This is a genomic window from Polynucleobacter bastaniensis, assembly GCF_018882205.1.
Classification (GTDB): Bacteria; Pseudomonadota; Gammaproteobacteria; order Burkholderiales; family Burkholderiaceae; genus Polynucleobacter; species Polynucleobacter bastaniensis.
In genome coordinates this window covers 1-230686 of record NZ_JACVOU010000004.1, presented here as the reverse complement: position 1 = coordinate 230686, position 230686 = coordinate 1, and the positions used below count along the sequence as shown (strand labels likewise).

The window sequence follows — 230686 nt, the reverse complement described above, 5'->3', positions numbered from 1 at the left end:
TCACGCGCTGTGGATTAACCACTAGCACTTGAGGAACGTTAGCAATCATCGCAACCGGGATAAAACTCTTCTCAATGTCGTAATCCAAATTTTTATACATGGATGGAGCGATTGTGTGATGAGTTGCGCCAATTAAAAAAGTGTAGCCATCTGGGGCTGCTTTTGCCGCCACTGATGCGCCCACGGTTCCGCCTGCACCACCCCGATTGTCAATCAGAAATTGTTTGCCCAGTTGCTCGGTGAGTTGAGCTGCCAGAGGCCTAGCAAAAGTATCAGTGCCTCCGCCTGCGGGAAAGGGAACAAGAAAAGTGACAGGCTTATTGGGCCACTCTTGAGCCATGACTGTCAGGGGTGCTGCGCAGAGCAGAAAAAGTGCTTTTTTCAAGATACTCTTTGAAAACACAAAGGTCTTCATTTTTTGAGTAAACATAGTCATCTCCTTTATTTGCCAAACAATGAATTGGCTTGATTTTTTAAATGCTCGCCTATTTTAAGGGCACTTAAGGCTTGCTGCAAAAGTCTATGCAAGGGAAAACACTAGGGAGCCATTAGGCGAGCTACGGCCCTGGAATACACGATTTCACCATTGGCAAAGCGCTCATGGTTATCCTCCACGCTTCCCAGATCATAGAGATAATTGACCATCAAGCCTGCGGATTGACGCAGCCCTTTGCGTGATAGATCTCCTGCCCAGTTCACCAGATGCAATTTAGCACCATTACCCAAATGAAACTTCGCCACTGGGTTACCATCGCGCCCGGTAGAGGCCAAGCCCAAATACATGCTCGCCAAACTCAATAGAGCTGTTTTTTCTTTCTCGGAGGCTAGGTCAGGATGCCATCCACTCGCCACTCGCTCAGCCCAAGATTGACTCTCTAGCCCCAGTACAGCTAGAGCAGCATCTCGCGCCACCCTGAGGTTTGGCTTCAATCTATCGGCTGGGACACCATCACCTAAATTCGCACCTGCGGTAACCCAATCCATAAATCCAGGAATAGGCGACAAAGTCACAAAGGTTTTTATTCCAGGGAACTCTGCATGCAAATGCTCCGCTACCCGCTTGATTAAAAAGTTACCCATCGATACACCGCGAAGTCCAGACTCGCAATTGCTAATCGAATAAAACACGGCAACTTTATATTGCGATGCCTGATCAACTGTTTCGGCTTTCTTATCAACCAATGGCGTGATCACCGTTGGAATCTCAGGCAGGAGTGCCACCTCCACAAAGATTAAAGGCGTACTCGGAAGCTGTGGATGAAAAAAGGCAAAGCAACGACGATCAGGCTGCAGGCGGCGACGCAGGTCATCCCAACCATCAATAGCATGTACTGCCTCATGTTGAATCAGTTTCTCAAGCACCTCCGCTGGGGACTTCCAGTCCACCTGATGCATCTTCAGAAATCCCGGATTAAACCAAGAAGACAGCAAGTGACGCATATCAAAATCCACAGCAGCTAATTCAGGCTTTTTATCTAATAGCTGCAATAAATCGCGGCGCATTTGTACTACAGCCGCAGTACCTTGGCTGGCACGATTTAAGCGACGGAAGAATTCTTGACGAGGAGATTCAGAAACTTTTTGCAAGTGAATGTAATTACGTGCATTAGAGTCGGCTACAAAATTTTGCGCCGCTTTCAGCACTGCATCAGCTTGAGGATTGAGCTTCTCAAACAAAAAAGTAAAAAATGAGACGTATTGATCTTTTGACAACTTACGGTAGTTGTTAACCACGTCATCGGCCATGCTGAGCGCATTCGATTCTCCTCGCTCTGATATCAGACGCTTGATGGCGTTATTTGCCTTAGACAAATTTCGAGCTTTAGTGAGCTTCTCGAGCATGGATTTCTTTCGATTGAGGTAAAGATAGTCTGAAAATAGGCAGAATCAGTGTGAGTTCACTGCTTTTCCGAGCGATCCAGTTAACTTGGAGCAATTAACTACTGATAAGTACCTGTTTTCGTATTGACTCTCACTATAAGGTAAATTCCGAAAACGATCATGGGCACAGAGAGCCACTGACCCATGGAAAGACCTAGACCTAGGAGTCCTAAGAAGGCATCCGGCTCTCGAGCAAATTCCGCCAAGAAACGGCAAACACCATAACCTAACAAAAATAAGCCTGAAATCTGCCCTACCCTGCGCGGCTTGCTGGAATAAATCCAAAGGATGATGCCAAGGCAAATGCCTTCGCCAAGAAACTGGTAGATCTGGGAAGGATGACGGGGAATAGAGTCCACCATTGGGAAAACCATAGCCCAAGGTAAGTCTGTCGGCCTTCCCCACAGCTCGCCATTAATGAAATTACCCAAGCGACCAAACGCTAAACCAAATGGAACTAGTGGTGCAACCAAATCGCTGACAACAAAGAATGAAACCTTGCGGCGATAAGCAAACCAGAGCAAAGCAAGCAAAACACCCAAGAGCCCACCATGAAAAGACATACCGCCTTCCCAAATCTTGAAGATGCTCAGAGGATTTGCGAAGTAGTAGCCTGGCATGTAAAACAGGGTGTAACCTAAACGTCCACCAATTACTACGCCTAAAACACCAACAAACAAAAGATCTTCAAGGTCTTTATATGACCACCCTATGGATTGATATCGCGGAGCACGTATACGCAAACGACCCAGCAACAAAAATTGAGCAAACGCTAAGAGATACATCAAGCCATACCAGTGAATGGCAAATGAGCCAATTCGGATTACGGCAGGATCAAATTCGGGATGAATCAACATGCTGAGAGGCGAATGATCATTACGCTTTAGATTGATCGAAGTTATGCAACTCGTGGCCTAAGTCACGATAGGCTTTATAGCGCTCACGACCAGCAAGGCGCTCTGCTTCATCAACAGTCACAACCTCAACGATGCGAGGGAAGCGAGCAAGTAAACCTGGAACGTCAGAAGGCATACGCATACCCAAATGAATCAGCACATCTGCATGCGGAAGGTGAGATAAAGCGGGTGACAGAAAATCATCTGTCAGCAAAATAGGTGTATCGATTGCTGTTTCATCTTCAATCAAGCAATGCGGCAAAAAATCTGTTGCACTAAATGCCCACAGCAGCTCATCTAAGCTTTTGAGATCTGCTTTCTCGCCTACCATCACGATATTGCGAACAGACTCCCCAACGGGCGTAGCGCTCCAGATTTTGCGCGTTAAGCGACAAGCATATTCCAGCTTATCGCTCACATTGCTATGAAAATCAATCCGAGCCATGAATTACTTCTGCTCTAGTAGGTAATTCACGAGCAAAGGCACTGGGCGCCCAGTTGAACCTTTGGCAGCGCCACTCTTCCAAGCAGTGCCGGCGATATCTAAGTGAGCCCATTTATATTTTTCAGTGAAGCGCGATAAGAAACAAGCCGCCGTCACGCTCCCTGCTGGACGCCCACCAATATTGGCTACATCTGCAAAGTTGGATTTCAGCTGCTCGTGATAAGCCGCATCCAATGGCAAACGCCATACAGTATCTAAAGAGGCATGACCTGCCTTTGTGAGTGCGTTGACTAAACCCTCATCATCAGAGAACACGCCGCTATGTACATGGCCTAATGCAATGATGCAGGCACCAGTCAGGGTAGCCACATCAATCACCGCTTTAGGCTTGAAGCGTTCAACATAAGTTAAAGCATCGCACAGAATCAAGCGACCCTCAGCATCGGTATTGAGAATCTCAATCGTTTGCCCCGACATGCTCTTCACAATATCGCCAGGGCGAGTGGCATTACCAGATGGCATATTTTCACAAGTGGGGATCACGCCAATGACATTCTTTTTCAACTTCATTAAAGCTGTAGCGTACATCGTGCCAATCACGGAGGCTGCACCGCACATGTCGTACTTCATCTCATCCATCGCCTCACCCGGCTTAAGAGAAATACCACCAGTGTCAAAGGTAATGCCCTTACCCACCAACACTATCGGTGCCTCACCTACTTTGCCGCCGAGGTGACGCATCACAATAAATTGTGGCGGCGTATCTGAACCTTGGGCTACAGATAAAAATGAGCCCATACCTAAGGCTTCAATTTGCTTTCGACCTAAAACCTCAACCTTTAATCCCGTCTTTTTACTTAAGCCCTGAGCTGCCTTACCTAAATAAGTTGGCGTACAGATATTCGGAGGCAGGTTACCTAAGTCTTTAGCTAAGTTCATACCCTCAACCATCGCAGCGCCCTCTGGAACTGCAGCCTTGAGCTCTTTAGCGCAAGCATTATTTCCCGCAAAAGTAAGATGGTTAAATGTATCGGCTTTATCCTTAGCCTTGAACTTCATCGCCGGTTGACGAACCCCAAAGCGATACGCCTGGTCACCAGCATATTGAATGGTCAAGCGCACTTCTTCGACAATGAACTCCGCGCGATGGCCCAGAGCGAAACTCGGAATAAACCACAAAGCACTTTGAATGGAGCCGCCGCTAAGCTGCTTCAATGCGGCGCGCGCAATTTTTGAATATGAGTTCAAGCTACATGCACTAGCTGGAGCAATGTCACCCAAAGACACTAAGAGAATGCGTTTTACTTTCACACCAGATGTGGCCCAAGACTTTTCAGCACGAATCACACAGGTAGAAGCCTGCTGAGCATCGAGATCACCAACGAGATTGGCATGAGCGACAGAACCGCCAAGCAGACGATCTAGCTCGACTAAAAGTCCAGATTTGGATTTGGCTGCAGTTAAAGCATCTAAGTCCGCCTTTGAATAGGCCAAAACTAAGCAGTCTGAGCTCTGCGCCAATAAAGTGGCTAAGTTGGCTTTGAGCTGCTTAGGGTTATTCAGATCGGCTTGCGCGAAAATCTTGGTGCTAAATTGGATAGTCATGATGTCTTGAGGTATTTTTAAGTCAATTCAAGGGAAAAAATGCGTATTTATCCATTATCCTCCGAGATGCAGGTTCACATCTTGAGTGAGCCAATAACAGTGAACTCACCATTTATTCATGATTTTTCACCAAGCCCTTCGCCGCGAACTCAGTTTTACGACTGGTGGCGTTTTTTTGATCCTGGTTACCATCATGATTACCACTCTAGTTATCCGAATTCTGGGCTTTGCAGCTAATGGTGCCGTCAATCCAGAGGATGCGCTCGTCCTCATTGCACTAGCCACTCTGGGCTATATGGCTGTTCTTCTGACAGTCTCCCTCTTTGTGGCTGTTCTCATGGTGCTTGTACGCTGGTACAAAGATTCAGAAATGATTGTTTGGTTTGCTAGCGGCCTCAGTATTGCCAGCCTCATTAGACCCATCCTGCGCTTTGCAGCACCGCTAATCGTCATCATTGCGCTCTTAGCCCTCTTTGTTTGGCCTTGGGCTAACCGTGAATCCACCCTCATTAGCCAGCGCTTTCAGCAACGAAGTGATGTCTCTATGGTTGCAGCAGGTCAGTTTAGAGAATCAGCTAAAGCAGAGCGCGTATTTTTCATTGAAGAGTTGGATGTTGATAAAAGCGAAGTAAAAAATATCTTTGCCGCAGAAACCAAAAATGGTCGCTTAAGTGTCGCCGTTGCCTCTACAGGATTTATTGAGAATGCTGAGGGTGGTGGTAAATCCATAGTGCTCAATAATGGCCGGCGCTATGAAGGAGTGCCAACGCAAGCTGATTTTAGGATTTTGGAGTTCGCACAATATAGTACCCACATCCAAAACAAGAGTGCACTCGATCCAGCGCCGCGTGACCGAGAAAAATCCGTATCTGAGTTATTAAATGATCCCAATGCGGCCGCCGTTAATCCCAATCGCGCTGAATTACTGTGGAGGATCGGTCTACCCCTCATGGCACTTGGGCTTGTATTAATAGCGATCCCGCTTGCCTATGTCAATCCAAGGTTAGGCAATTACACAGCTATGTTTTATGCGGTGTTGATATACCTCATTTACAGCAACCTCTTAAACCTCACACAAAACTTTGTGTCGCAAGGCAAGGTGAATGTTTGGGTAGCGGCTTGGCCCATACATGTCCTCGCTTTTGGCATCGCTTTTTTACTCATTCGTAATCGTATTAATCCATCGCTGAAATGGTGGCGCCGTCAGCTACCCGCGTTCTTGGCTAATAGATGAAATATCTTTTCCCTTATATTTTTGAACGCTATTTAGCTAGGCAAATTTATGCGGCTTTTGGCTTCATTCTGTTTGCTTTAGTTGCACTGTTTTTATTTTTTGACATCCTCAGTGAGCTTGGCTCAGTCAAAGGTCAATACACCTTACCATTGGCCCTGCTGCATGTTTTGTTGAAAGCACCAAGCCGCATTTCTGAAATTATTCCCATCGCTGGTTTGATTGGAAGTATCTACGTATTTGCAATGCTAGCAAGTCAATCCGAGTTCACCATCTTACGCATTGCTGGATTAGATATGCGCAGGGGCTTAACGACTCTCGCGAAGATTTCACTACCCTTGGTAATTGCTACGCTGGTGATGAGTGAGTGGCTTGGGCCTTACACCGAAAACCTGTCTGATCAAATTCGTATGAAGGCTTTGGGCTCATCCTATAGCTCGCAATTTAAAACTGGAGTGTGGGTAAAAGATCGTTTGCGTGATGAAGATGGTAGCGGGCCAATTAGGCCGGGAGTTCGTTATGTCAACGTTGGCAAAATTGAACAAGACAATGAAATCAAAAATATTCGCATGTATGAGTTTGATGATGCCTATCGCCTCCTCTCCATTCGAAGCGCAGTATCTGGACGCTTTGATCAAACTGGAACTTGGATATTAGATGACGTCACCGAAACTCGCTTTAAAGAAACCAAGCAGGCAGACCCACTCAACCCAGTCTATTCAGCGCAAACTATTGTGCATCCGATAATCAGTCTAAATTCTGAAGTCACACCACAAATTTTGAGCGTACTTTTGGTCAGCCCAGAAAAAATGTCGATCTTTAGTTTGGGTCGCTTCATTTCTCACTTAACAGATAACAAACAAGATGTGCAAAGGCACTCCATTGCCTTTTGGAAAAAAGTAATTTATCCATTTACAATCTTCGTCATGCTGGCGCTGGCGTTGCCATTTGCCTACCTTAAGGTTCGGGCGGGTAGTGTTGGTATTAAGGTATTCGGCGGGATCATGCTAGGCATGAGCTTCCAGCTCTTTAACTCCCTATTTTCAAATGTGGGTCTTTTAGGGTCATGGCCCGAATTGCTAACTGCCATCACGCCCCCATTGGTGTATTTCATTTTGGCGATGGTAGGTTTACGTTGGGTATCTAAAGCTTAATACCTAAAAATCATATAGAATTTGATTTCTATATCGCAGTTGATATAAAGAATGGAATCCTTATGAATTTGCACCAATTTCGATTTGTTCGTGAAGCCGTAAGACAGGACTTTAACCTCACCTCTGCTGCCAAGGCGCTTTTTACCTCTCAGCCCGGGGTATCCAAAGCCATTATTGAGCTTGAAGATGAGCTTGGCGTAGAAATATTCCGACGCCACGGCAAACGCATTCGCTCACTTACAGAGCCAGGCAAGCGCATCCTCGTTTCCATTGAGCGAATACTAGATGAAGTAGAGACCCTAAGGCGTGTGGGTAAGGACTTTGCCAGCCAAGATCAGGGTAACTTTGTGATTGCCACCACCCACACTCAGGCTCGTTATGCCTTACCTAAAGTACTGACTGAATTTACAAAACGCTTTCCAAAGGTACGAGTCAGTATTCAACAAGGGAGCCCAGGTCAAATTGCAGATCTGCTCATTCATGATCGTGCCGATATCGCAATTGCCACCGAAGGCATTGCCAACACCCCAGGTGTGCTGGCACTTCCAGGCTACCAGTGGCACCACGTCATCATGGTTCCACTAAGTCACCCACTCCTCAATCAATCCACAATCACCCTTGAAGAAATTGCGAAGTACCCGCTAATTACCTATGACAAAGCATTTGCAGGTCGTAGCAAGATTGATGCTGCCTTTGCACAACGTAACCTCAGCCCCGATATTATTTTGGAGGCAATTGATGCGGATGTGATCAAGACTTATGTAGAAACAGGAATGGGTGTGGGTATCGTGGCTGGCTTGGCATATGACGCAGATCGAGATCGTAATCTGCGAGTCATTTCGGTTAGCCATCTATTTGGCAGCAACGTAACGCATCTTGGCGTCAAGCAAGGGGCTTACTTACGCTCTTTTGTGTATACCTTCATCGAACTATTCTCACCCACGCTCACTAAGAAAATCGTTGAGCAAGCGATGAATAGTGAGTCAGAAACTTACGAGATTTAATATTTAGAGCATCTCTAGGCGTGGATAAGAGCCTACTTGAGATGGTGCCCCGGGGCGGACTTGAACCGCCACGCCTTGCGGCACCGGATTTTGAGTCCGGCACGTCTACCAATTCCATCACCGGGGCAGGTGTTTGCAGTGGAGATACTGCATTGAAGCTTACTAAGAGGTGAGAGTGTAACAAAAATGTTGTAGGACTCCCTTTCTTAGCCTCAGAAGACCTTAAAATAGGCTCTTCAAGCCACATTACTCAAAAGGACTTACCCGCATGGCCGGCCATTCGAAATGGGCCAACATTCAGCACCGCAAAGGACGTCAAGACGAAAAGCGCGGCAAGATTTGGACCAAACTTATTAAAGAAATCACAGTTGCAGCCAAATTGGGCGGTGGCGATATCGCTACGAACCCGCGTTTGCGCCTTGCGATCGATAAGGCCAAGGATGCCAATATGCCTAATGACAATGTGCAGCGCGCAATTCAGCGTGGTACTGGTTCTTTGGAAGGTGTTAACTACGAAGAAATTCGTTACGAAGGTTACGGCCACAACGGTGCGGCCATTATTGTTGATTGCTTAACGGATAACCGCACCCGCACTGTTGCTGAAGTACGCCATGCATTTGCAAAAAATGGTGGCAATATGGGCGCCGAAGGTTCGGTTGCCTTTATGTTCAAACACTGTGGTCAGATGTTGTTTGCCCCAGGCACCAATGAAGATCAGCTGATGGAGATCGCGCTAGATGCTGGCGCAGAGGATGTCATCACTCATGATGATGGCTCACTTGAGGTGCTCACCCCAGTGCCTGAGTTTCCTAAGGTACAGGACGCACTCAATCAGGCCGGTTTAAAAGCAGAGCTAGCAACAGTAACAATGCGCCCCGAAACGGAAACTGAGCTCGCAGGTGATCAAGCGGAGAGCATGCAAAAACTGTTAGACGCGCTAGAAAACTTGGATGACGTCCAAGAAGTATTTACAAACGCCTCTTTGTAATCGATTAGCTTTTTAACACTACTTATTAATACATCTTTTAGTACTTTATGAAAATTCTTTTAATTGGTTCTGGTGGTCGTGAACATGCATTGGCATGGAAGCTAGCGCAATCTCCACAAGTGCAAACTGTATATGTGGCACCAGGCAATGGCGGCACAGCCACTGCAAAACAAACCGTAGCCGGCATCCAAAACCTCCCGATCTCCGACCTTCAAGAATTAGCAGACTTTGCTGAGCGTGAAAAAATTCACCTCACCGTAGTGGGCCCTGAGGCACCACTGGCTGCCGGTATCGTAAATGTCTTTCGCAACCATGGCTTGCGCATCTTTGGACCTACTCAGCTAGCCGCTCAATTAGAGTCTTCTAAAGATTTCTCTAAGGCGTTCATGAAACGTCATGGCATTCCGACAGCGGAGTATCAGACTTTTTCAAATGCGTTAGAAGCACATGCTTACATTGATGCTAAAGGCGCACCGATCGTTATTAAGGCGGATGGTCTAGCCGCCGGCAAAGGCGTAGTTGTGGCAATGGATTTGGCAGAAGCTCATGGGGCTGTCGACATGATGCTGGCCGATAACAAGCTGGGTAATGCCGGAGCACGCGTTGTCATTGAAGAATTTCTGACTGGTGAAGAAGCCAGCTTTATCGTTCTTGTAGATGGCACACATGTTTTAGCTCTAGCCACGAGCCAAGATCACAAACGCTTACTAGATGCTGATCAAGGCCCCAATACCGGCGGCATGGGTGCTTACTCCCCTGCTCCAGTGGTTACCCCAGAAATTCATGCGCGTGCCTTACGCGAGGTCATCATGCCTACAGTTAAAGGTATGGAAGCAGATGGTATTCCATACACTGGCTTCCTCTATGCAGGGCTCATGATTTCCCCTGATGGAAAGATCAAGACTTTAGAATTTAATTGCCGCATGGGTGACCCAGAAACACAGCCCATCATGGCGCGCCTGCGCAGCGATCTTGTAAACGCACTAGATCATGCTGTTGATGGCACACTCAATGAGGTGGAGCTTGAGTGGGACCGCCGTACCGCTCTAGGCGTGGTACTGGCAGCTCACAACTATCCTGATACTCCACGCAATGGTGATGTGATTACAGGCATCCCTACTGATACCGAAGATCAATTGACTTTTCATGCTGGGACTAAGTTGCAAGATGGGAAACTGGTCACCTCTGGTGGTCGCGTCATGTGCGTCGTAGGCCTATCGGATACCGTTCGCGGTGCGCAACAAAAAGCATATGAAGCGATTGCTCAGATCAATTTCGATGGCAAGCAATATCGCAAAGATATTGGCTATCGGGCAGTGAAATAACTCTAACTACGAAGGACTTTTCATCCTTGTCATCTACTGAACAAACTCAAATTAATATCGCAGAATTAGAGACTTACTTTTTAGGTCTGCAAGATCGCATCACTACTGCAATGAGTGCACTCGATGGCAAAGTATTTGCAGTGGATGCCTGGGAGAAGCCGGAGGATAGCAAGCTGCGGGGTTATGGGCGTACTTGTACTTTAGATGGCGGCAATATATTAGAAAAAGGTGGCGTGGGCTTTTCTCATGTTCGCGGCGATCAAATGCCTCCTTCAGCATCACACCATCGCCCCGAAGTTGCTGGACGTAGCTTTGAGGCCATGGGTGTTTCTCTGGTGTTTCATCCAAATAATCCCAAGGTACCAACCACCCATATGAATGTGCGCTGCTTTATTGCACAAGCTCCCGATAAGGAGCCAGTTTGGTGGTTTGGAGGCGGCTTTGATCTTACCCCCTACTATGGCGTTGATGAGGACTGCAAACACTTCCATCAAACCGCTAAAGATGCATTAGACCCATTTGGCAAAGAGCTACACCCACGATTCAAAAAATGGTGCGATGAATATTTTTATCTCAAACATCGTGAAGAGCCCCGCGGTATTGGCGGCGTGTTCTTTGACGACTTCAATGAACTGGGTTTTGAGCAAAGTTTTGCCATGACCCGTGCTGTTGGCGATGCCTTTATAAATGCTTACTTACCGATTGTGTCGCGTCGTTATCAAGATAGCTTTACGCCCGAAGAAAAAGCGTTTCAAGAATACCGTCGTGGTCGTTACGTAGAGTACAACTTGTTATTCGATCGAGGAACCATATTTGGTCTGCACTCTGGCGGACGGACAGAATCTATTTTAATGTCTATGCCACCCGTAGTGCAGTGGTGGTACAACTGGCAACCAAAGCCAGGTACGCCAGAGGCAAAGTTGTACGACTACTACCTTAAGCCGCGCGACTGGCTTGCCTAAATGATCTCAGAACATTTGGTTACCCTAAAAAAAATTGGCATTCTAGGCGGTACGTTTGACCCACCTCATCTTGGCCATATCAAACTAGCAACCCATTTTGCAAAAATCTTGCATCTTGACCAATTGTTGCTCGTTCCCAGCGGGGAGCCCTGGCAAAAAGAATCTAGCATTACCCCTTCTGAGCTTCGCTTTCAGATGACCGAAGCGGCTGGCATCGATTTAGCTATTGAATTTCTAAAGCAGAATTTAGCAACGCAAATTAGTACTGATCGCATAGAAATGGATCGAGCAGGTCCAAGCTACACACTTGATACAGCCAAAGCTCTCAGGAAGCATTTTGGACCCCAGATTAGCCTGACTTGGCTAATGGGAGCCGATACTCTTCTGAACCTACCAACCTGGAATTCTTGGGATCAATTACTGAATTATCTGAATTTGGCAGTGGCCAGCAGGCCCCACCATTCACTTTCTGCAGAAATAAGCCCTGAAGTGCAGGACTTACTAGAAAAGCATCAATGTATTTATGCTGACGCCCTTGCAAAAATTCCTTTTGGACGCATCTACTTGGATAACAGCCTATCGGTTGACCTTTCATCTACCGAACTTCGAAATCAACTTAAAAGCGCATCTCGTGAGGAAATTGCATTTAAGCAGATTCCCGCTCACGCTTTAGAAATCATTACAAATTTAGGTCTGTACAAGTAATCAGGCTAAGATCACCCTTATATACAAAAAACTCAGAAAAATATTAAAGAAACTATGGACTTAACAAAATTACAACGTGTCGTGATTGATGCTCTCGAAGATGTCAAAGCACAAGATATTCGCGTTTATGACACCACTAAGCTCAGCGAGTTATTTGATCGCGTCATCATCGCCACCGGCACCTCTAATCGCCAGACTAGATCGTTGGCTATGTCAGTTAAAGAGGCTGTCAACGCTAAAGGTGGGGAAGTGATTTCTGTTGAAGGTCTGGAGACTGGCGAGTGGGTGCTGGTCGATTGCGGCGATATCGTAGTTCATATTTTGCAGCCTGCATTACGTGCTTACTACCAGCTTGAAGGCATGTGGGGAGCTAAACCTGTTCGAGTGAAGCTTGCAGCTGACAAGGGGCTGGTGAAGGCAAGCGAACCAGACGACGAAGAGTAAATTCTTAACAATGCGTTTAACGATTGTTTCTGTTGGTCACAAAATGCCAGAATGGGTTGCAACAGCAACCCATGATTACATTAAGCGCATGCCCGCAGATTGCAGCATTGAAATCAAAGAGATTAAACCTGATCTCAGCCCAGCCAAAGAGGCAATCAAGATTGCAGCAGCTATTCCGAAAGGCTCTCGGGTAATTGCACTTGATGAGCGCGGCAAAGATCAAACTACACAAAATCTAGCTACCCAGTTGGCTGGCTGGCGACAAGAAGGTTTTGATATTACTTTTTTGATTGGTGGTGCCGATGGACTCGATCCCAGTCTTAAGGAGAATACTCAAGCGATGTGGCGTCTCTCAAGCCTCACTCTGCCACACGCTATGGCAAGAGTCTTATTGGTTGAGCAGCTCTATCGAGCTTGGACTATTTTGCAAGGCCACCCTTATCACCGCGAGTAAGTCATTCATGTTTTCTTATATTTACCTTGCCTCACAAAGCCCGCGACGCCAAGAGTTACTCAAACAAATTGGCATCAAATTTGAGATGCTCATTGCAGAGCCGGGTGAAGATACCGAAACACTTGAAGTGCCGCTACCCAATGAAAAGGCACATGCTTACGTTGAGAGAGTTACCTTTGCCAAAAGTGCCATTGCCTTAGCCAGGTGGCAAAACAGCGGTAAACCTTGGGCACCCATCTTGTGTGCAGATACTACCGTCAGCCTACCTGGTAATCCAGATGGTGAAATTCTTGGGAAACCGAATGACGCTTCTGATGCTGTGCGTATTCTAAAAATGCTCAGTGGCAAAGTACATGAGGTTTTAACTGCAGTGGTACTCACAATTGATCCCAAAACAAATCCCCTGTGCTTTATACAAGCATCTGAGGTGGAGTTTGCCCACTTAACTGAAGCACAAATTGAGAGCTATATTCAGAGTGGTGAACCTTTTGGTAAGGCTGGAGCATATGGTATTCAAGGTCTTGGTGGGGCTTTTATTCCCTCAATTAAAGGTAGCTATAGCGGTATCATGGGATTACCCATCTTCGAAGTTAACCAATTATTAGATTTCGCTAAAGTTGCCCGCATATGAATGAAGAGATTCTGATCAATATCACCCCCCAAGAAACACGGGTGGCACTCATTCAGCAAGGTGCTGTTCAAGAGCTTCAGATCGAGCGTACCCGTCAACGTGGCATTGTTGGCAATATCTATTTAGCAAAAGTTGTACGGGTTCTGCCTGGCATGCAGTCCGCCTTCATTGAAATCGGCTTAGAGCGCACTGCATTTATGCATGTCGCCGACATCACTCAAAATAACCCTCAAGCTCAAATTGAAAAACTACTCTTTGAAGGCCAGAATGTTCTAGTTCAAGTTCTGAAAGATCCTTTAGGAACCAAAGGTGCACGTCTTACCACCCAACTGAGTATCGCTGGCCGGAACTTGGTTTATTTACCGCCAGCTGGAACAGATGCAGCTACCGAGAAATATATTGGCGTATCCCAAAGAATTGATCAACCAGAAGAGCGGGAAGCTATCAAGGCTCGTCTTACAGGACTCATGCCTGCCGACGAAAAAGGTGGGATCATTGTGCGTACTAGCGCGCAAGATGCCAGTGATACTGAGCTTAAGCACGACATGCATTACCTGCGCACAACCTGGGAAAAGATTCGTGAGGCAGTCAATCACAAATCCGCGCCTAGCTTGCTATATCAGGATCTCAGTCTGGCTGAACGCGTATTACGTGACCTTGCTAGCGAAGAAACTACAGAAATTCGGGTGGACTCAGCAGAGAACTTTGAAAAGCTTAAAGGGTTTGCTATGCTATATATGCCAAACCTATTGGACAAGCTCACACTACATCGCGGCGAGCGTGCCCTCTTTGATTTATTTGATGTCGATGCTGAAATCAATAAAGCACTGGGTAGAAGAGTTGATCTCAAATCGGGCGGCTACCTGATGATCGACCAAACAGAGTCCATGACTACGATTGATGTCAATACCGGAAGTTATGTAGGCGCACGTAACCTGGATGACACCGTATTTAAAACCAATCTTGAAGCTGCTCAGGCTATTGCCCGTCAGCTGCGCTTACGTAATCTTGGTGGCATCATCATCATCGACTTTATTGACATGCTGAGCAAAGACCACCAGGAATCGGTTTTACATGAACTCAATCGCAATTTAGAACGCGATCATGCTCGCACCTCGGTAAATGACTTCTCTTCACTAGGTCTAGTGGAGATGACTCGTAAACGTATCCGCGAATCCCTTGCCCATATCACCTGCGAGCCATGCGCTACGTGCCAAGGCAAAGGTGAAATCAAAACTGCGCAAACCGTTTGCTATGAGATTTTGCGGGAGATTGTGCGCGAACATCGCCAATTTAACCCCCGAGAATTTAGAATCGTTGCCGCACCTGATGTGATTGACCTCTTCCTTGAGGAAGAGAATCAGTTTTTGGCACAGCTAGGTGACTTTGTTGCTAAGCCAATCAAACTACAGGCGGAAGGCAGCTTCCGCCAAGAACAATACGATATCGTCCTCAGTTAATCATTGATTAAGCATTCGAAAACTGAATGCGATGCAAATTGGCATACAAGCCATCTTTTGCAATCAATTCTTCGTGTGAGCCATTTTCAATCACATGGCCATGCTCTAACACCACAATCCGATCGGCATGCTCAATAGTTGACAGGCGATGAGCGATAACTAAAGTGGTTCTGCCTGCCATCAAACGCTCTAAAGCATCCTGTACTTGACGTTCTGATTCAGAATCGAGTGCCGAGGTAGCTTCATCCAAAATCAAAATAGGCGCATCTTTATAAATAGCTCTTGCGATAGCTAAACGCTGACGCTGACCGCCCGACAAACGATTACCGTTATCACCAATTTGCGTGTCAATACCCTCAGGCATTTCTTTCATGAGCGCAGATAAGTTTGCCGCCTCAAGCGCTTCGATGACACGCCCACGATCAATGCCATCCTCAGAAGTGGCACCATAGGCTACGTTTGCCGCAATACTCTCATTGAATAAAATCACGTCCTGACTTACAAAAGCTATTTGCTTGCGCACATCTGCAAGAACAATATCCTCAAGCGGAATCTCGTCCAAGAAAATGTGTCCACTAGTCGGCTTAAAGAAACGTGGCAATAAATTGACCAGCGTAGATTTACCGCCGCCAGAGGGCCCTACAAAAGCAACCACTTCACCAGGCTTGATATTTAAATTCACACCAGTGAGGGCATCTTTACGTCCAGCTTCCTGTTGATAAGAAAATCCAACATCTTCAAACCGAATTGCGCCCTTGGCTTTGGCCAGAGGCTTCATATTCTGTTTGCGGGATTCATCTTCTTCGAAGGGTTGATCCATGAGGGAGAAGATCATTTCCGCAGCAGTTAAGCCGCGCTGTAAGGGCTGATTAATATCAGCTAGATGCTTAATCGGCGAAATCACCAACAACATAGCAGTAATAAAAGCAGCAAAGCCGCCAACCGTAGTTCCTTCGGTGGACGACTGCATCAAGGCGATGACCAAGACGATCGACAGCGCCATAGAAGCAATGAGCTGGGTGATTGGCTGATTTAAGCCACCAGCAACCGCTGATTTTAAGGCGAATCGGCGAAGACGATCTGCTTTTTCCATAAAGCGACCCATCTCGAACTCTTCGGCACCATGTACCTTCACGATCTTATATCCTGCGGCTGCCTCTTCAACAATGTAAGCAAGCTCACTGGTCATTGTTTGCTGCTCACGATTCAATGAGCGCAAACGTTTATTAATCTTTCCAATGATGAAAGCGATGATTGGAAAAATCATTAACACCACTAATGTCAGTTGCCAATTTAGGTAAATCAAGTAGCCAATTAATCCAATTACAGTAAGAGAATCGCGCACCAAACTAATTAACATGCCGCCCATAATGGAGAGGGCATTATTTACCTCAAAAACTACCGCGTTAATTAAGCTCGATGCAGAGTTCTTTTGGAAGAACGTAGTGCTTGAATGCAGTAATGCCTTAAACATCTGCATACGCATCTTCAGTAAAACGGCATTGATAACGCGATTGAGAAGATAGCTAGACAAAAATTGCGCCATCCCTCGCACAAAAGCCAAGCCGACCAAGAAAACTGGAACCAACCAGAGTTTTTGATCCATCTGGCCAGTGAAACCACGATCTAGCAGAGGCTTCATGAGGGCCGGCATAGAGGTTTCGGCGCCAGCAACCAGCGCCATAGCCAATATAGAGCCAATAATCAAGCCAATATGGGGCTTAAGGTACTGAATTAAGCGATTTAGGGCGATACGGTCTTGAGCATTCATATAATGAATTATGCCCACCTTATCCGTCATACTCATTACTCGCAATGAAGAGGCCAATTTGGCCGATTGTTTGGCCTCCCTAGAAGGGATTGCCCAGCAAATTGTGGTGGTAGATACAACTAGCACCGATAGAACCCTAGAGATTGCTAAAAACTATGGGGCCGTCATTAGCCAGCCGGCGGATTGGGCTGGATTTGGGCCTCAAAAGAATCGCGCTTTGGACCTGGCAACTAGCGAGTGGGTACTCTCTCTGGATGCTGATGAGCGCCTGACCCCAGACCTCAGAAGTGAGATTCTGACTGCTATTCATCACTCGGCTCATGTTGACTGTTTTGCAATTCCACGTCTATCTTGGTATTGCGGTCGCTTTATTCGGCATTCCGGCTGGAGTCCGGATTATGTAGATCGATTGTTTAAGCGCGGTACTGCCCGCTTCTCGGATGATCTAGTTCATGAGCGACTGATTCCAGTCGGACAAGTGGCCAAGCTAGAAAATCCAATGCTGCATTTCAGCTTCATGAACTACTCGCAAGTGCTCCAGAAGCTAGATCGATATTCAACAGCTTCAGCAAAGCAAGCATTTTCGAAAGGCAAAAAAAGTAGCCCATTAACTGCAGTACTTCATGGTGTCTGGGCTTTTATTCGCACCTACTTCATACGTCTTGGTTTCTTAGACGGTCCTCAGGGTTTTGCATTAGCAATCTCGAATGGCCAAGGAACCTACTATCGCTACATGAAGTTATGGCAATTACACCAAGAAGCAAACTCCAATAATTCTCTCAGCAAATGATCTCCATCCTTCTGGCGACCTATAACTGGCCGCAAGCTCTCAAACTCTGTCTTGAGTCACTTAGCACTCAAACAGATTTAGATTTTGAAATCATCATTGCCGATGATGGCTCCACTACTGACACCAGAGATCTCATAGAAATAACCCAGAAAAATTTCCCAGTAAACATTACTCATCTCTGGCAAGAAGATCATGGATTTCGTAAGACCCGTATTCTCAATCAAGGAATTCAAGCGGCGCACGGTGACTATCTCGTATTTCTCGATGGCGATTGCGTTGTTCAGCCAGACTTTATTGCACAACATCGTGTACTGTCTCAGGCGAACCATCTAGTAACGGGTAGCCGTGTCTTGCTGAACGACAAACTCAGCAAAGTACTACTTTCATGGCCACACTGGGATTTCAGGAAATTCACTGAAAACTTATTAAGCTATCGACTATCTGATGGCATCAACAAGTATTGGCCCCTCAAAATTAAGTTGGGTGATGGTGCCTGGCGCAACTATAAAAAATTTGTCTGGCGCCGTATTAAAGGTTGCAATATGGCCTGCTGGAAGAGTGATGCCTTAGCTATTGGTGGCTTTGATGAAACCATGACAGGCTGGGGTCACGAGGATGCTGATTTTGTTTTCAGACTTCAAAACACAGGTTTGATTCGTAAATCCGGATCCTGGGCAACTGAAGTCTTGCACCTCTACCACCGCATCAACGATCAATCTAATGCTGCAGAAAATGCGCGTCGCGTCCGTGAAAAAATTCTGGCAAAAGCTCGGTAGGATTGAGTTACATTAGCCCCATGACTGCATTCTCAGCACTAAAACCCAAAAAAGTTTTATTTATCGCGACTCGCCAAATTGGGGATGTCCTTGTCACCACACCGCTCATTTCACAAGCGCGGGAATTGTGGCCAGATGCGGAGTTTCACTTTCTAGGCTACCGCAGTAAGCTCGAGATGCTCAAAGGCAATCCCGATATTGCCCAGATCATTGAAACTTCAGATCGTCCCAAGTTTAGGGAATATCTCACTTTATTTTTCAGACTGTTTCAACGTTATGATTTGGCAGTGGTTACACAACCTAGTGATCGCGCCTACTTCTATGGCCTAGTAGCATCTCATCACCGTGTGGGTGTATTGGGCGGCCACCCCCAAGGTCACACGGAACAAGATAAAGCCAAGAAAAGTAAGAGTGATAAACAAAATGCCTGGAAAAAGGCGATTAGCCTACATACTGTTGACGTAGATTATTTTGCACAACACGTCATCACCGAAAAGCTTCGTCTGCTCGAGATCTTCTATCGAAAACCGCTAGACTTATTCAATAAACCTATTTCAGTAAGTGCACCGGCCGGTGACCCAGTCACACCCAGTATTGCCAGCCAACTGCACTCACCTTATGTAGTAGTTCACCCTGGGCCTTTAACCGCATATAAGCGTTGGCCACTTGCGTATTGGCAAACATTGCTCACATGGATCACAAAGCAAGGCTGGCAACTGGTGCTGAGCGCATCCCCGGCTAAGCAAGATCTACAACTCAATCAAGATATTCTTTCATTGCTCGATGAGGAAACCCGTAAACAGGTTGTAGATACTGCGGGCCAACTCACTATCCCACAGGCGGGAACGCTAATTCGTGGAGCGATAGCTTATGTTGGGGTAGATACCTCTATCACGCACTTAGCAGCTGCATGCAATACACCCACCATTGCTCTATTTGGTCCAACACCACCCACTAACTTTGGGCCTTGGCCTAACGGTTTTATTGGCGAACAACCCTATGAATTACGAGCTCGCTCGCAGACGGTTGGTAATGTCACAATCCTACAAGGGCCTGGTGAATGCGTTCCCTGCCGAAAAGCAGGCTGTGAGGATCGTGCAAGTAGCAATAGCGAGTGCTTGGACCAGCTAGACCCCAACCAAGTAATCGAAGCATTGCAAAGCGCGACAAAGAAATAAAAAATGCGTGCTTAGTGGTACTGAACCTGAACCACATTAGATTGCTTAGCTGCCAAAATTTGATTCAAACTATGTAAGCAAGCATCATCTGGATAAATCCGCAACTCTTCCGGGAACTGCATCAAGCAGGCTCCACCACTAGTGGTAACTGCAGCAGTCAGCATTAAACCTTTCATGCCTTCACTAGCGCTTGGCATAGAGACTGCTGCAGGCCCTAGCTTGGGATCTCGCACACGATTGCTCATCAAGAAAGGTCCAATTTGGCTGCGTAAGGATTTGAGATCTATGGCCGAATCGATGGACAGATGAAGGTTACGCGCAAAACGCATACGGGCTCCCGTAATATCCATCACTGCCTCAGAAACAATTCGTACCCCACCAGAAAACTTATCGGGAGTGATATTGACCTTGGCCACTAGCAACTCATCTTCTTTGAGCCAAGAACGGTTTGGTTCATAGACTTCGCTATAGAGCGTCACTTCAATCGCAGCAGTGCCGTCATCAATGGTTGCAATCATCATGCGGCCACGCTGACCAGTCAACATCCGAGCAGAGGTAATAATGCCGGCAATCAACTGATCTTTACCCTCAGTCACCTTGGCTAATGGCTGGCGAATGAAATGCGCCGTCTCGTCGCGATAGGCATCAAACATATGGCCGGTCAAACACAGTCCAAGGGCGCTTTTCTCATCTTGGAGACGTTTCTTTTCAGACCACGGTAATTCGCGGACTAGCTCTGGCAAATGACGATTATCTTCCCCTGCCACTTCAAACAAACTCACTTGATTAATTGAAGCTTCAGCTTGCTCGGCAGCCTCAATAGCGCGCGCAAGAGAAGCCAAGAGAGTGGATCGAATATCGTAAGGGTTGCCACCAGCAGGAATGGAGTCCTTATACAAGCTATCAAAAGCACCAGCACGCATCAAAGCCTCAATCGCTCGACGGTTCACCTGCCTCCGATCAACGCGTGCGCAGAAATCAAACAGGTCCTTAAATGGGCCGCCAGACTCACGCGCCTTCACTATCACGTCGATTGCCGCTTCACCAGTTCCCCTCACGGCACCCAAACCATAGCGAATATGGCTAATGGGGGAATCTGGTGCAGCATCTGGTGCACGTAATGGCGTGAATACATAAACGCCAGTATTGATATCAGGTGAGAACACGCGAATATTATTTGCCAAACAATCGTCATACAGAATCTTCACCTTATCGGTGTCATCCATTGCGAGCGATAAGTTGGCTGCCATAAATTCAGCTGGGTAATAGGCCTTTAGCCAAGCAGTTTGATATGCCAAGAGCGCATAAGCAGCAGCATGGGATTTATTAAATCCATAGCCTGCAAAACGCTCCATCAAGTCATAAATCTCGTTAGCCTTACCTTCAGTAATACCACCTGCTTTTGCACCGTCACTAAAAATCTTACGATGCTGTGCCATCTCTTCAGGCTTCTTCTTGCCCATTGCTCGACGCAACATGTCTGCACCACCCAGTGAGTAGCCGCCAATCATCTGCGCCATCTGCATCACCTGCTCTTGGTAGACCATGATGCCGTAGGTTTCTTGCAGAACTGGCTCAATCCGAGGATCTGGATACTCTACTTTTTGCCGCCCGTGCTTACGTTCAATAAAGTCTGGGATCAAGTCCATTGGGCCAGGACGGTAGAGGGCAACGAGTGCAATAATATCTTCGAAGCGGTCAGGCTTAGCTTCGCGAAGCATGCCTTGCATGCCGCGACTTTCTAGCTGGAAGACGGCGACTGTATTAGCATTCTTTAAAACTTCAAAAGCCTTTTGATCATCGAGCAAAATTTCACCGATATTCCAATCTTTACGGTCGGCGTGTAGCGTCTTAATCCATTTCTCAGCAGCCGCCAAAATCGTTAAGGTGGTTAAGCCCAGGAAGTCGAACTTCACTAAACCGATCGCCTCTACGTCATCTTTATCAAACTGACTAATGACGGAACCACTCTCTTGGTCTTTGGAGTCTTTCGCTTCTTGCGTATATAGCGGGCAAAAATCAGTTAAGCGGCCAGGCGCAATTAATACACCACCCGCATGCATACCCACGTTACGGGTCATGCCCTCTAACTGCTGTGCGAGAGACAACAGTTGACGCACTTCATCTTCATTCTTTTCACGCTCGCCTAATTGCTTCTCTTCCTTCTTAGCCATTTCAATAGTCATGTACTGACCCGGCTTATTCGGAATCAATTTTGCGATACCGTCAACGAAGTTATAGCCTTGCTCGAGCACGCGGCCCACGTCACGAATTGCTGCGCGTGCAGCCATCGTTCCAAAGGTCGCAATTTGACTAACCGCATCTTTTCCGTATTTATCTTTTACGTACTGAATAACGCGATCTCGCCCATGCTGGCAAAAGTCAATATCGAAGTCGGGCATCGATACCCGCTCAGGATTTAAGAAACGCTCAAAGAGGAGGTTGTAACGTAGTGGGTCAAGATCGGTAATACCCAGTGAATAAGCAACTAAAGAGCCAGCACCAGATCCACGGCCCGGACCTACAGGTACGCCATTATTTTTCGCCCAGTTAATAAAGTCTGCAACAATCAGGAAATAACCTGGGAAACCCATTTGAGCAATCGTCTTCACTTCAAAGACGAGGCGCTCATGGTAGCGAGCCTCTTCTTTGGCGCGCTCTTCTGGATCAGGAAAATTGCGCTCCATATGGCGCTTCAAACCAATCTCGGATTGCTGTAATAAATAATCGTCGAGCGTAATACCTGGTGGTGTTGGGAAATCCGGCAAGCGCGGCTGACCTAAAGTCAAAGAGAGATTACAGCGCTTGGCAATCTCCACTGAGTTTGCAAGTGCGACTGGTAAATCTGCAAAGCGCTTTTCCATCTCCTCTTGAGATAAAAAATATTGCTCTTCATTAAATTTCTTGGTGCGACGAGGATTACCTAAAAGTTCACCTTCAGCAATACAGACTCGAGCCTCATGGGCTGTGAAATCACTACGCTGCATAAACTGCACAGGATGTGTGGCAACAATCGGTAAATCCATTTCACTCGCAAGGTGGCAAGCCAACTGTAGTTGCTGCTCATCCTGAGGATGACCACCGCGCTGCACTTCAATATAAAAAGCATTTGGGAATAAGCTTGCCCAACGCTTGGCAGCATCTTTAGCTAAATCTTCTTGACCAGCTAGAAGCGCAGCACCAACATCACCCCAGCGCCCACCTGAAAGGGCAATTAATCCATAAGAGAGTGTTCTTTTTGCAGCTTTATCTTCAGCTTTTGAGGCTGGTTCGCTAAACCATTTGAGATCGACCTCAGCTCGACCTCGGGATTGATTCTCAAGGGACGCCTTACTTAAGAGCTGGCATAAATTGAGGTAGCCGGAGTGATTTTGAACGAGGAGCAATAAACGATGAGGTTGATCTGGGTCTTGAGGATTGCTAACCCAAACATCTGCGCCTGCAATTGGCTTGATACCGCTAGAGCGTGCAGCACTATAAAAACGGACCAGGCCAAATAAATTACTTAAGTCGGTGAGGGCTAAGGCGCCCATACCATCTTTTTCGGCAGCAGCTACCGCATCGTCAATGCGAACGACGCCATCCGTAATCGAAAACTCGGAATGGACGCGCAGATGAACAAAACGGGGTGAAGCCATGAGATCATTTTAGCTGTGCCGAACTTCAAAAACCCCTCACCCCCAGCCGACGGCTATCGCGGGCGATTTGCCCCCTCGCCCACTGGCCCGCTTCATGCGGGATCCCTAGTTGCCGCCCTGGGAAGCTGGTTAGATGCCCGTAGAAATCACGGGAAATGGCTACTCAGAATTGAGGATTTGGATACTCCCCGCTGTATTTCTGGGGCAGATCAAGAAATCCTGCGCCAATTGCTTGCTTGCGGCCTCAATTGGGACGAGGAGCCAACTTGGCAATCTAAACATCAAGAGCGCTATAAAAAGGCTCTAGAGCGCTTAAATCAGCTCCAAATCATCTATCCCTGCACCTGTTCTAGACAAGATATTGCAAATGTCCTAAAAGCTCGTGGTGTAATGACTCCCCGCAATCAAGAGATGATCTACCCGGGAACCTGTCGTCCACATCAAATTGACACCTACGATGAGATAGAAAGATCATCAGCACAAGTGGCTTGGCGACTTGCTCTGCCACCAGGGATCACCATGCATTTTGAAGATCTGGTCCTTGGTAAACAAACACAAAATCTCAATCGAGAAGTGGGGGATTTTGTACTGCATCGCCGGGATGGTGTGACTACCTATCAATTGGCCGTCGTGGTGGATGATGCTGAGCAAAAGATTACACACATTGTGCGTGGGGCGGATTTACTAAACAACACAGCACGACAAATGTATCTGCAAAGAGTCTTGGGATATCAAACTCCGAGCTACCTGCACCTACCCTTGGTGCTTGATGAACATGGCGAAAAACTCAGCAAGCAAACTTTGGCAAGCGCCATTCATACTGAGAATGCGCAGCAGGCTTTACAAGAGTTACGTAAAGCCGCAATGCATTTAGGACTGAGAGATCTACCAGACGGAAAAGAAACTACGATTGCACAGTGGCTTTTGGCAGCCACCCAAGCCTGGGATAGAAAAATTACTTCTTCTTAAAGCCGCCCAGCAAAGCGCCAAGCGCTGGTTTTGCGGGAGTAATCCCCACTTTTTTCTCTGTAGGATTTACAGTCTCTGATGCTGGCTTAACTGCAGCGCTGGGCTCATAAGGCTTGTAGAAAAATGGATCTGACATTTTTGCTGGCGCATCTGATCTCGACGAATTCCTGCTGGGTGCGGGGCGTGAACTGCCCTCAGGCAATGGCTGAATATCCAACTTGCGCTTCATCAACTTTTCAATATCGTCGAGTAAACGTTTTTCACTAGCATCGACCAATGCAATGGCATCGCCTTTACTACCAGCGCGTCCCGTACGGCCAATGCGGTGAATAAAATCTTCCGCATTAAACGGCAACTCATGATTAATCACGCAAGGCATCGATGGAATATCCAGACCACGAGCAGCCACATCGGTTGCAACCAAGGCTTCGATCGCTCCAGATTTAAATGCATCCAAAGTAAGAGTGCGCTCACCCTGACTCTTATCACCATGAATCGCGCCAGCTTTAATGCCATCACGCTCTAATGAGCGAGCTAGCCTTGCACAGCCTAAACGGCTGTTGGTAAAGATAATGCACTGGCGAGATAAGCCTTGACGAGTACGTGCTTCAAGCACTTTCACAATCGCCTGCTGCTTATCAGCACTCGCCACCATATGAACAACTTGCTTAACAGTATCTGCCGCAGCATTTTGGCGCGCCACCTCAACAGTCACTGGCGTACGCAAATAACTTTGGGCTAATTTCTTAATCTCAGGTGAAAACGTAGCGGAGAACAATAGTGTTTGGCGCTGAGCCGGAATCAAATCAATGATGCGCTGCAAGTCAGGTAAAAAGCCCATATCCAGCATGCGATCGGCTTCGTCTAAAACCAAAATTTCTACTTGAGACAGGTTCGCTACTTTAGAACCAATGTGATCAAGCAAGCGCCCTGGGGTAGCAATCAAAATCTCTACACCGCCACGCAGTGTAGCCACTTGCTCTTTCATATCCACGCCACCGTAAACCACGGCAGCACGCAGATCGGTATGCTTAGAGTAACTCGCTGCATTCTCAGCAACCTGAACAGCCAGCTCACGTGTCGGTGTCAACACCAAAGCACGGATCGGATGGCGAGCAGGCGAAGCACTGCTACTAGCATGACGCAGAATCTTTTGAATAATGGGCAGTACAAAAGCAGCCGTTTTACCGGTACCTGTTTGAGCCGCGCCCATTAAATCGCTTCCCGCCAAAACGTGCGGAATCGATTGCGCTTGAATCGGAGTGGGAGTGTTATAACCCTGCTCGGATACCGCTTTTTGAATCTTTGGATCTAAACCAAAGTCAGCAAAGGTAATTGTTGCTGGGGTGGCGCTACTCTCAGTAGCGCCGGTGGGGGAATTTATTTCAGGAACAGTATTTATCAAGGTAACTTACAGAATGGCTGCAATGCCGGCCTTCGCGGTTTCGGCATCCTCAGTCGATTTAACGCCGGAAACGCCGACTGCGCCGATGGTAAACCCGTTTACCTCGATATTGACGCCACCTTCCAACATGCCCGAAATATGTGGGGCAGATAAAAAGGAAGTGCGTCCGTTATTAATAATTTCTTCGTATACACGACTCTCGCGCTTACCCATTGCAGCAGTACGTGCTTTTTCTTGAGCGATGTAAGCAGAGACAGGAGCACATGTATCGCGACGGATCAAACCTAATAGGTGACCACCATCATCACAGACAGCAATCGTCACAGCCCAGTTATTGGCAGCAGCGTGCTTGTCAGCTGCATCCAAAATCTTTTGAACATCAGCCTGGGTTAAATACGGTTTAGTTGCCAACATGATTAATCTCTCTGTCTCGAATATGTTTTATTTGATGAAACTGCTATCTTTATAAGTACTTGAATTATAAGGGGTGCAAGCCAGTTAATACGCTAGCCTGCACCCCATTTACTCCCAACTGACTGATTATTTTAGAAATTCTTGGGCGGCAACCACACCGCTGGCCTTGGGTTTATAGCCGATAGCACTAAAACTCATCTCCACACCGCTCAAAGCAGCCATGAGGCTTAATTCATTGCAATCACCAAGGTGGCCGATACGGAAAATCTTGCCTTTGAGCTTACCAAGGCCAGTTCCGAGCGAAAGATTGAACTTTTCTAGGGCATGTTTACGCAAAACATCTGCATCCATTCCTTCCGGAACTACGATCGCTGTCAACACTGGTGAATAGGCATTGGGATCTAAACACTGGTTCTCCAGACCCCAAGCGGCAACCGCACGACGACAAGCTTCTGCCAAACGTTGATGACGAGCAAAAATCGCATCCAAGCCTTCTGTCTGCATCATGTCGATTGCCTCATGCAAACCGTACATCAGATTGGTGCTGGGTGTAGTTGGCCAGTAGCCAGTTTTATTGGATTCTAAAATTTCATCCCAAGCCAAATAGGCTTTTGGAATTTTACTGTGCTTACTTGCTTCAATTGCTTTTGGTGACAAGGCATTAAAGCCAATACCCGGAGGCAACATCAAACCTTTTTGCGAACCTGAAACAGTAACGTCAGCACCCCATTTATCATGTTCATAGTTGGCAGAACCGATGCCAGATACGCTATCAACGAGCAATAGTGCTGGATGCTTTGCATCATCAATTGCCTTACGAACGGCAGCAATATTAGATGTAATCCCAGAGGAAGTTTCGTTATGCACTACGCAAACTGCTTTAATTTCATGTTGAGTATCTTTGCGTAAGCGCTCTTCGATCACAGATGCATCAACACCCCAGCGCCAAGTATCAGCACCTGATTTACCCACCACCTCAACTTCAATGCCAATCTTTTTGGCCAAAGCACGCCACAAGTTTGCAAAATGGCCAGTCTCGTAAAAGACCACCTTATCACCAGGATTGAGAACGTTGACTAAAGCCCCTTCCCAAGAACCGGTTCCAGATGCGGAATAAATAATGACGGGTTGCTCAGTCTTAAAAATCTTCTTGATGCCATCTAAAACCTTCAGGCCAAATGCCCCGAATTCAGGGCCACGGTGGTCAATGGTTTGATAGCTAATCGCCCTCAGAATGCGGGAAGGCACTGGGCTTGGGCCAGGGATATGTAAAAAATGGCGTCCTGAGAGGTGGTTATCTAGTTTTAGCATGCTGAGTCTCGCTTGGTTTTTGTAGTTAATCTTGGGGATCAGTGTAAGTCACTTTTTGACAATTTACAATTTTGTATGCAAAATAATTTCTAAATAATCAAAAAAAATAACCTATTTACAGCGTTATTTATGCTTATAGATGCGTTATAGTAATTATGTATACAAATTTAAGGCATTTCAAATGATGCTCAAAACACCAGCTAATACACAAAACCTGCATGAAGCCATCTTTCTTAAGCTCAGAGCTTTATTAGTAGAAGGCTCCATTGCGCCGGGAAGCAAGCTCAATGAACGTGAGCTAGCAGAGCAGCTTAATGTCTCACGCACCCCTATCCGCGAGGCAATTCGCCGTCTAGCCGCCGATGGTCTGGTTGAACTAATTGCTAACCGTGGCGCCATTGCTGTTCAACTGAGCAGAGATGACATCATTCACACCTTTGATGTGATCGCCAATTTAGAAGGCTTCTCTGGGGAGCTAGCAGCACAAAACATTAGCGATCAAACACTGATTGAACTTGAAGCGCTCCAATACGAAATGATGGCCTCGTATGCTCGCAGGGATTTATCTAGCTACTATCGACTCAATCTTCAGATTCACCAAGCTATTAATCACGCAGCGAACAATCCCGTACTCAGTCAACTATTTAGCCAAGTCAACGCTCGCATTGAAGCGCTCCGCTTTCGCTCCAATCAGAATGGCGTGAAGTGGGAAAAAGCCGTCGAGGAGCATCAAGAGATGTTGGATGCATTAAAGGCTCGCGATAGCGTGCGGATGCGTAAGGTCATGATGCAGCATGTGATGAATAAGCGTGATGTTGTGATTCAATTAATTGACTCAGAGTCTAAAGAGAAGGTTGCAGCATGAACAAGCCGGTTGATTTGCCATTGCCAGAATTCGTTGCCAATAAGGCGGAGCTTGCTAAGCGCCTGAAACAAGAAACATCTGGCGAGGTCCTGACGGATATAGCTAGTCGCGGACGCTATGCAACCGACGCATCGATCTACCAAGCCATGCCAGTTGCGGTCTTTATCCCTAAAACAGCAGAGGATATTGCGACGGCGATTCAGATTGCAGCTGACTTAGATATTCCAGTTCTTCCGCGTGGCGGAGGCACCAGTCAGTGTGGGCAGACTACAGGCACATCACTTGTCATCGATAACACTAAATACTTTCGCAAACTCCTGCATGCAGATCCCGCTAAGGCCACAGCAATTGTTGAGCCGGGCATTGTGCTCGACCACCTCAACGCTGCGCTCAAACCACACGGCCTTTGGTATCCAGTAGACGTTTCTACTGCAGGGCAAGCAACCATTGGTGGCATGGCAGGTAATAACTCTTGCGGTAGTCGATCAATTGCTTATGGCAACATGGTGCACAACGTTTTAGGAATCGATGCCTGGTTAGCAAACGGACAAGTGGCAAGCTTTGGTAATTACGCCCAAAGTTCTGGTGCTGCAAAACAATTGGGTGACTTCGTTAAAAGCCTTGCCAATACACTACAGCCTGAGATTGAGGCGCACTTCCCCAAAGTCCTACGTCGTGTCGCTGGCTATAACCTAGATGTGTTCCATCCACAAAGTGAGCTCCCTTACACCCAAGATGGGAGTGTCAACTTGGCACACCTTTTGGTGGGTAGCGAAGGTACATTAGCTTATTTCAAATCACTTGAGCTGAAGTTGGCGCCATTACCGCAACACAAAGTACTTGGAGTAGTGAACTTTGCAAGCTTCTTTAAGGCAATGGATAGTGCTCAACACATCGTCAAGCTCGGACCCACTGCTGTTGAGTTAGTCGATCGCACCATGATTGACTTGGCGCGCCACAATCCTAGCTTTAAGAAAACGATTGAGACCGCACTGATTGACCCTCGCGCTCAAACGCCTGAAGCTATCTTATTAGTAGAGTTCTCAGGGGAGGCACATGCCCCTTTACTGGAGAAATTAAAGTCTTTGCAAGATCTGATGGGTGACTTGGGGCTTCCGGGCTCGGTAGTTGCAATGCCTGATGCCGGCTTGCAGAAGAATCTATGGGAAGTGCGTAAGGCTGGCCTGAATATCATGATGAGCCTCAAGGGCGATGGCAAACCAGTCAGCTTCATTGAAGATTGTGCAGTTCCACTAGAGAGTCTTGCTGAATACACCCAAGCACTCACAGAGGTGTTTTCTAAATATGGCTCACGCGGTACTTGGTATGCGCATGCTTCCGTAGGCACCCTCCACGTCCGCCCTATTCTAGATATGCGTCGTGATGGCGCGCAAAAGATGCGTGCAGTTGCGCAAGAAGCGTCCGCCCTGGTTCGTAAGTACAAAGGCGCTTATAGCGGTGAGCACGGTGATGGACTCTGCCGAGGAGAATGGATCTCCTGGCAATTTGGCCCAAAGATTACGCAAGCCCTCGCTGAAATCAAGCATGCATTTGATCCAAAGGGATTATTCAATCCCGGTAAGATCGTGAACCCACCAAAGATGGATGATGCGAGTAACTTCCGCTTTCCACCAAGTTACAAAGTGATTCCGCTGCAACCAGCCTTAGATTGGTCAGCCTGGAACGTACAGAACAATCCAGTCACTGAAGAGACTAGTGCACCAGGTAGCGGTGGCGACCCTGCAATGGGCTTCGCTAAAGCTGTGGAGATGTGCAACAACAATGGTCATTGCCGTAAGTTTGATGCGGAAGTAATGTGTCCAAGCTATCGCGTTACTCGCGATGAAAAACATCTCACCCGTGGTCGCGCCAATACATTGCGTCTAGCCCTTTCTAACCAACTGGATATTAAAGACGGAAGTTCACCCCTCGGTAGTAATGCCATTAAAGAAGTGATGGAGCTTTGCGTCAGCTGTAAAGCTTGTCGCCGTGAATGCCCTACTGGCGTTGATATGGCAAAGATGAAGATCGAGTTTTTATCTGCATACAAAAAACGGACTGGTCATACGATGCGTGATCTAGCTGTTGCCTATTTGCCAAAATATGCCTCTATCATCAGCAGTATTCCAGGGCTTCCCGCCTTACTCAATCTTCGCAACCACATTACACCGATTGCTAAGTTACAAGAATGGATTATGGGTATTTCTGCACAAAGAAGTCTGCCGACTTGGAAAGCAAAAACCTTCTGGAATAATCCACGTGCAATTGCGCATCATCAATTTACGCCTGCAGAACTGAGCAAATTAGATGCAAATGGTAATAAGGGAGTGGTGTTATTAGCTGATACCTTCAATGCCTATTTTGAGGACGAGAACTTACGTGCGGCTCTACAAGTTTTAGAAGCGGCTGGCTATCGTGTTCACATTCCCCAAAAGACCAAGACTTCAAGTAGCAGTACAAATACCTGCTCTAAAGAATTTTGCTGTGGTCGCACCTACCTAGCAGCCGGCATGGTCGATAAGGCTAAAGCAAGCCTAGATGAATTAGTGAATCATCTTGCCCCTTTTGCAGAGAGCAATATTCCGATCATTGGTCTTGAGCCTTCTTGCTTGTTCACTTTAAAGGATGAAGCATTGGTTATGGGCTTTGGTGAGCGGGCGGTGACTGTCAGTAAACATGCACAGCTCTTAGAAGAATTTCTAGCAAGTGAGGCCAAGGCGGGCAAACTCAAACTGTCACTAAAAACGGCAACGCGACCAGTGCTGTTTCATGGTCATTGCCATCAAAAATCATTTGCTGCCGTAACACCGGCAATGGAACTTCTAAAATTGATCCCAAATGCAGAGCCTAAGCTGATTGAATCTTCCTGTTGCGGAATGGCTGGTAGCTTTGGTTATGAGGCTGAGCACATTGAAGTGTCTAAGCAAATGGCAGAAGCTAGTCTATTGCCTGCGATTCGTAAAGCGCCAGATAGTTGGGTGGTTGCGGATGGCACCAGTTGTCGCCATCAGATTGCCGATGGCACCCAAAAAGACGCCGTGCATATCGCCAAGATCTTGGCAGCCCATCTCTAAAACAGGATGTCAAAACTAGCTAACGAATAACGCCGTAAGCTAGCATCAGCAAGGTTCCAGTCAATAGGGCTGGAACGAGACGGTGTGTTGGTTTTGAAACCATCACACCAATGCTCAAGATGCAAATCAGAAGTCGAATCCATAGAGGTACAGTCGACAAGAGGCCAATCGGCATTAGGACCATTCTGACAACGAGGGCCGCCACCATCGCATAAGTGACGGCAGAAAGATAGCGAAAGATTTCGCTCTCTTGATTAATTCTTTTGGCTAGCAAAACACCAATGGCACGACAAATATAGGTTCCGATTATGGCGCCTGCTAAGGCAATCCACAAACCCCAACCCTGGAGGCTAGCATTCATCAACTGATCACCCCCGCTCTTTTGCGTAGTACTTTGCGATCAAACACATAGGCGATCGTTCCCCCTACCAGACCGGTGGTCAGTAAGCTGGTATCGCGATCCAAGAGAAAGAAAAAGGGGCCCAATACAAAACCTAAGCCAATGGCGATCCGGTTAACCCAGGGCTTCACCTCGGTAAACGTCAGCAAAAAGAATAATGGGTTAATGAAAACGAGGCCAAGCGTGATGTATGGTTCCACTATACCAGCCAATAAATATCCCAGAATGGTGCCCGGAATAGAAATAACCCAACACAGTAAACCAAGACCAATGAAGTAACTCAAACGATGCTTCGCTTCTATTGTCTGAAACTCACGCATGGAAATAGCCCAAGCAGTCATTGCCAGTAGATGGACCGAAGCATAAAGCCCATGATTACGATCTTTTTCATGAAACTGCGGAAAGAGTGTCACCGTCATCGTGATGAAGCGCGAAGAAGTTAAAGTCACTGCGAGAGCAATCGCGACTACTGATGATCCGGTAATTGCCATCTCGAGCAAAACTACTTGGCCAGGTAATGCGAACATGAAAAAGCTAGTGGCAGTGGTAAACCAAGCATCCATACCATTGGTTTTACCCATCGCACCGAAGCCCACCATACCAGCAAAGAGCACCATTGCAGGTGCACCAGCTGCATCCCGAATACCCGCCCAAAAAGCCTCACTGCGATTTTTATAGCGTTGTGCTACCGAAGCCTCTAGCTTGATTTCACTAGGGTCTATAAAAGGTTGATCGGCTGATGACATGCTTTGATTGTAAGAGTTGCTAGGTACTTTGCCAAAAAATAATTAGGAACTCAGCGCCCATTCAATATGCTCGGCTACCAAGGCATCCGCCAAAGGTAAGGCGTCCTGCAAAGCTTGCCGCAGGAGGTCTTTATCCAATTCGGGGACCTGATCAGCAGCCAAAGCATTCCCCATGGCCACCGCTAAGTTTCTGCGCCACCTAGAGTAGCCAATCCGCCGAATAGCACTACCCTCATGGCGTTTCTCAAACTGATCTTCAGTCCAAGACCAAAGTTGTAAAAGGCTCGCCCTCCCCAGACCATGACGCTCAGCGTAATCTGGCATGGCTGTACGTTGTGCAAATTTGTTCCAAGGGCAAATCAATTGGCAGTCATCGCATCCGTAAACACGATTACCCATCGACCTTCGAAACTCCACTGGAATGGCATCTGGATTCTCAATCGTTAAATACGAAATACAGCGTCGCGCATCTAATTGGTAAGGCGCGGTAATCGCTTGCGTGGGACAAATATCTATACAAGACTGACAAGTTCCACAATGCGACTCCTGCTCTTGATCTACAGGCAATGGAACATCAATTAGGATTTCACCCAAAAAGAATATTGATCCAGATTCACGATTGAGCAACAAAGTATGTTTCCCCCGCCAACCCAAGCCTGCCTTACGAGCTAACTCCACTTCCATCAAAGGGGCAGAATCAGTAAATACGCGATAACCAAATGCTCCGATTTGCTTTTCAATGATTTGAGCAAACTCTTGTAAACGATTGCGCATCACCTTGTGATAATCGCGCCCACGGGCATACATCGATACCACTGCTTGAGCGGGATCACTTAATCTGTCCCATTCTTGATCGAAGTCTATTGCAGGAGATAGGTAATTCATGGTGACGCAAATGACCCTCACCGTACCCGGAACTAAGAGGGCTGGGTCAGAGCGTAATTGAGCATGTTTGGACATGTATTCCATCTGACCGTGCCGCCCTTGTGCAAGCCAGTCATTCAGACGCTCAGTTGCGACACCAAGATGGGTATCAGTAATACGCAAGTCATCAAAACCCAATTTTCGAGACTGCTCACCCAGCCATTCACGCAGATTAGTCTGATCAACAGAGTTGGGTATTTGAGAAGAAGTCATTAGGAATACAGAATGTAGCTGAATAATTGAATAAACTAGGCAAATGGCTCAGAATTCATTTACTCATCATTGTAGGCAAGAAGCGGATACAGCTACCTTAGCGCAAAAGCTTGCCTCGAGTCTTGACCATCTTTTTCAAGCCGATCCAAGCGTTCACCTCAATATCTCCCTAGAGGGTGATCTTGGAGCTGGCAAGACCACCTTTGCTCGCCATCTCATACAAGGCCTAGGGTATGAGGGCCGGGTGAAGAGCCCAACCTACACCTTATGTGAACCCTACCCGCTCATCATCCATGGCAAGACTCTAGCGATGAACCACTTTGATCTTTATCGCATGCGAGATCCTTTGGAGTGGCAAGAGGCCGGCTTTGCAGAACATTTTGACGAGCCTGGATTCTGTTTAGTAGAGTGGCCAGAAAAAGCTGAAGGGACGCTGCCTACGTTTGATGTTGAAATTCATCTGATAGCTGGTACAGATGAAAATGAAAGAAATATTACCTTCCAAGCAAACTCAAATCAGGGAATGATTATTTTCGAGAAGATGTGCATCTAATAGAAATGAGTAAGCTGCCCATTAATTTCTCCAGAAGAAAGCATCTCAAAAGCTCAGTAAAGATGCTGGGCTTTATTCTCTTTTTCAGTGAGGCAGAGATTGCTTGGGGAGCCAAGATCTTGGGGGTACGCATTTGGCCTGCAGAAGATTACACACGCATCACACTCGAGTCTGATAAAGCATTACCGATTACCCAACAACTACTAACCAACCCCGATCGCTTGGTGGTTGATGTTCAAGGTATGGAACTCAACTCCACCCTGAAAGATTTAGTAGCTAAAGTCAAACCCAATGACCCTTACGTTTCACAAATCCGAGTGGGGCAATTTCAACCAGGCATGGTTCGCTTGGTCTTTGACCTAAAAGAGCCTGTTAAACCTCAACTCTTTACGCTTGAGCCCATTGCAGAATACCAATATCGTATGGTGCTAGATCTCTACCCAGCCATTCCGCCCGATCCGCTAATGGAGTTAGTTAAAAGTAGCGCACGTAAAGAAAGTGCTCTAGAAAAAGCCAATGAAGAAATTGACTTGATTGCGCAGTTCGCAACTAAAAAAGAGAAAGAGGCTCCGAGGGCGCCAGTGGCCCAAGCGATCCCAGACGTAAAAGAGTCCGCAGTAAAAACTAAACATAAGCGCCTTATCACCATTGCAATTGATGCAGGCCATGGTGGAGAGGATCCAGGCGCTATTGGTACCATGGGTTCCAAGGAAAAACATGTAGTGCTCTCGATTGCTAAACGCTTACGCGACAAAATTGAGAGCGATCCTTATATGCGTCCATTTCTCACTCGAGATGGCGATTACTTTGTGCCGCTCCACACCAGAGTTCAAAAAGCACGTCGGGTAGAGGCCGATCTATTTGTCTCTATTCATGCAGATGCCTTTATCGAACCGAGAGCAAAAGGTGCCTCGGTCTTTGCCCTATCTCAAATGGGTGCCAGCAGCACAACAGCACGTTGGATGGCTAATAAAGAAAATGCATCCGATCTCATTGGTGGCATCAACATCAAAACACAAGATAAGCAGGTGGCTAACCTATTGCTGGATATGTCTACCACTGCCCAGATCAAAGACTCACTTCAAGTGGGCACTTCAATCCTCAAACAAATCAGCGGATTTGCCCCACTACATAAACCAAAAGTTGAACAAGCCAGCTTTGCTGTTCTAAGGGCCCCGGATATTCCATCTATCTTGGTAGAGACTGCCTTTATTAGTAATCCACAGGAAGAGGCGCGCCTCAATGATGATGCTTATCAAGACCGAATTGCTGAAGCGATTATGAGGGGAATTAAGGACTATTTCTCTAAAAATCCACCGGTCGCCAGACGCGCAAACGCATAGCACTCTTGTAAGTACAAGGGCTTGAAGGCAGAGGCCTACTGACCCGGGAGCACCCATAAACTTCTTGCTATAATCTTCTTTTTACTGGGTCGGTAGCTCAGTCGGTAGAGCAGCGGACTTTTAATCCGTTGGTCGCGAGTTCGAATCTCGCCCGACCCACCAGTTATACAAAGGGATCACAGCAATGTGGTCCCTTTTCTTTTGGACGAATGGAATGTTCTGATAACTGTTAACTACAAGATGGAATCCATAGCCCGTAATGAGTGGGAATAGACTGCGCTGGGTGAGACTGAGCATCTCTTAGAGGATTTCAACTAAAGCTTACTAGCAGAAGGATAGATCTTCCCATCGACCCATATTAAATGGGGATTGCCTTTAGATTTTTTAGCCTCTCTTAAAAATGAATCTCTTCTTCCTTTGGTGATCCCGCCGTTTTCAATGACGAGATATATACCCAATCCAGCATTCTCGGCTTTTTGATATGTAGGCAATTGCTTTTTAAAACCTTTAGTCAAATTTTTATTTGATGTTAATTTAACTTCAACCAATACCTTTTTTAAACCCAAGCTAACCTTGAAATCTACCGGCCCTCTGCCAGCATTTGATTCGGGACTCAAATCTAAGTTATTGGCGATGCAATAGCTGGATGCAATGCCAAAAAAGAGTTTTTGCGAGGCCGATTCATGCTTTGGCTGCATACCATCGTCAAACAATAATGTATTGAGGCCATTATTCTCAATAAGATTTTTAAAGTGATGGCATATCTTTTTAACCAACTCAAATATGTCACCAGGCGTAGGATTTTTAGAAAGGTAAAGTTGTAAGGGATGTGATTTAGCGTAACTACGTGAAACTTCGTGCCAAATAACCTCACCCAAAGGATCATCCTCAAAGTCATATGGCTTGGAAGACTTCTCGACATAACTACCCAAAATCTCTTCAAGCATTTTTGGATCTCTTAAAAGATGATCCCTAAACTTCGCTTTCTCATTTTTGTTTCCTAAATTTTTCCAGGAAGTTCCAATTACCTCATTAATTTGATCTCGCAATTCCTGATTCTGCGAAGCAATCAAACCAACGTCAGACCTATCAAGAGCAATCGGCAAGTCCCTTAATATATCTTTAGGAATCAAAATTATCCCCCTACCTGAAAAGGGATTCCTTGGCAAACTAAGATCTAAATTGTTTAATTTATTTTTAAATTTAGCTTCTAAAGGAACGTTGAATGTTTGACAGATCCTTTGAGTAAATTCAATCAATTTGCCAACAATGATTGTTGCAGTCATATCGCTAATCCTATCTGGACCAACGCCTTCTTGAAATAGGCCTATCAATTCAAAAATTCTTGGATTTGACACGCCTTTTTTAATAATTTTTCCAGCGGTATCTAGCAAATCTCTTCTGATTTCAGCGCCCATACCACTACCGCTATCGCCCTTGGAATAGCCAATACTTAGTTCATTTAGCTCTGGGAACATAAGCAGCCTATCTGCCTTTTTCCAAAAAATATCGCCTTCTGAATCTGACGATTGAAGAGCAAGTAACACATCGCCAAAATAATTCTTTAGGTCATCAAATGAATTTTTTAATTCAATGCACGTAGATGTTTTCAACAAATTGGGGTCTATAAACAAATTAGTGTCATAACCTAGAATTGGATCAAACGCCCCTAATCGAGAGAATTCATCTGGGTTAATCTGATAAAAATCAGTAAATGATTGGATCATTTCAAAGTCTTTCAAGAAGTCTAAACATGGTTCTTTTTATATTGCGCCAAATGAAAACAGCCAGATTGCTCTGGCTGCCAACCCATTACTTCTTAGGTTTAGCTTGCTTGACTACAGTTTGTTTAAAAGTAGTGGATGGATTGCTCTTAGCAGTTTTAGCGCTTACGAATCTCCCATCTACAGCGCTTTTGTTAACCGTAGTTACAGTCTTCTTAGTGGCCATAATGGACTCCAAAAAAGGGTTATTTAATACAAGACCCTTTTCGCCAAATCATTTTGGTATAGACTACGCATACCTTGTTAAGCATGCTTAATCACGGGAAGCGGTGTTAGTTAGAGCTAATACCGCTTTTTTCTTGCTCCTCCGAATCCAAAAACACTATATCTAGTGAATCATGGATGCGTTACCCCCGATTTTAGTGTTTTGCATGCTCTTTTGCAGGCATTTCTCCTGAAATTTTATAAGTATTTTTGCTCAAATAAATGGTCATTTTGGTGCAGAAAATTTAGAGCCTTATTGGCCATCACTCCCGCAGTAAGCAGCCATTCACATAGACAGGCAAGCAACTGTCACGAAACGTGACAGTTCAGCATACAGAATGTCGTGTAAACCGACATTCATGTGTCGAGTTTCCGGACGCTTTGACAGATATAGTTGCATAGCTAATCAATATCAGTTATACTACCCCCATGTTTGAACAATGCCTCTATTTCAATACCACCAGCCTAGCTCGTCAGCTAGAGCGGGAATGGACTGGTGCATTTAAGCCATTTGGCCTTACGCCCTCCCAAGCCTTCATGCTTAGAGTGGTTTTAGATAAAACCCCGCTATTGCAAAGTGAGTTGGCTAGGGAGATGAATATCAGCCGCCCTACCGCTACAAGAGCTTTAGATGGCTTAGAGAGATTGGGCTTAATTAAGCGAGTTGCCTCTGAGAAAGATGGTCGGGAGCAAGAGATTCATCCAACCAAGAAGGCTGTGGATATGAAGGATGCGATCATTGCTGCCAGCGGAGCCGTCACCAAGCGCCTAAAGAAAGTATTTGGCTCCAATCATTTTGAAGATGTTGTTGGACAACTTCGGGGTATTAGCTCTGCCCTGAAGTAACGGGACTTTTTTATTTCCCAAATAGTTGCATAGCTAATTAGTTTTAATATCTTGATTTATTACTTAAGGAGAATTACATGCCAATCTTGAACGTGAAAGTCAGCGGACAAAAGAATATTGCTACGACTAAAGCCATTAATGAACTACTGCTGGATCTTACCCACCGTATTTTGGGTAAGAAAAAGGAAGTTACTGCCATTGCCATCGAATACGTAGATTTAGACTGCTGGTTTGTCGGTGGCAAGCTATTAAGCGAACAAGGTAAGAGCAGCTTTTACTTTGATATCAAAATTACCGATGAGACCAATACCAAGGATGAGAAGGCTCAGTACATTAAGGAAGCATTTGATGGTTTTGAACGCATCCTAGGCAATGTGCATGAAGAGAGCTATATCTACGTACAAGATGTCAGGGCTGCTAGCTATGGGTATGGAGGCAAGACCCAGGAATATCGATATCATCAATAATCCCTTAAATAACGCCGTAACCCCCTGAAATATAGGGGATTTACAGCTAAATTGTTGGGCAAAATTTCCTGGGAAATCACTCCCAAATCGACTAAAATAGACTTATGCCAAGTAAGTTTGCCAACCAATCTCAAGCCCGCCAATACAACGTATCTAACGCTGTGGCCTCCGCTCGGATTGAAGGCATTGTTCCAACTAAGCAGTTAGAGCAAAACCTCACTGATTACGTTGCCGGCAAAAAGAGCATTGCGCAAATTTTGGAAGAAACTAAGCAACGCTATGTCACGCTACGACGCGGATGACACCTACTGCTACCCAGGTACAGATGTACTTCGAAATAAAGCAGAAATAACTAACGCACAAGATTTAGACGCCTACGAAGGTGAGCTATCCACTTTGCGGTCAATTGAGATTCTAGAGAGTCCCATAGCAGGTCAATTTGACCTTATTCATCTTCAGCGCATTCACTTAGCCCTCTTTCAGGATGTATACGACTGGGCCGGGAAGATTCGCACAGTAGATATTAGCCGTGGCAATAGTCGTTTTGCTAATGTGCGCTTTATTGAATCTGCGGCAAACGACATCTTTAACAAACTAGCCCGTGAAAACTGGCTTAAGGGATTAGATGCTGATGCCTTATCAAAAAGACTGGCTTACTACCTATCAGAGATAAACGCTCTACACCCTTTTCGAGAAGGAAATGGTCGTGTACAACGTATTTTCATCTCCCAACTCAGTCAATCAGCCGACTATCAACTGGACTACTCCGACCTAGAGCAGGAGCAAATTTATCGAGCAATGGAGCTAGCCTTTAACGGGGATGAATCTATTCTTGCAAACCTCATTCTGGAACGCCTAGAAAATAATGAATAGGTTTAAGTAATTTACCAGCCTGTCTGGGCCAATGAAACCTCTTTAAGCCCGTTGGTCGCGAGTTCGAATCTCGCCCGACCCACCAAGCATTACTAAGCCTCGCTTCTGCGGGGCTTTTTATTGCCTACGATTCCATCAATCACTGCTCTCATAAGCTGCTAGCTTTACCTTTAACTGACGCTCCTCCTGAAACCGCTCTGTCTCATCTCGAATGATTGCGGCTATTGCAATAGCTTGCTTTTGCTCATCAAACAGCATACTGACCGAGAATGCGATTGAAATAGAGTGTCCATCTTTATGGACTGCAGGAACCCTCAGTAAAGTATGTCCATACTTCGTTTGTCCGGTTTGAATGGTGTGAAAGTAGCCTTTCGAGTGACGTTCTCTAAAGCGCTCAGGCGTGATGATGCTGAGCGTTTTACCCAAAGCCTCCTCTGGAGTAAATCCGAAAATACGCTCTGCTGAGGCATTCCAAAACAAGATATTTTCATCTCGGTCAGAAATAATGACTGCCTCACCCAGTTGTGTGACGAGCGTTTTGAAATCTAAGTCGACTGGCATATAAATAGTCTTTGCTATTAAGTTGAATCAATATCAATGTAACAGTAAATGCCACCTAAAAGTGACATAAAGGAGGCTAGCCAGGCAGGCAAGATTAGCCAAAGGCTTTTATGATGGGGTCTTACGTTCATAACGAGGTTAATCTCACTTGTATTTTAGTAAATCTATTTTTCCTTTGTGGACGAAGCTTAGCTTATGTATAGGAGTAGCCATCAGCTGCTCCGCACTGGCGCAGCCTATGGAAAAAAATACCGTAGTTGGCTCGAAGCGCTTCACAGAAAGCTTCGTACTTGGGGAGCTAGTCAATCAAACATTACGTGATGCTGGCGTAGAAGCCATCCATCGGCAAGGCCTTGGCAATACTGCGATTGTCATTCAGGCGCTGACAACGGGTCAGATTGATGTTTACCCAGAGTACACCGGCACCATTCTGCGAGAAATACTAAAACGTTCAGAAACCCAAGCATCACTGAGTGAGCTCAATGCTTGGCTTAAGCCTAAGGGTTTAAAAGTAGCGATACCACTTGGGTTCAATAACACTTATGCACTTGCTATGAGGGCGCAGCAAGCAAAAGCTTTAAGCCTAAAGCGTATTAGTGATGTTGCAAACCTCAGCACTGAGCAGCAAGCCACTTTGCGAATCGCCTTATCTCCAGAATTTAAGACTCGGGCGGATGGCTGGTCTGCACTCGTTAAAAGTTATGGCCTAACAATGAAGCCAGGAAAGGTGCTGGAGCATGGCTTAGCCTACGATGCTCTGGCGCGAGTCGATGTCGACATCGTGGATGCTTACTCTACCGATGCTGCAATTGCGAAAAAGGATCTGGTTCTATTGGAAGATGACAGGAAGGCATTTCCACGCTATGATGCCGTCCTGTTAATGCGCTCTGATTTTGATGAAAAGCCCTTACAAAGCTTAGAGGGGAAATTAGATGAAATCACCATGGCCAAACTCAATGGATTAGCTGAGTCAGGCCTTAGTTTTGAAAAAGTTACACAGGTATTTTTAAATACCAACGCAAGTGAGCAACAAAAACCCACTCAGCTCTCCCGATTTTTTAAGTTACTCTTTGGTCCAGATTTTTTCACAGCACTGCGTGATCACATTCTGCTAGTTGCAATCTCATCAGCGATGGCTCTTCTCGTCGGAATTCCGCTGGGCATTCTGGCATATCGACGGCCCCGATATGCAGCTTGGATTTTAGGTGCTACTGGTATTTTGCAAACCATACCTTCACTTGCACTACTGACGATATTGATTGCTCTACTAGATCAGATAGGCGCCGTACCAGCAGTACTAGCTTTATTTCTGTATGGCCTGCTGCCCATTGTGCATGCAACCCACATTAGTTTGGTGGAAGTTCCATCAAATCTCAAAGAAGCAGCGCTGGCGCTGGGTTGCAATGAATGGCAATTACTCATTTCAATCGAGCTTCCATTTGCGCGGCCAGTCATCATGACGGGTTTGGCATCGGCAACGGTGATTGGGGTTGGTACTTGCACCCTAGCGGCGCTAGTAGGTGCTGGTGGATTTGGTGATCGCATAGTAGCTGAGCTTGCTGTAAACGACCACGCACTCATGCTTGCTGGAGCTATACCGGCCGCTATGCTGGCCTTGCTAGCTCAAATCATCCTGACGCCAAAACACAAATCAAACAATATCTAGTGTTTGACCAAGCAAGGTAACTATTTACACCTTCAGTTAACTTACTGCAAGCTTATTGGTGGTCTTTTATACTGCAACTACTCACCTTAACAGAAGATTTTCCCCAATACTGTATGTCTGAATCTTTCGGCGACGACTACCTTCTTTATGCCCCGCATCCACCTGCGTCGACTTTGACTCAGTGGCTTGACGAGAGTAATGGTATTACCCGTCAAATTCTGAGTAATGTTTCAATAGCAGATCAGATAGTTCCTCAGATCAATATTTTAAATCCCCCACTTTGGGAATTAGGGCACTTAACCTGGTTTCATGAATTCTGGGTTCATCGTAATGGCCAAGAGAGTAAGCCATCATTTATGAAGAACGCTGATTACTTATTTAATTCTTCAGAGATGGCGCATCAAGATCGTTGGTCTACGCCAATGCCATCCTTAGATAGCCTGCTGGAATACAACCACAGCGTGATTGAAAAAACTCAAGACTCACTACGCACGCCAATTGACAATCAAGCAGCTTACTTTATCCAGCTAGCGATCCTGCATCAGGATATGCACAATGAGGCATTTGCTTACATGTGGCAGACCATGGGACGCTCTATGCCGTTTGCTCCCTTCACTAGCATGAGTCAGCTTGAGGCAAAAGTGCGAACCTGGATTCATTTTCCAAAATCGACAATACAAGCTGGTTCCGAGCAGGGCTCTGGCTTTATGTTTGATAATGAGAAGTGGGCGCACTCTATTGATCTCCCGGCATTTGATATTGCAAGTACACCGGTCACCAATGGGGACTATCTAGAGTTTTTGCAATCGCCAGACAATCTTGCCCAGTCCACACCTGTAGCGCCACCCTCCCACTGGAAACAGGAGGGAGATGTCTGGTTAGAGCGAATTTTTAATCAATGGCAACCTTTAACTCACGCAGCAGCTGTTCGTCATATTAGTTACCTAGATGCTCAGCGTTTTTGTGAACACCATCAAGTGCGCTTACCCAACGAACATGAGCTGAGCCTATTAATGCTGCAAAAACAGGGGGCTTGGCAATCCTCTAATTTATGGGAGTGGACTAGCAGCACTTTTGCACCTTTTCCAGGATTTAGCGCTGATCCTTATGTCGACTATTCACAGCCCTGGTTTGATGGTAACCACCAGGTACTGAAGGGTGGCAGTTCATTTACCCCCGATCGCTTAAAAAGAGTGGCATTTCGTAATTTTTATCAAGCTCATAGGGGCGATCATTTTTGCGGCTTTCGTACGTGTTTACTCTAAATTGAGTAAGCTCATGATGTTCTGGTAATCCCCACCTTTAATTTATCTTCTGAATTTTTATGACTACACCTTACAACGGCCGCCTTACTTCTTTATCTCACGGTGGAGGCTGTGGCTGCAAGATTGCACCTGGCATCTTAAGTGACATCCTGAAGGCCTCACCAATGCGCAATCTACCCGCTGCCTTGTTAGCGGGTTCTGATAACAATGAAGATGCTGCCGTTTATCAGATTAATGAGAATCAGGCGATTGTTGCTACGACAGATTTCTTCATGCCAATCGTAGATGATCCATTTGAGTTTGGCCGCATTGCTGCTACCAATGCAATTTCTGACATTTACGCAATGGGTGCTCAGCCCCTATTTGCACTCGCCCTACTAGGCATGCCAATTCAAGTATTGCCTTTAGAAGTTATCCAGCAAGTGACTGCTGGTGGGGAATCCGTCTGTAATGATGCAGGCATCATGATTGCTGGTGGTCACTCGATTGATACGGTAGAGCCAATTTATGGCCTCGTCGCTATTGGGATAGTTGATCCAAAAAAATTGAAACGTAACAGTGGTGCTCAAGCAGGCGACAGCATCATCCTCAGTAAACCTTTGGGTGTAGGCATTCTGTCTGCGGCACTGAAAAAAGAAGTCCTCTCTGATGCAGGCTATAAAGAGATGATTGCCCTCACTACTAAGCTAAACAAGCCTGGTGTTGCACTCTCCCAGCTAGATGGCGTACACGCCTTAACCGATGTCACTGGCTTTGGCTTGGCTGGTCACTTGCTAGAGATGGCAAGAGGCTCTAATTTAATGGCACAGATCCATTGGGATGCTATTCCAGTTGTGCAGGAAGCAATTGAGCATGTCAAAGCAGATATCTTTACTGGCGCATCTACGCGCAATTGGGCTGGCTACGGCAAAGAAATTCAACTCGCTAGCAACCTAGAGCTTTGGCAACAAAATGTGCTTACCGATCCACAAACCAGCGGCGGCCTGCTGATTTCTTGCGCACCAGAGCAAGAGTCTGAAGTCCTCTCAATCCTTAATGTAGGCGGCTTTGCGAGCGCTCAAAAAATCGGTCGGTTTGTAGCGGGTGCAGGTCTATCTGTCGCCTAAAGAATTGATCTAATGAAAAATAGTTTGACTGAAGAGTTGCTGGTCAGCCTTAGCGCTGATAAGCCGTCAATATCGCCAAAGTTTTTTTATGATGATATCGGCTCACACCTTTTTGATGTCATTACGCTTCTCGATGAATACTATCCAACTCGCACAGAGAAATGGATTATGGACACCTATCGGGATGAGATTGCCGACGCGGTAGCGCATTGTGATGTTTTAGTGGATCTGGGCGCAGGTAATTGCGCTAAAGGTAGCCAACTTTTTAATAGCATTAAGCCAAAGCAATATCGAGCGCTCGATATTTCAAAAGAATATTTAGAGGCCGCTGTTACTGACCTTCAAAAGCAGTTCCCTCAAATTGAGATGTCAGCCCATACTATCGATCTGAGCTTACCGCTAGCCTTTCCTGAACTTAAAGCACTTCGGAAAGTATTTTTCTACCCAGGCTCCTCAATCGGTAACTTTGATCCCGAAAAAGCGGATCAGTTTTTTATGAATCTTGCCCATGAGTGCTATGGGAATGGCGGACTCCTAATAGGCGTCGATCTTGTCAAGGATATTGAAACCCTGCACCACGCTTACAACGATCCACTGGGAGTCACTGCTGCATTTAATTTGAATGCTCTACTAAACGTTAATCGACTCATTGGCAGCAACTTTGAGCTTGAGGATTGGGAGCACCACGCTTTTTATAACACCTCCCAGTCCCGTATTGAGATGCATCTGCGAGCACGCTCTGATGTGCAAGTAACTCTGCCGGACAATGGAAGTCAAGATCACCTTATCTCTTTTAAAGCGGGAGATTTAATTCATACGGAAAATAGCTATAAGTACACTCAGGACAATTTTGCAGAAAAACTTCGTCATGCCGGGTTCACTGAGATCCAATGCTGGACTGATCCTAATAAGCACTTCTTAGTTTGCTTTGCAAACATCTAATTGACATTTCTCTTAATCCTTAAGTAGCTGGCTCATCAACTCTTGAATGGATTGCCTCTCTCGCTCAGGACTGACTAGATCTTTACGAATATCAATCTGTTTTTTTAGTGCAGAGTAAAAATCGGGCATAGTTTCTGCGCGAGAAAGCAGAGTAGCGAGTTCAACCTCATCACCCACCGGATAGTAACCCAGATAGTCATCTCCCAGCAGACCACGATTACCTAGAATATCCGAAGCGATCACTGGAACCCCTAGTGCTATTGCCTCGGAAACCACATGAGCACCGCCCTCCATCCGACTGGAAATCACCATCAGACAACTCTGAGAGAGAGTCTTTAATGTATCAGCATGACTGATCTCGCCAATCCATTGGTAACGCCCTAGAGTATCGCTATACGCCTTAGCAGTACGCTCCATTTGCTCATTCATGGCCATACCTAAATGCAAAACCTTAATCTTACAATTGAATGGCATCAAGGGCAGGCTGCGGGCAATACAAAAAGGATCCTTCTCCTCCCTTAGATGGCCAATCACTACGACTTGAAAATTCTCACTCAGGACTCTCTCGGGGGTATCAACCTGAACCGATTGATAAATCACTCTAGCCTTAGGTCGTAGATGCACTGGAATGGAATCCAAGGCTGAGGACTGTAAAACAACCAATTGATCTGCCACCTCCATTGAGTCCAGTACCTCACCATGCACCGCTATGTCTCGATACAAATCAGTACCTGTCAAAACCAAGATAATTGGCCGATCAGGGAGCTGCTCATGAAACGCCATGATGGATGAATGGCTTCGATAAGCATGCAGCGCTATCAGCATAGCGGCGTAGTCACCTGACCAGGATTCACTAACTACAACCACATAGCCGAGTTTCTCCAAGAAATCCTGCCAGCGTAATGCGGTGATTCGATTTCCGTGCAGGCTACCTTGCGGTGCCGGCGTGACGATTTCAATATGGGATTTGATGTTGGGCCTATTGAGGTGCTTTTTTGTATATCTAATGGTAATGGAGATTGACTATGCCAGTGAAAACACCCCGCGGTAATCCCTAGTGATTCAACTACCTACAAATACACTATAGTTAAGCATGTTCCGCTACATCTCTAACTAGCACTAGGACGTAAATGACTCTTACTGAACTTCGCTATATCGTCGCAGTTGCTCGTGAACGCCACTTTGGAAGAGCTGCAGATGCCTGCTTTGTGTCTCAGCCCACCCTATCGGTAGCCATCAGAAAACTTGAGGAAGAACTCAATACGCAAATCTTTGAGCGCACTAATACTGAGGTTGCGATGACCGGCCTAGGGGCGCTGATTGTGGACCAGGCTCAAAGAGTACTTGAAGAGGCCAACTCCTTAAAACATTTAGCAAAGCATGGCCAAGATCCTCTGTCTGGACCACTCAGGCTTGGTGCGATCTACACCATTGCACCCTACTTATTACCCAGCTTAGTGCGAGTTGCACGAGAGCGCCTGCCTCATGCCCCTTTATTTTTAGAAGAAAACTTTACCGTTCGACTACTGGAAGTCTTGCGTCAAGGAGCCTTAGATTGCATTGTGATAGCGGAGCCCTTTGCCAGCTCGGGACTCAATCAAATTGATTTGTATGACGAGCCATTTTTAGTGGCAGTACCTAAAGGTCACCCTTGGGAAAATAGGCAATCCATCCCGCACCGAGAGCTGAAAGAGCAAAATACTTTGTTACTAGGTACTGGACACTGTTTTCGAGACCATGTGCTTGGCGTCTGCCCAGAATTAAATCGCCTAGGCTCTGGAACCACGATTGGGGAGCAGCGTAGCTTTGAGGGCTCATCCCTAGAAACTATTCGGCAGATGGTAGCTAGTGGCATTGGCATTTCAGTACTGCCGAGAACATCCGCTTCTGATAATGCATTTTCTGATCAGCTCATTCGCTATATTCCATTTGAGGACCCTATTCCCACCAGACGGGTTTGTCTCGTCTGGCGGAAAAATTTCCCACGCGTTGCTGCTATGAATGAATTAGCTGAAGTCATTCGTCAATGCGCCTTACCAGGCGTTCACTACCTTTAAGATCTATTGTTTGTTTAGCTCAGATCAGAAACGAGCGACGCTAATGTCTCTGAAGGGAGAGTTTGCACATGCATCGGATAGCCCTTGTGATCACAGCCAACCATCATCTGAGCGCCAGCCTTTAGCGCTATCTTCATATTGCTTGTGAGATCAAAGCGCATGAAATGCACTGCAGATGTTTTCTCAGCTGTAGAGCGCTCCAAGTCTTCATCAGCAATGGCATAGACACGTGGCTGACCTTCGATCTCAATAAAAATCTGGTGCTCTATACCCACTAACTTCGCAAGCGCAACTTTACGATCCGCTTCATTGGGGTACTCAATCATCATGGTGGCTTTGAAATCTGAACCGCTCGGCACCAAGGGGTTGTAAGCATTTAACTCATCTTCGATACCGTCCTCTTCAAATGTTTTTTCTACACGCAACATCTCTTGAATTTGATAGCGCATTAAAAACTCATTCTCAAAAATCAGGGTGACATGATCTCCAAGATGAACAGTTCGCAGACGACGCTCTTTAATCGCCTTTTCACGAAAAACGGGACGCTCTTTATGGTAAGTCTCAAGGCTTAAAAGACTATTGCGTGTAATGATTCCCATACCACTATCTTCCTCTATTTATATGAATTAAAGACCGTATGCTTTTGCAAGCAAGGTCAATGGGTGAGCCATTTCGGACTTAGGTAAACCCAACTCTTCCATGCCCTGCTCAATATGGTGACCCGCTAGCTGACAGTCAGAGCTAATATAGTTTGGCTCTTCCTCAGCCATTCTTCTGAACACAGGCTTACCAATTTTCATTGCCATTTCATGGAACTCTTTTTTAACACCCCAAGTACCAGAATGTCCTGAGCAACGCTCCACCACATTCACCTCAGTACCGGGCACTAGCTTCAGAGTTTCCGCAGTTTTTTGACCTACGTTTTGAACCCGAGAATGGCAAGCCATGTGATAACTCACATGCCCGAGCTCTTTACTAAAATCTTTTTTCAAGAGAGCGTCGGAATTTCGTGCCATAAAGTATTCGAAAGGATCCCACATTGCCTCTTTGACCAATTGGGTATCAGCACAATCTGGGAACATGAGTGGTAACTCTTGTTTGAACATCAAAGTGCATGATGGGATTGGAGTCAAGATGGCATAACCTTCGCGTGCCAGCTTAGCCAACTTCGGAATATTTTTTTCTTTATTCTGCGCAACAGACTCTAAATCACCCAGCTCCAGCTTAGGCATGCCGCAACAAGCTTCTTTAACCACAAGTTCATACGGAATAGCATTGTGTTTTAGAATCTTGATGAGATCTTGCCCGATTCCTGGCTCGTTGTAATTGATATAGCAGGTGGCATAGATAGCGACTTTTCCAGGCGTCTTGACGCCATCCACTACTGGCAGATTTTCAGATTTCTCAGCTAGCTGCGGGAATGTCTTAGGTGCGTATTCAGGAATCCAAGCATTCTTATCAACCCCTAAGGCGCCCTCCATCACTAAACGTGCAAGCCCAGTGCTATTTACTGCATTGACTGCCTGAGTAACAATCGGAATACCAGCAAAGTGGCCCAGCTTATCTGTAGAGGAAAGTAGTTTGTCGCGAAAGGTCGCTTTGTCATCCTTGAAATTCACAGCCTTTGCACGCAGCATCAGATGAGGAAAATCGATATTCCAAGGGTGCGGAGGAACATATGGGCACTTGGTCATATAGCAAACATCGCACAGGTAGCATTGGTCAACTACCTTTTGGTAATCGGCCTTATCAACCTGCTCCATCTCCAAATCTTCAGTAGCATCTACTAGATCAAAAAGGGCTGGGAATGATCCGCAAAGACTGACACATCGACGGCAGCCGTGACAAAGATCGAAGACACGCTCCATCTCGGACTCTAGATCAGCTTTATCGTAGAACTTGGGGTTTTGCCAATCCAAGGGGTGTCTGGTTGGGGCCTCTAAACTACCTTCGCGAGTTGTCATCTATGTCCTCTACTATTTGAACGTATGCAATGCATTAATTTTTGAAAGGCTAAGTTTAGAGCTCCACCAATCGATAGTGAAATTGTATTAATTTACGATCTTCATAGAAAATACCTAATTAGATTGATTAAATCCCCTTTAAACACCCTCTTAATTGATCAATAATCAATAGTAATTACTAACATATAGCCTAATAAATCCTCTATTTGACGTATTTAATGGCGAAAAACCTCAAAAAATGGCTCTATTTAGCGTTATATTTTATTAATTGATATTTACTTATCAGTTGTTTTTAGCTATCAAGTCAATACAAAAATATGATTATTCAAATCCGCAGATTTGTACATAATCACTGGCAGGTGAACTTTATAAAGCTAGTAATTTAGCGAATCACCCAATTTCAACTAACCGTTTTGAGGAGTCAATCATGGCTAAAACCGTAAAAGGTACAAAGACTGAGCAGTCTTTGAAAGAAGCATTTGCTGGAGAATCACAAGCGAACCGTCGTTATTTGTATTTCGCGAACCAAGCTGATATCGCTGGTGCAAACGATGTTGCAGCAGTTTTCCGCTCAACAGCTGAAGGCGAAACAGGTCATGCCCATGGTCACATGGAATACTTGATCGAAGGCGGTGCAGGCGAGCCAGGTACTGGTATGCCAGCTAAGACAGTTGCTGAAGCATTGCAAGCAGCTATCGCCGGCGAAACACATGAGTACACAGATATGTACCCAGGTATGGCTAAGACAGCACGCGACGAAGGCTTTGACGAAATCGCTGACTGGTTTGAAACATTAGCGAAGGCTGAGCGTAGCCATGCTAATAAGTTCACTAAGACTTTAGAAGCACATTTGGCAAACGTTTAATTAGCCAAGCTAATTAAACTTAAGGCCCTCGGATGAAAATTCGGGGGCTTTTTTTCGGGCCTAATCAATCCAGGCTGGATGCTTGTGCATCACTGAATTAAACAATTCAGACTCAATCAATTGACCAAGCCAACTCTGAAGGTGAGGAAACGGCAATGCCTCAAAGCTTTTTTGATCAGACATTGAAAATTGTCGAATAAAGGGAAAGGTAGCTACGTCTACCCAGGATAGCGTATTACCCATTAGATAAGCATTCAATTCCAGGGCAGACTCCATTGGCCTTAGCATCAACTCTATTGCTGCATTCAAAATCTCTTCTCGATTGAGATGAGGATATCTCTCGGGGTATTTATATTGATCCAAGAGCGTTTTAAATGGGCCATCATTTTTCTCAAGCCACTCTATCGCGATCAATTGATCAGGCTCCAGCCAACCATCTGGATCAGACCGATCTAAGGCCCAGCGCATGATATCGAAGCTCTGATCCAAAATTAGCTCTCCAACACACAAGACTGGTACTGTCCCTTTGGGGGAGACCCGCAACATGGATTGCGGCTTATTTCGCAAAACAATCTCTCGGTGCTCATATTCAATACCGGCGTATTTCAAGGCCATACGAGCCCGCATGGCATAAGGGCATCTACGGTAAGAATACAAAATTGGTCTCATCACAGCATTATCAAGCCAGCTATGAATTTATTGATCTAAAAAAACGATCATTTATATCATTATTATTTGTTATACAAATATATCATTCCGCTTCAGAATGACTCCTGTTGTGCATTAACCCATTTATTTTTAACAGGAAAACACCATGTCATTGATCAACACACCAGTAATTTCATTCAAAACCCAAGCCTTCCATAACGGCAAGTTTGTCACCGTTTCCGATGAGTCCCTCAAAGGCAAATGGTCAGTTTTGATTTTTATGCCAGCAGCATTCACATTCAACTGCCCAACAGAAATTGAAGATGCAGCTGATAACTATGCTGAGTTCCAGAAGATGGGTGCTGAGGTATACATCATTACTACTGATACCCATTTCTCACACAAAGTATGGCATGAGACTTCACCTGCCGTAGGTAAAGCGAAGTTCCCATTGGTTGGCGATCCAACTCATACATTGACACGTGGTTTTGGCGTACACATTGAAGAAGAAGGTCTCGCATTGCGCGGCTCATTCATCATCAATCCAGAAGGCGTTATCAAAACAGCTGAAATTCACTCAAATGAAATCGCTCGCGATATCTCAGAGACATTGCGCAAGTTCAAGGCTGCTCAGTACACAGCCGCTCACCCAGGTGAAGTATGCCCAGCCAAGTGGAAAGAAGGCGCAGCAACATTGACTCCATCTTTGGACCTCGTAGGCAAGATCTAAGGATCCATTTAGTAGTAATTAGTAATCAATAGACTCTCTTCGGAGAGTCTATTGGACAGGATAAGAAAGAGTAGTCCTGCCCAATAGACTCATCAAGATTTAATACTAAGGAATACCGCATGTTAGATACCAATATCAAAACCCAACTCAAAGCCTATTTTGAAAAAATAGAAAGCCCGATTGTTTTAGAGGCTACCTTAGATGACGGCACTCAATCAGCGCAGATGCTCGAGCTATTGAATGAAGTTGCCGAGCAATCTACCAAGATTACTGTCAAGACCTCAGGTAACAGTAAAAATATTCCTAGCTTTACCGTAGGCAAGGCAGATGAAGTTGCTCGTATCGCATTCTCTGGGTTACCAATGGGTCATGAGATGACTTCTTTCATTTTGGCTATTTTGCAAGCTAGCGGTTATCCACCAAAGGTGGAGCAAGACGTGATCGAGAGCATCAAAGGCTTAGAAGGTAAGAAGCGCTTTCAGACATTCATTTCTTTGTCATGCCATAACTGCCCAGATGTAGTGCAGGCCCTAAACTTGATGGCCGCCCTTAATCCCGATATCGAACATGAAATGATTGATGGTGCCCTCTTCCAAGGCTTGGTGGACCAATACCAAATCATGGCCGTGCCTACAGTGATTCTGAATGGTGAAGTCTTTGGTCAAGGCCGTATGAGCGTTGAAGAAATTGCCGCTAAATTGGATACCAATACTTCAGCACGTGATGCAGAGAAATTGAACGCTAAAGATGCCTATGATTCTTTAATTATTGGCGGTGGTCCAGCAGGCGCCTCAGCAGCGATCTACTCCGCTCGTAAGGGTATTAGAACTGGTGTGGTAGCTCAGAAATTTGGCGGTCAAGTTGCCGATACTGTAGGTATTGAAAACTTCATCTCCATTAAAGAAACTGAAGGTCCTAAATTAGTCATGGCTCTTGAGCAACACGTCAAAGAGTACGAAGTCGATGTCATGAATCTACAAACCGCTAAGAGCTTGAATAAGACTGGTGATGAAATTACAATCACCCTAGAAAATGGTGCTGTACTAAAGAGTAAGACAGTCATTTTGAGTACCGGTGCACGCTGGCGCGAAATGAATGTACCTGGTGAACAAGAGTACCGTGGCAAAGGCGTCGCTTATTGCCCGCATTGTGACGGCCCTTTATATAAAGGCAAGCGCGTAGCAGTGATTGGTGGCGGAAACTCGGGTGTTGAAGCCGCAATTGATTTGGCAGGCATTGTGAGTCATGTCACTTTAGTTGAGTTTGATACTAAATTGCGTGCCGATGCCGTACTACAGAAAAAAATGCACAGCATGCCCAATGTTACGGTAATTACTAATGCCTTAAGTAAGGAAGTGTTGGGTGCCGATGGCAAAGTAACTACTTTGAGATATGAAGATCGCGCCAACAATCAAATGCATGACATTGCACTTGAAGGAATCTTTGTGCAGATAGGCTTGTTACCGAATACGGATTGGCTCAAAGGAGTGATTGACCTATCCCCTCGGGGAGAAGTGATCATCGATCAAAAAGGTGAAACTTCCATGCCTGGTGTGTTTGCTGCAGGGGACTGTACTACCGTACCTTACAAGCAAATTATCATCGCCATGGGCGAAGGGGCGAAGGCATCCCTTTCTGCATTTGATTACTTAATTCGCTCATAAACATCAGGAAACATCGGGCTCGCTCAGGTCTAAATCAGGCCTGAGTGATTCTGAGCACCAGTTATCTAGCTCTCAGCAGCTACCTGTGCCTCAGCAAGCCTCATCTCTAACGCGAGGCGCTTAAAAGCCGATTGATCTGGATATTGTTTTGCCAAATAGTAAATAAGCTCCCGATCAGTTTTGCCAAACTGATGATCCTTCAGCATCGTTCTTAAAGCCCAAATTAATTGCAGAGAGGCGCGCTCATCTAACAAAATGCTCGCCTTATCTTCCGCACTCTCATCTAGCTCTTGAAGATTAATTTCTTTAGCAAAGGACAATAGCTTTTGCGGCATGTCCCACTTGACAACATTGTGAGCCCAATACAAAAAACGTTTAAAGTCGACGCGCATATTCTGAGCGGAAAAATTTTGCATCCAGGCATGCTCGATCAGCAGATCCAGCTTAAGCTTAAAATCAGAATAGAGGTCTTCAAAATTATCCCGGTCGAAATGCAGCTCTCCCGCAGAATCCCTTCTTGGAAATTTAATTTGACGAGGGTTTATTCCGAGCACTAAAGCAGCTGCTTGCCATGTATAAACATATTGCTTAGAAATCCAATGATCCCAATCCAATTCAGTCATAAATTTCGCTTCATTTCATATCAATAAGAGCATAGCTTACTACGCCTTAGATGCTAAATATTGAGAAGTGGTGAAGACTGAGTCAGATAGACCCCTGATAACCTAACTCACTTGTATCTGCGTAGGCTCTGTATTAGGTAAATAAAGCCTTGAGGCTTATCAAAACCTTAAGGTAGGGATTTGATATGGACTTAGTTCTTTGCAGCTCCAGATGTTTCAGAGGCTCTAGATGCTTCAGAAGCATATTTTTCAGCAATAAAAGAAAAATGTTTTTTGACTTCCGAGTCTATCGCAACATCTTCAGCTTTATGAGACCCTGATGTTGGTCTAGCCTCATATATATAAAAGTAGAGCCCCGCTATCGTCACTAATAGGGCAAAGCTAATCGGGCCAATGTATGTCCTCATGGGCTTTTCCCAGCTTAGGATATCTTGACAATATCAGCCTGGAGAGGATGAATCACATTTGGCAATATTTCTGTTGGATTGAATGATCTTGCAAGCCGCTCCTGCCAAAGCAGTCGATCCCTAACCAAATCATCAATTTCTAATTGAATAAATGTTGCTGAGACTGCTGATAAATCACTCTTCGCTTGGAACTGGTTCATGACCTCATCTCCTAATAAAAGCGTCAATGTATGAGTACCATCCTAGACGCTCTCGCAAGCAAGATAAAGCTATTTGCGCAAGTAAAAGCTGTTTTCTCGCCTAATGAAATCTCTTCATAAGTAATTGATTTATATCTATTTTATTAATGGCAATGAAGATAATTGCCATCCTTGGAATACTCTTTAGGTAGATAAATGAGTAACTTCATTAACCTATCGAAAGATTTTAAAAAATAGGTAAGGTCAACATTAGAACTTGTTGATAAATATAGAATTTTATCGTTCTGGATATTTCAATATAAATAAAAGTAGTGCGAGGAGGCTTACTTATACCCAAATTGTCTGTATGTAGACTGAAATCAACATTACGGGTCTATCTCTTAGACATTAATCATTTCCCAGCTACCTTTTAATTTCACATGAAAGGCATCGGTGTAGCGATAAAACTCAATTTCATTAAAGCGTCCATCAGCATCCAAAAGATGATTAAACAAAGCGGAGATATTCCAAGGCTCCCAATCAAAGGCTGGTTTTTCTGCCCATACCTTTGTACCCTTTTCCTGCTTAACAAACTGACTCATAAAACCAATCATCGTGGCAACATCTTCGCCATAGGTCACGACTGCACGTAAATATTTAGGCTCATCTAAAAACTTCATTTGTATAACTAAATAGGGTAAGGCAAAGGCCAAACATTTATGTCTGCGAGAGTTGCGGAAATAAACTTGTTTGGTAACCGACCATGGCTGATCTGAGTTACTTAAAGAAAAATCAAATACCCAAGAAGTATTATAAAAAAAGATACATTGGCGACCAGCTATTTCATTAATGACTTTTTGAAGAGGAGTAGTCTCGCGAAGTAATCGTAAGTGCTCTATAGGATGAAGCTTGCCTTCTTTTTTTGATGCTGGATTATCAATATCACTCACTCTTGCCTCTTAAATTGCTCAAAGATGAATGCTGACTTATCACCTACGTCTCTACTAATACGATAGACATAATTTTGATCGTAGATAAAGAAATATTTTCGCAGGAATGGATCGGCCAATACAATCTTTTTAAAATTACCTTGGCCAAGGTTATTCACCAATGCTTTATTCAGGAAGGTATCGATTGCAGGGGTTTCAAGTAATGCTTGCTGAGCCTGCATTCTTGCCAATAATTCAGCCTTGTTGGTCGACCCCTCGTAAAAGGCTGGGCAGCACTTTACAACGCCCTTGGGGCGAGCTCCAAGCCACACAAACTCATCGTTACCATACTTTATTGTGGTAGGAGTAATCAACAGCTTTTGACCGCTGCCTTCTGCCACCCATACCCCCAGCCAGCGCTCATTGATCGCTACAGTTTGAACATTAAGGTCAGCAGGAGCTGCATCACTAGCAGATGGTTCTGTACTAGCGTTTGGATTACTAGAATTAACCTCTGCAGGGCTCTGAATTTCTATGGCTTTAGGAGCCTCGACAATCTCAGGGCCAACTATATTTTGAGAAAGTGCGTAAAACATACCCCCCAGAACAATTAAATACAGCATGGAGCCGATGATCATACTGATAGGTAATGAATTTCTAGATTCTTGCCCAACTCTGCGTGAAGCATTCCCGGGTGATTGGGTGTGAGCGACTTTTGCTGATTCAGCAGCGACTTCAGAGAAACTATCCTTCAAGGAATCCAGGGAAGGAGCTTTATGACTAGGATGCTGTGATGGACACTCTAGCGAATGTGCATAAGATAAAGCCTCCTCCAAACTTGCAAAGACTGTATTGCGGCATACCAATTGATTTAAAACCGCATTTCTCTCTAGATTGTATTTAGTAACCAAATACAACTTATAGGTATCCAGTTGCAAGTCTTTGGGGCCAGAGTATCTCGCACCACTTTTTTGCGGCATCGGAAAAAAAATCCCCGCAACTAAAAAAGCTAGACCTACCAGTAATTTGAATTGCACTGGATTTTGTATTTGACTCAGAATAAATTGCTGCAATCCCTCACTATTCAGTCCAATAACTTGACTTTGGACTGCAGCAAACAACAAAGTAAGACCGCACAAAACTGCAATCACCTTCAATGCAATTTGCAAGTAGCGAGAATAAATCGGATTGTCGGGCACTTAAATTCCTTAATAAATGTAGAGAGAGTACATATTGAACTCAAGAACTCCAAATATGTTGCTACCAATTAATCTATTTGGCGCCTCGCCGCATGATCAAACCAGTGCCATTATTTCCATACCGAGAGATCTAACGGTGAGCTAGGATATACGTTTAGGAGGAGTGGTATCCGCTGCTTGCTGTTGGTCAGATTCTTCTTTTGGGCTGGCAGAAGGATCTGGCTCTTTATCTTTAGCGGCCTCTTTTGGAGCCTCTACAACCTCTTCCAGTCTTACAAAAGTATCGGTTGTGCCAAAGTTATCAACCCAGTGGAAGACTTCCATAAACTGCTCTTTGGGCATAAAACGCAAAGCGGAGTCATCATAATTCTTATACTCAACATAGCTTACGCCTAACTCATTTGGAGTATAGAGTCGCTTCACGGCAACTCGATGTCCATGCTCATCTTCAAATACGTCGTTTCTGTACGGATCTTTCATGCTTGTCATGAGTTAATTGTCACCCCTTCTCAAGAAAGAGGGTACCAAGCCTCCCTTTTTCAAGCGCTGTTCTGTTGAGCCTTCATTTTTTAGCTCCGGCACAGGTAAGGTGTTTGCAATGCCACCGTAAAAATTGAGGCCACGTGCTCTTTCACGATAATCATCTAGGACGCTCACTTTTTTCACGATCGCACGATTTAAAGAATTGCCACTAATCGAAATTGATTTTCTAACAATGTTCCGTTCAACGATTTTTTTAGAAATATATTTCCCAAAAATAGAAAAATTCTCTGCAATTTTTTGATCGGGACAGACACATAAAAAATCCTCATACACATAACTGTCAATTGCTGGTGTTCGATAGACAGGTGGAGTAATGTGGCAGTTCATAAGAAAGTCTAAGTTGGTAAATGTTGCGTGGGAAGAGTAGCCCTCTTCCACTTTACTAGGAACCACCAAAATAAACTGCTTGTTGACTGCCAGACGAGACATGCACTGTTGCGCATATTTCAGAATGAAAATTTCAGTACTTGCCATTTCAAATTTAGAGTTCGAACTGGGCACTAAAACCATATCAAAATCTAAGATAAATTGTTCGGACATAGCCGGCGTCCAAGTGAGATCACAAATACAAACCTCAACTCCAGATGAATACTTACGAACACCCGAGCGAGCACTGAGAAGAGCCGCCCCACTACTTTCATAATTAACGTCAAGGCAATGGACTTGGACACCGATATCCGGTGCTTTCTTAGCCCAGCGAGAAGAAGATGCCTGAGGATCCATGTCAATCAAGGATACTTTGATGTTTTCTTGTATCGCAAGATAAGCTGCTAGGTTTACGGCAATCGTGCTCTTACCAACACCACCCTTTTGGTTGGTCACTAGAATTTTGATTGTGCCGTTGGTATACATATTAATTACTCTTTTCTGCCAATAATGCCTGGTTTCTATTTGTCATCAAGATCATCATCGTTGATAATTTTGGAAAGTAGTCCACTCAAACGTGCACCCTGTTCGATGCCAATTTGTGCGTAAATAATATCTCCATGGACATCTGCGCCACTATGCAATTCCACTCTTTCAGTTGCCAGCACATTACCTTCTACTCGACCAGCAACCAACACTCGTACCCCAGAAATATTACCCTGCACTAAACCAGTTTTACCAAGCGCAATACAAACGTCTGCGCCTGCTTTGGTTTTAATATCACCAACCACCGTGCCATCGATTCTGAGGGACTTTGTTGCTAATAAGCTACCAGTGATTTCTAAATCGGATCCGATAATTGAGCCGAAGGTTTCTTTAGACGGATCAAGTAAGCGTATTACGGTATTTTGTTTCAAAGCAAGCTTAGTTGCAGGTTAGTTTTTATTAAATTTGCCGCTAATCTTGCCACCACGTTGAATATGAATATATTTGTAATTGATATTTCCACTCACATGGGCGAGAGGGCCAACATTTAAGTCATCGCAGTTGACGTCTCCCTTCAGGTTGCCCTTAATCACCAAGTTTTCGGTATTAAGCTCACCATCAACTTGGCCAGTGGAATCAATCAACACAGATTTAGCAGTAACTGTTCCGCGCACAGTCCCTGAAATGTTCAATACCCCATCAGAAACTATCGTACCTTCAAAGACAAAGCCCTCGCTCAGAATCGACGGTTTACTGTTGATGGAAGAGCGAACTGGTGCTTCACTTCGAAAATTTTGTTCGGCTGGTTCAAAGTCAACTTCTTCAGGCACATTTGACTGAGAAAAGTTATCAGGCTGCTCTTGCATATCTTGCTCTGGGTTGTTTTGTGAATTGGAATTTTTTGAAAAGATAGACATCGTCGTATGTTCTGCTTAAGAAAATTAGGAATGGGGATTGAGATTATGTAATTCACCATGCAAATGGCCACCTTTTTCAATCTCAATTTCAGAATAATTAATAGAACCACTAACCTTGCCAGTAGACCGAATAATCAAACTGCGGGTTGAAGAAATATACTCATTGACTTCACCACGAATATCTACAGACTCACCAGATAATTTGCCACGCACGACACCTGTTGCCTCTATGATGACTTGTTTTGCAGTAATCTCACCTTCAACGACTCCTGAAATGGAGGCAATATCAGGAACTTCAAAATTCCCTTTGAGAACCACACCTTCACCTACAAATAGGCAACCTTGTTGATTTGCTTCAGCCATGCTTAACACTCCTTGGGCGCAGTACTTCTATTATTGACATTAATTACAGTGATTTTATCAGTTGAAACACCCTTCTAGGGCTTAAACGCACTATATATGAACAATTTAAATATTTCACGCTCTAAAATTTACACTCTTTTTATGACAAAAAAATTGACGCTTATGGCCTTAACGGCTTTTTTACTAAACCCACTTAATGCCAGCCATGCTGGGTGGAGCTTTATCTCCTCTGATGCTCTGGGAAACAACTATTACTACGATGACAGTAAAACTGTCAGGGAAACCCAATCAGAGCAAGTGAGCACTTGGCTTTTAACTAGCTATTCTCAGGCTCTATCCGGCCCCAATGGAGAGCCCACCCTTTCTGTCATTCAGGATTTATCCTACTTTTGCCGAACTGGCTACGAGAGCTATAAGCAGTTTTATATCGGTTATTACGCGGGTCCGGAGGGCTCTGGCACCAGTTTGGGTGCTGAAAATACCCCGAACTCGCCCTGGGAACGCGTCATTCCAGAGACGATGAGTGATGTCTTATTTCAGTTTTTTTGTAAACCAGGTCAGTCCAGCAAGGACCCGAGCGGCAAGTAGGCGCTGGAACTAATGACTAATTACGGCTTCACTTCTGGAGCGGCGTCTGGCTTGTTTTCAGCCGCGCTAGCAGGTTTGGAGAAGTAACTCATTGGATAAGTAGTTTCCGCTCCAAATGGCCCCCGAATCCAGATTTGATCGTTATATCTCACATAGCAACTGCGGCTCACGCTACCTGTGGCACTGACGCTGTAGGAAAAGAACCAATTGGGTTCAATCCTGCCTGTTTCAGAGGTACAAGGCTCGGCGGTAATGTACAAAATGTCGCCGTGGGCTGGCATTTGGCCAATGATCGCCCCTTGAGCTATTGGATTGCCCTGCAGAATGAGGCCGACTAACAGTATTTTAAAAGTGGGACGTAATAAATTCATAGGGAGCGAATGACAGGGTCGCTGAAAAGTAAACTTGTTGGTATTATAGGGTACCTTGCAGCTTAGCTACCAAATTTTATTTAAAAAAATCAAGTACTTATAGAATATCAATGCAACTATTTTGGGTTTCGGGATCGACTGGCTCGATCAAACAAATCAATATCACCAAAAAGAGTGTTTTACGCTTAGTGGCTATTGTCAGCTGCGCGTTTTGCGCCTTTGGGATTTTGATTTTTTATACCGGCATCACGATTGCATTTGAAGTAAACCCCGAGCTGGCTAAAGAAGTAACTGGGGTAGTGACACCCGAAGAGCGCTCAAGACTAGATGGCATGTATCGTCGAGAGCTGGCCTCTTACCAAGAGCGTCTTAAGGAGGCTAGCGCTACCTTTAATGAACTCAAGGCCAGTAAAGACCGCTATCTTGCCATCTCTACCCCGAGCACTATTAAGGACAAACTCTTAGACCCTGCGCACCTTGGTGGCCCTCTAAAACCAGTTAATTTTCAGCTAGATCCCACCAAAGCATTGGTCGATAATCTTGAGGATCTGGCCAACAAGTCCAATGAAATTCTCGACATTGCCACTAAGCTAGAACCTGAATGGCAAAAGCAATATAACTGGCTCAGAGCCCTGCCGATTGGGCCACCAATTGATGCTAGGCTGGGTATGACCAGCAACTTTGGTGTCCGCATAGATCCCATTACTCAACAATTGGCACAGCATTCTGGTATTGACTTTATTACTCCAACGGGCACCCCTATCGTAGCGTCAGGTGATGGCACGGTGATTAAGTCAGCTTTCGATCCAGCGTACGGTAACTTTATTGAAATTGCCCATAACGAAGGCTTTATTTCTAAGTATGCTCACAACAGCAAACTCTTGGTCAAAGCGGGGCAAGTCGTCAAGCGTGGTCAAGTGATTGCACAATCGGGCTCTACCGGTAGATCAACTGGCCCGCATCTTCACTATGAGATTCACCAAAATAGCACTTACCTTAATCCAGCCAAGATTTTGGTCTACGCCCCACCCTCAAAATACTGGTAATTAATTGCAAATTTTTTTGCAATAAAACTGTACTGATAAATTTTCTAAGCAGACAGCTTATTCAGCTCAAAATAGTTTTTAGGCGTACAAGGTAGTAAATCGAGTTTTCACGAAATCGGTTGACACATCGGTTAACGCCGCTATTTGGTAAGCAGACAACATTTTTGCTCTTGTCGAACCTAGCCCATTCACTTGGCTGAGAGTCATTCCCGCCATTGCATTAGTTGTAATCGCAGCAAACTCTTCGTTGGTGAATGTATTAACGTCTGCACTTGAAAGACTGGTCAGCTGCGCTGCGCTGAGCATGGCAATCTGCTCTCTATTGAGCGCTCCTGCATTTGCAGTAGACAGGGCTCCTAGTTGCGTAGTCGTTAAACCCGAAATAGCCGTTGTCGCAATCGCAGCCATTGCTTCTGGAGTAAGGCCATTTAATGCTGTAGTGGATAAGCCGCCAACTTGAGTGGAACTAAACTTGGCAACCTGCTCAGCAGTCAGTGCGCCTGCATTGGTAGCAGAGAGGGCTCCTAGTTGCGTAGTCGTTAAACCCGAAATAGCTGTTGGTGTAATTGCTGCCATTGCTGCTGTAGTCAGCAGATTTAAGGCGGTTGTGGTTAACTGGGCAACTTGACTTGAGGACATTGCACCGGTACTAAGAGTATCTAAATACGGAGCCTGCGTATCCGTTACGCCCTGCATTGCTGCTGCTGTAATCGCTGTCCCCGATTCTTGGATTAATGTATTTAAAGCAGCGTTATTAAGCTGACCAATTTGAGTTGAGCTTAGCTGAGCAACTTGACCATCTGTGAGGTTCTCAGCGGAGTGAGTAGTGAGTCCACCTAGCTGCGTACTAGTTAAACCCGAAATAGCTGATGTTGAAATTCCTGCCATAGCATCAGGACTTAGTGAATTTAAATTCGTTAATTCGGCAATTTGACTTGCAGTCAGATAGCCAACCTGCCGATTAGTTAACTCGGAGGTAATGGTAGTAGAAAGCGCATTGAGTTGCGCAGTCGTTAAACCTGTAATACCTGAGGTTGAAATCGCTGGCAGCGCTGTTGGGCTCAAGGCATTTAAGGCAGTAGTCGATAGGCCACCAACTTGAGTAGAGTTCAGGGTAGCAGCTTGCTCAGGAGTCAATGCTGCTGCATTGGCAGAAGATAGAACTCCCAATTGCCCAGTCGTTAAACCCGAAATAGCTGAGGTTGAAATCGCTGCCATTGCATTGGGAGTCAGTCCATTTAATGCGGTGGTGGAGAAGGCGCCAATTTGGGTTGAGTTGAGTTGAGACACTTGAGTACCGACCAAGGCCCCTGCATTGCCAGCAGATAAGTTACCAGCTTGATCCGTAGTTAAGCCTGTGATTGCGCTGGGAGTAATTGCCGCCATTGCGCCTGTTGCTCCAGTAGTTAGGCTATTTAAAGTGGCATAAGGCAAAGCGCCAATTTGGCTGTAATTGAATTGACTCACCTGGTCTGCGGTTAAAGCCGCTGCATTAGTAGTAGATAAACCAGCTAATTGCGCACTACTCAACCCCCTAATTGCTCCTGCTGGAATGCTAGCAATCGCATTGGTGCTCATCACATTCAGATCAGCAAAAGGCAATTTACTAATTTGCACATAGCTCAATTTTGCTACTTGATCCGCAGTGAAAACTGTGGCTTTAGCAGTTGTTAAATTCGTAAGTTGGCTAGTATTTAAACCTTGGATTGCATTGGGATCTATTGAAGCAAAGGCAGTAGTTGTTAAGGCATTCACACCTGCGCTGCTCATCGCATTGATTTGCTGATAAGAAAGCGCAGCAACCTTAGCGTCAGATAATCCGGTTGCCTGTGCTGTAGTTAGGCGGGCTATAGCACTTGGGGTAATGGCTGCTATTGCGTTTGTACTGAAGGAATTTATTCCCGTAGGAGTGAAAGCAGCGATTTGAGTGGAGTTAATCTGCGCTACTTGAGCGCTGACCAAGGCGCCAGCATTGGTATCAGATAAAGCAGCCAACTGGGTAGTAGTAAATCCACGAATAGCCGTTGGCGTGATCGCTGCCATCGCCGCAGTACTCAACACGTTTAAAGCGTCATTGTTGAGCGCGCCAATTTGAGTCGAATTAAGCTGGGCTACTTGGTTCGCAGTCAGAACCCTAGCATTGGCGGTCGATAGAGCCGTCATTTGCGCAGTATTTAACCCTTGAATTGCGCTCGGCTCAATGGCCGCAAAAGCGGTGGTACTTAAGGCATTCAGATTGGTGGTAGTAAAGGCATTGATTTGTCGAGCAGACAATGAGGATGCATTCGCGGCAGACATACTCGTTGCTTGAGTAGAACTCATACCAGCTATAGCAGATAAAGAGATGGCCGCAATGGCATCATCCCCCATAGAATTTACATTGACCAAGGCTGCTACTTGGGCTGAACTGAGCTGAGCCACTTGAGGTCCTGTTAAGGCAGCGGCATTGGTAGTTGATAAGGCGGTTAGTTGGGTCGTACTTAAGCCGCGGATAGCGGTTGTGGAAATCGCTGACATTGCTGCTGGGGTAAGTCCATTTAAGGCTGCCGTCGATAAAGCTCCAATTTGTACAGCATTAAGCTGAGCCAACTGGTCACTCGTTAATGCTCCAGCATTAGTTGCTAATAAGCCCGTCAATTGCGCAGCAGTAAAGCCTTTGATTGCCCCTGTCGGAATACTCGCAATCGCGTTTGTACTCATTGCATTAATAGCATCGACAGACAATTTACTCACTTGCGTGGAGTTTAATTTAGCGGCTTGGGAGCTTGTTAGGGCAGTAGCATTCGTTGTCACTAAACTAGTGAGATGAGTGGCATTAAAACCTTGAACTGCGTTTGCATCGATACCAGCAAAGGCTAGTGCTGTGAAGCCATTAATACCACCACTGGTCATGGCATTAATTTGTCGATAAGACAGGGCTGCCGTATTAGCGGCAGAGATTCCAGCGGCTTGTGTACCAGTAATGCCTGCCATCGCTTTAGTTTGAATTGCCGCAAAATCAGTGGGACTAAATGCATTTAAAGCGGCAGGGGCTAAGGCGCCAATTTGATCAGCGTTCAACTGGGCCACTTGAGCACTAGTTAAGGCACCAGCATTGGTCGTCGATAAGGCAGCCATTTGCGTGGTCGTTAAACCGCGAATGGCAGTCGTAGAAATGGCAGCGATTGCCGTTGTCGTTAACCCATTTAAAGCGGCGGTGGATAAGGATCCAATTTGAGCTGCGTTCAGCTGAGCCACTTGCGAACTTGTCATTGCAGTAGCATTAGTAGCCAATAAACCAGCCAATTGCGTGGTGGTAAATCCTCTGGCGGCAGTTTTGGTAATGGCTGCCATTGCGGCCGGAGTTAATGCATTAATATCGTCTGCTGATAACTTACCAATTTGGGCGGAGTTTAATTTCGAAATTTGGGTGGCGGTAAAAGCCGCTGCATTTGCAGTTGATAGACCCGTCAGTTGACTAGTAGTCATACCAATAATTGAAAAAGGGTCGATTGCCGCAAAGGTCTCTGGCGTTAAGGCGTTCAAATCCTCGCTCTCAAAAGCGTGGATTTGAATCGCCTTAAAAGGGGCGATCTGAGACGGACTGATTAACGCAGCCTGGTCGGTTGTTAGCTGCCTAATCTCCAGCGTACTGCGCTTAGAGACGTGACTGCTATCCCACAAATTAACTCCGTTAGAAGTTATCGATAAAGTCACTTTATGCCCAGAAAATTATAGTTATATTGAACTTATTACGGCTAAAGTGACGCTTTCATTTACCCCTTAAATGACTAAAAACCGCAAAATTTGATATAAAAAACGTGATTTGACCATAATGAACGCCAACAGGGACTTCTGGGCAGCGTGATACGCAAAGACCCCCCCAAGCAAGATGAAGATACCTTTGATCTGGGGTAAAAGTGCAACTTTGTGTAAATTTCACTCCAAACCTACAATAGGCCAATCATGAAGCATGTATACAAGTACCTCCTCAGCGCTCTGGCAGTCTTTGGCTTGGCGCTCCTCATTGATCAAGGGATCTGCAATAAGTGGGTCTATCACGATTACGCAGCGGGCATGGATCGCAAGCTTTCTTGCTTTTGGAAGCCCTAGTTAGCTTCAGCCTGCCTTTAGCAAACGCCCATTAACCATGACTGTGAAAAATGCTGCCGCCATTTTGGCGCACCTGCATCAAACCCAGGTAGATTTGGGGGTAAAGCATGTAGAGAGTCATGATGCCCAAATTGCCAGGGAAATCCTAGATCGCCTCTACAGCTTTGAAGACTTGGTCTTTCTCAGTGACCTAGATATGCAAACCCTGCTGCTCAAGATTTCGGACAAAACCCTCGTGATGTGTTTAAAAAAAGTGAGTAAGCCTTTGGGTATCAAAATCTTGAGTGCCATGACCAAAGCTAGAGCCAGGACCCTTGGAGAAGACTTACAAAATAGCGAGAAGCTGAAAAGCTCAGAAATCGATGCAGTGCAGTTAGAGGTATTAAAAGTAGCGTACGAGTTGCACCAAACTCAAAAGATTACCCTACGCAAAACGGCTTTAGACGAAAAGTACATCTAAATTATAGGTATTGATACTACGGCTTAATGATGCACGCCGGCTTCTTCCATTGCTTTCTGATGGGCTTTGCGCTGAGCAATTTTTTCGGTGGCTTTTTCAATTTCATGATTGTGCAACAAGACTTCATGCAAACTGCGATAGAGAAACTCTAGAGCAACGGCAATGACCAGCAACACGGTAAAGGTAAGCCATTTATCATGAACCAGACAAATATCTGCCACCGTTAAGGCCACAAGGGCTTTAAAACGGATAAAAGTCGTTTCAGGAAAATGAGGCAAATGCATACTCATGATTTTTGGAAGCTTTGTAATTTCTAGAAGAGAAAAAATAACAGAAAAAAGTGATAAACAAAAGTTGCGCTGCACAAAAATAGGGCGACCCTAAACACACACTATCTCAATGCACCAATTAGGGTTTACGGCTTTAACTCCAATTGCTGTTAGTGATTGGCGAGCTCCAAATGGGATTAATAATCCTTATAAATAGTAGGGATTTATAAATAGCCATATGCTGGGTCCTAATGCATAGCGCCTACTAACTACAGTTCGCTATCGAGCAGTATTTTCCTACCCTGAAGATCGATTAATCTGACTAATCCAGGTTGTAATAATTCACTCAAATCAAATGGCAAAGTCTTTTGCAGACTGATCTGCTGCGCATACTCTGAAATACCGTTTAAGCTCACCTTTTTTAATATTGGTAGTGCAATCACAACCTTATTACCTGCTTTTGGGACCCTCAAGGTGAACACGTCATCAAAGACTTCCTGATAAGTGCGAAGCATGGGTCTATAGAGAGGATTGGCAGTGGCAGTACTCCACATATTGGTAATGATGGCGCCAGAGGCATTGAGAGCATTTTTCATGGCCAACAAAAACTCTTTGGTTGCCAAGTGCTTTGGTATTCCTGCTGCTGTAAAAGCATCTAAAAAAATCAGGTCATAAGGCTTTTGAACATTTTCAATAAAGGTTCGACCATCTTGTGCGTGAGAGATCAAAGAACGATTCTCCACAAAATTAAAATACTGCTTTGCTAAAGCAATAATTTGCGGATCAATATCAACCACATCGATGTGAGCGCTTGGATAGTGTTTGCGCAAAAACATGGGTATTGAGCCACCCCCTACCCCAATGACCAGTACGCGATCAATATGCTGAGCAAACGCTAAACCGATCATCGCCGATTTTATATAGGGCAATCCTAAGTAATTGAGGTCGCCTGGTTTAACGATGCTTTGACGTGGTCCATTTTTTCCAAAGCGTAGTGTCCGAATACCATCATGATCTTGCGTTACTCTTGCGAGCCCACAGAGTGTTTGGCCTTCATACAACAAACCTTCTTTTGCCGTCTTTGGTTTTAAACCAGCAGAAATTACTGAAGATAAAGCGGTCTTGATATTACTCAACATAGTCAATTAGCAATCACTCTAGCGTTTAAATGCATTTTGAATATCAAAACCAGGTGAAGCAATTAAATGTGAGCTATCTCAAGTCATATTTTGCATGAATTAGCGATCATCAAACTACAGTGAACGATTTCACTTTTGAGTTTTGTGTTGTGCCAGGACCGGTGGAGAAATAAGTTTTAATATTCAGCCAGGAATCAGACACATTGATTGCAGTAACTTTGGTTTTACCACTCAGAGTTGTTGCGTCACCGGCCGTACCAATTTGACTAATGAGAATTGAGTTTGCAGTAATTTGATTGAGTTTTGTATTGTTCATAATGGTATCGCTAATTGCATTGATATTCGTGAGAGTGTCAGCCACATCAATTGATGTGATCTTACTATTACTGAGGTAATTGTTGGTACCAGATAAGGAGGCTGTACCAACTGCAGTTAAAGAAAAACTCGTTACTCTTGAGTAAGAAACTAATGAAGCATTAGCGGCCAGTTTGAAATTTGCCTCTGTATCAGACACAGTAATACCAGTGACCTTAGGATTGGATTTTAGTGTTAGAACATTAGCAAGACTTGCTCCTGTTGCATAGATGTTCTTAATCAGATTATTGCTTCTCAAGCTGGTTAATGTGGAAGCGCTTCCCAATAAATTGGATGAAGTATCTGTCACTGTTACAGAATTTAATTTGTTTCTATAAGAGGGAGCTAATGCTGCATATTGCGCGCTAATCGTACTCACATCTGCAACAGCAGCATTTGTGATCTTCAGCCCCAGTAGACTGGTACTACTGAGCATTGTGGATAGATCAGCAGATGCTAAATTCGCATATGTATCCTGAATATTGTATTTAAGTACAGCTGTATCATTTTTGACTGTGTTGTAGTCAGCATATGGAACGGCACTCAAAATAAAAGTATTCTGACCAGTTAATTTAATTTTTAAAGCAGTGTATTGTGCGCTAGACATATTCAATACTGCTTTTTTCAGTACCGTGCCATCACTAACAGCAACAGATGATAGATTACTAATATTCGATCCAATCACTGAACTGGCTGATGCCAAATCCTTGTTCAGATTAGACGCTGTATCCGAAACTGAGACAGCAATGTTATTACCTGAAACTGCCGATAAAATTGTTGTGAGTGTCGTAGATGTCGGTATTGCAGATAATTTGAGGCCTGAAATTTTTCCAGATGTCCATGATGTGATTGCATCACCCAAAGCTGTATGATTTGTCGAAGTAGTTTGAGCTATGTTGGCACCAATATCTGTAATACCAATTGCTGTGAACTTATTCTTCAAAGAATTTAATGTTGTTAAATTTGCAATTGATGCATTTGTTCCTACGATAGATGTAACCTTGCTACCTAAAGCGGTGATGGTGTCAGAATTTCTGATAATGTCTGCAGCACTACCAGTAATGCTAAGACTGATATTTGATTTAATGGCATCTGGCAACGCGTTAATAATTGCCAGATTTCCTGAAGTCATTTCTGTAGCAGACAGAGCCAATGGAACTGAATTTACGCTACCGCTAATACTAAAGCTGACTTTTGATTTAATTGCATCTGGCAAAGCAAAAATCGTTTGAAGATTAGCAGTTGTCACATCTGCAGCAGCCAAAGATATTACGACTGAAGATACCTTACTTGCGATAGTGCTTCCAATCAGAGTCCTTGCTGCACTTGCAGAAATATTTGCCAATGTATCTGAAACAGTAATCGAGTTTGAGGCAACCCTACTATTAGTATTTATTCCTGTTGAGTTTGTATTCAGATTTGCAATACTATCGTTAATGCTAATGCTTGCTTTAGATTTAATCGCATCTGGTAATGCATTGATAGTTGCCAGATTTTCAGTGGTTAAATCCGTTGCACCCATGGATATTGCTACTGAAGATACCTTGGCTGCTAGCGTTGTTCCAACGAGGGTTTTTGCAGCATCAGCACTAATGTTTGTTAAGGTATCGAAGACGGTAATTGAACTTGAGGCAATCTTGCTACTGCCATTAATTGCAGTTGCGTTTGTAGTCAGGTTTGCAATGCTGTCTTTTAAGGAAATGGACTTTACATCACCATCGCTTATCAAAGCACTTAGGTCATTAGCACCTCCCGAGAAATTGGTTACTGCAACGCCCTTGGTGCCAGCACCTCGTATTAAGTCCTCGATAGCTTGTTCATTTGTATTTGAGCTATAAACGCTATATGCCACCGATACGGGGCCAGCATCACTTACAGTGATAGCATTAATCTTTGTATAGACAGCATCAAGACTTTTGAAATTATTACCACCCATTCCTGCAGCAGTGTCTGCAACATTCAATTTTGCAGAAGCTAACTTCAGAATGACATCCTTATAAGATGTCACCTTGGAGCCTGTCAACGATAAATTATCGTTACCCGAGAGCGTGATGCTAGAAATTCTTGCGCTATTTGCTTCAAGTTCAGACAATACGGTGTCAGACAGGTCGCCTGCAGCGCCTGTCACAGCTACGTTACCCTGATTGGCAAGGGCAGTTACTAGGGTGCTGTACCCGGTACCCCCTACTGTATACAACGCCGTCATTGAATTATCCTATTGGCACCTACATAGTGCCTACAGTCAATTTACGGCTAAAAATGGCTTATTCATTAGGAAATATGGACTTATTTACTAATGCATTTAAAGATCCATATCTTCTATTTGAGGCCTAGATGTCTTATTCCAGGACTTTTTATTGTTCGGGTGATATGAAGATGCAATTAAGTTAGTGATTACTAATTCAGTTCGTTGTAGAGTAGATGAAGATATGGATAAATTAGTATCTCGATTTTTAAGGAATCAACATGGCTGCCATCAATACTTCGATCTCCTACCAATCTCAATTTGCTACCTCTGGAACATCTTTAAGCGATATGCGCACTAAAGGTGGTGCCCAGTCGCAAATGGAGGAAATGAAGGGGGTAGAACTTAAACCTACTAACTTTAAATTCCAAGTGCAGAAAACGGAACCGCTTGGCGACCTTGGAAGGCATGTGAATTTAAGGGCTTAAGCTAAATTTCTTAAGTCTTATTGTGAACGACAATTCTGCTACCCATGATTTAATGTTCTAAATCAAAAGGTATTTTGCTAGTTTGGAGGAAATATAGACTGCTGATAATAGCAACTATTGAGATAAAGATAAAAGAAGGCTCAACAATAAATAAGGAAAAACTCATGATCTATGTGAAAGATCATGAGTTTGTTACCTAAACACAACTTACTTATGCAGCAATCTTCAACTTAGCTCTATCAACATTGCTACCGATCTGTTGCAATAGAGTTGTGAGAGCGCTCTTATCAGTCACTGTCCAAGAATTAGCAGATTGGCTCTCCGTATATGCAGTCTTAAGTTTAGACTGACTTAAGAAGTCACGTAACTCACCCAAGGTGTCAATGCTTCCCTTAGATACGTTGGTAACGTAGAAACTAGCCACGTTTTTATCATCCTGAAGAGTAACTCCACTGTTGGCTTGAGCAACACCGCCAGCCTTCTGAGAATCAGCATATGCTGCACCTGTGACAGTAAACGCATAATTAGTAGGAGCTGTGACATCACCGGCTGGATTTGTAACCCCAAGACTAAAGGCACCATTGAGTCCTGTATATTGGCTCATTGAAACAGTAATTGCTTTTTTACCATTATTAGTACCATCAGTAACAACAATCTCAGTTAAAGGAGTGTTAGTAGTAGTTGTGACGCTATCATAAAGAGCCTGGATATTCTTTTGAATATCAACTGCTTTAGCACTATAAGCGATTTTAGTTGCAGTTCCAAATCCTGAAGAGTTACCGCCATTTTGCACTTTAGAGGTAATAGCAGCAATTGTTGTTGACGTAATATCGCCATATCCTTCGATCGTTACTCTGCTAACAGTTCCAGAAGCATTGTTGTATCTAGCAACTTCACTCATAGTTTTATCTAAGGTGCTTGTTGTGAACTTGTGAGCTCCGGCGACGTAGCCAGTTGAGAGATCTTTCATTCCTACAGCTGTAGCAGTGTCGTTATTACCGGCCATTGCATGAGCTCTGGTATCAAATAATGCGAAAGTATTATCAGTGATTCTGCCAACATAATAAGTTGTGCCGGATGTCAGTCCAATAGTCGCGGCAGATGCAGTTTTCTCGTAATACACTGCATCACCAGTCTTATATCCGTGTGTATTTGAGGTGATAACATCAGTCGTATCATTTACAGCACCGGAATTTCCAACTGCAAGGGTGAGAGTTGCAGATCCTGCCGATAAATTAGTCGCAGTATCTTTTATCTGTACATTGCCAATGATGTCAGACAATGTTCTGTTTTTTACATTTGCTGTAGTCACACCATTTGAGGTTGTTAGAGTTGTCAATTGGCGAGCTTGCGCTAATGTTGCATTTGTTACATCAACCTTGTCTAAAGTAGTTACCCTTGTTGGTGCATCAGCATTAGAGGTTATGAATCGATCTGCTGTTCCGTTACCAGCATTAGACACGGCCTTACGCCCTTCCAATGAAGTTACATCAGCAGCGTGAGCCAAGGTGTCATAAAGGGCAAAGGTATTTGAAGACAATTTTCTGACGTAATACTGTGTTCCGTCAGTTAAGGTATCAATCGCAGTTGTGCCTGATTTCGCATAAGTAACTTTATCACCAGTACTCAGAGTATGCGAGTTTGATGTAAGTACACCTGCAGCCGATCCAGATGTTGCGTTAACAGTAGCAATATTAACTACGCCTGAATTGATATTAGTATTGTTGTACTTATTAATCAAAGCTATGGCACTGGTTTGCAATAAATTATTGGCAGTGTCTACTAATTTAATTGTAGATCCGCCAGCTTTGACTAACTTGTCACCCAGTGTTTTAAGCTGTGAGAGGCTAAATTCTGCAACTCCACCGCCTGTAATTGTAATAGTATCAATCTTTGATACGTTTTTGAGAAGAGACGCCATACTAGTCTTAATCTCTGAAGCTGTGCCTGTAACTTTAAAGATTTTTCCTGATAAAACTTCCATTCCGGATAAATTAACCGCACCTTGCAAATCTAATGCAGCAACAGTTGGGGCACTGTCAATATTCATTGCCTTGAATTTAGTGTACACAGCATCAAGAGCTGTAAAGTTTGAGGTTACAGCGCTGTTTGTCTCTGCGCCACCAACCACCGTATCAGACTGAAGTACTAAACTTCTCGTACCTAACTTGAGCAATGCTGCTTTATAGCTAGTAGTATTAGCGGCTGAAACAACGATGTCGCTAGTCGACTTGATTGAGCCAATACCAGCAGCGTATGTATTTAGGTCTGAAAGTGCGGCCTTAATATCAGTACCAGATCCAGTAATAGCAAGCTTTTGATTGCCCCTCATTGAATATGCCAAGGCAATATCATTATATTCCTGTGTTCCAGCGCCAATTCTGATTGCTAAGTCACCCATGTCGTACTCCTGTTAATTAATTTCTTACCTACTTAAACGGATAAACATCCTGAACTGATTAGTAAAAATATATAAAATATATAGGTATATATTTTATATATTTTTGCGGAACCCTTAATTACGCTTTTTTTGAGCCACCTAGCATCTACATCCCTTTAAGCGCTAGATTTCTTACGTAATCTTTGAGCTCTGAACTGATCTCCTACACATATATCGGCTTTTTTCTCTACTTTGTTTAGCTTTATTTGCCAATTGAGTAGTCCTGGTTTACTTATATTAATTTTTTATATATATAAATTAGATATATAATTGGGATTTTATGGCCCTTATTTCTCTAAACCTATGAAATATGTCTTCTCAAGCCCCTATTTAGTGCCTGCAGAGTCTCTTTGGCGGTTTTTTCCAGAAAAAGAACTCCAGGGTCAATATTCGAATATCCCCTTGGGGATTGTTTTGATTGTTTTGGACAAGCAAAGACAAGGCGAGGAGCTTTCTTTAAAGGGTCTATATAGCTATTTTTCCTGCAGTCACCTCACAGTGAAGAAATTTGTTGATGCGCTATGTGCCGCTGGATATCTTCAAACCCTTAAATCGAGCACGGATTCTAGGGTAAAGTACCTTTTAATGACAGATAAATGCAGTGTTTTATGCCAAGCTTTTATACCTAAACCCCTAATTAGCCAACCCTAAGCAATCTCCTGCCTCAAATAACTACTTAAGACTGTGAGCCAACTGTGACTAGGATTCAGACTCTTTCCGCTCTAGCGCTATGCGCCACCCTTTTTGCCTGCGGCAATAATGAGACCTCCCCTCAGGCAGAGGTATGGCTACCAGATACGGCGGTAGTCAAACTACCCATAGAGGAATATGCTGGTATTCCATTTAATACCAGCGGGCAAGAGGCGGTTGATAAATTTAAGTGCACCCAATACGACCTCACCTATAGTTGCAAGGTCAAAAATGGGGAAAAAAATGAGGATCTTTGGCTAATCTATAACGAGGCCGGCCGCATGGTGCTCATGAAGAAGGAGCTGGGCTACTATAAAAAAGAGGTGGCAGATGCCATTATTGAGCGCCTTTCCATTAAATATGGCCTAGATTACAGTCCTTCTGAGGGTCAAGAAAGCGCTTTTGCTTCTGGGGTTCGTAAGACCAAAAGCTATGTTTTTGGGGGCGGGCAAGTTGCCTTTCAGATTGGCAGAAGCCTGAATAACCGCAATGAACTGATGCTGGTGTACTTTTTCCCTGAGGATGTGGGGGCTACCTTTGCCAAAAGCGTCATGAACTAAGCGGGTCTATTTCTTATAACCCTACTTAGTTTGGCTTGGGTTAATTAAAGCAAGGGCTTGTTAGGTTTGAGCTGGGTGGGGATGAAATCCACTTGGGGAACATCTCCAGCAAGACCGGTTTCCTTGGTGTCATAAGCCCAGGCCAAGATTTGGGCAATTGCCTCAAATAAAGGCAATGGTATGGCCTCCCCAATCTCTAGCTGACTATATAAATAGCGTGCTAATGGAGGAATTTGGGCAATCGGCACATTAAAGTCTTTGGCTACCTCCTGAATCCGCAAAGCAATCTGGTCTGCCCCTTTAGCCACCACAATCGGCGCTGCCATCTTTTCCATGTCATAGCGTAGCGCCACAGAATAATGCTCTGGGTTAGCTAAAACGACGTCTGCCCGCTCAATCGCTGCCATCATCCGTGAAGCGGAGATCTGTCGTTGCATTTGCCGCAGGCGCTGCTTGATCTCTGGCGAGCCATCCGACTCTTTCATCTCCTGCTTCATTTCTTCGGGGCTCATCCGAATTTGCTTGCGAAAGTTAAACCATTGCAACCAGGAGTCCCCAACCGCAATCAACAACAGTGGCAACATCAGCAGCATAAAACCATCAAGAATAAAAGATGAAGTCTGTACGAGCGCTGCATCAAAATTCTGATTAACAATCATCCGAACATAGGCAAAGAGACCAAATAAATAGGCTATACCCACACCTAACATGAGGGTCGTTTTGACTAAGTTCTTTAATAACTCGCTTAAGGCATTAATCGAAAACATCCGCCCCAGCCCGGCAATGATGTCGAGCCTACCTAAATTAAACTGGGGGGCAAAATAAGCACGAAAGTTCACTAAAGATAAGGGCGCTAAGATACCAACGATCCACAGCGGTATGAAGATCAAAGCTAGGAGTATCAGCACGACTAAGAATGCCCCTCCTGCCCACTCCTGAATATGATCCATCAGTTTGGCAGGTTCTGGAAACTGGAAAATTGCCTGAGTCATCAAGACCATCTGCTTAAGTAGCAGGGGGCCGACCGCTGATAAAAAAATGACTACTACTACTAGCGTCGCAAAAGTCGCTAGATCGCGTGATTGGGGTAGTTGCCCTTGTTCACGGGCACGCAGAATGCGCCGCTCACTCGGTTCCAGTTCCTTTTCTTGGGAGTTATCTCCGCCTTCAGCCACCCTATTACCCCATCCACAATTTTAGCTATGGCTCAAGCTTACACCCAGCGAGTCCATTTAGGCCTCGAATTAGGATCAGGGTTTAACTAAGGTAAGGTCTTTTTGAGGGCGGTGAGTTTTTCTTGGGCGGCAATTAGCTCTTGGGGGCTTAAGGATTTCTTGAGCTTTACCACCTCCGCACCGGCCACTGGATTACCAGTGGCATCAGATAAGGACATCCAGATATACGCTTTTGGTAAATCTACCGCTATTTGGCCACCATCCATATAGATATGGGCTAAGTTATATTGACCCACTGCGCTACCAGCCATCGCTGCTTTTTCAAACCAATAGAGGGCTAATTGTGGAGCATTATCCAAGGCGTCGATCTTTTGATACAGGACCCCTAATTCAAGCATGGCCTCAATATTGCCCTTCTCGGCTGCACGATTTAACCAAACTAAGCCCTGCTCAATATTTTGCTTAGTACCAATGCCCTGGATATACATCAAAGACAAATCGTACTGAGCCTTGGTATCCCCAGATTCTGCAAGACCTTGAAATAATTGATGGGCCTTGGCGTAATCACCAGCAGCATAAGCAGACCTTGCCTGCTGATAATCTGAGCAGCCCAACAAGATGCTAGCAAAAGCCGCTAGTATTGGCATACGTAAGAGAGTGCACCAATTTAGCTGGGGCATAGCTAGCTCAGATAATTGCCTTAGTTACGCCTGATACTTACTTTTTATTTGGCGGCGCTGGCTTCTTCTCTTCGGGCTCTTCCGCATCCTCATCTGCTGGGGCATCGCTAGCCTTAGGCAAATTCACTGGTAAAGCAGGCTCAACATAGTAACTTGCACCGAGATCCCCACCAATCATTCTGGCAAAGCCGCCAAAATAACGGCGTCCCAGATCAGGGTAGTAAGGGGAGGAAGCTAAATAACCCTTCGAACGAATACATGCGCTATTGTTCACACTACCCTCACAACTGGCTATAGCTGATAGTCGACCAATCTCAAATTGCTCGCCCAAGAAAAAGCCAGCTATCAGAATGACCAAGGGCAGAATGAGCCAAAGCAGGAGTTTTTTGGCTAACTGTATTAAAGATTCAAGCTTTTCATTCATCACTGTTACTTTCCGATTAATAGCATATCAATGTTGCTCAACCTTCTTGGGGGCACTTTGCACCAAATCACTTGGTAACTTTCGCCAATTCGCAATAGGCTCCTTATTATGCAACTTTGCATAGACTTGAATGATTCTAGGATCTGCAGGATTCAGATTTTCCTTCATTGCGTTATACATCCTCGCACCAGCAATTTGGTTGCCCTGCTCAATATAGGCATTAGCAGCATTATAAAAATAACCGGCCGCCTTTTCTTGTTGCGGGTTACCAACAATGGACGTTAGATAAAGATTGCCTAAATATTCGCATGCGCTGGGATTTTGAATTTTAGCCGGCACGATAAAGTGCTTTTCCGCTAATAAATATTGTTTTTTAGCATAGCGACGAAAAACGGTATTGGTGAGGATGAAATCAGGATGAGTTACGATCTCGGCTTGACGATCATAGTACTGCATACGCTCAAAGGCAATTAAGCCCCGATAGTAGTTTGCCTGCACATCCCCCTCTGCTGCTAGGGTATCGAGTTTTTCTAAGATCCCCAAAGCCTCTTTGCTGTAACGCAACACCTCATCCTCAGGCTCAATACATTTGGGATTCTTAACACAAGCAATCGCAACGATAGTTTTATCAAAGCTGCGCTTGTAGCGTTTGTAGAGTTTTTTTGCTTCAGTAGCAGGACCTACAAAAGGCTCGGTAGAAGTTTTAGCCTCAGAGCTAGTCTTTTTTTGTACATTCTTGTCTTGAACTTTAGGGTCTGAAGCCGTACCCACTATGGGTACGAGCATCAAGAAGGCAAGAAGGATTCTAAAGAGCAGTGACAAGGCTTTACCTCGCAGGCTTGCCTGTAGCCGGTTTATCTACCTTAGAGGTATCCATTGCTGGCGCTATAGGAGCATCCTTAGATAAAAATTGAGCGGGTGCTCTTAAATTAGCTGGAATCTCTTGCGCCCCTTTTGGCAACTCCTCTTTCTGCCTCTCAATCGGTCTTTGTACCGGCTTTTCTTCTTTCTTAGGCTTTTTATTTAAGAGCGTAATTGAGATGCGTCGATTTAAGGGATCACTCAAATCAGCAGGATTTAAGGGGATCGTATCTGCGAAACCGATCACTTGGGCAACATTAGAAGGCGCTAGGCCGCCAGCAATCATTTCTCGGCGAGCCACATTTGCACGCTCACTAGAAAGCTCCCAGTTGGTATAACCCGCTTCGCCATTAGCAAATTTTGCAGCATCTGTATGACCCTCAATACGAATCTTGCCAGAATTGTCATTTAATGACTTTCCAATGACCCGCAGTAAACGTCTTGCTGAGACGGTAGGTACAACGCCACCACTATTAAATAGTGGTTTCCCTTTTTCATCAACCACCTGAATGCGCAGACCCTCTGAGGTGATGTCCATAAAAAGTTGCCCTTTGATGTTTTTTAACTCAGCATCAGCCTCAACACTTTTTTCAATATCGGATTTAACCGCTTCATTTTTTGTTCTGTCTTTACGGGCATTTTCAACGTCAGTAACTGATGAGTCACTGATACGGCGTTGCTCAGTATCGGCGTCAGCTTTAGCCTCTACTCCAGCTACCTTAGAAATATTATCGCCACCACCCTTGATAATGCGAGTAGTCTCACCCGACCCTTGGCCACCACTCATCGAAACGCGCATCGGATTTTGAAAGTAGGAGGAGATACCAGCCAAGTCACCTGCTGTAGTGGATCCTAAAACCCACATCAACAAGAAGAAAGCCATCATCGCCGTTACGAAGTCGGCGTAAGCAATTTTCCAGGCTCCGCCATGATGACCATGACCACCTTTTTTAACGCGCTTAACGACAATGATTGGCGCGTCGGACTTAGCCATGGTGCTTACTTCCCTTTAGCAGCTTTAGTGCCTTCATCCAGCTCAGTAAATGTTGGACGTTGATAAGTGAAGAGCACTTTACGTCCAAATTCTACAGCTGCTGCAGGGGGGAAATTATTTAAGCTAGCAAGTAAAATCGCTTTAATTGCCATGTAAGCTCTTGTTTCAGATTCAGCTTGCTGCTCGAGAACTTTAGCGACTGGTTGCACAAAAGCGTAGGCCAACAAAATACCCAAGAAGGTACCCACTAGCGCAGCACCGATGAGCTTACCTAACTCTGCTGGGGGTAAACCAATGGAGCCCATGGTATGAACCACACCCATCACCGCCGCCACAATACCAAATGCCGGCAGACCATCACCCACCATCGTCACCGATGCCACAGGGATATGACTCTCTTGATGATGGACATCTAACTCTTGCTCCATCAAGCTTTCAATTTGAACTAAATCTAATGAACCACCTAGCATCATCCGCAAATAGTCAGTAATGAAATCGACTAAATGGTGATCTTTCAAAATATCTGGATAGGCTTCAAAGAGTGGGCTTGATTCCGGCTCCTCAATATCACCCTCTAAAGACATCAAACCATCACGCTTTACTTTTTGCAGAATCTCAAACATGAGACACAGTAAATCTAAGTGCTTTTTCTTTTGGTCGCCAGCGCCTTTAAAAGCACCACCTAAGGCACCTAAGGTTTTCTTCAAATTGATGATGGTATTTGACGCAATCATCGTGCCGAGAGCGGCACCAACAATGGTCAAAACCTCGGTAGGCTGCCACAATACTGCAATGTGGCCACCATGCAAGGCGTAGCCCCCTAGGGCACAACCCATCGCAATAATCCAGCCTAATGGAATATTCATACTTCTATTTACTCAATTTAAAGTTTGGAAAATAAATTACTTTGCTGAAGTTTAGCAAACATCGCCTGTGCAGCGTTTAATAAGGTTTGGGCTTTAGTATAAGCCGCCGTAGCCGCAGCCATATCAGTATCCAAAATAGCTGAGGAGGCAGCTGCAAACTCAGTTCCCAGGGCGGTTATGACACTTTTTGAGACGTCTAACTGGCTAGAAATTGCGCCACTAGTTTGCTGGGCATTCATTAATTGATCATAAGAGGCATTTAAATTCGTTGAAATTGACGTTGCCTCTGTAAATATGGCATCTGCCCCCTGAGAGCGAGCATCTAGATAATTAACAAAACTATCGATACTGGTGTACAGCTCTGAAGATTGTGGGTCACTGGACGCACCACCAATACCAAAAGCCAAATTAAACTGGATCCCCGAGTCGACCATTACATTAGGTTCAATTTCGACCCGACTGACCGCGTTAGGAAAAATTGCACGGCCACTTGCATCTTTTGCAGCCATTTGACTCACGATAGTGTCACGAATTGACTGAGCTTGGATTTTTAAGGCCCCATAGTTGGTGGAGCTCAAAGCATTATTTTGAGACTGGACAAATAACTGCTTTAAGGTAATCATTTGATTCAAGATGCTGTCCATCTGGGTTTGAGCATTGTCATGCAAACTCGTCACCATATCTTGGTTGCTCTTGAACATCTTTAGGCGTGATATATCAAAATTAAGTTCTACACCTCTAGATACGGCATAAATATTATCTGAGGCCTTGCTATAGTTTTTACCTGTGTTAATTTTTTGCTGCCAAGCAGTAGCATCGATCAAACTATTATTCATAGAATCGACACCTGCGTCTAATACTTGATTGGTACTAATTCGGATACTCATAATCTACCCTCAATTCATGATTGATAGAAGTGCATTAAACATTTGATTACCAGTCTGTAACACCTTAGTAGAAGCGGTATATAACTGCTGATACTTCAATAAGTTAGCTGCTTCCTCATCAAGATTCACTCCTGAAATAGAGTCCTTTTGACTTTTTAAATTAGTCATCACGGCAATATCAGCCTTTTGGGTACCTCTCCAAGTGGCTACCTGAACGCCAACATCACTGACTAAACTTGCAGAACCACCAATGAATATTGAGCTTTGTTTTTGCAAAGTATTAGCTGCATCCGATGTGATCAATGGATCGCCCATGGAATCAAAATATTCTGCAGTATTTATTGGTGCCAGAGAAATAAAGTTTGCTGCCTTATATCCTGCTAAAGTCAGAGTATTACCTGGATTGGTGAGAAAATCGTATAGTGCGCTCATGTTTGCATCAGTATTGATGCCAAGATCTCCAAACTGCTCCGGAACATTTGCAGCAACATTAATATCGTAACCAATGTCACCAGAATAGGCATTGGGAATTTTTTCAGAATTGACTTGAAACCCAAAAATTGCCAGCGGATTATCTGAGCCAATATTTTCCGCTGTTCTACTAGCTGTATTAGCAGCAGAGACCAGGCCAAGAGCAATCGTATCTAAACGCTGATCAATTTTGGGTACAAAAGTATTTACCAATTCGAATAAAGCACCTGCTTGACCGCCATCTAAACGCTGAATACTCGTAATGGTATTGTTGCTAGTTCCACTCTTTAATGAATAGACTGCAGTATGCATATCCTGCCCGCCATTCATTACTAACTTATTGGCTACAGTTCGATCAACTAAGGGCATACCTGCAATTAAATGGGTGGCTGTACCATCGCCATTAATCAACGATTGTCCGCCTACCAACTTTTGTAGTTGAGATAGCAGACGATCACGCTCATCCAATAGATCTGCCGAAGGGTAGGAATTACCGGAAGTAGTGCCTTTGATAATTTGCGCGTTAATTTGTGCCAATTCAGGTAATAAAGTGTTGACCTGGGCAGCAGTATCAGCCAAACCTTTTTTAGCATCACTTGAAATTTGTGCGGTTAACCCACTCATACCAACAATACGTCTTGCTACCTCATTTGCTGAAGCTGTAATGGCGGCTGCTTGGGGCTTACTAGTGGGATCTGCTGCATAGGTACCGAGCGCATTAAAGAAATTACTAATCGCGGTATTTAATCCAGTGGACTGATCCGCTACCAAGGTATCAATACCTTGGGTGTACTGCACCAAGGTCTCCGAGTAGCTCGATTTTGCTTGTTGGTTCAAAACCTGAGCATTAAGCAAAGAGGAGTATTGACGTGTGAAACCTTCAACGGCAAAACTCGTACCATTGAGCATTAAAGAATTAGGTGCGAGCGCATTAATGGTGGCATCTGCAGTACGACGTGTGAAGCCATCCACCGATGCACCAGCCACGTTTTGTGAAGTTGTCAGAATCCCCGCCTGCGCGATATTTAACGCAGACATTGCAGAATCGGTGATGGAGTAGACGCCCATATATTTACCTTAGTGTCGGAGTACTCTCAAAACCATTTGGTCTTTGCAGCGACTGCAAAGTTTCTGCAGAAGTAGGTGCTGAACGAGGAGTATTTAATGGTTTTACGGCTACTTCTTGAATTCCGCTTAGTTTTGCCGCATTGGACTGTGCAATCAGCTGTTCAGCAATTTGCTTTCCAAAGCCAACGCCTCGACCCTGTGAGAGCAAGTCAGCTACATGATCATCCATTATTTCTAAATAAGACTTGGAAGTACTACTTTGCCCATCCATGCCGTTTAAATTCGTATTACGTGCTGAACTGAGCATTTGCCTTAATAAAGTGCGCTCAAATCCCTGTGCAGCCTGTTTTAATTTAGCTTCATTAGTTGATGCAGAAGTTGATGTTTTAACAGCAGTACCTTGAAGCATTCTGGCGCTATTAGGATCAATTGAAGGCGTTAGTTGATTAACATCCATTAAATGACCTCTAATTCTGCGCGCAAGGCACCGGCAGCTCTCAGGGATTGCAAAATAGAAATAAGGTCCTGTGGGGTAGCGCCCATCATATTGAGTGCCTTAACCACTTGATCCAAAGAAGCTCCGCCGGGCACAGCGATTAGGCTATTTTCCTTACCGCTATCAGTAATAGTTGCAGTATCTTCTGTGGCGGTAGTGGTCTGTCCTCGACTAAACGGTAATGGCTGACTCACCGTGGGGGATTGCTGAATTTTGATCGTTAAATTACCGTGCGCTACAGCTGAAGGGGAAAGCCTCACCGCTTGGTTCATTACCACCGAGCCTGTACGAGAATTCAATATTACCCTTGCTGGTTGACTACCCATTGGTACGTCCAAATCTTGCAACGCTGCCATAAATGCAGTTCTTTTTAAAGGCTCAGTCGGGACACGTACATTCAGTGATCTAGCATCAATTGGTAATGCTGTTCCAATACCAAAACGACGGCCAATGGTCTCTGCTGTTCTTTGCATTAGAGAAAAATCAGCCTGACGTAAATCCAATTGCACGAACTCGTCTACCAGCAGAGCTGGGACAGCTCTTTCGACAATACCTCCTGAAGGTATTCTGCCTGCAGATAAATGGTTAACAGAAGTTGCAGCGCCGCCCGTTGCAGCTCGTGAACCTCCAATAACGACGTTTCCTTGAGCTTGCGCATACACTTGACCATCAGCAGCTTTAAGCGGCGTCATCACCAAAGTACCGCCCTTTAGGCTGGTTGAATTTCCTAGGGAGGAAACAGTCACGTCTATCTGCTGACCAGGCCTAGAAAGCGCTGGGAATTCGGCAGTCACCATCACTGCTGCTGTATTACGCAACTGTGTTTGATTACCGGTGGATGGCAAAGTAACGCCTAATACCCCAATCATTTGCAACACACTTTGCAAAGTAAATGGAGTCTGAGTTGTTTGGTCACCCGTACCATCTAAACCCACAACTAAGCCATAACCCACAAGCTGGTTTGATCTTTGCCCTGCAGTATCTGCTATATCCTTAATACGATCAGCAAAGCAGATGCTACTAAAACAGCTTAGGCTTACTAAAACCAGTAAGCCTTTAGTGCACAAGGAGAAAAAATAGTTGTTCTTCATCAGAATGGCGCCAGCTTTAGCATCAAACGTGTAAACCATCCAGTTCCTTGAGTATCATCCGTCGCTCCGCGACCTCGATACTCAATACGAGCATCCGCAACTTGCTGTGATGAGACCTGATTAAAGACCAATGTGTTCGGATTAACAATACCGCCAAAGCGAATAATTTCTTCTTCGTTACTAACAGCGACTTGCTTTTCACCGGCAACCACTAAATTACCGTTGGACAGAATTTCCACAACGGTGACTGTAATTGTTCCCGCAAAGGTATTACTTGCAGCACTCGAGCCCGAACCCTCACTTTTAATATCTCCCGTGCCTGAAAAATTGGCTGCGTTCGCAAGGCTAAACATTGCTCCATTGAATGTTGGGCTATTGTTACCAAAAGTGGATGTGCCGTTTGCTTTGCGAGCTGCTGCCATGCCAGAGTTTTTCGCAGCACTGGTTGTTTCATTGAGCAGGACAGTTAGAGTATCGCCAACGTTTCTAGCGCGGCGATCTTCAAACAGCGGCCTATGACTCACCGCATTAATATATGGCCCACCTGAATTAGCTGGATATAAGCTACCCATATTCGCAGACGTTTCCTGAATAGGACGTGGTCTGGCAGTCGTTGGAGTAGACAATAATGAAGGACGGTCAGCACTAGCGCAAGCAGCCAACAGGATGACGCTCATTGCGCTTATTAAACCTAAACGGAAAAGTCTTAGCTGATCAATCATCATTGACCCAAATTACTTACACGTTGCAAAATTTGATCAGAAGCAGTAACTGCTCTGGTATTAATTTCATAGGCGCGCTGTGCTGCAATTAAATTAACCAGCTCTTCAGCAACGTTCACGTTGGATTGCTCGATGTAGTACTGATTCATCGTACCCATGCCATTTAGGCCTGGCAGACCATTGGTCGCGTTACCAGAGGCTGGTGAAGCGATATAGTTACCGCCACCAAGTGCAACTAATCCTGCTGGGTTGATGAAGTTGGCCATTGATAATTGACCTACTTGCGTTACTGCTCCTGTCTGATCAAGAGCTTGCACTTGACCTGATAAGCTAATCGTAATGTTGACAGCATTAATCGGCACAGTCAGGCCAGGTGAAACGACATTTCCAGATGAGGTCACAATTTGTCCAGTAGCACTTTTGCTAAATTGGCCATTTCGAGTATATGCAGTTGTTCCATCGGCAAGCGCAATTTGAAAAAAACCATTTCCGTTAATCGCAATATCTAATTGATTGCCTGTTTGGTACAAGGTACCTTGTAGATTATTTCTTTCGGTCGAAGTAATCGCTGATCCTGATCCAACCTGAAGTCCAGTAGGTAACAGGTTTTGCGCATTAGCTGCAGAACCAGATGCGCGGATAGTGGTGTAGAGCAAATCCTGAAATAATGGCTGGATACGCTTAAATGCTGTAGTAGACGCGTTAGCAAGATTATTAGATATCGTATCTAAATTCATCTGCTGGGCATCCATGCCCGTCTTAGCAATCCATAGTGAACGTAACATTTTTTATCTTTCTTTCTATTAGCTACGTGATAGTGATAATAGTGTTGTTGCTGATCTAGAGTTTTGATCAGCTAAGGTAATTGATCGAGTATTTAAATCAAATAGTCGATTTTGAGTGATCATCTGTACCATTGCCATCGTCGGATTCACGTTACTCAATTCAAAAGCGCCTTGCACTACCTTAACGCGTTGATCAGAGGCCGCCTGTTCACCTGGCAGATCAAATAATCCATCTTCTCCACGTACCAAATTATTAGTATTAGGATTGACTAGCTTTAATTTGCCAACTTGATTAAGGTACTGGGTTCCTGGCATTTGAGTGTAAACAGAACCATCTTCTGCGATTTGCAGTGTTGATCCAGTTGGTATGGTAATACTTCCACCCTCACCTACTACCGGTATTTCCTTACCAACACTCAAAATTCCTTGATCATTAACCATGAACTTACCAGCGCGGGTATATGCCTCTTTTCCATCTGGACGACGTACTGCAAAAAAACCATCTCCTTTAATTGCGACATCTAAAGGATTGGAGGTTGTTTGTATTTGTCCGCCGGTAAAGTTACTTGCTGGCGTAGTTTCAACTGTAAATACTCTGGTATCTGCACCATTACCGGTAAAGGGCTCACCATCACCCTTTAACGGTACAGCCCGAAAAGCGCTAATGACTTCTCTGAAACCTGGCGTCAAACCATTCGCCAGATTGTTAGAGGTAACAGCCAACTGTTGCGTTGCGGCTGTTGCCCCTGTCATTGAAGTGTAAGCGTATCGGTTAATCATAGATTAGTGCTTACTGCTTATCGGCTCATATTGATAGCATCATCAACAATGGTCGCCGCTTGAAGTTTTAGTGCCTGCGACGTAGCGGAGTATTGTCTTTGCAATACCATCAAATTAACTAATTCTGCAGTCAAGTCCACGTTTGAAGCTTCTAATGATTTTGAACGTACTTGGCCTAATAGACCAGTGCCAGGAGCACTCAAAATCGGATCTCCTGATGCAGCTGTGGCTGCAAAGGTATTACTACCATTTGGCATTAAACCATCTAGGTTTTTAAATTGCGCCAAAATGAGCTGACCCTTCACAGCTTGTACACCATTGTCATAAGTTGCTATTAACTTACCAGAACCGTCAATTGAATAGGCTGACAGATTTGATACGGTATGGCCATCTTGGGAATTTGCATACGTTTGGGTCGGTGCAGTTAAAGCTGTCGAGCTGTTGCTCGTAATAGTAAATTGCATAATACCGTTCTGATTGGTACGGCCATATGCATCCTGTGGAGAGGCACTTAAAGCGTTAATACTAAAATTGGTTGCTGCAAAATTAGCAGGATTTCCATCAGCCCCTTTAGAGAGGGTATCAATGTTTTGACCCCCTAAAAATGCCATAGTTCCAATTGACATTTGCTGAGTATTAATAGAATTATCACTCGCTTTTTTAAAGGCAACATCGCCATCTCTAGTGGAGGCTGGATTATGACCCACTTTATTTCCATCAATGGTTGCATAGACCTCAAAGCGATCGGTTGTTGCTGTAAATTGAGCTAAAACTTCTGCACTACCACCAGAAGCTGCGGCATAAGCTACAGTTTGCTTGATTGGAATATGAGTGCCGTCAGCTAACCTTAAGTCATAGGTAGAGCCCTCAGCATTTAATACACCACCAGTCAAAGTTTTTTGCGCTCCAACAATACTTACTTTTTCCGTATTTTCAGTCCCAGCTGTTATGAGCGTTTTCTTGACATAAGTTGCACCGCCTGCTGTGACAGAAGCCACCTTATATTTGCTATCTTCACCTTTATAAGTGCTGGCAATAGTTCCTACCTGCTCATTTAATGGCCTCATGTTATCGAGGTCATATTTTGTTGCATCAATTTGCGTCGGAAGGGGTTGTGTTGGGTTGTACTCGTAAGCACCACTATTTAGAAGTTTCAACGTTAAAGGTTGAGAAGAGACCCGTTTATAGTACAAACTTAAGATATGACCATTACCATTTTGGTCATAAATTGTTTGGGATGTTGCTTGGCTGTAAGTGGTGCTATTAGTTGGATCAAAGCGAATATCCATTGCAGGATTTCTTGTATCCAAGTTCAGATCTAATTTTGAATTGATCGTCGGCTGTGATGGTAAGGGGGCTGGATCCAATACCATAGTTGATTTAGCTCCAGCGATGATATTACCGCCGGTATCTGCTGGATAACCTACTAACAATAAGCCGCTTTGATTGACGATTCGGTTTTGGCTATCCGTTCCAAATTGACCGTTACGGGTATATTCAAACTTACTTGGACTCTCAGTTGGAACCGTTCCCACCACATTTTTGGCCAGCATAAACATACCTGGACCAGTAATTGCTAAGTCCAGTGGATTTTGTGTGGTTTGCAGCGTTCCATAGGACTGGTTTCTTCTGATAGCCTGTTGCTGAGATCCCATGCCTACACGATCTTTTGCCTGAGCATCATTTGCCTGGAAATACATATCAGCAAAGACAAACTGTGCGGATTTAAATCCGACAGTTTGTGCGTTTGCGATGTCATTACTAACCACGTCAATAGCTTGTGCTGTTGAGTTTAAACCTGCTAATCCGATTCCATATCCCATTTTTTGCTCCCTAGCTTAATTTTTTAATTGAGTTAACTGATCCACTGCTGGACTGTTGATGCGTTTATCTGTCTTCCATCGACTAAAGTGAGTAGTGAGTCGCCATTAGTGCCCTTGCTGACAGCTGCTACAGGTGATGCTACATATACTGTTGGAGACTCTGTTGCTCCCGCAGCATTGGTACCACTAATACTGATGCTGTAGCTTCCTGCGGCAACTCGGTTACCATCTGCGTCCACACCATCCCATGCAAAATTTTTCATTCCTGCAACTATGTTTCCAAGGCTAGTGCTATTAATTACGTTTCCACTAGCATCTGTAATAGTTGCCATTACAGAAGTCAAAGGATTTGCTGAATTAGCTCCCAAAATGACTTCGCTTACCCCATCAAAGGCAATGCCATTTCCTGCTACAACTGGGCTATGGCCAATGAGTGCAGCCTGATTCATAAAGTTCACGCTTTGCATTTGATTGAGCATGGCTGTCATAGAAGTATTCATATTGCTCATGCTCGTCACCATATTGAGCTGAGACATTTGCGCCGTCATGGTTGAAGCATCCATCGGCGCCATTGGATCTTGATTTTTGATTTGCGCTATCAATAACTTTAAAAAGTTCTGAGTTTGATCTGCCGCAGAAGTCCCATCAGACGAACTAGTAGCAGCACTTGCTACTACGTTTGGATCGTAGACAGGAATATTGCTCATTGGACCAGTTGTTGTCATATCTTCCTCAGCTCTTTATTTATTTCAAAAAATTCTAGCGACCTAAATCTAAGGTCTTTAACATCAACTGACGCGTAACATTCATTGCTTCAATATTCATTTGGTAGGAACGAGATGCTGAAATCATATTGACCATCTCTTCAACCGGATTGACGTTAGGCATCTCTACATAGCCAGCACCATTAGCCTTGGGATGGCCTGGACGATATTCCATTCGTAGCGGGGCATCACTTTCAATAATTTTGCTAACAGCAACACCCGCACCCGGTGAATTCGGGCTGGTAATCGCATTAAATTCCACCTGCCGTGCGCGGTAAGGGCGTCCATCTGGACCAGACATACTCTCCGCGTTGGCAATATTGGATGCAGTTGTATTGAGGCGCATTGCTTGCGCCGTCAATGCAGAGGAACCAATATTAAAGGTGGCTAATAAACTCATGATGCTTGACCAGTAATAGCAGACATCCGCGAGCGCAATGTACCACTTAATAGACTTAATGCTGACTCAGTCAATACTGAGTTTTTGGTAAATTCGCTAAGCTCAACGTCACCATCGACAGTGTTGCCATCTTTAGATGGCTGATTTGGCACGCGATACAGTAAACGTGGGTCTTCTTTTGTAATTATTCCTTCAATATGTCCAGCATGTGTTCTCACCATAGATACGTCCATTGACGGTGATTTGCCTTCCATCTGAGCCTTCAATACGTCAGCAAAACGAATATCCCTAGCTTTAAAGCCAGGGGTATCTGAGTTTGCTAAGTTATTACCCAAGATTTGCTGGCGAAAGGTGCGCAACTTTAGCGCGGCTTCGCCAAAACTTAATGGATCGTATTGCGGCACTGCATTCATTTCTGCTCCTCCCTAATTGGGAATGACATACCTGAGGGGAAAATCCTCAGTAATTGATATGCAAAGAGCGTGCCAGTTTTAGAGTATTGCTAGGAATTTGAAATGCGCGGGGTTCACTTATCGCTCTATTGATCCCAAAAGACTATTTTTTGATCAAAAATACTTAGTTAGGAAAGATAGAGGCAATTTTTGCCGGTATTGATGCAGTGCAGTAGGTAATCCCTGCCCTGCGAGTTGCCACTAGATGTTTTTTAAGACTGTAGAGCGTGCTCAATCCATGCTGAGCCATGACTTAGTTAGTAGCCACTCACTTTAAAGTCAATAAATCTTCTCGGACTCTAGTAAACACGGTAAACCAATCGCCAGGAACCGGCTGTCTATACAGCTTGACCGTTGGATACCAAGGGCTATCTTCTCGATTCAGCAGCCAACGCCAATCCGGATCGTTAGGGAGAAGGATCCAAGTTTTTCTACCCAAAGCAGCTGCAAGGTGCGCCACACTGGTATCTACAGTGACCACGCAATCTAAAAGTTCAGTCAAAGCAGCGGTATCGCTAAAGTCGTGCAAATCATCGGCAAAGTTCAAAACTTGGGGATTAGCCTGTAGTGTTCTGCCATCATCGAAAGTAGCGCCTTTTTGCAGGCTAATGTATTGGCAATTATCTGGCAGATATAACAATAACTGTTTTAAAGAGATGCTGCGATTATGGTCATTTTTATGACTACGGTTACCACTCCAAGCTAGCCCTACACGCGGCTTAATTTTAGGTCCCAACTTGGCTTCCCAAAACGCAATTTTAGCAATGTCGCCAAAGAGATAAGGATTGCGCGTGGGGATTGTATCGACAGTAGTTTTAAATGCAAATGGCAGACTCATGAGGGGGCACTGGAAATCAAACTCAGGAAGTTTTTCACCTTTGTAAGTAGCTAATGCAATACCATCCAAATCTGCCAGCAAGGTAATTAGTGGCTTTTGTACTTCTACAATCACATTTGCGCCCAAATCAGAAACCAACTTGGCATAACGAATGAACTGAATCGTATCTCCTAAACCTTGCTCTCCATACAATAAGATCGACTTATTTAATAAAGAGGGAGTGCCAAGCCATAACGGTTGAGGGAAATCTCTTTTAAGCGGAACAAATACATCCCTTTGCCAACGCCACTCGTAAAATTTCCAACCATTAATGTAATCACCGCCGAGCAATAACGCTAAACTCTTGTTCCAATAGGCTTCAGCAAAATTAGGGTTGATTTCAATAGCTTTGTCATAGCTTGCAATAGCGCCACTTAATTGCTTTAATTCTTTTAAGCCATTACCCCGATTATTAAATGCCTCGAAACAATCCGGCTTTAAGTCAATGGCCCGACTATAGCTCTGGATTGCTTTATCGATTTGTCTTTGCTCTTTTAAAGCATTACCAAGATTGTTATAGGCCTCGGCATAGTCTGGTTTGATTTGTATAGCTGTGGAGTAACTTCCAATCGCTTCATCAAATTTTTTGATATCTTTTAAAGCATTACCAAGATTGTTATAGGCTTCGGCATATTCCGGTTTGATCTGAATGGCTGCGATATAGCTTGCAATTGCGTGATCAAATTTCTTGAGATCTTTTAAAGCATTGCCACGATTGTTGTAGGCCTCTGCAAAATCAGTGGAAATAGCAATCGCTTGGTCAAAACTGGCTACCGCATCCTCTAGTCTCTTCTGAATATGCAGGGTATTACCACGGTTGTAGTAAGTGTAGGTAGAGTTTGGCGTTAATTGAATTGCGCTATCGTAACTAACAATAGCAGCATCGTATTTTTGCTTTGCTTTTAAGACATTCCCTAAATTCGAATGATAAGAAGAGTTATAGGGATTGAGCGTAATCGCCCCTTGCATCAAATGTTCGGCAAGATCAAAATTAGCCGTTTCATAAGCAATCAATCCCAGCAAATGCATCGCATCTACGTGATCAGGTTGGGCCAATAATGTTTGCTCATATAAATCTTGAGCCTCTTTGAGCTTACCAGTTCGATGATAAATAATGCCTTGCTCAAACAAGTCTTGGGTCTGTGCTACCTGCTCAGGATCCTGAGCTTGGCTAGAAACCAAGCTCAAATTGCCTACCGCTTTTGTAGATTTTTGATTGTTAGTGCGCATTAATAGGCTCTTTGTATGATTGGCTATGCGTGCGTAGCTAAATTAACGATCTTTAGTTTCTTTAATCAAACGATCACCTTTAGGCTGCAACGGTCGCGCATTCATAGGGTACATACGATCGAAATTCTTTACTTGTGCTTCACTAACATAAATAGGATTTTTTAGAACAAGCCAAAGTACGTTTTCACTACACGGTGGCGTTGTCAAAGATCCCATATAAGTGAAATAGCTTTTGTCCGCTGGCAACATTTGATTGATGTCAATCATGACCCCAGGATTCTCAGTCTTACCTTTGACTAATGGAACCTTATTCCAGAGAGTATTAATTAAAGCGTTCTCTTGCGCTGAATCATCACCCCACCAATATTTTTTGAGTGCTGCTGGTTTTATAGTGCTCATTAAAACGGCCACAACCGCCAAGCTGCCGTCGTGGTGTTGATGCACCAAGTGCGCCACCATGTCAGTACGCTCACCATTAATCGCTTCTTCACTAGGCTTATGAAAGTGGAACTGAATCAATCGATATTGCCTATCATCGACCATCAGATTACTACCCTCGCCGTAATTCACCATGATGGTATGTCCATTATCGACAATGGATAATGGTGATGCTCTATAAAGAAATTCGAGAGGGTTTAATTCTGCTTTGACTGCTCGATCAATATTGATATTAATCGGCGATTGCGTCTTGCCCTTCAAGCAGGCCAAGTTTTCTTTGCCTAAATTACCCCAGTCATCTGGACCGCCAGGTCCATCAAAATATGACCAATGATGGCTATGCGCTTCTTTTGCAGAAGACTTAGCGGGCACTTTGGCTGCCGGTTTAGGCTTGACTTCTGCAGAGAGCGGCGCATTGCCTGCAACAGACAGATCACTACTACGAATCACGATATCACCAGATCCCTTACTAATTTTATTAGTCAGAGCCTTGCTCATCTCTTCATCACTAGACGGGCCTGGGGACACTGTCACCTTGGCTTTTTCAGCTGACTTTTCCGCAGGCGCAGCTGCTTGAGCTTGGTCAGACGCCATGACTGGCTGACTAGGCATTAAAAGAAAGATGGCTGAAGTTGCCATAGCAATAGGGTTGAAGATTCTATTCATCATGAGTCCGCTTACGGAAACATTTGCCATTTCGTTTAAGAAAAACGGATAAATATATTTTCAGCCGCCCCATTGGTGACCTTAATAGTCGACCTTAAAGGACTAAATATGGCCCTATTTTGGCTATTCAGTCACTAAAGGCTATTTAGCCCGCAATCAAAAAAGGGGGGGCTTACTTCTTGGCAGGCTTTTTAGCCGGAGCTTTTGGGGTGGGTTTGGCCTCAGTAATGCTATTGCTAGAGCTTGGCAAAGGATCTACCTGAGGGGTACGACTCATATTAAACATCCACTCACACTTCATTAAGCCAGCGCTATCTTGTCGGCTATCGAGCGGTGTTGATTGTTTTAATGCCACCTCAAGGGCCGCATCGGTTGGTGGTGGAGTTAAATCATTACTGGTATACCACTTCAAGAAGCGTTGATACCATCCGAGCTTGGGGAGCTTACCAGGATCAGCATAGTAGTTTGAGCTACAAATTTGTAATCTTCTTTCAATTTCGCTAGCAGGCAGGTAATAGCCCTCAATCAGCAAATTAGCCACCTTACTATTGCAACGAGACCAAGCTGCTAGCTCAATTTTGGCACCCGTGGTGTTGGATACAGGCTTTTCTTCTAGCAGCGCATCTACTTCACATTGCATGCGCTGCCCACGAATTTTTAGCTTCTTACAGATATCAGCACCCTTGTCACTGTATGGGTCACTCTTATCAACAGCAACTGGAAAAGGAAATTTCTTATCGCAATCATCCAAAGAATCGAGGGATTGATTCAGTGAGTTCTGCTGTATAGCAATCTGCTCTTGTGGACTAATGACTATTTCAATCGAGCCAGTTTGTAATGTTGATTGATCGGATACATTAATGCCCTGACCCAAAGCAGAAAAGCTAGCAATCATAAATAAAGTGCCGCCTGCAAAATGCATCAGGGATTTCATCTTGAACTTATGGCGCATTAGGTAGCTCCACACCTTGTCGAATAAGCTGTAAGGGGTTCTCAAGCGAGCGCTCCAAAATAATTTGTAGGTCAGGCAAAATCATAAAGAAGACCAAAAAGGCTAGCGGTATGCTTACTGCAAAACCGATTGAAAATAAATTCATCTGAGGACTAGTTCTTCCCAAAAATGCTTGCGTTAAATTAAACATCGTATAAACCAATAGTACTGGCATTGACAGAATTAAACCCAATCGAAATGAGGCAGAAAATAAATCGACTAATCCCTTAGATGTCCAAGATTGAGGCCATACACCTAATGGTACTGTTTTAAAGCTGGTCAACACAATATCAATTAACACTAAATGAACATTGAGCGAAAAAGCCAGTGCCAATACGACTAAACCCATAAACTGGGCAACTAAGCCTGAATCTAATGTGGGATCCCGAAAGCTAGAGGAGGCAAAGCTAAAACCCGACAAAAAAGAGAGCACCTCTGCTGCAATATCTATCACCATAAATGCCACACGTACCGCAAAGCCAATGAAGGCGCCAATCGCCAACTCAATTGCAGAAGCAAAAAAAGTAATTTCACCTGGGTAAGGAATTTTATCGGTCCCTAGTACTGGCATCAGATAAATACCAAATGCCAAAGCAATAAATAAACGAAATTGCATCGGCACTGAGCGCATGGCAAACATGGGAGACGTTAAAAACAGCCCAAAAACCCTGAGCGAGGCAAACATAAAGATTGCCATGTATTGCTCAATTTGAAGACCGGTAATGGTCAACATAAACTAATTCACTAAACCTGGTATGCGGGCAAAGAGCTCTTTAATATAGTCTGTAAATAAAGATAGACTAACCGGCCCGATGATGACAATGACGGCAGCAAACACTATGAGTTTTGGAACGAATGCAACCGTAGATTCATTAACAGAGGTGGCTGCTTGCAAAATACCAATAATTAATCCAACAACCAGCAATGCCATCAGCACAGGTCCCGCTAACACTGCTGCCATCCTCAATGCCTGATATACCAAATCGAGAATGACTCCGCTCTCCATGGTAATTAATTAATGTAACTTTGTACTAATGAGGTAGAGAGTAAGGCCCATCCATCTGCCAAAGTAAACACAATCAATTTGATCGGCAAGGAAAACATCATCGGCGAAACCATCACCATACCGAGGGAGGTGAGGATGCTCGCTACTGCAAAATCAATCACCAAAAAGGGTAGGAAAATTACAAAGCCAATTAAAAAACCGGTCTTAATTTCTGAAATTGCAAATGCTGGAATTAAGACAGTGAACGGAACATCTTCGCGTGCTTGGATTTCTTTGCCATACATCTTTGAGAATAAGTTCAAATCATCTTTACGAGTTTGCTTCAACATAAACTCTTTTAAGGGCTTTGCGCCAACCTCAACCGCTTGAGGAAATCCCATTTTTCCTGTTGAGTAAGGCTGATATGCAGTTTTATAAATCGAGTCAAAGACGGGATTCATTATGAATAAAGTCAGAAATAGCGAGAGCCCAATTAAAACAATATTGGGAGGCATGGTTGTTAAGCCAAGAGCCTGCCGCAATAAGGAAAATACAATGATGATTCTTGTAAAGCTGGTCATCAGTACTAAGGCGGCTGGCAAAAAACTGAGTGCGGTAATAGCCAATACTGTTTCAACTGGTACGGAATATAGTGTGCCACTACCAGCCTGCTTAGCCGTTACGAGGGGTAGAGTCTGACTCCATGCTATGAGTGGGAACAGTCCCAAAAGCCCTATCACTCCGCTCATGAGGAAGGTGATTCTGTTTTTCAACGGATATTCCTCTTAACCAGCTGCCTTAACTGATTTGCAAAATCAACATTACTAGGCTGCGGCTTTAAATGGGCCACATCTTCTGGGTCTAGTTCGGTCAACAGATTAATTTGAGTGGGTGTATGGCCAATAACTAGGATACGATTGAGAACGTTCACAATGATCACTCGCTCTCTTGGGCCTAAAGCCTGCTGAGCCAAAATCATGACGTGGGGATTGCTTGCACGAACTGCGGAATCACGCTTAACTAAATATGCAACAACCCAAATAAGTGCTGCTGCTAGTGCCAGCCAAATAAAAGAAAAAAGCAACATGCCTCCAACTGAGGTACCCATTTAGTATCAGCGATTAATTTTGCGCAGACGCTCTGCGGGGGTCACGATATCAGTCAAGCGAATACCATACCGATCATTCACAATGACTACCTCCCCTTGAGCTACTAGGCAACCATTCACTACGACTTCTAGTGGCTCTCCAGCCAAAATATCTAACTCAATTACAGATCCATAAGTCAGATTTAAGAGATTGCGAATTTGCATCTTGGCACGTCCAAGTTCAACTGTCACTTGAACTGGTACATCCATCACCAAATCGATATCGTTAAAGTCTGCGCCAGCTTTAGCGCCATCTTCTAGGTTATTAAATGTTGCCTTGCGTAGGGATCCAGAAACATCAGCACTAGTCAGTGTTTTTGCTAAATCATTGTCGTTTTCAGCCATCTTGATCCTCTTTTATTCTTGTGCTGAGCCTGTTTGATCCATGGATTCATTGGGCTCAAGTGTATCCGCAAGTTGATCCATTGTATCGCTTGAGACATCTCTTTGATTGGGTTCAGGAGCCCGCGTTGCAGCAGGTACATGAGGATTTTCCGCAAGTTGCTCATATAACTCGCCTTTTTCAGCACTTCGCATCATGCTTGGTCCAAGGCGCGCCTTCTCTAGAGGGCTTTTTAAGAATTCTGCAGGGTGCTGAATCGTACTCACCTTAACTGAATAGCGCCCTTCTTTTACACCATATTGCCCCTTGATCACAGGTAATCCGTCCACATAAACAGTAACCGGATCATTAATTTCTATGGGGATGATATCTCCCACTGATAAGGAGGTAATTTCACGCAAGAGCATCTGCTTACGGGCCAATACCGCTACTGCAGTCACTGGAGCTTCATGAACCTGGTCGTTTAATAAGTTCGTCCAATGTTCATCTGGTTCACTTGCGAAGCCTTGCATATTGTTATACAAGATTGCTTTGATTGGCTCCATTACCCAGAATGGAATACAGAGGTCAACGTCACCTGGTCTACCATTAATCTCAATAGTAAATTTGGAATGCAGCACCATCTCCGTTGGGGAGGTAATCTTAGCAAATCCAAAATTAGTCTCTTGGCGCATGAAATCAAACTTAATTTCATACACCGCTTTCCAAGCTTTCTCATAGTCGTTGAGCAGCGCATCGACCAGGCGACGAATAATACGCAACTCCGTCGGTGTGTATTCGCGTAATGCAAGCCTTGGTGCCAACCGACCTTCACCGCCAAACATATTATCAATCGCGATATAAACAACACCTGGATCGACGATCCAGCACCCTACGCCACGCAATGGGCGAATACCTACGATATTGATATTGGTACGCTCAGGAAATTCAGACACAAATTGCCCATAGCTTTTGACACTTGGCATATGCATCTGCACCTCAATCGGTGCGCGGATCATATTAAACAGAGATAAACGTACCGCCCGACAAAAGCGTTCGTGTATAAGCTCCAACGTCGGCATGCGCCGACGAGCAATAATCTTCGATTTGTCGAACATTGACTGCTGGTCTTCAGCGGCAATGTTCATCTCGACATTGATTGCTCCTGTCGCCATATCTTCCTAAGTGGACTGTCTAACTGCTATTTTACTGCATTACAAAAGTATTGAATAGTACGGCCTGAACAGGAAGATCCATCTCCGTAACATTCCAAAATTCTGCTGCAGCTCTGGCAGCCTCACCGGTAATCTTCTGACCTGAAGAGGTTTCTTTTGGTACAGCACCAATTCTCTCTAAATTTTGAATATCAGCTGTTGATGGTTGTTGCTGGAGTATATAAATAGCAGTTAGTTGGGGTGCAATAATGGAATTAATGACTAGTGCGACCTCACGCGCCATCATGGTTTTGCCCTCTACAGTAGCCAACTCTTGCATTTGGCGTGAGGATAAAACTGTAATCACCTTATCTCTAATGACGGGCATGAACTTCTTGATTTTATCTTCAGTAGATCCATCGTTTGTCCTGAGGACCATCTTCGTCTGTAAGTAATGTTCCCCCCCTCTGCCAGGGAGATTGACGATCATTTCGTCTAGAGCAATGTAAATCGGAGCGGCATTCTCTTTGCGCTCCATCAATTGCTTCTTCAGAATATTTTCAGGGCGTTTATCTTCAGCTTCTTGCTGTCTTTTAAGCTCAGCGTTATGTTGCATGTAGAAATAGCCACCAACTGCTGCGGCCAGCACTACTATTAATCCAATGATCAAAAATAGCATCTTTTTGCTTTTAGGCTTTTCTTCTTCAACCTCTACTTGCTCTACGACAGGTGGGGGTGGTATTCCGCCATTTACATCTAAGGTAGGCTCTACGCGTTCTTCATCAGCCATGCTTATTCCCTTTATTCTTCATGATATTAAGCGAACAGATGCACTGTACCGCTTGCAGTCCTATTATGACCTGAACCTATAAAACCAGTGCTTGTCATGGTTTTAGGGGTTGAATCAACATTCTGCTGCTTAGCATAATAGTCCTGACGGGCATTGGCAAAGGACTGTCCTGAGGTCTGTTGTGACTGATTGCCCTGCCTGAGATCTAGTGAGAGATTTAAACCCATCTGAGCAAACTCTTGCTTCAGATTTTGGCCGCCCTGATCTAAGCGAGATTTTGTAGCGTCGCTCGCACCCTCGACTATTAGGTGGGCCTGGCCACTTTGATTAATGCGTAAGTCGATCCGAATCGTGCCTTGCTCAGGCGGCGTTAACTCAAACATGATGCGACCGCCACCCGACTTAGCAGCACTTATAATCTCGCTATGTAAGGGACCACTCACTAGAGAGGTCTCTGTTTGCTTGATTTGAAACTTTTGTATAGCTTCTGGTGTTTGATTGTCTAAACGTGCGAGACCGCTATTTGGAGTGCTTAGAGTATTGGCATCCTGAGCAACTAAATCAGCCACTTTTTCTTGTTCGCTGGACTGATAATCAGACTCTAGCCTTGGACGAATGGAATTATCAAGGCCGATATTTTCTTTGGATGTCTGGCCAGCAAACAAGGGGGTGAGCGTGCTGTCAGAGTTTTTAGAATTTTGAATGCTTAAAGCTGAAATATTTTTACTATCAGCCCCAACTCTACGGTCTGAAAGAGCCTTCGTGTTTAGCTTTTCATCTACAGCTTGAGTTGTAGCAACAGTGGCATTAACAAGATTAAGCTCTGCTGTTGATGCTATTGGCATTATCTGAGCAGCGTTCACCGGTTTGGCTTGCTGCTGTAACTCCCGAATCGCACTTGCGATCTCTGGGGTCAGTGTGATGGTAGGTACTTGGTTAGAGGATGCTTGAGCTGCTGGATTCACCAAGCTAGCCAATTGGGGTGCTAACGGTAGATTGCTTTGCTGGGCCAGATCACGAATCGCATTGACTTGGTCTTGGGTCAGTGTGATGGTAGGTGCTTGCTGAGGGGCTGCTTGAGCTGCTTGGGTCACTAAGCCCTTTAACTGCTCTAAGGCACTGGCTTGAGCAGCGTTCACCGGTTTGGCTTGCTGCTGTAACTCCCGAATCGCACTTGCGATCTCTGGGGTCAGTGTGATGGTAGGTACTTGGTTAGAGGATGCTTGAGCTGCTGGATTCACCAAGCTAGCCAATTGGGGTGCTAACGGTAGATTGCTTTGCTGGGCCAGATCACGAATCGCATTGACTTGGTCTTGGGTCAGTGTGATGGTAGGTGCTTGAGCTGCTTGGGTCACTAAGCCCTTTAACTGCTCTAAGGCACTGGCTTGAGCAGCGTTCACCGGTTTGGCTTGCTGCTGTAACTCCCGAATCGCACTTGCGATCTCTGGGGTCAGTGTGATGGTAGGTACTTGGTTAGAGGATGCTTGAGCTGCTGGATTCACCAAGCTAGCCAATTGGGGTGCTAACGGTAGATTGCTTTGCTGGGCCAGATCACGAATCGCATTGACTTGGTCTTGGGTCAGTGTGATGGTAGGTGCTTGAGCTGCTTGGGTCACTAAGCCCTTTAACTGCTCTAAGGCACTGGCTTGAGCAGCGTTCACGGGTTTAGCTTGCTGCAACATTTGCATTAGTTGCGTTACTTGTGAATTTTGAGCGCCTAAGTTATTGGCTTGGCCTGCGTCCTTCATCGCCTTAGCAAGCGATTGGGTAATTAATCGGCTTTGCTGTGGATCGATATTTTGACCATTTAAACCCAGCCCGTTAGGTACATTTAGACCTGATAAGGAAATAGCTGAATCTATTGCATTCACGCCGTTACCGCCATTGAGCAATGGGCTGACCACTGCAGTCTGGGCTAAGGCAGGATTAATGAGGCCCTGTGCAGCTAGCTGAGCAGCCAATAACTGCATAGGATCGGTAAATTTTGCAGATTCTTTTACTTGGCTTGCAAAACGTGGCAAATTTTGCATATTTAGGATGCCTAAATCCGCTTTAGGGCTCGCTGATTTATCAGAATTTGAACGCCCATCCAAGCGTGCCACCATCTTTTGGTTCAAGGATGCCAAGAAAGTATCTAAACCAGCAGGCACAGCAGCGCCACCGGCAAGACTACCCGGTTGAGCAATAGCCTCACTTATGGGGCTAATTGCTGCTTGCATCTGTATTTGACTAACTGTTGGCATGCTTTCTCCAAAAGGAACACTACCAACTATGCATCTTTCGTGCCAGATTTGAAACTCAGCCTTGCTGAGAAGTTATCTTCAAATTGGCTTAGCTCTGCTTTAGCCTGCTTTCTTTTAGCCTCTAGGTGCATTTTGTCTACTAATTTAGATAACCCCCGAGTGCGCATTCTGGCTAAAGTAGCCACTTTTAAGGTTTCCTCAGAGGCCTTTGTCATGCCCTGAATTTGATCATCCATCTCTATAGCACTATGCAGCAGCTTCTCTCTAAAGGCATTGGCATCCTGAATGAATGCCACTGAAGATCCGCCTTTGCCACCAGCAAGTAATTGAGCCTCATAATCTTTCGCATAGTCAAGTACTTGATCTTTAAAGGCTTTTTGCTGATTTACCTGACTGGCAACGCGCTTTGCCCGTGCCATAGCCTGATCTTCTCGTATTTTGGCTAAGCAATGAAGGAGTTCGATGGCATTCATAAGCTTTATGGGTTAGGCGGGCTAATTTCAGCCAACAAAGCCTCTGTTTGATCTATGGGAACGGCTACATCAGCATCTTGTTGCAGGAAAGCCTGAATTTTTGGCCAGGCTTGCAAAGCAGCATCTAATTCTGGATCACTCCCCGCAATATAAGCACCCATCGAGACCAAGTCCCTTCCCCGCATATACCGACTGTATAACTGCTTCATTCTTCTAGCGGAGAGTAAATGCTCTTTTGACACCACTTTTGGCATCACCCGAGAAATCGATTTCTCCACATCAATAGCTGGGTAGTGCCCGCTATCAGCTAATTCTCTAGAAAGGAAGAAGTGACCATCCAAAATACCGCGTGCGGTATCAGCAACCGGATCATTGGTGTCATCACCTTCTAGCAAGACGGTATAAAAAGCAGTAATTGAACCATCAGGGTTGGCGCCATTTCCAACGCGCTCAACTAACTCTGGCATGCGGGCAAATACGCTAGGAGGGTAGCCTCGTGCTACAGGAGCTTCTCCTAAGCTTAGACCAATTTCACGCAAAGCCATTGCGTAACGAGTGAGTGAATCAACAATCAAAACGACGTGCTTACCTTGATCTCGAAACCAAATCGCTACATCGGTTGCGTAAGATGCTCCTTTTGAGCGCGCTAAGGGAGAAGCATCTGCAGGTGCGGCAACAACCACAGCACGCTTAAATGATTCTGGTCCTAATGTATCTTCACAAAACTCGCGTACTTCACGACCGCGCTCGCCAACTAGGCCAATCACAATCACATCAGCAACGCAATTACGCGCAAGCATTCCCAATAAAACACTTTTACCGACTCCAGATCCCGCAAATATTCCGACGCGTTGGCCACGGCCCACTGTTAACAAACCATTCACCGCTTGAATGCCCACATCCAAAGGTTCATGAATCGGAGTTCGATCTAGGGGATTTAACATTCTTTGAATGATGGGTGAAAATTGTTTTTCACCATATCCTTTGCCATCGATAGGTCGACCCAAACCATCGACTACTCTACCCAGCAAACTCTCGCCAATCGTCAAAGGTTCACCGACACTACTGGAGATGTAACCTGCCCCAGAATTAAATGGCGTATTTGCTGGATACACTAATGCGCCCGGTGAAATATTTTCCATCGCATCAATCGGCATTAAATAAGTGATTGCGCCATTAAAGCCAATGCACTCTGCATCGTAAGTCTTACCACCCAACTCAGAGAGGATGGTAGCGCCTGATCCAATACTCATTGGCAGGCCTTCAACCTCTAAAACAATTCCAGAGACGCGCTTTAATTTTCCCTCTCGAATGGAGTAAGGTGTTTGCATCAAGTGTTGGCGACGCAACTCTAACTGACTTACCAATTCCTGAGGTTGTAACACGCTCACTCTGGCTGCACCTGATCATCAGGATTGATTGGATGATCAGCGTCAGGTTCTATTTCGGAATCTGTTTCAACCTCCATTTCAGAATCGCTACTAACATCTTCCGCAAAATCATGATCTTCTTCAGCATGAGATGCATCGGAACTCTGCGCCTCACCAATAGACTCATCTTCTAAAAGTTTTGGTGTGATTTTTTGATCAACGACTTTGTCATCTTGAGCAACTGAGCCATCTAAACCCAAAGCTGTCTTCACTAGTGCCATGCGTGCCTCAAATCCGACATCAATACGAGCGCCACTCACCTCGACATAAGCATGCCCAGGACGTACATCGGCATCTACTAAGATCGTGCAATTAAATGGCAAACCTGGGTCTTCAACAATCTTTCTCCATGTATCCACTTCTTCAGAACGCAAACGCAAATAGAGATTCTCACCAGGTCGCGGCAAACGCATCAAAGCTTCTTGTACCGCCATCACAAAGGGGGCGCGCTCCATTGAACTGTTTGCACTCAAACGAGAGGCAATTTCAAAACTAAACTGAGTTAAAGGTGCTGCAATTGCCTCGGGCATTCCAACAAGCGACTCTAAAAGTTGTCCCAAAGCATTTTGCAAGCGCAGCGTCTCTTGTTCTGCATCTTGATAGCCCGCTTTATATCCCTCGTCATAACCAGTAGTCTTGCCCTCGTCATATCCAGCTGTTCGCCCTTCTACAAAGCCTTCATTAGAGCCGAGCTCGTATGCTTCTTCATAAGCGTCATGTCGAATCGCTTCAACTTCTTCAACGGTGGGGTAGTGAATCGGAGCCACCTTAGGTGGCTTAGGAGGTTTAGGAGGATCAAAAGAGGGTGGCTCCCATCGCGTTAGCAAGGAGTCCTCATCAGAGGAAGGCATCAGCGGACTTACCTCTCTCCATATTGACTCGACCTTCTTCACTCAAGGCGCGAGCGATTGCAATGACATCTTTTTGGGCTGCCTCAACTTCAATGACCTTCACAGGCGGTCTTGTTTCAAGATCTTCACGCACAGTATCGGCAGAGCGCTTCGCCATATTTTTGAAGATTTTTTCGCGCAACTTCGGACTTGCGCCTTTTAATGCAATGATCAATGTTTCCTGCGGAACCTCTGTCATTAAAGTCTGTAATGAACGATCTTCAAGCTCCAAGAAGTCTTCGAAGACAAACATCTTTTCTTGAATAGCATCGGCCAACTCACCGCTATATTTTCGGATGTTTTCCAAGGCTTGTTTATCCAAGCCGCCAGAGAGGTTGTTCAAAATCTCCGCGGTAGGCACTACACCACCCACGCTGCTGCGACGGAAGTCTGAGTCTGGACCTGATGAACGAGACATCACCTCGTTTAACTCCTTCAGAGCTGCTGGTTGAACTTTTTCCAATAGAGCAATACGTAAGATGAGTTCGTTTCGTAATTCATCAGCAAATAACTTGAGCAAGGCAGAAGCCTGAGTAGGATCCAAGAAGACCATCACCGTTGCAATAATTTGTGGATGCTCATTTTTGATGAGCTCGTAAAGCACGTCGGATTCCATACGCTTGAGTGTTTCGATACCAGACATATCAAGCGTATTTTCAAGACGGCCTAATAGATCTGAAGCACCTTCTGCACCCATTGCCTTGGTTAGCATGTTCTGCATGAAGTCATCGGTATCAAATGCAACTTGCGTATTATTGGCGGTGACATCCTTAAATTGCCGTAATACCTCCAGCACTAAGTCTCTACTTAAGGAGCGCACTACAGCCATCTTTCCTGAGAGTCGCTGCACCTCAAAAGGCGTCATGCCTCTCATCACATTCGCTGCAGACTCAGCGCCAACAGCCAACAGGACAACCGCAGCACGTGAAGCACCGTCCAAGTCATCAAAAGAGATGGTGCCACCAGCAGGGGCAGACTTGACTCCCTCTTTAAGAGCATCTGCTATGGATAGCGTTTTTTCTACGGGAGCTTCATCAGCCAAAACAGATTCTCCTCATATTAACCGGCAGGTGCGGCAGCTTCGGCTGCGCCTGCATTTTGCTTGGCCGCATCTTCAGATAGCCACTCTTTAAAGATTGCAGAAACTGCTCTAGGATTATTTTCCACAAAATCCTTAGCATACTGAAGTAGCTCTTCGTACTCTTGTTTCTTCTCCTCATCGATCCGTTTTTTCTCTTCCTCAGACCGTTTACGCTCTTCCTCAGCCCTTGCGCGCTCTTCTTCTTCCGCAGCGCGCTGGCGTTCGCGCAACAGTTCAACTTCCATGCGACGCTTTTCACGCGCCCGAGGATCCATCTGTGCCATCTCCGCTTTAATCTTCTCGTCAAACTCTTCCTCAATACGCTGCTCTTCCAAAACTTCGTCCTTTTTCGGAGGAAAGAGCAAAGGACGCACAACTCCAAAAAACATGAGGCTGAGTGAACCTAGAATAATGGCGAACTTGAAGAACTCTTTACTTAGCTCAATGACCCCAGCTTGCTTATAGAACGGGGGTTCATCACTCACCTCAACCTTAAACGGAATATTGGCAACGCTGACACTGTCTCCGCGCTTCTCTGAAAAACCGACAGCATCCCTCACCAAGTTATTGATTTGATCAAGCTCTTTAGTGTTGTAGGGAATCGGCTTACGGGGCTTGCCATCCTTATCCAAACCAAGGGGCTGTTTATAGTTCACCACAACGCCAGCAGAAACTCTTCTGACCTGCCCTTTTTCAGACTTAATTCTCTGAATAGCTCGATCAAGCTCATAGTTAATTGTTGCGTCTTTTTTAATATTACTGGCACTCGAACCCGAACTTGTAGGGGGTGCATTGAGATTTTGCGGCCCCGCTGCACCGCCAGCCGCTTGAGTGTTAATTGGTGCTTGCCCAGCCCCTGGCGCTTGATTGGTTAAAGCGCCAGGCACACCTGACGTTGTCGAGCTGGGAGTGGCAGCCTCATTGGTTTGTTGACTGCGAATCGAAGATTGGTTAGGCGGCGAATTACGACCAAAGGTTTCCTCGGTTCTCTCTAACTCACCAAAATCCATATCGACCGTTACCTGGGCTCGAACATTTTCTTTGCCCGTAACAGGTTCCAAAATCGCTTGCACCCGCTTAGAAAGTGCGCCTTCGAGCTCGGCAACATACTTCAGTTGCGTGCTGTCTAAACCGGCCAGGCGCTGTGCATTTGGCGCGAGCAAACTGCCTTCCGAATCGACTATGGTGACATTGGCAGGACCCAGATTTGGAACCGAAGATCCCACTAAATTCGTGATAGCTGCTACTTGCTGAGGATCTAAAAATCTTCCTGGATGCATCGTTACAATGACTGAAGCGGTAGGCTTTTCCTGCTCGCGCATAAAAGCGGTCTGCTTGGGAATCGCCAGCATCACCCTTGCTGATTTAACTTGCGCTAAGGAGCTAATGCTGCGAGCCAATTCACCCTCAAGGCCACGCTGGTAATTCACTTGCTCGACAAACTGGCTAGTTCCCATTTTCTGGTTTTCCAGCAACTCAAAGCCGACATTACCAGCCTTAGGCAACCCTTGACCCGCTAAACGAAGACGGGTCTCATAAACAGCGGATTCAGGCACTAAGATTGCTGCCCCGCCTTCAGTAAACTTGTAAGGCACATTCATCTGCTGCAAAGCCGCTACGATGGCAGCCCCGTCACGCTCATTGATACTCGAAAACAAGATTCGATAGTCATCTTTACTTCTTCCAGAAACCGAAACAAACACCATTACGGCAACCACCAAAAACACTGCGGCGAACAAAATCAGGCGCTGCTGAGCGTTTAGCGCTTTATAACGATTTTGTAGGCCTACTAAACTTTGGGGGAGTGCTGTGCCGCCACCGTTAGGACTTTGAACAGGAGTTGCTGAGGTGGGGGCGCCAACAGAGCCAATATTGACTACTGCCGCATCTCGCTCGCTTTCCTGTATTCCCGGTTGCGTTTCTTCACTCAATTTTGATCAATTCCGTCATGTCAGGGAAAATTCTAAAAATAATAATATCACTATATATAGAACATTTTTGCCTATTTTGCCTAAATGTTGATATCCTAAAGCCATATTTACCAAAAAGAGGCAAATATTGCCTCTAAACCACACCCCTTAAAAAAATCGTTACTTGAGCACAAAAACCGACAAGTTACCCTCTCCGCAAGATTCATTAGATGCTACCAAGCATCTCGAGGAGGCTTTTGCAATTTTTTATGCGGAATCCCAAAAACTGGAAGCTCAACAAACTGCGCTTCAAGAAAAGATTAATCAACTCAGTAGCGAGCTCCAAAAATCCAACCAACGCTTGGCGATTCTCTTAAACGCCATTCCAGCAGGGGTTATCTTGCTGGAAAATGAAGTCGTTTTATTACATAACCCTGCTGTGCTGATCTTTCTGCCCCAATTAAAACCTGGGGCCACTTTTGAAATTCCAAGCGATTGGCAAGCTTCTATCACGCCGGGGGAATATCTCATTACCCAAAAGGACGGTCAAAAACGCATTCAAAAAACTGTGCAAGTCGTTCGGATCAACGAAGGCCCACGTAGCTTTATTCAGATCCAAGACATCACTACCAACATTTTGCGTCACGAAGAGACGCAACGAGAAAATCGATTAGCAGCGATGGGTCGTATGGCTGCTGGTATAGCCCATCAATTTAGAACGCCTCTGGCAACCGCCCTGCTATATGCATCGCATCTTTGTGACGGGCAGATCAACGCTGACACCTCTAAGGAATTTGCTGATCGCCTGCGTAAACAATTATTGGATTTAGAAAAGCTCTCGCAAGATATGCTGCGCTTTATTTCGAATAAGCCCAATAAGACTAAGCTGGTAAATCCGGTCCAAATTATTGAAGACGCACAAGCAAGCATTCAGTTTCTCTTTGAAGCCAAGCAAGTCAAACTATCCCTCACAGCCAACAATATAAATAACGGAAACTTATTGGTAGAGCCCAAAGCGATCTCCAATGCCATTGTTGCCATTCTCGAAAATGCTTTAGCTGTTTCTAAAGCCAATCAAACAGTCAGAATGCTAGCGACAAGTAATCAACAAACGCTAACCATTACGATTTCTGATCAAGGCCCAGGCATCGCCAAAGAAATGCTCAAATCCCTATTTGAGCCCTTTTCTACTACCAGCGCTAATGGCACTGGACTTGGTCTTTCGATTGCAAAAAATACGATTGAGAGCTTTCGCGGCAGCATCAGCGCTGAGAACTCTAAACAAGGTGCCATCTTCCAGATCAACCTACCTTATGCCCAACCCTCTTTAAATCATTAAGTCAGAAAACCCTTATGCATGCCAGCGACCCACAGCCATTTCCCGTGATTTTGATCGAAGATGATGATGACCTCAGAGAGGCGATTGCCGTTACTTTGCGGATGAATATGATCGACTTTGTGACTCACCAAAGAGCAGAGACAGTCATCCCCTTATTGCGCCCAGATCTGAAAACAGTTTTAGTAACGGATTACAAATTACCCGGAATGACGGGATTAGATTTACTCAAGATCGCGCAAAAAGAATGTCCTGATCTTCCGGTAGTGATCATGACTGCTTTTGCAGATGCCAAGTTGGCTGTAGAAGCCCTGCGTGCTGGAGCAAGGGATTTTTTAATTAAGCCCTTTGTGCCGCAACAACTCATTGACATCATTGCGCGCCATCAACCTGAGTCGATTAAGGTAAATACCAATGTGGCTCCTGCTAAGGACGCGCCACTAGTTGGCTCAGAAATACGCGCGCCCGAGCATCAATTAATTGCAGCTGACCCTGAAACTATTGCTACGTTTGCTCGCTGCGAGAGAGTGGCAGCAACAGATACAAGCGTCTTGGTAACCGGCCAGTCTGGAGTTGGTAAAGAGTTAGTAGCACGTCACATCCATCTGCATTCAAAAAGAGTAAAAGGCCCTTACGTAGCGATTAACTGCGCAGCGATTCCAGACACCTTACTTGAGTCCATTTTGTTCGGGCATGAAAAAGGCTCCTTTACTGGTGCCACCAAAGCTCAAACTGGTAAATTTGAGCAAGCCCATAAAGGCACACTTTTTTTAGATGAGATTGGTGAAATGCCAGCCTCTTTACAAGCGAAGTTACTGCGGGTACTACAAGACAAAATGGTAGAGCGGATTGGCTCTACCGAATTAATTCAAGCAGATGTTAGAGTAATTGCGGCTACCAATCGCAACCTCCAAGAGCAAGTTAAAAGTGGCAAGTTTCGAGAAGACCTTTACTTTCGATTAGCCGTATTCCCCATCCATGTAGCCGAGCTTTCTAAGCGCCCACTGGATATCTTGCCGCTGGCTGATTTCTTTTTATCCCGCTATCGCCTCAATATTGGTCGAGATCAGCTCACCTTGAGCGAAGGGGCAAAAAAACTACTGCAAACCTATTCTTGGCCAGGAAATGTTCGGGAACTAGAGAATATTGTCCAAAGAGCCGTATTACTAGCAGATGGTGACCAAATCTTGGCAGAAGACTTAGAGCTAGAAGATATGAGTATTCATTCTTTAGAAATGGCAAAAAGTGCCCCTATAGATACGCCACCAGTGGCCCATGAGGCTTTAAATGCAGCTTTGGATAGCGCTATAGATGCCCCAAAAAGTGGCACAAATATTGCATCTATTAATGATGAAACTGGACAAGATATTGATTCAGTAGAGCGTGAACACATTCTGAAAGTTTTGGCCAAAGTAGATGGCAATAGAACCAAGGCAGTGGAAATACTAGGGATTTCAGCAAGAGCACTACGCTACAAGCTGAAATCTTATAAAGAGTCTGGCTTTATTAATGATTGATTTTGTTGGATAATATGACTATGAGTACTCCAAACGTAGATGCCATGATTACCCGGATGCAAGCGCTTGCTGCTGCTGCTAGTGGTAAACCTGTCGCTACAGATACTCAAGGCGCCAATGGAGTTGACTTTTCTGCTATTTTGAAAAATGCCATAGAGAATGTCAATACGGCGCAAAATAGCGCCCAAGCAAAAGCCCAATCATTTTCTACCGGTGCGTCCGATACCTCATTGGAAGATGTGATCGTCTCTTTGCAAAAAGCCAACCTTTCGCTGCAAGGCATGATCGCAGTTCGAAATAAACTAGTTGACGCCTACAAAGAAGTCACCAATCTACAAGTCTAAGATTTCGCTTCAGAGCGATTAATCTTTTGCAGGTCTCTCGAGCGTTTTACCATCTAACTCATAAGCCCAGGCAAGCACTTCTGCGACCGCAGCGTACAGTTTTGGGGGTACTAGCTCATTTAATTTGAGTTGCATTAAGAACTCTACTAATTCAGGCTCAATTTTGGTCGGAATTCCCATTTCCTTGGCTTTCGCCAAAATGGCTTCAGCAATGAAACCTTCGCCTTGTCCCGTAATACGGGGAGCAGCACTATTCATCTCATACTTGAGTGCAACTGCCTTCAGCGTCTTTTTTTCTTCCATCAGATTGATGTCTCGATTTGACCCAGACTAACCCGAGTTTCGGGATCAATATGCGCATGCAGCTGCTCCTCTAAATTCGGAAAAGCCTTTGACAGACTTGCTTGGGCCGAAGAATCAGCCTGAATGGCCAACTGTAGGCTTTCTCCAAACTGAGTGCCAATAATTTTTAAAGGGCCAAGATTGGGTAAGCCCACTTCTAAGGTAATACGAGAGCCTTTTTCTAATTGATTTGGCTGACTAGGGTCTGATCGCCAAGCATCTTCACGGTATAAACGACCTTGTACATTAGGCATCAATTGACCTTGCCATAACAAGTCGCCACGCAAAAGTAATCGTACTGAATCTTGAACTATCGGCGCATTATTTGATAATTGGGCCATGAGCTCACTAGCTTGCTGATGATCACCACTTGGCGCAAAAGAATTACTAACGTCATCAGAGTTACCCGCAGGAAATAGCACCCTCTTTAACTGGTCAGCCGCAAAAATGCCAGAAGCTTGTAAGCTTTGGTACAGGGCACCTAACACTATCTTAGGATCTTGGGCATTAAGGTGATTTACATCGATTGCTGGCCAGCTCACCACCACATTATTTGATGGATTTAAACTCGCTTGCTGGCGAGAGATTGGCACTGATTCTGGCGTATCAGCAACTAAGATATCAGATAGCAACTGACCTAAGGCGGCGCTTCCTAAGCTATCCATCTTGCTTAAATTCTCAGATACCAGGTTATTTAAATTTGCCTGAGTGAGCTTGGCCGGCAAATCAGATTTACCCGAGGATAGATTGGAAATTTCCAATAAAACTGCTTGTTGAACACTGGGCTCGCCAGACTCGAGCATTGTTTTTAATTCTGCCAAATTACCATTTTGCAAAGCAGTTCTGACTGCATTTCCTGCGGCTGAATCCCCTACTGGCATGGGCATATTCAGCGCAATCCGCGGATCTATCGCATTCAAACTTTCAATCACTGATGGGGCAGTTGGTGGGGTAACTAGGTCGTTTTTACGGACGTCCACCATTGGGCTGATGGAGAGGTTTGAAGGAATTGGTATTGGCACGCTACCTCCCTTACTAAATACACTATTCAGCGATCAACGCCTGAAAGCTTGCTAGGCTAAATTCTATATAAGAATAGATGACTCGATTCTAACCCGCTTGACTGAGGCTGACACTATTTGGAGAAAGCTCAATCCAAGCCTCATATAGTGGGGTCAGCGTATTAATGACGTCTTGTACCTTTTCTGGTGAACGACCCACTCTGGCGTTTAATAGTTCTTGCATAGACCATACGTATATGGCGCTCAGATTATGGGCCACATCTTTACCTTTTTCGTAATCCAAGCAACCCAGCAAGCCCTGCTGAATTAAATCACTGGCTTTAATAAAGTACTCAATTCCTAATTTACCTTTTTCAAGTTCTTGCTTAGCGAGTTTTAAATGATCAAAGATGCGTTGATGAATTAACACAATGAGTTCACGAGCGTCGCCACCCAAGACTGCAGTCATCGTCTCGTTTTCTGCGTATCTATAGGCTGCTTTTCTTGACATTATTCAGATATCCAAACTAAGTTATTAGAAGTCATCAATTATTATTTTGACCGTTTGTTAAACCGCTTAATGCATTTGTTAGCGAGTTACTAGTATTACTTAATTTAAACAATAATTCATTTAAAGCGGAGTATTGGCTAATGTAGCTTCTCTGCTTTTGATCTAATTGAAGTTGCAAGGCACGTTCTTTTTTGTTCATATTATCTATATTACTTTGCTCGTTCTTAATCATCTGATCAAAAGCGCCGGCTAATGTCTGGGTGCCTGCATCAGTCGTTGATGTAGTGACCTTCAATAAGGAGGTGAGATAAGAATTTAAAGTAACGTTAGTGGTGTTTTTACTGATTTCTACCCCAGTCTCAGGATCCCTTACTACATAGGTTTGATAACCAACCTTAATTCCCGAGGCTAAAATTGCTGACGCGTTACTCACTTCTTTAAAAGTTGTTGCATTAAATTTTGCCGTGCCATCGTATTTCATTTCAAAACCTAGCTCACCCATACTAATCGTGCCTGGATTGCCAGCCAAAGTGTAATGAATATCGCCATTCAACATCGACTTAATTTGATTTAAAAAATTTAAAGCTGTTGGTGAGCCGGCTAATGAGCCATCAGTTTTGACGCCATTAGCAGAGCTTGCTCTTACGCTTAATTTTTTAGCAGTGGTGACCAAGTCATTAAAAGCATCCACAAGACCTTGCATTACTTGTGGGGCCTGATCTTCCCCCTTATCTACGCTAATACTTTGATGTGCCGTATCGGCCTTAACTAAATTAATGGTGACACCTGATAGGGCATCGGTAATGGTATTTGTACGTCTAGTGTAAGAAACGCCGTCTAGCGTAAAGGCGGCATTTTGAGCAGCCACAATGGTGGGGGCAACCGTTGGGGATCCTAGGCCATTGACCGCCGCTCCCGAGGATGTATGCGAATAAGAGATCGCATTATCAGTGCCCGGCTGGGTTCCCTGGATTTTTAGGGCGTAATTGCTTCCTGACGTTGGAACAATGCTGGCACTGAGATTATCACCAAGGGCATTGACCCAATTTTTCAGATTATCAATCGTGGTGGTGGCCAAAGTTACGCCTGTTGGTGGCGTGTAGGTATATAACCTTGAGCCAATGGTGATCGAAAATGCATCACCCGCAGCCAATCCCGCATTGGCGGTACTGGAGCCAAACTGATCAAAAGTGATCTGAGCGGGCTGAGCGACTTGACTCACTAATATATCGTGCCGCCCTTGAATTGCGCCAGTTGAATTCGTAATCTTGACGATGGTTTCGTCTGAACTGGAGGCAACTGCTGCCGACATAGCAGCTGGATCCTGCAAACTTTCTAATGCTGTTTGGAAACTAGCTACCTTACTCTTTAATGTGCCTAAATCGCTAATAAGCGTAGTCTTGCTAGCGATTTTATCCTTCAGCGCTGTCATCGGCTTATTTTCAGTCGCCATTAACTGCGAGACAATACTAGCCACATCGATACTGGCAGTACCAGAGCTAGTGCTTGAGGATGTGGAGGAAATCGCCATAAATGCCTATTTAAAAAATGCGTTTCTTAAGACGAACTGCATTATTAAGAAAGCAATTTTCATGCCAACTTAGAAGCTTTGGCTAGATTTAGGCCTTTTGATGAATCAGAGCTGAAATCTGATCAAAACTGTGTGCCAATCTCAAGACTTCTTCAGAGGGCATCTGTCTGATCACTTCGCCAGTGCTCGGGTTGGTTACGCGAACCACATGGTAGCCAGTCGAGCCGTCAATCGAAAAGTCCAAATTGCGTCCCATGGAGCTAACAAAACTTTGCATTTGCTGGGCAGCGGCTTCGACTGCTTGGCGGGATTGCTGAGTGATTTGTTGAATATTGGAAGGTTTGAATTCCACGCTAGCTGCAGCGGAAACAGCTTGAGCATCTGTATTAGTGCGAGCACTTACTACCGTACCCATACCTGGAGGTTGATTAAGTTGTGCAGAGCCAGATGGAATGACTGATGCAGCAGATTTACTAGTAATTTCTCCCATTTCCTACTCCCTTAATCTAAAGTCAGAAATCGGCCGATGGGCCGACTTCTACTTAAGATAACCGCTTATTTCAATAATGACAAGATGACGTTAGGCATTTGATTTGCTTGAGCCAACATCGCTGTAGCGGCCTGTTGCATGATCTGACCCTTGGTCAATTGTGCTGTCTCAGAGGCAAAGTCAGTATCCACAATCGCTGAACGCGCATTTTGCATATTGGCACTTTGCGCCATGAGGTTTTGTGAAGAATAAGTAGCACGACCTACTAGAGCACCCATCTTTGCACGCTCGTTAGAGATACGCAGTAGGTCAGCATCGACTACTGAGAAGTCTGTAGCAGTGGTGTCAACAGTAGCGTTGGCTACAGTAAATGAAATTGTAGTACCAACATCAACGCCAGACTGAATATCATAGGTAGTTGAACCGCTGGTATCAAGTAGGTTAACGCCGTTATAAACTGCTTCACGAATAGTCAAATCAACTTGATCTTTAATAGATTGCGCTTCAGTAGTGATCGCTGTTTTTTGATCTGTACTTAGAGCATTGTTACCAAACTCAGTACCCAAAGTTTTCATACGCAACAGCATATCTTGAATCGTAGATAGCGCGGTTTCAGCTACTTGCGCCATACCGATAATGTCACTTAAATTATGGTTCGCTTGCTCAAGACCAGCGATTTGTGAAGACATACCCATACTAATTGCTAAACCAGCAGAGTCGTCTTTTGCGCTATTGATACGCACACCAGATGAGAGTCGTTGTACAGATGTAGCCAATTTAGATTGAGCAGCGCTCAAATTGTTTTGGGCATACACAGAAGCCATGTTTGTATTGATAACGGTTGACATCGTTTTCTCCTAAAATTTTCAGGGCTATTAACATTAGCGCCCCTTGCCTAACCTATTACGGAGATGCCTACCTAAGCGTTTAGATAAACTTCACTTTGAATTCCTTTTGCATGATTTAAAAATATAAGTCATTGATTTTATTAATAAAAATTAATATATTAAAAAGTGTCCTATTACCCGAAGACCACCCCCATTTGCCTTGAGTTGATGCTAAATCTGTGCAAATGGACTTGAAAAAGATGATGTACATCGGCTATTTAGACCCTAAAATAGCATTTCCTTTTATTCGCTCTAGAGCCAATTTCCTACTGTTTTTGAAAGTATTTTTGCCATGCAATTTGACAATCCCCGTTTACAAGCTGGTGTTTCTAACCTGGAGCGCGGTCGCTACGAGGCTGCTTTTGAGGTTTTTTTTGACATTGCAGTCAACGAGGCCGACGAAGAAGCTTCTTTTGCCCTGACCAGAATGTGCTTTGATGGGCAATTAAACCCTGAACAGGTCAATAAGCTATTTGAATGGCTCAATTCCAACAGTCGTGAGAGTAATGGCTATGCCAACTTCAATGTAGGCCTTTTATACGAATTGGGTATAGGCGACATCGCTCGTAATATCAAGACAGCGGTTCATTATTATGAAAAAGCCATCAAAGATGAAGTTTTGGATGCCTATTGCAATCTGGGCAATATATACGTATTCGGTTCAGGCGCTGACCATGGGGTGCCAAAAGATATCCCTAGAGGTGTTGAATTGCTCACTGTGGGAGCCAATGGGGGCAGCCGAGTAGCCGCCTATAACTTGGGTACTTTATACGAAAAAGGCACTGCTATCACCCAAGATTATGACAAAGCATTCTATTTTTTAACGCTGGCCACCTTGCAAAAACACGTGCATGCGCACCGCTGCCTGATTATTTTTGAAAAAGCGATCAAGGGCGATTTCACCAAAGCCTATGATGCTGCAGAGCAACAATTCTGGAAAATTCAAAATATGCGCAAACTCTATCGCGCACTCTAATTGTGCTTATTTTTTGAGCGCCAAGCACTTTAGACGCTCAATTTAGCCCATCCTGGCGCATGACTTCTGCTCATGCGGAAATTTTTGCCTTTTTCACACTTTTGGGGCTTTTTTTACCCCTATTTTTAGTGCGAATGGGGTATATTTAGTGGCAAATATTTCCTTTTCTACCATATATAGTGTTTTTATAAGTTTTGTAGTGCTTTTATTATCCTTAAGGTAATTTTTTGAAGGCTTCTTTTACTCCTGTTTATCTCTACCTAATTAAGATATGAAGATCTTAGGTGTTGACCTCAGCAAAGTAAGGCCATCAGCGCAAGGCGCTATCCCGATCTTAGTCTTGCTCGTCTTAGTGATGATGTTGGTGCCGCTACCAGCTATCTTGCTCGATGTTCTGTTTACTTTCAATATTGCGCTATCGATCATCGTTCTATTTACGGCGATCAATATTAAGACCTTTAAAGACTTTGTTGCCTTCCCAACGGTGTTGCTCCTCACCACCTTGCTGCGCCTGTCATTGAACGTAGCTTCCACCAGAATCGTACTCATGGAGGGCTATAAGGGAACAGACGCTGCTGGAAAAGTGATTGAGGCCTTTGGCGTATTCTTAATTGGCGGTAATTTTGCAGTCGGTATTGTGATTTTTATTGTGATCACCATTATTAACTTTGTGGTGATCACCAAGGGTTCAGGCCGAGTTGCCGAAGTTTCTGCTCGTTTTGCCTTAGATTCAATGCCTGGCAAACAAATGGCGATTGACGCGGATCTCAATGCAGGTCTAATTCAACAAGAAGAGGCAAAATCGCGTCGCGCCGATGTGGCTCAAGAGGCAGACTTTTTTGGCTCCATGGATGGTGCCTCTAAGTTCGTTAGGGGTGATGCCATGGCCGGCATCATGATTTTGGTCATCAACCTCATTGGTGGTTTGCTCATTGGGGTCTTGCAACACAATATGGATTTTGGCAAAGCCTTAGCTACCTTTGCTGCTCTGACCATTGGTGACGGCCTAGTTGCGCAAATCCCTGCGCTCATTATTTCTACTGCGGCCGGTATTTTGGTTACCCGGGTTGCCACTGAAGATGACTTTTCTGGGCAGGTCTCTAAGCAATTTGAAGCAAACAGTAGCGCCCTGGGCGTGGTGGCAGCGGTACTGGGGATCTTGGGTATTCTGCCTGGGATGCCCCACTTTATCTTTTTAGGCTTTGCTTGCCTTTTTGGCGGCTTGGCCTATTTAGCTTATCAAAAGATCGATCGTAATGCTAAGGCAGCTGAACTTGCGGCCTCACAACCTCCCGAGATAAACCAAGAGCTTGAATGGAAAGATGTTCCGATTGTCGAGCCCCTGTCTTTGGAGCTTGCCTATCGACTCATTCCACTCGTAGATAAAGGTGATGAGAGTGATTTGATCAAGCGAATTCGGGCGATCCGGCGCAAGTTTGTTACTCAGGTGGGTTTTTTAATTCCATCAGTGCATATTCGCGATAACTTGCAACTCAATGCAGAAACCTACCGTATCTTGCTCTATGGTGCCGAGGTGGGTCGTGGTCAATGCCTGCCCGATCGCTTGCTGGCTATCCAGCAAAGCGGCAATGAAGCCTTGCCGGGACTAGACGTAAAAGATCCTACTTTCGGTATGCCGGCAGTATGGATTGAGCGTAGTCTGCGAGACGAAGCGATTGCTAAAGGCTATACCGTAGTAGAGCCAGCAGTTGTGATCACTACCCATTTAGATCATTTAATTCATCAATATGCCGGTGAGTTGTTGGGTCGCCAAGAAACGCAAGATTTGGTAGACCACTTTAAGATGAGTTATCCCAAGCTAGTGGAAGATGTGATTCCCAAAATTGTGAGTCTTGCACAGTTGCAACGCCTCTTACAGTTGTTGCTTGATGAAAGCATTCCGATTAAAGATATGCGCACCATCTTAGAAGTCGCTAGTGAGTTTGCCGCTAAGCTAGGTGATCCACTGGAGGTATTGCCCCACATTCGCTATGCGCTAAGACGCACTATTGTTCAGGACTCGCTCGGTGAAGGCAACTCCTACCAAGTACTCGGTATTCAGCCAGAGTTTGAACGCTTAATTGAGCAATCGATTGGTCAAGGTGCCATTGCACCCGATGGTCTAATTGAGCCCTCTTTGGCCCGGATGTTTGGTGAAGAGGTCATTAGCGGAGTTCAAGAATTAGAGAGTCAAAATCTGCCTCCAGTCATTGTCAGTGGCACCCGCACCCGCATGACGCTATCTCGGATTGCCAGAAGAGTTTGCCCCCAAGCGATTGTTTTGGCCCTAAGTGAGTTACCACCGACATCCAACCTTGAATTCTATAAAGTACTTTGCTCCCAAACGGGCAAAACCCCTTAAAATATCATGAGCCACCCTATTTGGAGCAACGCCATGGGCCCCCAAAAATTTACCGCCCCAAGTTCAGCAGAAGCCTTAAAGCTGATACGCACCCGTATGGGCCCCGATGCCATGGTGATCTCCACTACAGATATCGACCATGGCGTAGAAATCGTTGCCATTAGTTCTAAAGACCTTGCTTCACTTTCAGACCCCTCAGTTGCTAGCAGCATGAGCGCAAAAAAAGCAGTGAGCTACTCCCCAAATTACACCTCAAACAGACCGATTGGACGCAGCAACTTAGGCAGTAACTCAGGCAGCAACTTCGGCTCTAGCTTTGATCGTGCCATTGCACCGCCAAGCGCTCGCAATCCTTTTAGCGCAGACTTGCCCTTAGGGTCTTTGCGTCGCAATCCTGCTAGAGTTGAACGTGCTGATCGCTCAGAGCGCTCAGTCAGAGCTCCGGGCTCAGAAACTTTTATACCCACTTCTTTTAATGGCGCTGAACGTATCCGTCGCGGAGATGCAAGCGTCATTAATCCATCGAATAACGATGCTTTTTTTAGCGCTAGCGCTAGCGCCGCCGTCAGTGCCAAAAAGAAACAAGATGCAATTGCCTTTGCAGAAGCAAAAGCAGATGCTAAAGCGGCACTCAATCCGGCTCCGATTGCCAATCAAATCCCAGTTTCCAGTACTACCAGTGCTACGCCCTCAAGCTTGGCAAGTATCAGCACTGATTCCGCATCTGCAGTTAGCGCCCCATCATTACCTGCAGCGGCAAGCTCTCCAAAAGTAGAGCAACTACTCGCTGAAATTAGTGAAGTAAAGTATTTGCTGCAATCTCATGTAGCTGGCAACTTATGGGGCAACATACAACAAGAAAGTTCCCACGTAACCGAGATTGTGAAGCACTTAATCAATAGTGGTTTTTCCCCGAAACTGTGCGCTCAAATTGCGCGTAATTTACCAGATGACTTTAATACCCAACAGCTTATAAAAAACGCGCGTGAACAAGTCAAGTGCTTAATCAAAACTTCTCGGGCGTTTGATATTTTTGATCGGGGTGGTGTCTTTGCCTTTATTGGTCCGACTGGCGTGGGTAAAACCACGACTGTTGCCAAGATTGCAGCGCGTTGTGTCCTGCGTTATGGCCGTAACCAAGTGGCACTACTCACCACTGATACCTACCGAATTGGAGCTCAAGAACAACTCAAGACCTATGCAAAAATTTTAGGTCTGTCTGTTACGGCACTACGGGATAGTGAAGATTTAGCAGCCAAGATTAAAGAATTCTCTAACCGCAAAATTATTTTGTTAGATACCGCTGGTGTAAGTCAGCGGGATACTCTGATGGTTGAGCAATGCCAACTTCTCCAAAATGGATCAGATCGTGCAAAACGGATTTTGGTAATGAGCTCTACTACCGATTTACGCACCCAAGAAGAGGTGATTAATTTGCATAACCAAGCAATGCAAAATAGCCACAACAATAAATTAGACTCTGTCATCATTACCAAAATTGATGAAGCAGCTCACTTAGCGCCAGTCATTGACAGCGTTATCCGTCATGATTTGTCGATTTTGTTTGTTTCAAATGGTCAGCGGGTGCCCGAAGATTTAAGTCTGCCTGATATTAATTATCTGAGTCACCGCGCGATGGCAATGCGTGCTTTTTCTGAAACGTTTTCCATCACTGACGAACAAGTTCCCGCTATTTTGTCCGATCACCTAGGCGACTGGATTCGCAAAGTCAATTCATGAGCACAGCAGTGAGTGGTAACGATCAGGCTGAAGGGCTACGCAATATCTTTGGCGCAGAGCTGTGTCGCGTTATTTGCATTGCAAGCACTCTAGATGCAGATAGCACAATCCATTTAGGCCATGGCACCGCCCAAAGTCTGAAGCAACACAATAACCATGTTTTACTGGTTGATGAAATCCCCCTTGCGCAGCGTAAGACGATGTCTGGATTTTTATATCCCACACGGTATGATTTGGGCCAAGTTTTTAATAACGCAGTTCCTTTATCTCGCAGTATTCGTCAGATTGATGAATATCTTTGGTATGCCACTAGTACCAAGCTGCGATCTGAAGTTGAGCATCGCTTTGCAAAATATCCCCAGTTAGATGTGCGACTTGTTCAAGAAGAGATGGGCATTGACTATGTCATCTTTCCCACGATTGATCCACAAGCGCAAATTGTGGCGTTTTATGGCAGCAATATTCAGCGGATTTTAGTAACCGCTGGTGATCAAGCATCGCTTACTAAAGCCTTAGTGATGTTAAGGCAAATGGCTATTTTCCAGGTCGATGAACCATTAGCGGTCATCATCGTTGGCGGGGAAGATGAGGCCGCTGGTACCGCTGCATTTGAGCGACTACAACATGCAGCCAGATCTGCTTTGCACGAGGAAATCGAATTGATTGGCTGGATTGCTGCGGTAACTGCACAGCGAGTCACATTAGATCCAGATGACCTGAGTTGGAATCCGCCCAGCGAAGGCCCGCGAGAAGAATTTGTTTTGCCGATGGGCTTTTTTAAAGCAATTTCTGCGAAAATTAGCAGTTAATAGCAATCCACCGTTAACCAATTAAGCGATCTGTCATTGAAGCCTTCTAGTTATTTTGCATCTATTGATATTGATGAAGCTATTCGCACTCATTTACCTCTGGTAAAGCGGATAGCCCATCAGATTTGCTCTCGCTTACCGCCTAATGTTGAGGTAGATGATCTCATCCAGGAAGGTTTAACAGGTTTATTAGATGCTCTCAAGCGCTATGAACCCCAGCCCAACTTAGCATTTGAGGCTTATGCTAAAACCCGCATACGGGGTGCTATTTATGACTCCTGCCGCAAAAATGATATTTTGCCGCGCAATCAGCGAGATGAATTGGTTGGAATCGAAAAAGTGACTCGCCGCTTGGAGCAAACCTTGGGACGCCACCCCTCGGAAAAAGAAATTGCGCAAGGCGCTGATTTGAGTATTGAGGCATACCACGCCATCATCACCAACATGGTCCATTTAATGCCGTTAGATGATTTGTCGGATGATCTCATGCCTTCAGATACCGATGAATCTGACCCAATGCGCTCTGTCGCCATGAGTCAATTTGCAGAACGAATAGCCCTTATCTTGTCAGGCTTACCTGATAATGAAAAATTAGTCATGGCCTTGCATTATCAAGAAGATCTATCTTATCGAGAAATTGCCCAAGTCATGAATATTACCCCTGGGCGCATTAGCCAGATCCATACGCAAGGCATGATACGTATTCGGGCAAAACTAAAGTCTTAGTACATTAAACACTTTTTGCCCTAGACTTTGCGAGACAGTACACCGCCTACGGATCCTGGAACACCTCCATCACTTCCGTAAGTCGCGCTTGGCGCTTGCTGAGCAATAAAAGACTGCATGGCAGAGCTGCGTTGCATCGCTAAGCGAATCAGATCCCCATTGATTTGGTGGTTAACTGAGGCTTCATCTAGTAATGCTAATAATTGCTTAGTTTGTGCTGACTCAAATTGGTGAATATCTTGCTTGAGCTTGTCAGCACCTCCTGGATAATTCTGAATAGCATCCAAAGCCTGATTAGTGCTTTCTAGCGATTCTGGAAGTCGATCCATATCGTTAGCCTCTAAAGCTGTACGCAGACCCTCAATAGCACTTGCAATACCCTTTAAGAACTTTAATAAATCGTCAAAAGACATGGATGGATGTGGTTTTACCATCTGAGGGATAGATTTTTCTAAGTAAAAAGAGGGGGGCTAATTGAGCTCAGAATGTGAGCAAGAAGATTACAGTAAAACGAATTAATTAATGCGGGCTTCGTATTAAGGACGACTTGGTTTTTGCCCAATTGCTGCAACAACATCCTTCAACATTGACTGGGAGATCTTGTTGTAATCAATCTCAAACTGACCAGCAGCAACCTTATCGCGTAGTTTTTTAATTAAGAGCTCATCACTAACCTGATTGGTAGCGCTAGTACTGCTGTGCGCTTCAGCAAGCTTGGCTGCTAAACCAATATCTAAATTGACTGCAGGGCGACTGACCGCAGATGCTGAGGTTTGATTTAAAGCTGTGTTAGTTGTATTGGCAGTCGAGTTCGAGCCTGGCACAGGTTTGGCTGTTCCAGTATTTGGCGGAATTAGTGGTGCATTCTCGTTAATTTTCATCTCATTCTCCTCAGTACAACCTAGTAAAACACAACTTCTACAACCAAATACTACCGCAAATTAGCGATTTATTCCATATTAACGCTAATAATTCCTGGCCTCAATACCTTGCCTTGTAAAACCTGCCCGTCGGACAAGCGCACTCTTACCATATCCCCAATCATTCCGGTGGTTTGGGCAACACCTTCACCGGAAACCTGAAAATCTTTACCTGTTAATTGAATCCTAACAGGATCTCCTACTTTTATTACGGCAGATTCTTTCAAATCGTTTAGCCCAATTGGCATGCCCATTTGCAAAGATTTACCCAAAACTCGCTCATAAGCAGCTTTAGGGTTCCGTAGTACATCATCTGGTAGCACGGTTAAATCACCCTCAATTACCCGAATATCCCCAGTTTCAAGCTTTTGGCCAAAAGGTAGGTAGCGGCTGGCTACAACATAATCTCCATAGGCATGAATATTGACTGGCACATTGATTAACCAGGCGGCTTTGGCGCACCGCAATTGGATCATGGACCGACCCCATAAGCGCGCACCTGGGGGAGTCAAAATTTCAATGCTACCGCCCAAGCAAGCTGGAATCGTGAGATTAGGCTCGAGCCATTCAGTCTCCACCCGCAAACCATTGACAGTGGGACTTTTTTGAATAAATCGCTTAATAGCTTGCTCAAGATCTGGGGGTAAAGCAGCATAAAGGCTCTGCGACAGCGTGCAAAATAGCAGCCCAATCAAAAAACGACTAAAGAGCGGCATTATTTGGTAAACCGATCTAAAGCTACCCAAGGGTACACATTATTCATACCATCTAAGGCCATACCAGCCAACCAATAGGGTCGCTCTAGTAATTTAGGAATGTTGAGGTGAATATTCATATTCTGAACCCCTAAAAATTCATGGGCATAAATAGAGTAATGCTGATTACCTACAAGCAGATTAATCATCCTAGCGGGATGCAAAATCTCGCCCAATGCATCGACCTTACTATCCACTGGTTTATTGAGGGCCTCTTCCCCTAAATACTGAATTGCTGAAACAGCATAGTTTTGCCCGTGCCGTCCAAAAAAGACCATGGGCATTCTTAATAAACTAGATGGGCATGATAGACGCACTCCTTCATGATGCATTTCGAGTGAGCCCCCAATTTCAGCCATCATTTTGCCTGCTGACAAGAGATGTTCCGCAGATAAGGATATGTGGTCTAAATCAATAAAAATCATTAAATCTTGCTGAACTGCAAAAATACTCGGACAGGGCGGCAAGATGCTAATGATCGTGACTAGTTGTTGGACGATCTCGGGATCGGCATACACCTCATCAATCAAGAGCTCCTCTGTCAAATTCTCAAATACATGGCGTAATGATTGTTGACCAGCTTTAGTGAGCTCATCTTGCTCACGCCCAAGCAAGAAATCAAGCTCTACAGCATTCCAGTTTTCAGTCTTAGTAACTAAACTTCGTGCTATTTGCATACGATTGAGGTTGTGGGCACGATTCAAGGAAAAGTGCTTATCTAAGAAACGCTGACTACCTGAATAATCTAATGAATTCTCACGCTCTAGAGGACGAGTCAAACCCTCGGGAAAAGAGAATGCTTTGGGCTCAGGAGGAGTAAAAACTACTGGAGACTCTTCATGAAGACGCGGTGCAAATAGGGCGCTCAATTCTGCGATAGAAGGTTCTGGCGATAATTCCTGGATAGTTGGGATCACTGGAGAAGCAGACAACTCAGAGATTGGCGATTTACTAAAGACCAATTCCTCTTCTTTACTGCTGACAGCCTCAATCGCTTCCTGAGTTACATCAGGATCTGCCTCAGCAGGAAGATCTTGCGCTAATACTGCATCAGGATTTTTGGTGATCGGCAAACCATTTTGGATTTGCGATAAATTGGCGGCAAATAATACTTTTGCTTGATTTAATTGCTCTAGAGTGCAAGACGCTCCACTCGCTACCGATGGATGCGTAAATGCGACTTCTGACTTCACTAGACTAACTAGATCATCCAACACCAAAAAAGCTTGTGCATCATTTTTCTTAAAACACTGCGCTAATTCGTTAGTCATCCCACTTAAATCATCTAATCCAGCGCCATCTAGCGCATTAGCTAAATCAACGCTATGCATGATTAATGGCTCAATCGATACTGCTGACGCCGAACCTTTTTTAGGGGCAGCAGTCTGCAGACCTTCAATAGCACGATCAATATCAATTAAAAACAGGGGTTTTTCTTCGGCCATATTTGCATTACGCCTTATAAAAAATCAATTGCATTAGACCCTTGCTTCTCGTTTTAATTCAGCGAAAGCTTTATTCAATCCATCAAATTCACCTTGCCATAACTGAAGATCACGCATGACCTGTTTGGCATCCATACTCAGAAGCTCAATAGCCTCTAAAGAAATCTGTGGCGCCTGCACTTCCATAGGCGTAGCTTGTTCTAGTGCGACAGCGAGCGTCGAGCGCATCTTCGATACAGTAGCCTCGACTCTCTCTACTAATAAATTCAGCTGCTCTGTTTCAACGGCAAGTTGTTTACTAGAATGGTTATCCAATATGGCCAAGTAAAGACGGACACCCTGTTGCTTTAAGGCAGAAAAAGCATCTTGAAGCTGATCTAAAGGTCCGCCCCTACTAATACCCATCTCTTGGCTGTAGGGTGAATTACTACTTTTATCAGACGTATTTGTACGAATCTGGCCACTCTTCTCATGCAGGGTATCAATAGAATGGCGTAATTTGGTATTGAGCTGTGAAAGTACTTTAAAGTGCGTGTCTATTTTCTTAATTTTATTTTTTAAATCATCACTTAACTCGGAAATGACATTCATCACTGTCTTCACATTGAGTTGGTCTGTCGATTGATCAGAATCATTATTTTGTGAATTAGCCTTGGATGTTTTGTTACTTGGCGCACTAGCAAAGCCTAAGTCAATTGTTTTTAATAGCTGACCGGCAGCCCTAGTCTGTTTAGATGCCCGCTGCAAATCTTGCGCATTACGTCGGGTATTCACGAGCGCCATATAAGCACCTAAGATGATTCCAAAAGCGGTAATGATCGAAACTAAAATCAAACCTAAAAATCCGCCAGCATCTTTAAAATCAAAATATTGAATTGATTGAGATTTTTTTTGCGCAGCAAGACGCAAAGACCCATAGTCGTTAGCGAAATCCTTAATTATCCGCATATTCAAAACATAAGCATTCAGCACTGCTACACTTTCTTGCGGTAACTTTGAATACCAAGGACTTTGCGGCACCTTAGGCGCTACATCTGTTAGCTTGAGGTTTGACTTACCAGCTGTTTTTTTACCGACATCAATTTCCAAAAGCACCTTTTGCTCAAGAACTACACCAAGTGATTTTTGAAGGTCTGATATTGTCGCAATATCAGTGATATTTTTTTGCCAAGCATTGTGTGCCTTGACAAAATTACCAATGCTTTCTGCATATTTTTTTACAGCAGATTCAGAGGGAAGTTTATCCAACTCGAGTGATCCCTTAGGGCCAATTAGTACTTCACCTGACCTTGCTAAGACAGCTAAATCATTTAAGCTTTTTTCTTGTGCGAGTATTACTCCGATTGCCTGCTCAGTATTTTTAGCACTTATCAGCACCTCAAGTGGGGTGGAAGGTTTTGGATTTTTCTTGAGATTTTCAGCTTCCTCAGTCTGCTCAGATTTCTCATCGTCATTTTTTTTGTCGGACTTGACAGCATATTTCTCAGGCTTACCGAAAACGACAGCCATTACCTTAGAGTCCAACCTTTGAAAAAGAGCAACTACCGGATTATCGGATAGTGGCAACAAAGGAGTAGACGATTCTGCCTCTTTAGTCGTGCTAGGATTTTTTACAGCTGAAGCCGAAGCTTGGCCACTCAAAGACTTCAATGCAGTAGGTTCACTTATCCCCTTGGTCGACACAGCAGACGCTGAATTAGGACTTAGCTCAGGCTGGTTCTTCAAGTCTGTAGTTGCTGACTTTAAGAAGATCTCAGCTTTTTTTAAGTTTGTAAAAAAAACAGGCTCTAAGGTAACGGGACCGTTTGTTTGCTGCTGTAACTCTTTTAAGAAAGGAATCAAACGTAACACTTGAATCTGTTCGCCATCAATTGATTGCAGATACTTACCTTCAGATACCCAAGAGCGCGCAGAGAGAAAAGCACCGATACTGGCAGCCAACACCAGCGCAAACGAAACATAGGAAACCCATTGCCACAAAAGAATTGGGTGCTGGGAAAAGATATGGCTATTATTTTTCTTATTCATATAAATGATCTCGACTAGCGATTAAGTGACTGATCGGTATTGTCGGCCTTAAGAGACCCCCACCAAATGATAATCAGCGCCGTTGTGATAAAAGAATGAAGAATCAGGTATCGTCTCAGCGTAAAAGGGCCCCACAATATTATTAATCCTGAAACCCAAGCCTTCTTGAGGGCCATTTCTCAAAACAATGATCCAAGGTGCGCTAGACTGCTTTAGAGACTGATGCCAATCCACAAAACTATCTCCGCGTTGATCAAAGCGTAGTAGTTGAAAATGATTACGCAAGCAAATGGGTTCACCCTTATAGACTACAACACCATTAATACGTAGATCTTTCATGCCCTGCTCAGGTTCGGGATGCAAAAAGACGGCATGTATGAATTTTGTCGAAATCGCATAACGGCCGCCATTAATCCGCATTCCTAACCAGTAATCTTGCATTTGTAATGTTGTCATGATTTTTTTCCTGATTCACGACCTTGATACCAAAACATGGCAAGTGCCACAGCAAAAATGAGCACGCTGCACACAAAACCAACAAATGCATCCCCGATCCCCGTCATATACGAAACATTTTTAGCTTCAATCTTGCGTCTCTGGGAAAAGTAAATATCAATGTTTTCTGCAACCTTTTTGCTATGCCAGACAACTATATCTCTGGTTTGCAATTTGACTGGGTTTACACCGGTTGGATCAATCACGTTTTTAGCGATTGCATTTAGACGTCTAGCAATTTGCATTAAATCATTGGACACTTCGGTTCGCCAATCTACCGGGATAGTTGACAATATATCGCGACGATATTGCTCTGCAAGACGTTTTGTCTCAACTTCTGTTAGGTAGATCACATCACCCGGCAGAATGAACTTAATTCCACAATTATTTCCAGTGATTGTCGACCTATCTGCCATGCGCATTGCAACCGTCAAACTATCTCTTTTATTTCTCAATAATTTAACGTTTACATCTGCGGAAGTTTTTTCGTTTAGTGCGAGATAAAAACCTAAGGCAGATTCAATCTTTGTTGCATTAACAGCTAGGATTAAATCGCCTGGTTTTATGCCTGCTGCCTCAGCAGGTGAGCCCAGCTCAATGGACTCTACGGCAGGCAATTCAACTGCGAGCAATGATGCAGAACGTTTGTTTTCAAATTCTGAGAAAAATTGAAAAGTTCGATTCACTGCCTCATCTGTATTAACTGGAATAATCGCCCCATCAACCAATTTTGGAATGTCACTTGATTTTAAGCGTCGCTGATTTTTATTAAGGCGAACGTCAATTTTTTGAGTCGCAACAAAATCATCCAGTACTGGCATCGCTACTTTCAGCTGTTTCAGCTCCGAAGAAGATTCGGATAAATCATTTGCAGCCCCAAGTAATACCAATAAAGAGACCGCAAACAGGAATCCAGAAAAGGTTAAAAACCAAAAATAAATATTTTTTTGTGAGTAGAAAGTAATTTTTTCAGTCACAATGATCATTCACTCTTGCGCGACTTAGCGGCAACTTTATTTGCTACAAGCCTATCGCCAGCGTTATTTAAAATGAAGCGCTTTTTTAGCATCTCTACTTCACGATGCTCAGCCATTAACTGAACCTCAGTCTTGCGCTTATCCATTAAGAGGCGGCAACTAGCAAGATCATCTATCCACTCACCGGACTTCATTTCAATAATGGCTGTTTCCAGAATCTCTCTGCCGGTTAATTCATTAGCCTTAATACGCACTACAAATAAGCGAGTGCTATCAACATCTCGGAGAGTTAATTCAACAAAATAGGTTCTAGCAAAGCGATGATTGATAGCACTTAGCGTATATGGGTAGTTCTGCAAAGTGAATTGAATAACAGTGCCATCATCTAAAGGCATCGGCTCTACCTTCAGCTCTGTAATACCTGCTTTGGCATGCCATTCCAAATCCGTTTGCTGAGCTTCTACATTTTTTCTAGGGAAGGCTCGTGTCTCAAAATAAATCTGATAAAGAGTTTCTGGAAGATGACGTTCAAAAGCAAGATTTTTTAGGACGTCTGCCGTAGATGTAATACGTAAACGCTCTGCCATTAAATCCAACTTCATGTTTGCAATCTTTTGGTTGATAACCTCTTCAAGCTGGTTTGTTTTATTTAAGCTGGTCACCATAATGGGTTCAACTGGGATAGATGAACCAGTATTTTTTACCTCATCAACCACTTTGCTGTAAAAATCACGAATAAAAAAATACAGCAGTGGAATAAGCATGATCACACTGAGGATCATGATCAATTTTCCACTTGTAAAGTTAGTAAACAAGCTCATGACTTTAGCTTCATCAAATTAGAGTGTAAGCATTTTGGTTATTCACACCAACTAGCCGACGCATACCAACGATTTAAGCGTCCTTGTACACGGGCATTTTCAATGGCATTTCTAGTAGACTCAAATTCTTTGAGTGCGGTTTTGCTAGGGTTGTATAGCTCGCAACCCGCTCGAATGCGATCAAGCGCTTTACCAGGGCGTACATTGCGGATGATTAAATCGATACTGCCTGAGCGGAATTTTTGGCGCTCAAAGTATCCTGAATGCCAATAGCGCCCCACCTCAACTTCAGCTGCACCCAAACGAATATCTAGCAAAATCCCATGATCAGAAACATCGGCTACTTTTGCTAATAATTCTTGACCAGCCCCTAGTGAAAGAACGAAATTAAACTGTTCATCACTCGGCCCCAATGTTCTAAACTCTTTGCGACGCTGGATCACAGTGAGTTCTTGCGGGAGAGAGCAGGTTATTAAACTGCCATCTTCATGCATCCTAAAATCACTTGAAAGAAACTGCATTTTTGAGTTTTCAGTACAGGCCACAATAATCTGACTGGTGCCAATAACGCTACTAAATCCCTTAGGAGGCTCGGTCTCTGGCTTTAACACCAATAATCCTTTGTAGATATCGAGGACGGTGGCTGCAAACTCGGCACCAGATCCATCAATCGCATATACCCCTGCCAAAGGGGTTTTACTAATTTCTCGAAGCATAGTTTTAGCAATAGCTGAGTGCTCTATGTGAAATTTAGGATCTATTTTGTCTACTAATTCGGGGGGGTAGGTAATGATGGCCATATAAATTGGAATTAAATTAAGGATTGCAAACTTGTTTTCGTATGATTGCTAGAGCACTATCTTCTGGCACTGGATCATCCGCCAAATTGAAACCAGTCTCTGTTTGTAAAATCTTCTTACCCTGTGCATTTGGTTCAGAGTATTGGATAGTGGCCAAGGTGGAGTAAGTGCCGTACTTACAATTGAATAAAATATTACTGCGCACGGATCCAACGCGCTGTTTCGTGGCTTCGTCTATTGTTTGGCGATTGGTAATAATCCATACCTTTTTTGACTCTGGAGGCAATGCTTTAATAGAGCTTTTATAGTAAGCAATGGAATAGCCTTTTTTATCCAAAACAGTCACCATATCATTTTCGGCCTGAGCCATTGCGAAGCTCGACTCATGAGAGCCCAAAAGCAAAACAATGGTAAAAAAAAGGCGACGTGAATAAATCATGCTAATAATCCAAATTAATGGATGATTATACGATTTTATGGTCTAAATTGAACCGCTTAAGATGGTTTTGCTACTTTTAAGGCAATTGCTGAAATAAGCTGAATTAACCCTAAATAAACATCAAAATCAAGCCATCACTGGCCATCAGGCTTAGCCTCTAATGATTCCTCAATAACAAGAGTCTCTTTGTCGATCACATTTTTGACCCAATATCGCGCTGCCGCAATATTGGTTGTGTAAAAAGCAATTTTGTTGTTTTTTTCTATGGCATAAAAGCGATCACCACGAATACGGTGCTCTGTAATGACAGGATTTTCCATAATATGAAACGCTTTATATAGTCTTCTGACCTCTTATTACGGTCAGTTTTCTGTGTTTGCTTAGATTAATTTAGGCTAAGTTTCCTGGAAATAGCAAGAAAATTTCTTAACCCTTTAATTTATATAGTTTTTTTATTATAAATGGTTAGAATAGTTGCAGTTGATTGCATACTACTTTTGCAACCGAGAAATAGTTCAAATTTAAACAATTTATATGAGCCGAAAGTCTCAAAAAGCCCTCTTTTACAACGTTGAGTTAGGTCAGCAACGATAGAATTTTCACTAGCGAACCACAAGAAAATATAAAAATGGCTATTTCGCTTAATACTAGAGTTAGTCAGCAGGTCACCCTAACACCTCAACTGCAACAAACAATCCGCTTATTGCAGTTATCCAATAACGAACTAGAGCAGGAATTAGCGAAGGCCGCTGAAGATAATCCCTTGCTGGAATTTGAGCCTAATCCAGAAATTGAGTTTAATGCCTCTCAATCTTCTGAACGGCTTGAACAGACACAAAACTCTTGGACCTCAAGCAATAGGGCGTCGCAGGATGATGACGATGACTGGGCAGAGCGCTATGAGCGCATAGCTCATCAACAAACCCTTTTAGAGTATGTCGAGGAGCAAATTCATCTCCTTCATGTAAGTCCACAAGAGCAGTCGATCATTACCTATCTGGCGGGCTGCCTGGATGACAGAGGCTATCTCATTGATGATCTCGAGTCAATTCATGCGGAAATCAAAAATGAACTTGATAGTCAAGAATCAAGCACGCTTTATCTACTAGAGTCCGCACTAAAAAAACTGCAGTCACTTGATCCGCCCGGCATTGGCGGACGCAATTTAGCAGAATGCCTATCCCTGCAAATTGATCGTATTTTAGAAAAACCTATCCCCGATCAATCAGCATGGGAACTAGCCAAATATATTGTCAATACCCATTTAAATAAGGTTGGTTCAAAAGATTGGCTTAAGATCAAACAAGCGAGCAACAAAACTGAGGCAGAAGTTCTCAAAGCGGTAGAGCTCATACGCAGTTTGCAACATAATCCTGGCGCTTACTTCGACCATGAAAACGACCAATGGATTTTGCCGGATGTCGTGGTCAAATCCATCAATAACTTATGGGTTGTCGAATCAAATCCAAATGCAAGACCACGAATCTCACTCAATGGCGAGTACGCCAAAATACTCAAAGAGAGTGGTCAAGGGAAGGTTGATGGAGTCTTAAAACAAAAAATTCTAGAAGCAAGCTGGCTTATTAAAAATATTGCTCAAAGAGAGGATACGATCCTCAGGGTTGCGAATGAAATCGTCAAACATCAACAAAAGTTTTTTTCCATGGGCGCAATTGGAATGAAGCCACTTGTTCTTCGTGAAATAGCAGAAACATTAGAGATGCATGAATCAACAATTTCGAGAGTGACGACACAAAAATATCTATCCTGTCCGCTAGGTATTTTTGAATTTAAATACTTTTTCAGCAGTCAATTAAATTCTGATAAAGGTGTAGCAATATCCTCGACAGCAATCCAAGAACTGATTAAGCGAATTATTCAAGAAGAGCCTGCATTAAAACCTATTTCTGACAGCAGGATTGCTAAGTTACTGGGCGATCAAGGCTATGAAATTGCTAGGCGAACGGTAGCTAAATATCGAGAAGGGATGCGCATTCCAGCGGTGCATCTTCGAAAAAAATAGACTCCTAAGAGTAAAACTCGATACAATTCTTTCCAGCCTTTTTAGCAAGATACATTGCTTTATCAGCCCTCTCAACTAAATCCATCGAACTAAGATTTATATCATCCATGATGGCAATACCAACACTTGCACCTAGCAGTAGTTGTAATGATTCTTTGGATCCAAGCTGAAGAGCTTGCGAAATTACTGCAAGTAATCGATTGGCCAATTGACTGACTAAATCTTTGCTTGTGATGGCTTGTAACGCCAAAACAAACTCATCACCACCCCACCGACAGGCTAAATCCTGAGCCCGAATAGACGCAGAGATTCTTCTGCCAATGATTGATATCACCTCATCTCCAGTACTATGGCCATACTGATCATTAATAGCTTTGAAGTTATCAAGATCAACAAATATTATGGCTGTTAAATGATCTTCCTGGAGAGTCTTCGCCAAAGTAAATTTGAGTTTTTCTAAAAAACTAGTGCGGTCCAATAAGCCAGTTAAATGGTCATGCCTAGTTTCTATTCCAAACTCTTCGCCATAAATCATCAGATCCAGTATGCGGCGCTGAACAGCTGTTGTATTGCTGCCTTCATGAAAATATTTCAATAAATCATTTTGATTTGCAGTCTGTACAAACTGCTGCAAATTGGCGACTAAGTTTGAAAAATACTCAGCTGCTTGAATTGAATCAGCAGCAGAACTTGTGATTAGATTCGAATTATTCTCATTCAAGCTTTCTTCCATTTGAATCCTCTGTAGTCAGTGGCCAGGCGTTACGGTAGAAGATGGGCGATCTGAATACTCACCCTCGCTAAACGAATGTCTAACTTAGTTGCAAACAATCTTCTTAATATCCGACTCAGTTGTAGTAGGTTCAATTTTCATGACATTAGATTTATTTTTCTCAGAGTAAATCTCGTTAAGCTTTTTCGTCTTAGCATCAAAATACATATAAGAAATTAGATAATAGAAGGTACTGTTGTCCTTACAATCTAGGGCGCCACTTGCGCTGAATAAGTTGAAAGTTTGGCTATTTGGGGCAGTTTGATTTTCATTGAAATGCGCAGAAACAGTAAACCAGACATAAGGCCCCTCCGCCTTTCCCCAACCCGATAATAAATACAAAGTGCTTTGAGTATTTTTACTCAATATAGTATCTTTATCGTTTGCTAACTTTGGTTCAGATTTTTGTAAATTTGATTTGAGGGACTGGGGTTCCTGCGTAGATTTTGCAGGGACTATCGTCACCCAGAGTGACATGATTAAAAAGCTGATGACAATCTTCATCATTGCACTCCTGCTTTCTTGAAGCCTTGCCACTTCTCAAAAGCTAGTGGGATAGTTTTACTATCCTCTAGCCCATAAAAAGTTAACTCCCCACCTTTTCTAAGGGCTAAATAAACCTTGCCATTGGCGGGCTCAATTACAAAAGCGGCGCTGGATTCCTCACAATCCGACTTTTTACACCCAGCACCTAGCAGTTGGCTGCCCACATAAATGATGGGTATACTTTCTTCAAATGCATTTTGAAATGCTTCAACCTCTGCTCCAAGCATATAAGCAAGAATGAATTTTCCATTCGCACGCGTTGTCAATATCGAGGAGGGACTGCCAACCAATAAAGGAGCGTAGGTTGCTAGATTTTTTCTCAAATCATTGAATTCTATTTCTTGTTCTTTGGCGAGGATTTTTGCTTCTTTTTCTTTCTCATATTCGCCCTTATATTCCCAAACTTTGAAAGAGGCGTATGCTAAAACGAGGATGAGCAATACATAAAGAAGCCACTTGGTGAAATTCATCACCAACTTCCTTATTTTTGCAGCAGTGGATATTGGTTGTTTGGGCATAGTCCAGGCGATATCTAGTTGATCATCCTGCAAATTGAATTTGCTATTATTAGCTAACTATAAAGCAAATCTTTTGAGACCCCTTAAAGAAAGCGGAAAAACATAACCGAGCTACGCAAACACTAAGCAAATTCGACTTTTTTCTAATAATCACCTACTATGAAGCCATATTTATCATATCAATGTTTAATTTCACCCCAAGGACTAAGTCATCGGTTAGGATTAAAAAATGTCGCAAATAAATTATCTCTAGTGTCGGGTAAATATGAGTAATCTAGACGAATCCGTTGTTAATGAGCTAAAAGAAGTTAATAAACATCTTTCGACAATAGGCGCGCTCTTACAGCAAAAAGATCTAAAATTGGATGAGAGCTTAAATGTCATCCGCAAGGACCTTTGGAATATTAAAAATATTATTTCTGAGGAAATAGCCCAGAATAAAAGTCTACAAAATGGTATCGAAAAAACTATAGAAAACACTATAGAAAAAACCCTGCTTAAGTCTATTGCCTATGTATTTGCTGCCGGAATAATTCTGTACATAGTAGGTAGATTTTTTCTGTGAACCTTAGCAATAAGCTATTGAGATAAAAAATACAACCTTGTCATGACACCTGATACAACCAATCGCCAAAAAAGCTATGCGCATATTGCAAAACTTCTGGATTCTGCGAGCAAATCTTATGAAAATGCTGCGCTTGGTTTAGAACAAGGCGGGAGTGAAGAACAGGCTTACCAGCACATTAAAAATGCACGCACCACCTTAGAGGCAGCATTCCCAGAATTTTTTACTGTACATAAACCATCCCCTATCAGTAAAACAGTTCCGCAGAAACGAGATTACTCAATTATAAAAATAGGCTTAATTGCGGGATTAATCATCGGCATCTTATATACATTTGTGGTGTATGGCCCCACAGGGGATTTAAGTAAAAGCTGGAACACTGAGAATTTCCAGAAGAACGTTGCTTATCCCAAATAACTATTTTTAATCTGTTTTCCTTACAGATTCGATTTTGACAGAATAATCTGTAGGTCCTGTTAATCGCTGCCAGATTGTATCGTTCTCCATCCCTCGATTGACTACCAGATAGCCTACAGAATAAGTGCCTTGATTGGTGAGTAAATTAGTAGAACAAATACGCGCCCCACTGCGATGCGAAACTTCTGCAATATTATTAAAAGCTAGTGTGCGTGACTCTTGAATCAAAGTCTCGTTATTCCGAATCTCTTGGTTTAACAATATTTGTATGTATTCGTCCTTACATTAAGGCAAATCCCGAGTGTAATAACTGTAAAAAAGCCCTCCTGAAGCTAGCAATAAAACAAAGAGGCCTAGAAGGAGAGCAGGGATTTTTATTGGGGTAGGCATACTTATGTCAACACCTCAAACTAATGAGCGAGCTTGCTGACTGCAGATCATCAACCGAAATATCTTATTGATGTTTGATATCACTCTGCTTTAGCTAATAGAACAACATTACTCGGAACCTCTTCATCACTCAAAGAGAGATTTTTTTGCTCAACCGCATCTGGCAATAAACATCTGAGATTACCGTTGACCTTAGCGTCTGGGTGCACATTAATCTGCGCATAGGTAACATCCCCAATGACTACTGCTCCAGGATAAATTTCAACGCGTCCTTTTGCAAAAACCGAACCCTCGATTCTTCCAATAATGATTGCATGTGGGCTGTAAATATTCCCTAATAAGAATCCAGTTGATCCGATTACAGCGGTATGGCCATTACCAGAGCCCTCTTCTTCAATCTGGGAAATATCGCCAATTAAATGCCCTAACAAAAGCATGTTTCCACTATGAATAAAGTCACCCTTCATAATGGAACCGGCCCCAACTGTAGTTAAATACGTCAGTTGAGTGTCTGTATTAGGATTACTTTTTTTAGAAAATTCAAACATTTACAAACCTTAATTTTGTTTCTTTTAACCTGTGGAAACTTTACAGGGAAACTTCCAGTAATTTAATCTGCTTTGCGCCTGCGCTTGGTGAGCGCACTCTCCAACCCTGAAAATACATTTCAACACTATCTAAATCCTGAGTAATCACCACAAATGGAGAGGTGCCTCGAAATGCGTAAGAGGCATTTGACTCTAGATTAACGACGGTTTGTTTCCCAGAATTATCTACAACACAAATGGCTTGCTTAATTAGCGATTTGATATTCACAGTATCTCCCCGTTTAGAGGGGTTGGGCGACTGATAACTGGGCAATTGCGCCTCTTGTTTATAAGGACATTGCTCACTAGGAGTAGTTTGAAGCGCTTGAGCTGGCTGAGTTTCTGGCGATTTAGCTACAGTATCAGAACTCTCGGGCTTGAGAGCTAAGTCTTCATCAGCTTTTAAATCCTGAGTTTCATTTACTACGATGGCTTTTTGCGGGGGTTTCACTAATCCAACAGCTAGAGTGATGATGTTGAATCGATCATTTAACCCATAAATAGCGCCCGTCAGTACTAAAAAACCAAACAGGATTGTCATCACTCTGATTGATACGGCACTAGCCCCAGTAGTACCTAACTTAAACCCATGTTCTTTATTAATCTGATTCAGCGACTCTTCCAGATTCAGAACCTGAGGGCTTGCAAGCTCTGAGGATGATATGGTCTCGTTTCTTGACGGAAGATTCTTTGGACCTGAATCAGTTCTGACTTCCTCATGTTTTGTAGAGGCAGAAATTTTTGGGGCTTCACTAGGCTCAATCGAAGTTTCTTCAATCGATTCCGTGGCGCTAGGATCTATCAAATAAGATGATTCATCTAGCCCCAGAAATTTACCAACTTTCTTTGCAGTGATGACCTTAATTTCAAAAGTGTAAAAAGAGCTCATGCCACCCTCTTCCAACTCCAAAATCATTTTGGCGGACAAACAACATAAGTTGGCAAACTCTGCCCTGGCTAGATTTTTTTTCTCTCTAGCATCTTTTAATACAGAGCCAATAATTTCTAGTTGTGCATAGTGCTTGTGAGGCCGCATTGATGTAACGCCATTAAATTATTGCAACGCACAAATCATCTTGAAAATCTAAGATATCCCATATTCTTTATAAAACAGCATTACTTTTAATAATAGTATGTTATCAAATTATCCTCAAATAAGCTTATTAAAAAGAAATAAACTCAATACATCCCAATGTTAAAATCTTTTAAAGATAATTTAAGGGTTAAAAATGCAGTTAATTTGGATTTCTGGGTCTACTTCATCCATGAAGCAGATAAAAATTACCCGTAAAACTGTTATTAAGATCGCGCTTTTATCCTTTAGCGTGTTTATTCTGATTGGCATGAGTATCCATTTTTTTGGCTTTAGGGTGGCAATCCGCTTTAACCCAGAAATGGCAAAACAAATGGGGGGGGTCATTTCCCGCAAGGAGATGGATGATTTAGAACTCATTTACCAGCAGAAAATCCAAACATTTCAGACGCAGCTCCCCTTGATTGAGAGCAAAATCCTCACCCTGAAGAATTTAAAGGATCAGTTTGCGGAACTATCTATCCCCACAAGTACCAAAGATTAACTTTTATTCCGATAGCTTACACAGTGGGACGCTCCTCTGCGCCTTTCCATAAGTTGTTAGTATTGTTATATCATTAGCGTGTACTTACTTATTCAGGAAAATTCATGGCCGATAACAATCCCAGAGGATCACTTTTCGTAGGCGAAGGGGTAATTGTCAGAGGCACCTTTGAGGTACCAGAAATGGCAGTGGTTGCAGGCCTTGTAGAGGGTGAATTGAACACCAAAGAAGTCTTGGTTGACACCTCAGGAATTGTTAATGGAAGAATCAACGCGGAAGTTGTTGAAGTTCGTGGTGAAGTTACCCAAGGCCTTAATGTCACGAATCATTTGAACGTTCGATCCAGTGCAAAAATTACTGGTCTTACTCAATATGCTGAAATGAGTGTAGAAAAAGGAGCAAAGCTCAGTGGTGAGCTACGCTTAATTGATGCCCCCATATCCTCAGCCAAGCAATCTTTTAGTGAAACTGACATTCATCCAAAAGATGAGATTAGCGATACTGAGTAAATATGCAACACACATAAAATACCTCTACAGATAGAGGTATTTTTTTGCCCCATGATCAGGCAATCGCATGAGCAATAAATTGAATTGATCTATCTTGCACAACTGATCATTCACACATTAATAATAAATTATTGACTTTTAATTTTGTTCCAATTTGCTTGGAAAATTGCGGTTGAATCAGTTGCTCCCTCTGGTTCATCGCTACTTTTGGAAATCATCAAACCGTTTAACTTGGCACCATGCTCAATTCCCAGCTGGCCATAAGTAATATCTCCGCGCACTTCCGCCCCCTCATGTAACTCCACGCGCTCAGTGGCATAAATATTACCCTCAACTCGTCCTGCAACTAGCACCCTAAAAGCATTGATATCGCCTTGCACCACACCAGTGCGTCCAAGAGCAATGCTCACGTTTTTTCCTTGGCGTGATTCTATATTCCCAACAACGCGACCATCAATGCGTAAACTTTCATTCGCAACAATTCGCCCATGAACCTCCGTTGCTGGCCCCACGATTGTTTCAAAGGACTCCATTGTGGGCTGTAGAAACTTAATAGACTGTGATTTTTTGAAGATCATTGTTCATTCCTTTAACTATCATGCAATTACGCAATAAGCTGCTTACTCCAATATTCCCGCCGGACGACTATTCTATCTTTAACTAGACTATCTTTAGGGAATTTTAATCATGGTCTTGATAATTATTGGGGTTGAGGAGTGCTCAGTAGTGAGTGACTACTAACTATATTTCAGATTGATGTGCCATCTGCAGTAACTCCGCTAAGTGCTTTACCTTGCGACCTGTCTCTTGCTCAATCTGCTCTCTACAGCTAAAGCCATTGGTCAGAATGATGGTCTCTGGCTCTGCAGCCCGAATTGCTGGCAACAAAACGAGCTCGCCAACCGCTTTGGATATGCCGACATGCTCTGGATTAAATCCAAATGAACCTGCCATACCGCAGCAACCACTATCAATGAAGTTTGCTTTAGCACCCAAAGCCGCCAGGAGCGCTACATCACCTTTAGTACCAAATAGTGATTTCTGATGGCAATGTGAGTGAACTAGGACATTGCAGTCTAGCTGCGGTGGGGTATAGCCTTGCTCATGCAAGAAATCTCCTAACAAATAACTGCTCGATGCTAAAAGCGTTGCCCTAGGATCGTTCGGGAAAAACTTCAACAATTCATCTTTAAATACCGACATACAGCCTGGCTCAAGACCGACTACTGCGATAGGAGAATTAGGATTTTCATTAATCTCGCTTCCGATCGTATCCAGAATTTTCTCTAGCTTCTGCTTGGCAAGATCTAGAAAACCAAAATCATACAAAGGGCGGCCACAACATAAAGGCGTTTTAGGTAGGGTCGCTTCAAAGCCTGCATGAGCAAGCACTTCCACTGCTGCACTTGCAACCTCTGGATGAAAATGCTCACAGAATGTATCTACCCAAAGAATGACTTTCTTCTGACCAATACTGACATTCTTGGATGGCTTAAATTGCTTTCTAAATGACTGGCTTGCAAACTTGGGCAGGCTACGCTCTTGCGCAATGCCACCAACCCATTTTGCGAGACTAGAGATTACGGGGGTTTGCATGACGCCATTCATCAGCCATGAGAACTTACTTGCCAATGGCGCCCAATCTCCAATGCGACCCATGGTCAAAGCTTGACGAGGCCTACTATTATTCTCGTGATAGTGAGACAAGAACTCAGCCTTATAGGAGGCCATGTCAACGTGGGCAGGACAGTCACTCTTGCAGCCTTTACAAGAAAGACAGGTATCGAGAGCCTCTTTAAGCTCCTTACTTTCCCAACCATCTTGAATGACTTCGCCTTGGATCATTTCCCAAAAGAGTCGTGAACGTCCACGAGTGGAGAAACGCTCTTCTTTTGTAGCTCGATAACTTGGGCACATCGTGCCTACTTTTTCACTACGGCACTTACCCATACCAACACAACGTTCAACGGCTCTCTGGAAGCCATTGCCCTCTTGACTCAAGAAATTCAGACGCGTCTTGATATTAACAATTTTGTATTCTGGGCCCATGCGCAGATTCTCATCTACACGGTAAGGGTGAACTACTTTGCCAGGATTGAGTTTGTTTTGAGGATCCCAGATGCGCTTGAACTCATGCATCGCGCCCATTAACTCTTCACCAAACATGATGGGGAGGAATTCTGCTCTGGCCTGACCATCACCATGCTCGCCCGTGAGCGAACCGCCAAATGCAACCACCAAGGTTGCTGCGTCGCGAATAAAAGATCTAAATTTGGCAACGCCTTCTACAGATCGGAAGTTAAAAGTAATACGCGCATGAATACACCCATCCCCAAAGTGTCCGTAGAGCGAAGTTTCATACTCGTAAGAGTCCACTAATTTCTGGAAAGCCCGCAAGTACTCACCTAAACGCGCTGGATCAACTGCAGCATCTTCCCATCCCACTACCGGGTCGGGGGAGTTTGGATCAATCGATAAATGGGTGGCAGATGCACCATTTTCACGAATCGACCAGATACGCTTTTGTACTAATGGATCGGACTCTAACCAAGTTGATGGTATTGGACCCTTAGTTCTTGCTTTGAAATACTCCTGTGCCTTTTCAGCCTGAGCAACAGCGCCCTCAACGGTATCATCACCGAACTCCACAACTACCCAAGCATTTCCAGCTGGCAATAAGTCGATCTCCGCCTTTGCTAAGTTACGCTCTTGCAAGCCGCGGATAATTTTGTAATCCAAACCTTCGATTGCAATAGGATTAAAAGATTGGTACTCGGGTACAGCATCACCTGCTACATAAATATCTTCAAAGCCAAGTACCAGAACCACGCGCTTAGCGGGACTCTTCACTAATCTCACCTTAGCGGCGAGTGTTAATGCACAGGTTCCCTCGGTCCCGACCAAAGCCTTGGCAACGTTAAATCCATTTTCCGGTAAGAGTTGGTCTAAGTTGTAACCAGAGACGCGACGCTTAATATTTGGGAAGCGCGCACGAATGAGATCAGCATAGCGATCACGTAAAGTCAGCAAGTCTTGATAGATCTGACCCTTTCGCCCACCAGCAGCAATGATGTCTTGCAATTCTTGATCAGATGTTGGACCAACCCAAAAACGCTCACCGTCATAAGTCAGAATTTCCAGAGCTTCGGTATTTTCTAGTGTCTTGCCGGCCATCACCGAATGGGCGCCACAAGAGTTATTGGCAACCATACCACCTAAGGTACAACGGCTATGCGTAGAAGGATCTGGCGCAAAAGTTAAGCCATGTAGCTCAGCCGCATCACGCAGTGAATCACAAATGACTCCGGGTTCAACAAGCGCATTACCGGCCGCAGGGTCTAAGGAAAGAATATGGTTGCAATACTTTGAGATATCAAAGACCACCGCATTATTGACCGTCTGGCCATTCATGGAGGTACCAGCGCCACGCATGAGCACTGGAGCCTTATTACGATGACAAATCTCGATGCCTTTGACAAATTCTTCGGTATTTTTCGGGGTAACAACCCCAATCGGAATTTGACGGTAATTAGAAGCTTCTGATGCGTAAACCGCCTGATGAGCCGTATCAAAATGAACGGAGCTTCCAAGAGCTGCCGTGAGCTCAACGTTGAGCTGCTCCCACTGAGAAATACTACCCATATTCAATCCTTGTTAGATGCAATGACCCCTTTAAGGGCATTGGGCATTTTATCAACTCCCAGCCATTTCTGTTTGAGCCCCTTGTTTGACAAAAGCCCCATAGCAAGCAAGAATCCCCTTCATGAATAAAGCTCCTAAGGTACTGGCATTTGATGTATTTGGCACGGTAGTCGACTGGCATGGCTCCATAGCCGCTGAGGTCACTCGACTGGGGCTTGTGGCTGATCCCGATGCCTTTGCTACTGCATGGCGGCAAGGTTACAGGCCAGCTATGGCTCGGGTACGGTCTGGTGAATTGCCTTGGACCAAAATTGATGATCTCCATCACATGATCCTGATTGATGTTCTCAAGACATTTAAAGTCCACTCTTTATCTGAAAGTCAAATACAAGATCTCAATCTCGTTTGGCATAGACTCAATCCCTGGCCAGAGGCTGTCGAGGGTCTGCACAAGCTGAAAAGTCAGTTCACGATCGTCACTCTCTCAAATGGCAATATGGGCTTATTAGCTAATATGGCAAAAAACGCAGGCTTGCCTTGGGACTTAATTCTTTCAGCTGAAGTTTTCCGTCACTACAAACCAGATCCCGAAACCTATTTGGGTGTAGCAGACATCTTCAATCTTGCAGCTGAGGAAGTCATGTTGGTAGCAGCGCATAAGGATGATCTAGAGGCTGCCCATGCCTGTGGGTTACAAACAGCCTTTATTGAGCGCCCACTAGAGTTTGGTAAAAATCATTTGCGCAATGATCTGCATGTCGAGCAATTTACCAACTACCATGCAAAAGATTTTCTGGATCTTGCTCGCCAGTTAGGCGTATCGGATCCAGATCAACACTAGACGTACTCAGCAACCTCTACGAGATTATTGTCTGGGTCACGCAAGTAGACCGAACGAATGGGTCCAAGAGCACCTCGTCTTGGTACAGGCCCAACATCAATAGCAACGCCCTGCTTCTGAAGATGCGCGATAAAGTCATCCAAGGGAATTACTGCAATTAAACAAAAGTCTCCCGAACCAATCGTGGGTACTTTAGCCTTGGTAGGTGTTTCAGTATTTTTATCCTGAAGATTGATTTTTAACTGCCCGAAACGCAATGAATACCGTGGCTGCCCTTCAGGGCCGGTAAAGAACTCGCGCTCAAAACCCAATGCTTTTTCATACCACTGAGTCGTGAGCTCAATATCAGTCACAGTCAGAACAATGTGATCAATACGATCGATGATATTTTTCAAAACAATCTCCAAGATGATTGGTAATAATTGAGCAACTTACCCAAAACATCATACCGAAGAATTGAAGGGGATAGCTATACAGAAGTTTTAGAGATGAAGAAAGCCTTCGGAACTTCAGTACACCAAACCACACCGTCCCCTACCTGACCTGTTTGGCAAATAGTGACGATACGGTCCATCAGGACTTCTGCAATCTCATCGTTACAGACGATTTCAATCTTCACTTTTGCCGAGTAGTCAGTTAACTCATCTTTAATATTGAATTTGGCGGTTCGATTAGGAGCGCTACAGCCTTCAACCTTAGTCACAGTCATCCCTGGAAAACCTGGGGTTTCTAGCAACGCTGTTCTGAGAGCAGCTAACTTATTTGGGCGAATAACCGCCTTCACTTCCATCATGCTTCCACCTCTTTATCTTCAAACCATCTATATAAGACGGGGAGTACTAGTAATGTTAATGCGGTTGAGGTAATCAAACCCGAGATCACCACGGCTGCTAGCGGGCGCGTCACCTCAGAACCTGGGCCGCCAGAAAATAGCATTGGCACCAAAGCCAGCATAGCGACTGAGGCAGTCATCATGACTGGCCTAAAGCGATGACCACAACCATGTAATAGCGCATCTTCCATAGAGTAACCATCTTCACGTAATTGCTTAATGAATGAGATCAGCACCACACCATTGAGTACCGCAATACCCCAGAGATTAATAAACCCAACCGCCGCAGGTACAGATAGATACTCGCCGGATATAAATAAACCAAATACACCGCCTATAGAGGCAAATGGTAAGACCAAAATAATCAATCCAGCCAAGCGCAATGACTTGAAGAGCATAAAGAGCAGGAAATAGATCGCTAAGATGGTTAGCGGAATAATGATCATCAGACGCGCCATCGCCCGCTGCATATTCTCAAACTGGCCACCCCACTGCAATGAATAACCTTGTGGAAGCTCCACTTGTTTAGCAATCAACTCTTGAGCTTCTTTAACAAAGCCGCCCAGATCTCGTCCATCAACGTTCACACCCACTACCAAACGACGCTTGCCAGACTCTCTAGAAATCTGCGCCGGGCCATCGACCAGGGCAATATCGGCTAGGTCGCGCATAAGCACCTGAGCGCCATCTGGAGAATGCAAAATAATATTGCTGATTGCATCTACGTTATCTCGATAAGGGGCTGGATAACGCAATAGCAAGGGAAATCTTCTCTCACCTTCATACACAATACTAGCTTGCTTGCCGCCAATAGCAGTTTCAATCACATCATTGACATCGGAAACATTAATGCCGTAGCGAGCAATTGCATCACGGTTAATCGTGATGTTTAAGTAATTTTGACCAGAAGCCTGCTCTATACGCAAGTCATTACTACCCTTCATTTTGGTCAGGATCTGACTAATTTGACCACCTAGCTTTTGTAGAGTAACTAGATCATCTCCAAAAATTTTGATTGCGACCTGAGAGCGAACTCCGGAGACCATCTCATCAACACGTGCTGCAATGGGCTGAGAAATGGAGAGCTCAATTCCCGGCAAAGTTTTTAACTTGTCACGGATTTGTTGGGCAATTTCTTCCTGGCTAAACTTGCGATCACTTATAGGCTTGAGCGTCACAATCGGATCAGATTCATTAGGCTGACCCGGATCTGCAGGAGACTCACCCTTCCCTAAACGAGATACTGCCATCTTCACATCTGGAATGGTCATGATCCGTTTGATCGCCTCAAACTCCAACTTAATGGATTCATCTAAAGAAATATTTGGGGCACGAATGATGACTGGCGTAATCGAACCCTCTTGCATCACTGGAATAAACGCCTTTCCAAGCAAGGTAAATCCAATGATGCTGGCAACCAATCCCATCAAGGATCTTTTAACAACTAACTTAGGATTGGCGAGACACCAATGCAACCAGCGCTCATACGGTGCGCGCAAACGAGCCACAATTTTTGTGTCATCTTCACTCCCGCCCTTCAGAACGTAAGAGCACAAGACTGGTGATAAGGTAAATGAAAGAATGAGGGAGATGGTTAATGCAATGGCAATCGTAATCGCCATAGGTGCGAACATTTTTCCTTCCATGCCCTCCAAGGAAAGCAGTGGCATGAAAACCAAAATAATGATGCCCACACCAAATAAGACTGGTGTACCAACCTCAGTAGCGGCCTCCAAAATAATACGAATCTTCGACTCGCCCATTTTGAGTCTTTCGCCTAACTTGGCAAAGGTGTTTTCTACCACTACTACAGATCCATCCACCATAATGCCGATCGCAATCGCAAGACCTCCAAGAGACATCAGGTTGGCAGAGATACCGTAACGGTTCATCACCAAGAAGGTCAACAGGGGCGTCAAAATTAAAGTCGCCACCACAATCAGGGAAGAGCGAACATCACCCAGGAATAAAAATAGCAAGATGACTACGAGAATGACACCTTCAATCAATACCTTAGCAACATTAAACATCGCTGCATTGACAAGATCTGTACGATCGTAAAACGGTACGATTTGGAGTCCATCAGGTAATAACTTGCCCTCATTAATCTCTGCTACTTTGAGCTTGATGCGATTAACTACTTCGCGCGCGTTACCACCACGGATCATTTGAATGATTCCAGCAACGCTTTCGGTATAGCCATTCTTAATGGCAGCACCCTGCCGAATTTCGCTCCCAATGCTTACTTCAGCCACATTCCTGACATAGACCGGAATACCTTTGACTTCCTTAAGAATAATTTTGCCGATATCCTCAGGCTTAGTGATCAGGCCCACACCTCGGATCAGATAGCGCTCTGCATAGGTAGGCAGCTGCCCACCGCCGGAGTTTGCATTATTTCTAGCCAGTGCCTCATAGATATCTCGAAGACCTACTTGATAGTGACGCAATCTTTCAGGGTTTACTAAAACCTGATACTCGCGTGCATAACCGCCTTGCGTATTAATCTCAGCAACACCAGAAATTGAACGCAACATTGGACGAACAACCCAATCCTGAATCGTGCGACGCTCCTCAAGTTCCTCAACCGTCAACTGCCGATCGCCATCGGAAGGATGATCGAGCGTGTATTGATAGATTTCTCCCAAACCAGTCGACGGTGGCGCCATTACTGGAGTGATGCCGATTGGCATAGCAGAGGCTACCTCAATCAAACGCTCTGTAACCAGCTGCCTTGCAAAGTAGAGATCCGTCTTTTCTGTAAAGACTAATGTAATCACTGATAGGCCATTACGATTGAGTGAGCGCATCTCCGTTAAGCCGGGTAAGCCCGTCATACTCAATTCAATCGGTACCGTTACAAAACGCTCAACCTCTTCTGGAGATCGCCCTGGGGCTTTCGCTGCAATCTGAATCTGAACGTTAGTCACATCCGGAAAGGCATCGACCGATAAGCGTTTTGTTGCCAGTAAGCCCGCAACAAACAATACCAGCGCCATGATGACAACTAATAAACGCTGTTGTAGTGAAAGGCGAACAATTTTTTCAATCATCGTGACTAACCACCGCTCAACTGTCTCTTACGTTCAGTATTTAAATGGAAGGCACCATTGACGGCGATTTCTTGACCATCCTTCAGGCCGGAGATCACGGGACGATAACCCCTGCCCTCAGGGCCCAATTTCACCGTGACCATCCGATAGGTATCTTCATCCTCACGTATGAAGACATGATCATGGTTATCTTCACGGATCACAGCGCTAGATGGAACTAGCAAGCGCTCAGTAGGCTGACTCTCAATCATCATGGTTGCCAACATACCTGGCTTGATGAGGCTATCCTTATTTGGCACTTCCATTCTGACAACTACTGTGCGTGTTTGCGGGTTAACGATCGAATCTACGTGAGCAACCACACCCTCAATTGATGAGCCTCGCAAGGCGGGGATTACCAGAGTGACTTTCTGACCCTTATGAATAAGGTAGGCATTACTCTCCGGAATCTCCGAGACAGCCCAAAGAGAACTCAGATCAGCAACAGTGAATAAAGCATCGGCAGGCTGAACTACTTGCCCCTTATTAATTTTGCGCTCAACAATCTCACCCGGGATAGTTGCAATGACATTATTGATTGATTCAATCACACCCGATTTTGCCAAACGATCAATGCTGGGTTGATCCATTCCTTGAACGCGCAATTGGTCATTGCTAGCCCGATACTCGGCCTTTGCACTACTAGCTTCAGCTTCACGCTTTTGTAGCTCTGCCAAAGCAATCACATCCTCTTTATACAAAATTCTGGCACGATTAGCCGCTTGATCGGCTAACTGACTCGCACTCTTCGCTTTTAAAAAGGAAAGTTGTGATTGCGTCAATTCAGTAGAGGTAATTTTCGCTAAAATATCACCCTGCTTTACAAGCTGACCAGGGATAGCCAAGATGTCAGAGACGCGGCCCGTCACATTTGCTCCAATACGCGACAGAAATAATTCATTGAAATCAATACGGCCAGAGGCACGCAGTTCCTCCACAAAGATACCGGTGTAGATGCTTCCGTAGGTAATCATGTTGCGTAAGTCCTGATTCACAATCACCACATTGGGATCTTGGACAGATTTAATCCTCGGGCTGCGATCAAATACGTTGAAGTAATTCAGGATGATCAAAAATAAGCAAAACCACGGAAAGTAAAAAAGACTTTTTTGTGTCCACTGAGGACTCTTGTCATACCGCTGAGCGACGCGAGGTAAGTGAGCGCTAAACCACTCATGAGTCAAAACATATAAATCATTCTGGGTTTTGATAACAACAGCGATCCATTCCTGTACATAGACTTTTGCAATCGCCAAGTATTGGGAATACCAAGCCTTTAACTGATCTACCATTACTGTGAACTTTTGCTTCATTGCTTTCCACTCTCAATTTTTGCAAGCCACTCTGGGCTTGCCCTTAAACGCTGAATCTCCGTAAGGACAGAAGCCAAATCAAAACGAGCCTTAATCAAATCATTACGAGCTACTCTGAATGTTCTTTGCGCATCTAAATACTCGAGCATTCCTCGCTCACCATAACGATAAGAAACCTCTGCAATTCTTCTGGCACTCGATGCCAACTGAACAACCTCTTGATCTAATATTTTTACTTGATAGCTCGTCATTTGGTAAAGCTTATAAGCGGTCTCTAATTGCTGCTCAAGACTTTGACTTTGAGCATTCAATTGATTCTTGGCTCTGGATGCATTAGCCTCTGCCTCAGCAATTTGCCCACCCTTAAAATCCCAAATCGGAATACTCACCACTAAGCCATATAGGCGATCAGTAAAGTTTGGGTCGTTATATTGCTGCGCTTTTATGGAAAGTCGAGGTAAGCGCGAGTTCTGCTCAAAACTTAGCTTTGACTCAGTTGCCTCGACATCTGCTTTTGCCTTTTGCAACTCAGGACTTTGCGCATGAAGCTCACTGAGTAATATGGGTAAAGGAGGTAAGGGCTCCATCTTGAGAGTTTGCGGTACAACCTCATAGTCAGGTGGCAAGCTATGCCCTACTACCTGCCTCAGCTGGCCCTTGGCCTGTTCAACCCTGAGCTTACTAGATTCAGCATTAATTTGCGCATTCAGAAATTCAGTTTGCGCTCGGATCAATTCAAATCGAGCGGTATCGCCGACGTCATAACGAATTTGCATGCGATCGCGAATTTGCTTTGTCAGACTCAAATCCTCTTCGGCAGCTTTTAATTCTGCATCGCGACGCATCAATTCATAAAAACGCTGCTGTACTCTGGAAATCATTTCGATTTCAAAAGCGATACGGGTTGCCTCTGCAGCACGGACATTCGCCTCGGCAGCATTGACTCTAGGGTAGCGGGTGTAAGGCATATCCAAAGGCTGGGTCACTGACCACGACGAGACATTGCCGGTAGTTAACGGCCCAGATACCGACCTCTGCTGTCCGGTATTCATTTCAAAATCAGGATTGGGGATCGCGCGAGCTGAAGAGAGTTGCCCCCTAATGGCTTTGGATTGATCCCGCGCTGATAACACCTGGGGACTCGACTCCAGTGCAATTCCAATGAGCTCATTGACCGTCAATGGCTTTTGAACTTGCGCACTGACGCCTCCTATAGATAGGAAACATATCAGGAGTATCGGCGCGAACCTCATGGCACTCATTACCAAACTTTGAGAAGATAAATAAGAACTTTGATTATCTCGCCACGCTGGATCGACAGCTGACAAAATTCCCAAAATCAGGGATTTGCGCATAATTTCTGGCAAGTAAAGAAAAGATTGGGGCTGCATATTCAAAAGATAACCATTTATAAAGATTTAAATGGTCTTGCCTTGATATTGATTCACCTCTATACCGGACCCAAAGGTCGAATTGACGATAAAAAGGACTCAGATAGCTGAGCAGGCTACTCCCCACATATTCAAGAGATATTAGATCACACTTATGTCGAATGAATTGCATTTGAAATAATTTACTCATGTGTAGACATGTTTTGAAAATCGGCCATATTGCTGGCTTTTGTGAAATGCCTTTTGCACCAGCTTGTATATTTTCTTCAAACACATTTCAAGCGCTATGCGCTTATCTCTAGCGGTCATGCTAACCTCGATTTGATGATGATCAAATGTCTCCAAGATCACTACGCAATTTTGATTACAAGTGGTCTTAGCGGACGAAATTGTTGAGTAGCAAATCTTCATTTTCCGCACCACCCATAAAAGTCGTTTTAAAGAAAATTTCACGCGATTTTCTGTGAAGACTTTTAATTCTGGCTCGACCTCTTCCTGAGCCTCTAAGATCACAGTCATAAACATCTCCTTTGTTAAACACCTATACAGAATAGACAGATATTCTTTCCTAATAAAGAAGAATTTAATTGAGTTTATTTCAGTATTTAACTGAATATTTTTGGGTAAAAAAATGCCCTCAAAAAGAGGGCAAAAAGAGAACAGCAGGAAAAACTAGTCGATCACTACAGCCATCAGGGCTGTTGCAGCACCAGCGCCGATTGCTGGGATACCCCAACGCTCAAGCATAGGCAAGGAGCTACCGGTGACTACCTCTACCGGAATATCGCTGATTTCTAGTAGCTTGGCAGTTGTGGAGTTTTCAAATAAACGGCTCAGAGAATTTTTCTTTGAAGTGCCAACCACAATGCGGTCACATTCAAGTCGCACAGCCTCATCACGAATGGCAGTTCCCGTGTCTCCGCAGACGTAGGTAAACGAAAATTTCAGGCCCTGCTTTTCGAGATAAGCCGATGCTGATGCTGATGCTAGAGCTGCCCGCTCAGCATGCCACTCATTAACTGTTTGCTTGCTCAAATATTTTCCGATGTGACGATATAAGGTAGGCTGTACATTACACAGATGAAAAGATGCATTAGGATCTTGACCATAAGTCTTTACAGCATGCTTTACTGCCATCTCTGAATTTTTTGAACTATCTACTGGAATCAGAATTTTATTCATGTTACTTTCTCCAAAATGAATTGACTGCTGTGATGAAACAATATTTGCAGACTCCGGAATAACAACCGAAGGGGCAATGACATCTTCAAGCGCACGTCTACTTCTAATAAAGCCGCTAGTTAATACACCTAAAACAACCACCACTTGAATGAGGTACTCCAAGACTGGACTCTGAGAAGCAAGCCACTCTTGAGAAATAGGCTCTGAAATCATCATTTTTGCAGCCGTCCATGCAAGGACAGCAGCGCCTAAGTAAGTCACAGAGGGATAGCGCTCAACAATTTTCAGTATTTGGGTTGAACCCCAGATAACGACTGGGATACTAATGAGGAGACCCAATACAACCAGCACATAACTACCGTGTGATGCGCCTGCTACTGCAAGTACGTTATCCAGACCCATGATGGCATCGGCAATCACAATGGTTTTCATGGCACCCCAAAAGGTAGTGGAAGCATTACCGTGCTCATCATTCTCTTGCTCGGGATTGAGTAAGCGATATGCAATCCAAACCAACAATAAGCCACCAATTAACATCAAACCAGGGATCTTCAATAAATAGACCACCACCAGTGTCATGGCGCTTCTCACTGCAATTGCACCAACGGCGCCCCAAATAATGGCTTTTTTCTGCAGATGTGCTGGCAGATTTCTCGCAGCCATCGCAATAACAATGGCGTTGTCACCCGCAAGCACTAAGTCAATGACAATAATTGCCAGTAATGCCGAAAAAAACTCCGGGCTAAATAGTTCCACTTTCATCTCCCCAAAAAATCACCCATGAATTCCATGGATTTCTATGGGGTTAATTTAGGCTGATTTGCTTTAAGTTAAAAGCAGATATATATTGATAATAATTTCGTAAAAAACTGATAATTAAAAATGCTCTATAACTACCGGCACCTATACTACTTTTGGGTAGTAGCCAAAGAAGGCAGTATGTCTCGAGCCGCTGAACGTCTCAATATCGCAATTCAGACGATTAGCGCCCAAGTTCATGAATTAGAGAAATCTCTCGGCTATTTACTATTTAAACCGGCTGGTCGTGGCATTACTCTAACGGAATCTGGATTTGCAGCCCTAGAAATTGCGGATCAGATTTTTCTCTTAGGCGAGCGACTGCCTGAAGCGGTGAGAGAAGCTGCAAGCTCCCGCAAAATCAAAATTACGGTTGGCGTCTCTGATGGACTCCCTAAACTCCTAACTCGGCAACTGCTAGCACCGATTCTGGAGAGGAGCGGTGTACAGCTAATTGCACATGAGGGTGAATTTGAAGACCTCCTGGCTGATCTAGCTTTGCATCGATTAGATATCGTGCTCGCTGACAGACCCGCCCCTGCCAACAAAAATCTTCACGTCTACAGCGAAGAATTAATTAAGACATCAATTGCTTGGTTTGGCCCCAAGAAACTGCTCAAACAATCTAAGAAACCATTTCCCGAATGTCTTAATGAGTTACCCGTCCTACTACCAACCTCTCACTCGAAAGTTCGCCATTTAATTGATCAATGGTTTGCTGAAAACCACATCATCCCCAATATTACGGGGGAGTTTGAGGATAGCGCCCTACTAAAAACCTTTGCAGCTAGCGGCCTCGGAGTCTTTCCAGCCGGAGAAAGTATTAGGAAAGATTTACAAGAAACCTATCACATTGAAATGATTGGTAAATGTGAGCATGTTTACGAATACTTTTATGCCATTCGTTCAGAAAAGAAAATTCAGCACCCGCTCGTAGAAGCAATTATTAGACGTTAGACCATGGCAAATTTCCTAGACCCCGCAATTCTGTTTTTCCTATTTGGCGCATTTGCTGGCGCCATTAAATCCAACCTAGAAATTCCTCCCCCAATAGCCCGCTTTTTATCGCTTTACCTGCTAATGGCCTTAGGTCTCAAGGGAGGATTTGCCCTACATAAATCAGGCTTTACAACAGAGATTGCACTCTCACTAGGCTTGGCTATCTTTTTGGCTATTTTGATTCCTATCATTGCTTACCAAATCCTCAGAACCAAACTCAATGCGTTTGATGCAGCAGCTATAGCCGCAACCTATGGCTCTGTTAGTGCAGTTACATTCATTACTGCCACCCAATACTTAGATCAATTTAATATTGCTTACGGGGGTCACATGGCAGCAGCCATGGCTCTCATGGAGTCCCCAGCGATCATATTGGCAATTGTCTTAGCAAATAAAGCGAGGGCAGCGCACGCAAAACAAACCCAAACAGGACTTCAACAAACCGGTATCTCAAAAATCCTGCATGAGTCATTCACCGATGGTGCGCAGCTCCTGCTACTAGGCTCAATGGTGGTCGGCCTGATGAGCGGCGATGCTGGTCAAAAACTCATGGCACCGTTTTCTATTGATCTTTTTAAAGGTATGCTCGCATTTTTCCTATTAGATATGGGCTTAATGGCAGCCCGAAATATCAAGGGCTTGTATGGCAAACCTCCTATTACCCTGCTCTACGCCATCGCTTCCCCACTTTCACATGCCTTGATTGCACTAGCCTTCTGCAAACTTATTGGCCTACCACTTGGTGACACTATTTTATTGATGGTGCTTGCTTCAAGCGCCTCTTATATTGCCGTACCAGCAGTTTTACGACATGCATTGCCTGAGGTGAATCCAGCCCTTTATATGGGTATGTCTTTAGGCATCACCTTCCCATTCAATATTATTTTGGGCATACCGCTTTATGCCATGATTGCAAAATTAGTAATGTAATCAGTCCATGGGTATTTATTCCAATAGAACAGCAAGCGTGTTAACAAAGCACGGTAAAGAGCATGTATTGACTGCAGTCTTACAGCCCGCTACCGGGGTGGAGATAAAGCATACTGATGCTTACGATACCGATCTACTGGGAACTTTTACTCTGGAAACGCCCAGGTATGGCAGTCAGCTCGATGCCGTCAGAAAAAAAGCTCAGATCGGTATGGAGCTGATCGGCACAGACCTAGGCCTAGCAAATGAAGGCTCGTTTAGTGCCGACCCATATACTGGGATGCTGGCATGGAATAGTGAACTAGTTATTCTGATTGACTCAAAACTACAATTAGAAATCACAGGGTTTTATAGCGCCCCCGCACAAAATAATAATGCCTATGTAAAACATTGGGAAGAGTTAGAAAAATTTGCGCATACTGCACTTTTTCCATCGCATCTTCTGGTGATTAAACCTACAGATCAATACCATCCCCAATCAATCAAGAATATTAGCAATATCCAGCAGCTAAAGGATGCCTTTGAATGGGCCTCAACGCACTCTTCAAAGGGGATTGTTTATGTTGAAAATGATCTCAGAGCCTTTGCTAATCCTACGCGCATGGAAAATATTCGGCTAGCCACTCTCGATCTTGCAAATAAGATCAATTCCTTATGCCCAGCATGCCAGACACCAGGCTATTGGATCAAAGACATCCAGCGCGGCTTACCCTGTAATGCCTGTGGCATGCCTACCAATCAAGAGATCACAAAAATATGGGGTTGCCTTAAATGTGAACATCGAGACGTCAAGGCCATCAAGACACTCAAATTTGCAGACCCATCTCTTTGCAGTCACTGCAATCCGTAATTTAATCCTTGGATTTTTTATGCTCTTGATTAATTTTCATGGGCCTTATTTTTAATTTACTTGCTTTTTGTTTACTTCTTTGTTTTCTTTACCGCAGCACTACTCTTTTCAAAACTTGAATATGAATCTGTCATAGCCGCTCGAATTAGCTCAAAATTCTCAAGTGCACTATTAAAGGAAGCTTTAAATATCGAGGTATATGGCTCAGCACCCGCAGGCGAATTTTGTGTTGCCTCGTTCACAAAATGAATTAAGTCATGCTGCGACTCTTTGATCATCGTCTCAGCAATTTTTGCCAACTCTTTATTTCCGCTGGCCAAGGCTTGAAACAGTTGGGACTGATACTCAGCCACCTCTTTAGCGGCATCTTGCAATACCTCAGCATGCACATAATCAAATGCCGACTTAGGATCTTGCGTTTTCATGAGCTCTGCTACTTTGGCTTGCATTCGAGAAGATAGCTCTTGTGCAGCGCGCTGATTTAATTGAGCGATCTCCTGTGCGCTTGTTAGCGCTACCTGGCCAGCTGCCTTAGCAGCCTTCATACCCTTAGTATGATTTGCCATCATATTCAAGTCAAATGGGTTCTTACTCATGTATATCTCCGTAGTTTAATTAGTAATTTATTTAATCTACTCCTGAACGCTGGGCATTGAGATAGAGAAATACCACTAGAGGCATGCAGAAATGCAAAAGGGCGCTCAGGCGCCCTTTTAGGTGTAGCAAGCTAGCTACCTTGGTTTAGCGTACAACGATATTTGCACCCTGACGCAACTGGGAGAGGAATTCAAACTGCTTCTTCTGAATCAAGCCATTACGAATAACCGCTTTCGCTTGTTCATAAGTTGGGGGCTTGCTAGTTTTTTTGTCTTCCAACTTGATTAAATACCATCCCTGTGGCATCTGAATCGGAGTAGGAGAAACCTGGCCCTTAGATAGGACTGTGAGAACAGTAGCAATCTGTGGCAAGGTTTGCCCAGCCTGCACCCAGCCTATAGCCCCACCTTGAACCTTATTGGGTGCAAGCGAAACACTCTTAGCCACTTTATCAAAAGACTCACCTTTCTTAATTCTGGCTAGGGCGGCTTGTGCATCAGCCTCAGTAGCAACAGCAATATCACTCACCTTATATTCCACAATCATGCCTTGTGGGCCTAAAGTAGCGATCTCACGGTTGTACTCCGCTTGCACGTCAGCATCACTCACTGGATTTCTTGACATGTAAGTAGATAACTCGAGATCTGCCAAATAATTTTGCCGAATCAATGCTAGCTGACTATTCGCTCTGTCAGAGTTAGCAAGTCCATCTTTCTCAGCTTGCTGAGAAAGGAGTGATATTTCAATCATTTTTCCTAAGACTGCATTACGAAGATCTGGAGAATCTTTTTGACCTTGCGCTAAGGCCGCCTGAATACCTTGCTCAACAACATCATTGCTGATGATCACTCCATTAACTGAAGCAGCAGCATTCACAGGTAGTGCATTCTGGGAATATGCGGTCGTTGAAATGCCTAAAGCTATCACTAGGCTTGCAAGATGAGAAATAGAAAGGGATTTCATGGATAACTCTTTTCTAAAATGTAGAAGTAATATTAACAGTTTGCGATCATTAAAAAACCATGGTTGCAGGGATTGGCTCAAACGGCGCAGCCGACTCGGCTCCCTGCGCTTGAGCCTGCTCCTCACCATCGGGATTTTTGACATAGCGAGCATCAATAGGTGCATTCGGACGCTGACCGATAGAGGGAGGCTCTAGATAAACCGGGCCTGCAGGAGTCTCTACGGGCGCAATGGGCTGGCTATTAAACTCCTGAATTTGGGTGGGAGTATAGGGTGAGAAGGTCTGAGCAATTACAGTCATTGGAAATATAAAGAAGAAAGAAATTGCTTTAAGTCGAATGAAGATATTCATGAATCTTTCCTAGCTTAGGCAAAAGCCATCAGTAATTAATTTAATACTAGCCACTAATAAGAAAAATTGGACGATGATGTAGTACCACTTAGCCGAAATCTTTTTAGCCAAATAAAATCCTAGGTAAACGCCTGACGGCACTAAAGGTAAAAACAGTATCGAAGTACTTAATTGATTGAAGTTGAGTAAATCAAGATAAGCATAGGGAACTAGCTTCCCAAAATTCATTACAGTGAAAAAAACGCCTAATGTTGAAGAGTAAACGATGGGGGAGACTTTCTCTCTTAGCATATAGATTGTGATGGGGGGTCCACCTAAATGCGCAACAAAAGAGGTGAATCCGGATATACCCCCCATCAATCTGCCAAGCCACGGAAATGACTTCGCCTCATTTAGATCAATGCGCGACATCACAACACTTTGGATCAAAAAGAGGAAGGTAAAAATTCCAATCGAAAGAGAGAGAATCTTGGGGGTAATAGCCGAAAAGAAGAGATAGCCCAAAAGCATTCCAAATGCAGCAGGCAATAAAACTAACTTCAGTATTCGCCAATCGGCATTTTTGAGAAATCGTCGCAGCCCAACTAAATCAATTGCGATCAACAGCGGCAACATCACTGCTAAAGCCTCATTGATACTGGACTGGCTTGCCATTAGCGGTAAGGAGAGCACTCCTAGGCCAGCACCGAATCCACTTTTAGAAATACCCACAAGAATGACACTAATCGCCGCAAATATAAAAAAGGCAGTGGAGTGGTCGTTAAAGGCTTGAAAAAAAGAAATCATGAAAAGTTTACTAAATACATAATAAGTCAGGAGTCATTTTAGGGCTAAAAAGGTATCCTAAGACAAATAGGCTTTCCAACTTATAACTCATGAATATGTCAATCCCATTTACCAATACGTCCTATAAGCTTAGCGATAGGAGTCATTACCAGATTCGTCCTATCCAAGCAAATGATCGAGAGCGAATCATTGAGCTATTCAATCATCTCTCACCTGAGAGTCGCTATCTCAGATTTGCCCATGCCATCTCAAAACTTCCAGATGACTTTCTCGATGATATTTTGCACTTGGACTATAAAAAGGAAATGGCCTTACTTGCGATAATCGCAAGTCCCACTGGTACCGAGGAGATTATTGGCATTGCACGCTATGTGACGCCGCCCAATCGAAATGCTTGTGAGTTCTCTTTGAGCGTAAGTGATAACCATACCACCCATGGTGTGGGCACACATTTGATGCTGGATCTCATTGAACATGCCAAAAAGAATGAATTACAGGAAATGATTGGCTATGTCTTGAGCAAAAATTCTAGAATGCTGCATCTAGTCTCTGATCTGGGCTTTCAGATTCATGTCCAAGATGATGACCCTGACTTTAAAACTGTGAGTCTGACACTGTAAAACAATCAAACCAAATCTACTCAGAAAACTCCATCCTCATCTTGAAATAGGACTGGGCTTACGAGTCTTTATTTGCTATTCTGCAGCATCACTTAAAGGATTTTTATGACGAACGATACTCAAACCCAAAACGACGAAGATTTTGATTACGGGTGCGAATGCGCCATGACGCTCTTAAATGAGCCAACAGAAGATTGTTTAAATGATCTGATCGATGAGCTTGATGAAGATGGCATGATAGCCACAGAAGTAGTTTACGGTCTCTTGGCAACCATTCTCATGAGCATCACCTCAGAGGATGAAGATGATGAGGAAGTACAGTAAAACGAACTAAGCTGAGATTTGCAGGGCGAATTGATCCATGGCACTTGCCATGGCGATATCTAACTCAGTCAGAGCCTTCATTGAATGGGTGCTCAATTTCACTGACACCTTATTCCAAGCATTTGACCAGTCTGGGTGATGATCCAACTCCTCAGCGAAGTCTGCACACAGCGTCATAAACTCAAAAGCGCTCTTAAAGTCCCTAAATACAAACACCCGCTCCAGCTCTTGAGTATTCAGATTTACCTGCCACTCAGGTAACACTTTTGAAAAGTCAAAATCTTTGGCAAGTAAATTCGGTTTAGACATTGGGAGCCCCTACACTCTGAGATAGTTTTTGTAAATCTTCTGGATACAGCCAGCGCCACTCACCCTCAGGCAAATCTGCTGGCATGATGTATTGTCCGATTTCGGTACGGTGCAATTTGGCAACATGATTACCTACTGCAGCCATCATTCGCTTTACTTGATGATAGCGACCCTCAACAATCGTCATTGCTAAAACATGCTCTCCAAGCTGCTGGCATGCTGTAGCAAAACAAGGTTTTGGATCATCATCTAAAACTACGCCTGTTAATAAATGATCGATTTGTTTTTGGGTAATGGGCTCTGGCGTGGTGATCTCATATACTTTTCCAATATTTTTCTTGGGCGTGGTCATCTTATGAATAAACTGGCCGTCATCTGAAATCAAAATTAAGCCAGTAGTATCAAAGTCCAAGCGTCCAACACATTGCAAGCCTCGCTCTACAAAAGGTTTAGGCAATAAACTGTAGACGCTGGGGTGATGCGTAGTTTTGTGAGAGCACTCATAGTTTGGCGGCTTGTTAAAAGCGATGTAGGCTTTTTCATGAAACTCCCAATCTTTGCCCTCCACATTAAGTATTAATCCCTCGGTAGCAATGCGCTCTTCTGGATCATAAGCTGGAATACCATTGACCTTAACTAGGTCGGCATAGACTAAATCGCTGCAAAAGCGCCTAGTGCCAAAGCCTTGGCTAAATAGTATTTTTTCGAGAGAGATTGGTTTGGCCATACTTTGCCGAGAATACTACAAAGCCGCCCTCACAGGAGCCGTAGAGTGAAGCCGTTATGATGGATACATCTTGCTTTCAAGCCGCTTACTTACTACTGCCATGCTCTCAACCCCAGCCCCTAGAAATTCCCTTCACACTCGTGAAATTACTTTTCAGGGCTACGCTCGAGAAGATGGTCTATGGGACATTGAGGCGCATTTGCGAGATTTTAAATTTCAGCCATTTACCACCGGTGGAAAAACCTGGGAGCCAGGCCAAGCTTTCCACGATATGTGGGTTCGCATTACTGTTAATACTGAATTAGTAATTCAAGCAATTGAAGTGGCCATGGATAGCCACCCCCACCCAGAATGCCCAAAAGTAATACCCCCAATGGATGCACTGATTGGTACTCGCATTGGTAAGGGCTGGCGAAAAACGATTAATGAACACCTTGGAGGTATTAAGGGGTGCACTCATTTACGAGAACTTCTGAGCAACATTGCTACTGCTGCATTTCAGTCTATTCCAGGAGCACTATTTGACCCGGATGACAATAAACCGCCACTCTATTTGGGAACCTGTAAATCTTGGGATTTCGACGGACCAGTAGTGATGCGCGTCTACCCCCAGTTTTACAAATGGAAACCTACAATCTAGGTTTTATTGCAATTCACCCCGGTGAACATTAAAACCATTGAAAGCCTGCTGCACTGGCATTAACTCTACTAAATTAATATTCATATGACTTGGTAAGTTAGCAGACCAATAAATCGCCTCCGCTACATCATCTGCACTTAATGCTTTCACGCCGGTGTAGACCTTACCAGCCTTACTATCATCACCCTTAAAACGTACATTCGAAAACTCAGTTCCAGCGCACATTCCAGGCTCAACGCAAGTCACACGTACTGGCGTGCCAATTAAATCAGCCCTGAGATTTAAGCTAAATTGCTGAACAAAGGCTTTAGTACCTCCGTAGACGTTGCCACCCGGATAGGGATAATTTGCCGCTACTGAACCTAGATTAATCACATGGCCACACTTGCGCTCTACCATTCCGGGTAAAAAGGCACGCGTCATGTGCACTAGCCCCTTGATATTGGTATCAATCATTCGATCCCAATCCGTGAGCAAGGCTTGATGTGCCGGCTCAAGGCCTAAAGCCAATCCAGCGTTATTAACTAATACTGTTACTTTGGCAAATTGGGCTGGTAGTGTGGCCGCGAGTCCATCAACTATTGCGCTATCGCAAACATCGACAGCTAAGGTGAGTAATTTTTTCTGCTGCTCTGCCGGTAGGGATACTTTCAAAGCTTCCAGGCGCTCGGCTCTTCTGCCCAGGGCGATTACTTGATGGCCATGCGCTAAAAACCGTCTCGCAGTTGCCTCTCCAAAGCCGGCAGTGGCGCCGGTGACTAAAACTGTATGTTCCATATGTTCTACTTACTTTTCTAGTTGACTATGACATTTATATTACTGGGTATATCGTATTGTTACGTATTGTTACTCACTTCCTAATTTCATTGTCTGAGTACTACTCAAGCAATGTTCACTAGACAATCTTTCTGGATAGAGGCTGCATTCGACTTCACTAGAGCCTCCACCAACCAGACTTGAAAATCTTCGGTACTCATATTAAGTTGCTTGCGTATATTTTCTAATACTGGTGTTCCTGCGATCCATTGCTTTACCTTTGGCATCTCGCGACTTCGCCATTCCAACAGCTTGTACTTGAGGAGTACTTTAGCCCCATGACGTGCATTGCGATCAGCATCGCTGGAGAGGTAATCAAGGCGGGATTTTGCGGTCTCAATCGATTTCCTGACATCCGTAAAGGGCTTGCCATGTCCAGGAATAACCAAAGCAACGGGGAGCCCTTCAATTAACTCTAAGGTCTGCGCCACTTCTTCAAAGCCACCCTCACCCCAGAGCTCAGGAAAGATGACTCCAAAACCCTCTTCCCATAATGCATCGGCAGAGATCAAGATTTGATGTTGCTCTTGATACAACATGATTGAATGGTTGTCATGGCCTGGAGCAGCCAGAATTTGCCAGCGATAAGAGCCTAAGAGTATTTCTTCGCCGGGCACTAAGAGAGCTTGGTGACTAAAGCGTGGGCACTCTTGTCCCAGCTGTTCAAAACTGAGTAAATTCTCATCCCAGTCTTGCACGGCGGTTGCCTCCGCCTCTGGTATCCAGATCTCGCAATCAAATACTTCTGATAAAGCTGCGTTACCCCCACAATGATCCGAATGCAGGTGGGTGTTAACTACCTTATTGAGCTTATTTAAACCCTGCTGCTTCAGTACATTCGTGACTAGATCAACAGTCATCTGCTGATGTGCACAGTACCCACTATCGACCAGCGATACATCCTCCCTACTAAAGAGTAAAACATTGTTTGCTGATAACCACCCGCGCTCGAAAATTTCTATTCCGGGTGGGAGCAAGTAATTACCGATACGCTTTTCAAATACCATCAGTTTTTTTGCGAAGTGACTTCAAGCTTTTGAATATCGAATTGCTGCTGCTTTAAGCGCTGCAATAAATCGGCATAGACTTTGGGGTCGAGTTGAGGAGTCCTTGATAACACCCAAAGATATTCCCTTCTAGGATCGCTCACAGCTGCTAATTGATATTGCGAATCTATATCAATCACCCAGTAATCGCCCCACACTAAAGGCAAAAAAGAGAGCCACTCGGGGGCAAAACGTACTTCTAATTTAGGTGAATCCTTGCTGCCAATTTGGCGAGCCAAACCCTCTGCCTCCGAAATATCACCACCGGCAGTTTTGCAGCTATTGAGGACCCGAAGATTACCATCCGACTTAGCGCTATAAACAGCCTTGGTATTGGAGACACATTTTTTCTGAAACCAATTCGGGAATTTTGCAATCTCGTACCAAGTGCCGAGGTAACGAGGGACCTCTAAAGTAGCTATAGTCCTCACTGGCTGATCGCCTGGCTGAGCCAAAACCTGCGTAGATCCGAAGCAAATCAGTAGCAAGCCCATTAGAGCAAGCAATGAATCGCGAGAGCGAGGAAATAGGGTCATGAGCACAATATCTTTAAATGGTAAATCGCTTGCCCAAAAGCTTACGAATATAAGGAATCCTACAACATAAGAGTAATAGCAAAACCACTGCATAGATTGTGACGGTATCTAGATCATTCTTGCCTGCCTTGTGCCACCAATAGTGGAGGATTGCAGTGCAGGCAATGAGATAAATGAGTCGATGTAACATCGCCCAGCGACGAGCCAGCTTTCTTTGCGCCCAGTGGGTAGAGGTCAGCGCTAGTGGCAATAGCAAAACCAGGCTAATAAAGCCCATGGTAATAAAGGGCCGCTTCACTATATCTTTGAGCATTTCTACTAGATCAAAATCCTGATCTAGCCAAAGCCAAATGACAAAATGGAGTGATGCATAAAAGAAACTAAATAGGCCCAACATTCTGCGATACCGAATCCACGTCGTTGAATTCGTTAACAAACGCAATGGCGTCATCGCCAGCGTCAGGCATAAGAAGACTAGTGCCCACGTTCCCGTTGAGCGCGTAATGAACTCAATCGGATTCGCGCCCAAGCCATCGGTAAACCCTAACCAAATCAAACGATCTAGCGGGAGTAGCGCCAATAGGAAAATCAGTAACTTCATCCCACTTTACTTATCGTTTTGCATCAATAGAATTTCTTCAAATCCATCCCGGCATACATACTCGCAACTTGATCGCCATACCCATTAAACATTTGGGTTTTGATTTTGGGGGCAAAGGCACCTTTAGAGTCGCCGATTCGGCGCTCAGTCGCTTGACTCCAGCGAGGGTGATCAACCGAAGGATTTACATTGGAATAAAACCCATACTCACGCGCATCAAACTGGCTCCAGCTAGTCTTAGGCATTTCTTCTGTTAAACGAATTTTTACAATCGACTTCGCACTCTTAAAGCCATATTTCCAGGGCACCACAATTCTGACTGGGGCGCCATTTTGGTTTGGTAGCGTCTCACCATAAAGGCCAAAAGTGAGTAGCGTCAGGGGGTTCATGGCCTCATCCAAGCGCAGACCTTCGCGATAAGGCCACTCGATAATCTGACTCTTGAGACCCGGCATTTGCTTGCGATCGGCTAAGGTAATAAATTCAACATACTTAGCAGAACCTAAAGGCTGCACTTGATTCAGCAATTTGGACAGAGAGTAACCATCCCAAGGAATGACCATCGACCAACCCTCAACGCAGCGCATACGATAAATACGCTCTTCCATCGGAGCAAGTTTAAGTAAAGCATCTATATCCAAGGTCATCGGCTTTTTAACCAAACCTTCAATCGTCACCGTCCATGGCCGAGTTTGCAAACTATGGGCATAAGCAGCGGGATCTGATTTATCCGTTCCAAACTCATAAAAGTTGTTATAGCCAGTGACGTACTGATAACTGGTTGATTCCTCTTTCAGAACAAAGTTTGGGTTTGGTGTAGCAATTAACTTTTGAGAATTGCCAGCAAGAGCCTCGCGCGAGAACCAAGGTGCGAGTGCCAGACCAAAGGCGCCAGCCGCAGCACTCTTAATTAAGTCTCGACGTCCCTCAAAGACTGCTTTAGGGGTAATTTCCTGGGAAAGTCGCTTTTGCTCATTTGTAGACATATCAAAGTCTCCTCAATGGATTTAATCTCATAGTAACAATAGGATCTTATTCTCCTACGCCTACCATTTTATTGCTGAGCTACTGTACCGACCCAAAATGCGGACAAGAAAAAGGGTAAACCCAGCGGTTTACCCTTCTCGTAAAGCAAGTTGATCTTAAGTGGCTGATGCCGTTTTTAAGATGTTATTTAAGGTAGCACTTGGACACATCACCGCCACGAACTTGTCGTGATCAGGCATGTAGTAGCCACCAATATCGGCCGGTTTGCCTTGTACCGCTTTGAACTCAGCAACAATCTTTTGCTCGTTCTCAGTCAATGCTTTTGCAATCGGAGCAAAGTGGGCTTGCAATTCTTTATCTTCGGTTTGCGCAGCTAAGGCCTGGGCCCAATACATCGCCAGATAAAACTGGCTACCGCGATTATCTAGCTCACCAGTGCGTGGTGATGGTGACTTATTATTATCTAACAATGAGCCGGTAGCCTCATCTAAAGTGCGAGCTAAAATTTTGACTTTGGCATTACCAGTCTTATCACCAATATCCTCCAAAGAAACTGCTAGAGCCAAGAACTCGCCTAAGGAATCCCAGCGCAAATGATTTTCTTCGACCAGCTGTTGAACGTGCTTAGGAGCAGAACCACCCGCACCAGTTTCAAAGAGGCCGCCGCCAGCCATCAATGGAACGATAGATAACATCTTGGCGCTGGTACCGAGCTCCATAATTGGGAACAAGTCAGTGAGGTAATCGCGCAAAATGTTGCCAGTTACAGAGATCGTATCTTTGCCGCGAATGATGCGCTCTAAGGTGTAGCGCATTGCGCGAGTCTGCGACATGATCTGAATATCTACGCCTGTTAAGTCATGGTCTTTCAAATAGGTTTGCACCTTCTTGATCAATTCAGCTTCATGTGGACGATACTCATCTAGCCAGAACACGGCTGGAGTATGCGACAAGCGTGCGCGGTTTACGGCTAACTTCACCCAGTCACGAATCGGCGCATCTTTAACCTGACACATACGCCAGATGTCGCCCTCTTCCACATTCTGCTCCAGTAAGACTGTGCCATCATCCGCAACAATGCGAGCCACACCAGCCTCAGTGATTTCAAAGGTCTTGTCATGTGAGCCGTACTCTTCGGCCTGCTGAGCCATCAAGCCCACATTGGGTACTGTACCCATCGTTTTTGGATCGAAGTTACCGTGCGTCTTACAAAAGTTAATGATCTCTTGATAGATGCGAGCAAAAGTACTTTCTGGAATGACCGCTTTAGTGTCATGCAAACGACCATCAGCACCCCACATCTTGCCGCCTACACGAATCATTGCTGGCATCGATGCATCTACGATCACGTCACTTGGTGAATGGAGATTGGTAATGCCTTTGGCAGAGTCCACCATAGCCAAGGCTGGACGGTGCTCATGGCAAGCATGCAAGTCCTGAATGATTTCTTCGCGCTTGGATTCTGGCAAAGTCTTGATTTTTTCGTACAAGCTACTCATACCGTTGTTCGGATTTACACCCAACTCATCAAACAATTTGCCATGCTTTTCAAATGCATCTTTGTAGAAAATCTTTACAGCGTGACCAAACACGATAGGGTGTGACACCTTCATCATGGTGGCCTTGACGTGCAAGGACAACATCATGCCAGTCTTGTAAGCATCTTCGATCTCTTGTTCATAGAATTCGCAGAGTGCTTTTTTACTCATGAACATGCTGTCAATAATTTCACCAGCAATCAAGCTCACTTTTGGCTTAAGAACAATCGTCTTGCCACTCTTGGTTACTAGATCCATCTTCACATCACATGCTTTAGTCATGGTCATTGACTTCTCACCTGCGTAGAAGTCGCCACCATGCATGTGCGATACGTGCGTACGGGAGGCTTGACTCCATTCACCCATCGAGTGCGGATTCTTACGGGCATAACGCTTAACAGCGTTTGGTGCACGGCGATCAGAGTTACCTTCGCGTAATACGGGGTTTACTGCGCTACCCAAACACTTGGAGTAACGCGCACGAATTTCTTTTTCAGCATCATTTTTAGGATCATCTGGAAAATCAGGGATTTTGTAACCCTTGGCTTGCAACTCTTTAATAGCAGCGAGCAACTGTGGAACTGAAGCACTGATATTGGGCAACTTAATGATGTTGGTATCGGGCAATAAAGTCATACGACCCAGCTCAGCCAAATTATCGGGAACTTTTTGCTCTGCAGTTAAACAATCAGAGAAGTTTGACAAGATACGCGCCGCAACAGAAATATCGCTTTCTACAACCTGAACTCCCACTGGCGCTGTAAAAGTACGAATGATTGGCAAAAATGCACAGGTTGCCAATAAGGGCGCCTCATCTGTCAGCGTGTAAATAATCTTTGATTGCTCTGAAGCCATTGATGTTTCCTCGATATGGGTAAATATTAGGAGCCGGCCATATACCGAACCACTCTCGCATTCCGTACGCAACACTTCAGGCGCTTGTGGCTATCTTGGGTGTAATTTCACGTACTGGACCGAGAAATCTATTTTAAATCATCGACCCCAGCAATTTCAGGGGATTTGGGCTGCAAATTGGTATAAGTGCCGCAATTTAAGGGAATCCACCATGCCCAGCCTGCACTCACTTACATCGTAAACTGCAATGCATGATGAACAAGCACCCCCTACTCAATAAAAACCTCTTACTGTTGATTCTCTGCCAGGGCTTGTTTTTGACCAATAATGTGACCTTTATCGCCATTAATGGCCTAGTAGGCCTCAGTCTGAGTCCAGTCGCCTGGATGGCCACCTTGCCCGTAATGGGCTACGTTGTCGGGGGCGCCTTCTCAACCTCCATTGTTGCCAAAACCCAAAATTACTTTGGTCGCAAGATTTCTTTTCAGCTGGGCCTTCTGGTAGCTGTCTTTTCAGCCCTTCTATGCGCCTATGCCGCCGTTTCCAAAAACTTCTGGCTACTGGTGCTCGGCACCTTTATTGCAGGCTATTACAGCGCCAACGGGCAACTCTATCGATTTGCGGCTGCTGAGTTGACTTCGGTCAGCCAGAGAGATAAGGCAGTCTCTTGGGTGTTAGCTGGCGGGATTCTTGGTGCAGTGATTGGACCCAACCTTGCCTCATGGACTAAAGACTTCTTTGATACCGCCTTCTTGGGCGCTTACCTCACTCTCTCGATAGCCGGCTTGATTGGCGTCATCGTGATGCAATTCATCCATTTTCCAGAAGAGTTCGAGACGCAGCATTCACTTTCAGCCGGCAGGAGTCTTAAAACCATTCTGCAACAACCGGTCTTTCTAGTTGCCGTGATCGGCGCCTCTCTGGGATACGGCGTCATGAACTTGCTCATGGCAGCCACCCCCCTTGCCATGCAAATTTGCGAACTCCCGTTTTCGGATACGGCTATGGTTTTAGAGTGGCATGTGATTGGCATGTTCGCGCCCGGTTTCTTTACTGGCTCACTCATTCAGCGTTTTGGCACACTCAAAATTATGGGTGTTGGAGTCATCCTCAATCTCCTGTGTATTGCAATTGCACTTACCGGTGTCGACTTCCACCAATTTTTAATTGCCTTATTTTTACTGGGCGTTGGCTGGAACTTTTTATTTACCGGTTCCACATCGTTAGCGATGACTGCATACCGACCAGAAGAGCGTGATAAAGCTCAGGCAGCAATTAATTTCTTTGTGTTTGGCACCATGGCTTTCACCTCTTTCGGCTCTGGAGCGCTGATTACCTCTCAGGGCTGGAATATCCTCAATCTAGGATCGCTACTTCCCGTCGCCGTCACTGCTGGTGCTTTGATTTGGCTGAGCGCTAATCTTAAGAAGACTAGCGCCTCATCTAGCGCTTAAGAAGCTTTTGCTAAAGGTAGATTGAAGAGCAGGTTTTGCGGTTTGAGTTTGAGCTGCTTCTCATCATTCATGGCAATACCCATGTATACCGGCTTTCCAGCCTGAGCTTGAGTCACTGCAGCCTCATCAATAAAGTCCAAACGGAATAAGCAAATCACTTTCTCAAGTTCGTCGGTATCAACCGGTTCTTTGTTGTAGAGCTTATTGAGGATATCTGTCGCTGCAGCATCTAGGCCAACATGCCAAGACCATTTAGGATCAGAGATTTGCTGCATTGGTGTAACGCGCACTTGGGCACCTAAAAAGTGCTGCACCCATTTTTCGAGGACGCGACAAAAATGATTAATAGGCGGCTGACCAAAGTTCAGCTGTACTGCAAAATCATAGTCCTCGCTCTTATCCCAATAGAGTTCCGCGTTTTCTTCATGCAAGACATCTAAGTCGATAGAGCGCATAGACATCGACTTGCTCTTGAGCAGATCCATGATGTTGCCAGTCTCCCCTGCCTGCGCATTTCGAGTCACAACCTCATCATCCGCGCCCATAACCACGCCGTCCTCCAACACAGTGATCTTTTGAGTCCGAAAGAAGAGTTCACCCATGCGCACATCCAAGGGATGGCAATTCTCACCCAAAATATGCCGAATAAATATTTGCGCTAGTTGAGATATAAATAGAGGCGGCACATCTACGCCATCACCCTTAAATAAGCTCATGTAAAAGTTTTCTAATGAGCTAGCGGCCAATAGCTTGGCTCGATATCTCAGCCACACTTGGTAGTTCACCTGAATATCGGAATCTGCCATGCCAGCAATTTCCTCATCGGAAATCACTGCGCGGGGGTTCGCATGTAGGCGCTGATGTAAGCCGCGCTCAACATCGCAGGATTCAGGAACGAGTTTTAACTCAGGGCACAATAAGTAGGTGCGCAGAAAATCATCGGTTACCAACAATTGCTTGTCCGACCCCACTGTAAGGGTTTTGTATGCAGAATGAGGCCAGAAATTTGTCATGTTAGTTTGCTCGCACAAAAAGATTACGCTCAGAATATACTAGCCCTTCTATTTCAGCCAAAGAGGAAGATAAACGTGAGCGAACTCCAGAAAATAGATACCGTTGTGGGTGATGGCACCGAAGCGGTTGCCGGCAATGATGTAGACGTGCACTACACCGGATGGTTATTTGATGAGAATGCGCCTGAGCACAAAGGCCAGAAGTTTGATAGCTCCCTCGATCGCGGCCAATTATTCAACTTTCCTTTAGGCGCCGGCCATGTCATCAAGGGCTGGGATGAAGGCGTACAAGGCATGAAAATTGGTGGTAAGCGCACTTTAATTATTCCATCTGAGATGGGCTATGGTCCACGTGGTGCCGGTGGCGTAATTCCTCCAAATGCAACTTTGGTATTTGATGTAGAGCTTCATGGCGTAAATTAATTCCGAACCTGCATTCGCAAGTAATAAGGCCACTCAATTAAATAAACTGAGTGGCCTTTATTTTTTTCCCTAGAGAAAACTGCAGATCTTATGAGCGCAAATCTTTGCCGTTCAAAGTGAATTTATTAGATGTTGTTGGCTGACACAAACTAATCAAACGATTTCTTTCGGCCAGCACCTTATCAGCATAGCCACCATCATTCTCTGCATTTGCAGCACCAACATAGTATTTCAAGCCATTACGTAATGAGCCGCTAGTGGCAATCAAATACTTCAAGATGTAAGCGCCCACCCGAATATTCACCTCAGGCTTTACTGCATCAGTAGCGCCACCATACAATGCGTACTTATCTTTATGAATCGCAGTCATCACCTGCATCAAGCCTTCAGCACCAGCATGGCTTTTGATCAGAGGATTAAAGTTGGACTCTACCGAAATCACGGCGAGCAACAGCACCGGGTCAATTTTGACTTCTTTTGCAATCAACACAGTATTAGAAACATATTCCTCAATCTTGGCGCGATCTAATTTGTACTTCTTCTCAAAAAAGTCAGCTACTGCGCGTTGATTTTGAATGGAAACCATCAGCTTTGAGTCCAGTGCCTCAGGATCAATTTTTGAAGTAGGAATGCGATCAGCCAAGTGGGAGATCGGTTTTACTTGGGTATGCGCCACTGAGGGCATCAACAGGGCAACTGTTTGTTGCTTGGCGCTAAATAAACCACTACCAGGCATGGCCGATGAATTTCCGTAAAGTACATTGGTAATTTCTTCATCAGCAGATGCCTTAGCAGTCGCTTCTTGATACTGATCGAGCATGCTGAAACCGTTTTGCCAAACTATATGGCGAGCTTCGTCTGGAACCAGGATTCGAGCTAAATCGAAAGCACCTGCTTGAGTTCCGTTACCGGAAAGCCAGAGTCCTACGGTCATGAACACGGTCACAATCAATAGACCATTCATGACTCTGTAGACAGGGGATAGAGCATGAGCGAGCAAATTCTTAGCGTAAGCCGTTGCTGGCTGCGCTAGTTGCGTGTCACTCGAATTAGCAGAAAAACATTTAATCATTTGTAGTCTTGCAGGGCCTCAAAAAATCAATACTCAGATTTATGTTGCATTGCAATAAGTAAAAAACATGAGTCACTGTAAAAAGGTTCTTATATCAAGTCAAGAATAAGGAAACTGATTTCCATAACTTATAGGTCTTGAAATAGAGATGATCCCTGTGAGAGCCTGTAAATTTGATATTTTCTGTATTAATTTCAATAGCTTATAGAAGTTAGTAAGGGCTTATTTCATATAATAAAAAAGGGCTCAAAATCCGACTTTTTTACTATTTTCACCCCTCGAAAGAGTTGCTTAACCCGTACATCTAGTATTTTGATGGGCTAAATTTTCTACCGGTAGTGTTTTTTCGCTCATGAGCGCATTTGTACTTGAGTCCGTCCTGCCGTGTTTTTGCTTGCTTGAGATATCAGACAAAAGACATCTAAGCACTCATCAATACTAGCTATATGGCTAGCTTGATCCCCAAATACGAGCAAAACCTTTACCACCTGATATCGACACTCATTACACTGACATGCAATGAAATTCCTGGCCACATTCCTCTTAATTAGCTCACTTTGGCTGCCACTGAGTACCCTGGCTATCTTCGACCAATGCCAAGATCTATTCCCAGCCCAACAAATACCTAGTACTGCCCAGGCCGGTCGGGACCTCTGTTTTGATGATTTCGCGATCTACTACTCGCCTTTAGACAAAAAGCCCATCTACACCGTTGAGAGGTTAAATAGCGAGCAACTCCAGGCGACGCACCCCCGCCGAACCAATCAGTTCTACGAAGAGGCCAGACTCCCAGCACATGAACGCGCCCTACTGGCAGACTATCGTGGCAGTGGATATGACCGGGGTCACAACGTGCCAGCTGGCGACATGACAACCGAGAGGGGAATGGCGCAATCATTCTCTCTGGCAAATATGATGCCGCAGGCTCGGCAAAACAATCAGGGCATCTGGGCCAAACGGGTTGAAGAGCCTACCAGGATGTACATCAAGCGCGTAAAAGGCGATGTCTATGTCTTTACTGGATCTGTGGGTCATGCCGGCAGCATTGGTAAAGGCAAGGTCACCATTCCGAGTCATCTTTATAAGCTGGTCTACGATCCTGCCAAAAAATTAGCTTGGGCTTATTGGGTTGAAAACACCGATGATGCGCAAATGAGTGCGCCGATCTCCTATGCCGAGCTCATTCAGAAGACTGGCATCGACTTTCATCTACCGATAGAGGTCGGCGGAAGCAAGTCCAGTAAACCAGTTGAAAAGAGCAGTTCGGAGGCCAAACCTATGGTGGGTGGCTGGTATCCCGTTTTTTTTGATCAGTATTCGGCTGAGAAGCTTACGGCATTGATCTCCAATATCAATTCAGGAAAGGTTGCCAGCGTGCAGATTCAATACGACCACAATCTTGAGCTGGCTCAAAAGCTGGCGCAAGAAATTCAGGCGCAAAGTGCATTGCAGGTCACCCTCTCCCAAAGCAGTCCGCCAGATTCACCTAATGCGGTCTATGAACGCAATCGCGTGACAGCAATAGTTCGCTCCAAGTAAGTCTTTACTGCTTGCGGGTATGGGGAGCAAGTCCATAGGCCCGCTGGATAGGGGCTAATAATCCGCGTAAGCCATTGTGATCTAAGGTGTGCATCAGCTCTAGCAACTGACCCAGCTCGCTCTTCGGAAATCCTTCGCGCGCAAACCACGCTAAATAATTACTAGGCAAGTCTGCAAGTGCACGGCCAGCATGCTTGCCGAATGGCATCTTCATTGTGACCAGCTTCACCAGGGCTTCTGAATCCATAGACCCAAATCTTACAAGCTAGGGGGTATTCCCAGGCAAAAACTCAACACCAAAGCACGCAGGGTTAATTTCTCAATTGAGAATTGTTCTCATTTACTGTATATTAAGAATCATTCTCATTTACTTTTATTGACCACCCTACTAGACCATGAAAATGACTATCAAAAGACTTGTTGCCTTTAGCATCCTCTTAGCCACAGCCCTGCACTTCTCATTCGCAAATGCGGGTGAAGGTGCATTTGGTTGGATTTACACCCTCGATCTCCAGCCCAAAGGAAAACTCGAGTTTGAACAACGCTTACAACTCAGTAAACAACAAGCTGCCGGCACCTACGATGCCTGGACAGCTAGGACTGAGTTGGAATATGGCCTTACCAATGATTTACAAATTGCTGGTTACATCAATTCCTACTACACCAGCGCAAGTCAGAATTACACCAACTCAGAAGCTTGTGGCGATAGCCCAAGCTGTACAGGTGGGTATGGAGTGCCATCCAGTCATGACCCAGCCACTCCCTATAGAAAAAGTGGCATTGAGGGTGGATCACTAGAAGCTATTTACCGACTTACCAATCCAGTGACATCGCCCGTTGGCGTTGGTCTGTATTTAGAACCAACCTGGGGAAGAAACAAAGATGAAATTGAAGCTCGCCTACTCTTGCAATCCAATTTCATTGACGATCGATTGGTTTTGGCAGGTAACGTAGTTGTAGCGAATGAACGCTTAAAGTTTATTGAAAATGGTAACGTACCAGAATCGATGCTCGACTTCCTTGTGGGCGCGAGTTATCGATTTGCACCTAAATGGTCCGCAGGCGTTGAGGCACGCTTCCACAATGACTACTCAGAGTTGAATTTACGTAATCAAGTCCAACGTGCCACTTTTGTAGGGCCTAATATGCACTACGCCGCTAAAGATTGGTGGGTCACGGGCGCTTGGCGCTATCAGCTCAAAGGTGGAACCTGCATGGGTGGCGGGGAAGCCGAGTGCTCCAATGCTCGAGTTTGGGATAGCCATTCAGTGAATGAATTTATCGTCAAAGTTGGATTTCCTCTGAACTAATGAAATGAATATGAACTGGAAACCTCACCCCCTATTCATCATTGGCCTAGCTATGACAAGCGCACCCATCATTGCACAGGCCAAGATTTATGTATCCGTTGAACAAGCCCAAAAGATACTGCTACCTAATAAATCGCTTGTTAAAAATCCCATGATCATCGCCGATGAGCTGCAAGACAAAATGCGCTCAGCTTCGAGTATTCGTCACCCCTTTCAAGGAGACCAAATTTGGAGGGCGGCTGACGGAAGCTGGTTTATCGTAGATGAAGTAGTCGGTAAACATGAAATGATTACTTACGCGGTAGCACTCAATCCATCGGGTGCAGTAACTGGAATTGAGATTCTGGAATATGTTGAATCTTATGGATATGAAGTAGCAGAAGCCAACTGGCGTAAACAATTCGTCGGAAAAACGGCTGTAGATCCCATCAAGCTCAATCAAGATATTCAGAATATTGGTGGTGCTACTCTCTCCTGCAAACATCTGACTGATGGCGTTAAGCGGGTTGCGGTCTTATATGAGATCGCTTTAAAAAATCAGACCTTAAGCCTAAAAGCAAAATGATTCGCTGCAAGCCGCTCTTGGGTACTTTCGTAGAAATCAGGATTGAAGACCAATCACCCCCATTGAAAGCGCTAGATGAGGCTTTTTTAGCTGTTGAACAAGTGCAATTCCTGATGTGCTTTCACAATCCTAATAGCGAGCTTTCCCAGATCAACGCCAGATCCTATTTAGAGCCTGTTCGAATTCACCCATGGACAGCTGAGGTTCTCAGGATCGCAAAAGAGATTTACCTCCAATCCCAAGGTGTATTTAATTGTGGGGTTGGCCATCACCTGGTGGAAGCAGGCCTACTCCCTAAGCATGGCAAGCTCAATAATTACTCATTTGGAGGTATTGAAGATCTCCAATTGATTGAACACTTCCTGGTTCGATCGTCACTACCGCTTTGCCTTGATCTTGGTGGTATTGCCAAAGGCTACGCAGTAGATAAAGCCGTTGAAGCTTTACTTGCTAATGGCGTCCAAGCTGGATCAGTCAACGCGGGCGGGGATATCCGCATATTCGGAGGTCGTTCTCAAGCTATTCAAATCCGTAATCCATCAAAACCGCATGAACTCATCCAGATTGGCAGCATGTCAGCGGGTGCGATTGCCACTAGCAGCCTCTACTTTGCAAACCGTAGTAGCGGCTCAAAGAGCTTTATGGTGAATCCCCTTAATCAAGGGCATATTGAGTTTTCAGAGTCTTACTCAGTGGTCGCAACTAGATGTGTCTACGCAGACGCCTTAACTAAGGTCGTGAGTATTTCCAGAAATACTCGCCATCCTTGCTTAAGTCATTTTTCTGCCCAAGCAATCCGCATCCCCGATACCCAATCCCCATGAAGAATACAAATCGCCTTGGCAAGATGCCAACATGGCAAAAACACTTTGTTCAAATTGGTATGTTTGCTTGCTCCCTCACCGGGACAGTTTATTTACTTGGACATGAATTCCATATTGAACGGGCCGTATTGGGAACCCATTCGGTATTGGCATGGCACGGCATTGCTGCCATATTGGCTACGATGGCTCTAGGCTCAGTCTTGCCCTTTCATCTGAAAGCGGGCCTGAAGTCCAAAAGAAAGTTATTGAGTGGTTTAAGTCAATTGGCTTTTTTAGCCATTTTATTAGTATCGGGCGCTTTGTTGTACTACGGCCCTGCAGAAATTCGAGACGAGGTTATTGCAACACACTGGATGATTGGTATTGTCTTCTTTGCTATCTTTTTGCTACACGGTATCTATACCAAAAAACTACCGTCTTAAATACAAATAAGACATATTGAGTAAGTTGATCACAATATGTCTTAATCAAAACTTGCGGCACTCACTTAGAGCAAAAATTATTTCCCAATAATAAGTAGGCTGGGCAAAAACGGAAAATACCAGTAGTCATAGGAATCAGTCCGAGCCAACCCCACCAACCTACGATACCGTTAGCTGCAAGTCCAACCAGCACAATGCCTACTGAGATTCTTAAAATACGATCGATACCGCCGACGTTACATTTCATATTGAACTCCCTTTAAAAACGGTTAAAGAATTGATTACTTTTTACAGTAATGCTTGTAAAGCAAACTCATTACGGCAACAGCAACTTCGCTAGATAGGGTGTAGTAAATTTGCTTGCCTTCTCTACGTGTTTTCACTAGCCTTTCTTTACGCAACACGGTAAGTTGCTGCGAGAGAGTTGGCTGATGTAGATCCAGTGCCGCCTCTAACTCACCAACACATTTTTCTGCTTGACCGATTTCACATAAGAGCATCATGCGATCTCGATTGGATAGGACCTTCATGAGCTTGCAGGCATCCTCTGCGGCTGATTGCATCTTCTTTAACTCCGATTTGGAGAATGGTGTATTCATGGTCATTCTCTAATCAGGGTGCATTCAAAGGAATCTTTAAATACGAGACTCCATTGCTATCAGGTTCAGGAAAATGTCCGGCTCGTATATTGACCTGGATAGACGGCAAAATAAGTGTTGGCATCTCTAAAGTGCTATCTCGTGTGGTTCGCATTTCCACAAATTGCGCTTCAGTCACACCGTCATGTACATGAATATTATTTACCCTCTCATCAGCAACAGTGGTCACTCCAGTCGCGGGTCGATTTTTTGGCGGATAGTCATGGCACATATACAACTTGGTCTGACCAGGATAAGACAAAATCTTTTGAATAGATCGATAGAGTGTCTTCGCATCACCACCCGGAAAATCACAACGGGCTGTACCGACATCTGGCATAAACAGGGTATCGCCCACAAAGATGGCATCGCCGATTTCATAAGCCATACAAGCAGGTGTATGGCCCGGTACAAAAAGTGCCTTTAAGGAGAGATTTCCGAATGTGAGTGATTCACCCTCTTTCAGTAAGTAGTCAAATTGAGTGCCGTCCGCTTTAAAGTGATCATCTAGATTAAAGATACCTTTAAATACCACCTGCACATTAGCAATGTGATCACCGATCACCAACTTGCCGCCTAATTGACTTTGTAAATAAGGGGCAGCCGTTAAATGGTCTGCATGAGCATGGGTCTCTAGGATCCAATCCACTTGGAGCTGGCGCTTCTTAACAAAGGCAATCACCTCATCAGCAGACTTGGTAGTAGTTCTGCCTGATTTAGGGTCGTAGTTCAAGACAGAGTCGATGATGACGCATGGACTTGCCTCATCTTCATAGACCACATAGGTATAAGTCCAAGTTTCAGGGTCAAAAAAGTCTTTAATCAAGGGGGTGGGCTTGGTAGTCAACATATTCTTTCAGGTGAATAAATAATATATATATTTATATACTATATTAATATAAAATAAATTGCAATGGATTACTCAACCCTTATCGGCCCAGCACTAGGCACTCTGGTAGGCATCCTCATGGGTCTTACTGGAGCCGGGGGCGGGATTTTGTCTGTACCGCTCTTAGTCTTCTTTCTGGGACTATCCATTGCGGAGGCAGCCCCAATTGCGCTATGTGCAGTTGCCCTAGCTTCTACTATTGGCGCCATTCTGGGCCTCAAAAATAAGATCTTGCGCTATAAAGCAGCAGGTTTTATGGCGATCTTTGGTTTAGCGCTATCGCCACTAGGGCTTTGGCTTGCGCCTCAAATTCCGAATGCACCCTTACAGATTTTCTTTAGCCTCATCTTGTTATTTGTGGCTATTCGTTTATTGAGGCAGGCTCGCAATCAGATTAAGGGCATCCTAGAAGAAAATAGAAAGCCTCCACCCTGCCTCATCAACCCTACTATTGGGAAACTCCAATGGACCCTGCCTTGTGCTCGCGCCCTGATGCTCGCCGGCAGTATTGCAGGCTTCCTATCTGGCCTCTTAGGTGTTGGCGGTGGTTTCATCATCGTGCCTGCACTGAAGCGCTATACCGACCTACCTGTCAAATCCATCGTTGCCACCTCGCTGGGAGTGCTCGCTATCATCACTGGTGGCGGAGTAATATTCTCGGCAGTTAGCGGTAGCTTAAATATCTTCGTTGCTGCGCCTTTTGCACTTGCTGCCTTAGGTGGACTATTGATTGGACTACTTCTCGGTAAAAAATTAAGTGGTCCGCATACTCAACTCATTTTCTCGATCTTCACTCTTATCATTGCTGTTAATCTCCTAATTAAAGGAGCGCTAACTTTGAATCTGTGAGGCCATCCGACTAATTCAAAACAAGAAAATTAAGGGCTGGTTTACTCTCCAATAGAAAACCCTCTTTCGAGGGCTTTTGAATAACACGGTGCTGCTAAATCCTAGTGGCTACTAGCACCGCCTAAGTAAGCTGCTTTCACTGCTGGATCATGCATTAACTTATCAGCTGGGCCATGCGTTGCAATCTTACCGTTCTCAAGAACATAACCGTAGTCTGCAACCTTTAGAGCCGCTGCAGCGAACTGCTCAACCAATAGCATCGTCACACCTTGTGATTTGAGATTAGAGATAATTCTGAAAACTTCCTCAACCAAAATTGGTGCCAAGCCCATTGAAGGCTCATCCAAGAGAATGATCTCTGGATTGAGCATCACGGCACGAGCCATTGCCAACATCTGTTGCTCACCACCTGACAATGTACCGGCCAATTGATTACGACGCTCTTTTAAGCGCGGGAACATCTCAAGAGATCTCTCGAGATCGTTCTTGATGTCGCCCTTTGGACGGCTACCCGTAAAGCGTGGAAATGCACCCAAGAGGAGATTGTCATTCACAGACATCGTCGTAAATACACGACGACCTTCTGGGCTATGTGCCAAACCAAGGCGTGCGATTTTATGAGAGTCATAGCCATCAATTTTTTCACCACCTAAGGTAACTTCACCGCCAGTTGGTTTAATCATGCCAGTAATGGCACGCATCGTCGTTGTTTTACCAGCGCCGTTTGACCCGATCAAAGTAATGACTTGTCCTTTAGGAACATCAATATTGATGCCGTGCAGAACTTTTACTTTGCCGTAGCCTGCTTCAAGATTCTTAATAGATAACATGGTATTTACCGATTCAATATGGTTCTAGTGATTAAGTACCCAAGTAGGCATGAATCACCTTCTCGTCTGCCTGAACTTCAGCTGGTTTACCTTCTGCAATCTTCTGACCGAAGTCCAATACAGAAACGATATCGCAGACTGACATCACCACATCCATATGATGCTCAATCAGGATGAAGGTAATACCGCTATCGCGGATCTTACGAATAATGCGCAAGAGTTCTTTAATGTCTGGGGCTGTCAAACCAGCAGCTGGCTCATCCAACAAGAGCAATTCTGGATCCAAAGCCAAGGCACGGGCGATCTCTAAGGAGCGTTGTTTACCGTATGGCAAATTACGCGCCTCTTCATTCGCTAAATCTTCCAAGCCCACAAACTTCAGCAAGGCCATCGCACGAGCATATGCTTCTTGCGATTCCTTTTTGTAGCTTGGCAGGTTCAGCGCAATCTCGAACATATTGGATTTAAAGGTGTGATGCAAGCCAACCAAAATATTTTGGATGGCAGTCATTTCACCGAAGAGCTGAACGTTTTGGAAGGTACGTGCGATACCAGATAAAGCAATATCAGAGGAAGTGCGACCAACTACGCTCTGACCTGCATACAGCACATTACCAGCTGTAGGCTGATAGATACCAGTCAGAACGTTCATCATGGTGCTCTTACCGGAGCCGTTTGGACCAATCAGACCATGAATAGTTCCGCGCTTAATACTGAGGTCAACATTGTTCAGAGCCTTCAAGCCACCAAACTGCATCAGCACAGAGTCAACCTTAAGAAGCTCGGTGCCTGCATTTTGATTGTTGACTGCGCTAATGAAGCTGATTGAATCATCAATGTCGTCTGCTTTTTCACCACGGGTGGTAACTGTTTTACCGACGATGGATTGGTAGAAGCTCTTCGCAAAACCAACGATACCGTTTTGAAGGTAATACACCACCAACAAAATCATGAAGCCGAAAATACTCAAACGCCAATCGGAGATTCTGTCTAACCAGAATGAGAATGCTGCCAGACCAACCACTCCTGCCAAAGGCACCATCACGCGTCTTGGCGTGGTGACTTTCTTGGAGAGAGCCATAGCCGCACCAACTGCAACCACAACTGCGATCGTAGAAGCAACGATACGGAATAAATTAATATCGTCGAGAAGCTTTGGCAATAGAACAATAATCGCCGCACCTAGTAAGGCACCCAAACGAGACTTACGGCCACCCATAATGACTGCCAACAAGAAAAGGACGGCTAATTCATTGTTATAGGTATTTGGGGAGATGTATTGCTCCGAGTAAGCATACAAGCAACCAGCCAGACCAGCAAAGCCAGCACTAATTACGAAGGCAATGACTTTGAAGCGATAAACCGAGACACCCATACAGTCGCAAGCCACCGGACTATCACGTAAGGCCTCAAAAGCACGGCCCATCTGGGATTTAACAAAACGGTCAACCACTACCATCGCAATAATCAAAACAATACAGACCAACCAGAAAAACTGTGCCTTTGACATTGGGGCACCCATCAGATCAGGCTTAGGAATTTTGATTCCTAATGGGCCTTCTGTGAGCCATGTCATCTCGTTAATTAAGATCTGGGCAATTGTTCCAAATGCCAAGGTCACCATGGCTAAATAAGGTCCAATCACTTTCAGTGCAGGCAGGGCCAAGATTCCACCGAAGATCGCTGTGACAACGATTGATGCTGGCAAGGTCAGCCAAATTGGAGTGCCGAAATGGAAAAACAATACACCAGCGGTATACGAACCAATTCCGAACAATGCAGCATGACCTAAAGAAACTTGACCAACGTAACCCACCACGATATCTAAGCCATATAACAGAATGGTGTAAATCAGAATCGTTTCTATCAAATGAATGTAGTACGGATTACTAATGAATAAAGGCAGGCTGAATAAGCCAACAATTGCAATTAATAGGGGTAATAGAGACTTCGATTTCATTATTAAACTTTCTTGATTGCAGTTTTACCAAAGAGACCAGATGGCTTAAATGCAAGCACTAATAAGAGCAAGATCAAGCCTGGTACGTCTTTGTAGCCAGTAGAAATATAAAAGCCTGTGGCAGTCTCAACAATTCCGAGAATCAAACCACCCACAATGATTCCCATACCACTGGATAGGCCGCCAATAATGGCCACTGCAAATGCTTTTAAACCCAAAGCGCCACCCATAGCAGCGCCAGTTAATGTCAACGGTGCAATCAGCACACCTGCGAAGGCAGCAGTTAAGGATGACAGTGCATAGGAGAAGGTAATTACCAAGCTAGTATTAATACCCATTAAGCCGGCAGCATCGCGATCGTTTGCCGTTGCGACAACCGCTTTACCGTAAATTGTTTTACGGTTAAAGAACTCCACCAACAACATCATGACTAAGGCTCCGACTACAACCAAGATTTCCATTGGCAAAATATTTGCCCCAAGAAATTCCATTGGCTCCATCGGCAGCGGGGATGGAAATGGCAATGCATCACGACCCCAAATGTTTTCAGCGACGTTCTTAAAAATAATGCCCAATGCGATAGTGGACATAATCCAACCGAACTCAGACTTAATCTTAATAGCGGGACGAACACCAATCAGCTCAACGAAGCCGCCTTGCACCATACCGAAAAGGCAGACTATTGGAATCATGAGCCAGTAGTTCATGCCGAACATGTCAACGCAGGTCAGACCAACCAAGGCGCCCAACATTAAGGCCTCACCTTGACCGAAATTCAATGTGCCAGATGTGGCAAAAGTCAGCTGAAAGCCGAAAGCAATGACCGCGTAGATCATGCCCACCGCTATACCGCTGGAGAGGATTTGTGCAAACATTTCCATGATGTAGACCTAAAAAATTCTAAAACTGTTTTATGAACGATCCGACATTGTAAGCAAAACGCCGCCTTGCGGGCGGCGTTTTGCTTATTAATACCTTTTAAATTGCTTCAGTACGGAAAATTTGAGTTTCCGCACCCACTCTAAGAAGGATTACTTCTTCTTAGCTGTTGCATCTTCAGCATTCAAGAACTCAACCTTGCCGTCCTCAACAATGCCCATCACTACATCTTTAGCTTTGATAGCCTCATGGTCAGTTGCGCTAAATGGCTTGTTATAAGTCATTACAACGCCCTCAACTGGAGTTTTCAGATCTTGCAATGCGGCCAAGATCTTTGGACCTTCTGTACCCTTAGCTTGCTTGATAGCAGCTGCCAAGAGATATACAGAGTCGTAACCTTGAGCTGCTGACACTGGGGAAGCGATGATGCCGTTCTTTGGTTTGAAATCCTTCAGGTATGCCTCAACGAAAGCTTTACGCTTTGGTGTTGTTGGGGGATTCTGAATGAAAGTCTCTGGCATTGTTGCGCCGTTACCATTCTTGCCAGCTGTATCAATGAAGCTGGCCATAGACAATGTCCATGAACCGATCATTGGCTTTTTCCAACCCAATTTCGCCATACCGTTAGCAATTTGTGCCAACTCAGGTCCAATTGCATAAGTCAAAATAACCTCTGCACCAGCATTTTTTGCCTTGAGCAACTGTGAAGTCATATCAACGTCACCGAGGTTGAACTTTTCAGTAGCAACTGGAGTGACGCCATAAGTCTTGAGCGCTTTTTCCATATCCTCACGACCTAGCTGACCATAGTTAGTAGAGTCAGCCAAGATAGCTACTTTCTTCAAGCCACGCTTCTCAACCGCTTCTTTAGCGATCATTGGAGCTTGGATGTTGTCAGCAGCAGAGGTACGGAATACATAGTTTTCAGCAGCATTTGGAAATTGCTTAGTTACCAAAGTACCAGTAGCAACGTTGTTGATGACTGGAATCTTTGCCTCTTGGAAGAAGCGTTGTGATGCCAAGGCCACACCAGTATTGATATAACCCAGAGTAGCAGCCACTTTTTCGTTATTGATTAATTCTTGTGCAATTTGTACGCCACGCTCGTTTTTAGCCTCGTCATCGCGCTCAACTAAAACAATCTTGTTGCCGTCAATGCCACCAGCTGCGTTAATTTCTTTAGTAGCCAAACGCACGCCATCACGCATACTCACGCCCATTGAAGCTGAGCCGCCAGTGAATGGGCCGATTACGCCTACTTTGATATCGGCAGCATAAGCGCCGGTTGATAACATTGCAGCAGCTGCCACTGCAAAAATGTGACGACGAATATTCATAAAGTCTCCATGACTAAAAATGCTAATTAAATAAGTTCTTTTTTAGGTACTTCTTAAGGCGAGTGGCTATCTTACAGTCATTTAGGGGCAAAAAAAGGGCTCAGTATTAGGGTTTTACATTAGCCCCTAGGGATAAAGGTCGTTTTAAAAAAACTGACGACTTTTTTCCCGCAATGCGGGCCAGAAAAGATTCACCACTAAACCAGCAATTACGAGGCCTGCAGCCATGATTTTCCAGTCTGGCAAGGTCTCACCCAGGAAAAAGGCTGACGCCCCCATTCCAAAGATAGGTACTAGCAGGGGGGCAGGAGCGACCACAGCTGCTGGGTGCCTAGAGAGCAACCAGCCCCAAGCAGCATAGCCAAACAGAGTATTAGCCCATGCCTGCCAGAGCACTCCAATCCAAGCTCCCATGGGCGCCACCAAGGTAACTTCCCATAAATGGCTGGCACCACCCTCAAAAATGAGTGAAACAAGCAGTAAAGGAGGTATTGAGAAAGCGCTTGCCCAAACTACATAAGACAGCATATTGATGGCACCAGCCCTGCGGCTCACTGTATTTGCAATCCCCCAAGAGAAACCGGCAAACACGACTAAGGCCAGACCCAGGAAAGTCGTTGTAGCATCGGTGTGCAGCGCAATAATGACCAAACCCGTCATCGCTATCGCTACGGCCACTGCCTGATACAACCTGAGACTTTCTTTAGCAAAGAACATCGCAAAGCCAATCGTAAAAAATACCTGCGTCTGAATTACCAATGATGCAAGTCCAGGGGAGATACGCCCATCAATCGCGAAATACATCACGCCGAACTGCCCTAACCCAGTTGCCAAACCATAGATACACAGGTTTACCCAAGAGACTTTGGGTTTAGGCATAAAAAATACTACCGGCAATAAAGCAAAGATATATCGCAGGGCGGCGAACAAAAATGGTGGGAAGCTTTCAAGAGAAACCTTGATCACTACAAAGTTCGTTCCCCAAACAGCAACGATGGCGAGCGCTAGCAATAAATGGCTTGCAGGAAGCCCGGGATGCAACTGCGAACTGCCGGATATTTTTGAACTACTCACCAGTAAGCAATTCAACAGCGCGTTGCGCAATCATCATCGTAGGCGCTGCAGTATTGCCAGAAGTAATAGTTGGCATTGCGGAGGCATCAACCACTCTCAGATGATGAATGCCTCTCACTCGTAATTGTGAATCTAGTACTGCCATCGGATCATCATCGCGCCCCATCTTGCAGGTGCCTACTGGATGAAAAATTGTCGTGCCAATATCTCCGGCGGCTTTGATGAGTTCTTCATCACTTTGATATTGCTTGCCTGGCTTGTACTCATCTGGCGTATATGGCTTGAGCGCGGGGCTTGCCACAATCTTGCGCGTGAGACGCAATGCATCTGCTGCTACTTTGCGATCTTCGTCGGTTGATAAATAATTGGGCGCAATCACTGGAGGCGCTTCTGGATCAATCGAGCTGATGTGCACACTACCGCGTGATGTTGGTCGCAAGTTACAAACGCTGGCAGTAATTGCATTAAAGGAATGCAAATCTTCGCCAAACTTTTCTAGTGATAGCGGTTGCACGTGATACTCCAAATTGGCAGAGGGCTGATCTGGTGAGCTATATGCAAAAGCACCCAGCTGTGAAGGGGCCATCGACATCGGGCCAGAGCGCTTAAATGCATACTCCATGCCAATGAGCAGCTTGCCAAACCAGGTGTTCGCCTTCGTATTGAGAGTCTTAATACCATTGACCTTGTAGATCATGCGCAATTGCAAATGGTCTTGTAAGTTTTCACCCACGCCCGGTAAATCTGTGATGACGGGGATGCCCAGTTTATTCAGATGCGTAGCTGATCCAACGCCCGAGCGCTCTAGAACCTGCACACTACCAATGGCGCCTGCACTCAAAATCACTTCGCCTTGATGGGTAGCATCAGCAGCAGTGCAACGCACATCGATTATTTTGCCATCTTGAATATATTGAACGCCGAAGCAATTTTTAGAACTTGGATCAATTAATAACTTATTAACCATCGCTTCAGTAATCACAGTGAGGTTAGACCGCTTAGCGGCATCACGCAAAAATGCTTTGGAAGTATTCAGGCGCCAACCTTTACGCTGACTCACATCAAAGTAACCGACTCCGAAGTTATCGCCCTGGTTAAAGTCATCTGATGCCGGAATGCCTACCTCTACTGCAGCTTCTTTGAAAACATCCATGATGGGCCAACGCAAACGCTGCTGAGACACAGTCCACTCACCGCCTTTGCCATGCCACTGATTAGCAGCACCGTGATAGTCCTCAAATGATTTGTAGCGACGCAATGCATTTTTCCAAGACCATGAGTCGTCACCGGTTGCCTGAACCCAAGATGCGTAATCACCTTCTTGGCCACGCATATAAATCATGCCGTTGATAGATGAGCAGCCACCTAAAACCCGACCGCGTGGATATAGCAGTGAGCGTCCGTTGAGACCTTTTTCAGCAGCAGTCTTAAAACGCCAATCCGCTCTTGGGTTGTCGATGCAATATAAGTAGCCAACTGGTACATGTATCCAGATGTAGTTGTCGTTCTTACCAGCCTCAATTAGAAGAACTCGTTTAGCGGGGTTCTCAGTCAGGCGTTTAGCCAACATACAGCCCGCGCTGCCAGCGCCGATGATGATGTAGTCGTAGGTGTTTTGTGAAGAGGCTTGGGTCATGTCTCTGTATTTATATGTATATGGAGCACTGTACTCATTATTCACCATCCTAACGAATCAAGTAATTCTTGTTACTTTTGTTGATTTGATATAAAATCAGTATTGATCTAATATTAGATCATGAGAACTACCTTTAAAAAAGCTTTTACCCAGTTTGTAAAAAAGGCTTCCAAGCCTTTGCAGTTAGCAATTGAAATCAGGGTCGCTGAAGTTTGCGATAACCCTAGGATAGGTCAACAAAAGCTAGGAGACCTTCAGGGTGTATTTGTTTATAAATTTCGCTTTAACGCAAAAGAATATTTAATGGCATACCAATTTGATCATTTTGCAGGTGCAATAGAAATAACTTGGATTAAATTTTGCCAAATAGGGCCTCATGAAAATTTTTACACTCAATTAAAAAAATCAATTCGATTTAAATGACAACTTCAAGCCATTTCAATACAGAAAGTTAGATCTATATATGACTCAATTCATGAACGCAGAGGATCTTTTTGCTCATGTGCAAAAAATGCCCTCGAAAGAACGCATTAAATTTTTCTCTTTAGTTGCAATAAATGCCTTCCAAGAGACTGAATACACGCATGAGCAAGTATTTGGACATCTCAGAAATACTTCATTTTCAGCAGAAGAGGCCGCAGAGTTTTTAGAAATCTCGCTTCCCACTTTACGAAGACATGTACAGTCCGGCAGATTAAAGCCTACATCAATCATTGGAAGAAGCCAGTTATTTTCTAGCGCCGATCTGAAGCTACTAAAACAGAAAATCAATAAAGAATAATTAAAGTTTAATACCCGTCTAAAATAACAATATGCATGTCAATGAAAAGAACCGCACCCCCAAGAAAGATGATCTTGATGATGGGCCCAGCAAATCCGAGCTAAAGCGCTTGATGACCGAGCGCCAAAAGCTGGCTGAAGTTCTAGCAGCGCTTAGTACTGATGCCTTGAAGACCATACCAATGGATGAGGCTATTAAGGCCTCCATTGCTGAAACCAACAAGATTAAGAGTTTTGAGGCAATCCGTCGTCATAAGCAGTATCTTGGCAAACTCATGCGCTTTTTAGATGAAGAAGAGTTGGATGCCATTCAGAAACGTTTAGATGCCATCCAAGGGATTAGCAAGGCAGAGACTGCAAAGCTGCATCATCTAGAGTCTTATCGTGATCGCCTAATCGCAAATGATGAAACCTTTACCAAGATGATTGAGCAATATCCCGATATGGATATTCAGAACATGCGCACCCTTATTCGCAATGCTCGAAAAGAAAAAGAAACCAATAAACCCCCTAAGGCTTATCGAGAAATCTTTCGCGTCTTAAAGGATATGGGTATTTAGAATTTAATTCTCCTAGATGGTAGTTCTACCCATCGATAGAGATAATTAGCGGCCTGCCAACTTGCCACAATAGAAAAAAATATTAGGACGATCGCCGTTGCGCCATCATGGTGTTGACTCATGCCCCAGCTGATATAAATCGTATTAGCCAGCAAAATAAAACAGAAGTGCATTAAAAAAACGCAGTACGACCTTCTGCTACACCACAAGATGCCATTCACCAACTTATGCATTCGTGAATTTTTCTTTTCACGCCATCGATCAAGGTACGCCCAATCACCCCAAAAAATCAGCATAATCGCAACAACGTAAGCTAAAAAGTTACGAAACCAAATCTGCTGGAAACTACTAATAACAATAGCTACCCCAATCACTATTATCAGCAGGCTGGCGAGGCGATTAATCAATTGATCAGGATAATTTTTACAAAGCTGTGCCAGAACGCCTAAGCCATAAGGGCCCATGAAGTAGATGAAATAATTTTCATATTCACCATGTCTATTAAAGTACAGCAAAGATAAAACGCAGACTATAGCCAAAATCCAGATTGCGGATCTGAAGGCAGGAAACATTCCTAAGAGGATCGCCAGGATGGCATATAGCTGCCAATCTATTCCCACATACCATATGCCAGCAGAAATTGAATCTAAACCTAAAATACCCTGAAGGAAAAATAAATGCGCTAGAAATTGCCCCAATGTTTCTGATTCTCCAACAAATTCATCTTGAACCCAAAAACGTGCAAGCCATGCGCAAGTAATAGTAATAATTAATGCCACTACATAAGGAGCGAATAATCGTATGTAACGATTGAAAATCGTCCTAAGCAGAATGTGTGGATTTTTTAAATCTTTTGCACGCGTGAGTGACTTAGCCGCCAAATAACCACCCAGCACCAAAAAGATCTGCACAGCAAAACGGCCATATTCAAACAGCCAAGTCATCATTATTGGAAAAGAGTTTCGAGCATCCTCAGCCAACTGACCATAGTTCGAAAAATGGTGAAAAACAATCGCAAAAGCTGCGAAAGTCTTTAAGAAATCAACTAAAAGATAATGATTTTTAGATTGCAATGCGGCGATCTATTTTGATTTTGACTTTGTCTTTGTCTTGCCCATCAAAGAGGCGAGCATAGGATTGCTACTAGCCAGCTCCTTTTTGGTTTTAGCAATGCCCTCTGCCGTACCTGGCTTTGGCGTCTTAGCAGCATTTTTCATGCGTTGTGCAGTTGCCAGAGCTAGGTTTTTATACAGATCTGTTTTTTTCATCGACATAGCGCTTTAATTTTTAAATATTTTTCTACAAAGCATTATCCACTGTATCAATAAAGTCCCTAATGGTGCGGTTAAATGCCTCTGCTTGCTCAATATTAGATAAGTGTGCTGCATCTTCCAGTATGACTAACTTTGAGACATCAATCATGCGGTTGAGCACAATGGCTTGATCGACCGTACAGGCTGGATCCTGACGCCCTGTCAGAATCAATGTTGGGGTCTTAATTTTTAAGAGCATAGTAGTTTGTGCCATATCCCTTACGGCACTTGCGCATCCCAGGTAACCCTCAACTCCGGTACCCAAAATCATCTCGCGCACTTTGGCAATATCTTGAGGCGCGCGAGCAATGAATGGTGCCGTAAACCAGCGCTTGATGGTGCCATCTACCAAGCCAGCAATGCCTTCTTTGCGCGCAAGCTCAAAACGCTCCTCCCACAAACTACGTGGAGGCATTTCACTTGCTGTGTCGCAGAGAGATAAAGAATAGACTCGCTCCGGAAAACGGGCACCTAGTTGCTGACCAATCATCCCGCCCATCGATAGTCCAATGAAATGGACCTTATCAATCTTCAGGGCATCCAATAATGCTACTGCATCATCCGCCAATTGAGGGATGCTGTAGGGCGCTGGGGTTGTTTCGGAATCGCCATGGCCACGCTTATCAAAACGAAGGACTCGATAACGATCGCTTAATGCAGGCACATTCCAATCCCACATACTGCAGTCAGACATGAGGCTATTGGCCATCATCACCACATGGCTATCGCTAGGGCCATCGAAACGATAGGCAATATCGACCCCGTTCACCTTGGTGATCTGTTTTTCTAGTATTTGGCTCATTTGTCTCTGCTTTCTAGCTGGTTCAGCAATTTGTATATTTCCCATCTTGATCATGGAGATCTTGAAAGGAGCATGGTAGATTATCCAATGAAACTATAAAAATACTTAGGAGACATGATGCAAAAGACATTGCAATCCCCTCGTTTACCCAAGCGCAACTTGATGTTGAGCCTATTCATTGGCTTAGGGCTTTGCCTCAACCTGATTTCCACGGCTAACGCGCAAAGCTACCCTAATCGCACGGTAAAAATGATTGTGCCCCTCACTACTGGATCCGGCGCTGACATTGCCGGCCGAATTGTTGCCAAAAACCTTTCTGAGACTTGGAAACAATCCGTCATTATTGAAAATCGTCCTGGTGCTGGTGGCTTAATCGGTACTGGTGCAGTTGTCAGTGCTGAACCGGATGGCTATACCCTTCTAGTGCAATCCGCCTCATATGCAGCCAATCCAGCCATTTATAAAAAGCTACCTTACGACCCACTCAAAAGCCTAATAGATGTCAATATCCTTGGGCAAACACCGTACGTCTTAATCACCTCCGCAGATGGTCCTTATCAATCCGTTCGTGATTTGATTATTGCGGCCAAGTCAAAGCCAGGCGAGATTACTTTTGCATCTGCTGGCGTTGGTAGCTCAACTCACCTTGCGGCTGAATACTTTAATCAAATGATGGGCATCAAGCTCATACATGTGCCTTACAAAGGATCTCCAGAAGCGATTCAAGATACCATGGCCGGGCGTACCGCTTTTTATATGGCACCACTCGATACTGCCATCGGTCAACTCAAAGGCGGCAAAGTGAGAGCACTTGGGGTTACTAGTAAGGCGCGTAATGCTGCTGTACCAGATATTCCTAGTATTGCCGAGTTAGGCTATGCCAACTTTGAAATTGGTCTTTGGTTTGGTGTGTGGGCGCCGGCCGGCACACCGGCAGCAATTGTGAAAAAGATTAATCAAGATATCAATCTGGCGATGCAATCTCCCGAAGTGAAAACTGCTTATGAGTCTAAAGGCATCAAAGCAACCCCCATGAGCCCACAAGAGTTCGGTAAGTTTGTGCGCGAAGAAATGGCGAAGTATCAGAAGATTGCCAAAGACGCCAACATTGAACCTCAGTAATTTGTCCACAGTAAATTGAAATCAACTGACGCTGCACCAGTCTGCCAAGCCCCAGATCCAGAAATTCGATCACCAAAGATTGTGTTTCCTGCTGGGGCAGTGGATTGCCATGCTCACATATGTGGGCCAGCTCTGGAGTTTCCTTATGTACGGGAGCGTATCTACACTCCGCCTGATGCTACGCTGACCCAATACGAATCTCTATTACATATGTTGGGGGTTGATCGCGCCGTCTTAGTACAGCCCAGCGTATACGGCACCGATAATCGAGCCATGCTCGCAGCACTCTCTACGAACCCTAATAAATTTCGTGGGGTTGCAGTCATAGATAGCAATATTGCAGATGCCGAACTGGAGAGACTTCATCAAGCTGGCGTGAGAGGCATTCGTTGTAATGTTGTCGATGTTGCCGATAAATCGAAGGGTTTACCGATTGAGGAATTAACTGCCATCGCCAAACGGATTCAACCTTTTGGTTGGCATTTAGAGCTACTCGCCCACGTTAATGAATACCCCGATCTCGCTAATACATTTGCAGATTTTCCGGTTGACTTGGTCTTTGGTCACTTTGGTTACTCCCATACAAAACATAGCATCAATGACAAAGGTTTTCAGGGTCTGCTAGAGCTTCTGAAAAATAACAAAGCCTGGGTCAAGATGACTGGACCTTATCGCATTTGTGATGGGAACTTTCCCTATGCGGACATGCAAGTTTTTAATGATGCCGTAATCAAGGCTAACAGCAAGCGATTAATCTGGGGTAGCGATTGGCCTCATGTCATGGTCAAAAAGCAAATGCCGCATGACGCTGATCTCTGCGATCTGCTTGGATCTTGGGTATCTGATCCAGAGCTTAGAAAAGCCATCCTGTCCGATAATCCCTGTATGCTATATGACTTCCCTGCCTTTACTGGCAACCACTAGATACAAATAAGCAATTCGCAAGAAAGAATATAAACCTCATGGATAACACGTTTACTATTATTTTCGGCATCGTCGCCATGCTTCTTCCGCTAGTAGTAGGGCGCCTGGTATGGAAACGCTTTGATCAATACTTTGGTCGTAATGATGAAGCTTATATGGATACCTTGGAGTATTTCCTAAAGAAGATTGGCTTCACCATTTTGGTTGCCTTCATCCTATTGTGGATTGGCATCAGCCTAGTATTCAGCGGCAGCCCCAATTACTAATAGAAGTAAAAGTTAGGAAGACTCTGCCATCATGAATGATCAACTCCTCAGCATTCTCAAGAAAGCCAAGCTCAACTTTGCGGTGCTCGCCAGTATTCTGGTGCTCGCAGTTGTTGGCAAGCTGACTAATCCCGAGTTCACCAACGGAATCTTCTTGATGGCGGATCAACTGGTTTCTGAACTCGTTCTATTGTTTGTTGCCATTACCTTGGGCGCATTTATTCCGAACTTCAAGTTAGTGGTGCTCGGTGCAATCGCTGCCTTTATTGCCGCAGCCATTGCTATTCAAACAGGTGTGTTTACCTACCTGACAACTGACTACCTTTTTGCCGTTCTGATTGTCGTTTTGGGATTTGCATCGATTGCCAATCTCTACAGGCATTACAGGGAATTTAGTCTTTAATACTTAAGATTGATCCATAGCCATAAGCGCTGAATTTCAAGGGCTCTTTTAGCTTGTCTTAGATTCTTAAATGATAAAAACTATCATCTCGGAAAATGAGAAACAACATAACGGGATGTTGTTTTTGTAAAGTGCCCCGCATCAATACTCTCTAGAGAATCACTGGTATCACCAAATCGAGTAATGCACCCTTCTGTATTGCATAAGATTTTTACGATTGAAATGTATTTCACGTTCAACTTTTCGGCCATCTTTTCCATGTCTGGATCGATAAGTAAAAAGTCTCTTTGCTTGCTCAATCCAAACCACATTCGATAGGGGATATTGGGGTCTCGATCTGATAGATATTTCAGATAAAGCTGTTTATAAAGACTGTCACTCCAAACTGGAGCCGGACCAACTAAATCAATTTCATCAATACCAGCCCTCTTTAGCCTAACTAGCGTAGCCTCAATCTGCTGCCAGTCATAGTCGGTCCAATTGGCAGCAATTACTAATTTAGCAGGCCTCTGACTCACAATACGCTCAAAAATTTGCTCATTACCTGCTGTGCAATTCTTGCGATTTGGTAACTCAATACCCAAAATCGGCGGGCAGCCGTTGTATCCGAGGCGGGATATTCGATAGCTGGCGCCAAAGTACTCTTCATATCCAATCAGTAAATGAGCTGCATAAGAATCGCCCCATAAAAATAATGCGGGCTTACGTAACTCTTCTTTTGTAAAACAGATCGCATCCACAGGAGCGCCTACTTTTGGCAAAGAACAATCAATTTTTGGGGGTCCAATGTTTAAAGCAGATTCCGATGGGTCCTTAATAGATAAGGTATGTAAAAGTGGTGGAAGCCTAAATTGAATTTGATTCAGTCTAAATGTCAGCCCATCACGCTGATACGCATTAAAGCCGATATACCCAATTATTATCAGGAGAACGGCCAAGATGCTTGCCTTAGTTTTATTAAATTGATTTGTTCGAATTGGTTTTTCAATAAGGTAATAAGTCAAGACCGATAAAACAATCGACGCTATAAGCATCAAGGCACGAATTTCAGCAGAAGGTAATTGACCCTGCAAAATATGCGCAAAAGAAAGTAGCGGCCAATGCCACAAATACAGTGGAAAGCTGATCAGGCCAATCCACACCAACAGGCGATTAGATAACAGTATGCGATTGATGCAGGCATGCGGGCCAGCGGCTATCAAAAATGCAGAACCTAAAGTAGGCAATAGAGCCCAATAGCCTGGAAAAGACGACTCTTTGTTAATGAGTGCAGCGCCAAAGACCAGCAATGCAAAACCAAGAATTGAAATGCAGTGGTTCAGCCTCGATTGACCTAAGAAACCATTGGATGCCCCAAGTACAGTAAGCGTTTTTTTGCGATCGAGCGCAATGTAGGCCAGAATAGCCCCAATCATGAGTTCCCAGAAACGTGTAATAGGGGAATAAAAAGCTGCGGTGAAATGCAATTCATGATGTACCTCATACACGTTTATCGCAAATGAGATTATTGCCATAGCCAATCCTAGCCAAAGGAGATTAACCCTCCTTTTCCATACTAGGAAAACCAAAATTGGCCATGCAAAATAGAACTGCTCTTCAATCCCCAGCGACCATAAATGCAGAAGTGGCTTTGTATCAGAAGCGTTATCAAAATAGCCGCTTTCATTCCAAAATACCAAATTAGCTACAAAGCCTGCGCCCCCAGCCATGTGAAGACCTAATTGGGCAAATTCATCTGCCAGTAAATTAAACCAACCAAATGCAAAGCAAAAAGTGAGAACCACAAACAGGGCGGGAAAAATACGTTTAATACGCCGTATATAGAACTGAACAATACTGAAATCATCGGCCATCAACTGCTTATAGATAATGGTAGATATCAAAAATCCTGAGATAACAAAAAAGACATCTACCCCAATAAAGCCGCCGGGAATCACACTGGGGAATGCGTGATAGACCACAACAAACAGGATTGCTATGGCGCGTAAGCCATCAATATCTGGTCTATAAGCGATATGGCCTTTATCAGCCCGAAGGGGTTGCATTGAATGGCCTAAGGTTTCAAGAGGCGTTGTGTGGGTTCTGGCACTAAGATTGTTGGGTCCATTCTTAATAGAGCGGCACCTTGCCACTCTTTTCTTGACTCAAAGTACGAACACTAAGCCTAGACCAGAAAACAAGGACATTAAAATATACCAGCCTTCTTTATACCCATTTATATATATAGATTCAATATTTAAGTATTTGTAGTTATGGTTATAGCCCTAGACAATCAGGGTCTATGTACAAATATGACTATATTGACCAATCTCTTGTAGATCAACGGGTTAACCAATTCCGAGACCAGGTTGAACGACACCTTAACGGCACACTGGCCGAAGAAGAGTTCCGCCCTCTCCGTCTACAGAATGGCCTCTACCATCAGCGCCATGCATATATGCTGCGTGTCGCCATTCCTTATGGCTTGCTAAGTGCCAAGCAATTGCGTGCCCTCGCCTTCATTGCCGATAAATATGATCGTGGCTATGGTCACTTTACGACTCGTCAAAACATTCAGTTCAACTGGGTAGAGCTAGAGCAGACTCCAGATATCTTGGCTGAGTTAGCCAAAGTAGAAATGCATGCGATCCAAACATCGGGTAACTGCATTCGCAACATCACCAGCGATGCCTTTGCTGGTGTTGCTGCAGATGAATATGTCGATCCCCGTCCTGTTTGTGAACTACTGCGCCAATGGTCAACCTTACATCCAGAGTTTGCTCACCTGCCACGCAAGTTTAAGTTTGCAATTAATGGCGCTAAAGAAGATCGCACTGTCTTGCTTTGCCATGATGTCGGCATTGAGCTCAAGAAAAATCCAGCTATTAATAATGGTGAATTGACGAATGAACTCACTGCGGATATCTATGCAGGTGGAGGCATGGGCCGTACACCCATATTGGGATCATTAATTAAGCGAGGTTTGCCATGGCAAGTTCTGCCAAGTTATCTGACTGCACTCTTGCGTGTATATAACCGCTTTGGTAGAAGAGACAATCTCTACAAAGCCCGTATCAAGATCTTAGTAAAGGCTTTAGGTCCAGAAGAGTTCGCACGCCAAGTTGAAGGTGAATGGGAAAAACTTCACAATGAAGCAAAACCGAGTAAAGATAATTTCACACAGGCTGAGTGGGAACGTGTTGCTAAACACTTTACAAAGCCGGCATACCAAAAGTTCCATGCAGTTAACAATGAAGCTATTCTTGCTGCTGCGCCAGAAGCTGAAAGAGCTGCCTTTACCCGTTGGCTAGAGCGTAACGTCAAACCCCATCAAGTGCCCGGCTATGCCAGCGTGATTCTCTCGCTCAAGCCACATGGCACTGTTGCCCCCGGGGATGCCACTAGCGCGCAGATGAACGCCATTGCCGACTTAGCAGACCAATATAGTTTTGGCGAATTGCGCGTTACGCATGAGCAAAACTTAGTACTGGCAGATGTTGAACAAACGCAATTACTCAATCTTTGGCGCGCAGCTAAGAGCCATAATGTAGCCCTACCCAATATTGGATTACTTACCGACATCATTGCTTGCCCTGGTGGGGATTTCTGCTCACTAGCTAATGCGAAGTCACTCCCTATTGCTAAAGTAATTCAAGAACGTTTTGATAATTTAGATTACCTATTTGATTTGGGTGACATCAGTTTAAACATTTCAGGATGTATTAATTCTTGCGGCCATCACCACGTTGGCAATATTGGTGTCCTGGGTGTCGATAAGGATGGTGAAGAGTGGTATCAAATTACTTTGGGTGGCGAGCAAGGTAATGATGCTTCTATTGGCAAAGTGATTGGCCCTTCTTTCTACGCTAATGAAATCCCTGATGTCATGACTAGCCTTATTAATACCTATGTCGAGCAACGTACATGCGATGAGCCTTTTATCGAAACTTATAGACGCCTGGGTGCAATACCCTTTAAAGAGGCGGCGTATAAGAGCAATGGCAAGCACTCGAAGGGGGCAACAGCCTAGTGATGGAAAAACTATGAACCAGCAAATTATCTCCTTTCCAAAAAATGGCAAGCCCACCCTCATCACTAATGAATGGCAGGTCTGGGATGGTGAGCGTGATGAAGGTGGCATAGCGGATTCAGAACATGGATTACATAAAGTATTGGTGCCGTTTCATTGGTGGATTACGCATCACAAAAATGCTGACATCATCAGCAGAGTAAGCCAGGGTGAAATTGGTGTGTGGTTTTCTGCCGATGATGACATCCTCAAGCATGCTGAACTCATTGAGGAAGGTAAAAGTTTTTGGCCAGTGGTTGGGGCACACTTCCCTATTTTTAGAGATGGTAGAAGCTTTAGTACTGCAGCCCTATTTAGAGACCGCTTTCAATGGCAAGGTGAGGTCCGTGCGATTGGGGATGTCTTAATTGATCAACTTTTACAAGGTGCACGCGTAGGTTTTGATGCTTTTGAGCTGCGTTCCGACCAAAATTTGGATATCGGACTAAAGCAGTTTGACCTCTTTAGCGTGACCACCCAAAATAGTTGGCGCGATACCCGTAGCAGTCTAGCAAGCAACTAGGTCACGATTAGCAAAAAATGAGTAATGTAAATAAACTCGGTAGGGTGTATTTGGTGGGTGCCGGCCCTGGCGCAGCCGATCTGATTACCGTGCGTGGTGCCAGGCTTTTGGGGATAGCTAATATTGTGTTTCATGATGCATTGGTGGATCCAGCGATGCTCGAACTCTGTCCACAAGCTATTAAAGAGCCTGTTGGTAAACGTTGTGGCAAGCTGTCTTCAGCACAACATTTCATTAACAAAAGATTAATTGATGCCGCACAAAAATACACAGTAATTGTTCGTCTTAAGGGTGGCGACCCCATGATGTTTGGCAGGGCTGACGAAGAGATTCGCGCCCTAAAAAAAGCAGGAATTAGAGTAGAGGTGGTGCCTGGCATTACAGCCGCATTGGCTGGCGCTGCGGCCATTCAGCAATCACTCACATTGCGGGGCGTCAGTAGAAGCGTGGCTTTTGTTACTTTGGCACAAGGCACTGAAAATCTTGGCGATAACGGTAGTCAGAAACAGCCAATTCAAAACCCTCAAGCTGATACCTTGGTGTATTACATGGGTCGTAAAGATGCCGCACACATTGCCAAGCAATTGATAGATAACGGCTCACAGCAAAGCAGCAATACACCTGTACATATTTTAGAAGCCGTCAGCGCGAAGAATGAGCGTCACTGGTCTAGCACGCTAGGAGAGCTAGCCAATGGCAAAGCAAATGACTGGTTTGATAGTAAATCTCCAGCACTGATTATGGTTGGCGAAGCCTTGAGAGAAAAACAGCAAGCCAGAGATAACACCAATCAAGCAGAAAACTTAAAGAGCTCTAGCACTGAATTCAATAATGGCTTGCAAGACAGTCTCATCTTCACCGACAGCAGGCGTAGCGCGTAAGCTCACCTGAGGAAACTTATCCTGACAAGCAGATAACAAAACTGGAAAGTCATTACGCAAATGGCCCCCTTGGCCAAAAAAAACTGGCACCACTATTACCTCAGTAGCACCACTAGCCACATGAGAGGCGATGGCCTCTTCAAGACTCGGTTGCATCAATTCCAAAAAGGCCAATTCCACTACCACATTTGGATGCCGGGCTTTCCAGAGAGTAGCTAGACGATCAAAGGGCTCGCGCCAACGGACATCACGAGCGCCATGACCAAATAAAACGATTGCCTTCGTATCCATATCTATGTAAACCTTTTTAAATAGAAGTCTTACCCACCTAAGCTTAACCTGAATTGGAGCTCTACACCGAGATAGCCATATGACACATTTGCTGAGCCAAACTTGGTTTATTGCCTTAATAGGCTCCACCCTGATTGGTGCTGTCTTGTCTGCAGTTCACCATACTGAAGTCATAGCGCATAAAACCGGTAAGCCCTATGGAACCCTGGTACTCTCAATTAGCGTCACCATTATGAAGTCTCTCTGATCATTATCATGATGCTGGAAGGGCGCGAAGGCTCTGAATTTATTGCCTATGATACCGTCTTTGCAACAGTCATGATTGTTGTTAACGGGGTAATTGGACTATGCATCTTCATGGTCGACTGAAAACATTATGAAATGATATTCCGTAATGAGGGTACTAATCCTGGGCTACCAGTTCTTATGCATTAGCTACATTTATTTTGGTGATGCCTATGGTAACTATTGGCATCCCGAGCCCTGTCTTCACCAAGAGTTAGCTAGCTTTTTGGGTATCACCTCTTTCACCATTTATAGCGCCCTCTTATTTTTCCGAACAATGGCTCATCGGGATTACTACCTCCCCAAGACAGAAGATCAAAAGACGAATGGCACTTTATATACTGCCAAACCTAGCACACTCAAAACCAGTAATAGCGCAGTCTTTTTGTTTGTCCTGCTTGCAGCAGTGGTTAGTTTGGCAGAAGTACTCAATCAAGCCATTGAGGCCGGAGTGAGAGTCACGGGAGCCCCAAAGACTGTAGTGGGATAGTAATTGCGATGCTAGTCGTAATGCCTGAAGCTTATGCAGCCGTCAGAGCTAAACGAGCAATCGACTCCAGAGTAGTCTTAACTTGGCCCTATGTTACGCTTTAGCCAGCATTAAACTATTTATTCCTACCGTGGTAGCAATAGAAATTTGCTTCAATCTTCCATTGAGTCTAGGTATTAGCAATCTCAATATAGTGTTACTGTGCCCACCCCTCTTTATTGGCGCATTTACATTGGCAACTAGCAGAACTAATCTGCTGCAAGGAGTGGTGTACCTAATTATTTTCTTTGAATACCTATTCTTGAGCACAGTTCCGTAAAAGAAATATGATAAGAGGGAAATATTCAAAGTTACTTTAAACGAATCATTAAGTTTAATGCCTGCTTCAGATTTTTTCTTTTTAATAAGAAGTTAATATACAGTGAATCCTATATTTTCAAAAAATCAAAAAAATATTCTTAGGGGGTGTTACTTTTGAAAAATACCACAATAATGAATTCAGAATTAATTCTGAGTAATTGGACGCTCATAGTTTAGAACCCCCATTCCAATCAACCGTATCACTAGTTGGCTGATAGCCAGGCACTAAATTTTTAATTATTCCTACAATCAACTGACCATCAGAAACATCTAAGGCAAAATTAAGTCTATCAAGTTCCTGCTGTAATTTATTCCAAGGTAAAAACTCTTCATGCGCCTTCATAATTTTTGGGTGACTCGTTGGCTGTGGATTGTCACCAATCAAAAGTTCTTCATAGAGCTTTTCTCCTGGTCGCAGACCAGTGACAGCAATCTCAATATCGCCATGAGGGTGAGCCTTATCTTTGACCAATAATCCTGACAAATAAATCATCTTGACAGCTAAATCGTGGATGCGGACGGGCTCCCCCATATCTAATACAAATACATCTCCGCCAACAGCCATTGCACTAGCCTGAATAACCAACTGCGCTGCCTCAGGAATGGTCATGAAATACCGAGTAACCTCAGGGTGAGTTAATGTAATGGGGCCGCCTGCCGCAATTTGAGCGCTGAAAAGTGGTGCCACAGAGCCTGATGACCCAAGCACATTCCCAAAACGTACCATAGAGAAATTGGTCATGTGGCGCTCTTTAGTTGTATTGTCGGCCATTGACTGCAACACCAGCTCAGCAATACGCTTACTCACCCCCATGATATTAGTTGGTCTAACCGCTTTATCTGTACTCACTAAAATAAATTGGGATACGCAACACTCTAAACTTACCTGAGCACAGACTAGAGTTCCATAAACATTATTCCTAATGCCTTCAGCGGGATTTTTCTCTACCAAAGGCACATGCTTATATGCCGCCGCATGAAAGACAGTATCGGGCTGATGAGCGCTAAATATCTTGTGCATTAGCCCGGCATCTCTAACTGATGCCATACAGGGAATCAGTTTAATTGATACATCTTTAATGAGGGTTGGCTGAGCGTCCCCGATTGCCATTCCTCCTTCAAAGTCATTTACCTGCAGAGAAGCAACTTTCTGTAACTCTTCATTAATTTGATAAAGAGAATGTTCGCTGATATCAATCAAAATCAGCGATTTTGGCGAAAACTTAATAATTTGTCGACAGAGCTCACCACCAATGGAGCCACCTGCTCCAGTTACCAGAACAACCTTATTGCGAATATTTTTTTCCAACAATGTAACATCCGGATCAACCACCTTACGACCCAGCAAGTCGTTCATATCCAAGTCATGCAAATCGGTGACTCTGACTCGACCAGAGACCATATCGAGCATTCCAGGTAAGGTTCGAACACGTACCCCCAAACCATTTAAAGAGCCAATGATTTCATTTCTGCGATTTTGACTTGCCGAAGGAATCGCTAAAAGTATTTCTGTAATACCTAATCGACGAATTAGATTACGTACATCAATATTAGGGTACACAAGGATTCCATTAACAGTGCTTCCCTGCAAATTAGAATCATCATCAAAAAAACCTTTGACCAATATTTCTTTACTTGTAGACAAACCAGCTGCCAATTGACGGCCTGCTGAGCCAGCCCCATAAATTAAGGCAGCGGACTGAGCCCGATTTAAGGATTGCCCAACATAATTTATACTACCTAACCAATGGCGAACAAAGTATCGACTAGATCCAATTCCGATAAATAATAGGATAGGCTGGATGATACCAATTGAGCGAGGCACATCACCCACACCGATAATAGTAAATATAGAGAAAATCAATACTGTATAAATAATGAAAACGCGCACTATCGATAGAAAAGCCAATGTACCAATAAATCTAAAAATAGCCCGATATAAACCAAATATAATAAATAGGGGGCATGAAATACTAATAGTGGCAAAGAAAAGAAGCCACTGCTTACCTTGCGGCTGACCCCATTGATCCAATCGAAGCCCAAGCGCAAGCCAAACACTAAAAGCACAAATTAGGAGATCGAACAATATCACCAAACCCCTCTTAACTGAGCGTGGTAGATTTAATAAAAACTGTTTAGCATCATAGATTAGCATGCAATTATTATAAATTACATATCTTAATGAAAGGAATTATGAGCATTAATGGCGAAGATTACCCATTTCAATTGAAGATTTACTAAGATTATCAAGTCTTAGTTAATAGCTATCAATCTAAATAAATTAGTGGAGAAAAAAAATTAGTTGGTTGATTGAATTTAACAACTAAAGTTAATGAGACACTCCAGAGAGAAAGGCAACCTTTAAGAGGGTTAGCCGTAATATCTTTATATCAAACATGAAAGACTGTTTTTGGAGGTACTCCAAATCGAATTGAACTTTTGTTGGGATCGATAATTCATCTCTGCCATTCACTTGAGCCCATCCTGTTAATCCCGGTAATAACTTATTAACCCCATAATGAGTGCGCAAGGTGATTAAGTCATCCTGATTAAATAGCGCTGGACGCGGCCCTACAAAGCTCATATCGCCAATTAAAATACTCCATAGTTGCGGCAATTCATCAAGACTGGTTTTCCTTAAAAATGGACCCACTTTAATCATGTGACTTTCAAAATCTAAAAGTAAGTGGGTGGCAACTACTGGCGCCCCTTCAGTCATAGTTCGGAATTTGGGCATTCGGAAAAGTATATTATTCTTACCTACCCGGTCGGACCAATACAAAGCTGTTCCAGCTGAACTGCACTTTATTACTATAAAAATCAACGCCATTGGGAGCAAAAAAAATAATAATAGAAATGAAGCAAATATCAAATCGAAAGATCTTTTTATTTTTAAGTTTTTCATATGGCATCAATAGATAAATTTTTATAGCGTTATTGCTCAAGACCCCAAAAAATATCTAAATGCAATCTTCGCAATCAAGGGGAAAAAGATCACTGCTTCACAGGTTATTTGAAGCCAGTCATCGCAAAATATACTTTAATATGATTAGACATTAAGATCAGCTTAGATTCATGATATTTATCATATCGATATTAACTAATCTAGAATCAAAAACCTCGACGGCGAGCCTTCTGCTCTTGTGACCCATTCTTTCCAGCTCTGACTTATTAGAGAGAATTAATTCAATACCACAAACCAAAGAATTTATATCTCTCGGCTCAACAAGATAACCATTAACACCATTAATGACGGTATCTCTGCAACCTGAAACATCAGTAGTAATGATTGGTCTCCCCATTGCCATTGCTTCCAATGTGCTTCTAGGTAATCCCTCATGATAGGAAGGTAGAACAAAAATATGGCAAGACTCTATATAAGGACGAACATCATTCACTTCGCCAATAAATTCAACAACCCCACTTTCAGAAAAATTATCTATGATCTCTCGTTTAATGCCGTCGGGAGAAGGATCAAATGCACCCAAGATTGAAAAACGAAGTTCTGGATTTTTTTTCTTCATTATTTCTGCTGCGTAACAATACTCAAGCACTCCTTTTGAGTGCAACAACCTAGCCACCATCAGAAAAGTTAATTCGGACTTAGGTAAAGGTTTATATTCAAAAAAATTTAGATTAACACCTGATCCAGATACTTTATGACTTTTACTTTTACATATAATTTTTTCATTATTAAAATAATTTAAGTCATCAATGTTTTGAAAAATCACACCCTTAGATCTAATTAGGGAGATTCTATAAAGTGAAGAGGCTATTTTTTTTAAAGGATCGCCTAGGAGATAATCTGAATTAAATGCATATCCAAGGCCTGTTATTAATGCAAAGAACTTAAAGCTTTTAAAAAAATGAGAAATCAGACCAACCCAAATTACCGATTTAATTGTAAATGCCAATATCACTTCAGGCTTTTTGACGATTAGTATTTTATAAAGTGTAAAAAGACTATATAGATCAAAGAAAACATTCAACCCACTTCTATTTAATGGATATCCCATAAATTCAACACCTATTTTTTTGAGGCAGTCAACATGTGTAGCGTCTAAATCTTCGTTAGAAGCAATTACAATAACTTCATGTCCACATTCTAAGATTTTTTCTATTAACTCTTTGCGAAAATTAATTATTGACCTTAAGTTTGGCCCAACAAAAATGACCTTGGCCATTTTTATTTAAACCAAATCATTGCAGTACCAGTCTACAGTCTCGATAATCCCGGACATCAAATCGTACTGCGGTGCGTACCCTATATCTCTTTTAGCCTTTGAGATTTCTGCTAATGAATGCCTAATATCTCCCACTCTAAAATCTCCATAGTTAATACGTGAAGTCTGAGAAGGCCCAATTTTATTTGCAACTACTTGGGTGATAATTTTAATGAGGTCATTAAGGGTAGTCCTATCTCCAACTGCAATGTTATAAATTTTATCAGATTCAGATTTATGTTCGCTAACTGCTGCAAGTATATTTGCTTGAATAACATTTTTTATATAGCAAAAGTCCCTACTTGTTTCACCATCGCCATATATATCAATACCCTCGCCTTTAATAACAGCAGATATCCACTTTGGAATTACTGCCGCATATTCTCCATTAACATTTTGTCTTTTTCCAAAAACATTAAAGTACCTAAGCCCAGCCACATCGAGGCCATACGTCCGTCTAAAAACTTCCGCATAAAGCTCATCACATAACTTTGTTGTTGCATAAGGTGATAATGGCTTACCAATTTTTGTCTCAACTTTTGGTAAATCTGGATGATCGCCATACACAGAGCTGGATGAAGCATAGACAAACTTGGAAACAGAGGATGATTTAGCCGCGAACAGCATATTTAAGAACCCGTTTATATTTACTGCATTTGTTCCTAAGGGGTTCTTGATAGACCGAGAAATTGATCCCAGAGCCGCTTGATGCAAAACATAATCTACCCCCTCGCAGGCCTTCATGCAACTTTCCAAATTTAAAATATCAAATTCAAGAAACTTAAAGTTATCCCACTTCTTTTGACCTACAGTATTTTTAACCTCATGCAAATTTTCTATATAACCTGTTGATAAGTTATCAATACCAATTACATATTGATCCAAATTCAATAGCTCCTCCAAAAGATTTGAGCCAATAAATCCACAAACACCTGTTACCAACCATTTTTTTGAATTGGCTTTTAACCTACCTTGGACTTTAGAATAATTTGACATTGAATAATCTAAAGCCTCCATATATCATAATCACCTTCGCAATAATCTAAATTCGTAAACTTTGACTTAAGATCCATAAAAACTCCTTTCGATCTTAACTTATGTGTTAAGGATGAAAAAGGCATTTGAAGATAATGCAAATGAGGAACTGCTAAAATTACGGCGTCGATATTTTCAGGTACATCATCCCAAAAATTAACTGCAATCCCGTATTCATGCATTACAGCGTTTTGATCAGCCAATGGATCATGCGCATACACCTTACATCCAAAGCCAGTTAATGAATTGTATAAATCAAAAACCTTTGAGTTTCTAATATCAGAACAATCCTCTTTGAAAGTCAAGCCCAATATGGCGACTCGAGATGATTCTATATTAGTGTTATTGCTAGAAAATATGCGGATTAACTGTTCAGCGACATAATTTGCCATATTATCATTGATCCTTCTGCCAGCCAAGATAACCTCAGGTTGATATTGCATTTGCTGCGCTTTATAAGTTAAATAGTACGGGTCCACTCCAATACAATGCCCACCAACTAAACCCGGCCTAAATGGGATGAAATTCCATTTAGTTTCTGCCGCCTTAAGAACCTCCTCCGTGTCCAAGCCAAGCTTATGAAAGATAATTGATAACTCATTCATAAGTGCTATATTTAAGTCTCGCTGAGTATTTTCTATAACTTTAGCCGCCTCAGCCACTTTAATGCTCCCAGCTAAATATACGCCAGCCTTAACCACTGATCCATATAATTCACCCAACACTTCAAGTGTCTCACTAGTATCGCCGGATACAACTTTAGTAATGTCAACAAGCGTCCTTTTTCGATCGCCAGGGTTTACTCTTTCTGGAGAATATCCCACATTGAAGTCATTCAACCACCTCATACCCGATACTGACTCTAGGATCGGAATACATATTTCCTCTGTTGCGCCTGGATAGACAGTTGATTCATAAATAACAGTAACTCCTTTTTTCATTACTGCCGCCGCCAATTTGGAGGCCGAAGTCAAATAAGACAAGTCAGGATCGCTACGCCCATCAACCGGGGTCGGCACTGCAATAATAATAAAATCTGAGTCGGATAAGTCTGATGGATCCCTTGAAAATTTCAAACAAGTTGAATCATTAAAAAGTACTTTTTCTATCTCTCCCGTGCGATCAATTGAATTTTTAAGCTCAGTAATTCTTTCCGGATTTATATCAAATCCAACTGTTTCATATATTTTTCCAAACTCAATTGCCAGCGGAAGCCCAACGTACCCCAAACCAACTACAGCTATTTTTTTACCTACAAGCGAATTGCGCATTAACTTAACCATTGTCAGCTTCCTAAAACTATTAATTTATATTTCTTCTGCAATGTACCAAGACTGAAACATTAGGATTGGCCACAAGATCTTTTCCGCATTTCTCTTTCCACTTAAATGCTCTGACCATTTCTTTTGAATGAATTCAGCATTAAATAGACTATGTTTTTTTAACTCCCTAGCCGACAATAAAGATTCCGCCCATTCTTTAAGTGGACCTCTTAACCATTCTGCCAAAGGCATTGAGAAACCTTTTTTGGCTCTATTAAACATGTCTTCGTCTAGATATTTCGAAAGAATTTTTCTAAGAATATATTTACCTGAACCGTTATTGAACTTTAGATCATCAGGCAATGCGAATGCCAACTCAATCACCCTTCGGTCTAAAAATGGCATCCTAGCCTCGAGACCAACCGACATAGTCATTCGATCGGACTTTACCAAAATATCATCCGGAAGATACCCGTGGAAGTCCTCTAACATCATTTTCATTGCCACACTTAGACGTGGATGGGCATCAAAGTATGAGGTATCCCACCCCACATCGGAGTATGACATCAAGGATGAAATATCTGAAGACTGACTCACTAATTTTAAATATAACTCTTTTGAAGTTTTAGCGCCGATTGCATCAACAACTTTGTAATATTTATCCACAAACTCACCTGGCTCCTCAAATTTTTTAAATAAAATTTTTGCTATTTGCAGAGCCTTATCGACATTAGGCACACTCATACTTGCCATAACTCTATGGACAATTCCTCTAAAAAAATAAGGTATAGCAGTTATTTTTGGAAGATGATAATGAGCGCTGATATGTCTGTTGTATCCCCCAAACAACTCATCCCCCCCATCTCCAGTTAAAACAACTTTTATATTTCTTTTTACATAATCAGCCAATAAAAATGTAGGTATCTGCGATGAATCTGCAAACGGCTCATCAAACTTCAATGCAATATCTGGAACAATCTTAGAAGCAATTTGACCAGTTAGGTATATACGATTATTTTCACATCCAATTGCATCTGCAACTGCTGTTGCATGCCTAGATTCATCATATTGCTCCTCGTTAAATGCTACTGTAAAAGTTTGAATTGGGGTCTTCGAATTTTTCTGCATTAATGTACATATTAGAGAAGAGTCAATCCCTCCAGATAAAAAGGCGCCGACGGGAACATCAGCCTTCATTTGGAGATCAATGACATTTAATAAAATCCTCTCTAGGTTATCTGAGCTGGAAATAATATCCCCTTGCAAATATTTTTTTTGAATATCTAATTCCCAGTAAGGTTTCTTACTAATTACTTCTCCTTTTAGATTTATTTCTAACAAATATCCTGGCTCTAATTTGAATATTTGGCTATAAATTGAAAGTGGTGCTGGGACGTAGCCCAATTGAATAAACTGATACAAGGCGGTTCTATTAATAACACCACAAAATTTAGGGTGCTGTTTAATTGCCTTGAGTTCAGAGGCAAAAATGAACGCATCACCTTGCCATCCATAGTACAGGGGCTTCTCCCCAACTCTATCCCTTCCAAGGATTAAAGTTTCCTCTTGTAAATCAAAAACTGCAAATGAAAACATCCCGGAAGACATAGTTACAGCTTTTTCTACACCAAAGGCCTCAATTAGGTTCACAAATACTTCAGTATCTGAGTGCCCTCTCCAATCAATACATGGATTCCTCCTGTTTTCAAGAAGTATTTGCTTTAACTCGCTAGCATTATAAATCTCACCATTAAATGTAATTACAAATCTACCAAAAGCTGAAAACATTGGCTGATGACCGGCTGATGTTAAATCTAAAATGGACAATCTTCGATGACCCAATGAAACTTTAGCATCTGCGGACACCCAAACACCCTCGCCATCAGGTCCTCGATGGGAAATTGATTTAATCATACGGATTAAAATGTTGCGTGAAGTTAAAAGAGATATGGGGTTAGGACTTATAAAGCCAGCAACACCACACATAATTATTTTACCAACCCTACTGCACACCAATATGGGGATTTATCACTAAACACAATATTTTCAAGGCCAGCATGCTCCATCATTGACTGTATTTGGAGCCTAGAGTAACGGTGCTCAAGCCGAGTACCAAATCTGTCCAATGAATCAGTACACATCACATAGAATCCAGCTCGCCTATAGGAAGAAAGGGGGAAAGAGCCCACCTCCATACCAAAATACTCAAATAGCAGTGCCAATCTTGAAAGAGGTAGATAAATTAAAAAAGCAATCAATTGAGTAATAATAATTTTCAAAAAAAATGGTAATTTACAAACAAAGAGGCGTATAAAATCTGAGATTTTCCATAATAATCTAAACCAAAGAGGTCTATTGTCGAAGGCATAATATAAGTAAACTAAAAAAGGAGCCCCTCTTTTTAAAAGACGAACGCAATCTTTTAAAGCGGCCTCCGTGTCTGGAATGTGGTGCAGGACTCCCAAACTATAAGCAAAGTCCAATGATCTTGGACTGATTTCAGAGCGGTCAATTGTTGCTCGAATAAATTTACAATTAGAAAAGTCGGTTAGATTAACTTTAGCGACATCAATAGAGTTGCTAGGGTCAATACAAATTAATTGCCCAACACGTGGCGCTACAAATTTTGCCCATCTACCACTACCACAACCAATGTCTGCGCCAATTGAATCAGAATTAATTTTCGACCAAGGGAAAATTTCGAAGTATGCATTAAAGTATGACCTAGAATCAGAGTCGCTTAATCTATTTTGGGAATAAAATTTCCACTCCTTGCCAAAACCCTCAATTGTTTTTTCATCTTTATTCTCTGATCTCATGATTTTTCAATAACAGTAATGTTCTGTTTAAAACCTTCCTTAATTCCAATAAAAAACATGACAATAGGATTTGTCGATAACGATTTAATTGACTTTAAAAAAGATTCAGCAAAGAGTCCTATTAAGAGCCATAAAAAGCTCATAAATGCAAAATCCCAAGATTTTCTAGTCCTATAAAACAAGACATATTCCTTGGTTTTAGTCATTAACCTTATATTTTCTTGAGGCCTATTGATAGGTGAGTATAGATGAGTAACTCTTGCTAAAGTATTAATATAACAATCACCAAGTTTAACCTTGTTAACACGTGAACAATAATCATAATCTTCCAACATGAAAAATTTATTTTTTAAATCAAATGGGACAAGATCAAACACAGACCTTCTCCAGGCAGTAATACCGCCAGAAAGGATATAACATGGAATAAATTTTAAATCTGTATTCCTTTTTAGATTGAACCTAGGATCGTAAAAAATACCCAAATGAAATAAATTATAAAAAAAATTATAAAAAAAAGAATTGTTTGGGCTATTAGTAATAAGCCCGGAACAACCAATCATATTAGGATTATCTAAAAAACCTAAATACAAATTATTAATAAATTCAGAATCTAAAATTAAATCATCCTCAAGAAAACATATTACATTGTAATTGCTATGAAGATAGCCTGAATATTTTGCTTCAACTAAACCAGAAATATCTTTATTATGAATATAAATTAAGTTAATATCAGAAGGAATGAGAGACTTGCAAATTTCAATATGACTCAAATCGTCACTTTGATCTACGATTATTAATTCAGCAGGAAAATTAGATTGATTGGAAAGTGATTTAAGAAAATTTATTAAATCCTTAGGCCTATTTTTTGTTGGGACTACAACAGACATACTATAAGAATTCATCTAAATTTGCTCGCGAACTTACAACTGAAATATATAGCACCGACAGCGATAAATGTATGCATTGCATTATTTATATCTGCATCAATCCCAAAGCAAACCAAATTATTAATAAAAAGTAATAAAATTGTAATTTTTATATATAAATTTTTAGACATGAAATACAATCTAGAAATTAGTTTCATATAAAAATATAGAAATAAGGGTGAAAGAAATCCAAAGATAAGTAAAAAAAGTCCAAACAAGCTATATGGTTGTGAATTATATGTTGCAAATAATGAATGCTTATCACCAACCAAGTTAAATATATCACCTCCGTTCAGCAAGAGCGATAGAATTTCAGAACTAGGAGCTATTGTTTCAACAAAAGGAGTACCAGGCAAGACTAAATTAAGAGTAGATTTAAAAATATATTCTATAAAGTCAATTTTTTTATCCTGTAAAAAGTTGTCTTTAAACACCATATTAAATATTAAAAAGTATTGATCAATAGATCCCCAAGCTAATCTTTGAAAAATCCTATTTAAATTTTCAATAAAAATGTTAAATTCAATTAATCTATTCAAGCTATCAAACACATTTAATTTTAAGTTTGATAGTCTAATTTCATTGACAAAGTAAAATATCCAAAATGATGAAAGTACTAATAGAATTGAGCCTCTAATGTCAATTGATATTACCTTAGCATTCTTAAATTCAAGACTAAGAGCAAGTGGAAACAAAATCATCTCAATAAAAATAACCAATACAGATGCCTTAGATCCAAATAAAGTTAACACTACAACATAATAAATGAAAAAAAAAGAATAAAAATAAATAATTTTTTTATTAAAATTACAAGTATTTAAATAATTGAAAAAATAAGCGGAGATAAACAAAATTAGCGCATTATCATAGAGAATATAAGAAATAATACTTTCTGAAGGTATAAAATCACTAGTCTTATAGATTTCAAAATCCATTTTTCTCAATATAGAATAAATTGAAATAGTTAATATAGCTATAATTAAATACTTCCATTTTATCTTTTCAGGTTCTAGATCCTTTAAATTTTTTTTTACTCTTAAGCCGTACCAGCTTGCTATATAAAATAGCATTAAGGCAATCAATCCAAATGAATTGGTTTCATGAAGATAGACTCCATCAACCATGAAAGCTTTACCGTATTGATATTCATCACCTTTATAAGAAATATAAAATAATGGTAAAACTAAAAACAAAAAACTATATAAGAGTAGGCAAAGCGAAAGAGGGTTTTGTATTAATGCTTTATCATTATAAATTAATATTAATAAAATAATTAATACAACAGAAAGTATTGTAAATGAAAAATTAATATTATCTTTAATCATTGAAAAAGCTATGATATTTGCTACAATTGCAATTAATATTATCTGAAAATATTTAATAATTTTTTCATATAATGTTATTCCGTTAACTATTTTAATCATTTAGAATACGATACCATTTTTCTAATTTTTTAGAACTCTCAAAATAGTTATTTTTACCGATAAAATAGTTTGTTTTTGAACTAATATCTAAAAAGAATTTTTGAAACTCATCATAAGTCCGAGCAATAGAAATTTCAAACTCACTGTACCGGCCTAAACTAAAATCAAAAGAATCTGCATCTAACACCTGCAATACCTTTAATCCAACTTCACTTGATTCTATTGCAGTTGAAGACAATGAACTTGTAATTGCAATATCATGTATTTCCATAGATTTTTCTATTCCATAATCTATTACATTCACTCTATCATTAACTAGATCTTTATATGCAGGGTGCTCTTTAAATGTAAACTCAAAAAATGAAGAAACAATATTTTCAGTTTCAAATTTTTCAATCCAATTGATAATTTTTATAGTATTTAGTTTTAAATAGTCACAATAAACAATAACTTTATATTTTCCACTTTTCTTTGTATAATTTTTTCTTATTTTATCTATATACATATATCTCAAAGCTTCGACCTCTATAATCTTTTTTAATACTAATCTCTTATCGCTTAACTGTTCATTTGCATTTTTACTATTAACTAGTATTATATCAGGGGTTGATTTGTTAGAGTTATTTGCCTTAGTCCCGAAACTCTCTAGATTAAAATACCTCAAGTCCCACGGTCTGATGGTGCTATGCGCGACTCCGTAATTAGTAGCTTTAACTACCTTATTTCCAGCAGATATTAACGCATGCTCCCATGGTTGATTTTCATACAAGAAGAATACTTTATTTAACTTATTTAGCTTTAAAAAGACTTCTTCGAATAAAGAGTATCTGTAGCAAAAATCAATCGCTTCTTTACCATAAAGACTTTTTACCATGGGGTGAAACTGATGATTAATAAATAATTCATCAAATTTATCAACTGAATTAAGTGCTTTATTTATAAATTTATTGGAATTGGATAAAAGCTTTAGATACAATAAAAATGTTTGGCCTAAGACTCTCCCATTAATAAAGGAATCAGTTAGAAAATGTTGACTTCCTTTATCTACCTGATTTCTTTTGTTGTTTATTATGCTCATTGCTTTTGCATAATTCTTAGTTAATGGTGATTTAATATATGAATGCATCCATATAACAGGGATTCCCCATTCAATAATTTTTTCCTCTAATACCCCCCAATAGCCAAAAGAATATCCTTTTTTATTTGGATATAAGTGTGCTAATACATCAAAAAATACTATCTTTGCCTCTAAATTCAAAATAGGCCTATTATTAAATTTGAAATATATGTATCTACTTAATATTTTTATTAAAAAATATATTATTGAAATGAAAACGTAAATATATTTTTTATATAATAAAAATTTATTATATTTATTTTGTTTAAAATATTTATTTAAATTCTTATCAATAATGAGTATTTGGTTACTGTTATCATTTTTTTTCACTACATATTCATTAAATGCGATAAGCTTAATTACATCTAGTATTTCTGAATCTTTGCCAGCATTAAACTTCTGCATTAATGAAGTGGCATTCCAGTAATTGAACTTGTTTGATATATCAAAGCAATCAGATACTTTATATCCTTCTAAAGTAGTATTTGCTACTGAATTAAGCCTTTCTAAATATATTATTTTCAACTGATCTGTGTTTTGCTCTATAACTCGAGGTAATGATATTATCCTTTCCCCAGTTCTGTATGATGACCACTGTACGAGCACTTCATTCGGGGAGGGCATGTATTTATCATCATCTTTAGTAACTATTAATTTCATACAAAAGCATTACCGCTCAGCTTTCACTCATGTTGATGAGTGGCACCGTGTTGTTTTCTAGCCCTCTAATTGCCGCCAATCCCATTTCATATATTGCCTCCTCGGAACTTCCTCCTATATGAGGTGTTCCTATAAAACTATCTAATAGCAACAAGGGATTTTTTGTAGCAGGCTCTATCTCAAAGACATCGAATGCTGCGCCCGACACTTTTCCACTACGCATAAACTTTAGCAAGGACTCTTCACTTACGATACCTCCTCTAGCAGTATTTACGATCATTACATTATTTTTCATCTCGTTAAATTCATCATCACTCAATAGCTTTGATGTTGATGAGTCCAGTGGCAAGTGAATAGAAATGATATCTGACTCATTCAGAAGAAATTTTAGGTCAGCCTTTATCACATTAAATTTGGCGTTAAAGTCGCTGTATTCAATCCTATCAAATACAATTATTTTGCAATTAAATGGTGCTAAAAGTCTTATTAATTCCTTTCCTACATTTCCGCAGCCAATCACACCAAAAGTCTTTCCACTTAACTGGCCACCTATGCATTGAAGCCATTCGCCCCTTATCAAAGAGCTATTTCCCACCATGGTTCTTCTAACAAGTGAAAGCGCAAATGATAAGGCAAGCTCAGCAACAGCCAATTTATTTACACCTGGCGTCCAGCCTAAGCGCCTACCCTCTAGTGCCATTGCATTTTGATCTATCATGTCAAGACCAACGCCATATTTACTAATAATCTTTAGCTTTGGTAAATTTTTTAAAATTTCTAAATTTATTTTCTCAAGCCCTATAATTGCCGCATCTCGATCTAGAAGAAAGTCTGTAAGTTCATCGCCCTCATACTGCTTACCTGACTCATTAAATTTCACATCAGAATACTTCTCTTGAAGTAAGGATCTCAATTTCCCATTTCTAGAAAATGATCGTGAACAAACACCGATTTTCATATTTAATTTCAATTTATAGCGACCTTACCATTCGTTGCAGTCACATTTAATGCGTATGGATGATTGCCTGGCATTGCACTAACTACTCCGCCTGCTCCTTCTACTATTGCTATACCAGCTGCAACATCCCATATCATTATTTCATTTTCTGAATAAAACTCAATATCACCCCTTGCTAATTTTATTAGCGATATTGAAGCAGATCCCAACATTCTGATTTTTGCAAAAGAATTAAATAAATTTATTAAAATGTGGGTTATGGTTTCATTTAAGATCAATCGAGATGGCTTTCCTGTACAAGCGACACTGATACTTGGATCATTTTTATCTGAAACAATTATTTTTGACCCATTTACAAAAGATCCAACGCCTCTCCCCCCCCAATAGATATCCCCGCTAGGATATTCGACAACAACCCCAAACAAGGGAGTCATGCCAGAATATAAAGCTATTGAAATACCACATGGGCCTAAATTTCTTACAAAATTTATTGTTCCATCCAGTGGGTCAACTATCCACCAAAGTTTTGGCTTGGTAATGGTGTCGACATCTGCCGCTCCATATTCTTCTTCAGAAAGAATAGGAATATTCGTTTTTTTTAATTTCTTTTCAATCAATATATTTAGCTCTATATCAATTTTCGACTTTAATTCATGTAAATCTTCCGATTGAATTAAAGAATAGTCTCGATTATTGATATTTTTTAAATGCTGCAAAGACTCTCTCGCTGTATTTATTGCAAGATCAATCAACTCTGGACTATAAGTCATTCTTTAGTAATCTAATGAAATAGGAGCTTACGAGGTGATCAATTATTAGATGGCAATCTTCAGCTGGGCCATATTCCCCAATATCTGTAGGTATATGAATGCAATATTGTGATATTTCCTTCATTTTTCCACCTGTAAATCCAACCAATGAACATGATTTCATCTTTACTTTATTTGCATATTCCAATGCTAAAACTAAGTTCTCTGAATTCCCGGAGGCTGAAATAGCAACTAGTAAATCACCCTCATTTGCCAAGGATTCGAGCTGCCTGACGAATATCTGACTATATCCAAAATCATTTGCTATTGCAGTAATAATGGATTGATTATCACAAAGACTGATAGCTTTAAATGCAGGGGTTGCCTTACACCCAATACTTAGGTCATTTGCAAAATGACTTGCTGTTGAGGCGCTACCACCATTTCCAATAAAAAAAATCTGCGAATTACTCTCTCTCGCTGCAAGCAGTAGATTAACAAATACTTTGATTTGAGAAATGTCTATACAATCAAGTACATACTTCAAGTAATCAAAATAATTTTTAGAAAATTGTGAGATGTCATTTGAATATATTTTATCAATATTGTTTTTCATATTATGTTATTTTAAATTTATTTGACCAATTTTTGTCGGATTTATAAATATTATTAACCAGCTCCATTGTCTTTAATGCGTCGAAGGACGACCCGAAATTAATATTTAAATTTTGGGTTATACATTTTGTAAAAACTTGCATTTCATTATCCCAGGATGGATCTTTGTTATATCTAATTGTTTGCTCCCAAGGGTCACCCCGATCGTTATCGGGGTCCGCTTTGATTATAGTCAAAGTTTCAGCACCATAGCTTTTTGTCCCAGTTAATAAACCCCCTAAAATTAAAGAGCCTTTCTCTAGATTAATATCAAGATTAAATCTGTGTCTCCACTGAGTTGCTGATGAATGGATCATTCCAACAATGCCTTCACCCGTTTTCATTAATGCATATGCATTATCTTCAACATCGTACCCCCAATGGCTATTAGATATATGACTGCATACTTCAATAAATTCCCCGCAGAATAATCTCATGATGTCGAGCATATGAATTCCCTGGTCTAATAATACGCCACCACCAGCAATATCTCTCTTTGTTCTCCAATCAGGTTGATTAAACGTTATTAATTTCGCCTTTCCATAAACCCCGCGAATGCTTAAAATATTCCCAAGTTCTTTGGTATCTAAAATTTTTAAAGCATATTGAACTGATTCATGATATCGATGATTAAATCCATACATTAATTTTAAGTTAGGGTATTTAGCCTCCTCTATACGAACATTTAATATATCCTGAACCGTCCTACCCGGAGGCTTTTCACAAAAAACATGGGCACCTTTTTTTAGTCCCGCAATAGTAACTAACGAGGCGATGTCATTTGTCAAGCAAACAATGATTACATCCAAATCCTCTTCAAGCATATCCAGATAATTAGAAAAATACTTTATATCATCTACCTTAGCACTTTCTTGCAAGATGTTACGGTCGCATATTGCTTTAACTTCGAAATCAGGAATTTTATTAATACACTCGTGTCTTCTTTTTCCAACTATGCCATAACCAGCAATTCCTACCCTATAAGACATCCGTATCCCTGAGTAAATTTAATGAATAGTCAAGATAAAGATCATCAATCTTCATCAACTCTTCGACCTTAGCTATGTCAGGAGCCACATCAACCCCGATTAATTTGTCTGCTGTTAAATGCATTCTAACTGTGCCTTTGTTCTCTAACACTCTATTCATATCAATTGATTCACTCACCTCTAAAAATGATTCCGGTATTTCATTAAAATCTATTAATGCATCCCTCCTGAAAGCAATAATACCTGTTTGCATAAATGCTTTGTTCATATCAAACTGTGTTGGGTCGAAGGGAATCGGCTGTCTCGAAAAATACAATGCATCACTGTCCTTATCAACAACAACTTTAATATTATTCCTATCAGTGAAGTCATCAACACCGCCAAACCTAGTCATAACATTTACAATATTTACGCTCTCATCCACAAAAATTTTACTAAGCTCATCAAGCAAACTTGGATTTACCAATGGCTCATCACCCTGCACCATTACTACTATATCTACATGCCCAACCTTTTTCTCAGCTTCCATCATGGCCTCAGCAGTTCTTGTTGTTGCTCGAGTATGCCCGTCAGATGTCATTAGAATAAGGCCGCCAAAGTCAGCTACGCAAGATGCTATTGATTGATCACAAGTCGCAACATATACACCTACAAATGATTTAGCCCTAACTGCGCGCAAATAGCAGTGGCCAATCATTGGAATACCGCATATATTTTTTAATGGCTTATTAGGAAACCTGCTGGACGCCATTCTCGAGGGAATAATGCAGATTGCCTTCATTTTCTTAAAGAATCAATTACTTTTATTGATTGTCTTGCCATGATATCAATCATTCTCATATCTACACCGCAAGCTATAAATTTATATCCATCTAATACTGCCGCACTCAATAATTCAGGAATGGGCTCAACAATATGCATTCCCGGGGTGCAGCCAGCCTCTGACCCCAATTTCAAAATTTTTTTTAACGCATCCTTATATACTTCAGAGTTAAATTCTCCCGGAACTCCGAGGGAGCAAGATAGGTCGTAAGGTCCAATCAAAAATACATCCACGCCAGGAACGGATAAAATCTCACTTAAATTTTCCACCGCCTCCTTACTCTCAATCATTGGAATAACAAGTGGGCCCGATGCTTCTACCCAATTAAAATATTCTAGAAAATTAGTTCCATACGCTTGAGCTCTCCCCAAACCAACCCCCCTTGTGCCAGAGGGTCCGTAGCGAGTCGATGAGATGGCTTCGAGCACTTCTGCCTTAGTAGTAATATTAGGGACGATAATCCCTGCAGCACCACCATCAAGTGCCCGCTTAATTAAGTTTTCGTCATTACTAGTTACCCTCACTAGGGCTGGAACCCCACTTATATCAATAATCCGTATTAACTCGCCCATTTTTTCAATGCCAATTGTGCTGTGTTCTAGGTCAACGACAATCCAATCAAAGCCTGCATTGGCATATATTTCGGCAATACTTAATTCCGGAAGAGTGATCCAAGCACCCGCTGAAATCTTATCCTTAATCCTACTTCGCAATGCAAATGTACTTCTCATAGAGCGCCTTTATTTACATAGATAACATCAACCCAATCAGTTCTTCCATTCATGGGATTTTTTGCTATATGAGAAATATCATACAAAGTAAATCCAGAAGGTATTAAGTACTTCTCTAAATCTGAAAATGATAAAGAGCGTTCATAATAATCATAAAACATTAACTCAGTCACAACCACCTTTACAGCACTCAAGCGTGCACCGAGTCCAGAGAGTACTTCTGGCTCATGCCCCTGAGTGTCGATTTTTAATAAATCAATGGATTGAATATTTCGATCTTGACAATAGTCATTGAGTGAAACCGTCTTTACTAAACGACCATGATTGATGACCCTCTCATATTCTTGAATACGATCTAGATCTTTTTTCAACTCAGCGTTTAAATAAATTGAATCTAAGCTAGATAAGTTAATCTTGTTAAAGCCTGCCAAACCGCTGCTAATTTCATGCGTGAAAAAAGGCCTATCTTCAGTAGTTGCACCTACAGCGCAACTATTAATATATATTTTATCGGCCGATGAGCTTAGATTTGATGCAATTTTAAATAAGCTATCAGCGCACTCTACTTGGGGCTCAAAAGCATGAATGATTGCATTTGGCCACAAATTAATAAATTCCTCGATTGAGCTACCATTATTTGCGCCAACATCAAATATTGTAGGGGTTTCTATTTCTCCAAGAATGTGCCTTAAGACCTTCTGTCTATCAAATTTAGATAAATACTCAGCAGTTCTCTCTTGGTTTGTTTTATAGTTCATATTAATTTTTACTTATAGTTTTTATTAATCCAAATTTGATTGAATACCGCATTGAAATCTTTACTATTTTCAACGGTTTCAGAATGCAGTTTTGCAATCATCTCAAAATTATTTGAAACTAAAATGGATCTAGTTAGTTCTGATTGCTCAATAAATTGATCGTTAATTTCCACTAAGATACTCTTTACTTCTTTTAATAATCTAGTCGCCCCCTTCAATATTAAATGCTCTATTCCATCTACATCGATTTTTAAATAATCAGGCGGGTCAAGACCCAAACTATAAACAGCAAAATCTAAAGAAATTCCATAAATACTATATTGAAATATAGGCTTCAATTCGTTTCCATCATGCCCCAGAGGTTCGCCGAATGTAGATAACGCACCACCTTGAATAATATTAGATAGATAAAATTTTCCAAAACCTTCCCCATCACTTAACGCCAAAGGAAATATTCTTACTAAATTATCTAACTTATTTATATAAATATTTTTGCATAAAAGCTCTAAATTAAATACTGATGGCTCAAATGCAACAACATGGGAACCTTTCTTAGAAGCTGCATAACATGAATATAACCCAATATTAGCGCCTATATCCCATAAATTAGCGCCCTCCTCAAATTCATCTATCCATTTAAGTGTTTCAGGCTCTTTCGTAGAAAATGTACTAGCTCTATATCTACTAAGGGTATTTGGTACATAAAAATTTAGATCTATATCTTCATGCTTAATTAGTAATTTATTATTCTGAGATGTGGTATTAACTAAATCAAGAAAATAACGCGCTAAGCGAATCCGCAAAAGAGCAGATACAAATAAAACAGCTAAATAACTCATTAATTGCTTTAACGTCGTCTTCATTTTCTAGTCCTTAATATATATATTATATAAAGGGCTATTTTTATCCCCCGTAAAAGCCACCTTTTTTGCAATTCGTCTTTTTAAAACGTTGTTTAATAAAATATAAACTTTTCGACAATTTTTATCAATAAAATTATAATTTATAGTGTATCTCTCGAACGGTTCAGCCTCTCTTTTAACTATAATTAAATTATTGTCAAACTTTTCAGCGTCCCTTCCAAAGGATATAGATGCAATATGTCCATCAGGCGCCAATCCAAGTACTAAAATATTTATATTATGCTTAAGCAATTTTTCATACTTTTTTAAAGCAAAAGCAGCACTATATTTGACATTAAAAAAATGGTATACATTTACATTTCTGCATCTAGAGTAAATCTTTTTTATTGCCCTATAATTACTAAATTTATTGTATTTATCCACGCATCTTTCATCCGCTAAGAACATTTTAATATTTTTCAAATTTCCTGCAGTTATCATTTCAGCCAACCTGCAATGAACTAACGATGCAGCCTTTCCCGCCGCTGTCATAATTCGCACACCACCATTCTTTTTATAATTATGTTTTATTTCTCTGTAAATTATTTTAGCGGAGGTGTTAATCCAATCTCGTTTAATGTTTAAGATTGAATAATTTTTTCTTTTTAAATAAAAAATAGCTACTTCCTTACGCCAATATACTCAAATACACCAGATGTATGTGGCTTTAATTTGTAGAAAAACAAAAGCGCTTTTTTAACATAAGCTACAAAAAATAAACAATTTTGCATTCTTATCGTTGTATAGTTTTGAAAAGGATAGTCTAAGACTGTTAGTCCATTATTATATGTTGGGGCAGAGTCATACCTATTTACTGTAAAAAGAAACCTCGAACTTTTAAACACGTTTGAATTTATATATTTATTGAACCAATATCGACTCATCTCACCGAGCGATAAAAAATTAGTTACTAAATCAACTTTAGCGTCTTTTAAGAAATCAAAAAGCTCAACTGGAACTAATATGAAATCATATTTACTAATAAACTCAGAATCTATTATTCCATTGGCTAAAATATCGCTTGCATTTGCAATTTTCAAATCCGGAAACTTATTTGATAAATAATATTCTGCAAGTATCATCTGCCCTTCTAAATCAACAAGTATATGTTTACTTTGAGGAATATTGAATTTAATTAATCCAGAAAATACGCCATAACTAGATCCAATATCTAAGCCAATAAAATCATTTGGTAATTCTCTACTGATTATTTTCTCAAATATGCTGTAAAAATATATGTGCCTTAAATACCTACCAGTTAAATTTTTAGACTTATGCCTATAATGCATTGGATTGCCAATTGCAGAATCTTCATTAGCAGCAAGTATTCTAATTGCACCTTCTTTTTCAACAATTGCTAATTGTTTTTTAATCAAACGCAACTCACCTCGCCTTGAACCAATTAAATAATTGATAATACTCATGAACCTATAAAATATTTTATTTTTAAAATATATATTTTTTAATGCAACTGAAGGATAATCGCTAACATATATTTGCTTACCTCTAAAATTTTCTAAATTTTCTAAATTAAGAACATTAAAGTTGTCATACAGTAACCCAAGATTTATTTGATTACGCTCAGACCAATCGCCAATATCATAATATTTCTGATTTTTAACATAAAGTCTTAATGCCTCTGCTCCTAAATTGATTTTCTTGTAAAGCTCTATATTTTCAATATAATTTTTCACCTAATCACCACCCACCCTGAAAATTCTCCATATCTAAATATTTGCTCTGATTTAAATCCTTTCGTATTTTCTTCGAAAAATTTATTGGGCAAAGGTCTTTGCTGACCAGCTAGCGACATTTCTTTCTTTACAATCTCTTTAGGATTAACTCCAGATGAAACCTTACCAGCTATTGTAAGCCTTCTCATTACAGTTCCTAAATATCCATCAACAGCTTCTACCTTATCAAATATTATTAGCGCACCACCTTTTTTCATTTTTGAAAGCAGATTTTGGAAAAAATTTTCTTGTTCACTAACGGGTAAAAACATTATCAATAAAAAACATACGCAAAAGTCATAATTCTCAATTTCAATTTCTCTAACATCAGAAACAATTAATTCACCAACACCTCTCCATATCCTTGCCATTTCCTCACTGTAGTCTACTGAAATAGCTTTAACACACCTTTTTTCAATTTCACTCTTTAGTGATAATGTAATATTTCCTGTGCTTGCTCCAAGGTCATACATAATCCCTTTTTCTGGTAGATAATGCCTGCCAAAATGAGCAACCATATCTGTAACCATCTCGTACCATGGTAACTGCTCTCTTACATGTTTTTCAAAGTTGTCAGCAACTGATTTATTCTTGAAAGTCCAATCATCTGGTATTTCTGTCAAATCACCATACGTACCAGTTATTTTTTCTTCACTTTTATTCATTTTTGACAATCCCTCTTAAAACTTATTGCGTTCGTTTCATTATTTTAATAATTGATTTATTTTATTTTCAATACGTATGCTGGCGCTTGAATCTTGATAATGATTGAAGTACTTCAAAATAGAACTCCAATCTCCAAAGTCTGAATTTTTTGCCCCAATCTTTGCTTCCCTCATCTCTATTATGGAGGCTATAACGCTTTCCATGCTAGCTCTTTCGATATTTACCTTTTCATATATCATATCTACAATACACTTGTAGGTTACAGAATTTAAAAGCGCCACCCTTTTCCCGCACAAGGCAGCCTCAAGCGCTGCAGTACCACCGAATTTGTGTGAAATACATATATCAGATGCATGAGCAGCCTCAGCAGGAAGCACATCATTTCTTTTTCCAATCTTTCCACTCGCTAACTCGAAATACCTTCCGGAGCTAATGGCCTTATTGATTAAACAATCTTTTTTGTACCATATACTCGGTCTGTACCTAAAAAATTGTGGCTTTACTATCAAGCCAACCTCTTTGTTCTCTAGTAAATATTTAATTAGGCAAATAAATTCCTGATAGTGGGATTCATTACTAACAGTCCCCCATTTGTCATGATCAACACGCTCATCAAAATAACAAATCACAAAATTTACACCTGATTTTTTAAAATTTTCCCTAAGTTCATTTGCACGGCCTATCAAAACAGGATTATTAAAATCAAATAAATACCCATTAGGTATTATATTTTTCGGTCCAAATTTACCTAACGTATAAATATTATTATATAAATTTGAGAATGTAAAAAAATAATCGGAATTAGTTAACATCATAGTTGAGATTCCTCCCAAATTAGAATATTGATAACCAATCGTCTTAATATTAAAATTTTCTGAAATTGCCTCTATTGCATCTGAGAATTCATAATATGGCTCTTCATTTACAAATACTGTAATTTTTAAATGCAAAACTAGAGCGCCCATCAACTCTGAATTTCTTAATAGAATAATCATTCTTAATAGGATTAAAATATTCTTATGTGTTATATTTAATATAAGCTTGTACCTTACTTTTCGAATATTACTAATATAATCAGATTGATTATATTTTTTAAGAATACTATTTAATATACTAAATTCAATAGGATAAACATTTATTTTATTGAAAGTAGTTATGCTCAATCCTTTAGCATAACTAAAACCATCACCTAAAATATAAATAAATTTATCCGATAATTGACCTTCGATTCCCCTCCAATAAGGTTGCCCACGTAAGGATTTATCTATGTCTAACGTATTCGTGCATATTGTTAGGACAGAATTTTTCTTATTATTTGGTAATTTTTGATATTTAAAGAAATCTCTAAATTTTATAGATCCTAAAAATCCTTTATATATTAAAATTCCGAATAATTTAACCAGCGCTTTCGATCTAACAATCCAATTACTATACAGATTAAAATTTACTTCTGGATAATATTTTTTAATATTCTCAAAATTAACCTCGCAAGAATCCATCATAACAAAAGATATTGGTTCTTTGAATAAGCTAAGAATTACCTCTGCCTGTAATGTGAATCTAAAAATCTCTGGTAGCAATTTTTTTGCGTAATGCAACACAACAACTTCTTGCTTTAAAACTTTATATATAGGTTTTATTTCTTCTTGTGATTCTAACTCCTCGTTTGCCAAATCTATGGCTATTTTATTAGCTAATTTTGAGGCTACAAAGCTAACAGACTCTCCAGCTCTGTCTTTTAAATTTCCAGAAAAAAAATTTATATGACTAACCTCAATGCCTTGTATTAATATTATTATCTCGACAATTAAACTATGTGACCTATCTTCAAGTACGCATATTTTCTTCTCTCCAATAGACAGTATTTTCAAAACTGAAGAAAAGCTTAACCTATCAAGATAAATCATATTTTATTGGATTTAATAAATAATAATGATATTAATTTTTTATGATGTTATTATATCTAGATAAATTTCTATAATATAATTCTTAACTATAATAATATTATAAATATAATCTTTCTTAAATATTGATTTTTCATATAGGTAGGATTATTTATTAAACTAAACCTATTATTACAGAAAAAATAGCGCTTTTTGAAGCGGCCTAAAGGTTAAAAAAGCATAGCCTTACTAATTCTAAAATAAATAAATGCTTAACTATAGAATTTATAGTTGAATAAAATCGACTTTGCCACCTGAATACACATATACTTTAATCATATATATTTCATTATAGCTACACAACTTTCAAGTATATTAATTACACAGGGCTACTAATAAACCCCCACTAAAGAATGGTTGCCTAAAGATAGTATATCAGCCACCTCTTGACCCAGTAATTCTTCGCCCTCTAAATATTTTTTTATTGTTTTATCTATATAAGATAAATCAAAGTATTCCTCATTCAGAAGATTAATAAATGATTTTTCACGGAACCTACTCTTAAATATTGGGGAATACGAAGATGAATGTAGTATTTCACCTCCTAAACTAAACTCAGGCCTTATATCGTAGGTGTAAGCATGTGGTCCAGATTGGTATTCGTATGGATAATCAATTCTATTCTGTAACATCCATTTTAATGGATATTTCGTATTATTTAAATCTAATCCCCTACCCCAATCTTCAGGCATAGCTGATAAAAAATCGATAATTTGAGAATCATAAAATGGCATGTGGCATTTCAAACCATGATGAACAGCAGTATGCTCTAAGGTTGAAACAGTAGATCCCTGCCAGTGAAATGAATGGTAAAGGTGGAGATAAAAAGAATATAAATTATCTGGTGTAATTTCTTGTAGAATTTCCCCAAAATACTTAGACTCAGATATAGATGAATAATTATGAGCCCCATTGGTTGTTAGTAATTTTGTGTTGTTGATTGAATAAAATGGTAACCGCCCAGGCCTTAAGAAAAATGAGGAAAGCAATTGGTTCGTGATGCCTTCCTTAGTGTCAGCTGCTTTATCCAATTTAATTTGACTATTTTTGTCAAGAAAAATATTCCAAACGGGATCCACTTTATAAGTACCATTTAATATTTGCTGATAAAAAGTTGGGCCAAATAAGTAAGAGGCCATTTTATCGCTATACTCCCTAAAATCACGAGAGGCCGGATGGAATATCGTTACATATTGACTGAATCCTAAATTATGCGCTCCATCACTTATTTCGCCCGCAAATATAGCCTCATTTCCATTTGAAATTCTAGCAGCAGCCTCGGCTAATTTCCAATGGTTTATCCCAACCAAACTAGCAAATTGCTGGGATCGAAAAATTGGTAATATATCACCTAGAATATTTCCAACATCCTTAGTATAGTCAAGCTCAACAACGACTAATTCAATTGAATAGTATTCTGCAAATGCTTTAGCTCTATCAATTTCAAACTGATTAATTACGCCACTCCTATCTGAATATCTCATTCGACCTATGATGGCCTTCACCTTTCTGTTACCATGTAAATGAATTAAGGTAGCTAGTATTGCTGTGGAATCCCAGCCTGAAGACAGGTATACAATATTTCCATCACTTGATGATCTCGATCTTATTGCCTCTATAAAAAAATTAGCGTACCTATTGAGATCTTTATGTTCATAAACAGGGGAAATTGTTCGAGGCTTAAATTTCCTCAGCAGTATACTTAGCGCGCCATCTTTATAAAAGAAACCTTGATTTACTCCGAGACGGGTGACATTTTTATAAATAGTGTCTTGCTTTGCGGGTCTAGATCCGTAAATTGCTAGACTATGGGCTAATCCAACTTCATTTAGCTCCGACCTAGCGATTGATATTGGCAGAGCATCCATGCCAGATGCAAATATATATCCCCCCTCAATTTTTTGACAATAAATGTCAATACGACCATATTGATCTGTCCAAATCTCTATTCCAGTTTCATTATGTACTTTTAAAAGTACAAATCTTCCCTCTATATTTGGTATTAAATCAGGATTTTCTAATAATCCCGGATCTATCTTAATCAATGTCGGGGGAGATAGTGAGCCGTCGGCTTGTCGAATTCCTACCAAATAACCAAATAAATAAAACTTATTTCCGGTAGTGTTAGTCCATGAATGAAAGAGGTTATTTCCTTCAATTTTTAAATTATCGCTAATGAAATGCGTAAGCTGAAATTTATTAAATAAACTTTTGTATTGGTGAAATTTACCACAAGATATTCTAATATCTGTCATTCAATCCTGACTTTCTTTTTAATCAAACTTATCATCAAAGTTTCCTGTTTACTTATATTATCAGAAATAGTGATGGCTTTAAAATTCAAAGCTTACCTGATGCAGGAGATCAATCATAAATGTTCCAAATTCAAATGTTATGGGCTATCCTTTTAATGATAAAGTAAAATACTCATTAGATGCTTAGAATTAAATTTTTTGATAGGGTCTTACATTAATACTTAATTGTTTGAAACCTCTCATCTTCAAGCAATCCGTTATAAAAAATATTGTAGTAATTTTATTTGGCTTACTAATTATTATTTGTATAAATGATGTTATCACTTCAAGCTTTTTTAATTATGATCTGATAAAACTGAGGATATTTTACTACAATGCATCGAGATCATTAATGCGATGAAAGGTACGCCTGATGATTTTTTCACTTATTTTATTACCTACAAAAAATGGGGGGACTGTTCCCATAAATAAACCATTTGCAATTATACTTAACTCGACTTTAGTCAAATCACATGGGGCAGTAAACTCTCTATGTACACCAAAAAGATCTTTTAAAATCTTTTCTGGAGAAAATCCTGATACAGCAGAAAAAATATCGAGTAATAGCACTGGGTTAAGAGGAACCGTCATTATTCCCTCGTTTGGTATAAATCGATGCTCAAAGCGCAGATGAACCCCCTTCATAAACTGGATGGCTGGATGATCAAAAGATATAGGCAACACAGCTTGCTGCTCATTCTCTTTGCTGAATTTAATCAACTCCCCAAGCATAGCCTTGCAACAATCCTCATAAAACTCTGGTAGAAATCCAAAATCAAGCACTTGATTCTTATTAGAAATAAAGTATCCAATAAATTTATTTCCAATCATTATTTCAATAAATTTATATAGATTCATTTCTGAGACTTGATATAAGATCCATTGCCATTGCTCTGTAGATCTATGAATTAAACCCCAGTCATTTTTTGCGGTATTTATCCTTGCTTTTTCATATTCATGAATGCGATTATAAAAAAAACATTCCTTACAATAAGCTTTTGGTGATAATAAATAACCTGGTTCTATTTTTTCTATGAAACATTTAGCATATGAGCTAGCTGTAATAAAACCAAATCTAGCGTAATAATTCTCCATTATTTTTCTGCCGCTACCTATTCCTAGAGGGAAATTCAATTTACTTAAAATAGCTAAGGATTTATTTAGGAATGTGATGCCGTAAAATGGTTGAATAGAATCAATTTTACTGACACAATAATCGCCAATACCGATAATGTCAAAATTGATATTACCCAATTTTATTTTACGTATGCTATATCTGATACACGCTACAACTTTAAAGTTTTTTTTAGCTATAATAAATCTTGATGGAATATAATCATCCTGAATGATCTGGGCACGTTTTTGGGTAATAAGATTATTTTTGGTATAACCGCCAGGGAAGCTAATCGAATAAAGTTCTAAGGCTTGCCTAACATCCTCACTTGTACTTCCAAATTTAATTTCAATTTGATTCATTTTTTATCATAGACCTCTACATGAGGGGAACTGCGATAACATCATCAAAAAATTATGTTTGTAGTTTAAAAACATAAACTAATAATATTGTTCGCAATATTTATGTAGCGACCTTCCCTATGTTTTTGAACCATAATTAGATACCGCTTAAATATACTCAAATTGCTTGCATTGAGAGTGCTTTAAATTCAAGTTAACAATATTCTACAATTTATTTAAAATTCTTTAGCCTTTATTTAGAATCATTTTTATTATGTGATTAATCCATGATCGATCTATATCTTGGTGAATAGGTATAGGAAGAACTCTCTCTACTGAGATTTCAGCATTTTCTCCCATCCTTTCAATCATTCTATATCCTGCAGATAAGCCAAGCTCTGCAATTTCACCCTCTGGATAAGAGCTCTGAATTGGAATAGCGCATGGTAAACGATCTACTGGCTTTGGCAGCCAACTAAGAGCATATGGCCAAAGAATTTCTAGGTTTTTTTGACGCATAGATACAATTTTTTCCCAATTTTTTATTCCTGAAAAAATTTCACTAACTTGTGATTTTGAAATTCCGCCCATATTTGGCTCTATACCCTCCCAGCATAAATGAGCTCCCAATGCCACCTTTCCGAATAATCGTAAAGACCATAAAAATACACCGCCACCTCGATTGTCCCGAAGTTTTTGAGCTATAAGCGCTGATTTCTCAGTACGACACCAGAGCACTCCCCCAGATGTAGTGCCCAAAATTTTCGGTAATGACCATATTTCAAAACTACCGCCTCCAGGAAATAATTTTGTACCAATTTTACAAAGCGTATCGACACAATCTTCAATCGTATTTTCGGGTAAATCAACCTCCTGAACAAAGCCCCATTGGTGATAAACAACTCTTAAATTTTCTTTTTTTGCATATGGGCCGCTTAATGGGGTTGAAACTCTTGAAATTGTATCTAAAACACAATGGCTAGCGTAAGAAAATACACCAACAAAATCTTTCCTAGATACATTACTTTGCAGTAAGGCAGCAGAAAGAGCTGCCCGCCCGCTAGAAAATAAAACAGGGTAGCCCGATGGAAACATCTCATGGAGTCGCGCTTCAACCTTTTCTATACTCTTTGTACAAAAAAGTGATTTGATAACATTGAATAAATTACTTTTAGGCCAAAGAAAATGCTCAATTTTCATATTCACGTATTACTTTCAGTTTCCTGAAAATTAAGAAGACAATGCATGGCGCAATAGATAGCGTGGGAACATATGCGAGGAGAATCCCTGCTTAAAATTACCTATCGATATTTCTTTAGCTGTGGGTTGAGGTTTAGCGGATAGATAAGGCCTTGTTCCTAGGCGATACCAATGAACCCCTCTTTTTTTTAGTTCAAGAATAGCCTGAAATTGAATAAGATGCCCTAATGGCCGATCAAACAAGTCACGCCTATAGGCGCCAACACTATAAAATCCCTCGTCACGAGTAAAATTAAAAAAACCTCCTCCAACCATTGCCCCGGCTTGGTCCCTTAAGTACACCAGAAATCCATCTTTATTCACGATGTCGTCAAAATGAACTTTCCAGGTCAAGTCAGAGCGAGTCTTCCTGCCTGCAACAAAATAATGAAGATTTTTAAACTCATTCCAAACATGTTCATCAGAAACGTCCAATACAGCGATACTCCATTCATTTTTCCTAGGAATAACTAATGATCTATAGCTTTTTCTAAATCCAGCCTTAATGTCACTAACTGTCCTTTGAAGATCAACAAATAAATCGTATTGAATCGTACAAGATGCGCCATTAAGCATGGCTTCTGAGTGCCAAGGTGAAAGCCCAATTAAATCACTAAACATCACCTGGCTTTCAAATTCAGATACTTTAATCTTAATTGCAAGAAACTCGGCCATCTCTATACATTTTTTAAAAATTCTTTTTTGAGTGATATTTGGACAACTAGCAATAAAAAGGGGGGGTAATATTGGCAGACCCTGGGAGCTCAGCGTCTCGCTATTACAGTTAGTTGACATGCTTAGAGGCCAGATAGCTACGGGCTCATTATTCCAATTAATTACCATTGATATATCTTCGCTCTTACTAACGTGAGATTTATGATTGGCCCACTGAAATTCCAAACTATTATTTGTATATAGGACTGGAATATAAGAGGCACCCCTGAGAACAGTCATCCATTTATCTAAAGATTCCAATCGAAAACTAATATTTAGTCCATTAATATCAGCGTAATTTTTAACTACATTAACATACATAGCTTTATGCTTTTCTGAGATAGATCATTTTGAATACCCCCTATAGTGAGGGTATTATTCCATAATTGTAATTTGAGCTCTCTATTCCATTCTATTTTTTTATCAAGGACAATACTCAAAATAACGGGAATTAAGAACCATATAAGTCTCAAGCTAACTTCAGTTAACCATTAAATGAAAATATCAGGATCATAATTAGATACTAAAAAGGTAATTTTATTACCTTAGATTAAGAATTCTGTTTATTAATCTATAAAAAATCTATTTCGCTATTAAACAATATTTTTTATAACAGTCTAACGATTCGTCTAATTGACTAGCTGATAATGAACAATGGACTGAATTACCAGCCATCTAATTTCGGATTTTACTTACTACACTAACCCATCCCCGTTAAACTTATCACTTTTTATTAACCGAGTTTTTTAGCATGCTATTTTTATATAGGCAGAATAACTTTACAAAAATGAAAATGATACTAAGCCACTGAATACAAAGCTACATAGTCAACCCACCAGAAACTGAAAGTGTTACTCCAGTTATGTGCCTTGAAGATGGGCCTATTAAAAATGCAATTACTTCCGCTATCTCTTCTGGTTGAGCGAGCCTACGTAATGGCGTGTTCATCTTAGCTAGCATTTTAGTCTTTTCTGGAACGTTGGTAAGCATATCTGTTTGAGTCATGCCGGGGGCGACTATATTAACTCGAATTCCTCTTGGCCCATACTCAACTGCAATCGTCTTTCCTAAGGCAGTTAATGCTGCTTTAGTAACAACATATGAGCTTTGGTTAATTGGAGGCACCCCTTCAGTAAAAATTGACCCTAAGAAAACTATAGATCCCGTACCAGACTCAATCATCTTTGGCAATGCTCTTTGAACGCAATTAAATGCACCTTTCAATTGAGTATTTAAATCATTTTCCTGCTTAGGCCAGGCTTGCTCTAGAAAGGACTGAGGTTCAGGATTTAACGCAGCACAATGGACAATATGCTTAATATATCCGATAGCACTTTCAATGTTTGAGAATATTTTGTCAACATCCGCCATAGATGACACATCACCCATAGCTAACAATGCTATTCCGCCTGCATCTTGAATATCATTGGCAACAAGATTGGCTGCGCTTTCATTCTGAAGATAATTTATCACCACTGGGTAACCAAGCGATGCCAATTTCTTCGCTGTTGCAGCACCTATTCCTCTACTAGCCCCTGTAATTAAAACTGGTTCCTTTTTTTCCATATCTTCCTTATTTGAAGTTTCATGTAAATTAAGTAGCTTTACCTTGGCTTGCCCAGAGACAATATTGTTACCAAGTTGATTTGTAATCGTAATATCCAGCACTAAAATTCTAGAAGCAGTAGATATCTGTTTTACTACTGCATTGACCACAATTTCATCGCCTACAAATGCAGGTGCCATAAATTCTAATGTTTGCGAAAGCCAAAGAGCGCCCGGACCTGGCAAAAGCATGCCAATCATTGTTGAAATATAAGATGAAGTTAACATTCCATGAACTACTGGCCTACCAAACTGCGTTCTCTTTGCAAAATTCTTGTCCAGATGAACTGGATTAAAGTCACCAGTTAAATTTGCAAAAGCATCTATATCCTCTTGAGTAATTAAATGCTTAAGAACACAGGCTTTACCAACCTCAAATTTATTTATGTCATCAGATAAAAATTCTGGAAGCATTTGTAAATTTAGTACCATTTTAATACTGTCGAACCAAAAATAAAACCAGCCCCAACTCCAGAAATTACAACTAAATCACCCCTTTTTAGATTATCGTTGCACACTGAATCACAAAGCGCTATGGCTAGTGATGCATCTGCAGTATTGCCATACTTATCAATGTTAATCAAAGTTTTAGAAAGTGGTAAATTCATTCTAGCCATCATGTATTCTATCAATCGCAAGTTGGCTTGATGAAAAATAAAAAAATTTACATCTTTTACTGTTTTACCAATTTTACCAAGAGAGCGATTTATTACGATCGGTTGATATTTAATGACCTGTTTCCAAACCTCAAGTCCATTGAGCTCGTAATTTTGTAAGGAATTATTTGCATCTTTCTCGCGAAATGGAAAGCTTGAGCCTCCGCCACGCATACGCACTGCATCAAATACTTTGCCATTTGATAATATTTCGTTATGTAGAAACCCATAACCAGCGGGAACCTGTTTAAGAATTGCAGCCCCGGCACCATCGCCAAAATAAATTGCAGAATTTGGATCGCTCCAATCAATAAAACGAGACTGTAAAGCCAATCCTATTACTAGAGCATATTTAATGGTTGAATCTAGCCTCATTCGATCGGATACTATTCCGAGTCCAACCTGAAATCCAGTGCAATTTGCCATTACATCAAATGCGCCCGCATTAATAGCTCCAAGTTCCTCTTGAATTCTACAAGACACTGCTGGGAAAACATAATCTCCCGTAAACGTACAAGTCACAATTAATCCAAGTTGATCTGGCAAAATACCAGCCATCGTTAAAGCGGCTTTTGCCGCCTTAACGCCCATTTCGGATGCTGACTCGTTCTTTCCAGCTCTACGTCTCTCTAAAATACCAGTTTTTTCTTCTATATAACCAGGAGATAGCCCTGTTTCTCTTTCAATCCGATCATTTAGAATTATCTCATCTGGTAAGTATTTACCAACACCAGATACACTTACACCATACGTTTCGGAATTAAAACTTATTGTCATTAAGATTTACAGTCTTCTTTACAAATATTGTAATTTAAATTTAGCCATTCTCTAGCTGAATCTGCAAGCCAATAATTATTGTGCCCTGGAAACAATACATCCTCATTTTTCAATATATTCTTTAGCTTTTCAATAGATTCATTTAATAACAAAGGACTTCCGCCAGGAAGATCTGATCTGCCAATTTCTTCGTATAGAAGTGTGTCGCCAGTAAATATTGCCCCACCCCATAAATAACATACACTCCCCGAAGTGTGTCCAGGCAGATGCATATACCTAATTAACTGCCCCCCAAAATATAGAGAGGCATCATCTATAAAAAGAGGGTTTTGAGGTACTTTAATTTTTCTTTTATCTAAACTCATTGCATATAGAGGCGCTTGTCTAAGTAAGCCTTTATCAGCTGAATGCAAGTAAAAAGATATTTTGTATCTTTCTGCAATAGCAGAAACTGAGTAGATATGATCATGATGAGCATGAGTTAATAAAATATATTTCAAATTACCGCCAAAATCATCAATAAGCTTGATAATCTCATGCTCATCATCGCCAGGATCAACAACTGAACTGCTGTCAATTTAGGTCCAATACCAAAGAGAGTTTTTCTATAGTAAATCATTGCAGCAACATGGGTTGATTCTGGATTATTTTGGGCACTTGGGTTTGAGGTGCTGGTGGTCTGTAACCTAAAGCGCTATGAGGCCTGACTTGGTTATAGTGCTTGACCCACTCCCCCACGATGATCTGGGCTTCTTTTAGGCTATAGAAGATTTCTCCATCTAATAAATTGTCTCTGAAGGTGCCATTAAAGCTTTCACAAAAGCCATTCTCCCAAGGACTACCCGGTTCAATGTAAGCGGTTTTCACTCCAACCCCAGATAACCAACTACGTAGCTCTTTAGCAATAAATTCTGGGCCATTGTCCGATCGAATATATTGCGGGATACCGTTGTCAATCATGGCGTTGGCCAGTTGTTCAATCACCTGGATCGATCCAATTCTTCTAGCGCAGTGGATCGTTAAACACTTTCTAGTGAACTCATCAATCAGGGTGAGCATCCGGATCTTGCCACCATACGCATCTCTAATGAACACAAAGTCATAACTCCAAACATGATTGGGATAGTTGGCTCGAAGCCGCATACAACTGCCATCGTTAAACCAGAGCCTACCTCTAGGAGGTTGCTTTTGTGGGATCTTCAGACCCTCTTGCCGCCAGATACGAGCTACCTTGCTTGTCGTAGCTTGTCCCCAGCCGGCATTACGCATCATCCCAGCAATAAATCGATAACCATATCGGCCATAGGTGCTCGCCATACGGATGACTTCAGCCCGTAGGGGCTCTTCGTCATCTTTAGGCAGTGGCATATAACGATAAGCTGCTCTGGATAGCCCCACTAATTCACAAGCTAAGCGCTCTGATGTTGAGTATTTATTCATCAACACCTGAGCAGCTGTTTTGCGTTTAGCAGGGCTTAGAAGTTTCCCTTAATGACTTCCTTAAGCATGACCTCGCGCAAGGAGAGATCGGCAACAAGCTTCTTTAAGCGGGTATTTTCTAGCTCTAGATCTTTGTACTTACGAGCCTGATCGACTTTCATACCGCCGTAGATCTTGCGCCAACGGTAATAGCTTTGCTCAACCGTACCCACTTCTTTACAAGCCTGGGCTAGGGTTTTGCCATTGGTGGTTAAAACATCGATTTGACGCAATAAGGTGACGATTTGCTCGGGTTTAAGACGCTGACCTTTTGCCATATTTAGCACTCCTTTAAGGTGAAGATTATCAAAAATCCTCTCTTCTAGGGTGGTACTAAAAATCAGGTCAGTTCA

The 230686-nt window shown here is 43.0% G+C and carries 235 protein-coding genes, 2 tRNA genes and 2 pseudogenes (1 of these 239 cut by a window edge); 78 read left to right on the top strand and 161 right to left on the bottom strand.

Annotated features, from left to right (window positions below):
* From ICN22_RS08975 to ICN22_RS08955, 5 genes are all read right to left on the bottom strand, one after another.
* Nucleotides 1-340, bottom strand: the 5' end (the start) of a protein-coding gene (locus ICN22_RS08975) for a Bug family tripartite tricarboxylate transporter substrate binding protein (protein WP_255533920.1). It extends 569 nt beyond the left edge of the window; the window shows 340 of its 909 coding nt (coding positions 1-340); it begins with the start codon at nucleotides 338-340; the stop codon falls past the left edge of the window.
* Between the two features lie 197 nt (nucleotides 341-537).
* Nucleotides 538-1842 carry a malonyl-CoA decarboxylase domain-containing protein gene (locus ICN22_RS08970; RefSeq protein ID WP_216170340.1) on the bottom strand — a complete coding sequence of 435 codons (1305 nt, stop codon included), beginning with the start codon at nucleotides 1840-1842 and terminating at the stop codon, nucleotides 538-540.
* A gap of 98 nt (nucleotides 1843-1940) precedes the next feature.
* On the bottom strand, nucleotides 1941-2738 hold the full coding sequence (gene lgt, locus ICN22_RS08965) for a prolipoprotein diacylglyceryl transferase (RefSeq protein WP_216170337.1): 798 nt from the start codon (nucleotides 2736-2738) through the stop codon (nucleotides 1941-1943).
* Nucleotides 2739-2757: 19 nt separating this feature from the next.
* Nucleotides 2758-3222, bottom strand: a complete 465-nt coding sequence (locus tag ICN22_RS08960; RefSeq protein ID WP_216170334.1) for a DNA polymerase III subunit chi — start codon at nucleotides 3220-3222, stop codon at nucleotides 2758-2760.
* Nucleotides 3223-3225: 3 nt separating this feature from the next.
* A complete protein-coding gene (locus ICN22_RS08955; protein ID WP_439650992.1) occupies nucleotides 3226-4821 on the bottom strand; it encodes a leucyl aminopeptidase in 1596 nt (531 codons plus the stop codon).
* Between the two features lie 124 nt (nucleotides 4822-4945).
* On the opposite strand from ICN22_RS08955, the gene lptF reads away from it, so the two are divergent.
* The 3 genes from lptF to ICN22_RS08940 all read left to right on the top strand — a co-directional run bounded on the left by lptF (nucleotide 4946) and on the right by ICN22_RS08940 (nucleotide 8216).
* On the top strand, nucleotides 4946-6061 hold the full coding sequence (lptF, locus tag ICN22_RS08950) for an LPS export ABC transporter permease LptF (RefSeq protein ID WP_216170329.1): 1116 nt from the start codon (nucleotides 4946-4948) through the stop codon (nucleotides 6059-6061).
* On the top strand, nucleotides 6058-7212 hold the full coding sequence (lptG, locus tag ICN22_RS08945) for an LPS export ABC transporter permease LptG (RefSeq protein ID WP_216170326.1): 1155 nt from the start codon (nucleotides 6058-6060) through the stop codon (nucleotides 7210-7212). Before lptF ends, lptG begins: the two co-directional genes overlap by 4 nt.
* A 62-nt stretch (nucleotides 7213-7274) precedes the next feature.
* Nucleotides 7275-8216, top strand: a complete 942-nt coding sequence (locus ICN22_RS08940; RefSeq protein ID WP_216170323.1) for a CysB family HTH-type transcriptional regulator — start codon at nucleotides 7275-7277, stop codon at nucleotides 8214-8216.
* A gap of 42 nt (nucleotides 8217-8258) precedes the next feature.
* Here the strand turns inward: ICN22_RS08940 and ICN22_RS08935 are convergent.
* A tRNA-Leu gene (locus tag ICN22_RS08935) sits at nucleotides 8259-8343 on the bottom strand.
* A gap of 141 nt (nucleotides 8344-8484) precedes the next feature.
* Between ICN22_RS08935 and ICN22_RS08930 the strand changes: the two genes are divergently transcribed.
* The 8 genes and pseudogenes from ICN22_RS08930 (at nucleotide 8485) to rng (ending at nucleotide 15185) form a co-directional block, all read left to right on the top strand.
* Nucleotides 8485-9204 carry a YebC/PmpR family DNA-binding transcriptional regulator gene (locus ICN22_RS08930; protein ID WP_216170320.1) on the top strand — a complete coding sequence of 240 codons (720 nt, stop codon included), beginning with the start codon at nucleotides 8485-8487 and terminating at the stop codon, nucleotides 9202-9204.
* 47 nt (nucleotides 9205-9251) lie between these two features.
* Nucleotides 9252-10529, top strand: a complete 1278-nt coding sequence (gene purD, locus ICN22_RS08925) for a phosphoribosylamine--glycine ligase (RefSeq protein WP_216170317.1) — start codon at nucleotides 9252-9254, stop codon at nucleotides 10527-10529.
* Nucleotides 10530-10579: 50 nt separating this feature from the next.
* Complete coding sequence (hemF, locus tag ICN22_RS08920) at nucleotides 10580-11491, top strand: oxygen-dependent coproporphyrinogen oxidase (protein ID WP_216170476.1); 912 nt, start codon at nucleotides 10580-10582, stop codon at nucleotides 11489-11491.
* Nucleotides 11492-12196 carry a nicotinate (nicotinamide) nucleotide adenylyltransferase gene (gene nadD / locus ICN22_RS08915; RefSeq protein ID WP_216170314.1) on the top strand — a complete coding sequence of 235 codons (705 nt, stop codon included), beginning with the start codon at nucleotides 11492-11494 and terminating at the stop codon, nucleotides 12194-12196.
* A gap of 54 nt (nucleotides 12197-12250) precedes the next feature.
* Nucleotides 12251-12637 (top strand): annotated as a pseudogene (gene rsfS, locus ICN22_RS08910) (ribosome silencing factor); the annotation flags it as partial.
* A gap of 13 nt (nucleotides 12638-12650) precedes the next feature.
* Nucleotides 12651-13094 carry a 23S rRNA (pseudouridine(1915)-N(3))-methyltransferase RlmH gene (rlmH, locus tag ICN22_RS08905; protein ID WP_216170311.1) on the top strand — a complete coding sequence of 148 codons (444 nt, stop codon included), beginning with the start codon at nucleotides 12651-12653 and terminating at the stop codon, nucleotides 13092-13094.
* Nucleotides 13095-13101: 7 nt separating this feature from the next.
* Nucleotides 13102-13725, top strand: coding sequence for a Maf family protein (locus ICN22_RS08900; protein ID WP_216170308.1), 624 nt, complete (start codon nucleotides 13102-13104; stop codon nucleotides 13723-13725).
* Nucleotides 13722-15185: a ribonuclease G gene (gene rng, locus ICN22_RS08895; protein ID WP_216170305.1), complete on the top strand. Its 1464-nt coding sequence runs from the start codon at nucleotides 13722-13724 to the stop codon at nucleotides 15183-15185. The genes ICN22_RS08900 and rng overlap by 4 nt, the downstream gene beginning before the upstream one ends.
* Before the next feature lie 7 nt (nucleotides 15186-15192).
* Here rng and msbA read toward each other — a convergent pair whose 3' ends face one another.
* On the bottom strand, nucleotides 15193-16956 hold the full coding sequence (msbA, locus tag ICN22_RS08890; protein WP_216170302.1) for a lipid A export permease/ATP-binding protein MsbA: 1764 nt from the start codon (nucleotides 16954-16956) through the stop codon (nucleotides 15193-15195).
* Nucleotides 16957-16966: 10 nt separating this feature from the next.
* On the opposite strand from msbA, the gene ICN22_RS08885 reads away from it, so the two are divergent.
* From ICN22_RS08885 to ICN22_RS08875, 3 genes are read left to right on the top strand one after another with little or no spacing between them, the layout of a single operon-like run.
* Nucleotides 16967-17746 (top strand): glycosyltransferase family 2 protein, encoded by a 780-nt coding sequence (locus ICN22_RS08885; protein ID WP_216170299.1) that lies wholly within the window; start codon nucleotides 16967-16969, stop codon nucleotides 17744-17746.
* Entirely contained in the window at nucleotides 17743-18522 is a 780-nt protein-coding gene (locus ICN22_RS08880) for a glycosyltransferase family 2 protein (protein WP_216170298.1), read from the top strand. Before ICN22_RS08885 ends, ICN22_RS08880 begins: the two co-directional genes overlap by 4 nt.
* A 20-nt stretch (nucleotides 18523-18542) precedes the next feature.
* Nucleotides 18543-19700 carry a glycosyltransferase family 9 protein gene (locus ICN22_RS08875; protein ID WP_216170295.1) on the top strand — a complete coding sequence of 386 codons (1158 nt, stop codon included), beginning with the start codon at nucleotides 18543-18545 and terminating at the stop codon, nucleotides 19698-19700.
* An 11-nt stretch (nucleotides 19701-19711) separates the two neighbouring features.
* Here the strand turns inward: ICN22_RS08875 and dnaE are convergent, their stop codons facing one another.
* Nucleotides 19712-23338 carry a DNA polymerase III subunit alpha gene (gene dnaE, locus ICN22_RS08870; RefSeq protein ID WP_216170292.1) on the bottom strand — a complete coding sequence of 1209 codons (3627 nt, stop codon included), beginning with the start codon at nucleotides 23336-23338 and terminating at the stop codon, nucleotides 19712-19714.
* Nucleotides 23339-23353: 15 nt separating this feature from the next.
* Between dnaE and gluQRS the strand changes: the two genes are divergently transcribed.
* Nucleotides 23354-24307 carry a tRNA glutamyl-Q(34) synthetase GluQRS gene (gene gluQRS, locus ICN22_RS08865; protein WP_369411584.1) on the top strand — a complete coding sequence of 318 codons (954 nt, stop codon included), beginning with the start codon at nucleotides 23354-23356 and terminating at the stop codon, nucleotides 24305-24307.
* Here gluQRS and ICN22_RS08860 read toward each other — a convergent pair.
* The 3 genes from ICN22_RS08860 to ICN22_RS08850 all read right to left on the bottom strand — a co-directional run bounded on the left by ICN22_RS08860 (nucleotide 24294) and on the right by ICN22_RS08850 (nucleotide 27437).
* Nucleotides 24294-25712, bottom strand: a complete 1419-nt coding sequence (locus tag ICN22_RS08860; protein ID WP_216170287.1) for a DEAD/DEAH box helicase — start codon at nucleotides 25710-25712, stop codon at nucleotides 24294-24296. The two genes, gluQRS and ICN22_RS08860, sit on opposite strands and share 14 nt — an antisense overlap.
* Nucleotides 25713-25718: 6 nt before the next feature.
* Nucleotides 25719-26123, bottom strand: a complete 405-nt coding sequence (locus tag ICN22_RS08855) for a GlcG/HbpS family heme-binding protein (RefSeq protein ID WP_205621327.1) — start codon at nucleotides 26121-26123, stop codon at nucleotides 25719-25721.
* 129 nt (nucleotides 26124-26252) lie between these two features.
* The gene (locus ICN22_RS08850) at nucleotides 26253-27437 is read right to left on the bottom strand and encodes a pyridoxal-phosphate-dependent aminotransferase family protein (protein WP_216170285.1); all 1185 of its coding nucleotides are present in this window, start codon (nucleotides 27435-27437) and stop codon (nucleotides 26253-26255) included.
* A gap of 181 nt (nucleotides 27438-27618) precedes the next feature.
* Between ICN22_RS08850 and ICN22_RS08845 the strand changes: the two genes are divergently transcribed.
* Nucleotides 27619-28302 carry a GntR family transcriptional regulator gene (locus tag ICN22_RS08845; protein ID WP_216170282.1) on the top strand — a complete coding sequence of 228 codons (684 nt, stop codon included), beginning with the start codon at nucleotides 27619-27621 and terminating at the stop codon, nucleotides 28300-28302.
* On the top strand, nucleotides 28299-31376 hold the full coding sequence (locus tag ICN22_RS08840; RefSeq protein ID WP_216170279.1) for an FAD-binding and (Fe-S)-binding domain-containing protein: 3078 nt from the start codon (nucleotides 28299-28301) through the stop codon (nucleotides 31374-31376). The genes ICN22_RS08845 and ICN22_RS08840 overlap by 4 nt, the downstream gene beginning before the upstream one ends.
* 19 nt (nucleotides 31377-31395) lie before the next feature.
* On the opposite strand, the gene ICN22_RS08835 is transcribed toward ICN22_RS08840, so the two are convergent.
* From ICN22_RS08835 to queG, 3 genes are read right to left on the bottom strand one after another with little or no spacing between them, the layout of a single operon-like run.
* A complete protein-coding gene (locus ICN22_RS08835) occupies nucleotides 31396-31737 on the bottom strand; it encodes an AzlD domain-containing protein (RefSeq protein ID WP_216170276.1) in 342 nt (113 codons plus the stop codon).
* Nucleotides 31737-32522: an AzlC family ABC transporter permease gene (locus ICN22_RS08830; protein ID WP_216170273.1), complete on the bottom strand. Its 786-nt coding sequence runs from the start codon at nucleotides 32520-32522 to the stop codon at nucleotides 31737-31739. Before ICN22_RS08830 ends, ICN22_RS08835 begins: the two co-directional genes overlap by 1 nt.
* Nucleotides 32523-32564: 42 nt before the next feature.
* Complete coding sequence (queG, locus tag ICN22_RS08825) at nucleotides 32565-33659, bottom strand: tRNA epoxyqueuosine(34) reductase QueG (protein ID WP_216170270.1); 1095 nt, start codon at nucleotides 33657-33659, stop codon at nucleotides 32565-32567.
* A gap of 43 nt (nucleotides 33660-33702) precedes the next feature.
* On the opposite strand from queG, the gene tsaE reads away from it, so the two are divergent.
* The 3 genes from tsaE to ICN22_RS08810 all read left to right on the top strand — a co-directional run bounded on the left by tsaE (nucleotide 33703) and on the right by ICN22_RS08810 (nucleotide 35717).
* Nucleotides 33703-34212, top strand: a complete 510-nt coding sequence (tsaE, locus tag ICN22_RS08820; RefSeq protein WP_215309454.1) for a tRNA (adenosine(37)-N6)-threonylcarbamoyltransferase complex ATPase subunit type 1 TsaE — start codon at nucleotides 33703-33705, stop codon at nucleotides 34210-34212.
* A gap of 5 nt (nucleotides 34213-34217) precedes the next feature.
* Nucleotides 34218-35555: an N-acetylmuramoyl-L-alanine amidase gene (locus ICN22_RS08815; protein WP_216170267.1), complete on the top strand. Its 1338-nt coding sequence runs from the start codon at nucleotides 34218-34220 to the stop codon at nucleotides 35553-35555.
* An 86-nt stretch (nucleotides 35556-35641) separates the two neighbouring features.
* Nucleotides 35642-35717, top strand: a tRNA-Lys gene (locus ICN22_RS08810).
* A 152-nt stretch (nucleotides 35718-35869) separates the two neighbouring features.
* Here the strand turns inward: ICN22_RS08810 and ICN22_RS08805 are convergent.
* Together ICN22_RS08805 and ICN22_RS08800 are read right to left on the bottom strand one after the other, a co-directional pair.
* Nucleotides 35870-37297 (bottom strand): DUF8370 family protein, encoded by a 1428-nt coding sequence (locus ICN22_RS08805; protein ID WP_216170264.1) that lies wholly within the window; start codon nucleotides 37295-37297, stop codon nucleotides 35870-35872.
* Between the two features lie 70 nt (nucleotides 37298-37367).
* On the bottom strand, nucleotides 37368-37505 hold the full coding sequence (locus tag ICN22_RS08800; RefSeq protein ID WP_216170262.1) for a hypothetical protein: 138 nt from the start codon (nucleotides 37503-37505) through the stop codon (nucleotides 37368-37370).
* A 467-nt stretch (nucleotides 37506-37972) separates the two neighbouring features.
* On the opposite strand from ICN22_RS08800, the gene ICN22_RS08795 reads away from it, so the two are divergent.
* The 4 genes from ICN22_RS08795 to ICN22_RS08780 all read left to right on the top strand — a co-directional run bounded on the left by ICN22_RS08795 (nucleotide 37973) and on the right by ICN22_RS08780 (nucleotide 39729).
* Nucleotides 37973-38389, top strand: coding sequence for a MarR family winged helix-turn-helix transcriptional regulator (locus ICN22_RS08795; protein ID WP_216170259.1), 417 nt, complete (start codon nucleotides 37973-37975; stop codon nucleotides 38387-38389).
* A 77-nt stretch (nucleotides 38390-38466) separates the two neighbouring features.
* Nucleotides 38467-38856, top strand: coding sequence for a tautomerase family protein (locus tag ICN22_RS08790; RefSeq protein WP_216170255.1), 390 nt, complete (start codon nucleotides 38467-38469; stop codon nucleotides 38854-38856).
* A 104-nt stretch (nucleotides 38857-38960) separates the two neighbouring features.
* Complete coding sequence (locus ICN22_RS08785) at nucleotides 38961-39158, top strand: antitoxin VbhA family protein (RefSeq protein WP_216170253.1); 198 nt, start codon at nucleotides 38961-38963, stop codon at nucleotides 39156-39158.
* Entirely contained in the window at nucleotides 39136-39729 is a 594-nt protein-coding gene (locus ICN22_RS08780; RefSeq protein ID WP_216170250.1) for a Fic/DOC family protein, read from the top strand. The genes ICN22_RS08785 and ICN22_RS08780 overlap by 23 nt, the downstream gene beginning before the upstream one ends.
* A gap of 135 nt (nucleotides 39730-39864) precedes the next feature.
* Here the strand turns inward: ICN22_RS08780 and ICN22_RS08775 are convergent, their stop codons facing one another.
* Nucleotides 39865-40290 carry a PAS domain-containing protein gene (locus ICN22_RS08775; RefSeq protein ID WP_216170247.1) on the bottom strand — a complete coding sequence of 142 codons (426 nt, stop codon included), beginning with the start codon at nucleotides 40288-40290 and terminating at the stop codon, nucleotides 39865-39867.
* Nucleotides 40291-40528: 238 nt separating this feature from the next.
* Between ICN22_RS08775 and ICN22_RS08770 the strand changes: the two genes are divergently transcribed.
* The 4 genes from ICN22_RS08770 to egtD all read left to right on the top strand — a co-directional run bounded on the left by ICN22_RS08770 (nucleotide 40529) and on the right by egtD (nucleotide 45269).
* On the top strand, nucleotides 40529-41956 hold the full coding sequence (locus ICN22_RS08770; protein WP_216170244.1) for a glycine betaine ABC transporter substrate-binding protein: 1428 nt from the start codon (nucleotides 40529-40531) through the stop codon (nucleotides 41954-41956).
* A 113-nt stretch (nucleotides 41957-42069) separates the two neighbouring features.
* Nucleotides 42070-43221 (top strand): SUMF1/EgtB/PvdO family nonheme iron enzyme, encoded by a 1152-nt coding sequence (locus ICN22_RS08765; RefSeq protein WP_216170242.1) that lies wholly within the window; start codon nucleotides 42070-42072, stop codon nucleotides 43219-43221.
* Between the two features lie 59 nt (nucleotides 43222-43280).
* Nucleotides 43281-44327: a selenide, water dikinase SelD gene (gene selD / locus ICN22_RS08760; RefSeq protein ID WP_216170228.1), complete on the top strand. Its 1047-nt coding sequence runs from the start codon at nucleotides 43281-43283 to the stop codon at nucleotides 44325-44327.
* A gap of 12 nt (nucleotides 44328-44339) precedes the next feature.
* Nucleotides 44340-45269: an L-histidine N(alpha)-methyltransferase gene (gene egtD, locus ICN22_RS08755; protein ID WP_216170225.1), complete on the top strand. Its 930-nt coding sequence runs from the start codon at nucleotides 44340-44342 to the stop codon at nucleotides 45267-45269.
* Nucleotides 45270-45281: 12 nt separating this feature from the next.
* Here the strand turns inward: egtD and senB are convergent, their stop codons facing one another.
* On the bottom strand, nucleotides 45282-46223 hold the full coding sequence (gene senB, locus ICN22_RS08750; RefSeq protein ID WP_369411587.1) for a selenoneine biosynthesis selenosugar synthase SenB: 942 nt from the start codon (nucleotides 46221-46223) through the stop codon (nucleotides 45282-45284).
* Nucleotides 46224-46399: 176 nt separating this feature from the next.
* Here senB and ICN22_RS08745 point away from each other — a divergent pair, with 176 nt between their 5' ends.
* On the top strand, nucleotides 46400-47326 hold the full coding sequence (locus ICN22_RS08745; protein WP_216170222.1) for a LysR substrate-binding domain-containing protein: 927 nt from the start codon (nucleotides 46400-46402) through the stop codon (nucleotides 47324-47326).
* Between the two features lie 14 nt (nucleotides 47327-47340).
* Here ICN22_RS08745 and ICN22_RS08740 read toward each other — a convergent pair whose 3' ends face one another.
* Both ICN22_RS08740 and ICN22_RS08735 read right to left on the bottom strand, forming a co-directional pair.
* Entirely contained in the window at nucleotides 47341-47925 is a 585-nt protein-coding gene (locus ICN22_RS08740; protein ID WP_216170219.1) for a DUF3501 family protein, read from the bottom strand.
* Nucleotides 47926-47952: 27 nt separating this feature from the next.
* Entirely contained in the window at nucleotides 47953-49290 is a 1338-nt protein-coding gene (locus ICN22_RS08735) for a heterodisulfide reductase-related iron-sulfur binding cluster (RefSeq protein WP_216170217.1), read from the bottom strand.
* Between the two features lie 427 nt (nucleotides 49291-49717).
* On the opposite strand from ICN22_RS08735, the gene ICN22_RS08730 reads away from it, so the two are divergent.
* Nucleotides 49718-50155, top strand: coding sequence for a rubrerythrin family protein (locus ICN22_RS08730; protein WP_088524842.1), 438 nt, complete (start codon nucleotides 49718-49720; stop codon nucleotides 50153-50155).
* A 60-nt stretch (nucleotides 50156-50215) separates the two neighbouring features.
* Here ICN22_RS08730 and ICN22_RS08725 read toward each other — a convergent pair whose 3' ends face one another.
* Nucleotides 50216-50824: a glutathione S-transferase gene (locus tag ICN22_RS08725; RefSeq protein WP_216170214.1), complete on the bottom strand. Its 609-nt coding sequence runs from the start codon at nucleotides 50822-50824 to the stop codon at nucleotides 50216-50218.
* A gap of 145 nt (nucleotides 50825-50969) precedes the next feature.
* Here ICN22_RS08725 and ahpC point away from each other — a divergent pair, with 145 nt between their 5' ends.
* Together ahpC and ahpF are read left to right on the top strand one after the other, a co-directional pair.
* Entirely contained in the window at nucleotides 50970-51533 is a 564-nt protein-coding gene (gene ahpC, locus ICN22_RS08720) for an alkyl hydroperoxide reductase subunit C (RefSeq protein ID WP_216170212.1), read from the top strand.
* Between the two features lie 119 nt (nucleotides 51534-51652).
* Nucleotides 51653-53197, top strand: a complete 1545-nt coding sequence (ahpF, locus tag ICN22_RS08715) for an alkyl hydroperoxide reductase subunit F (protein WP_216170210.1) — start codon at nucleotides 51653-51655, stop codon at nucleotides 53195-53197.
* 65 nt (nucleotides 53198-53262) lie between these two features.
* Here ahpF and ICN22_RS08710 read toward each other — a convergent pair whose 3' ends face one another.
* The 10 genes from ICN22_RS08710 to ICN22_RS08665 all read right to left on the bottom strand — a co-directional run bounded on the left by ICN22_RS08710 (nucleotide 53263) and on the right by ICN22_RS08665 (nucleotide 59209).
* Nucleotides 53263-53820 carry a hypothetical protein gene (locus tag ICN22_RS08710; protein ID WP_216170207.1) on the bottom strand — a complete coding sequence of 186 codons (558 nt, stop codon included), beginning with the start codon at nucleotides 53818-53820 and terminating at the stop codon, nucleotides 53263-53265.
* A 191-nt stretch (nucleotides 53821-54011) separates the two neighbouring features.
* The gene (locus ICN22_RS08705; RefSeq protein ID WP_216170204.1) at nucleotides 54012-54227 is read right to left on the bottom strand and encodes a hypothetical protein; all 216 of its coding nucleotides are present in this window, start codon (nucleotides 54225-54227) and stop codon (nucleotides 54012-54014) included.
* 14 nt (nucleotides 54228-54241) lie between these two features.
* Nucleotides 54242-54427: a hypothetical protein gene (locus ICN22_RS08700; RefSeq protein ID WP_216170201.1), complete on the bottom strand. Its 186-nt coding sequence runs from the start codon at nucleotides 54425-54427 to the stop codon at nucleotides 54242-54244.
* Nucleotides 54428-54807: 380 nt separating this feature from the next.
* Nucleotides 54808-55356, bottom strand: a complete 549-nt coding sequence (locus ICN22_RS08695; protein ID WP_216170199.1) for a hypothetical protein — start codon at nucleotides 55354-55356, stop codon at nucleotides 54808-54810.
* Complete coding sequence (locus ICN22_RS08690; RefSeq protein WP_216170197.1) at nucleotides 55353-56534, bottom strand: hypothetical protein; 1182 nt, start codon at nucleotides 56532-56534, stop codon at nucleotides 55353-55355. The genes ICN22_RS08695 and ICN22_RS08690 overlap by 4 nt, the downstream gene beginning before the upstream one ends.
* A 141-nt stretch (nucleotides 56535-56675) precedes the next feature.
* Nucleotides 56676-57023, bottom strand: a complete 348-nt coding sequence (locus ICN22_RS08685) for a hypothetical protein (RefSeq protein ID WP_216170195.1) — start codon at nucleotides 57021-57023, stop codon at nucleotides 56676-56678.
* A 3-nt stretch (nucleotides 57024-57026) separates the two neighbouring features.
* Nucleotides 57027-57929: a ParA family protein gene (locus tag ICN22_RS08680; RefSeq protein ID WP_216170193.1), complete on the bottom strand. Its 903-nt coding sequence runs from the start codon at nucleotides 57927-57929 to the stop codon at nucleotides 57027-57029.
* A 35-nt stretch (nucleotides 57930-57964) separates the two neighbouring features.
* Nucleotides 57965-58360 carry a bactofilin family protein gene (locus ICN22_RS08675; RefSeq protein ID WP_216170191.1) on the bottom strand — a complete coding sequence of 132 codons (396 nt, stop codon included), beginning with the start codon at nucleotides 58358-58360 and terminating at the stop codon, nucleotides 57965-57967.
* An 18-nt stretch (nucleotides 58361-58378) separates the two neighbouring features.
* Entirely contained in the window at nucleotides 58379-58846 is a 468-nt protein-coding gene (locus ICN22_RS08670; protein WP_216170189.1) for a bactofilin family protein, read from the bottom strand.
* Nucleotides 58847-58870: 24 nt separating this feature from the next.
* Nucleotides 58871-59209 carry a bactofilin family protein gene (locus ICN22_RS08665; protein WP_215306033.1) on the bottom strand — a complete coding sequence of 113 codons (339 nt, stop codon included), beginning with the start codon at nucleotides 59207-59209 and terminating at the stop codon, nucleotides 58871-58873.
* 141 nt (nucleotides 59210-59350) lie between these two features.
* Here ICN22_RS08665 and ICN22_RS08660 point away from each other — a divergent pair, with 141 nt between their 5' ends.
* A complete protein-coding gene (locus tag ICN22_RS08660) occupies nucleotides 59351-59797 on the top strand; it encodes a surface-adhesin E family protein (RefSeq protein ID WP_216170187.1) in 447 nt (148 codons plus the stop codon).
* A gap of 20 nt (nucleotides 59798-59817) precedes the next feature.
* On the opposite strand, the gene ICN22_RS08655 is transcribed toward ICN22_RS08660, so the two are convergent.
* Nucleotides 59818-60168 (bottom strand): hypothetical protein, encoded by a 351-nt coding sequence (locus ICN22_RS08655; protein WP_216170184.1) that lies wholly within the window; start codon nucleotides 60166-60168, stop codon nucleotides 59818-59820.
* Between the two features lie 110 nt (nucleotides 60169-60278).
* On the opposite strand from ICN22_RS08655, the gene ICN22_RS08650 reads away from it, so the two are divergent.
* Entirely contained in the window at nucleotides 60279-61214 is a 936-nt protein-coding gene (locus ICN22_RS08650) for a M23 family metallopeptidase (RefSeq protein WP_216170182.1), read from the top strand.
* Between the two features lie 78 nt (nucleotides 61215-61292).
* Here ICN22_RS08650 and ICN22_RS08645 read toward each other — a convergent pair whose 3' ends face one another.
* Nucleotides 61293-64877, bottom strand: coding sequence for a beta strand repeat-containing protein (locus ICN22_RS08645; RefSeq protein ID WP_216170180.1), 3585 nt, complete (start codon nucleotides 64875-64877; stop codon nucleotides 61293-61295).
* A 282-nt stretch (nucleotides 64878-65159) separates the two neighbouring features.
* On the opposite strand from ICN22_RS08645, the gene ICN22_RS08640 reads away from it, so the two are divergent.
* Together ICN22_RS08640 and ICN22_RS08635 are read left to right on the top strand one after the other, a co-directional pair.
* Nucleotides 65160-65306, top strand: coding sequence for a hypothetical protein (locus ICN22_RS08640; protein ID WP_216170177.1), 147 nt, complete (start codon nucleotides 65160-65162; stop codon nucleotides 65304-65306).
* Between the two features lie 37 nt (nucleotides 65307-65343).
* Nucleotides 65344-65766 (top strand): FliG C-terminal domain-containing protein, encoded by a 423-nt coding sequence (locus tag ICN22_RS08635; RefSeq protein WP_216170174.1) that lies wholly within the window; start codon nucleotides 65344-65346, stop codon nucleotides 65764-65766.
* Nucleotides 65767-65789: 23 nt separating this feature from the next.
* Here ICN22_RS08635 and ICN22_RS08630 read toward each other — a convergent pair whose 3' ends face one another.
* The 3 genes from ICN22_RS08630 to ICN22_RS08620 form a co-directional block, all read right to left on the bottom strand.
* Entirely contained in the window at nucleotides 65790-66056 is a 267-nt protein-coding gene (locus tag ICN22_RS08630) for a hypothetical protein (RefSeq protein ID WP_215309382.1), read from the bottom strand.
* Nucleotides 66057-66304: 248 nt separating this feature from the next.
* Nucleotides 66305-67174: a spermidine synthase gene (locus ICN22_RS08625; RefSeq protein ID WP_216170172.1), complete on the bottom strand. Its 870-nt coding sequence runs from the start codon at nucleotides 67172-67174 to the stop codon at nucleotides 66305-66307.
* A 109-nt stretch (nucleotides 67175-67283) separates the two neighbouring features.
* Nucleotides 67284-69734, bottom strand: coding sequence for a beta strand repeat-containing protein (locus ICN22_RS08620; protein WP_216170169.1), 2451 nt, complete (start codon nucleotides 69732-69734; stop codon nucleotides 67284-67286).
* A 260-nt stretch (nucleotides 69735-69994) separates the two neighbouring features.
* Between ICN22_RS08620 and ICN22_RS08615 the strand changes: the two genes are divergently transcribed.
* Nucleotides 69995-70201, top strand: coding sequence for a hypothetical protein (locus ICN22_RS08615; RefSeq protein WP_216170167.1), 207 nt, complete (start codon nucleotides 69995-69997; stop codon nucleotides 70199-70201).
* A gap of 211 nt (nucleotides 70202-70412) precedes the next feature.
* Here ICN22_RS08615 and ICN22_RS08610 read toward each other — a convergent pair whose 3' ends face one another.
* On the bottom strand, nucleotides 70413-72602 hold the full coding sequence (locus ICN22_RS08610) for a hypothetical protein (protein WP_216170164.1): 2190 nt from the start codon (nucleotides 72600-72602) through the stop codon (nucleotides 70413-70415).
* Between the two features lie 734 nt (nucleotides 72603-73336).
* On the opposite strand from ICN22_RS08610, the gene ICN22_RS08605 reads away from it, so the two are divergent.
* Nucleotides 73337-73891 (top strand): hypothetical protein, encoded by a 555-nt coding sequence (locus tag ICN22_RS08605; RefSeq protein ID WP_216170162.1) that lies wholly within the window; start codon nucleotides 73337-73339, stop codon nucleotides 73889-73891.
* A 44-nt stretch (nucleotides 73892-73935) separates the two neighbouring features.
* Here the strand turns inward: ICN22_RS08605 and ICN22_RS08600 are convergent, their stop codons facing one another.
* The 33 genes from ICN22_RS08600 to fliF form a co-directional block, all read right to left on the bottom strand.
* Nucleotides 73936-75066, bottom strand: coding sequence for an EscU/YscU/HrcU family type III secretion system export apparatus switch protein (locus tag ICN22_RS08600; protein ID WP_216170159.1), 1131 nt, complete (start codon nucleotides 75064-75066; stop codon nucleotides 73936-73938).
* Between the two features lie 86 nt (nucleotides 75067-75152).
* Complete coding sequence (locus ICN22_RS08595; protein WP_216170156.1) at nucleotides 75153-75746, bottom strand: tetratricopeptide repeat protein; 594 nt, start codon at nucleotides 75744-75746, stop codon at nucleotides 75153-75155.
* Between the two features lie 37 nt (nucleotides 75747-75783).
* Nucleotides 75784-76170, bottom strand: a complete 387-nt coding sequence (locus ICN22_RS08590; protein WP_216170155.1) for a hypothetical protein — start codon at nucleotides 76168-76170, stop codon at nucleotides 75784-75786.
* Nucleotides 76171-76197: 27 nt separating this feature from the next.
* Nucleotides 76198-76956 carry a hypothetical protein gene (locus ICN22_RS08585; protein WP_216170152.1) on the bottom strand — a complete coding sequence of 253 codons (759 nt, stop codon included), beginning with the start codon at nucleotides 76954-76956 and terminating at the stop codon, nucleotides 76198-76200.
* Between the two features lie 40 nt (nucleotides 76957-76996).
* On the bottom strand, nucleotides 76997-78025 hold the full coding sequence (motB, locus tag ICN22_RS08580; RefSeq protein ID WP_216170149.1) for a flagellar motor protein MotB: 1029 nt from the start codon (nucleotides 78023-78025) through the stop codon (nucleotides 76997-76999).
* A gap of 5 nt (nucleotides 78026-78030) precedes the next feature.
* Nucleotides 78031-78891, bottom strand: a complete 861-nt coding sequence (motA, locus tag ICN22_RS08575) for a flagellar motor stator protein MotA (protein WP_216170146.1) — start codon at nucleotides 78889-78891, stop codon at nucleotides 78031-78033.
* Between the two features lie 17 nt (nucleotides 78892-78908).
* Nucleotides 78909-79778 (bottom strand): flagellin N-terminal helical domain-containing protein, encoded by an 870-nt coding sequence (locus ICN22_RS08570; RefSeq protein ID WP_216170144.1) that lies wholly within the window; start codon nucleotides 79776-79778, stop codon nucleotides 78909-78911.
* 9 nt (nucleotides 79779-79787) lie between these two features.
* Nucleotides 79788-81317: a flagellar hook-associated protein FlgK gene (gene flgK, locus ICN22_RS08565; protein ID WP_216170141.1), complete on the bottom strand. Its 1530-nt coding sequence runs from the start codon at nucleotides 81315-81317 to the stop codon at nucleotides 79788-79790.
* A 4-nt stretch (nucleotides 81318-81321) separates the two neighbouring features.
* Entirely contained in the window at nucleotides 81322-81774 is a 453-nt protein-coding gene (locus ICN22_RS08560) for a hypothetical protein (protein WP_216170138.1), read from the bottom strand.
* Complete coding sequence (locus ICN22_RS08555) at nucleotides 81774-82943, bottom strand: flagellar basal body P-ring protein FlgI (RefSeq protein ID WP_255533910.1); 1170 nt, start codon at nucleotides 82941-82943, stop codon at nucleotides 81774-81776. Before ICN22_RS08555 ends, ICN22_RS08560 begins: the two co-directional genes overlap by 1 nt.
* A complete protein-coding gene (locus ICN22_RS08550) occupies nucleotides 82904-83581 on the bottom strand; it encodes a flagellar basal body L-ring protein FlgH (RefSeq protein ID WP_251369234.1) in 678 nt (225 codons plus the stop codon). The genes ICN22_RS08555 and ICN22_RS08550 overlap by 40 nt, the downstream gene beginning before the upstream one ends.
* A gap of 44 nt (nucleotides 83582-83625) precedes the next feature.
* Entirely contained in the window at nucleotides 83626-84411 is a 786-nt protein-coding gene (gene flgG, locus ICN22_RS08545) for a flagellar basal-body rod protein FlgG (RefSeq protein WP_216170135.1), read from the bottom strand.
* 18 nt (nucleotides 84412-84429) lie between these two features.
* Nucleotides 84430-85191 (bottom strand): flagellar basal body rod protein FlgF, encoded by a 762-nt coding sequence (locus tag ICN22_RS08540; RefSeq protein WP_216170131.1) that lies wholly within the window; start codon nucleotides 85189-85191, stop codon nucleotides 84430-84432.
* 17 nt (nucleotides 85192-85208) lie between these two features.
* Nucleotides 85209-87014 carry a flagellar hook protein FlgE gene (locus tag ICN22_RS08535; RefSeq protein WP_216170129.1) on the bottom strand — a complete coding sequence of 602 codons (1806 nt, stop codon included), beginning with the start codon at nucleotides 87012-87014 and terminating at the stop codon, nucleotides 85209-85211.
* 32 nt (nucleotides 87015-87046) lie between these two features.
* Entirely contained in the window at nucleotides 87047-87739 is a 693-nt protein-coding gene (locus ICN22_RS08530) for a flagellar hook assembly protein FlgD (RefSeq protein ID WP_216170127.1), read from the bottom strand.
* Nucleotides 87740-87773: 34 nt separating this feature from the next.
* Nucleotides 87774-88181 (bottom strand): flagellar basal body rod protein FlgC, encoded by a 408-nt coding sequence (flgC, locus tag ICN22_RS08525; RefSeq protein WP_215310291.1) that lies wholly within the window; start codon nucleotides 88179-88181, stop codon nucleotides 87774-87776.
* On the bottom strand, nucleotides 88175-88591 hold the full coding sequence (flgB, locus tag ICN22_RS08520) for a flagellar basal body rod protein FlgB (protein WP_216170125.1): 417 nt from the start codon (nucleotides 88589-88591) through the stop codon (nucleotides 88175-88177). The genes flgC and flgB overlap by 7 nt, the downstream gene beginning before the upstream one ends.
* Before the next feature lie 307 nt (nucleotides 88592-88898).
* Complete coding sequence (locus tag ICN22_RS08515) at nucleotides 88899-90737, bottom strand: tetratricopeptide repeat protein (RefSeq protein ID WP_216170124.1); 1839 nt, start codon at nucleotides 90735-90737, stop codon at nucleotides 88899-88901.
* 42 nt (nucleotides 90738-90779) lie between these two features.
* The gene (locus tag ICN22_RS08510) at nucleotides 90780-91844 is read right to left on the bottom strand and encodes a carbonic anhydrase (protein ID WP_216170122.1); all 1065 of its coding nucleotides are present in this window, start codon (nucleotides 91842-91844) and stop codon (nucleotides 90780-90782) included.
* A gap of 169 nt (nucleotides 91845-92013) precedes the next feature.
* Nucleotides 92014-92793, bottom strand: coding sequence for a hypothetical protein (locus ICN22_RS08505; protein WP_216170120.1), 780 nt, complete (start codon nucleotides 92791-92793; stop codon nucleotides 92014-92016).
* A complete protein-coding gene (locus ICN22_RS08500; RefSeq protein ID WP_216170118.1) occupies nucleotides 92783-93565 on the bottom strand; it encodes a flagellar biosynthetic protein FliR in 783 nt (260 codons plus the stop codon). Before ICN22_RS08500 ends, ICN22_RS08505 begins: the two co-directional genes overlap by 11 nt.
* Before the next feature lie 3 nt (nucleotides 93566-93568).
* Nucleotides 93569-93838, bottom strand: a complete 270-nt coding sequence (locus ICN22_RS08495; RefSeq protein ID WP_215305976.1) for a flagellar biosynthetic protein FliQ — start codon at nucleotides 93836-93838, stop codon at nucleotides 93569-93571.
* A 5-nt stretch (nucleotides 93839-93843) separates the two neighbouring features.
* Complete coding sequence (gene fliP / locus ICN22_RS08490) at nucleotides 93844-94590, bottom strand: flagellar type III secretion system pore protein FliP (protein WP_255533909.1); 747 nt, start codon at nucleotides 94588-94590, stop codon at nucleotides 93844-93846.
* Complete coding sequence (fliO, locus tag ICN22_RS08485) at nucleotides 94587-94904, bottom strand: flagellar biosynthetic protein FliO (RefSeq protein WP_216170116.1); 318 nt, start codon at nucleotides 94902-94904, stop codon at nucleotides 94587-94589. Before fliO ends, fliP begins: the two co-directional genes overlap by 4 nt.
* A 27-nt stretch (nucleotides 94905-94931) precedes the next feature.
* The gene (gene fliN / locus ICN22_RS08480) at nucleotides 94932-95309 is read right to left on the bottom strand and encodes a flagellar motor switch protein FliN (protein ID WP_215329142.1); all 378 of its coding nucleotides are present in this window, start codon (nucleotides 95307-95309) and stop codon (nucleotides 94932-94934) included.
* 12 nt (nucleotides 95310-95321) lie between these two features.
* A complete protein-coding gene (gene fliM / locus ICN22_RS08475) occupies nucleotides 95322-96461 on the bottom strand; it encodes a flagellar motor switch protein FliM (RefSeq protein ID WP_216170114.1) in 1140 nt (379 codons plus the stop codon).
* Nucleotides 96462-96492: 31 nt separating this feature from the next.
* Nucleotides 96493-97230 (bottom strand): flagellar basal body-associated FliL family protein, encoded by a 738-nt coding sequence (locus ICN22_RS08470; protein WP_216170112.1) that lies wholly within the window; start codon nucleotides 97228-97230, stop codon nucleotides 96493-96495.
* Nucleotides 97231-97256: 26 nt separating this feature from the next.
* Nucleotides 97257-99473: a flagellar hook-length control protein FliK gene (locus ICN22_RS08465; RefSeq protein ID WP_216170110.1), complete on the bottom strand. Its 2217-nt coding sequence runs from the start codon at nucleotides 99471-99473 to the stop codon at nucleotides 97257-97259.
* A gap of 26 nt (nucleotides 99474-99499) precedes the next feature.
* Entirely contained in the window at nucleotides 99500-99946 is a 447-nt protein-coding gene (locus ICN22_RS08460) for a flagellar export protein FliJ (RefSeq protein WP_216170108.1), read from the bottom strand.
* 5 nt (nucleotides 99947-99951) lie between these two features.
* Complete coding sequence (locus ICN22_RS08455; protein ID WP_216170106.1) at nucleotides 99952-101337, bottom strand: FliI/YscN family ATPase; 1386 nt, start codon at nucleotides 101335-101337, stop codon at nucleotides 99952-99954.
* Nucleotides 101334-102227, bottom strand: coding sequence for a FliH/SctL family protein (locus tag ICN22_RS08450; protein ID WP_216170104.1), 894 nt, complete (start codon nucleotides 102225-102227; stop codon nucleotides 101334-101336). The genes ICN22_RS08455 and ICN22_RS08450 overlap by 4 nt, the downstream gene beginning before the upstream one ends.
* Entirely contained in the window at nucleotides 102214-103308 is a 1095-nt protein-coding gene (fliG, locus tag ICN22_RS08445) for a flagellar motor switch protein FliG (RefSeq protein WP_216170102.1), read from the bottom strand. The genes ICN22_RS08450 and fliG overlap by 14 nt, the downstream gene beginning before the upstream one ends.
* 17 nt (nucleotides 103309-103325) lie before the next feature.
* Entirely contained in the window at nucleotides 103326-105278 is a 1953-nt protein-coding gene (gene fliF / locus ICN22_RS08440) for a flagellar basal-body MS-ring/collar protein FliF (protein WP_216170100.1), read from the bottom strand.
* 163 nt (nucleotides 105279-105441) lie between these two features.
* Here fliF and ICN22_RS08435 point away from each other — a divergent pair, with 163 nt between their 5' ends.
* The 3 genes from ICN22_RS08435 to fliE are packed head-to-tail and all read left to right on the top strand — an operon-like array spanning nucleotide 105442 to nucleotide 108454.
* Complete coding sequence (locus tag ICN22_RS08435; RefSeq protein WP_216170098.1) at nucleotides 105442-106596, top strand: sensor histidine kinase; 1155 nt, start codon at nucleotides 105442-105444, stop codon at nucleotides 106594-106596.
* Nucleotides 106597-106610: 14 nt separating this feature from the next.
* Complete coding sequence (locus tag ICN22_RS08430; RefSeq protein WP_216170096.1) at nucleotides 106611-108110, top strand: sigma-54-dependent transcriptional regulator; 1500 nt, start codon at nucleotides 106611-106613, stop codon at nucleotides 108108-108110.
* Nucleotides 108111-108130: 20 nt separating this feature from the next.
* Nucleotides 108131-108454: a flagellar hook-basal body complex protein FliE gene (fliE, locus tag ICN22_RS08425; protein WP_216170094.1), complete on the top strand. Its 324-nt coding sequence runs from the start codon at nucleotides 108131-108133 to the stop codon at nucleotides 108452-108454.
* 18 nt (nucleotides 108455-108472) lie between these two features.
* Here the strand turns inward: fliE and ICN22_RS08420 are convergent, their stop codons facing one another.
* The 6 genes from ICN22_RS08420 to ICN22_RS08395 all read right to left on the bottom strand — a co-directional run bounded on the left by ICN22_RS08420 (nucleotide 108473) and on the right by ICN22_RS08395 (nucleotide 113177).
* Complete coding sequence (locus ICN22_RS08420; RefSeq protein ID WP_216170092.1) at nucleotides 108473-108757, bottom strand: EscU/YscU/HrcU family type III secretion system export apparatus switch protein; 285 nt, start codon at nucleotides 108755-108757, stop codon at nucleotides 108473-108475.
* Nucleotides 108757-109818 (bottom strand): hypothetical protein, encoded by a 1062-nt coding sequence (locus ICN22_RS08415; RefSeq protein ID WP_216170085.1) that lies wholly within the window; start codon nucleotides 109816-109818, stop codon nucleotides 108757-108759. Before ICN22_RS08415 ends, ICN22_RS08420 begins: the two co-directional genes overlap by 1 nt.
* Before the next feature lie 88 nt (nucleotides 109819-109906).
* The gene (locus ICN22_RS08410; RefSeq protein WP_216170083.1) at nucleotides 109907-110308 is read right to left on the bottom strand and encodes a flagellar export chaperone FliS; all 402 of its coding nucleotides are present in this window, start codon (nucleotides 110306-110308) and stop codon (nucleotides 109907-109909) included.
* Between the two features lie 34 nt (nucleotides 110309-110342).
* Nucleotides 110343-111839 (bottom strand): flagellar filament capping protein FliD, encoded by a 1497-nt coding sequence (gene fliD / locus ICN22_RS08405; protein ID WP_216170081.1) that lies wholly within the window; start codon nucleotides 111837-111839, stop codon nucleotides 110343-110345.
* Nucleotides 111840-111927: 88 nt separating this feature from the next.
* The gene (locus tag ICN22_RS08400; protein WP_215329093.1) at nucleotides 111928-112329 is read right to left on the bottom strand and encodes a flagellar protein FlaG; all 402 of its coding nucleotides are present in this window, start codon (nucleotides 112327-112329) and stop codon (nucleotides 111928-111930) included.
* A gap of 65 nt (nucleotides 112330-112394) precedes the next feature.
* Nucleotides 112395-113177, bottom strand: a complete 783-nt coding sequence (locus ICN22_RS08395) for a flagellin (protein ID WP_215329091.1) — start codon at nucleotides 113175-113177, stop codon at nucleotides 112395-112397.
* 331 nt (nucleotides 113178-113508) lie between these two features.
* On the opposite strand from ICN22_RS08395, the gene ICN22_RS08390 reads away from it, so the two are divergent.
* From ICN22_RS08390 to ICN22_RS08370, 5 genes are all read left to right on the top strand, one after another.
* Nucleotides 113509-114192, top strand: coding sequence for a tetratricopeptide repeat protein (locus ICN22_RS08390; protein ID WP_215329082.1), 684 nt, complete (start codon nucleotides 113509-113511; stop codon nucleotides 114190-114192).
* A 271-nt stretch (nucleotides 114193-114463) separates the two neighbouring features.
* Complete coding sequence (flhA, locus tag ICN22_RS08385; RefSeq protein ID WP_216170079.1) at nucleotides 114464-116554, top strand: flagellar biosynthesis protein FlhA; 2091 nt, start codon at nucleotides 114464-114466, stop codon at nucleotides 116552-116554.
* Between the two features lie 33 nt (nucleotides 116555-116587).
* Nucleotides 116588-118294 carry a flagellar biosynthesis GTPase FlhF gene (gene flhF, locus ICN22_RS08380; RefSeq protein WP_216170077.1) on the top strand — a complete coding sequence of 569 codons (1707 nt, stop codon included), beginning with the start codon at nucleotides 116588-116590 and terminating at the stop codon, nucleotides 118292-118294.
* Nucleotides 118291-119103 (top strand): P-loop NTPase family protein, encoded by an 813-nt coding sequence (locus ICN22_RS08375; RefSeq protein ID WP_216170074.1) that lies wholly within the window; start codon nucleotides 118291-118293, stop codon nucleotides 119101-119103. The genes flhF and ICN22_RS08375 overlap by 4 nt, the downstream gene beginning before the upstream one ends.
* 36 nt (nucleotides 119104-119139) lie before the next feature.
* Entirely contained in the window at nucleotides 119140-119829 is a 690-nt protein-coding gene (locus tag ICN22_RS08370; RefSeq protein WP_216170072.1) for a FliA/WhiG family RNA polymerase sigma factor, read from the top strand.
* 20 nt (nucleotides 119830-119849) lie between these two features.
* Here ICN22_RS08370 and ICN22_RS08365 read toward each other — a convergent pair whose 3' ends face one another.
* The 11 genes from ICN22_RS08365 to ICN22_RS08315 all read right to left on the bottom strand — a co-directional run bounded on the left by ICN22_RS08365 (nucleotide 119850) and on the right by ICN22_RS08315 (nucleotide 128829).
* Nucleotides 119850-120242 carry a hypothetical protein gene (locus ICN22_RS08365; RefSeq protein WP_216170070.1) on the bottom strand — a complete coding sequence of 131 codons (393 nt, stop codon included), beginning with the start codon at nucleotides 120240-120242 and terminating at the stop codon, nucleotides 119850-119852.
* A 123-nt stretch (nucleotides 120243-120365) separates the two neighbouring features.
* A complete protein-coding gene (locus ICN22_RS08360) occupies nucleotides 120366-120710 on the bottom strand; it encodes a flagellar biosynthesis anti-sigma factor FlgM (protein ID WP_216170067.1) in 345 nt (114 codons plus the stop codon).
* Nucleotides 120711-120778: 68 nt separating this feature from the next.
* Nucleotides 120779-121465 (bottom strand): flagellar basal body P-ring formation chaperone FlgA, encoded by a 687-nt coding sequence (gene flgA, locus ICN22_RS08355; RefSeq protein ID WP_216170065.1) that lies wholly within the window; start codon nucleotides 121463-121465, stop codon nucleotides 120779-120781.
* Nucleotides 121465-122949: a hypothetical protein gene (locus ICN22_RS08350; RefSeq protein ID WP_216170063.1), complete on the bottom strand. Its 1485-nt coding sequence runs from the start codon at nucleotides 122947-122949 to the stop codon at nucleotides 121465-121467. Before ICN22_RS08350 ends, flgA begins: the two co-directional genes overlap by 1 nt.
* Nucleotides 122950-122982: 33 nt before the next feature.
* Nucleotides 122983-124977 (bottom strand): hypothetical protein, encoded by a 1995-nt coding sequence (locus ICN22_RS08345; protein ID WP_216170061.1) that lies wholly within the window; start codon nucleotides 124975-124977, stop codon nucleotides 122983-122985.
* Nucleotides 124978-125025: 48 nt separating this feature from the next.
* Nucleotides 125026-125433 (bottom strand): hypothetical protein, encoded by a 408-nt coding sequence (locus ICN22_RS08340; RefSeq protein ID WP_216170059.1) that lies wholly within the window; start codon nucleotides 125431-125433, stop codon nucleotides 125026-125028.
* Nucleotides 125430-126449, bottom strand: coding sequence for a PDZ domain-containing protein (locus tag ICN22_RS08335; protein ID WP_216170057.1), 1020 nt, complete (start codon nucleotides 126447-126449; stop codon nucleotides 125430-125432). Before ICN22_RS08335 ends, ICN22_RS08340 begins: the two co-directional genes overlap by 4 nt.
* Nucleotides 126450-126454: 5 nt before the next feature.
* The gene (locus ICN22_RS08330) at nucleotides 126455-127231 is read right to left on the bottom strand and encodes a hypothetical protein (RefSeq protein WP_216170055.1); all 777 of its coding nucleotides are present in this window, start codon (nucleotides 127229-127231) and stop codon (nucleotides 126455-126457) included.
* Between the two features lie 77 nt (nucleotides 127232-127308).
* Nucleotides 127309-128070 carry a PilZ domain-containing protein gene (locus tag ICN22_RS08325; protein WP_216170053.1) on the bottom strand — a complete coding sequence of 254 codons (762 nt, stop codon included), beginning with the start codon at nucleotides 128068-128070 and terminating at the stop codon, nucleotides 127309-127311.
* Between the two features lie 16 nt (nucleotides 128071-128086).
* Nucleotides 128087-128440, bottom strand: coding sequence for a surface-adhesin E family protein (locus ICN22_RS08320; protein WP_216170051.1), 354 nt, complete (start codon nucleotides 128438-128440; stop codon nucleotides 128087-128089).
* A 203-nt stretch (nucleotides 128441-128643) separates the two neighbouring features.
* A complete protein-coding gene (locus ICN22_RS08315) occupies nucleotides 128644-128829 on the bottom strand; it encodes a hypothetical protein (RefSeq protein ID WP_216170049.1) in 186 nt (61 codons plus the stop codon).
* Between the two features lie 308 nt (nucleotides 128830-129137).
* On the opposite strand from ICN22_RS08315, the gene rpoN reads away from it, so the two are divergent.
* Nucleotides 129138-130532 (top strand): RNA polymerase factor sigma-54, encoded by a 1395-nt coding sequence (rpoN, locus tag ICN22_RS08310; RefSeq protein WP_216170047.1) that lies wholly within the window; start codon nucleotides 129138-129140, stop codon nucleotides 130530-130532.
* 4 nt (nucleotides 130533-130536) lie between these two features.
* Here the strand turns inward: rpoN and ICN22_RS08305 are convergent, their stop codons facing one another.
* The 3 genes from ICN22_RS08305 to ICN22_RS08295 form a co-directional block, all read right to left on the bottom strand.
* Nucleotides 130537-131265, bottom strand: coding sequence for a GGDEF domain-containing protein (locus ICN22_RS08305; RefSeq protein ID WP_216170045.1), 729 nt, complete (start codon nucleotides 131263-131265; stop codon nucleotides 130537-130539).
* A gap of 84 nt (nucleotides 131266-131349) precedes the next feature.
* Nucleotides 131350-131811: a surface-adhesin E family protein gene (locus ICN22_RS08300; RefSeq protein WP_216170043.1), complete on the bottom strand. Its 462-nt coding sequence runs from the start codon at nucleotides 131809-131811 to the stop codon at nucleotides 131350-131352.
* Nucleotides 131808-132320, bottom strand: coding sequence for an Ivy family c-type lysozyme inhibitor (locus ICN22_RS08295; protein ID WP_216170041.1), 513 nt, complete (start codon nucleotides 132318-132320; stop codon nucleotides 131808-131810). Before ICN22_RS08295 ends, ICN22_RS08300 begins: the two co-directional genes overlap by 4 nt.
* 313 nt (nucleotides 132321-132633) lie before the next feature.
* Here ICN22_RS08295 and ICN22_RS08290 point away from each other — a divergent pair, with 313 nt between their 5' ends.
* Entirely contained in the window at nucleotides 132634-132933 is a 300-nt protein-coding gene (locus tag ICN22_RS08290) for a hypothetical protein (RefSeq protein WP_216170039.1), read from the top strand.
* Nucleotides 132934-132975: 42 nt separating this feature from the next.
* A complete protein-coding gene (locus tag ICN22_RS08285) occupies nucleotides 132976-133350 on the top strand; it encodes a hypothetical protein (RefSeq protein WP_216170037.1) in 375 nt (124 codons plus the stop codon).
* A gap of 470 nt (nucleotides 133351-133820) precedes the next feature.
* Here ICN22_RS08285 and ICN22_RS08280 read toward each other — a convergent pair whose 3' ends face one another.
* Together ICN22_RS08280 and ICN22_RS08275 are read right to left on the bottom strand one after the other, a co-directional pair.
* Nucleotides 133821-134288 (bottom strand): bactofilin family protein, encoded by a 468-nt coding sequence (locus ICN22_RS08280; RefSeq protein WP_216170035.1) that lies wholly within the window; start codon nucleotides 134286-134288, stop codon nucleotides 133821-133823.
* Nucleotides 134289-134328: 40 nt separating this feature from the next.
* Complete coding sequence (locus ICN22_RS08275) at nucleotides 134329-135363, bottom strand: helix-turn-helix domain-containing protein (RefSeq protein WP_216170033.1); 1035 nt, start codon at nucleotides 135361-135363, stop codon at nucleotides 134329-134331.
* A gap of 229 nt (nucleotides 135364-135592) precedes the next feature.
* On the opposite strand from ICN22_RS08275, the gene ICN22_RS08270 reads away from it, so the two are divergent.
* Nucleotides 135593-135904, top strand: a complete 312-nt coding sequence (locus tag ICN22_RS08270; RefSeq protein WP_216170032.1) for a hypothetical protein — start codon at nucleotides 135593-135595, stop codon at nucleotides 135902-135904.
* A 104-nt stretch (nucleotides 135905-136008) separates the two neighbouring features.
* Nucleotides 136009-136413 (top strand): bactofilin family protein, encoded by a 405-nt coding sequence (locus tag ICN22_RS08265; RefSeq protein WP_216170030.1) that lies wholly within the window; start codon nucleotides 136009-136011, stop codon nucleotides 136411-136413.
* A 128-nt stretch (nucleotides 136414-136541) separates the two neighbouring features.
* On the opposite strand, the gene ICN22_RS08260 is transcribed toward ICN22_RS08265, so the two are convergent.
* Nucleotides 136542-136991 carry a bactofilin family protein gene (locus ICN22_RS08260; RefSeq protein ID WP_216170028.1) on the bottom strand — a complete coding sequence of 150 codons (450 nt, stop codon included), beginning with the start codon at nucleotides 136989-136991 and terminating at the stop codon, nucleotides 136542-136544.
* A 163-nt stretch (nucleotides 136992-137154) separates the two neighbouring features.
* Nucleotides 137155-140055 carry an FAD-binding and (Fe-S)-binding domain-containing protein gene (locus ICN22_RS08255; protein WP_216170026.1) on the bottom strand — a complete coding sequence of 967 codons (2901 nt, stop codon included), beginning with the start codon at nucleotides 140053-140055 and terminating at the stop codon, nucleotides 137155-137157.
* 121 nt (nucleotides 140056-140176) lie between these two features.
* Here ICN22_RS08255 and ICN22_RS08250 point away from each other — a divergent pair, with 121 nt between their 5' ends.
* Nucleotides 140177-140896, top strand: coding sequence for a haloacid dehalogenase type II (locus ICN22_RS08250; RefSeq protein ID WP_216170024.1), 720 nt, complete (start codon nucleotides 140177-140179; stop codon nucleotides 140894-140896).
* Here ICN22_RS08250 and ICN22_RS08245 read toward each other — a convergent pair.
* From ICN22_RS08245 to ICN22_RS11140, 8 genes and pseudogenes are all read right to left on the bottom strand, one after another.
* The gene (locus ICN22_RS08245) at nucleotides 140893-141282 is read right to left on the bottom strand and encodes a VOC family protein (protein WP_439650991.1); all 390 of its coding nucleotides are present in this window, start codon (nucleotides 141280-141282) and stop codon (nucleotides 140893-140895) included. The genes ICN22_RS08250 and ICN22_RS08245 overlap by 4 nt on opposite strands.
* Before the next feature lie 83 nt (nucleotides 141283-141365).
* A complete protein-coding gene (locus ICN22_RS08240; RefSeq protein ID WP_046329646.1) occupies nucleotides 141366-141689 on the bottom strand; it encodes a P-II family nitrogen regulator in 324 nt (107 codons plus the stop codon).
* Complete coding sequence (locus ICN22_RS08235) at nucleotides 141686-144781, bottom strand: efflux RND transporter permease subunit (RefSeq protein ID WP_216170020.1); 3096 nt, start codon at nucleotides 144779-144781, stop codon at nucleotides 141686-141688. Before ICN22_RS08235 ends, ICN22_RS08240 begins: the two co-directional genes overlap by 4 nt.
* Before the next feature lie 5 nt (nucleotides 144782-144786).
* On the bottom strand, nucleotides 144787-146133 hold the full coding sequence (locus ICN22_RS08230) for an efflux RND transporter periplasmic adaptor subunit (protein ID WP_216170018.1): 1347 nt from the start codon (nucleotides 146131-146133) through the stop codon (nucleotides 144787-144789).
* On the bottom strand, nucleotides 146130-147524 hold the full coding sequence (locus ICN22_RS08225; RefSeq protein WP_216170016.1) for a TolC family protein: 1395 nt from the start codon (nucleotides 147522-147524) through the stop codon (nucleotides 146130-146132). The genes ICN22_RS08230 and ICN22_RS08225 overlap by 4 nt, the downstream gene beginning before the upstream one ends.
* Before the next feature lie 186 nt (nucleotides 147525-147710).
* Nucleotides 147711-148043 (bottom strand): hypothetical protein, encoded by a 333-nt coding sequence (locus tag ICN22_RS08220; protein WP_216170014.1) that lies wholly within the window; start codon nucleotides 148041-148043, stop codon nucleotides 147711-147713.
* Nucleotides 148044-148196: 153 nt separating this feature from the next.
* A complete protein-coding gene (locus ICN22_RS11145; RefSeq protein ID WP_255533915.1) occupies nucleotides 148197-148706 on the bottom strand; it encodes a universal stress protein in 510 nt (169 codons plus the stop codon).
* 93 nt (nucleotides 148707-148799) lie between these two features.
* Nucleotides 148800-149468 (bottom strand): annotated as a pseudogene (locus tag ICN22_RS11140) (TerC family protein); the annotation flags it as partial.
* A gap of 120 nt (nucleotides 149469-149588) precedes the next feature.
* Here ICN22_RS11140 and ICN22_RS08210 point away from each other — a divergent pair.
* Genes ICN22_RS08210 through ICN22_RS08200 form a run of 3 tightly spaced genes read left to right on the top strand, consistent with a single transcriptional unit; the run spans nucleotide 149589 to nucleotide 152283 of the window.
* The gene (locus ICN22_RS08210) at nucleotides 149589-150461 is read left to right on the top strand and encodes a LysR family transcriptional regulator (RefSeq protein WP_216170011.1); all 873 of its coding nucleotides are present in this window, start codon (nucleotides 149589-149591) and stop codon (nucleotides 150459-150461) included.
* Between the two features lie 3 nt (nucleotides 150462-150464).
* Nucleotides 150465-151433 carry a sodium-dependent bicarbonate transport family permease gene (locus tag ICN22_RS08205; protein WP_216170009.1) on the top strand — a complete coding sequence of 323 codons (969 nt, stop codon included), beginning with the start codon at nucleotides 150465-150467 and terminating at the stop codon, nucleotides 151431-151433.
* A gap of 7 nt (nucleotides 151434-151440) precedes the next feature.
* A complete protein-coding gene (locus ICN22_RS08200; RefSeq protein WP_216170007.1) occupies nucleotides 151441-152283 on the top strand; it encodes a DUF6671 family protein in 843 nt (280 codons plus the stop codon).
* A 71-nt stretch (nucleotides 152284-152354) separates the two neighbouring features.
* Here ICN22_RS08200 and ICN22_RS08195 read toward each other — a convergent pair whose 3' ends face one another.
* From ICN22_RS08195 to ICN22_RS08180, 4 genes are all read right to left on the bottom strand, one after another.
* Nucleotides 152355-152879 carry a phasin family protein gene (locus tag ICN22_RS08195; protein ID WP_216170005.1) on the bottom strand — a complete coding sequence of 175 codons (525 nt, stop codon included), beginning with the start codon at nucleotides 152877-152879 and terminating at the stop codon, nucleotides 152355-152357.
* 145 nt (nucleotides 152880-153024) lie between these two features.
* Nucleotides 153025-153843 (bottom strand): peptidylprolyl isomerase, encoded by an 819-nt coding sequence (locus ICN22_RS08190; RefSeq protein WP_216170004.1) that lies wholly within the window; start codon nucleotides 153841-153843, stop codon nucleotides 153025-153027.
* 49 nt (nucleotides 153844-153892) lie between these two features.
* Nucleotides 153893-154195, bottom strand: coding sequence for a hypothetical protein (locus ICN22_RS08185; protein ID WP_216170003.1), 303 nt, complete (start codon nucleotides 154193-154195; stop codon nucleotides 153893-153895).
* A 9-nt stretch (nucleotides 154196-154204) separates the two neighbouring features.
* A complete protein-coding gene (locus tag ICN22_RS08180) occupies nucleotides 154205-154981 on the bottom strand; it encodes a sulfite exporter TauE/SafE family protein (protein ID WP_216170002.1) in 777 nt (258 codons plus the stop codon).
* 95 nt (nucleotides 154982-155076) lie between these two features.
* Between ICN22_RS08180 and ICN22_RS08175 the strand changes: the two genes are divergently transcribed.
* On the top strand, nucleotides 155077-155601 hold the full coding sequence (locus tag ICN22_RS08175) for a GNAT family N-acetyltransferase (RefSeq protein WP_216170001.1): 525 nt from the start codon (nucleotides 155077-155079) through the stop codon (nucleotides 155599-155601).
* A gap of 105 nt (nucleotides 155602-155706) precedes the next feature.
* The gene (locus tag ICN22_RS08170; protein ID WP_046329638.1) at nucleotides 155707-155925 is read left to right on the top strand and encodes a hypothetical protein; all 219 of its coding nucleotides are present in this window, start codon (nucleotides 155707-155709) and stop codon (nucleotides 155923-155925) included.
* A 6-nt stretch (nucleotides 155926-155931) separates the two neighbouring features.
* Here ICN22_RS08170 and ICN22_RS08165 read toward each other — a convergent pair whose 3' ends face one another.
* Together ICN22_RS08165 and ICN22_RS08160 are read right to left on the bottom strand one after the other, a co-directional pair.
* Nucleotides 155932-156234: a 4a-hydroxytetrahydrobiopterin dehydratase gene (locus tag ICN22_RS08165; protein ID WP_216170000.1), complete on the bottom strand. Its 303-nt coding sequence runs from the start codon at nucleotides 156232-156234 to the stop codon at nucleotides 155932-155934.
* Nucleotides 156227-156961, bottom strand: a complete 735-nt coding sequence (locus tag ICN22_RS08160; RefSeq protein ID WP_216169999.1) for a pseudouridine synthase — start codon at nucleotides 156959-156961, stop codon at nucleotides 156227-156229. The genes ICN22_RS08165 and ICN22_RS08160 overlap by 8 nt, the downstream gene beginning before the upstream one ends.
* A 70-nt stretch (nucleotides 156962-157031) precedes the next feature.
* Between ICN22_RS08160 and ICN22_RS08155 the strand changes: the two genes are divergently transcribed.
* Nucleotides 157032-157601, top strand: a complete 570-nt coding sequence (locus ICN22_RS08155) for a DUF2889 domain-containing protein (RefSeq protein WP_255533908.1) — start codon at nucleotides 157032-157034, stop codon at nucleotides 157599-157601.
* A 3-nt stretch (nucleotides 157602-157604) separates the two neighbouring features.
* Here the strand turns inward: ICN22_RS08155 and ICN22_RS08150 are convergent, their stop codons facing one another.
* The 6 genes from ICN22_RS08150 to ICN22_RS08125 all read right to left on the bottom strand — a co-directional run bounded on the left by ICN22_RS08150 (nucleotide 157605) and on the right by ICN22_RS08125 (nucleotide 163980).
* The gene (locus ICN22_RS08150; protein ID WP_216169997.1) at nucleotides 157605-158378 is read right to left on the bottom strand and encodes an SDR family oxidoreductase; all 774 of its coding nucleotides are present in this window, start codon (nucleotides 158376-158378) and stop codon (nucleotides 157605-157607) included.
* A gap of 104 nt (nucleotides 158379-158482) precedes the next feature.
* Nucleotides 158483-159424, bottom strand: a complete 942-nt coding sequence (locus ICN22_RS08145; protein ID WP_216169996.1) for an MBL fold metallo-hydrolase — start codon at nucleotides 159422-159424, stop codon at nucleotides 158483-158485.
* The gene (locus ICN22_RS08140) at nucleotides 159424-159999 is read right to left on the bottom strand and encodes a lipocalin family protein (protein WP_216169995.1); all 576 of its coding nucleotides are present in this window, start codon (nucleotides 159997-159999) and stop codon (nucleotides 159424-159426) included. The genes ICN22_RS08145 and ICN22_RS08140 overlap by 1 nt, the downstream gene beginning before the upstream one ends.
* A gap of 13 nt (nucleotides 160000-160012) precedes the next feature.
* Entirely contained in the window at nucleotides 160013-160600 is a 588-nt protein-coding gene (gene msrQ / locus ICN22_RS08135; RefSeq protein WP_216169994.1) for a protein-methionine-sulfoxide reductase heme-binding subunit MsrQ, read from the bottom strand.
* 23 nt (nucleotides 160601-160623) lie between these two features.
* On the bottom strand, nucleotides 160624-161586 hold the full coding sequence (gene msrP / locus ICN22_RS08130) for a protein-methionine-sulfoxide reductase catalytic subunit MsrP (protein ID WP_216169993.1): 963 nt from the start codon (nucleotides 161584-161586) through the stop codon (nucleotides 160624-160626).
* A 156-nt stretch (nucleotides 161587-161742) separates the two neighbouring features.
* Nucleotides 161743-163980, bottom strand: coding sequence for an NADP-dependent isocitrate dehydrogenase (locus tag ICN22_RS08125; protein ID WP_216169991.1), 2238 nt, complete (start codon nucleotides 163978-163980; stop codon nucleotides 161743-161745).
* Between the two features lie 251 nt (nucleotides 163981-164231).
* On the opposite strand from ICN22_RS08125, the gene ICN22_RS08120 reads away from it, so the two are divergent.
* Complete coding sequence (locus tag ICN22_RS08120; RefSeq protein WP_255533907.1) at nucleotides 164232-165434, top strand: MFS transporter; 1203 nt, start codon at nucleotides 164232-164234, stop codon at nucleotides 165432-165434.
* Here ICN22_RS08120 and ICN22_RS08115 read toward each other — a convergent pair.
* Nucleotides 165431-166447, bottom strand: coding sequence for a DUF6352 family protein (locus ICN22_RS08115; protein ID WP_216169990.1), 1017 nt, complete (start codon nucleotides 166445-166447; stop codon nucleotides 165431-165433). The two genes, ICN22_RS08120 and ICN22_RS08115, sit on opposite strands and share 4 nt — an antisense overlap.
* Nucleotides 166448-166522: 75 nt before the next feature.
* On the opposite strand from ICN22_RS08115, the gene ICN22_RS08110 reads away from it, so the two are divergent.
* Nucleotides 166523-166870 carry an FKBP-type peptidyl-prolyl cis-trans isomerase gene (locus tag ICN22_RS08110; protein WP_216169988.1) on the top strand — a complete coding sequence of 116 codons (348 nt, stop codon included), beginning with the start codon at nucleotides 166523-166525 and terminating at the stop codon, nucleotides 166868-166870.
* Between the two features lie 88 nt (nucleotides 166871-166958).
* Here ICN22_RS08110 and ICN22_RS08105 read toward each other — a convergent pair whose 3' ends face one another.
* Nucleotides 166959-167942 (bottom strand): transglycosylase SLT domain-containing protein, encoded by a 984-nt coding sequence (locus ICN22_RS08105; RefSeq protein ID WP_216169986.1) that lies wholly within the window; start codon nucleotides 167940-167942, stop codon nucleotides 166959-166961.
* Nucleotides 167943-168461: 519 nt separating this feature from the next.
* Between ICN22_RS08105 and ICN22_RS08100 the strand changes: the two genes are divergently transcribed.
* Nucleotides 168462-169481 carry a DNA/RNA non-specific endonuclease gene (locus tag ICN22_RS08100; protein ID WP_216169984.1) on the top strand — a complete coding sequence of 340 codons (1020 nt, stop codon included), beginning with the start codon at nucleotides 168462-168464 and terminating at the stop codon, nucleotides 169479-169481.
* A gap of 4 nt (nucleotides 169482-169485) precedes the next feature.
* Here the strand turns inward: ICN22_RS08100 and ICN22_RS08095 are convergent, their stop codons facing one another.
* Nucleotides 169486-169728 (bottom strand): DUF3820 family protein, encoded by a 243-nt coding sequence (locus tag ICN22_RS08095; RefSeq protein ID WP_216169982.1) that lies wholly within the window; start codon nucleotides 169726-169728, stop codon nucleotides 169486-169488.
* A 148-nt stretch (nucleotides 169729-169876) separates the two neighbouring features.
* On the opposite strand from ICN22_RS08095, the gene ICN22_RS08090 reads away from it, so the two are divergent.
* From ICN22_RS08090 to ICN22_RS08075, 4 genes are read left to right on the top strand one after another with little or no spacing between them, the layout of a single operon-like run.
* The gene (locus ICN22_RS08090; RefSeq protein ID WP_216169980.1) at nucleotides 169877-170791 is read left to right on the top strand and encodes a DUF6662 family protein; all 915 of its coding nucleotides are present in this window, start codon (nucleotides 169877-169879) and stop codon (nucleotides 170789-170791) included.
* A gap of 10 nt (nucleotides 170792-170801) precedes the next feature.
* A complete protein-coding gene (locus ICN22_RS08085; RefSeq protein ID WP_216169978.1) occupies nucleotides 170802-171356 on the top strand; it encodes an FMN-binding protein in 555 nt (184 codons plus the stop codon).
* Nucleotides 171353-172180 carry an FAD:protein FMN transferase gene (locus ICN22_RS08080; protein ID WP_216169976.1) on the top strand — a complete coding sequence of 276 codons (828 nt, stop codon included), beginning with the start codon at nucleotides 171353-171355 and terminating at the stop codon, nucleotides 172178-172180. The genes ICN22_RS08085 and ICN22_RS08080 overlap by 4 nt, the downstream gene beginning before the upstream one ends.
* Nucleotides 172177-172602 (top strand): hypothetical protein, encoded by a 426-nt coding sequence (locus ICN22_RS08075; protein ID WP_216169974.1) that lies wholly within the window; start codon nucleotides 172177-172179, stop codon nucleotides 172600-172602. Before ICN22_RS08080 ends, ICN22_RS08075 begins: the two co-directional genes overlap by 4 nt.
* Nucleotides 172603-172663: 61 nt before the next feature.
* Here the strand turns inward: ICN22_RS08075 and ICN22_RS08070 are convergent, their stop codons facing one another.
* Genes ICN22_RS08070 through ICN22_RS08060 form a run of 3 tightly spaced genes read right to left on the bottom strand, consistent with a single transcriptional unit; the run spans nucleotide 172664 to nucleotide 174090 of the window.
* A complete protein-coding gene (locus tag ICN22_RS08070; protein ID WP_216169972.1) occupies nucleotides 172664-172849 on the bottom strand; it encodes a YgaP family membrane protein in 186 nt (61 codons plus the stop codon).
* Nucleotides 172850-172883: 34 nt separating this feature from the next.
* Nucleotides 172884-173201 carry a metalloregulator ArsR/SmtB family transcription factor gene (locus ICN22_RS08065; protein ID WP_439650989.1) on the bottom strand — a complete coding sequence of 106 codons (318 nt, stop codon included), beginning with the start codon at nucleotides 173199-173201 and terminating at the stop codon, nucleotides 172884-172886.
* Between the two features lie 13 nt (nucleotides 173202-173214).
* Complete coding sequence (locus ICN22_RS08060; RefSeq protein ID WP_216169968.1) at nucleotides 173215-174090, bottom strand: MBL fold metallo-hydrolase; 876 nt, start codon at nucleotides 174088-174090, stop codon at nucleotides 173215-173217.
* A 63-nt stretch (nucleotides 174091-174153) separates the two neighbouring features.
* Here ICN22_RS08060 and ICN22_RS08055 point away from each other — a divergent pair, with 63 nt between their 5' ends.
* On the top strand, nucleotides 174154-174978 hold the full coding sequence (locus tag ICN22_RS08055; RefSeq protein ID WP_216169966.1) for a sulfite exporter TauE/SafE family protein: 825 nt from the start codon (nucleotides 174154-174156) through the stop codon (nucleotides 174976-174978).
* A 101-nt stretch (nucleotides 174979-175079) separates the two neighbouring features.
* Here the strand turns inward: ICN22_RS08055 and ICN22_RS08050 are convergent, their stop codons facing one another.
* The 6 genes from ICN22_RS08050 to ICN22_RS08025 form a co-directional block, all read right to left on the bottom strand.
* Nucleotides 175080-175808, bottom strand: a complete 729-nt coding sequence (locus ICN22_RS08050; protein ID WP_216169964.1) for an ABC transporter ATP-binding protein — start codon at nucleotides 175806-175808, stop codon at nucleotides 175080-175082.
* 31 nt (nucleotides 175809-175839) lie between these two features.
* Nucleotides 175840-177768: a branched-chain amino acid ABC transporter ATP-binding protein/permease gene (locus ICN22_RS08045; RefSeq protein WP_216169962.1), complete on the bottom strand. Its 1929-nt coding sequence runs from the start codon at nucleotides 177766-177768 to the stop codon at nucleotides 175840-175842.
* A 2-nt stretch (nucleotides 177769-177770) separates the two neighbouring features.
* Nucleotides 177771-178649 carry a branched-chain amino acid ABC transporter permease gene (locus ICN22_RS08040; RefSeq protein WP_216169960.1) on the bottom strand — a complete coding sequence of 293 codons (879 nt, stop codon included), beginning with the start codon at nucleotides 178647-178649 and terminating at the stop codon, nucleotides 177771-177773.
* 150 nt (nucleotides 178650-178799) lie between these two features.
* Entirely contained in the window at nucleotides 178800-179984 is a 1185-nt protein-coding gene (locus ICN22_RS08035) for an ABC transporter substrate-binding protein (protein WP_216169958.1), read from the bottom strand.
* Between the two features lie 144 nt (nucleotides 179985-180128).
* The gene (locus ICN22_RS08030) at nucleotides 180129-181058 is read right to left on the bottom strand and encodes an EamA family transporter (protein WP_369411583.1); all 930 of its coding nucleotides are present in this window, start codon (nucleotides 181056-181058) and stop codon (nucleotides 180129-180131) included.
* Nucleotides 181051-182694, bottom strand: coding sequence for a GMC family oxidoreductase (locus ICN22_RS08025; protein WP_216169956.1), 1644 nt, complete (start codon nucleotides 182692-182694; stop codon nucleotides 181051-181053). The genes ICN22_RS08030 and ICN22_RS08025 overlap by 8 nt, the downstream gene beginning before the upstream one ends.
* Before the next feature lie 120 nt (nucleotides 182695-182814).
* Here ICN22_RS08025 and ICN22_RS08020 point away from each other — a divergent pair, with 120 nt between their 5' ends.
* The 3 genes from ICN22_RS08020 to yjgA are packed head-to-tail and all read left to right on the top strand — an operon-like array spanning nucleotide 182815 to nucleotide 184034.
* Nucleotides 182815-183117 carry a type II toxin-antitoxin system RelE/ParE family toxin gene (locus ICN22_RS08020; protein ID WP_216169955.1) on the top strand — a complete coding sequence of 101 codons (303 nt, stop codon included), beginning with the start codon at nucleotides 182815-182817 and terminating at the stop codon, nucleotides 183115-183117.
* Nucleotides 183118-183157: 40 nt separating this feature from the next.
* Complete coding sequence (locus tag ICN22_RS08015; RefSeq protein ID WP_216169953.1) at nucleotides 183158-183475, top strand: helix-turn-helix domain-containing protein; 318 nt, start codon at nucleotides 183158-183160, stop codon at nucleotides 183473-183475.
* A gap of 31 nt (nucleotides 183476-183506) precedes the next feature.
* The gene (gene yjgA / locus ICN22_RS08010; RefSeq protein WP_216169951.1) at nucleotides 183507-184034 is read left to right on the top strand and encodes a ribosome biogenesis factor YjgA; all 528 of its coding nucleotides are present in this window, start codon (nucleotides 183507-183509) and stop codon (nucleotides 184032-184034) included.
* Here the strand turns inward: yjgA and ICN22_RS08005 are convergent.
* Genes ICN22_RS08005 through pcaD form a run of 3 tightly spaced genes read right to left on the bottom strand, consistent with a single transcriptional unit; the run spans nucleotide 184031 to nucleotide 186149 of the window.
* Nucleotides 184031-185107: an acyltransferase family protein gene (locus ICN22_RS08005; RefSeq protein WP_216169949.1), complete on the bottom strand. Its 1077-nt coding sequence runs from the start codon at nucleotides 185105-185107 to the stop codon at nucleotides 184031-184033. The two genes, yjgA and ICN22_RS08005, sit on opposite strands and share 4 nt — an antisense overlap.
* Nucleotides 185108-185116: 9 nt before the next feature.
* Nucleotides 185117-185308 (bottom strand): hypothetical protein, encoded by a 192-nt coding sequence (locus tag ICN22_RS08000; protein WP_216169947.1) that lies wholly within the window; start codon nucleotides 185306-185308, stop codon nucleotides 185117-185119.
* Nucleotides 185309-185333: 25 nt separating this feature from the next.
* Nucleotides 185334-186149: a 3-oxoadipate enol-lactonase gene (gene pcaD, locus ICN22_RS07995; RefSeq protein ID WP_216169945.1), complete on the bottom strand. Its 816-nt coding sequence runs from the start codon at nucleotides 186147-186149 to the stop codon at nucleotides 185334-185336.
* Between the two features lie 114 nt (nucleotides 186150-186263).
* Here pcaD and ICN22_RS07990 point away from each other — a divergent pair, with 114 nt between their 5' ends.
* From ICN22_RS07990 to ICN22_RS07975, 4 genes are read left to right on the top strand one after another with little or no spacing between them, the layout of a single operon-like run.
* Nucleotides 186264-187271 carry a Bug family tripartite tricarboxylate transporter substrate binding protein gene (locus tag ICN22_RS07990; RefSeq protein WP_216169943.1) on the top strand — a complete coding sequence of 336 codons (1008 nt, stop codon included), beginning with the start codon at nucleotides 186264-186266 and terminating at the stop codon, nucleotides 187269-187271.
* A gap of 15 nt (nucleotides 187272-187286) precedes the next feature.
* Nucleotides 187287-188195 carry an amidohydrolase family protein gene (locus ICN22_RS07985; protein WP_216169941.1) on the top strand — a complete coding sequence of 303 codons (909 nt, stop codon included), beginning with the start codon at nucleotides 187287-187289 and terminating at the stop codon, nucleotides 188193-188195.
* 38 nt (nucleotides 188196-188233) lie between these two features.
* Nucleotides 188234-188461, top strand: coding sequence for a hypothetical protein (locus tag ICN22_RS07980; protein ID WP_216169939.1), 228 nt, complete (start codon nucleotides 188234-188236; stop codon nucleotides 188459-188461).
* A gap of 31 nt (nucleotides 188462-188492) precedes the next feature.
* Nucleotides 188493-188864, top strand: coding sequence for a hypothetical protein (locus ICN22_RS07975; protein WP_216169937.1), 372 nt, complete (start codon nucleotides 188493-188495; stop codon nucleotides 188862-188864).
* An 83-nt stretch (nucleotides 188865-188947) separates the two neighbouring features.
* On the opposite strand, the gene ICN22_RS07970 is transcribed toward ICN22_RS07975, so the two are convergent.
* Complete coding sequence (locus ICN22_RS07970) at nucleotides 188948-190909, bottom strand: acyltransferase family protein (RefSeq protein WP_216169935.1); 1962 nt, start codon at nucleotides 190907-190909, stop codon at nucleotides 188948-188950.
* A gap of 236 nt (nucleotides 190910-191145) precedes the next feature.
* Between ICN22_RS07970 and ICN22_RS07965 the strand changes: the two genes are divergently transcribed.
* Genes ICN22_RS07965 through cobA form a run of 3 tightly spaced genes read left to right on the top strand, consistent with a single transcriptional unit; the run spans nucleotide 191146 to nucleotide 194316 of the window.
* Nucleotides 191146-192873, top strand: a complete 1728-nt coding sequence (locus ICN22_RS07965; RefSeq protein ID WP_216169933.1) for a nitrite/sulfite reductase — start codon at nucleotides 191146-191148, stop codon at nucleotides 192871-192873.
* A 13-nt stretch (nucleotides 192874-192886) separates the two neighbouring features.
* Nucleotides 192887-193435, top strand: coding sequence for a DUF934 domain-containing protein (locus tag ICN22_RS07960; protein WP_216169931.1), 549 nt, complete (start codon nucleotides 192887-192889; stop codon nucleotides 193433-193435).
* Nucleotides 193436-193452: 17 nt separating this feature from the next.
* Entirely contained in the window at nucleotides 193453-194316 is an 864-nt protein-coding gene (gene cobA, locus ICN22_RS07955; RefSeq protein ID WP_216169929.1) for a uroporphyrinogen-III C-methyltransferase, read from the top strand.
* On the opposite strand, the gene ICN22_RS07950 is transcribed toward cobA, so the two are convergent.
* Nucleotides 194239-194607, bottom strand: a complete 369-nt coding sequence (locus ICN22_RS07950; RefSeq protein WP_216169927.1) for a sirohydrochlorin chelatase — start codon at nucleotides 194605-194607, stop codon at nucleotides 194239-194241. The genes cobA and ICN22_RS07950 overlap by 78 nt on opposite strands.
* Nucleotides 194608-194686: 79 nt before the next feature.
* Between ICN22_RS07950 and ICN22_RS07945 the strand changes: the two genes are divergently transcribed.
* Entirely contained in the window at nucleotides 194687-194854 is a 168-nt protein-coding gene (locus ICN22_RS07945) for a hypothetical protein (protein ID WP_216169925.1), read from the top strand.
* 147 nt (nucleotides 194855-195001) lie between these two features.
* Nucleotides 195002-195382 carry a calcium:cation antiporter gene (locus ICN22_RS07940; RefSeq protein ID WP_216169923.1) on the top strand — a complete coding sequence of 127 codons (381 nt, stop codon included), beginning with the start codon at nucleotides 195002-195004 and terminating at the stop codon, nucleotides 195380-195382.
* Between the two features lie 526 nt (nucleotides 195383-195908).
* Here the strand turns inward: ICN22_RS07940 and ICN22_RS07935 are convergent.
* The 30 genes from ICN22_RS07935 to ICN22_RS07790 form a co-directional block, all read right to left on the bottom strand.
* A complete protein-coding gene (locus ICN22_RS07935) occupies nucleotides 195909-197897 on the bottom strand; it encodes a polysaccharide biosynthesis protein (protein ID WP_216169921.1) in 1989 nt (662 codons plus the stop codon).
* A 174-nt stretch (nucleotides 197898-198071) separates the two neighbouring features.
* Nucleotides 198072-198632: a sugar transferase gene (locus tag ICN22_RS07930; RefSeq protein ID WP_216170460.1), complete on the bottom strand. Its 561-nt coding sequence runs from the start codon at nucleotides 198630-198632 to the stop codon at nucleotides 198072-198074.
* Between the two features lie 172 nt (nucleotides 198633-198804).
* Nucleotides 198805-199926 carry a glycosyltransferase family 4 protein gene (locus ICN22_RS07925; RefSeq protein WP_216169919.1) on the bottom strand — a complete coding sequence of 374 codons (1122 nt, stop codon included), beginning with the start codon at nucleotides 199924-199926 and terminating at the stop codon, nucleotides 198805-198807.
* A 6-nt stretch (nucleotides 199927-199932) separates the two neighbouring features.
* Complete coding sequence (locus tag ICN22_RS07920; protein WP_216169917.1) at nucleotides 199933-200961, bottom strand: SDR family oxidoreductase; 1029 nt, start codon at nucleotides 200959-200961, stop codon at nucleotides 199933-199935.
* Nucleotides 200962-200969: 8 nt separating this feature from the next.
* Nucleotides 200970-202283, bottom strand: a complete 1314-nt coding sequence (locus ICN22_RS07915) for a nucleotide sugar dehydrogenase (protein ID WP_255533905.1) — start codon at nucleotides 202281-202283, stop codon at nucleotides 200970-200972.
* A 24-nt stretch (nucleotides 202284-202307) separates the two neighbouring features.
* On the bottom strand, nucleotides 202308-204248 hold the full coding sequence (gene asnB / locus ICN22_RS07910) for an asparagine synthase (glutamine-hydrolyzing) (protein WP_216169915.1): 1941 nt from the start codon (nucleotides 204246-204248) through the stop codon (nucleotides 202308-202310).
* A 2-nt stretch (nucleotides 204249-204250) separates the two neighbouring features.
* Nucleotides 204251-205081, bottom strand: a complete 831-nt coding sequence (locus ICN22_RS07905; RefSeq protein ID WP_216169913.1) for a class I SAM-dependent methyltransferase — start codon at nucleotides 205079-205081, stop codon at nucleotides 204251-204253.
* Nucleotides 205078-205968 carry a glycosyltransferase family 2 protein gene (locus tag ICN22_RS07900; protein ID WP_216169911.1) on the bottom strand — a complete coding sequence of 297 codons (891 nt, stop codon included), beginning with the start codon at nucleotides 205966-205968 and terminating at the stop codon, nucleotides 205078-205080. The genes ICN22_RS07905 and ICN22_RS07900 overlap by 4 nt, the downstream gene beginning before the upstream one ends.
* 11 nt (nucleotides 205969-205979) lie before the next feature.
* Nucleotides 205980-207431, bottom strand: coding sequence for a hypothetical protein (locus ICN22_RS07895; protein WP_216169909.1), 1452 nt, complete (start codon nucleotides 207429-207431; stop codon nucleotides 205980-205982).
* Nucleotides 207424-209208 carry a hypothetical protein gene (locus ICN22_RS07890; RefSeq protein WP_216169907.1) on the bottom strand — a complete coding sequence of 595 codons (1785 nt, stop codon included), beginning with the start codon at nucleotides 209206-209208 and terminating at the stop codon, nucleotides 207424-207426. Before ICN22_RS07890 ends, ICN22_RS07895 begins: the two co-directional genes overlap by 8 nt.
* Nucleotides 209209-209224: 16 nt before the next feature.
* On the bottom strand, nucleotides 209225-210166 hold the full coding sequence (locus ICN22_RS07885) for a phosphoglycerate dehydrogenase (protein WP_216169905.1): 942 nt from the start codon (nucleotides 210164-210166) through the stop codon (nucleotides 209225-209227).
* Nucleotides 210167-210174: 8 nt separating this feature from the next.
* The gene (locus tag ICN22_RS07880) at nucleotides 210175-210936 is read right to left on the bottom strand and encodes an inositol monophosphatase family protein (protein ID WP_216169903.1); all 762 of its coding nucleotides are present in this window, start codon (nucleotides 210934-210936) and stop codon (nucleotides 210175-210177) included.
* Entirely contained in the window at nucleotides 210926-211531 is a 606-nt protein-coding gene (locus ICN22_RS07875) for a D-sedoheptulose-7-phosphate isomerase (protein ID WP_216169901.1), read from the bottom strand. The genes ICN22_RS07880 and ICN22_RS07875 overlap by 11 nt, the downstream gene beginning before the upstream one ends.
* 1 nt (nucleotide 211532) lies before the next feature.
* Nucleotides 211533-212558 (bottom strand): Gfo/Idh/MocA family protein, encoded by a 1026-nt coding sequence (locus tag ICN22_RS07870; protein ID WP_216169899.1) that lies wholly within the window; start codon nucleotides 212556-212558, stop codon nucleotides 211533-211535.
* On the bottom strand, nucleotides 212548-213339 hold the full coding sequence (locus ICN22_RS07865; protein WP_216169897.1) for a 3-deoxy-manno-octulosonate cytidylyltransferase: 792 nt from the start codon (nucleotides 213337-213339) through the stop codon (nucleotides 212548-212550). The genes ICN22_RS07870 and ICN22_RS07865 overlap by 11 nt, the downstream gene beginning before the upstream one ends.
* Complete coding sequence (locus tag ICN22_RS07860) at nucleotides 213336-214112, bottom strand: HpcH/HpaI aldolase family protein (protein ID WP_216169895.1); 777 nt, start codon at nucleotides 214110-214112, stop codon at nucleotides 213336-213338. Before ICN22_RS07860 ends, ICN22_RS07865 begins: the two co-directional genes overlap by 4 nt.
* Nucleotides 214109-214870 (bottom strand): FkbM family methyltransferase, encoded by a 762-nt coding sequence (locus ICN22_RS07855; RefSeq protein WP_216169893.1) that lies wholly within the window; start codon nucleotides 214868-214870, stop codon nucleotides 214109-214111. The genes ICN22_RS07860 and ICN22_RS07855 overlap by 4 nt, the downstream gene beginning before the upstream one ends.
* 8 nt (nucleotides 214871-214878) lie before the next feature.
* Nucleotides 214879-215733 carry an FkbM family methyltransferase gene (locus ICN22_RS07850; RefSeq protein ID WP_216169891.1) on the bottom strand — a complete coding sequence of 285 codons (855 nt, stop codon included), beginning with the start codon at nucleotides 215731-215733 and terminating at the stop codon, nucleotides 214879-214881.
* Between the two features lie 3 nt (nucleotides 215734-215736).
* The gene (locus ICN22_RS07845; RefSeq protein ID WP_369411585.1) at nucleotides 215737-216336 is read right to left on the bottom strand and encodes a 6-phosphogluconolactonase; all 600 of its coding nucleotides are present in this window, start codon (nucleotides 216334-216336) and stop codon (nucleotides 215737-215739) included.
* A gap of 56 nt (nucleotides 216337-216392) precedes the next feature.
* Nucleotides 216393-217466 carry a putative sugar O-methyltransferase gene (locus ICN22_RS07840; protein WP_216169890.1) on the bottom strand — a complete coding sequence of 358 codons (1074 nt, stop codon included), beginning with the start codon at nucleotides 217464-217466 and terminating at the stop codon, nucleotides 216393-216395.
* Nucleotides 217463-218170, bottom strand: coding sequence for a methyltransferase domain-containing protein (locus ICN22_RS07835; protein ID WP_216169888.1), 708 nt, complete (start codon nucleotides 218168-218170; stop codon nucleotides 217463-217465). The genes ICN22_RS07840 and ICN22_RS07835 overlap by 4 nt, the downstream gene beginning before the upstream one ends.
* A 39-nt stretch (nucleotides 218171-218209) precedes the next feature.
* Entirely contained in the window at nucleotides 218210-220078 is a 1869-nt protein-coding gene (locus tag ICN22_RS07830; RefSeq protein ID WP_216169886.1) for a hypothetical protein, read from the bottom strand.
* A 368-nt stretch (nucleotides 220079-220446) separates the two neighbouring features.
* The gene (locus tag ICN22_RS07825; RefSeq protein WP_216169884.1) at nucleotides 220447-222369 is read right to left on the bottom strand and encodes an asparagine synthase-related protein; all 1923 of its coding nucleotides are present in this window, start codon (nucleotides 222367-222369) and stop codon (nucleotides 220447-220449) included.
* 369 nt (nucleotides 222370-222738) lie between these two features.
* On the bottom strand, nucleotides 222739-223884 hold the full coding sequence (locus ICN22_RS07820) for a hypothetical protein (RefSeq protein WP_216169883.1): 1146 nt from the start codon (nucleotides 223882-223884) through the stop codon (nucleotides 222739-222741).
* A 225-nt stretch (nucleotides 223885-224109) separates the two neighbouring features.
* Nucleotides 224110-225063 (bottom strand): putative PLP-dependent aminotransferase, encoded by a 954-nt coding sequence (locus tag ICN22_RS07815; RefSeq protein WP_216169881.1) that lies wholly within the window; start codon nucleotides 225061-225063, stop codon nucleotides 224110-224112.
* A gap of 30 nt (nucleotides 225064-225093) precedes the next feature.
* Nucleotides 225094-226137, bottom strand: coding sequence for a FemAB family protein (locus ICN22_RS07810; protein WP_216169879.1), 1044 nt, complete (start codon nucleotides 226135-226137; stop codon nucleotides 225094-225096).
* A 498-nt stretch (nucleotides 226138-226635) separates the two neighbouring features.
* On the bottom strand, nucleotides 226636-227853 hold the full coding sequence (locus ICN22_RS07805) for an SDR family oxidoreductase (RefSeq protein ID WP_216169877.1): 1218 nt from the start codon (nucleotides 227851-227853) through the stop codon (nucleotides 226636-226638).
* Nucleotides 227844-228854, bottom strand: coding sequence for a 3-oxoacyl-ACP synthase III family protein (locus ICN22_RS07800; protein WP_216169875.1), 1011 nt, complete (start codon nucleotides 228852-228854; stop codon nucleotides 227844-227846). Before ICN22_RS07800 ends, ICN22_RS07805 begins: the two co-directional genes overlap by 10 nt.
* Nucleotides 228854-229432, bottom strand: coding sequence for an MBL fold metallo-hydrolase (locus tag ICN22_RS07795; RefSeq protein WP_216170454.1), 579 nt, complete (start codon nucleotides 229430-229432; stop codon nucleotides 228854-228856). Before ICN22_RS07795 ends, ICN22_RS07800 begins: the two co-directional genes overlap by 1 nt.
* Nucleotides 229433-229469: 37 nt before the next feature.
* A protein-coding gene (locus ICN22_RS07790; protein WP_216169371.1) for an IS3 family transposase occupies nucleotides 229470-230611 on the bottom strand; the annotation gives its coding sequence in 2 pieces (ribosomal slippage) (nucleotides 229470-230344 and nucleotides 230344-230611; 1143 coding nt in all).
* Nucleotides 230612-230686 lie beyond the last annotated feature (75 nt).

Bases quoted from the DNA above. Each gene is read 5' to 3' on its own strand.
- msbA (WP_216170302.1), bottom strand. From the start codon at position 16,956: ATGAATGCTCAAGACCGTATCGCCCTAAATCGCTTAATTCAGTACCTT.
- ICN22_RS08235 (WP_216170020.1), bottom strand. From the start codon at position 144,781: ATGATTGAAAAAATTGTTCGCCTTTCACTACAACAGCGTTTATTAGTT.
- ICN22_RS08230 (WP_216170018.1), bottom strand. From the start codon at position 146,133: ATGAAGCAAAAGTTCACAGTAATGGTAGATCAGTTAAAGGCTTGGTAT.
- tsaE (WP_215309454.1), top strand. From the start codon at position 33,703: ATGGCTCAGAATTCATTTACTCATCATTGTAGGCAAGAAGCGGATACA.
- nadD (WP_216170314.1), top strand. From the start codon at position 11,492: ATGATCTCAGAACATTTGGTTACCCTAAAAAAAATTGGCATTCTAGGC.
- flgA (WP_216170065.1), bottom strand. From the start codon at position 121,465: ATGCCGCTCTTTAGTCGTTTTTTGATTGGGCTGCTATTTTGCACGCTG.
- fliO (WP_216170116.1), bottom strand. From the start codon at position 94,904: ATGTTGCTTTTTTCTTTTATTTGGCTGGCACTAGCAGCAGCACTTATT.
- ICN22_RS08730 (WP_088524842.1), top strand. From the start codon at position 49,718: ATGGCTAAAACCGTAAAAGGTACAAAGACTGAGCAGTCTTTGAAAGAA.
- ICN22_RS08640 (WP_216170177.1), top strand. From the start codon at position 65,160: ATGAAGCATGTATACAAGTACCTCCTCAGCGCTCTGGCAGTCTTTGGC.
- msrQ (WP_216169994.1), bottom strand. From the start codon at position 160,600: ATGAAGTTACTGATTTTCCTATTGGCGCTACTCCCGCTAGATCGTTTG.
- ICN22_RS07920 (WP_216169917.1), bottom strand. From the start codon at position 200,961: ATGTCAAATTATTCTAAAGTCCAAGGTAGGTTAAAAGCCAATTCAAAA.
- ICN22_RS08085 (WP_216169978.1), top strand. From the start codon at position 170,802: ATGAACTGGAAACCTCACCCCCTATTCATCATTGGCCTAGCTATGACA.
- ICN22_RS08175 (WP_216170001.1), top strand. From the start codon at position 155,077: ATGTCAATCCCATTTACCAATACGTCCTATAAGCTTAGCGATAGGAGT.
- flgG (WP_216170135.1), bottom strand. From the start codon at position 84,411: ATGTTACGTTCACTATGGATTGCTAAGACGGGCATGGATGCCCAGCAG.
- ICN22_RS07950 (WP_216169927.1), bottom strand. From the start codon at position 194,607: ATGGATACGAAGGCAATCGTTTTATTTGGTCATGGCGCTCGTGATGTC.
- ICN22_RS08560 (WP_216170138.1), bottom strand. From the start codon at position 81,774: ATGGATGTTAATCAACTAACGCCTTCAATTGATCCTAATAGCGCCAGA.
- flgB (WP_216170125.1), bottom strand. From the start codon at position 88,591: ATGAATGCAGTGCCGCAATACGATCCATTAAGTTTTGGCGAAGCCGCG.
- rlmH (WP_216170311.1), top strand. From the start codon at position 12,651: ATGCGTTTAACGATTGTTTCTGTTGGTCACAAAATGCCAGAATGGGTT.
- ICN22_RS08300 (WP_216170043.1), bottom strand. From the start codon at position 131,811: ATGATGAAGATTGTCATCAGCTTTTTAATCATGTCACTCTGGGTGACG.
- ICN22_RS08960 (WP_216170334.1), bottom strand. From the start codon at position 3,222: ATGGCTCGGATTGATTTTCATAGCAATGTGAGCGATAAGCTGGAATAT.
- ICN22_RS08290 (WP_216170039.1), top strand. From the start codon at position 132,634: ATGAGTAATCTAGACGAATCCGTTGTTAATGAGCTAAAAGAAGTTAAT.
- ICN22_RS08315 (WP_216170049.1), bottom strand. From the start codon at position 128,829: ATGGAAAATCCTGTCATTACAGAGCACCGTATTCGTGGTGATCGCTTT.
- ICN22_RS08160 (WP_216169999.1), bottom strand. From the start codon at position 156,961: ATGGCCAAACCAATCTCTCTCGAAAAAATACTATTTAGCCAAGGCTTT.
- ICN22_RS07825 (WP_216169884.1), bottom strand. From the start codon at position 222,369: ATGACAGATATTAGAATATCTTGTGGTAAATTTCACCAATACAAAAGT.
- ICN22_RS08345 (WP_216170061.1), bottom strand. From the start codon at position 124,977: ATGAATAAGAAAAATAATAGCCATATCTTTTCCCAGCACCCAATTCTT.
- ICN22_RS08570 (WP_216170144.1), bottom strand. From the start codon at position 79,778: ATGAGTATCCGAATTAGTACCAATCAAGTATTAGACGCAGGTGTCGAT.
- yjgA (WP_216169951.1), top strand. From the start codon at position 183,507: ATGCATGTCAATGAAAAGAACCGCACCCCCAAGAAAGATGATCTTGAT.
- ICN22_RS08630 (WP_215309382.1), bottom strand. From the start codon at position 66,056: ATGAGTATGCATTTGCCTCATTTTCCTGAAACGACTTTTATCCGTTTT.
- ICN22_RS08000 (WP_216169947.1), bottom strand. From the start codon at position 185,308: ATGTCGATGAAAAAAACAGATCTGTATAAAAACCTAGCTCTGGCAACT.
- ICN22_RS08775 (WP_216170247.1), bottom strand. From the start codon at position 40,290: ATGCCAGTCGACTTAGATTTCAAAACGCTCGTCACACAACTGGGTGAG.
- ICN22_RS07865 (WP_216169897.1), bottom strand. From the start codon at position 213,339: ATGAAGGCAATCTGCATTATTCCCTCGAGAATGGCGTCCAGCAGGTTT.
- asnB (WP_216169915.1), bottom strand. From the start codon at position 204,248: ATGTGTGGTGTTGCTGGCTTTATAAGTCCTAACCCCATATCTCTTTTA.
- ICN22_RS08375 (WP_216170074.1), top strand. From the start codon at position 118,291: ATGAGCACAGCAGTGAGTGGTAACGATCAGGCTGAAGGGCTACGCAAT.
- ICN22_RS08115 (WP_216169990.1), bottom strand. From the start codon at position 166,447: ATGACAAATTTCTGGCCTCATTCTGCATACAAAACCCTTACAGTGGGG.
- ICN22_RS08095 (WP_216169982.1), bottom strand. From the start codon at position 169,728: ATGGATTCAGAAGCCCTGGTGAAGCTGGTCACAATGAAGATGCCATTC.
- ICN22_RS07870 (WP_216169899.1), bottom strand. From the start codon at position 212,558: ATGTCTTATAGGGTAGGAATTGCTGGTTATGGCATAGTTGGAAAAAGA.
- ICN22_RS08510 (WP_216170122.1), bottom strand. From the start codon at position 91,844: ATGATGAATAGAATCTTCAACCCTATTGCTATGGCAACTTCAGCCATC.
- lgt (WP_216170337.1), bottom strand. From the start codon at position 2,738: ATGTTGATTCATCCCGAATTTGATCCTGCCGTAATCCGAATTGGCTCA.
- ICN22_RS08020 (WP_216169955.1), top strand. From the start codon at position 182,815: ATGAGAACTACCTTTAAAAAAGCTTTTACCCAGTTTGTAAAAAAGGCT.
- ICN22_RS08140 (WP_216169995.1), bottom strand. From the start codon at position 159,999: ATGACCCTATTTCCTCGCTCTCGCGATTCATTGCTTGCTCTAATGGGC.
- ICN22_RS08105 (WP_216169986.1), bottom strand. From the start codon at position 167,942: ATGATTAAATGTTTTTCTGCTAATTCGAGTGACACGCAACTAGCGCAG.
- ICN22_RS08465 (WP_216170110.1), bottom strand. From the start codon at position 99,473: ATGCCAACAGTTAGTCAAATACAGATGCAAGCAGCAATTAGCCCCATA.
- ICN22_RS08655 (WP_216170184.1), bottom strand. From the start codon at position 60,168: ATGAATTTATTACGTCCCACTTTTAAAATACTGTTAGTCGGCCTCATT.
- cobA (WP_216169929.1), top strand. From the start codon at position 193,453: ATGAGTAATGTAAATAAACTCGGTAGGGTGTATTTGGTGGGTGCCGGC.
- ICN22_RS08535 (WP_216170129.1), bottom strand. From the start codon at position 87,014: ATGGGATATGGAATCGGATTAGCAGGTTTAAACTCAACAGCACAAGCT.
- ICN22_RS08045 (WP_216169962.1), bottom strand. From the start codon at position 177,768: ATGAAATCGAAGTCTCTATTACCCCTATTAATTGCAATTGTTGGCTTA.
- ICN22_RS08340 (WP_216170059.1), bottom strand. From the start codon at position 125,433: ATGACAACATTACAAATGCAAGATTACTGGTTAGGAATGCGGATTAAT.
- ICN22_RS08180 (WP_216170002.1), bottom strand. From the start codon at position 154,981: ATGATTTCTTTTTTTCAAGCCTTTAACGACCACTCCACTGCCTTTTTT.
- ICN22_RS08210 (WP_216170011.1), top strand. From the start codon at position 149,589: ATGCTCTATAACTACCGGCACCTATACTACTTTTGGGTAGTAGCCAAA.
- ICN22_RS08190 (WP_216170004.1), bottom strand. From the start codon at position 153,843: ATGAAATCCCTTTCTATTTCTCATCTTGCAAGCCTAGTGATAGCTTTA.
- ICN22_RS07820 (WP_216169883.1), bottom strand. From the start codon at position 223,884: ATGAATCAAATTGAAATTAAATTTGGAAGTACAAGTGAGGATGTTAGG.
- ICN22_RS08495 (WP_215305976.1), bottom strand. From the start codon at position 93,838: ATGGAGAGCGGAGTCATTCTCGATTTGGTATATCAGGCATTGAGGATG.
- rpoN (WP_216170047.1), top strand. From the start codon at position 129,138: ATGGCTATTTCGCTTAATACTAGAGTTAGTCAGCAGGTCACCCTAACA.
- ICN22_RS07815 (WP_216169881.1), bottom strand. From the start codon at position 225,063: ATGAAAATTGAGCATTTTCTTTGGCCTAAAAGTAATTTATTCAATGTT.
- ICN22_RS08615 (WP_216170167.1), top strand. From the start codon at position 69,995: ATGGCTGCCATCAATACTTCGATCTCCTACCAATCTCAATTTGCTACC.
- ICN22_RS08795 (WP_216170259.1), top strand. From the start codon at position 37,973: ATGTTTGAACAATGCCTCTATTTCAATACCACCAGCCTAGCTCGTCAG.
- ICN22_RS08530 (WP_216170127.1), bottom strand. From the start codon at position 87,739: ATGACAACAACTGGTCCAATGAGCAATATTCCTGTCTACGATCCAAAC.
- ICN22_RS08745 (WP_216170222.1), top strand. From the start codon at position 46,400: ATGACTCTTACTGAACTTCGCTATATCGTCGCAGTTGCTCGTGAACGC.
- ICN22_RS07900 (WP_216169911.1), bottom strand. From the start codon at position 205,968: ATGTCTGTTGTAGTCCCAACAAAAAATAGGCCTAAGGATTTAATAAAT.
- ICN22_RS07875 (WP_216169901.1), bottom strand. From the start codon at position 211,531: ATGAAAAACAATATTGATAAAATATATTCAAATGACATCTCACAATTT.
- ICN22_RS08590 (WP_216170155.1), bottom strand. From the start codon at position 76,170: ATGAATGAAAAGCTTGAATCTTTAATACAGTTAGCCAAAAAACTCCTG.
- ICN22_RS08400 (WP_215329093.1), bottom strand. From the start codon at position 112,329: ATGGGAGAAATTACTAGTAAATCTGCTGCATCAGTCATTCCATCTGGC.
- fliE (WP_216170094.1), top strand. From the start codon at position 108,131: ATGAGTACTCCAAACGTAGATGCCATGATTACCCGGATGCAAGCGCTT.
- ICN22_RS08625 (WP_216170172.1), bottom strand. From the start codon at position 67,174: ATGTTGAGTAATATCAAGACCGCTTTATCTTCAGTAATTTCTGCTGGT.
- lptG (WP_216170326.1), top strand. From the start codon at position 6,058: ATGAAATATCTTTTCCCTTATATTTTTGAACGCTATTTAGCTAGGCAA.
- ICN22_RS07915 (WP_255533905.1), bottom strand. From the start codon at position 202,283: ATGGTTAAGTTAATGCGCAATTCGCTTGTAGGTAAAAAAATAGCTGTA.
- ICN22_RS08255 (WP_216170026.1), bottom strand. From the start codon at position 140,055: ATGGGTAGTATTTCTCAGTGGGAGCAGCTCAACGTTGAGCTCACGGCA.
- ICN22_RS08880 (WP_216170298.1), top strand. From the start codon at position 17,743: ATGATCTCCATCCTTCTGGCGACCTATAACTGGCCGCAAGCTCTCAAA.
- ICN22_RS07965 (WP_216169933.1), top strand. From the start codon at position 191,146: ATGTACAAATATGACTATATTGACCAATCTCTTGTAGATCAACGGGTT.
- ICN22_RS07980 (WP_216169939.1), top strand. From the start codon at position 188,234: ATGGATAACACGTTTACTATTATTTTCGGCATCGTCGCCATGCTTCTT.
- queG (WP_216170270.1), bottom strand. From the start codon at position 33,659: ATGACTTCTTCTCAAATACCCAACTCTGTTGATCAGACTAATCTGCGT.
- ICN22_RS08320 (WP_216170051.1), bottom strand. From the start codon at position 128,440: ATGGCTCAGGCCGAAAATGATATGGTGACTGTTTTGGATAAAAAAGGC.
- ICN22_RS08040 (WP_216169960.1), bottom strand. From the start codon at position 178,649: ATGGAAATGTTTGCACAAATCCTCTCCAGCGGTATAGCGGTGGGCATG.
- ICN22_RS08765 (WP_216170242.1), top strand. From the start codon at position 42,070: ATGTCTGAATCTTTCGGCGACGACTACCTTCTTTATGCCCCGCATCCA.
- ICN22_RS08940 (WP_216170323.1), top strand. From the start codon at position 7,275: ATGAATTTGCACCAATTTCGATTTGTTCGTGAAGCCGTAAGACAGGAC.
- ICN22_RS08035 (WP_216169958.1), bottom strand. From the start codon at position 179,984: ATGAATATTCGTCGTCACATTTTTGCAGTGGCAGCTGCTGCAATGTTA.
- ICN22_RS07895 (WP_216169909.1), bottom strand. From the start codon at position 207,431: ATGATTAAAATAGTTAACGGAATAACATTATATGAAAAAATTATTAAA.
- ICN22_RS08240 (WP_046329646.1), bottom strand. From the start codon at position 141,689: ATGATGGAAGTGAAGGCGGTTATTCGCCCAAATAAGTTAGCTGCTCTC.
- ICN22_RS08555 (WP_255533910.1), bottom strand. From the start codon at position 82,943: ATGGTTTACACGTTTGATGCTAAAGCTGGCGCCATTCTGATGAAGAAC.
- rng (WP_216170305.1), top strand. From the start codon at position 13,722: ATGAATGAAGAGATTCTGATCAATATCACCCCCCAAGAAACACGGGTG.
- ICN22_RS08790 (WP_216170255.1), top strand. From the start codon at position 38,467: ATGCCAATCTTGAACGTGAAAGTCAGCGGACAAAAGAATATTGCTACG.
- ICN22_RS08275 (WP_216170033.1), bottom strand. From the start codon at position 135,363: ATGCGGCCTCACAAGCACTATGCACAACTAGAAATTATTGGCTCTGTA.
- ICN22_RS08840 (WP_216170279.1), top strand. From the start codon at position 28,299: ATGAACAAGCCGGTTGATTTGCCATTGCCAGAATTCGTTGCCAATAAG.
- ICN22_RS08200 (WP_216170007.1), top strand. From the start codon at position 151,441: ATGGGTATTTATTCCAATAGAACAGCAAGCGTGTTAACAAAGCACGGT.
- ICN22_RS08330 (WP_216170055.1), bottom strand. From the start codon at position 127,231: ATGATCCTCAGTGTGATCATGCTTATTCCACTGCTGTATTTTTTTATT.
- ICN22_RS08015 (WP_216169953.1), top strand. From the start codon at position 183,158: ATGACTCAATTCATGAACGCAGAGGATCTTTTTGCTCATGTGCAAAAA.
- ICN22_RS07935 (WP_216169921.1), bottom strand. From the start codon at position 197,897: ATGCTAATCTATGATGCTAAACAGTTTTTATTAAATCTACCACGCTCA.
- ICN22_RS08430 (WP_216170096.1), top strand. From the start codon at position 106,611: ATGCATGCCAGCGACCCACAGCCATTTCCCGTGATTTTGATCGAAGAT.
- ICN22_RS08390 (WP_215329082.1), top strand. From the start codon at position 113,509: ATGCAATTTGACAATCCCCGTTTACAAGCTGGTGTTTCTAACCTGGAG.
- ICN22_RS08185 (WP_216170003.1), bottom strand. From the start codon at position 154,195: ATGAATATCTTCATTCGACTTAAAGCAATTTCTTTCTTCTTTATATTT.
- ICN22_RS08500 (WP_216170118.1), bottom strand. From the start codon at position 93,565: ATGTTGACCATTACCGGTCTTCAAATTGAGCAATACATGGCAATCTTT.
- ICN22_RS07970 (WP_216169935.1), bottom strand. From the start codon at position 190,909: ATGCAACCCCTTCGGGCTGATAAAGGCCATATCGCTTATAGACCAGAT.
- ICN22_RS08025 (WP_216169956.1), bottom strand. From the start codon at position 182,694: ATGACCCAAGCCTCTTCACAAAACACCTACGACTACATCATCATCGGC.
- ICN22_RS08460 (WP_216170108.1), bottom strand. From the start codon at position 99,946: ATGAATGCCATCGAACTCCTTCATTGCTTAGCCAAAATACGAGAAGAT.
- ICN22_RS08220 (WP_216170014.1), bottom strand. From the start codon at position 148,043: ATGACTGTGATCTTAGAGGCTCAGGAAGAGGTCGAGCCAGAATTAAAA.
- ICN22_RS08735 (WP_216170217.1), bottom strand. From the start codon at position 49,290: ATGACAACTCGCGAAGGTAGTTTAGAGGCCCCAACCAGACACCCCTTG.
- ICN22_RS08650 (WP_216170182.1), top strand. From the start codon at position 60,279: ATGCAACTATTTTGGGTTTCGGGATCGACTGGCTCGATCAAACAAATC.
- ICN22_RS07800 (WP_216169875.1), bottom strand. From the start codon at position 228,854: ATGACAATAAGTTTTAATTCCGAAACGTATGGTGTAAGTGTATCTGGT.
- ICN22_RS08470 (WP_216170112.1), bottom strand. From the start codon at position 97,230: ATGGCTGATGAAGAACGCGTAGAGCCTACCTTAGATGTAAATGGCGGA.
- ICN22_RS08325 (WP_216170053.1), bottom strand. From the start codon at position 128,070: ATGGCCATCATTACCTACCCCCCCGAATTAGTAGACAAAATAGATCCT.
- ICN22_RS08060 (WP_216169968.1), bottom strand. From the start codon at position 174,090: ATGTTGACTACCAAGCCCACCCCCTTGATTAAAGACTTTTTTGACCCT.
- motA (WP_216170146.1), bottom strand. From the start codon at position 78,891: ATGAATATTCCATTAGGCTGGATTATTGCGATGGGTTGTGCCCTAGGG.
- ICN22_RS08875 (WP_216170295.1), top strand. From the start codon at position 18,543: ATGACTGCATTCTCAGCACTAAAACCCAAAAAAGTTTTATTTATCGCG.
- selD (WP_216170228.1), top strand. From the start codon at position 43,281: ATGACTACACCTTACAACGGCCGCCTTACTTCTTTATCTCACGGTGGA.
- ICN22_RS07975 (WP_216169937.1), top strand. From the start codon at position 188,493: ATGAATGATCAACTCCTCAGCATTCTCAAGAAAGCCAAGCTCAACTTT.
- fliN (WP_215329142.1), bottom strand. From the start codon at position 95,309: ATGGCTGAAAACGACAATGATTTAGCAAAAACACTGACTAGTGCTGAT.
- ICN22_RS08845 (WP_216170282.1), top strand. From the start codon at position 27,619: ATGATGCTCAAAACACCAGCTAATACACAAAACCTGCATGAAGCCATC.
- ICN22_RS07940 (WP_216169923.1), top strand. From the start codon at position 195,002: ATGAGGGTACTAATCCTGGGCTACCAGTTCTTATGCATTAGCTACATT.
- ICN22_RS08930 (WP_216170320.1), top strand. From the start codon at position 8,485: ATGGCCGGCCATTCGAAATGGGCCAACATTCAGCACCGCAAAGGACGT.
- ICN22_RS08280 (WP_216170035.1), bottom strand. From the start codon at position 134,288: ATGTTTGAATTTTCTAAAAAAAGTAATCCTAATACAGACACTCAACTG.
- motB (WP_216170149.1), bottom strand. From the start codon at position 78,025: ATGGCTAAGTCCGACGCGCCAATCATTGTCGTTAAGCGCGTTAAAAAA.
- dnaE (WP_216170292.1), bottom strand. From the start codon at position 23,338: ATGGCTTCACCCCGTTTTGTTCATCTGCGCGTCCATTCCGAGTTTTCG.
- msrP (WP_216169993.1), bottom strand. From the start codon at position 161,586: ATGTCTACAAATGAGCAAAAGCGACTTTCCCAGGAAATTACCCCTAAA.
- ICN22_RS08680 (WP_216170193.1), bottom strand. From the start codon at position 57,929: ATGTATACCAACGGCACAATCAAAATTCTAGTGACCAACCAAAAGGGT.
- ICN22_RS08305 (WP_216170045.1), bottom strand. From the start codon at position 131,265: ATGGAAGAAAGCTTGAATGAGAATAATTCGAATCTAATCACAAGTTCT.
- ICN22_RS08100 (WP_216169984.1), top strand. From the start codon at position 168,462: ATGAAATTCCTGGCCACATTCCTCTTAATTAGCTCACTTTGGCTGCCA.
- ICN22_RS08685 (WP_216170195.1), bottom strand. From the start codon at position 57,023: ATGACAAGCATGAAAGATCCGTACAGAAACGACGTATTTGAAGATGAG.
- ICN22_RS08260 (WP_216170028.1), bottom strand. From the start codon at position 136,991: ATGATCTTCAAAAAATCACAGTCTATTAAGTTTCTACAGCCCACAATG.
- ICN22_RS08360 (WP_216170067.1), bottom strand. From the start codon at position 120,710: ATGAAAATTAACGAGAATGCACCACTAATTCCGCCAAATACTGGAACA.
- ICN22_RS08165 (WP_216170000.1), bottom strand. From the start codon at position 156,234: ATGTCTAAACCGAATTTACTTGCCAAAGATTTTGACTTTTCAAAAGTG.
- ICN22_RS07860 (WP_216169895.1), bottom strand. From the start codon at position 214,112: ATGAGAAGTACATTTGCATTGCGAAGTAGGATTAAGGATAAGATTTCA.
- ICN22_RS08090 (WP_216169980.1), top strand. From the start codon at position 169,877: ATGAAAATGACTATCAAAAGACTTGTTGCCTTTAGCATCCTCTTAGCC.
- ICN22_RS08665 (WP_215306033.1), bottom strand. From the start codon at position 59,209: ATGGCTGAAGCAAATCAACAAGGTTGCCTATTTGTAGGTGAAGGTGTG.
- ICN22_RS08800 (WP_216170262.1), bottom strand. From the start codon at position 37,505: ATGGCCACTAAGAAGACTGTAACTACGGTTAACAAAAGCGCTGTAGAT.
- ICN22_RS08595 (WP_216170156.1), bottom strand. From the start codon at position 75,746: ATGCCCCAGCTAAATTGGTGCACTCTCTTACGTATGCCAATACTAGCG.
- ICN22_RS08365 (WP_216170070.1), bottom strand. From the start codon at position 120,242: ATGTCTTTTGACGATTTATTAAAGTTCTTAAAGGGTATTGCAAGTGCT.
- ICN22_RS07905 (WP_216169913.1), bottom strand. From the start codon at position 205,081: ATGAGATCAGAGAATAAAGATGAAAAAACAATTGAGGGTTTTGGCAAG.
- ICN22_RS08970 (WP_216170340.1), bottom strand. From the start codon at position 1,842: ATGCTCGAGAAGCTCACTAAAGCTCGAAATTTGTCTAAGGCAAATAAC.
- ICN22_RS08070 (WP_216169972.1), bottom strand. From the start codon at position 172,849: ATGAAATGTAACGTCGGCGGTATCGATCGTATTTTAAGAATCTCAGTA.
- ICN22_RS07885 (WP_216169905.1), bottom strand. From the start codon at position 210,166: ATGAAAATCGGTGTTTGTTCACGATCATTTTCTAGAAATGGGAAATTG.
- ICN22_RS08270 (WP_216170032.1), top strand. From the start codon at position 135,593: ATGAAGCAGATAAAAATTACCCGTAAAACTGTTATTAAGATCGCGCTT.
- ICN22_RS08055 (WP_216169966.1), top strand. From the start codon at position 174,154: ATGGATTACTCAACCCTTATCGGCCCAGCACTAGGCACTCTGGTAGGC.
- ICN22_RS08705 (WP_216170204.1), bottom strand. From the start codon at position 54,227: ATGAGGACATACATTGGCCCGATTAGCTTTGCCCTATTAGTGACGATA.
- ICN22_RS07855 (WP_216169893.1), bottom strand. From the start codon at position 214,870: ATGAACTATAAAACAAACCAAGAGAGAACTGCTGAGTATTTATCTAAA.
- flgK (WP_216170141.1), bottom strand. From the start codon at position 81,317: ATGGGCGTCTACTCCATCACCGATTCTGCAATGTCTGCGTTAAATATC.
- ICN22_RS08540 (WP_216170131.1), bottom strand. From the start codon at position 85,191: ATGATTAACCGATACGCTTACACTTCAATGACAGGGGCAACAGCCGCA.
- ICN22_RS08195 (WP_216170005.1), bottom strand. From the start codon at position 152,879: ATGAGTAAGAACCCATTTGACTTGAATATGATGGCAAATCATACTAAG.
- ICN22_RS08065 (WP_439650989.1), bottom strand. From the start codon at position 173,201: ATGAATACACCATTCTCCAAATCGGAGTTAAAGAAGATGCAATCAGCC.
- ICN22_RS07960 (WP_216169931.1), top strand. From the start codon at position 192,887: ATGAACCAGCAAATTATCTCCTTTCCAAAAAATGGCAAGCCCACCCTC.
- ICN22_RS08780 (WP_216170250.1), top strand. From the start codon at position 39,136: ATGTCACGCTACGACGCGGATGACACCTACTGCTACCCAGGTACAGAT.
- ICN22_RS08515 (WP_216170124.1), bottom strand. From the start codon at position 90,737: ATGCGCACTAACAATCAAAAATCTACAAAAGCGGTAGGCAATTTGAGC.
- ICN22_RS08815 (WP_216170267.1), top strand. From the start codon at position 34,218: ATGAGTAAGCTGCCCATTAATTTCTCCAGAAGAAAGCATCTCAAAAGC.
- ICN22_RS08725 (WP_216170214.1), bottom strand. From the start codon at position 50,824: ATGAGACCAATTTTGTATTCTTACCGTAGATGCCCTTATGCCATGCGG.
- ICN22_RS08740 (WP_216170219.1), bottom strand. From the start codon at position 47,925: ATGGGAATCATTACACGCAATAGTCTTTTAAGCCTTGAGACTTACCAT.
- ICN22_RS08285 (WP_216170037.1), top strand. From the start codon at position 132,976: ATGACACCTGATACAACCAATCGCCAAAAAAGCTATGCGCATATTGCA.
- ICN22_RS08350 (WP_216170063.1), bottom strand. From the start codon at position 122,949: ATGGCCGAAGAAAAACCCCTGTTTTTAATTGATATTGATCGTGCTATT.
- ahpC (WP_216170212.1), top strand. From the start codon at position 50,970: ATGTCATTGATCAACACACCAGTAATTTCATTCAAAACCCAAGCCTTC.
- ICN22_RS08250 (WP_216170024.1), top strand. From the start codon at position 140,177: ATGAATAAAGCTCCTAAGGTACTGGCATTTGATGTATTTGGCACGGTA.
- ICN22_RS07990 (WP_216169943.1), top strand. From the start codon at position 186,264: ATGATGCAAAAGACATTGCAATCCCCTCGTTTACCCAAGCGCAACTTG.
- ICN22_RS08550 (WP_251369234.1), bottom strand. From the start codon at position 83,581: ATGAGCGTCATCCTGTTGGCTGCTTGCGCTAGTGCTGACCGTCCTTCA.
- ICN22_RS08120 (WP_255533907.1), top strand. From the start codon at position 164,232: ATGATGAACAAGCACCCCCTACTCAATAAAAACCTCTTACTGTTGATT.
- ICN22_RS08205 (WP_216170009.1), top strand. From the start codon at position 150,465: ATGGCAAATTTCCTAGACCCCGCAATTCTGTTTTTCCTATTTGGCGCA.
- ICN22_RS08785 (WP_216170253.1), top strand. From the start codon at position 38,961: ATGCCAAGTAAGTTTGCCAACCAATCTCAAGCCCGCCAATACAACGTA.
- pcaD (WP_216169945.1), bottom strand. From the start codon at position 186,149: ATGAGCCAAATACTAGAAAAACAGATCACCAAGGTGAACGGGGTCGAT.
- ICN22_RS08900 (WP_216170308.1), top strand. From the start codon at position 13,102: ATGTTTTCTTATATTTACCTTGCCTCACAAAGCCCGCGACGCCAAGAG.
- ICN22_RS08850 (WP_216170285.1), bottom strand. From the start codon at position 27,437: ATGCTAAAACTAGATAACCACCTCTCAGGACGCCATTTTTTACATATC.
- ICN22_RS08395 (WP_215329091.1), bottom strand. From the start codon at position 113,177: ATGTCAACCGTTATCAATACAAACATGGCTTCTGTGTATGCCCAAAAC.
- ICN22_RS08075 (WP_216169974.1), top strand. From the start codon at position 172,177: ATGAAGAATACAAATCGCCTTGGCAAGATGCCAACATGGCAAAAACAC.
- ICN22_RS08505 (WP_216170120.1), bottom strand. From the start codon at position 92,793: ATGCGCCATAAGTTCAAGATGAAATCCCTGATGCATTTTGCAGGCGGC.
- ICN22_RS08635 (WP_216170174.1), top strand. From the start codon at position 65,344: ATGACTGTGAAAAATGCTGCCGCCATTTTGGCGCACCTGCATCAAACC.
- fliD (WP_216170081.1), bottom strand. From the start codon at position 111,839: ATGGCGATTTCCTCCACATCCTCAAGCACTAGCTCTGGTACTGCCAGT.
- ICN22_RS08170 (WP_046329638.1), top strand. From the start codon at position 155,707: ATGACGAACGATACTCAAACCCAAAACGACGAAGATTTTGATTACGGG.
- ICN22_RS07830 (WP_216169886.1), bottom strand. From the start codon at position 220,078: ATGATTTATCTTGATAGGTTAAGCTTTTCTTCAGTTTTGAAAATACTG.
- ICN22_RS08710 (WP_216170207.1), bottom strand. From the start codon at position 53,820: ATGACTGAATTGGATTGGGATCATTGGATTTCTAAGCAATATGTTTAT.
- ICN22_RS08150 (WP_216169997.1), bottom strand. From the start codon at position 158,378: ATGGAACATACAGTTTTAGTCACCGGCGCCACTGCCGGCTTTGGAGAG.
- fliM (WP_216170114.1), bottom strand. From the start codon at position 96,461: ATGGCGACAGGAGCAATCAATGTCGAGATGAACATTGCCGCTGAAGAC.
- egtD (WP_216170225.1), top strand. From the start codon at position 44,340: ATGAAAAATAGTTTGACTGAAGAGTTGCTGGTCAGCCTTAGCGCTGAT.
- ICN22_RS08125 (WP_216169991.1), bottom strand. From the start codon at position 163,980: ATGGCTTCAGAGCAATCAAAGATTATTTACACGCTGACAGATGAGGCG.
- ICN22_RS08145 (WP_216169996.1), bottom strand. From the start codon at position 159,424: ATGGTATTTGAAAAGCGTATCGGTAATTACTTGCTCCCACCCGGAATA.
- ICN22_RS08610 (WP_216170164.1), bottom strand. From the start codon at position 72,602: ATGGGTGACTTAGCAATCAGAATTGGCGCTGGAACACAGGAATATAAT.
- ICN22_RS08830 (WP_216170273.1), bottom strand. From the start codon at position 32,522: ATGTCATCAGCCGATCAACCTTTTATAGACCCTAGTGAAATCAAGCTA.
- purD (WP_216170317.1), top strand. From the start codon at position 9,252: ATGAAAATTCTTTTAATTGGTTCTGGTGGTCGTGAACATGCATTGGCA.
- ICN22_RS08450 (WP_216170104.1), bottom strand. From the start codon at position 102,227: ATGCCTTCCTCTGATGAGGACTCCTTGCTAACGCGATGGGAGCCACCC.
- flhF (WP_216170077.1), top strand. From the start codon at position 116,588: ATGGGCCCCCAAAAATTTACCGCCCCAAGTTCAGCAGAAGCCTTAAAG.
- ICN22_RS08225 (WP_216170016.1), bottom strand. From the start codon at position 147,524: ATGCAGCCCCAATCTTTTCTTTACTTGCCAGAAATTATGCGCAAATCC.
- ICN22_RS07850 (WP_216169891.1), bottom strand. From the start codon at position 215,733: ATGAAGACGACGTTAAAGCAATTAATGAGTTATTTAGCTGTTTTATTT.
- ICN22_RS07945 (WP_216169925.1), top strand. From the start codon at position 194,687: ATGACACATTTGCTGAGCCAAACTTGGTTTATTGCCTTAATAGGCTCC.
- ICN22_RS08295 (WP_216170041.1), bottom strand. From the start codon at position 132,320: ATGAATTTCACCAAGTGGCTTCTTTATGTATTGCTCATCCTCGTTTTA.
- ICN22_RS08080 (WP_216169976.1), top strand. From the start codon at position 171,353: ATGATTCGCTGCAAGCCGCTCTTGGGTACTTTCGTAGAAATCAGGATT.
- lptF (WP_216170329.1), top strand. From the start codon at position 4,946: ATGATTTTTCACCAAGCCCTTCGCCGCGAACTCAGTTTTACGACTGGT.
- ICN22_RS08835 (WP_216170276.1), bottom strand. From the start codon at position 31,737: ATGAATGCTAGCCTCCAGGGTTGGGGTTTGTGGATTGCCTTAGCAGGC.
- ICN22_RS11145 (WP_255533915.1), bottom strand. From the start codon at position 148,706: ATGAATAAAATTCTGATTCCAGTAGATAGTTCAAAAAATTCAGAGATG.
- ICN22_RS08770 (WP_216170244.1), top strand. From the start codon at position 40,529: ATGGAAAAAAATACCGTAGTTGGCTCGAAGCGCTTCACAGAAAGCTTC.
- ICN22_RS08660 (WP_216170187.1), top strand. From the start codon at position 59,351: ATGACAAAAAAATTGACGCTTATGGCCTTAACGGCTTTTTTACTAAAC.
- ICN22_RS08420 (WP_216170092.1), bottom strand. From the start codon at position 108,757: ATGGAAGAAAAAAAGACGCTGAAGGCAGTTGCACTCAAGTATGAGATG.
- ICN22_RS07925 (WP_216169919.1), bottom strand. From the start codon at position 199,926: ATGGCCAAGGTCATTTTTGTTGGGCCAAACTTAAGGTCAATAATTAAT.
- ICN22_RS08885 (WP_216170299.1), top strand. From the start codon at position 16,967: ATGCCCACCTTATCCGTCATACTCATTACTCGCAATGAAGAGGCCAAT.
- ICN22_RS08700 (WP_216170201.1), bottom strand. From the start codon at position 54,427: ATGAACCAGTTCCAAGCGAAGAGTGATTTATCAGCAGTCTCAGCAACA.
- ICN22_RS07890 (WP_216169907.1), bottom strand. From the start codon at position 209,208: ATGAAATTAATAGTTACTAAAGATGATGATAAATACATGCCCTCCCCG.
- ICN22_RS08265 (WP_216170030.1), top strand. From the start codon at position 136,009: ATGGCCGATAACAATCCCAGAGGATCACTTTTCGTAGGCGAAGGGGTA.
- ICN22_RS07810 (WP_216169879.1), bottom strand. From the start codon at position 226,137: ATGTATGTTAATGTAGTTAAAAATTACGCTGATATTAATGGACTAAAT.
- ICN22_RS07880 (WP_216169903.1), bottom strand. From the start codon at position 210,936: ATGACTTATAGTCCAGAGTTGATTGATCTTGCAATAAATACAGCGAGA.
- ICN22_RS08585 (WP_216170152.1), bottom strand. From the start codon at position 76,956: ATGCTCGTACCCATAGTGGGTACGGCTTCAGACCCTAAAGTTCAAGAC.
- ICN22_RS08050 (WP_216169964.1), bottom strand. From the start codon at position 175,808: ATGTTATCTATTAAGAATCTTGAAGCAGGCTACGGCAAAGTAAAAGTT.
- ICN22_RS08410 (WP_216170083.1), bottom strand. From the start codon at position 110,308: ATGTCAAGAAAAGCAGCCTATAGATACGCAGAAAACGAGACGATGACT.
- ahpF (WP_216170210.1), top strand. From the start codon at position 51,653: ATGTTAGATACCAATATCAAAACCCAACTCAAAGCCTATTTTGAAAAA.
- ICN22_RS08670 (WP_216170189.1), bottom strand. From the start codon at position 58,846: ATGTCTATCTTTTCAAAAAATTCCAATTCACAAAACAACCCAGAGCAA.
- flhA (WP_216170079.1), top strand. From the start codon at position 114,464: ATGAAGATCTTAGGTGTTGACCTCAGCAAAGTAAGGCCATCAGCGCAA.
- ICN22_RS08620 (WP_216170169.1), bottom strand. From the start codon at position 69,734: ATGACGGCGTTGTATACAGTAGGGGGTACCGGGTACAGCACCCTAGTA.
- ICN22_RS07805 (WP_216169877.1), bottom strand. From the start codon at position 227,853: ATGGTACTAAATTTACAAATGCTTCCAGAATTTTTATCTGATGACATA.
- ICN22_RS07835 (WP_216169888.1), bottom strand. From the start codon at position 218,170: ATGAATAAAAGTGAAGAAAAAATAACTGGTACGTATGGTGATTTGACA.